The sequence below is a fragment of the Pseudomonas saxonica genome, assembly GCF_007858365.1.
GTDB lineage: Bacteria > Pseudomonadota > Gammaproteobacteria > Pseudomonadales > Pseudomonadaceae > Aquipseudomonas > Aquipseudomonas saxonica.
In genome coordinates, this window is sequence record NZ_VFIO01000002.1 from 288357 (window position 1) to 517756 (window position 229400).

Annotated in this window: 216 protein-coding genes, 2 tRNA genes, 1 other RNA gene and 2 pseudogenes (2 of these 221 cut by a window edge); 107 read left to right on the plus strand and 114 right to left on the minus strand. The window is 57.3% G+C overall.

Annotation, left to right across the window (positions count from 1 at the left end; translation table 11 throughout):
- The 4 genes from FJD38_RS08380 to FJD38_RS08395 all read left to right on the plus strand — a co-directional run.
- A protein-coding gene (locus FJD38_RS08380; protein WP_122785145.1) for a potassium/proton antiporter crosses the window boundary here: on the plus strand, window positions 1-132 show its 3' end. It extends 1611 nt beyond the left edge of the window; 132 of the gene's 1743 nt are visible here — the last part of the coding sequence; its start codon lies beyond the left edge, outside the window; it ends in the stop codon at window positions 130-132.
- A 35-nt stretch (window positions 133-167) separates the two neighbouring features.
- Complete coding sequence (gene mscK, locus FJD38_RS08385; RefSeq protein ID WP_146384829.1) at window positions 168-3500, plus strand: mechanosensitive channel MscK; 3333 nt, start codon at window positions 168-170, stop codon at window positions 3498-3500.
- 166 nt (window positions 3501-3666) lie between these two features.
- Entirely contained in the window at window positions 3667-5130 is a 1464-nt protein-coding gene (selO, locus tag FJD38_RS08390; protein WP_146384830.1) for a protein adenylyltransferase SelO, read from the plus strand.
- 238 nt (window positions 5131-5368) lie between these two features.
- On the plus strand, window positions 5369-6115 hold the full coding sequence (locus FJD38_RS08395) for a carbohydrate binding domain-containing protein (protein ID WP_146384831.1): 747 nt from the start codon (window positions 5369-5371) through the stop codon (window positions 6113-6115).
- A 222-nt stretch (window positions 6116-6337) separates the two neighbouring features.
- Here FJD38_RS08395 and FJD38_RS08400 read toward each other — a convergent pair whose 3' ends face one another.
- Window positions 6338-6775, minus strand: a complete 438-nt coding sequence (locus FJD38_RS08400) for a hypothetical protein (RefSeq protein WP_146384832.1) — start codon at window positions 6773-6775, stop codon at window positions 6338-6340.
- Between the two features lie 1000 nt (window positions 6776-7775).
- Here FJD38_RS08400 and FJD38_RS08405 point away from each other — a divergent pair.
- Entirely contained in the window at window positions 7776-8051 is a 276-nt protein-coding gene (locus tag FJD38_RS08405; RefSeq protein WP_146384833.1) for a DUF3077 domain-containing protein, read from the plus strand.
- On the opposite strand, the gene FJD38_RS08410 is transcribed toward FJD38_RS08405, so the two are convergent.
- On the minus strand, window positions 8044-8445 hold the full coding sequence (locus tag FJD38_RS08410) for a helix-turn-helix domain-containing protein (RefSeq protein ID WP_146384834.1): 402 nt from the start codon (window positions 8443-8445) through the stop codon (window positions 8044-8046). The genes FJD38_RS08405 and FJD38_RS08410 overlap by 8 nt on opposite strands.
- A 231-nt stretch (window positions 8446-8676) precedes the next feature.
- Between FJD38_RS08410 and trxC the strand changes: the two genes are divergently transcribed.
- Window positions 8677-9117: a thioredoxin TrxC gene (gene trxC, locus FJD38_RS08415; RefSeq protein WP_146384835.1), complete on the plus strand. Its 441-nt coding sequence runs from the start codon at window positions 8677-8679 to the stop codon at window positions 9115-9117.
- Here trxC and FJD38_RS08420 read toward each other — a convergent pair.
- Window positions 9114-9887 carry a ParA family protein gene (locus FJD38_RS08420; protein WP_122785153.1) on the minus strand — a complete coding sequence of 258 codons (774 nt, stop codon included), beginning with the start codon at window positions 9885-9887 and terminating at the stop codon, window positions 9114-9116. The genes trxC and FJD38_RS08420 overlap by 4 nt on opposite strands.
- Before the next feature lie 329 nt (window positions 9888-10216).
- On the opposite strand from FJD38_RS08420, the gene FJD38_RS08425 reads away from it, so the two are divergent.
- The 21 genes from FJD38_RS08425 to FJD38_RS08525 all read left to right on the plus strand — a co-directional run bounded on the left by FJD38_RS08425 (window position 10217) and on the right by FJD38_RS08525 (window position 29019).
- Complete coding sequence (locus FJD38_RS08425) at window positions 10217-10939, plus strand: beta-ketoacyl synthase chain length factor (protein ID WP_146384836.1); 723 nt, start codon at window positions 10217-10219, stop codon at window positions 10937-10939.
- Entirely contained in the window at window positions 10872-11738 is an 867-nt protein-coding gene (locus tag FJD38_RS08430) for a lysophospholipid acyltransferase family protein (RefSeq protein ID WP_208727506.1), read from the plus strand. The genes FJD38_RS08425 and FJD38_RS08430 overlap by 68 nt, the downstream gene beginning before the upstream one ends.
- The gene (locus FJD38_RS08435) at window positions 11698-11958 is read left to right on the plus strand and encodes a phosphopantetheine-binding protein (protein ID WP_122785155.1); all 261 of its coding nucleotides are present in this window, start codon (window positions 11698-11700) and stop codon (window positions 11956-11958) included. Before FJD38_RS08430 ends, FJD38_RS08435 begins: the two co-directional genes overlap by 41 nt.
- A gap of 9 nt (window positions 11959-11967) precedes the next feature.
- On the plus strand, window positions 11968-12222 hold the full coding sequence (locus FJD38_RS08440; protein ID WP_122785156.1) for an acyl carrier protein: 255 nt from the start codon (window positions 11968-11970) through the stop codon (window positions 12220-12222).
- Window positions 12219-12764: a COG4648 family protein gene (locus tag FJD38_RS08445; protein WP_122785157.1), complete on the plus strand. Its 546-nt coding sequence runs from the start codon at window positions 12219-12221 to the stop codon at window positions 12762-12764. The genes FJD38_RS08440 and FJD38_RS08445 overlap by 4 nt, the downstream gene beginning before the upstream one ends.
- Window positions 12761-14431, plus strand: a complete 1671-nt coding sequence (locus tag FJD38_RS08450) for an acyl-CoA synthetase family protein (protein WP_146384837.1) — start codon at window positions 12761-12763, stop codon at window positions 14429-14431. The genes FJD38_RS08445 and FJD38_RS08450 overlap by 4 nt, the downstream gene beginning before the upstream one ends.
- A 179-nt stretch (window positions 14432-14610) precedes the next feature.
- Window positions 14611-15345, plus strand: a complete 735-nt coding sequence (locus FJD38_RS08455; protein WP_122785159.1) for a glycosyltransferase family 2 protein — start codon at window positions 14611-14613, stop codon at window positions 15343-15345.
- Complete coding sequence (locus tag FJD38_RS08460; RefSeq protein WP_122785160.1) at window positions 15342-16280, plus strand: LpxL/LpxP family acyltransferase; 939 nt, start codon at window positions 15342-15344, stop codon at window positions 16278-16280. Before FJD38_RS08455 ends, FJD38_RS08460 begins: the two co-directional genes overlap by 4 nt.
- The gene (locus FJD38_RS08465) at window positions 16261-17805 is read left to right on the plus strand and encodes an HAL/PAL/TAL family ammonia-lyase (RefSeq protein WP_146384838.1); all 1545 of its coding nucleotides are present in this window, start codon (window positions 16261-16263) and stop codon (window positions 17803-17805) included. Before FJD38_RS08460 ends, FJD38_RS08465 begins: the two co-directional genes overlap by 20 nt.
- Window positions 17798-18223, plus strand: coding sequence for an acyl-CoA thioesterase (locus FJD38_RS08470; protein WP_122785162.1), 426 nt, complete (start codon window positions 17798-17800; stop codon window positions 18221-18223). Before FJD38_RS08465 ends, FJD38_RS08470 begins: the two co-directional genes overlap by 8 nt.
- Window positions 18220-18915 carry an outer membrane lipoprotein carrier protein LolA gene (locus FJD38_RS08475; protein WP_244302707.1) on the plus strand — a complete coding sequence of 232 codons (696 nt, stop codon included), beginning with the start codon at window positions 18220-18222 and terminating at the stop codon, window positions 18913-18915. Before FJD38_RS08470 ends, FJD38_RS08475 begins: the two co-directional genes overlap by 4 nt.
- A complete protein-coding gene (locus tag FJD38_RS08480) occupies window positions 18905-21220 on the plus strand; it encodes an MMPL family transporter (RefSeq protein ID WP_146384840.1) in 2316 nt (771 codons plus the stop codon). Before FJD38_RS08475 ends, FJD38_RS08480 begins: the two co-directional genes overlap by 11 nt.
- Window positions 21214-22377 (plus strand): cation:proton antiporter, encoded by a 1164-nt coding sequence (locus FJD38_RS08485; RefSeq protein WP_146384842.1) that lies wholly within the window; start codon window positions 21214-21216, stop codon window positions 22375-22377. The genes FJD38_RS08480 and FJD38_RS08485 overlap by 7 nt, the downstream gene beginning before the upstream one ends.
- Window positions 22365-23612, plus strand: a complete 1248-nt coding sequence (locus tag FJD38_RS08490; protein ID WP_146384844.1) for an NAD(P)/FAD-dependent oxidoreductase — start codon at window positions 22365-22367, stop codon at window positions 23610-23612. Before FJD38_RS08485 ends, FJD38_RS08490 begins: the two co-directional genes overlap by 13 nt.
- Window positions 23609-24337 (plus strand): class I SAM-dependent methyltransferase, encoded by a 729-nt coding sequence (locus FJD38_RS08495; RefSeq protein ID WP_122785166.1) that lies wholly within the window; start codon window positions 23609-23611, stop codon window positions 24335-24337. Before FJD38_RS08490 ends, FJD38_RS08495 begins: the two co-directional genes overlap by 4 nt.
- A 125-nt stretch (window positions 24338-24462) precedes the next feature.
- Entirely contained in the window at window positions 24463-24924 is a 462-nt protein-coding gene (locus tag FJD38_RS08500) for a DUF3261 domain-containing protein (protein WP_122785389.1), read from the plus strand.
- Window positions 24921-26108: a beta-ketoacyl-[acyl-carrier-protein] synthase family protein gene (locus FJD38_RS08505; protein WP_146384846.1), complete on the plus strand. Its 1188-nt coding sequence runs from the start codon at window positions 24921-24923 to the stop codon at window positions 26106-26108. Before FJD38_RS08500 ends, FJD38_RS08505 begins: the two co-directional genes overlap by 4 nt.
- Window positions 26105-26572, plus strand: a complete 468-nt coding sequence (locus FJD38_RS08510) for a hotdog family protein (protein WP_146384848.1) — start codon at window positions 26105-26107, stop codon at window positions 26570-26572. The genes FJD38_RS08505 and FJD38_RS08510 overlap by 4 nt, the downstream gene beginning before the upstream one ends.
- On the plus strand, window positions 26565-27293 hold the full coding sequence (fabG, locus tag FJD38_RS08515) for a 3-oxoacyl-ACP reductase FabG (RefSeq protein ID WP_122785169.1): 729 nt from the start codon (window positions 26565-26567) through the stop codon (window positions 27291-27293). Before FJD38_RS08510 ends, fabG begins: the two co-directional genes overlap by 8 nt.
- Window positions 27293-28519, plus strand: a complete 1227-nt coding sequence (locus tag FJD38_RS08520; RefSeq protein WP_146384850.1) for a beta-ketoacyl-ACP synthase — start codon at window positions 27293-27295, stop codon at window positions 28517-28519. The genes fabG and FJD38_RS08520 overlap by 1 nt, the downstream gene beginning before the upstream one ends.
- A gap of 53 nt (window positions 28520-28572) precedes the next feature.
- Entirely contained in the window at window positions 28573-29019 is a 447-nt protein-coding gene (locus FJD38_RS08525; protein WP_122785171.1) for an excinuclease, read from the plus strand.
- 218 nt (window positions 29020-29237) lie between these two features.
- Here the strand turns inward: FJD38_RS08525 and FJD38_RS08530 are convergent, their stop codons facing one another.
- The gene (locus FJD38_RS08530) at window positions 29238-29621 is read right to left on the minus strand and encodes a type II toxin-antitoxin system PemK/MazF family toxin (protein WP_146384852.1); all 384 of its coding nucleotides are present in this window, start codon (window positions 29619-29621) and stop codon (window positions 29238-29240) included.
- A 414-nt stretch (window positions 29622-30035) separates the two neighbouring features.
- On the opposite strand from FJD38_RS08530, the gene FJD38_RS08535 reads away from it, so the two are divergent.
- Window positions 30036-30218, plus strand: coding sequence for a DUF6124 family protein (locus FJD38_RS08535; RefSeq protein WP_122770841.1), 183 nt, complete (start codon window positions 30036-30038; stop codon window positions 30216-30218).
- A 371-nt stretch (window positions 30219-30589) separates the two neighbouring features.
- Here the strand turns inward: FJD38_RS08535 and FJD38_RS08540 are convergent, their stop codons facing one another.
- Window positions 30590-31492 (minus strand): LysR family transcriptional regulator, encoded by a 903-nt coding sequence (locus tag FJD38_RS08540; RefSeq protein ID WP_122785174.1) that lies wholly within the window; start codon window positions 31490-31492, stop codon window positions 30590-30592.
- A gap of 154 nt (window positions 31493-31646) precedes the next feature.
- Here FJD38_RS08540 and FJD38_RS08545 point away from each other — a divergent pair, with 154 nt between their 5' ends.
- Window positions 31647-32894, plus strand: a complete 1248-nt coding sequence (locus FJD38_RS08545) for an MFS transporter (RefSeq protein WP_411736501.1) — start codon at window positions 31647-31649, stop codon at window positions 32892-32894.
- Between the two features lie 9 nt (window positions 32895-32903).
- On the opposite strand, the gene gspM is transcribed toward FJD38_RS08545, so the two are convergent.
- The 24 genes and pseudogenes from gspM to pilM form a co-directional block, all read right to left on the minus strand.
- Window positions 32904-33353 (minus strand): type II secretion system protein GspM, encoded by a 450-nt coding sequence (gene gspM / locus FJD38_RS08550; RefSeq protein ID WP_122785176.1) that lies wholly within the window; start codon window positions 33351-33353, stop codon window positions 32904-32906.
- Window positions 33350-34441 (minus strand): type II secretion system protein GspL, encoded by a 1092-nt coding sequence (gene gspL / locus FJD38_RS08555; protein ID WP_146384856.1) that lies wholly within the window; start codon window positions 34439-34441, stop codon window positions 33350-33352. Before gspL ends, gspM begins: the two co-directional genes overlap by 4 nt.
- Window positions 34434-35294 (minus strand): type II secretion system minor pseudopilin, encoded by an 861-nt coding sequence (locus tag FJD38_RS08560; protein ID WP_146384858.1) that lies wholly within the window; start codon window positions 35292-35294, stop codon window positions 34434-34436. Before FJD38_RS08560 ends, gspL begins: the two co-directional genes overlap by 8 nt.
- Window positions 35294-35854, minus strand: coding sequence for a type II secretion system minor pseudopilin GspJ (gene gspJ / locus FJD38_RS08565; RefSeq protein WP_146384860.1), 561 nt, complete (start codon window positions 35852-35854; stop codon window positions 35294-35296). Before gspJ ends, FJD38_RS08560 begins: the two co-directional genes overlap by 1 nt.
- A complete protein-coding gene (gene gspI, locus FJD38_RS08570) occupies window positions 35847-36215 on the minus strand; it encodes a type II secretion system minor pseudopilin GspI (RefSeq protein WP_122785180.1) in 369 nt (122 codons plus the stop codon). The genes gspJ and gspI overlap by 8 nt, the downstream gene beginning before the upstream one ends.
- Window positions 36205-36693, minus strand: a complete 489-nt coding sequence (gene gspH, locus FJD38_RS08575; protein WP_146384862.1) for a type II secretion system minor pseudopilin GspH — start codon at window positions 36691-36693, stop codon at window positions 36205-36207. The genes gspI and gspH overlap by 11 nt, the downstream gene beginning before the upstream one ends.
- Window positions 36694-36699: 6 nt before the next feature.
- Entirely contained in the window at window positions 36700-37137 is a 438-nt protein-coding gene (gene gspG / locus FJD38_RS08580; RefSeq protein WP_122785182.1) for a type II secretion system major pseudopilin GspG, read from the minus strand.
- A gap of 3 nt (window positions 37138-37140) precedes the next feature.
- Complete coding sequence (gspF, locus tag FJD38_RS08585; protein ID WP_146384864.1) at window positions 37141-38352, minus strand: type II secretion system inner membrane protein GspF; 1212 nt, start codon at window positions 38350-38352, stop codon at window positions 37141-37143.
- A 2-nt stretch (window positions 38353-38354) separates the two neighbouring features.
- Window positions 38355-39827 carry a type II secretion system ATPase GspE gene (gene gspE / locus FJD38_RS08590; RefSeq protein WP_158637854.1) on the minus strand — a complete coding sequence of 491 codons (1473 nt, stop codon included), beginning with the start codon at window positions 39825-39827 and terminating at the stop codon, window positions 38355-38357.
- Window positions 39824-41749, minus strand: coding sequence for a type II secretion system secretin GspD (gene gspD / locus FJD38_RS08595; RefSeq protein ID WP_146384866.1), 1926 nt, complete (start codon window positions 41747-41749; stop codon window positions 39824-39826). The genes gspE and gspD overlap by 4 nt, the downstream gene beginning before the upstream one ends.
- Before the next feature lie 9 nt (window positions 41750-41758).
- Complete coding sequence (locus FJD38_RS08600) at window positions 41759-42292, minus strand: type II secretion system protein N (protein WP_244302708.1); 534 nt, start codon at window positions 42290-42292, stop codon at window positions 41759-41761.
- 51 nt (window positions 42293-42343) lie between these two features.
- Complete coding sequence (locus FJD38_RS08605; protein ID WP_158637855.1) at window positions 42344-42835, minus strand: cytochrome b; 492 nt, start codon at window positions 42833-42835, stop codon at window positions 42344-42346.
- An 84-nt stretch (window positions 42836-42919) separates the two neighbouring features.
- Entirely contained in the window at window positions 42920-44374 is a 1455-nt protein-coding gene (locus FJD38_RS08610) for a lytic polysaccharide monooxygenase (RefSeq protein WP_244302709.1), read from the minus strand.
- Window positions 44375-44825: 451 nt separating this feature from the next.
- Window positions 44826-45896: a uroporphyrinogen decarboxylase gene (hemE, locus tag FJD38_RS08615; protein ID WP_146384869.1), complete on the minus strand. Its 1071-nt coding sequence runs from the start codon at window positions 45894-45896 to the stop codon at window positions 44826-44828.
- Window positions 45897-46121: 225 nt separating this feature from the next.
- Window positions 46122-47540, minus strand: coding sequence for an FAD-dependent oxidoreductase (locus tag FJD38_RS08620; protein WP_146384871.1), 1419 nt, complete (start codon window positions 47538-47540; stop codon window positions 46122-46124).
- 122 nt (window positions 47541-47662) lie between these two features.
- Window positions 47663-52111 carry a glutamate synthase large subunit gene (gltB, locus tag FJD38_RS08625; protein ID WP_146384873.1) on the minus strand — a complete coding sequence of 1483 codons (4449 nt, stop codon included), beginning with the start codon at window positions 52109-52111 and terminating at the stop codon, window positions 47663-47665.
- Window positions 52112-52442: 331 nt separating this feature from the next.
- On the minus strand, window positions 52443-54008 hold the full coding sequence (locus FJD38_RS08635; protein ID WP_122785189.1) for an AAA family ATPase: 1566 nt from the start codon (window positions 54006-54008) through the stop codon (window positions 52443-52445).
- A gap of 10 nt (window positions 54009-54018) precedes the next feature.
- Window positions 54019-55119 (minus strand): 3-dehydroquinate synthase, encoded by a 1101-nt coding sequence (gene aroB / locus FJD38_RS08640; RefSeq protein ID WP_122785190.1) that lies wholly within the window; start codon window positions 55117-55119, stop codon window positions 54019-54021.
- A 142-nt stretch (window positions 55120-55261) separates the two neighbouring features.
- Window positions 55262-55780 carry a shikimate kinase AroK gene (gene aroK, locus FJD38_RS08645; RefSeq protein ID WP_122785191.1) on the minus strand — a complete coding sequence of 173 codons (519 nt, stop codon included), beginning with the start codon at window positions 55778-55780 and terminating at the stop codon, window positions 55262-55264.
- Window positions 55781-55784: 4 nt separating this feature from the next.
- Window positions 55785-57043 (minus strand): annotated as a pseudogene (locus tag FJD38_RS08650) (type IV pilus secretin PilQ); the annotation flags it as partial.
- A 135-nt stretch (window positions 57044-57178) separates the two neighbouring features.
- Window positions 57179-57706, minus strand: a complete 528-nt coding sequence (locus tag FJD38_RS08655; protein ID WP_146384875.1) for a pilus assembly protein PilP — start codon at window positions 57704-57706, stop codon at window positions 57179-57181.
- Window positions 57703-58323: a type IV pilus inner membrane component PilO gene (locus FJD38_RS08660; RefSeq protein ID WP_146384877.1), complete on the minus strand. Its 621-nt coding sequence runs from the start codon at window positions 58321-58323 to the stop codon at window positions 57703-57705. The genes FJD38_RS08655 and FJD38_RS08660 overlap by 4 nt, the downstream gene beginning before the upstream one ends.
- The gene (locus tag FJD38_RS08665; RefSeq protein ID WP_122785195.1) at window positions 58323-58892 is read right to left on the minus strand and encodes a PilN domain-containing protein; all 570 of its coding nucleotides are present in this window, start codon (window positions 58890-58892) and stop codon (window positions 58323-58325) included. Before FJD38_RS08665 ends, FJD38_RS08660 begins: the two co-directional genes overlap by 1 nt.
- Window positions 58892-59836, minus strand: coding sequence for a type IV pilus assembly protein PilM (pilM, locus tag FJD38_RS08670; protein WP_146384879.1), 945 nt, complete (start codon window positions 59834-59836; stop codon window positions 58892-58894). The genes FJD38_RS08665 and pilM overlap by 1 nt, the downstream gene beginning before the upstream one ends.
- Window positions 59837-60042: 206 nt before the next feature.
- Here pilM and FJD38_RS08675 point away from each other — a divergent pair, with 206 nt between their 5' ends.
- Entirely contained in the window at window positions 60043-62466 is a 2424-nt protein-coding gene (locus tag FJD38_RS08675) for a penicillin-binding protein 1A (RefSeq protein ID WP_411172346.1), read from the plus strand.
- Between the two features lie 48 nt (window positions 62467-62514).
- On the opposite strand, the gene FJD38_RS08680 is transcribed toward FJD38_RS08675, so the two are convergent.
- The 9 genes from FJD38_RS08680 to rpmE all read right to left on the minus strand — a co-directional run bounded on the left by FJD38_RS08680 (window position 62515) and on the right by rpmE (window position 72696).
- The gene (locus FJD38_RS08680) at window positions 62515-64695 is read right to left on the minus strand and encodes a lipase family protein (RefSeq protein ID WP_244302710.1); all 2181 of its coding nucleotides are present in this window, start codon (window positions 64693-64695) and stop codon (window positions 62515-62517) included.
- A 10-nt stretch (window positions 64696-64705) separates the two neighbouring features.
- Window positions 64706-65488 (minus strand): hypothetical protein, encoded by a 783-nt coding sequence (locus FJD38_RS08685; RefSeq protein ID WP_146384881.1) that lies wholly within the window; start codon window positions 65486-65488, stop codon window positions 64706-64708.
- Window positions 65489-65493: 5 nt separating this feature from the next.
- A complete protein-coding gene (locus FJD38_RS08690) occupies window positions 65494-66276 on the minus strand; it encodes a hypothetical protein (protein ID WP_146384883.1) in 783 nt (260 codons plus the stop codon).
- A gap of 5 nt (window positions 66277-66281) precedes the next feature.
- Window positions 66282-67055: a hypothetical protein gene (locus tag FJD38_RS08695; protein WP_146384885.1), complete on the minus strand. Its 774-nt coding sequence runs from the start codon at window positions 67053-67055 to the stop codon at window positions 66282-66284.
- Window positions 67052-67906, minus strand: a complete 855-nt coding sequence (locus tag FJD38_RS08700) for a DUF4123 domain-containing protein (RefSeq protein WP_146384887.1) — start codon at window positions 67904-67906, stop codon at window positions 67052-67054. The genes FJD38_RS08695 and FJD38_RS08700 overlap by 4 nt, the downstream gene beginning before the upstream one ends.
- A complete protein-coding gene (tssI, locus tag FJD38_RS08705; protein WP_146384889.1) occupies window positions 67903-69969 on the minus strand; it encodes a type VI secretion system tip protein TssI/VgrG in 2067 nt (688 codons plus the stop codon). Before tssI ends, FJD38_RS08700 begins: the two co-directional genes overlap by 4 nt.
- A gap of 193 nt (window positions 69970-70162) precedes the next feature.
- Complete coding sequence (locus FJD38_RS08710; protein ID WP_122785204.1) at window positions 70163-71431, minus strand: malic enzyme-like NAD(P)-binding protein; 1269 nt, start codon at window positions 71429-71431, stop codon at window positions 70163-70165.
- A gap of 180 nt (window positions 71432-71611) precedes the next feature.
- Window positions 71612-72439: a thermonuclease family protein gene (locus tag FJD38_RS08715; protein ID WP_122785205.1), complete on the minus strand. Its 828-nt coding sequence runs from the start codon at window positions 72437-72439 to the stop codon at window positions 71612-71614.
- A 5-nt stretch (window positions 72440-72444) separates the two neighbouring features.
- The gene (gene rpmE / locus FJD38_RS08720) at window positions 72445-72696 is read right to left on the minus strand and encodes a 50S ribosomal protein L31 (RefSeq protein WP_019825265.1); all 252 of its coding nucleotides are present in this window, start codon (window positions 72694-72696) and stop codon (window positions 72445-72447) included.
- Between the two features lie 219 nt (window positions 72697-72915).
- Between rpmE and FJD38_RS08725 the strand changes: the two genes are divergently transcribed.
- The 6 genes from FJD38_RS08725 (at window position 72916) to FJD38_RS08750 (ending at window position 80471) form a co-directional block, all read left to right on the plus strand.
- The gene (locus tag FJD38_RS08725) at window positions 72916-75135 is read left to right on the plus strand and encodes a primosomal protein N' (RefSeq protein ID WP_146384891.1); all 2220 of its coding nucleotides are present in this window, start codon (window positions 72916-72918) and stop codon (window positions 75133-75135) included.
- A 227-nt stretch (window positions 75136-75362) separates the two neighbouring features.
- The gene (gene argS / locus FJD38_RS08730) at window positions 75363-77099 is read left to right on the plus strand and encodes an arginine--tRNA ligase (protein ID WP_122785207.1); all 1737 of its coding nucleotides are present in this window, start codon (window positions 75363-75365) and stop codon (window positions 77097-77099) included.
- A 1-nt stretch (window position 77100) separates the two neighbouring features.
- Window positions 77101-77793 (plus strand): SPOR domain-containing protein, encoded by a 693-nt coding sequence (locus FJD38_RS08735; protein WP_122785208.1) that lies wholly within the window; start codon window positions 77101-77103, stop codon window positions 77791-77793.
- A gap of 186 nt (window positions 77794-77979) precedes the next feature.
- Window positions 77980-78510: an ATP-dependent protease subunit HslV gene (gene hslV / locus FJD38_RS08740; protein ID WP_122785209.1), complete on the plus strand. Its 531-nt coding sequence runs from the start codon at window positions 77980-77982 to the stop codon at window positions 78508-78510.
- 68 nt (window positions 78511-78578) lie between these two features.
- A complete protein-coding gene (hslU, locus tag FJD38_RS08745) occupies window positions 78579-79913 on the plus strand; it encodes an ATP-dependent protease ATPase subunit HslU (protein ID WP_122785210.1) in 1335 nt (444 codons plus the stop codon).
- A gap of 180 nt (window positions 79914-80093) precedes the next feature.
- Window positions 80094-80471, plus strand: a complete 378-nt coding sequence (locus FJD38_RS08750) for a gamma-butyrobetaine hydroxylase family protein (RefSeq protein ID WP_122785211.1) — start codon at window positions 80094-80096, stop codon at window positions 80469-80471.
- Between the two features lie 49 nt (window positions 80472-80520).
- Here the strand turns inward: FJD38_RS08750 and FJD38_RS08755 are convergent, their stop codons facing one another.
- The 4 genes from FJD38_RS08755 to FJD38_RS08770 all read right to left on the minus strand — a co-directional run bounded on the left by FJD38_RS08755 (window position 80521) and on the right by FJD38_RS08770 (window position 82822).
- A complete protein-coding gene (locus FJD38_RS08755; RefSeq protein WP_146384893.1) occupies window positions 80521-81237 on the minus strand; it encodes a phasin family protein in 717 nt (238 codons plus the stop codon).
- Between the two features lie 223 nt (window positions 81238-81460).
- Entirely contained in the window at window positions 81461-81787 is a 327-nt protein-coding gene (locus FJD38_RS08760; protein ID WP_122785213.1) for a hypothetical protein, read from the minus strand.
- A 157-nt stretch (window positions 81788-81944) separates the two neighbouring features.
- Entirely contained in the window at window positions 81945-82262 is a 318-nt protein-coding gene (locus FJD38_RS08765) for a hypothetical protein (RefSeq protein ID WP_122785214.1), read from the minus strand.
- Window positions 82263-82546: 284 nt separating this feature from the next.
- On the minus strand, window positions 82547-82822 hold the full coding sequence (locus tag FJD38_RS08770) for a polyhydroxyalkanoic acid system family protein (RefSeq protein ID WP_122785215.1): 276 nt from the start codon (window positions 82820-82822) through the stop codon (window positions 82547-82549).
- Between the two features lie 143 nt (window positions 82823-82965).
- Here FJD38_RS08770 and ubiE point away from each other — a divergent pair, with 143 nt between their 5' ends.
- From ubiE to FJD38_RS08820, 10 genes are all read left to right on the plus strand, one after another.
- Entirely contained in the window at window positions 82966-83736 is a 771-nt protein-coding gene (gene ubiE, locus FJD38_RS08775; RefSeq protein WP_122785216.1) for a bifunctional demethylmenaquinone methyltransferase/2-methoxy-6-polyprenyl-1,4-benzoquinol methylase UbiE, read from the plus strand.
- Complete coding sequence (locus FJD38_RS08780) at window positions 83736-84359, plus strand: ubiquinone biosynthesis accessory factor UbiJ (protein WP_146384895.1); 624 nt, start codon at window positions 83736-83738, stop codon at window positions 84357-84359. The genes ubiE and FJD38_RS08780 overlap by 1 nt, the downstream gene beginning before the upstream one ends.
- Window positions 84356-85960 carry a ubiquinone biosynthesis regulatory protein kinase UbiB gene (gene ubiB / locus FJD38_RS08785; protein WP_146384897.1) on the plus strand — a complete coding sequence of 535 codons (1605 nt, stop codon included), beginning with the start codon at window positions 84356-84358 and terminating at the stop codon, window positions 85958-85960. Before FJD38_RS08780 ends, ubiB begins: the two co-directional genes overlap by 4 nt.
- 79 nt (window positions 85961-86039) lie before the next feature.
- Window positions 86040-86441, plus strand: a complete 402-nt coding sequence (gene hisI, locus FJD38_RS08790) for a phosphoribosyl-AMP cyclohydrolase (RefSeq protein ID WP_122785219.1) — start codon at window positions 86040-86042, stop codon at window positions 86439-86441.
- Window positions 86434-86766: a phosphoribosyl-ATP diphosphatase gene (locus FJD38_RS08795; RefSeq protein ID WP_122785220.1), complete on the plus strand. Its 333-nt coding sequence runs from the start codon at window positions 86434-86436 to the stop codon at window positions 86764-86766. The genes hisI and FJD38_RS08795 overlap by 8 nt, the downstream gene beginning before the upstream one ends.
- 24 nt (window positions 86767-86790) lie before the next feature.
- A complete protein-coding gene (locus tag FJD38_RS08800; protein WP_019825245.1) occupies window positions 86791-87069 on the plus strand; it encodes a twin-arginine translocase TatA/TatE family subunit in 279 nt (92 codons plus the stop codon).
- 10 nt (window positions 87070-87079) lie between these two features.
- The gene (gene tatB / locus FJD38_RS08805; RefSeq protein WP_122785221.1) at window positions 87080-87487 is read left to right on the plus strand and encodes a Sec-independent protein translocase protein TatB; all 408 of its coding nucleotides are present in this window, start codon (window positions 87080-87082) and stop codon (window positions 87485-87487) included.
- Between the two features lie 4 nt (window positions 87488-87491).
- Window positions 87492-88292 (plus strand): twin-arginine translocase subunit TatC, encoded by an 801-nt coding sequence (gene tatC / locus FJD38_RS08810; protein ID WP_146384899.1) that lies wholly within the window; start codon window positions 87492-87494, stop codon window positions 88290-88292.
- A complete protein-coding gene (locus FJD38_RS08815) occupies window positions 88289-88999 on the plus strand; it encodes a 16S rRNA (uracil(1498)-N(3))-methyltransferase (RefSeq protein ID WP_146384901.1) in 711 nt (236 codons plus the stop codon). Before tatC ends, FJD38_RS08815 begins: the two co-directional genes overlap by 4 nt.
- Before the next feature lie 163 nt (window positions 89000-89162).
- Entirely contained in the window at window positions 89163-90722 is a 1560-nt protein-coding gene (locus tag FJD38_RS08820; RefSeq protein WP_146384902.1) for a methyl-accepting chemotaxis protein, read from the plus strand.
- Between the two features lie 156 nt (window positions 90723-90878).
- On the opposite strand, the gene FJD38_RS08825 is transcribed toward FJD38_RS08820, so the two are convergent.
- The 15 genes and pseudogenes from FJD38_RS08825 to FJD38_RS08895 form a co-directional block, all read right to left on the minus strand.
- Window positions 90879-91613, minus strand: coding sequence for an amino acid ABC transporter ATP-binding protein (locus tag FJD38_RS08825; RefSeq protein WP_146384904.1), 735 nt, complete (start codon window positions 91611-91613; stop codon window positions 90879-90881).
- Window positions 91606-92565, minus strand: coding sequence for an amino acid ABC transporter permease (locus FJD38_RS08830; RefSeq protein WP_405585342.1), 960 nt, complete (start codon window positions 92563-92565; stop codon window positions 91606-91608). Before FJD38_RS08830 ends, FJD38_RS08825 begins: the two co-directional genes overlap by 8 nt.
- Window positions 92566-92711: 146 nt before the next feature.
- Window positions 92712-93509, minus strand: a complete 798-nt coding sequence (locus FJD38_RS08835) for a transporter substrate-binding domain-containing protein (protein ID WP_122785227.1) — start codon at window positions 93507-93509, stop codon at window positions 92712-92714.
- Window positions 93510-93854: 345 nt separating this feature from the next.
- On the minus strand, window positions 93855-96407 hold the full coding sequence (gene mdoH / locus FJD38_RS08840) for a glucans biosynthesis glucosyltransferase MdoH (protein WP_146384906.1): 2553 nt from the start codon (window positions 96405-96407) through the stop codon (window positions 93855-93857).
- Entirely contained in the window at window positions 96400-98124 is a 1725-nt protein-coding gene (locus FJD38_RS08845) for a glucan biosynthesis protein G (RefSeq protein WP_122785229.1), read from the minus strand. The genes mdoH and FJD38_RS08845 overlap by 8 nt, the downstream gene beginning before the upstream one ends.
- Window positions 98125-98353: 229 nt before the next feature.
- Window positions 98354-98791 carry a D-aminoacyl-tRNA deacylase gene (gene dtd / locus FJD38_RS08850; RefSeq protein ID WP_146384908.1) on the minus strand — a complete coding sequence of 146 codons (438 nt, stop codon included), beginning with the start codon at window positions 98789-98791 and terminating at the stop codon, window positions 98354-98356.
- Window positions 98788-99759 (minus strand): prolyl aminopeptidase, encoded by a 972-nt coding sequence (pip, locus tag FJD38_RS08855; protein ID WP_146384910.1) that lies wholly within the window; start codon window positions 99757-99759, stop codon window positions 98788-98790. The genes dtd and pip overlap by 4 nt, the downstream gene beginning before the upstream one ends.
- Before the next feature lie 353 nt (window positions 99760-100112).
- Window positions 100113-100191 (minus strand): annotated as a pseudogene (locus FJD38_RS08860) (N-formylglutamate deformylase); the annotation flags it as partial.
- A gap of 9 nt (window positions 100192-100200) precedes the next feature.
- A complete protein-coding gene (gene hutI, locus FJD38_RS08865) occupies window positions 100201-101400 on the minus strand; it encodes an imidazolonepropionase (protein WP_146384912.1) in 1200 nt (399 codons plus the stop codon).
- Window positions 101401-101436: 36 nt separating this feature from the next.
- Entirely contained in the window at window positions 101437-102969 is a 1533-nt protein-coding gene (gene hutH, locus FJD38_RS08870; protein ID WP_167654256.1) for a histidine ammonia-lyase, read from the minus strand.
- A gap of 42 nt (window positions 102970-103011) precedes the next feature.
- Complete coding sequence (hutU, locus tag FJD38_RS08875) at window positions 103012-104709, minus strand: urocanate hydratase (protein WP_146384916.1); 1698 nt, start codon at window positions 104707-104709, stop codon at window positions 103012-103014.
- Between the two features lie 341 nt (window positions 104710-105050).
- Window positions 105051-105782, minus strand: coding sequence for a histidine utilization repressor (hutC, locus tag FJD38_RS08880; protein WP_122785393.1), 732 nt, complete (start codon window positions 105780-105782; stop codon window positions 105051-105053).
- 220 nt (window positions 105783-106002) lie between these two features.
- Window positions 106003-107937, minus strand: coding sequence for a RecQ family ATP-dependent DNA helicase (locus tag FJD38_RS08885; RefSeq protein WP_146384918.1), 1935 nt, complete (start codon window positions 107935-107937; stop codon window positions 106003-106005).
- Window positions 107938-108054: 117 nt separating this feature from the next.
- Window positions 108055-108393, minus strand: coding sequence for a type II toxin-antitoxin system RelE family toxin (locus FJD38_RS08890; protein WP_146384920.1), 339 nt, complete (start codon window positions 108391-108393; stop codon window positions 108055-108057).
- A complete protein-coding gene (locus FJD38_RS08895) occupies window positions 108362-108631 on the minus strand; it encodes a type II toxin-antitoxin system Phd/YefM family antitoxin (RefSeq protein WP_199751012.1) in 270 nt (89 codons plus the stop codon). Before FJD38_RS08895 ends, FJD38_RS08890 begins: the two co-directional genes overlap by 32 nt.
- Window positions 108632-108832: 201 nt before the next feature.
- Here FJD38_RS08895 and FJD38_RS08900 point away from each other — a divergent pair, with 201 nt between their 5' ends.
- On the plus strand, window positions 108833-109183 hold the full coding sequence (locus tag FJD38_RS08900) for a DUF1493 family protein (protein ID WP_146384921.1): 351 nt from the start codon (window positions 108833-108835) through the stop codon (window positions 109181-109183).
- A 66-nt stretch (window positions 109184-109249) separates the two neighbouring features.
- Here FJD38_RS08900 and FJD38_RS08905 read toward each other — a convergent pair whose 3' ends face one another.
- The 3 genes from FJD38_RS08905 to FJD38_RS08920 all read right to left on the minus strand — a co-directional run bounded on the left by FJD38_RS08905 (window position 109250) and on the right by FJD38_RS08920 (window position 112427).
- A complete protein-coding gene (locus tag FJD38_RS08905) occupies window positions 109250-110791 on the minus strand; it encodes a phosphoenolpyruvate carboxykinase (RefSeq protein WP_122785238.1) in 1542 nt (513 codons plus the stop codon).
- A 179-nt stretch (window positions 110792-110970) separates the two neighbouring features.
- Window positions 110971-111873, minus strand: a complete 903-nt coding sequence (gene hslO / locus FJD38_RS08915) for an Hsp33 family molecular chaperone HslO (RefSeq protein ID WP_146384923.1) — start codon at window positions 111871-111873, stop codon at window positions 110971-110973.
- Between the two features lie 146 nt (window positions 111874-112019).
- Window positions 112020-112427: an RNA-binding S4 domain-containing protein gene (locus tag FJD38_RS08920; protein WP_146384925.1), complete on the minus strand. Its 408-nt coding sequence runs from the start codon at window positions 112425-112427 to the stop codon at window positions 112020-112022.
- Between the two features lie 238 nt (window positions 112428-112665).
- Here FJD38_RS08920 and rimB point away from each other — a divergent pair, with 238 nt between their 5' ends.
- Together rimB and rimK are read left to right on the plus strand one after the other, a co-directional pair.
- Complete coding sequence (gene rimB / locus FJD38_RS08925; protein WP_122785242.1) at window positions 112666-113148, plus strand: retropepsin-like aspartic endopeptidase RimB; 483 nt, start codon at window positions 112666-112668, stop codon at window positions 113146-113148.
- A complete protein-coding gene (rimK, locus tag FJD38_RS08930; RefSeq protein ID WP_048364596.1) occupies window positions 113145-114050 on the plus strand; it encodes a 30S ribosomal protein S6--L-glutamate ligase in 906 nt (301 codons plus the stop codon). Before rimB ends, rimK begins: the two co-directional genes overlap by 4 nt.
- Window positions 114051-114210: 160 nt before the next feature.
- Here rimK and FJD38_RS08935 read toward each other — a convergent pair whose 3' ends face one another.
- Together FJD38_RS08935 and ompR are read right to left on the minus strand one after the other, a co-directional pair.
- A complete protein-coding gene (locus tag FJD38_RS08935; RefSeq protein WP_122785243.1) occupies window positions 114211-115524 on the minus strand; it encodes an ATP-binding protein in 1314 nt (437 codons plus the stop codon).
- Between the two features lie 106 nt (window positions 115525-115630).
- Window positions 115631-116371: an osmolarity response regulator transcription factor OmpR gene (ompR, locus tag FJD38_RS08940; RefSeq protein ID WP_122785244.1), complete on the minus strand. Its 741-nt coding sequence runs from the start codon at window positions 116369-116371 to the stop codon at window positions 115631-115633.
- A 360-nt stretch (window positions 116372-116731) separates the two neighbouring features.
- Between ompR and FJD38_RS08945 the strand changes: the two genes are divergently transcribed.
- The 3 genes from FJD38_RS08945 to gshA all read left to right on the plus strand — a co-directional run bounded on the left by FJD38_RS08945 (window position 116732) and on the right by gshA (window position 121214).
- Window positions 116732-119053, plus strand: coding sequence for a Tex family protein (locus FJD38_RS08945; RefSeq protein ID WP_146384927.1), 2322 nt, complete (start codon window positions 116732-116734; stop codon window positions 119051-119053).
- Window positions 119053-119436, plus strand: a complete 384-nt coding sequence (locus FJD38_RS08950) for a PaaI family thioesterase (RefSeq protein WP_146384929.1) — start codon at window positions 119053-119055, stop codon at window positions 119434-119436. Before FJD38_RS08945 ends, FJD38_RS08950 begins: the two co-directional genes overlap by 1 nt.
- Before the next feature lie 194 nt (window positions 119437-119630).
- On the plus strand, window positions 119631-121214 hold the full coding sequence (gene gshA, locus FJD38_RS08955; RefSeq protein WP_122785247.1) for a glutamate--cysteine ligase: 1584 nt from the start codon (window positions 119631-119633) through the stop codon (window positions 121212-121214).
- A 66-nt stretch (window positions 121215-121280) separates the two neighbouring features.
- Here gshA and FJD38_RS08960 read toward each other — a convergent pair whose 3' ends face one another.
- The 3 genes from FJD38_RS08960 to FJD38_RS08970 form a co-directional block, all read right to left on the minus strand.
- Window positions 121281-121505, minus strand: coding sequence for a DUF7683 domain-containing protein (locus FJD38_RS08960; RefSeq protein WP_122785395.1), 225 nt, complete (start codon window positions 121503-121505; stop codon window positions 121281-121283).
- A 133-nt stretch (window positions 121506-121638) separates the two neighbouring features.
- Entirely contained in the window at window positions 121639-121887 is a 249-nt protein-coding gene (locus FJD38_RS08965) for a colicin E3-like toxin immunity protein (RefSeq protein WP_122785248.1), read from the minus strand.
- 8 nt (window positions 121888-121895) lie between these two features.
- Window positions 121896-123179 carry a colicin E3/pyocin S6 family cytotoxin gene (locus FJD38_RS08970; RefSeq protein ID WP_146384931.1) on the minus strand — a complete coding sequence of 428 codons (1284 nt, stop codon included), beginning with the start codon at window positions 123177-123179 and terminating at the stop codon, window positions 121896-121898.
- 456 nt (window positions 123180-123635) lie between these two features.
- Between FJD38_RS08970 and FJD38_RS08975 the strand changes: the two genes are divergently transcribed.
- A complete protein-coding gene (locus FJD38_RS08975; protein ID WP_122785250.1) occupies window positions 123636-123899 on the plus strand; it encodes a DUF3077 domain-containing protein in 264 nt (87 codons plus the stop codon).
- Window positions 123900-124269: 370 nt separating this feature from the next.
- Here FJD38_RS08975 and argA read toward each other — a convergent pair whose 3' ends face one another.
- On the minus strand, window positions 124270-125568 hold the full coding sequence (argA, locus tag FJD38_RS08980; protein ID WP_122785251.1) for an amino-acid N-acetyltransferase: 1299 nt from the start codon (window positions 125566-125568) through the stop codon (window positions 124270-124272).
- Between the two features lie 136 nt (window positions 125569-125704).
- Entirely contained in the window at window positions 125705-126856 is a 1152-nt protein-coding gene (argE, locus tag FJD38_RS08985; RefSeq protein WP_122785252.1) for an acetylornithine deacetylase, read from the minus strand.
- 156 nt (window positions 126857-127012) lie between these two features.
- Between argE and FJD38_RS08990 the strand changes: the two genes are divergently transcribed.
- Entirely contained in the window at window positions 127013-128401 is a 1389-nt protein-coding gene (locus FJD38_RS08990; protein ID WP_146384933.1) for a CYTH domain-containing protein, read from the plus strand.
- 46 nt (window positions 128402-128447) lie between these two features.
- On the opposite strand, the gene FJD38_RS08995 is transcribed toward FJD38_RS08990, so the two are convergent.
- The 4 genes from FJD38_RS08995 to FJD38_RS09010 all read right to left on the minus strand — a co-directional run bounded on the left by FJD38_RS08995 (window position 128448) and on the right by FJD38_RS09010 (window position 133244).
- The gene (locus tag FJD38_RS08995) at window positions 128448-129017 is read right to left on the minus strand and encodes a lipocalin family protein (RefSeq protein ID WP_122785254.1); all 570 of its coding nucleotides are present in this window, start codon (window positions 129015-129017) and stop codon (window positions 128448-128450) included.
- A 20-nt stretch (window positions 129018-129037) separates the two neighbouring features.
- Window positions 129038-129292 carry an outer membrane protein assembly factor BamE domain-containing protein gene (bamE, locus tag FJD38_RS09000; protein ID WP_122785255.1) on the minus strand — a complete coding sequence of 85 codons (255 nt, stop codon included), beginning with the start codon at window positions 129290-129292 and terminating at the stop codon, window positions 129038-129040.
- A 216-nt stretch (window positions 129293-129508) separates the two neighbouring features.
- A complete protein-coding gene (locus FJD38_RS09005) occupies window positions 129509-130519 on the minus strand; it encodes a class 1 fructose-bisphosphatase (protein WP_122785256.1) in 1011 nt (336 codons plus the stop codon).
- Window positions 130520-130796: 277 nt separating this feature from the next.
- Window positions 130797-133244, minus strand: coding sequence for a glycogen/starch/alpha-glucan phosphorylase (locus FJD38_RS09010; protein WP_146384935.1), 2448 nt, complete (start codon window positions 133242-133244; stop codon window positions 130797-130799).
- A 271-nt stretch (window positions 133245-133515) separates the two neighbouring features.
- On the opposite strand from FJD38_RS09010, the gene FJD38_RS09015 reads away from it, so the two are divergent.
- Window positions 133516-133950 (plus strand): YkgJ family cysteine cluster protein, encoded by a 435-nt coding sequence (locus tag FJD38_RS09015; protein WP_122785258.1) that lies wholly within the window; start codon window positions 133516-133518, stop codon window positions 133948-133950.
- 529 nt (window positions 133951-134479) lie between these two features.
- Here the strand turns inward: FJD38_RS09015 and typA are convergent.
- Together typA and thiI are read right to left on the minus strand one after the other, a co-directional pair.
- The gene (typA, locus tag FJD38_RS09020) at window positions 134480-136300 is read right to left on the minus strand and encodes a translational GTPase TypA (protein WP_122785259.1); all 1821 of its coding nucleotides are present in this window, start codon (window positions 136298-136300) and stop codon (window positions 134480-134482) included.
- Between the two features lie 139 nt (window positions 136301-136439).
- Window positions 136440-137894 (minus strand): tRNA uracil 4-sulfurtransferase ThiI, encoded by a 1455-nt coding sequence (gene thiI, locus FJD38_RS09025; protein WP_122785260.1) that lies wholly within the window; start codon window positions 137892-137894, stop codon window positions 136440-136442.
- Between the two features lie 322 nt (window positions 137895-138216).
- On the opposite strand from thiI, the gene glnA reads away from it, so the two are divergent.
- From glnA to ntrC, 3 genes are all read left to right on the plus strand, one after another.
- Window positions 138217-139623: a glutamate--ammonia ligase gene (gene glnA / locus FJD38_RS09035; RefSeq protein WP_003438610.1), complete on the plus strand. Its 1407-nt coding sequence runs from the start codon at window positions 138217-138219 to the stop codon at window positions 139621-139623.
- A gap of 327 nt (window positions 139624-139950) precedes the next feature.
- Entirely contained in the window at window positions 139951-141036 is a 1086-nt protein-coding gene (gene glnL, locus FJD38_RS09040; RefSeq protein ID WP_122785261.1) for a nitrogen regulation protein NR(II), read from the plus strand.
- Entirely contained in the window at window positions 141033-142466 is a 1434-nt protein-coding gene (gene ntrC, locus FJD38_RS09045) for a nitrogen regulation protein NR(I) (RefSeq protein ID WP_146384937.1), read from the plus strand. The genes glnL and ntrC overlap by 4 nt, the downstream gene beginning before the upstream one ends.
- Before the next feature lie 505 nt (window positions 142467-142971).
- On the opposite strand, the gene FJD38_RS09050 is transcribed toward ntrC, so the two are convergent.
- Entirely contained in the window at window positions 142972-143412 is a 441-nt protein-coding gene (locus FJD38_RS09050; RefSeq protein ID WP_146384939.1) for a hypothetical protein, read from the minus strand.
- Here FJD38_RS09050 and trmL point away from each other — a divergent pair.
- Window positions 143411-143866 (plus strand): tRNA (uridine(34)/cytosine(34)/5-carboxymethylaminomethyluridine(34)-2'-O)-methyltransferase TrmL, encoded by a 456-nt coding sequence (gene trmL, locus FJD38_RS09055; RefSeq protein ID WP_122785264.1) that lies wholly within the window; start codon window positions 143411-143413, stop codon window positions 143864-143866. The genes FJD38_RS09050 and trmL overlap by 2 nt on opposite strands.
- A gap of 86 nt (window positions 143867-143952) precedes the next feature.
- Here the strand turns inward: trmL and secB are convergent, their stop codons facing one another.
- Genes secB through FJD38_RS09070 form a run of 3 tightly spaced genes read right to left on the minus strand, consistent with a single transcriptional unit; the run spans window position 143953 to window position 145149 of the window.
- Entirely contained in the window at window positions 143953-144438 is a 486-nt protein-coding gene (secB, locus tag FJD38_RS09060; protein WP_122785265.1) for a protein-export chaperone SecB, read from the minus strand.
- Between the two features lie 40 nt (window positions 144439-144478).
- Window positions 144479-144733 (minus strand): glutaredoxin 3, encoded by a 255-nt coding sequence (gene grxC, locus FJD38_RS09065; protein WP_122785266.1) that lies wholly within the window; start codon window positions 144731-144733, stop codon window positions 144479-144481.
- A 2-nt stretch (window positions 144734-144735) separates the two neighbouring features.
- Window positions 144736-145149 carry a rhodanese-like domain-containing protein gene (locus FJD38_RS09070; RefSeq protein WP_122785267.1) on the minus strand — a complete coding sequence of 138 codons (414 nt, stop codon included), beginning with the start codon at window positions 145147-145149 and terminating at the stop codon, window positions 144736-144738.
- 148 nt (window positions 145150-145297) lie between these two features.
- On the opposite strand from FJD38_RS09070, the gene gpmI reads away from it, so the two are divergent.
- The 4 genes from gpmI to FJD38_RS09090 all read left to right on the plus strand — a co-directional run bounded on the left by gpmI (window position 145298) and on the right by FJD38_RS09090 (window position 150496).
- Entirely contained in the window at window positions 145298-146833 is a 1536-nt protein-coding gene (gene gpmI / locus FJD38_RS09075; RefSeq protein WP_146384941.1) for a 2,3-bisphosphoglycerate-independent phosphoglycerate mutase, read from the plus strand.
- Window positions 146834-147076: 243 nt separating this feature from the next.
- Complete coding sequence (locus tag FJD38_RS09080) at window positions 147077-148363, plus strand: murein hydrolase activator EnvC family protein (RefSeq protein ID WP_122785269.1); 1287 nt, start codon at window positions 147077-147079, stop codon at window positions 148361-148363.
- 35 nt (window positions 148364-148398) lie between these two features.
- Window positions 148399-149712, plus strand: a complete 1314-nt coding sequence (locus FJD38_RS09085) for a S41 family peptidase (RefSeq protein WP_146384943.1) — start codon at window positions 148399-148401, stop codon at window positions 149710-149712.
- Between the two features lies 1 nt (window position 149713).
- Entirely contained in the window at window positions 149714-150496 is a 783-nt protein-coding gene (locus FJD38_RS09090) for a divergent polysaccharide deacetylase family protein (RefSeq protein ID WP_146384945.1), read from the plus strand.
- Window positions 150497-150536: 40 nt separating this feature from the next.
- Here FJD38_RS09090 and FJD38_RS09095 read toward each other — a convergent pair whose 3' ends face one another.
- From FJD38_RS09095 to FJD38_RS09120, 6 genes are all read right to left on the minus strand, one after another.
- Entirely contained in the window at window positions 150537-151286 is a 750-nt protein-coding gene (locus tag FJD38_RS09095; protein WP_122785272.1) for a substrate-binding periplasmic protein, read from the minus strand.
- Between the two features lie 63 nt (window positions 151287-151349).
- Complete coding sequence (hisF, locus tag FJD38_RS09100; protein ID WP_122785273.1) at window positions 151350-152120, minus strand: imidazole glycerol phosphate synthase subunit HisF; 771 nt, start codon at window positions 152118-152120, stop codon at window positions 151350-151352.
- Window positions 152121-152130: 10 nt separating this feature from the next.
- Window positions 152131-152868: a 1-(5-phosphoribosyl)-5-[(5-phosphoribosylamino)methylideneamino]imidazole-4-carboxamide isomerase gene (hisA, locus tag FJD38_RS09105; RefSeq protein ID WP_122785274.1), complete on the minus strand. Its 738-nt coding sequence runs from the start codon at window positions 152866-152868 to the stop codon at window positions 152131-152133.
- Between the two features lie 168 nt (window positions 152869-153036).
- Window positions 153037-153675 (minus strand): imidazole glycerol phosphate synthase subunit HisH, encoded by a 639-nt coding sequence (gene hisH / locus FJD38_RS09110; protein ID WP_122785275.1) that lies wholly within the window; start codon window positions 153673-153675, stop codon window positions 153037-153039.
- Window positions 153675-154268 (minus strand): imidazoleglycerol-phosphate dehydratase HisB, encoded by a 594-nt coding sequence (gene hisB, locus FJD38_RS09115; RefSeq protein WP_146384947.1) that lies wholly within the window; start codon window positions 154266-154268, stop codon window positions 153675-153677. Before hisB ends, hisH begins: the two co-directional genes overlap by 1 nt.
- A gap of 268 nt (window positions 154269-154536) precedes the next feature.
- The gene (locus FJD38_RS09120) at window positions 154537-156198 is read right to left on the minus strand and encodes an OFA family MFS transporter (RefSeq protein ID WP_122785276.1); all 1662 of its coding nucleotides are present in this window, start codon (window positions 156196-156198) and stop codon (window positions 154537-154539) included.
- A 293-nt stretch (window positions 156199-156491) separates the two neighbouring features.
- Between FJD38_RS09120 and FJD38_RS09125 the strand changes: the two genes are divergently transcribed.
- From FJD38_RS09125 to FJD38_RS09140, 4 genes are all read left to right on the plus strand, one after another.
- A complete protein-coding gene (locus FJD38_RS09125; protein ID WP_146384949.1) occupies window positions 156492-158708 on the plus strand; it encodes an AsmA family protein in 2217 nt (738 codons plus the stop codon).
- Window positions 158705-159772: an A/G-specific adenine glycosylase gene (gene mutY, locus FJD38_RS09130; RefSeq protein ID WP_146384951.1), complete on the plus strand. Its 1068-nt coding sequence runs from the start codon at window positions 158705-158707 to the stop codon at window positions 159770-159772. The genes FJD38_RS09125 and mutY overlap by 4 nt, the downstream gene beginning before the upstream one ends.
- Window positions 159769-160041 (plus strand): oxidative damage protection protein, encoded by a 273-nt coding sequence (locus FJD38_RS09135; RefSeq protein WP_122785279.1) that lies wholly within the window; start codon window positions 159769-159771, stop codon window positions 160039-160041. Before mutY ends, FJD38_RS09135 begins: the two co-directional genes overlap by 4 nt.
- Before the next feature lie 104 nt (window positions 160042-160145).
- Window positions 160146-160221: transfer RNA gene (locus tag FJD38_RS09140), tRNA-Phe, on the plus strand.
- A 95-nt stretch (window positions 160222-160316) separates the two neighbouring features.
- On the opposite strand, the gene FJD38_RS09145 is transcribed toward FJD38_RS09140, so the two are convergent.
- Entirely contained in the window at window positions 160317-160637 is a 321-nt protein-coding gene (locus FJD38_RS09145) for a hypothetical protein (protein WP_146384953.1), read from the minus strand.
- Window positions 160638-160735: 98 nt separating this feature from the next.
- Between FJD38_RS09145 and FJD38_RS09150 the strand changes: the two genes are divergently transcribed.
- On the plus strand, window positions 160736-161206 hold the full coding sequence (locus tag FJD38_RS09150) for a hypothetical protein (protein WP_146384954.1): 471 nt from the start codon (window positions 160736-160738) through the stop codon (window positions 161204-161206).
- A gap of 1044 nt (window positions 161207-162250) precedes the next feature.
- Window positions 162251-162505 carry a hypothetical protein gene (locus FJD38_RS09155; RefSeq protein ID WP_146384956.1) on the plus strand — a complete coding sequence of 85 codons (255 nt, stop codon included), beginning with the start codon at window positions 162251-162253 and terminating at the stop codon, window positions 162503-162505.
- On the opposite strand, the gene FJD38_RS09160 is transcribed toward FJD38_RS09155, so the two are convergent.
- Window positions 162495-162767 (minus strand): DUF1272 domain-containing protein, encoded by a 273-nt coding sequence (locus FJD38_RS09160; RefSeq protein ID WP_146384958.1) that lies wholly within the window; start codon window positions 162765-162767, stop codon window positions 162495-162497. The genes FJD38_RS09155 and FJD38_RS09160 overlap by 11 nt on opposite strands.
- A 162-nt stretch (window positions 162768-162929) precedes the next feature.
- On the opposite strand from FJD38_RS09160, the gene FJD38_RS09165 reads away from it, so the two are divergent.
- Both FJD38_RS09165 and FJD38_RS09170 read left to right on the plus strand, forming a co-directional pair.
- The gene (locus FJD38_RS09165; protein ID WP_146384960.1) at window positions 162930-163532 is read left to right on the plus strand and encodes a biliverdin-producing heme oxygenase; all 603 of its coding nucleotides are present in this window, start codon (window positions 162930-162932) and stop codon (window positions 163530-163532) included.
- The gene (locus FJD38_RS09170; RefSeq protein WP_146384962.1) at window positions 163529-165766 is read left to right on the plus strand and encodes an ATP-binding protein; all 2238 of its coding nucleotides are present in this window, start codon (window positions 163529-163531) and stop codon (window positions 165764-165766) included. Before FJD38_RS09165 ends, FJD38_RS09170 begins: the two co-directional genes overlap by 4 nt.
- Window positions 165767-165851: 85 nt before the next feature.
- On the opposite strand, the gene gabP is transcribed toward FJD38_RS09170, so the two are convergent.
- Window positions 165852-167243 carry a GABA permease gene (gene gabP, locus FJD38_RS09175; RefSeq protein WP_122785286.1) on the minus strand — a complete coding sequence of 464 codons (1392 nt, stop codon included), beginning with the start codon at window positions 167241-167243 and terminating at the stop codon, window positions 165852-165854.
- A gap of 557 nt (window positions 167244-167800) precedes the next feature.
- Here gabP and FJD38_RS09180 point away from each other — a divergent pair.
- From FJD38_RS09180 to FJD38_RS09200, 5 genes are read left to right on the plus strand one after another with little or no spacing between them, the layout of a single operon-like run.
- A complete protein-coding gene (locus FJD38_RS09180) occupies window positions 167801-168574 on the plus strand; it encodes an ABC transporter ATP-binding protein (protein WP_146384964.1) in 774 nt (257 codons plus the stop codon).
- Between the two features lie 13 nt (window positions 168575-168587).
- Entirely contained in the window at window positions 168588-169343 is a 756-nt protein-coding gene (locus FJD38_RS09185; protein WP_146384966.1) for an ABC transporter substrate-binding protein, read from the plus strand.
- 58 nt (window positions 169344-169401) lie between these two features.
- Window positions 169402-170094 carry an ABC transporter permease gene (locus FJD38_RS09190; RefSeq protein WP_122785289.1) on the plus strand — a complete coding sequence of 231 codons (693 nt, stop codon included), beginning with the start codon at window positions 169402-169404 and terminating at the stop codon, window positions 170092-170094.
- Window positions 170094-170783 (plus strand): ABC transporter permease, encoded by a 690-nt coding sequence (locus tag FJD38_RS09195; RefSeq protein ID WP_122785290.1) that lies wholly within the window; start codon window positions 170094-170096, stop codon window positions 170781-170783. The genes FJD38_RS09190 and FJD38_RS09195 overlap by 1 nt, the downstream gene beginning before the upstream one ends.
- Complete coding sequence (locus FJD38_RS09200; protein WP_146384968.1) at window positions 170764-171972, plus strand: methyltransferase; 1209 nt, start codon at window positions 170764-170766, stop codon at window positions 171970-171972. Before FJD38_RS09195 ends, FJD38_RS09200 begins: the two co-directional genes overlap by 20 nt.
- A gap of 111 nt (window positions 171973-172083) precedes the next feature.
- Here FJD38_RS09200 and uraH read toward each other — a convergent pair whose 3' ends face one another.
- Both uraH and FJD38_RS09210 read right to left on the minus strand, forming a co-directional pair.
- Window positions 172084-172494, minus strand: a complete 411-nt coding sequence (uraH, locus tag FJD38_RS09205) for a hydroxyisourate hydrolase (RefSeq protein ID WP_122785292.1) — start codon at window positions 172492-172494, stop codon at window positions 172084-172086.
- A gap of 36 nt (window positions 172495-172530) precedes the next feature.
- Entirely contained in the window at window positions 172531-173007 is a 477-nt protein-coding gene (locus tag FJD38_RS09210) for a GlcG/HbpS family heme-binding protein (protein ID WP_208727507.1), read from the minus strand.
- A gap of 138 nt (window positions 173008-173145) precedes the next feature.
- On the opposite strand from FJD38_RS09210, the gene FJD38_RS09215 reads away from it, so the two are divergent.
- Both FJD38_RS09215 and FJD38_RS09220 read left to right on the plus strand, forming a co-directional pair.
- Window positions 173146-173820 (plus strand): heavy metal response regulator transcription factor, encoded by a 675-nt coding sequence (locus tag FJD38_RS09215; RefSeq protein WP_122785293.1) that lies wholly within the window; start codon window positions 173146-173148, stop codon window positions 173818-173820.
- Window positions 173813-175192: a heavy metal sensor histidine kinase gene (locus FJD38_RS09220; RefSeq protein WP_146384970.1), complete on the plus strand. Its 1380-nt coding sequence runs from the start codon at window positions 173813-173815 to the stop codon at window positions 175190-175192. The genes FJD38_RS09215 and FJD38_RS09220 overlap by 8 nt, the downstream gene beginning before the upstream one ends.
- Here FJD38_RS09220 and FJD38_RS09225 read toward each other — a convergent pair.
- Both FJD38_RS09225 and FJD38_RS09230 read right to left on the minus strand, forming a co-directional pair.
- Window positions 175141-175887, minus strand: coding sequence for a DUF72 domain-containing protein (locus FJD38_RS09225; RefSeq protein WP_146384972.1), 747 nt, complete (start codon window positions 175885-175887; stop codon window positions 175141-175143). The genes FJD38_RS09220 and FJD38_RS09225 overlap by 52 nt on opposite strands.
- The gene (locus FJD38_RS09230; protein ID WP_146384974.1) at window positions 175884-176315 is read right to left on the minus strand and encodes an HhH-GDP family DNA glycosylase; all 432 of its coding nucleotides are present in this window, start codon (window positions 176313-176315) and stop codon (window positions 175884-175886) included. The genes FJD38_RS09225 and FJD38_RS09230 overlap by 4 nt, the downstream gene beginning before the upstream one ends.
- Window positions 176316-176462: 147 nt before the next feature.
- On the opposite strand from FJD38_RS09230, the gene FJD38_RS09235 reads away from it, so the two are divergent.
- Window positions 176463-176538: transfer RNA gene (locus FJD38_RS09235), tRNA-Thr, on the plus strand.
- 127 nt (window positions 176539-176665) lie between these two features.
- Window positions 176666-177178, plus strand: a complete 513-nt coding sequence (locus tag FJD38_RS09240) for a hypothetical protein (protein ID WP_122785297.1) — start codon at window positions 176666-176668, stop codon at window positions 177176-177178.
- Between the two features lie 98 nt (window positions 177179-177276).
- Here FJD38_RS09240 and FJD38_RS09245 read toward each other — a convergent pair whose 3' ends face one another.
- Both FJD38_RS09245 and aguA read right to left on the minus strand, forming a co-directional pair.
- Window positions 177277-178560: an OprD family porin gene (locus tag FJD38_RS09245; protein WP_146384977.1), complete on the minus strand. Its 1284-nt coding sequence runs from the start codon at window positions 178558-178560 to the stop codon at window positions 177277-177279.
- Window positions 178561-179434: 874 nt separating this feature from the next.
- A complete protein-coding gene (aguA, locus tag FJD38_RS09250) occupies window positions 179435-180541 on the minus strand; it encodes an agmatine deiminase (RefSeq protein WP_146384979.1) in 1107 nt (368 codons plus the stop codon).
- 314 nt (window positions 180542-180855) lie between these two features.
- On the opposite strand from aguA, the gene rfbB reads away from it, so the two are divergent.
- The 6 genes from rfbB to FJD38_RS09280 all read left to right on the plus strand — a co-directional run bounded on the left by rfbB (window position 180856) and on the right by FJD38_RS09280 (window position 187287).
- Window positions 180856-181938, plus strand: a complete 1083-nt coding sequence (gene rfbB / locus FJD38_RS09255) for a dTDP-glucose 4,6-dehydratase (RefSeq protein WP_146384981.1) — start codon at window positions 180856-180858, stop codon at window positions 181936-181938.
- Window positions 181935-182825 (plus strand): dTDP-4-dehydrorhamnose reductase, encoded by an 891-nt coding sequence (rfbD, locus tag FJD38_RS09260; RefSeq protein ID WP_146384983.1) that lies wholly within the window; start codon window positions 181935-181937, stop codon window positions 182823-182825. Before rfbB ends, rfbD begins: the two co-directional genes overlap by 4 nt.
- Before the next feature lie 158 nt (window positions 182826-182983).
- Window positions 182984-183544 (plus strand): DUF3916 domain-containing protein, encoded by a 561-nt coding sequence (locus tag FJD38_RS09265; RefSeq protein WP_146384985.1) that lies wholly within the window; start codon window positions 182984-182986, stop codon window positions 183542-183544.
- A 70-nt stretch (window positions 183545-183614) separates the two neighbouring features.
- Window positions 183615-185429, plus strand: coding sequence for a sensor histidine kinase (locus FJD38_RS09270; protein WP_146384987.1), 1815 nt, complete (start codon window positions 183615-183617; stop codon window positions 185427-185429).
- Window positions 185426-186820: a sigma-54-dependent transcriptional regulator gene (locus FJD38_RS09275; protein WP_146384989.1), complete on the plus strand. Its 1395-nt coding sequence runs from the start codon at window positions 185426-185428 to the stop codon at window positions 186818-186820. The genes FJD38_RS09270 and FJD38_RS09275 overlap by 4 nt, the downstream gene beginning before the upstream one ends.
- A gap of 11 nt (window positions 186821-186831) precedes the next feature.
- Window positions 186832-187287: a thioesterase domain-containing protein gene (locus FJD38_RS09280; protein WP_146384991.1), complete on the plus strand. Its 456-nt coding sequence runs from the start codon at window positions 186832-186834 to the stop codon at window positions 187285-187287.
- A 169-nt stretch (window positions 187288-187456) separates the two neighbouring features.
- Here FJD38_RS09280 and cysQ read toward each other — a convergent pair whose 3' ends face one another.
- Both cysQ and nudE read right to left on the minus strand, forming a co-directional pair.
- Complete coding sequence (cysQ, locus tag FJD38_RS09285) at window positions 187457-188299, minus strand: 3'(2'),5'-bisphosphate nucleotidase CysQ (RefSeq protein ID WP_146384993.1); 843 nt, start codon at window positions 188297-188299, stop codon at window positions 187457-187459.
- Window positions 188296-188862: an ADP compounds hydrolase NudE gene (gene nudE / locus FJD38_RS09290; protein ID WP_122785306.1), complete on the minus strand. Its 567-nt coding sequence runs from the start codon at window positions 188860-188862 to the stop codon at window positions 188296-188298. The genes cysQ and nudE overlap by 4 nt, the downstream gene beginning before the upstream one ends.
- Before the next feature lie 88 nt (window positions 188863-188950).
- Between nudE and yrfG the strand changes: the two genes are divergently transcribed.
- A complete protein-coding gene (gene yrfG, locus FJD38_RS09295) occupies window positions 188951-189613 on the plus strand; it encodes a GMP/IMP nucleotidase (protein WP_122785307.1) in 663 nt (220 codons plus the stop codon).
- 80 nt (window positions 189614-189693) lie between these two features.
- On the opposite strand, the gene lysM is transcribed toward yrfG, so the two are convergent.
- Entirely contained in the window at window positions 189694-190134 is a 441-nt protein-coding gene (gene lysM / locus FJD38_RS09300) for a peptidoglycan-binding protein LysM (RefSeq protein WP_122785308.1), read from the minus strand.
- Between the two features lie 115 nt (window positions 190135-190249).
- Between lysM and FJD38_RS09305 the strand changes: the two genes are divergently transcribed.
- The 5 genes from FJD38_RS09305 (at window position 190250) to FJD38_RS09325 (ending at window position 196264) form a co-directional block, all read left to right on the plus strand.
- On the plus strand, window positions 190250-191137 hold the full coding sequence (locus FJD38_RS09305) for a LysR family transcriptional regulator (RefSeq protein ID WP_146384994.1): 888 nt from the start codon (window positions 190250-190252) through the stop codon (window positions 191135-191137).
- 94 nt (window positions 191138-191231) lie between these two features.
- Window positions 191232-192071, plus strand: a complete 840-nt coding sequence (gene fdhD / locus FJD38_RS09310) for a formate dehydrogenase accessory sulfurtransferase FdhD (protein ID WP_122785310.1) — start codon at window positions 191232-191234, stop codon at window positions 192069-192071.
- Window positions 192068-194416: an FdhF/YdeP family oxidoreductase gene (locus FJD38_RS09315; protein ID WP_122785311.1), complete on the plus strand. Its 2349-nt coding sequence runs from the start codon at window positions 192068-192070 to the stop codon at window positions 194414-194416. The genes fdhD and FJD38_RS09315 overlap by 4 nt, the downstream gene beginning before the upstream one ends.
- 208 nt (window positions 194417-194624) lie before the next feature.
- A complete protein-coding gene (locus FJD38_RS09320) occupies window positions 194625-195101 on the plus strand; it encodes a glycine zipper domain-containing protein (protein WP_122785312.1) in 477 nt (158 codons plus the stop codon).
- A 230-nt stretch (window positions 195102-195331) separates the two neighbouring features.
- Window positions 195332-196264, plus strand: a complete 933-nt coding sequence (locus tag FJD38_RS09325; protein ID WP_122785313.1) for a hypothetical protein — start codon at window positions 195332-195334, stop codon at window positions 196262-196264.
- A gap of 83 nt (window positions 196265-196347) precedes the next feature.
- On the opposite strand, the gene FJD38_RS09330 is transcribed toward FJD38_RS09325, so the two are convergent.
- Window positions 196348-196584 (minus strand): hypothetical protein, encoded by a 237-nt coding sequence (locus FJD38_RS09330; protein WP_146384996.1) that lies wholly within the window; start codon window positions 196582-196584, stop codon window positions 196348-196350.
- Here FJD38_RS09330 and tfpB point away from each other — a divergent pair.
- The 3 genes from tfpB to FJD38_RS09345 all read left to right on the plus strand — a co-directional run bounded on the left by tfpB (window position 196579) and on the right by FJD38_RS09345 (window position 200081).
- Complete coding sequence (gene tfpB, locus FJD38_RS09335) at window positions 196579-198372, plus strand: type IV pilus assembly ATPase TfpB (RefSeq protein WP_146384998.1); 1794 nt, start codon at window positions 196579-196581, stop codon at window positions 198370-198372. The two genes, FJD38_RS09330 and tfpB, sit on opposite strands and share 6 nt — an antisense overlap.
- A 79-nt stretch (window positions 198373-198451) precedes the next feature.
- On the plus strand, window positions 198452-198766 hold the full coding sequence (locus FJD38_RS09340; protein WP_122785315.1) for a DUF2388 domain-containing protein: 315 nt from the start codon (window positions 198452-198454) through the stop codon (window positions 198764-198766).
- 172 nt (window positions 198767-198938) lie between these two features.
- Window positions 198939-200081 carry a DegT/DnrJ/EryC1/StrS family aminotransferase gene (locus FJD38_RS09345; protein ID WP_146385000.1) on the plus strand — a complete coding sequence of 381 codons (1143 nt, stop codon included), beginning with the start codon at window positions 198939-198941 and terminating at the stop codon, window positions 200079-200081.
- Window positions 200082-200233: 152 nt separating this feature from the next.
- Here FJD38_RS09345 and gcvH read toward each other — a convergent pair whose 3' ends face one another.
- The 8 genes from gcvH to FJD38_RS09385 form a co-directional block, all read right to left on the minus strand.
- A complete protein-coding gene (gene gcvH, locus FJD38_RS09350; protein ID WP_146385002.1) occupies window positions 200234-200617 on the minus strand; it encodes a glycine cleavage system protein GcvH in 384 nt (127 codons plus the stop codon).
- A gap of 62 nt (window positions 200618-200679) precedes the next feature.
- Window positions 200680-201762: a glycine cleavage system aminomethyltransferase GcvT gene (gene gcvT / locus FJD38_RS09355; protein ID WP_146385004.1), complete on the minus strand. Its 1083-nt coding sequence runs from the start codon at window positions 201760-201762 to the stop codon at window positions 200680-200682.
- A 156-nt stretch (window positions 201763-201918) separates the two neighbouring features.
- Window positions 201919-203535, minus strand: a complete 1617-nt coding sequence (locus FJD38_RS09360) for an ABC transporter permease (RefSeq protein WP_146385006.1) — start codon at window positions 203533-203535, stop codon at window positions 201919-201921.
- 167 nt (window positions 203536-203702) lie between these two features.
- Window positions 203703-204704, minus strand: coding sequence for an extracellular solute-binding protein (locus FJD38_RS09365; RefSeq protein ID WP_122785320.1), 1002 nt, complete (start codon window positions 204702-204704; stop codon window positions 203703-203705).
- 130 nt (window positions 204705-204834) lie between these two features.
- Window positions 204835-206052 (minus strand): 2-octaprenyl-3-methyl-6-methoxy-1,4-benzoquinol hydroxylase, encoded by a 1218-nt coding sequence (locus FJD38_RS09370; protein WP_167654259.1) that lies wholly within the window; start codon window positions 206050-206052, stop codon window positions 204835-204837.
- Between the two features lie 84 nt (window positions 206053-206136).
- A complete protein-coding gene (ubiH, locus tag FJD38_RS09375; protein WP_146385010.1) occupies window positions 206137-207324 on the minus strand; it encodes a 2-octaprenyl-6-methoxyphenyl hydroxylase in 1188 nt (395 codons plus the stop codon).
- Window positions 207321-208655 (minus strand): Xaa-Pro aminopeptidase, encoded by a 1335-nt coding sequence (pepP, locus tag FJD38_RS09380; protein WP_122785323.1) that lies wholly within the window; start codon window positions 208653-208655, stop codon window positions 207321-207323. The genes ubiH and pepP overlap by 4 nt, the downstream gene beginning before the upstream one ends.
- Window positions 208656-208684: 29 nt before the next feature.
- Complete coding sequence (locus FJD38_RS09385) at window positions 208685-209239, minus strand: YecA/YgfB family protein (RefSeq protein WP_146385012.1); 555 nt, start codon at window positions 209237-209239, stop codon at window positions 208685-208687.
- 133 nt (window positions 209240-209372) lie between these two features.
- On the opposite strand from FJD38_RS09385, the gene FJD38_RS09390 reads away from it, so the two are divergent.
- From FJD38_RS09390 to FJD38_RS09405, 4 genes are all read left to right on the plus strand, one after another.
- Window positions 209373-209582 (plus strand): TIGR02449 family protein, encoded by a 210-nt coding sequence (locus FJD38_RS09390; RefSeq protein WP_122785325.1) that lies wholly within the window; start codon window positions 209373-209375, stop codon window positions 209580-209582.
- On the plus strand, window positions 209579-209896 hold the full coding sequence (locus FJD38_RS09395; protein ID WP_122785326.1) for a cell division protein ZapA: 318 nt from the start codon (window positions 209579-209581) through the stop codon (window positions 209894-209896). The genes FJD38_RS09390 and FJD38_RS09395 overlap by 4 nt, the downstream gene beginning before the upstream one ends.
- A gap of 31 nt (window positions 209897-209927) precedes the next feature.
- Window positions 209928-210105: non-coding RNA, 6S RNA (gene ssrS / locus FJD38_RS09400), on the plus strand.
- 87 nt (window positions 210106-210192) lie between these two features.
- The gene (locus FJD38_RS09405; protein WP_146385014.1) at window positions 210193-210792 is read left to right on the plus strand and encodes a 5-formyltetrahydrofolate cyclo-ligase; all 600 of its coding nucleotides are present in this window, start codon (window positions 210193-210195) and stop codon (window positions 210790-210792) included.
- A 46-nt stretch (window positions 210793-210838) separates the two neighbouring features.
- On the opposite strand, the gene FJD38_RS24520 is transcribed toward FJD38_RS09405, so the two are convergent.
- A complete protein-coding gene (locus FJD38_RS24520) occupies window positions 210839-210988 on the minus strand; it encodes a hypothetical protein (protein ID WP_122785328.1) in 150 nt (49 codons plus the stop codon).
- Between the two features lie 195 nt (window positions 210989-211183).
- On the opposite strand from FJD38_RS24520, the gene FJD38_RS09410 reads away from it, so the two are divergent.
- The 4 genes from FJD38_RS09410 to FJD38_RS09425 all read left to right on the plus strand — a co-directional run bounded on the left by FJD38_RS09410 (window position 211184) and on the right by FJD38_RS09425 (window position 216565).
- Window positions 211184-211633 carry an EVE domain-containing protein gene (locus FJD38_RS09410; protein WP_122785329.1) on the plus strand — a complete coding sequence of 150 codons (450 nt, stop codon included), beginning with the start codon at window positions 211184-211186 and terminating at the stop codon, window positions 211631-211633.
- Window positions 211634-211761: 128 nt separating this feature from the next.
- Complete coding sequence (locus FJD38_RS09415; RefSeq protein ID WP_146385016.1) at window positions 211762-212727, plus strand: HlyD family secretion protein; 966 nt, start codon at window positions 211762-211764, stop codon at window positions 212725-212727.
- A complete protein-coding gene (gene rbbA / locus FJD38_RS09420; protein ID WP_122785331.1) occupies window positions 212724-215447 on the plus strand; it encodes a ribosome-associated ATPase/putative transporter RbbA in 2724 nt (907 codons plus the stop codon). Before FJD38_RS09415 ends, rbbA begins: the two co-directional genes overlap by 4 nt.
- Window positions 215447-216565 (plus strand): ABC transporter permease, encoded by a 1119-nt coding sequence (locus FJD38_RS09425; protein WP_146385018.1) that lies wholly within the window; start codon window positions 215447-215449, stop codon window positions 216563-216565. Before rbbA ends, FJD38_RS09425 begins: the two co-directional genes overlap by 1 nt.
- A gap of 100 nt (window positions 216566-216665) precedes the next feature.
- Here FJD38_RS09425 and FJD38_RS09430 read toward each other — a convergent pair whose 3' ends face one another.
- From FJD38_RS09430 to FJD38_RS09440, 3 genes are all read right to left on the minus strand, one after another.
- Complete coding sequence (locus FJD38_RS09430) at window positions 216666-217070, minus strand: flagellar basal body-associated protein FliL (protein WP_146385019.1); 405 nt, start codon at window positions 217068-217070, stop codon at window positions 216666-216668.
- A gap of 208 nt (window positions 217071-217278) precedes the next feature.
- On the minus strand, window positions 217279-217797 hold the full coding sequence (locus FJD38_RS09435) for a CbrC family protein (RefSeq protein ID WP_146385021.1): 519 nt from the start codon (window positions 217795-217797) through the stop codon (window positions 217279-217281).
- A 17-nt stretch (window positions 217798-217814) separates the two neighbouring features.
- Window positions 217815-218495 carry an energy transducer TonB gene (locus FJD38_RS09440; RefSeq protein ID WP_122785335.1) on the minus strand — a complete coding sequence of 227 codons (681 nt, stop codon included), beginning with the start codon at window positions 218493-218495 and terminating at the stop codon, window positions 217815-217817.
- Window positions 218496-218805: 310 nt separating this feature from the next.
- On the opposite strand from FJD38_RS09440, the gene FJD38_RS09445 reads away from it, so the two are divergent.
- Window positions 218806-220014: a Rossmann-fold NAD(P)-binding domain-containing protein gene (locus FJD38_RS09445; protein ID WP_146385023.1), complete on the plus strand. Its 1209-nt coding sequence runs from the start codon at window positions 218806-218808 to the stop codon at window positions 220012-220014.
- A 4-nt stretch (window positions 220015-220018) separates the two neighbouring features.
- Here FJD38_RS09445 and FJD38_RS09450 read toward each other — a convergent pair whose 3' ends face one another.
- The 6 genes from FJD38_RS09450 to trxA all read right to left on the minus strand — a co-directional run bounded on the left by FJD38_RS09450 (window position 220019) and on the right by trxA (window position 227272).
- Window positions 220019-220666: a gamma-glutamylcyclotransferase gene (locus FJD38_RS09450; protein WP_122785337.1), complete on the minus strand. Its 648-nt coding sequence runs from the start codon at window positions 220664-220666 to the stop codon at window positions 220019-220021.
- Window positions 220667-220822: 156 nt separating this feature from the next.
- Window positions 220823-221791, minus strand: coding sequence for a CDP-6-deoxy-delta-3,4-glucoseen reductase (locus tag FJD38_RS09455; RefSeq protein WP_122785338.1), 969 nt, complete (start codon window positions 221789-221791; stop codon window positions 220823-220825).
- Complete coding sequence (gene ubiD / locus FJD38_RS09460) at window positions 221791-223257, minus strand: 4-hydroxy-3-polyprenylbenzoate decarboxylase (RefSeq protein WP_122785339.1); 1467 nt, start codon at window positions 223255-223257, stop codon at window positions 221791-221793. Before ubiD ends, FJD38_RS09455 begins: the two co-directional genes overlap by 1 nt.
- Before the next feature lie 69 nt (window positions 223258-223326).
- Entirely contained in the window at window positions 223327-225330 is a 2004-nt protein-coding gene (locus FJD38_RS09465; RefSeq protein ID WP_146385025.1) for an acyltransferase family protein, read from the minus strand.
- A 118-nt stretch (window positions 225331-225448) separates the two neighbouring features.
- Window positions 225449-226708, minus strand: coding sequence for a transcription termination factor Rho (rho, locus tag FJD38_RS09470; RefSeq protein ID WP_003438291.1), 1260 nt, complete (start codon window positions 226706-226708; stop codon window positions 225449-225451).
- Window positions 226709-226942: 234 nt separating this feature from the next.
- A complete protein-coding gene (trxA, locus tag FJD38_RS09475) occupies window positions 226943-227272 on the minus strand; it encodes a thioredoxin TrxA (RefSeq protein ID WP_016783018.1) in 330 nt (109 codons plus the stop codon).
- 302 nt (window positions 227273-227574) lie between these two features.
- Between trxA and FJD38_RS09480 the strand changes: the two genes are divergently transcribed.
- The 3 genes in view from FJD38_RS09480 to FJD38_RS09490 are tightly spaced (at most 21 nt apart) and all read left to right on the plus strand, a layout consistent with a single transcriptional unit that may run on beyond the window.
- Window positions 227575-228360 (plus strand): transporter substrate-binding domain-containing protein, encoded by a 786-nt coding sequence (locus FJD38_RS09480; protein ID WP_146385027.1) that lies wholly within the window; start codon window positions 227575-227577, stop codon window positions 228358-228360.
- Window positions 228361-228381: 21 nt separating this feature from the next.
- Entirely contained in the window at window positions 228382-229047 is a 666-nt protein-coding gene (locus FJD38_RS09485) for an amino acid ABC transporter permease (protein WP_146385029.1), read from the plus strand.
- Window positions 229044-229400: the 5' portion of an amino acid ABC transporter permease gene (locus FJD38_RS09490; RefSeq protein WP_208727508.1), read on the plus strand. Its footprint extends 294 nt past the window's final position; the window shows 357 of its 651 coding nt (coding positions 1-357); its start codon is at window positions 229044-229046; its stop codon lies beyond the right edge, outside the window. The genes FJD38_RS09485 and FJD38_RS09490 overlap by 4 nt, the downstream gene beginning before the upstream one ends.

Sequence of the window (229400 nt, forward strand, 5' to 3'; positions counted from 1 at the left end):
CCGGTGGTCGGCGACCAGGTGGAATGGAACAACACCATCTGGACCGTCGCGGTCATGGACGGGAACAAGATAGGCAAAGTGGGCGTCAGATTCCCCGAAGGAAGTGCCCCGGGTCCCGGGTTGTTCCTCTAAACTCCAATTTTCCTACGCTTGTCTGACCGGTATCTATGTCACTACTGCGCACGTTATTCGTCACCGCACTGCTCGGCCTGAGTCTTTCTGTTGGCACACTCCAGGCCGCCGAGCCCCCGTCGCCCGAGTCGGTACAGCAAAGCCTCGACAAAATTGCCGATCGAAAACTGCCAGAAGCCGACCAGAAAGCCTTGCAAGGGGTGTTGCAACAGACACTCACCTTTCTGAGTGACAAAGCTGGCTACGAACAGCGCCTGACCGATATCAAGCAGCTACTGGCCACGGCACCTGACCAGACGGCAGAGAATCAGCGCGAACTGGCCCGCCTTAAAGCCAGCCCGGCCGTGCCAGTCGCCCAACGCTATAAAGACCTGTCCGTTGCGCAACTGGAGCAAATGCTCGCTGATCGCACGACGCAACAAGGTGAACTGCAAAAAGCCCTGGCCACGGCCAACAGCCAAAGCATTGCCGCCCAAACTCGCCCAGAGCGGGCGCAGGCTGAAATCAGCACCAGTCAGACACGCATTCAGCAGATCAACAACATCCTCAAAACTGGCCGCGACAATGGCAAGTTGATAAACGCCGATCAACGCAATCAGCTCAATGCCGAAATCGCCGCACTTAACGCCCTCATTGCCTTGCGCCGTCAGGAGCTGGCAGGCAACAGCCAACTGCAAGACTTGAGCGGCAGCCAACACGACCTGTTGCTGGAAAAAACCACCCGTCAGGACCAAGAAATTCAGGACCTGCAAACCCTGATCAACCAGAAGCGCCTGGCTCAATCGCAACAAACGGTGACCGAGCAATCCATCGAGGCACAAAAATCAGGCAGCAGCAGCCTGCTGGCCACTGAAAGCGCGATCAACCTAAAGCTTTCTGACTATTTGTTGCGCAGTACCGACCGCCTCAACGAAGTCACGCAGCAAAATCTCGAAACCAAGCAGCAACTGGATAACGTGACCCAGAGTGATCAGGCCCTGGATGAGCAAATCAGTGTGCTGAAGGGCAGTTTGCTGCTGTCCAAGATTCTCTATAAACAGAAGCAAGCCCTGCCGCGCTTGCAGAAAATGGACAAAAACCTGGCAGACGAGATTGCAGACATTCGCCTGTATCAGTTCGAAATCAACCAGCAGCGCGAGTTGATCAGCAACCCGACTACCTACGTCGACAACCTGCTCAAAACCCAACCCGCCGATCAGGTCACCCCGCAACTGCGTAAAACCCTGATCGATCTGGTCAATACCCGCAGCGACCTGCTAGACCGTCTGAACCGCGAGTTAAGCTCACTACTCAACGAATCGATCACCCTGCAGCTCAACCAGAAACAACTGCTCAGCACCGCGCAAAACCTGCGGGCCACCCTCGATGAACAAATGTTCTGGATCCCCAGCAATAAACCGCTGGACCTGGAGTGGCTGGAAGGGGCGCCTCGTCAGCTGGAGCTGCAAGTCATCACCCTGCCCTGGACCTCCAGCTTCAGTGAGCTGGCCGATGGTTTGCGCCAACGCCCGCTGTTGTTTTTACCGCTGGTGCTGCTGATTGTTGCCCTGCTGTGGAAGCGCAAATACCTGTACGGCAAATTGAACGAAATCCATCAGGACATTGGCCACTTCAAGCGTGACAGCCAATGGCATACACCGCTGGCGATTCTGATCAACATTCTGCTGGCCATGCCCGTGGCATTGGCGCTGGCGCTGTGCGGCTACGCCTTGCAAATTGACGCCCGCGGCATGAACGCCAACACCGGCGCGGCCTTGATTCAAATGGCTGAAGCCTGGCTGGTGTTCTATACGGTCTACCGAATTCTGGCGCCGGGTGGCGTGGCTGAACTGCATTTCCGCTGGGAAAAACCGCTGGTCGAGTTTCTACAAAACTGGATCCGCAAACTGGGCTTCGTCGTCCTCGCCCTGGTGGCCGTCGTTGCGTTTGCCGAACAACAGCCTGCGGCACTGGCCGATGACGTGCTGGGCATCCTCGTCGTCCTGAGCTGTTACGCAGCCATGAGCTGGCTGCTGTTTCGCCTGCTGATCAACGACCAGACCGACAAAAAAGCCTTTCGCGTGCGTAAAACGCTGGGCTTTTTGTTCGCCCTGCTACCGCTCGCCTTGTTTGTGGCCGTGTGTTTTGGCTATTACTACACCGCGCTCAAACTCAGCGACCGGTTGATCAACACCCTCTACCTCTTGATGTTCTGGCTGGTGGTCGAGGCTGCTTTCGTACGCGGCCTGGCGGTTGCAGCACGGCGTCTGGCCTATCAGCGTGCACTGGCCAAACGCCAGGCGGCCAAAGAAGCCGGTGAAGGCAACGACGTCGTCATTGAAGAACCGACGCTGGACATCGAACAGGTCAACCAGCAATCGCTGCGCCTGATTCGTCTGGCCTTGCTCGCAGGCTTTATCGGCGTGTTGTATTGGGTATGGTCTGACTTGATCTCGGTGTTCTCCTACCTGGATAACATCACCCTCTACGAATACACCAGCGGCACCGGCGCCAACATGAGTATGGTGCCCATCAGCATCGGCGACGTGATCGGTGCGCTGGTCATCATCGGTATCAGCATTGCGCTGGCGCGTAACCTGCCTGGCCTGCTGGAAGTGCTGGTGCTGTCACGGCTCGACCTGGGCCAGGGCAGTGCCTACGCCACCACGACCCTGCTGACCTACGTGATCATCGGCGTAGGCTTTGTGTCCACCCTCTCGACACTGGGCGTGAGCTGGGACAAGTTGCAATGGCTGGTGGCCGCGCTGTCGGTAGGGCTGGGCTTCGGCATGCAAGAGATCTTCGCCAACTTTATCTCCGGCATCATGATCCTGTTTGAGCGCCCGGTGCGCATTGGCGACACCATCACCATCGGCAACCTGTCGGGCACGGTGAGCAAGATCCGCATCCGCGCGACCACCATTACCGACTTCGACCGCAAAGACATTATTGTTCCGAATAAAACCTTCATTACCGGGCAACTGATCAACTGGTCGCTGACCGACACCATTACCCGCGTCACCCTGAAACTGGGGGTCGATTATGGTTCCGATCTGGACTTGGTCAAAGATCTGCTGCTCAAGGCCGCGCAAGAAAACCCCCGCGTCCTCAAAGACCCTGAGCCGCACGTGTACTTCCTCAGCTTCGGCCAAAGCACACTGGACCACGAACTGCGCATGCACGTACGTGATCTGGGCGACCGCAACCCGGTCATCGATGAGGTCAACCGCTTTATCAACCGCGAATTCAAAAACCACAACATCAACATCTCGTTCCAGCAGATGGAGGTGTACCTTAAAAACCTTCATGGCCAGGAATACAAACTGGTGCCAATAGACCCGCAAGCGCCGGCCCAAAAGCTGACGCTGGATAAGCCCAACCCAACGTAGCAGTTGCCGAAGGCGACGTCCGATTGCGCAGCGATCGTAAACCCGGAGTGTCAAATTCAACTGATTCACGGGGGTTTCTGAATTTACGACGGCTGCGCCGCCGGACGCAGCCTCGTACCTCGGCAGCTGCTACGGAACCTGTTGCCCCCAATGCTGGAGCCACACCTTGAAAACGCTGAACGAACTGACCTTCGATAATCGCTTCGCCCGCTTGGGCGACGCGTTCTCGACCCATGTGCTGCCCGAACCTATCGAAGCACCGCGCGTCGTTGTGGCCAGCACCGCCGCCATGGGCCTGATCGATCTCGACCCCGCCGTGGCTCAAGACCCCGTCTTCGCTCAGCTGTTTGGCGGCCATACCCTGTGGGCCGACGCAGAACCCCGCGCCATGGTCTATTCGGGCCATCAGTTCGGCTCTTACAACCCGCGCCTGGGTGATGGCCGAGGCTTGTTGCTGGGCGAGGTCTACAACAACGCCGGCGAGCATTGGGACTTGCACCTCAAGGGTGCCGGCATGACCCCTTACTCGCGCATGGGCGATGGCCGCGCGGTATTGCGCTCTTCTATTCGCGAATTCCTGGCGTCCGAAGCCTTGCACGCGCTGGGCATCCCCAGCAGCCGCGCCTTATGCGTGATCGGCTCAGACACCCCCGTGTGGCGTGAAAAACAAGAACGCGCCGCCATGGTGTTGCGTATGGCCCCGAGCCATATCCGCTTCGGGCATTTCGAATATTTCTACTACACCAAACAACCTGAACAGCAAAAGCAGTTGGGCGAACACGTATTGGCCCTGCACTTTCCCGAATGCCTGGAACAGCCGGAACCCTATCTGGCGATGTTTCGCGAAGTGGTCGAGCGCAACGCTGAACTGATCGCCAAATGGCAGGCCTATGGCTTTTGCCACGGCGTCATGAACACCGACAATATGTCGATTCTGGGCATCACCTTCGACTTCGGCCCGTTCGCCTTTCTGGATGATTTCGATGCCAACTTCGTCTGCAACCACTCCGATCACGAGGGTCGCTATTCATTCAGCAATCAAGTCCCGATTGGTCAATGGAACCTCAGCGCACTGGCCCAGGCACTCACTCCGTTCATCAGCGTAGAGGCCCTGCGAGAAACCCTTGGCCTGTTCCTGCCGCTGTATCAGGCTCATTACCTTGACCTGATGCGCCGCCGGCTGGGCTTGACCACCGCCGAAGACGGTGATCAACAGTTGATCGAAACCCTGTTGCAACGCATGCAAGGCAGCAGCATCGACTACACCTTGTTCTTCCGCCGTCTGGGTGATGAGCCCGCAGCCACCGCCGTGGCGCGATTACGTGACGAATTCGTCGACCTCAAGGGGTTTGATGAGTGGGCTGCGCAGTACCTTGCTCGCGTGGAGCGCGAAGGGGTCAGCGACCAAAACCTGCGACGTGAGCGCATGCACGCCGTCAACCCGCTGTACATCCTGCGCAACTATCTGGCGCAAAAAGCCATTGATGCCGCTGAGGCAGGGGACTACAGCGAAGTGCAACGCTTGCATGATGTGCTGAGCCGACCCTTTACCGAACAACCGGGAATGGAAAATTATGCCGAACGCCCGCCTGAATGGGGCAAACATCTGGAGATTAGTTGTTCTTCATAACCTCACTGCAGCTTATTACCTGTGAGCGCTGTGGATTACTCTACTGCGCTCGCTTAGATATTTTGAAGCCCACCCATTCCCATAGGCTATTAGTAACAACTAAGTTATCGCCATAAAACATACCACTGCGGTAGAACCCTGTTAGAAATGACAGTAGACGCACATTGCTGTAACGCTTACTTTCATTAGGAAGCATTTAGCAATATTTGCACCTCACTCTCATACAGGAAATAAAGCAATGGCAAACTTAGTACTCAATGGCGACTTCTCTTCCAACGGCGACCACTGGACTTATCAATCAACCACTTTTTACAACGGTACGGCAAACGTTACCAACATTGGCCACATCAAACAAACAATCACATTGGATGCCCCACTTAATAAAGGCGACACCGTTCAAATAAAATTCAAAGTTAGCGCCATGTACGGAAGTGCCGTAACGGTGTCTGTGAGTAACGGGTCATACCCAGCTATCACACAAGAAGGCGAGTATGACATTGCAATTACACTCACCAGCGACATGTCAACCAATGAACTGACATTAAAATTCCAGGCATCGAACGCGTTTACGTTAGACAACGTATGGCTAGAGCTTGAAAATAAAGCGTGCACACCAAAAGATGTTATTCAACACGGTGACTTCTCAAGCCCTGTCGAAGCAGGTAAATACTGGACGGGCAACAACACTTCATTTTCTAACGGCAAAGCTAATGTAGCCAACATTGGTCATGTCCAACAGAAAGTCACTTTGGATCGACCGCTGGTGAAGGGCGACATTGTTAAACTCATCTTCACCATCTCGGTCCTCTATGGCGCCGTGACGGTCAGTTTGCATGGCATATCGTACCCATCGTTCACAACGGCGGGCACAAAAGAAATTGCAATGGTTATCCCCACAGATCACACAACCAATGAGATCACCTTGAAGTTCCAAGCGTCTAACGCCTTCGGGCTTGATAACGTCGAAATGATTGTCTGCCTGTAAGCATTTAAATAACATTGATTGAGCCCCCTGTTCAGGCATCTCATCAATCGCCAACTCAATACCTGTATTGAGTTGGCCTTGCTGTTTTAAGGCCGAAACCCTGGAGGCTTATACGTACGCGCACGCACCCCAGAATAGAATGATGCTCGCCATTGGGCGTGAGTAGAAAAGGAGCGGCTCGCTTATACGGCCCCCTTTAGAGTCAGCGGCACAGGACAGAAACTACTGATTGGTGTTTATACGGATATCCCGCTCGACCTCAGTGACATGTTCAAGGCAAATAGCATCATGAATAACACGAGAAGAATTTTTAATTGCGAAGCCGATCATCACACCCACTGCCATCATTATAAAAGAAAACTGTGGCTCCAGGAAAATGGCTACCAGACCCGCCCCCGAGAACCACACAACACTAAAGGGGAGCATAAATTTGCCAACGCGAACTTGATCTTCATGCACCTCAGCCAGACTTGCTTGATCATCGGCCGATGCATTGAGTGTCACCTTGCAATGTTGACACCCAACGGATTTGCCCTCGGCCAATAAATTCACATCCATAAGGCTTATTTCCACCTCAGCTTCACACACGCTACATATAAAAGCTGCGTAGGTGCACTTCGACGCCAACAGCTCTTCGCTCTTTTCATTCACATCACTCATCGGTCACTCCTTGAGATATAACTAAACTGGGCTGTCTTACTCAACGGTTTTGTATGGGCTCGACCTGACACCATTCAATTCAATAATTTGCGCACCCTGATAAAATCTCGAACGTTTATTGCGCCATACGCCACTGACGCCTGTAACGCTTTTTAACTTCAGGCACAAACCGTTTAAGCACAATCTGCAAGGGCGGTCTTTCGGCCTCCATTCGCGTGACAAAGAACATGACCAGGCAAAAGGACAACCACATCCATTTTCCCGATGGATCACCCGTCAACATATAACCGGATGCAGTGGTTAGCCAAGGCCCGCCAACCCCCCATAAACACTGATCGCGCACAGTTAATCGACTGATCAAGGCAGACAACAGTTCACGGTCACTGTCATCAATGAAAAGAGGGCAACTGCAAAATATACATTTGAGCACTTCACGATTTTCTAAGCGCTCAAGGTGCTCATAATTAATGCTGAGTTCACGCCCACAGCAATCACACCTAAAGTACCCCTCCTTAAAAAGAGGCGAGACTTTGCGCCCCGCAGGAACTCTCAGATATTCGTACATACGCGAACACACCCGCAGGGCCAGTGACTACTTCGAAAATAAGTGGCGAAAAGAGTAGTGCCAATAAAGTCATGGCAATGTCAGACAAACAACAAGCAACGCGTAAGTTTTTTCGTTAAATAAAGAGGGTTTTTCAAAAAGCTACGACCCGCGCTCTTCCTGCCCGATTGACCCTCACGCAGTCAGCCCCTATCCTCGCCAGCGTCACGACACATTCGTGACCCGGTTTGACGGTCGGGCTCTTCATAGTGGAACGCATGGTCTAAAAATTCGTTCGTGCACGCTCGTGCCCGCATGAATGTTATGGCGGCTGTGTGTGGGGCATCTTCGGGTGCGCCGGGTTCCACTATGACCGGTCCGTCAACCTGCACACAGTTGCCACCTCATGTTTGACGGCGAGCGGTGGTGACTTCTACTTCATAGCGGAGTTTTCCAATGCCCGATCTAACCCTACAAAACCTCACCCCCTTCGGCCAAAGCTTTACGGGCGAACCCTTGTTCAGCGTTAACCCCGGTATCCCGATCAAGCTTGCGCTTGAGCTAAGCGCACAACTACTCGGCAGCGCAGCGGTATTGAGCGCAGAAAGCCAGCTCGCCTCCCCTCAAACCAGTCACAGCTTGACCTTCGCCAGCCTGCAGCTGGTTGAAATGAGTAAAGGGTTGATCGATGCCATGCTGGACAGCGTGGTGCAGGCTCAAAGCGTTAAATAAACATATCCACAGGTACGTTGAAGTAATCGGCCAGCCAGCGAATTTGCCGTACGTTGAGCTGGCGTTTTCCGCTGAGAATTTCGGACACTACAGACTGAGTGCCAACACCCGGCAGATCACTTTGGGTCAAGCCATGCTCTTGCATCACTGAACGCAGTACATCGACACCACTGGCCTTGGGCATCGGATGATGCGCCAGGTCATAGGCCTCAACCCAGTCGCCAATAATGTCCACCAGCCCCATTAATGGATGGATTTCGTCATCGCCTATCAGGTCGGTCAGTTCATCAAGGACGACGACCAGCGCGTCGTAATCCGCCTCGGTTTTGGGTTTGCGCAGCAGCGGCGCTACAAATGGCCAGTGCTGTATAGCCTGTTCAATCTGTAAATTCATGAGGTCATCCCTTCCATTTGCCCCTTGTAGATTAGACTCTAGGGTTAGATATCGCAATTCGCGATATTTACCTCTGACCTAAGTGTTTTAAATTCTGGCTTAACAGCCTAGCGACGGCGTTTGGCATAAGCGCCAGCCATGTATGAACAGATGCGTCACGCATCAGTGGCAGGTTGCGTAATGATCTGCTGAACTGCACGCCATATAGAAACCGCTTTGATGGAGTGCGCCATGACCGACCCGCTGCTGATCCCCTGCCCCCACTGCAACGGCCTGAACCGAATTCCTGCCGAGCGCGTGGGCGATCACCCCAAGTGCGGGCGCTGCAAAAACGAGGTGTTGCTGGCCAAGCCGTTTGATATGCGGCAAACCGACTACGCCAGTCAAATCAAGGGCGACCTGCCGTTGTTGCTGGACGTGTGGGCCGAGTGGTGCGGGCCGTGCAAGGCGTTTGCGCCGGTGTTTGAGCAAGCTGCCAGCCAGTTACTGGGCAAATGCCGGCTGGCCAAGCTGGACAGTGAAGCCAATCAGCAATTGGCAACCCAACTGGGGATTCGCTCAATCCCCAGTTTGATTCTGTTCAAAAACGGCAAGGAGATCGCTCGCCAAAGTGGCGCATTCCCGTTGCAGCAACTCAAGGCATGGCTGCAAAGCCACGGCGTGCAGGCTTAAGCGTTCTGATCCAGGTAGTCGTGTAACTCAACAAATTGTTGCGTCAGCTTGTGCCGCGGGTCGAAATACACCAGCGGCTGGCTGGCTTGGTGGGACTCGCGCATTTTCACCGAGCTGCTGAGGTACACAGGCAAGACCGGCAACCCTTCGTTGATCAGTTCGTCCAGCATTTGCTGCGGCAGGCTGGCCCGCGACTGGAACTGGTTAACCACTATGCCCTCAACCACCAGGTTTTCATTGTGGTCTTCTTTCAGCTCTTCGATTTCAGCCAGCAGGCCATACAGCGCTTGGCGCGAGAAACTGTCGCAATCAAAGGGAATCAATACACGATCGCAGGCAATCAACGCCGATACCGCATAAAAGTTCAGCGCGGGCGGTGTATCGACGTAAATCCGGTCGTAATCTTCAGCCAGTTCATCCAGTAACTTACGCAGCTTGTTGATCTTGTGCTTGGCCTCAAGTTTGGGCTGCAGGTCCGCCAACTCGGCGGTGGCCGTGATGATGTGTAAGTTCTCGTAGGGGGTTTCGTAAATATCGACTCGATTCTTCTTGGAACCCACACTCGCCGACAGGCTGTGTTTAAAGAAATCGGCAATCCCCATCGGGATCTCGTCGCCGGTCAGGCCGGTGAGGTATTGGGTGGAGTTGGCCTGGGCGTCCAGGTCTACCAAGAGGGTTCGATACCCCTCACTGGCGCTGACCGCAGCCAGATTGCAAGCGATGCTGGACTTGCCCACACCGCCTTTTTGATTGAACACCACGCGCCGCATTTCAAGACCTCCGTGTATCAATGAGTGCCCGAGTGTAGATGCCATTTGTGAAGCTTCGCTACCTTGCCCCGAAATGAACTACAGCTCTAGAGAACATATCGTCATTTTGGAAGTCATAAAGGCTACCCTGTAGCCCAATACTGGCAAAATGACAGCTATTGCGTTCAGTCTCGTTTAAAAATCAGTATTAAACGGTAACGAGATGTTTGCTACGAGCCAACCGCACCGGGATAATGCCGGCACTTTTCAGGGTGCCGCCCTGGGTCCAGTGCCTGGATCGCGGCCTACCGCCACATCAAGGAAGCCCGCAAGGGCGGGATAACACTCCAGTGATTACCTTTAATATTGCCGCATGGCGCGCCTGGGCTCCGGGCCTCGAAAGCGTGGCCGCTTGGCAGGCCTGGAGCCAGCAACCCCGCCTACTCCCCGCCAGTGACAACGCCCCGGACGTGTCGTTTTTACCGGCGATGCAGCGCCGCCGCCTCAGCCGGTTGGCGCGCATGGCGTTTAGCGTCGGCTGGCCGCTAGCAGAAGGCCATGAAGCGTTGCCGCTGGTGTTTATTTCCCGTCACGGCGAAACACCGCGCACGTTCGACATCCTCAGCGATCTGGCCGCCGATCAGCCTTTGTCACCCACCCAATTCAGCCTTTCGGTGCATAACGCGGTAATCGGCCTATGGTCGATCATGCGCGGCGAAACCAGCGAAATGACAGCCCTCGCTGCGGCGGGGGATGGCCTGGAACACGGTCTGATCGAAGCCTGCGCCCTGCTCAACGAGGGCGCGCCCGCTGTGCTGCTGGTGATCACCGAAGAACAGCCCCCTCACGCATATGCCCGCTGGGTCGATGATGTGCCCTTCCCTTACGCCGTGGGCCTGTTATTGACGCCCGGCACACAGTGGCAGCTGTCACTGAGTACAGGCTTGGGCGATGCGGCCAAAACCCCATGGCCTCACGCGTTGCAGTTGGTGCGTCATCTGCTCGATGAGCAAACGTGCTTTCAACACGCCTGGAAACACCGCGTCTGGAACTGGCAACGCAGTGGTGAGTAATCGCCGCGACGCTTACTACTGGCGCCTGATCGCCACCGGGCTGAGTTTTGTGCTGTTCGGCTTCGGTGGACTGTGCCTGCGGCTTATCGTTTTTCCGGTGCTGGGGTGCTTGCCGGGGGGCGCCGTTCGCCGGCGCGAGCGGGCCAGAGCCACGGTCAGTCGCTTGTTCTGGCTATTTATTCGCAGCATGGCGCGCATGGGCGTGCTCACCTATGAGGTACAAGGTGCTGAACGCCTGGGGCGCCCCGGTCAAATGATCATCGCCAACCACCCGTCACTGATCGATGTGGTGTTTTTGATTGGTCTGGTGCGCAACGCCAATTGCGTGGTCAAACAAAGCCTTTGGCAAAACCCGTTCACTCGCAGCCCCGTGCGTGCCACGCAATACATCAGCAATGACGGCAGCGTCGATATGCTCGACACCGCAGCTGGCGCCCTGCGCGAAGGCCAGACGCTGATCATTTTCCCTGAAGGCACCCGCACACAACCGGGGCTAGCGCCTGCCTTTCATCGCGGCGCGGCCTCCATTGCTCTGCGCGGTGCGAAGATTCTCACCCCGGTTGTGATCAAGGTCAGCCCTACCACGCTGACCAAAGCCGAACCCTGGTACCGCATTCCCGATCGTCGCGTGCACTTCAGTTTTCAGGTCGGCGCCGATATAGATCCAAACACCTTTACCGCGCTTGGCCCGCCGCCCAAAGCTTCGCGCCTGCTCAATGACTTCGTGCATGACTACTTTATTAAGGAACTCGCCACAGATGAGCGATCTGAACACGCAAATCAAACAACTGATCATTGACGCCCTGGGCCTTGAAGACATCAGCGTCAATGACATTGACGACCAGCAAACCCTGTTTGGTGAAGGCTTGGGGCTGGACTCGGTCGACGCGCTTGAGTTGGGCCTGGCCATCCAGAAAACCTACGGCATCAAAATAGACGCCGACGCTAAAGACACCCGCAATCACTTTTCCAACGTGGCCAGCCTTGCGGCTTTCGTCACGGCCAAACAGGCAGCCTGAGACCGAACCATGCAAACCCGTGACGACATTTTCAACACCCTGCGTACCGCACTGGTCGAGCTCTTCGAGCTGGAACCCGAGCGCGTCACCCTCGACGCCAACCTGTATCAAGATCTGGAAATCGACAGCATCGACGCTGTAGACCTGATCGACCATATCAAACGTAAAACCGGCAAGAAAATCGCCGCTGAAGAATTCAAATCGGTGCGTACCGTCAATGATGTGGTGGAGGCGGTCTACCGTCTGGTTCATCCCGTCGAATGAGCCGACTGATCAGCCTTGGCCTGTTATTGGCCGGCGTGCTGTACCCCTTTGCGGTGTATTTCGGCATGGCCCATTTTGCGCCGTGGCAATTCGCGCTGCTGCTCGGCGGCCTGTGGCTGGCCCGCGCCCTGACGGGCGAGCGACGTCCCGGTGGCCTGTGGATGGCGGTGGTCGCGCTGGTGTTTTGCGGGCTATTGGCAGTGTTCAACAGCCCCGCTTTGCTGCGTTGGTACCCGGTGCTGATCAGCGGCTTCATGCTGTGTCTGTTCGGCCTTAGCCTGCGTTTAGGCCCGCCGATCATTGAGCGCCTGGCACGCTTGCGCGAGCCGGTGCTGCCCGACATTGCGATTGTTTATACACGGCAGGTGACCAAAGTCTGGTGCCTGTTTTTCCTGCTCAACGGGCTGGTCGCGGCCAGCTTGACCCTATGGGCACCGCTGAGTTGGTGGACGCTGTACAACGGCCTGATCGCCTACGGGTTGATGGGGCTGCTGTTTGCCATTGAATGGCTGATACGGCAACAGGTAAGAGGCCGGGCATGAATTGGATAAAACTTGAGCACCTGGTGCTGAAAGGGCACGCAGACCGCCCAGTGACATTTGATCCGGTACTGGATCACCGTCAGCTGTGCGAACAGGCTCTGTGTCTGGCAGGCGGCCTGCATCGGCGCAAAATACAACAGGTGGCCATCCACCTGGATGACGCCGCTGAGCTGGCGATTGCCTTGCTGGGCGCCTGGCGAGCCGGTGTCAGCGTGCTATTGCCCGCCGACCTGCAAGCACAAACCCGCCAACGCTGGGACGCGCAGGTTGACCTGTGGATAACGTCAACGGTTGAACTGGAGGCGCTGTACGAAGCGCCACTGGGTGGCGCAGAGCTGGATCTGGACAGCTGCCACCTGAGCCTGTGTACGTCCGGTTCCAGCGGCGAGCCCAAGCGCATCGACAAAACCCTGCGCCAGATGGCCAATGAAGTTCAAGCATTGGAACAGCTGTGGGGGGCTGAACTGGGTTCTGCCTGCATCATCGCCAGCGTGGCGGCGCAGCACATATACGGGCTGTTGTTCCGCGTGTTGTGGCCGCTGTGTGCGGGCCGCAGTTTTGTGCGCAACCAATTGGCCTTCCCTGAAGACATGCAGCGTGTCAGCCGTGAACACCATTCATTTGCGTGGGTCGCAAGCCCTGCCATGCTCAAGCGAATGGCTGACAACCTCGACTGGTCAGCCTTGAGTGCCGTGCAACGTGTGTTTTCCTCCGGCGGCGCGTTACCTCCCGAGGCGGCACAGGCTTTACACACCCGTTTGGGGCAATGGCCGACTGAAATTTTCGGCAGCTCCGAAACCGGTGGCATTGCCTGGCGCCAGGGGCACAACCTGTGGCAGCCCTTTGCCGATGTGCAGCTGAGCCAAAGCGAAGACGGCGCCCTGCGTATCGCCTCTGCCTATTTGCCTGTCGGTCATGTTGAGCTCACAGCAGATGCTGCCCGTATTGAGGCTGACGGGCGCTTCGAGTTACTCGGGCGCCTTGACCGTATCGTCAAACTGGAAGAAAAACGCATCTCCCTGCCGATGCTGGAACTCGCGCTGGCCAACCACCCATGGGTGGCCGAAGCCCGATTGGGCGTTGTTCATGAAAACCGTGCCTCGCTGGGCGCGCTGCTCGTGCTCAGCGACAGCGGTCTGTTTGCCCTGCGCGAGCACGGTCGCCGGGCGCTGACTCAAGCCTTGCGCCAGCATTTGAGCGAACACTGCGAAGCCTTGGCCTTGCCACGTCGCTGGCGCTTGCTGCGCTGTTTGCCGCTTAACAGCCAGGGCAAGCTGCCTCAGGCGCAGGTCGATGCCTTACTGCTCGCACCACGGCCCAAACAGCCCGAAGTGATGAGCCAGCGTGAAGACCAGGGCCAATGGACGCTCAACCTGTCGATCCCGCCGGATCTGGCCTATTTCAGTGGCCACTTCCCCAAAACCCCGGTATTGCCGGGCGTGGTGCAAGTGGAATGGGCAATGGCTCTGGGCCAACAGTGGCTCGACCTGCCGCCGCGTTTTGCCGGGATGGAAGTGCTCAAGTTTCAGCAATTGGTACGTCCCGGCGACGCCATTGAACTGACCCTGCGCTTTGACCGCGAGCGCAGCAAGTTGCACTTCGCTTATCGCAACGCCACGGCGTCGTGCGCCAGCGGCCGTATCGTGCTGGAGGCTCGCTGTGGATAACATTCACCACCTACCCGTAGCAGCTGCCGAAGGCTGCGTTCGGTTGCGAAGCAATCGTGTACCGACTTGCACGACTTCCCTGATAAACCGAGGCGCCGGACTTTACGGCGGCTACGCCCCCGAACGCAGCCTTCGGCAGCTGCTACGCAACGTTCGTAACAGCCTGAAGGGCTCTGCCCATGCATAACCCTTGCGCTGTCATCCCGGTGTACAACCATGAAACCGCTGTGCCGGCCGTGGTCGATGCCCTGCTCGCCGCGGGCTTGCCTTGCGTGTTGGTGGACGACGCCAGCAGCCCCGCCTGCGCAGCGGTCCTCGAACAGTTGGCTCAGGGCGAAAACATCCACCTCATCCGTCTGGCCGTCAATCAGGGCAAGGGTGGCGCGGTCATGGCCGGGCTGCGCGAAGCCGCGCGCCTGGGCTTTACCCACGCACTGCAAGTGGACGCCGACGGTCAACACGACTTGCGCGACGTTGCCACCTTTATCCAGGTGTCGCAGCACCACCCCGAGGCGCTGGTGTGCGGCTATCCGCAGTACGACGCCAGCGTGCCAAAAGGTCGTTTATATGCCCGTTACCTGACCCACGTGTGGGTGTGGATCAACAGCCTGTCGTTGCAGATTCCCGACTCCATGTGCGGCTTTCGCGTGTACCCGCTGGCGCCGACGCTGGCGCTGATCAACTCGGTCACGCTGGGCAAACGCATGGATTTCGACCCCGAAATTCTGGTGCGACTGACCTGGCGCAACCAGCCCATGCGCTGGCTGCCAACCCGCGTTCATTACCCGCAGGACGGCCTCTCGCATTTTCGTCTATGGCATGACAACGCGCTGATCAGCAGCATGCACACCAAGCTGTTCTTCGGCATGTTGGTGCGTCTGCCCGCCATTCTCTGGAGGCGCTGGCAGGCATGAGCGAACCTCGACAACATTGGGCCAATCACAAGGAACGCGGCAGTTTGCGGCTGATGCAACTCACTGCATTCGGCGTCAAATTACTCGGACGGCGCCTGCTCAGCCCGGTGCTGTACGGCATCGTGCTGTACTTCTTTGTCTTCGGTGGCCGTGCCCGGCGCAGCATTGGGCAGTATCAGCAACGGTTGGCCGACTGGAGCGGGCAAAGCGCCCTGCGCCCGACCCGCCGCCGGGTATTCAGCCAGTTCATGGCCTTTGCCGACGCCTTGCTCGACAAGCTCGACGTGTGGAACGGCCGCCTCAAGATCGAAGACATCGACATCATCGACCCGGCCCTGCTGCGCAATCACTTACGCGCTGAGCGCGGGCAGATGCTGGTGGGTGCTCATCTGGGCAATCTTGAGGTGTGCCGCGCCCTCGCCGAGCTGGGCGAAAAAGTCACCATGAACGTGCTGGTTCACACCAAACACGCTGAACAATTCAATCGCCTGCTGGGCGAAGCCGGGGCCAGCCATTTACGCCTGATTCAAGTCAGCGAGCTCAACCCCGCCGTCATGCTGCAACTCAACCAGCGCCTGGAAAACGGCGAGTGGCTGGCGATTGCCGGTGACCGCGTGCCCCTGCAAGGTGGGCGTCAGGTGCGAGTCGATTTTCTCGGCCAGCCAGCCGCCTTTCCGCAAGGCCCGTGGCTGTTGGCCGGGCTACTCAAGTGCCCGGTCAATCTGTTGTTTTGTCTGAAACGCGAAGGTCGTTACCGAGTCATCCTCGAACCCTTCGCAGAGGCCGTCGTGTGGCGGCGCAGCGACCGCGAACAGGTCATTGCCCATTGGGCTGGCCGCTACGCCGAACGGCTCGGGCATTACTGCCTTGAAGCGCCGCAACAATGGTTTAACTTTTACCCTTTCTGGAAGACCGATGACGACGCATCCGCATGAGCCAGTAACCTTCGGCCAACTCCCGCTGCGCATTGAAGACGTGCTGGCGCTGGCCAATCGTCAAGCACCGACCCATCTGCAAGACGACGCCGAGTACCGCGAGCGCATTGCCAAGGGCGCGCGCTTCCTCGACTCGTTGCTGGACAAAGAAGGCGTGATCTACGGCGTGACTACGGGTTACGGCGACTCGTGCGTGGTGGCGGTGCCTTTGGAGCACGTCGAAGCCCTGCCGCGTCACCTGTATACGTTCCACGGTTGCGGGCTGGGCAAGTTGCTCGACGCGCAAGCCACCCGCGCCGTGCTTGCCGCGCGCTTGCAGTCGCTGTGCCACGGTGTGTCGGGGGTGCGTATCGAGTTGCTGGAGCGCCTGCACGCCTTCATCGCCCATGACGTGCTGCCGTTGATTCCCGAAGAGGGCTCGGTCGGCGCCAGCGGCGACCTGACACCGCTGTCGTACGTAGCCGCAACCTTGGCTGGCGAGCGTGAAGTGTTGTTTAACGGTGAGCGCCGCAGTTCGGCAGACGTACACCGCGAACTGGGCTGGACGCCGCTGGTACTCAGGCCCAAGGAAGCGCTGGCGCTGATGAACGGCACCGCTGTAATGACCGGCCTCGCCTGCCTGGCGTACGCCCGCGCCGACTACCTGCTCAAACTCGCCACCCGCATCACCGCGCTCAACGTCGTGGCGCTGCAAGGCAACCCCGAACATTTCGACGAGCGCCTGTTCGCGGCCAAGCCGCATCCGGGGCAAATGCAGGTGGCCGCCTGGCTGCGTCAAGATCTGGCCATCGACGCCCCGACGGCGCCGCTGCATCGGCTGCAAGACCGTTACTCGTTGCGCTGCGCCCCCCACGTACTGGGCGTGCTGGCTGACAGCTTGAATTGGCTGCGCGGGTTTATCGAGATCGAACTCAACAGCGCCAACGACAACCCGATCATCGACGCCGAAGAAGAGCGCGTGCTGCATGGCGGGCACTTCTACGGAGGCCATATCGCCTTTGCGATGGACAGCCTCAAGACCCTGGTGGCCAACGTCGCCGACCTGCTGGACCGCCAGCTCGCCCTGCTGGTGGACGTGCGTTACAACCACGGCCTGCCGAGTAACCTGTCGGGCGCCAGCGCCGAGCGTGCGATGCTCAACCACGGGTTTAAAGCCGTGCAGATTGGCACCAGCGCCTGGACCGCCGAGGCACTGAAAAACACCATGCCGGCCAGCGTGTTCTCGCGCTCTACCGAGTGCCACAACCAGGACAAAGTGAGCATGGGCACCATCGCCGCCCGTGATGCAATCCGCGTACTGGAGTTGACCGAACAAGTGGCCGCCGCGACCTTGCTGGCCGCCAACCAAGGCGTGTGGCTGCGCAGCCGCACCGAAGATGCCCGCCCGCTGCCGCCTGCACTGGCGCTGATGCACGCTGAACTGGCCAAAGACTTCCCGCCCGTGGTGGAAGACCGGGCGCTGGAAGCCGAACTGCGCCTGTGCTTGAGCCGCATCGCCCAACAACACTGGAGGCTGCATGCGTAGCAAAGGCGTAATGCACGTTGATACCGAGGTGTTGGTGCCGTTTTTCGACATCGACACCCTGCACGTGGTGTGGCACGGGCATTACGTCAAATACCTCGAAGTGGCGCGTTGCGCGCTGCTCGACCACATCGGCCACAACTACACCCACATGCTTGAAGCCGGTTATGCGTGGCCGGTGATCGACATGCAGTTGCGCTATGTACGTGGGGCCACCTTTGGCCAGCGCATCAACGTGCGTGCCAGTCTGGTGGAGTGGGAGAACCGCTTGAAGATTAATTACCTGATTACGGATGCGGTCACGGGTGAGCGTTTGACTCGGGCGGTAACGGTGCAGGTGGCGGTTGAAATTGAGAGCCGCGAGATGCAATTGGTCTCGCCTGCGTGTTTTGTTCAAGCTGTTGAACGGGTGCTGTCATGAGTGTCTTTTTTAGATCAAAAGCCCCTCACCCTAGCCCTCTCCCAGAGGGAGAGGGGACTGAGCGCGGCGCGCATCGGCCCCCTGAGGGTAAAGCCCGCACACGTCTCGCAGCCCTGTTCACCGCACTGCTGGCGTTCACCCCTCTGGCCCACGCCTTCGACCTGCAACAGCTCAGCGAACAACTGGCCAAACCCCAGGTCATCCACGGCGATTTCGTTCAGGAAAAACACCTGCGCGCCCTGCCTCTACCGCTCACCAGCACCGGCACCTTTGTCCTGGCCAAAGACCACGGCCTGCTCTGGCAACTGAAAACCCCGTTGCAACAGGATTACCGCATCACTGCCCAAGGCATTGCCCGACGCAACGGCACCCAGTGGCAAATGCTCCCCGGCAAAAGCGCCGGGGCCGAACAAAACCGTTTATTCCTCGCCGTGCTACAAGGCGACAGCAGCGGCCTGCAACGGGATTTCGACCTGAAACTGCAAGGTGAACCCACCCGTTGGACGCTCACCCTGACCCCACGGTCCTTGCTGCTCAAGCAAGTGTTCAACCAGATCAACATCGAAGGCGGTGAGCTGGTTCAACGCATTGAACTGCAAGAAACCCAAGGGGACAGCACGCTGCTCAAACTGCAAAACAGCGTCAGCAACACGCCTTTGAGCGACGCGGAGCAACACGATTTTGCGCAGTGAACGCTGGCTGCCACGGGCTTTTTTGATGCTGCTGCTGGCCGTGTTGGCGCTGGCCGGCTGGCAATGGCGTCACGGTGCGCCACTGTCCGCCAACTTGATGGAGCTGGTGCCCGGTGACTCGCCTGACGCGCTGGAGCTCAGCGCTGAAGAGCGCATGCAAGAACCCCTGAACCGCGAAATGCTGGTACTGGTGGGCAGCGCGGATCGTCAACAGGCCATCGCCACCGCTCAACAACTGGGCGAGCAGTGGCAAACCAGCGGCCTGTTTGAAAAGGTCCAATGGAACCTGCAAGCCGACTTGCCCGCCCTGCGCGAACAATTGCTGCGCGGGCGTTTGGCCATGCTCTCGGGCGCCGATCGCACACAGTTGATCGAACACCCCGAGGCCTTTATCCAGCAGCGGGTGCAAGCCCTGTTTGATCCCTTTACCGGGTTCAGTCTGGTGCCGAGTCAGGACGATTGGCTGGGCCTGACCGGGCGCATTCAAAACAGCCAGCCGCAACGCGGCGCTGTGCAACTGGACATTGGCAGCGGCGCCTTGATCGCTGAAGCGGATGGCAAAAACTGGGTGCTATTGCGCGCCCGCACTCAAGGCAATGCGTTCGATATGAAGCTGCCGCTGCGGGTCGCCGAGCTGCTTGAGCAAAGCCGCGAGCAGGTGGCTCAAAACGACGTGCAGTTACTTGCCGCCAGCGGCCTGCTGTACGCCGCCAGCGGGCAGCAACAAGCCACCCGCGAAATCACCTGGGTGGGCGGCGGCGCCACCGTGGGCATTCTGCTGCTGCTACTGCTGGCCTTTCGCCGCTGGCGCGTACTGCTGGCCTTTGTTCCGGTACTGGTGGGCATGCTGTTTGGCGCTGTCGCCTGTGTCGCGTTGTTTGGCCGCATGCACGTCATGACGCTGGTGCTGGGTTCCAGCCTGATTGGCGTCGCGGTGGATTACCCGCTGCACTACCTGTCCAAAAGCTGGAGCCTGAAACCTTGGCGCAGTTGGCCGGCATTGCGTCTGACCTTGCCGGGTTTGAGTCTGAGCCTGGCTACCAGCTGCATCGGTTATCTGGCGCTGGCCTTCACGCCGTTTCCGGCCCTGACCCAAATCGCCATTTTCTCCGCTGCCGGATTGATCGGTGCTTACTTAAGCGCCGTGTGCCTGTTGCCAGCGCTGCTCAAAAACGTCGAATTGCGCCCGGCGCAATGGCCACTTCGCTTTGCGCAACGCTTGCTTGATGTACGCGCAGCCCTGCTGGAAAAAATTCCGACACCGGTGTTGCTGCTAATGCTGCTGGCCTTCTGCGCAGCCGGCCTGTGGCAACTCACCAGCAAGAATGACATCCGCCAATGGGTCGGCGCGCCACCGCAGTTGATGAGCGAAGCGCAGGCCATTGCGCGCATCACCGGCTATCAACCCACCAGTCAGTTCTTTCTGGTGCGCGCCGACAATGAGCAACAGTTGCTGGAGCGCCAAAGCGCCCTGAGCCAGCGTCTTGAACCGTTAATCGGCACAGGCAAGTTGCAGGGCTTTTTGGCCCTGAACCAGTTAGTCAGCCAGCCCGGCGAGCAACAACAACTGCGCGCCGCACTCAACGCGCTGCCTCAACACTGGCAGCCGCTGTTAGCCGTGGGGGTGCCTGAAAGCGCTTTGCAAAACGAGCTGACGCAATTGCTAGCCTTGCCCGATCAATCAATCGACGACGCTTTGAAAGGCCCCTTGGCCGAACCCTGGCGAGCGCTTTGGCTGGGCAAAAACCCCGAAGGCGTGGCCGCAATGGTCAGCCTGCAAGGCTTGAATGACGCCAGCCTGTTACGCGCGCAGGCGCAGGACTTGCCTGGCGTTACGCTGGTGGATCGCCTGGGCGACTTGAACAAGGTCTTTGCGGCCACACAAATCAGCGCCGCTGAGTTGAAACTGTTGTCGTGCGCACTGATCGTTGTGCTGTTGATTGCCCCATTCGGCTTCGGCGGTGCGTTGCGTATCGTGGCACTACCGTTGCTGGCCGCCTTGTGCAGCCTTGCCAGCCTGGGTTGGCTGGGTCAGCCACTGACGTTGTTCAGCCTGTTCGGGTTGTTGCTGGTCACGGCAATCAGCGTCGATTACGCGATCTTGATGCGCGAGCAAATCGGCGGCGCAGCCGTCAGTTTACTGGGCACCTTGCTGGCCGCGTTGACCACATGGCTATCGTTTGGCTTGCTGGCGGTGTCGAGCACACCCGCCGTGAGCAACTTCGGGCTGTCAGTGAGCCTGGGCCTGGCGTTCAGTTTTATCCTCGCCCCATGGGCCGGTAAACAGGCGCACACCGCATGCTGACCGTCGTGTTCTGGCTGCTGATCATGGCCCTGTTTGCCGTTGCAACCCACGTGGGCCGGCGCTTTCGCATGATCCCGATTGTCAGCCAGTTGTTGTTGGCGTCTATCGGGCTGCCGTTGTTGATGCTGTTCTGGATCGAGCCGCACTGGCAACTCAACGGCGCCCAACTGGTGGCGCCGGTTTGGCTCAAAAGCCTGTACGGCCTGAGTTTCGCCCTGCTGTTGGGCACCATTTTAAGCGACGTGATCGATCTTCAACTGGACCGTCAAAGCCTGAAAATTGCCCTGCCCAGTTTTGCCGTGCCCTTCACCTGCGGGCTGGCCTGCGCGGTCTGGGTGCTGCCGGAGCAACCCTGGCTCAGCTCGCTGGCCGTCGGGCTGGTGTTTGCGATTACCGCCATCCCGGTGCTGTACCTGTACCTGCACCATATCGATTACCCGCCGGCTGCCACCCGGCGCCTGGTGCAAAGTGCGATTGTGATCGACCTGACCTGCTGGAGCCTGTTCGGCCTGGCCCAAGGCAGTCTGGACCTCAGCAGCGTGCTGCTGCCGCTGGCAGGGGCCATGCTGCCGCTGCTGATGCGCGCCCTGCGCATTCGCCACCCGCTGTGCTACAGCCTGAGTTTTTTCGCGTTGTTGGTGGCGGCCGAACACTACCGCCTCAATGCGCTGATTTTCGGTGTCGGCTATCTGGTCTGCATGGCATGGCTCAAGGTGCCGCTGGTGATGCCGTTAAAGGGTGTGTGGCTTGAACGTGTGCAAACCACACTGGCGATCCCGCTGATCCTGACCTTCGGCATTGTGCAAATCGATGTGCACAGCGCCCTGAACCAGATCAGCCCGCTGCAACTGGCGGCCCTGTTGCTGCTGCCAATGGCCAGCAAGGTGCTGGGCAACTGGGTGGGCTTGAACTGGGCTACACCCTCGTTTGTAGGCGCCAGCCAATGGCGTGAAAGCCTGTTACTGAACATTCGCGGGCTGAGTGAGATCGTCTTCCTCAACCTGCTGTTGCAACAACACCTGATCAGCCCTGCGCTGTACGTCGCGCTGATGCTGATGAGCCTGATAGCCACGCTGTTACCGGCGCTGGCAGGCATGAGTAAACCCCCTTTGAAGTCTGCCGTAGTACCCGGCAAGGAGCGCCTGTGTCAGGAATAGAAATGGAACGTCGTCAGGTGGTCGTGATTGGTGCAGGGCCCTCGGGCGCCATCGCTTCGGCCTTGCTTAAACGCAACGGCCACGATGTGCTGGTCATTGAGCGCCAGCACTTCCCGCGTTTTTCCATTGGCGAGAGCCTGTTGTCCCATTGCCTCGATTTCGTCGAAGAAGCCGGCATGCTGCCAGCCGTGCAAGCCGCCGGGTTCCAGCTGAAAAACGGCGCAGCCTTCGCGTGGGGCGAGCAGTACAGCGCCTTCGATTTTGGCGACACGTTCAGCAACGGCAAGCCCACTACCTTTCAAGTGCAACGCGCCACGTTCGATAAGTTGCTGGCGGATCAGGCAGCCCTGCAAGGGGTAGAAATCCGCTACGGCGAAAGCGTTATCAGCGCCTGCATTGATGGCGCCCGGCCCCTGCTGGAAATTGAACGCGAAGACGGCAGCCGCTATCGCATCGAAACGACCTTTATGCTCGACGCCAGCGGTTATGGGCGTGTGCTGCCGCGCCTGCTTGACCTCGAAGCACCCTCGAACTTCCCGCTACGCAAGGCGGTGTTCACCCACGTCGAAGACCGCATCGACTGCCCGAGCTTTGATCGCAACAAGATCCTCGTCACCACTCACCCGACCCAACGCGATATCTGGTTCTGGAGCATCCCGTTCAGCAACGGGCGCACCTCGGTGGGCGTGGTGGCCGCGGCAGAACACTTTGCCGGGCGCAGTGAGCACCTCGACGACTGCCTGCGCAGTTTTATCAACGAGACCCCCAGCTTGCAGCGGGTACTGGCCAATGCCGTATGGGACACACCTGCGCGCACGATGGGTGGCTACTCGGCCAACGTCAAAACCCTGCACGGCCCCGGTTTTGCCCTGTTGGGCAATGCCGCCGAGTTTCTCGACCCCGTGTTTTCCTCGGGTGTGACCATTGCCATGCGCTCGGCCAGCATGGCCGCTGGCGTGTTGCACCGCCAACTGCAAGGTGAGGCCGTGAACTGGCAAACCGAGTTCGCCGACCCGCTCAAGCGCGGGGTCGACACTTTCCGCTGTTACGTCGAAGGCTGGTACGCCGGCACTTTTCAGGACGTGATTTACCACCCCGGCAGCTCGCCGCAGATTCGCCGCATGATCAGTTCGATACTGGCAGGGTATGCCTGGGATCAAAACAATCCCTTTGTCAGTGAACCCAAGCGCCGTCTGCGCATGCTCTCGGACATCTGCGCCACGGAGACCGCATGAAACCTCTGAGCGACACCTACGTTGAAGAAACCCGTTTCGGCTTTTGGTTTTTACGTAGCCACACTTGGCAACACCACGTACTGCGAGTGGCCATCAACGATCTGCGCAGCCTGTTCAGTCAGCCGCTGCCGAACGCGCCGGTGATTCTCGATGCGGGTTGTGGTCAGGGAAAATCGTTCCAGTACCTGCAAAAAACCTTCGCCCCGCAGCGCTTGATCGGTCTTGATGCCGACCCGCTGAGCCTGCAAATGAGTCGTGAAGAGGCCGAGCGTCAGGGCATCGACATCGAGCTGATCGGCAGCGATTGCGCCGAGCTGGAGGTACCGGACGCCAGCGTTGACCTCCTGTTCTGCCACCAGACCTTCCACCATTTGGTGCAGCAGGACAGGGCGCTGGCCGAGTTCTATCGCGTGCTCAAGCCGGGCGGCTATTTGCTGTTTGCCGAATCCACCGAAGCCTATATCGACACCTGGGTGATTCGCTGGTTGTTCCGCCACCCCATGCACGTGCAAAAAAGCGCAGCGCAGTACCTTGAAATGATCCGTGATCAGGGCTTTGAATTTGAGGCGCAGAACGTCTCGTACCCGTACCTGTGGTGGAGTCGCTCCAAAGATTTCGGCCTGCTGGAACGCACAGGCCTGTTCAAGCCAAAACCGGTCGGCCAGCGCGAAGAAACGCTGGTCAACGTCGTGGCGCGCAAACCTTTAAATGGCCTACCGCAATGATGAATACGACTCCTGTAGCCGCTGGCGCAGGCTGCGCTGGCGTGCGCCGCAGGCCTGTTGTTCTGAAGGCCCTGCGGGCCTTATCGCAACCTGGCGGCAGCGGCTACAGATTTCGCGCTTTGTTAGTGTTCTTTGTAGTTGCCTTGTTCAGCGGCTGCACCAGCCTGCCCTTGCCCAAGCACACGCCCACACTGGCGTTACCGATGCAATTGCATATCCTGCGCGAGCAGGCTGAACAGCGCCAGGACTGGTTATTGGTGATTCAGCAACAAGACGCCGGACTGCGCTGGTCGTTGATGGACCCGCTGGGCATTCCGCTGGCGCGTCAGCTGCTGCAAGACGGTCGCTGGCACGCCGACGGCCTGTTGCCACCCAACCCCGAAGCCCGCGAGTTGTTTGCCGCGTTGTTGTTTGCACTGACGCCGCAGGAACAGCTGAAGGCGAATTATCCACAGGCCAACGCCGAAGCAGACCTGCGGTTTCTGGCGCAGCGCTGGCAGGTGCAGTACCAGCAGCCGTCGGTCTTTCGCATTGATATGAAAGGCGACCTGCACTACCGCGTCAGCCCCCTGGAGGTGACGCCATGACTGCTTATCTAAATGCCTTGGGAGTGATTTGCTCACTCGGGCGTGGCCCAGACGAAGTGGCGCGCACTCTATTTGCCGGCGACTGCTCGGGCATGCAGCGCGAAAGCGGCTGGGTGCCCGACCGCTCGCTCACGGTCGGCGCTGTTAAAGGCAATTTGGCGGCAATTCCAGCTGAACTCCAGCAACAAAAAAGCCGCAATAATCAGTTGCTGCTCGAAGCTGCCTTGCAGATACGCGACGACATCGACCACGCCATTGAGCGCTACGGCCGTGAACGTATCGCCGTTGTCCTGGGCACCAGCACCTCGGGCATTGATGAAGCCAGCCGCGGTATTGCCCATTACTTGCAGGCACAGCAGTTCCCGGCAGAATACGATTATCAACAACAAGAACTCAGCGCCCCAGCCACTTTTCTCGCGGACTGGCTGAACATTGGCGGCCCCGCCTATGTCATTTCCACCGCCTGCACCTCCAGCGCCCGCGCACTGATGAGCGCTCAACGCCTGCTTGACCTGAACCTGTGCGACGCAGTGCTGTGCGGCGGCGTCGACAGCTTGTGCGGGCTGACGCTCAACGGGTTTAGCGCACTGGACGCGGTGAGCGATGAACGCTGCAAGCCGTTTTCAGTTAACCGCCAGGGCATCAACATTGGCGAAGCGGCGGCGTTGTTCATCATGAGCAAACACCCTGCGGGCACTCAGACCATCGCCCTGCTCGGGGCAGGTGCCAGCAGCGATGCACACCACATTTCCGCCCCTGAACCCAGCGGACGCGGCGCGGCTCAAGCCATGCACAAAGCGTTGAAACGGGCCGGTTTACAGCCCGAAAACATCGGCTACCTGAACCTGCATGGCACCGCCACCCAGCACAACGATGCGATGGAAAGCCACGCGGTCGCGCAGGTCTTCCCTTTGGGCGTACCGTGCTCATCGACCAAGCCCATGACCGGCCACACCCTGGGTGCGGCCGGTGCTCTGGAAGCGGCGTTTTGCTGGCTGAGCCTGACCCATGACAATGCATTGGCACCGCACCTGTGGGATGGCCAGCCCGACCCGGCCTTGCCCGCGTTGCAGTGGGTAATACCCGGCCAAACCCTCGCCGCCTCGCCACAACGCTGCCTGATGAGCAACTCGTTTGCCTTCGGCGGCAATAACGTCAGCCTGATTATTGGAGACGCTCCATGACGGATTGGCCGCTCGCCGAACTGCTGCCCCACGCTGGCGACATGATCCTTATCGATCAGGTGCTGGCGTTTGATGAAGAACAAATTGAAACCCGTCTCACGGTGCAGGGCGGTGGTCTCTTCAACCGCGAAGACGGCAGCCTGCCCGCTTGGGTGGGCGTCGAACTGATGGCACAAAGTGTTGCCGCCTTTGCGGGTTGCCATGCCCGCGTGCAAGGCAATGAAGTGGTACTGGGGTTTTTGCTCGGTACCCGCAAATTTGAATGCAACGTCGAACACTTCCCGCTGGGTGCCGAGTTGCGTATCCATGCGCAGCGCTCGCTCGAAGACGACAACGGCATGGGCGTGTTCGAATGCCACCTCACCGGCCCCGGCATCCATGCCAGCGCCCGCCTGAACGTGTTTCGACCGCCTCAGCCTGAACAGTACCTGACTCAAACAACCGAGGAGACCCGCCATGACTGAGTCCATTTTGGTCACAGGCTCAAGCCGTGGCATTGGCCGCGCTATCGCTTTGCGCCTGGCACAGGCCGGTTTTGATCTGGTGCTGCATTGCCGCAGTGGCCGCCGCGAAGCCGACGCGGTCATGGCCGAGGTTCACGCCTTGGGCCGCAAGGCTCGTGTCTTGCAGTTCGATGTGTCGCAGCGCGACGAATGCAAAGCCATTCTTGAGGCCGACGTAGAACAGCACGGTGCTTATTACGGCGTGGTGCTCAATGCCGGACTGACCCGCGACGGCGCTTTCCCGGCGCTGAGCGAAGACGACTGGGACGTGGTGATGCGCACCAACCTCGACGGTTTTTACAACGTGCTGCACCCGGTGATGATGCCGATGATTCGGCGTCGCGCCGCCGGGCGCATCGTGTGCATAACCTCGGTCTCGGGCCTGATCGGTAATCGCGGCCAGGTGAACTACAGCGCTTCCAAAGCGGGCTTGATCGGCGCAGCCAAAGCCTTGGCCATCGAACTGGGCAAACGCAAAATCACCGTCAACTGCGTCGCCCCGGGGTTGATCGACACCGCGATGCTCGACGAAAACGTTCCCATAGACGACCTGATGAAAATGATCCCGGCTCAACGCATGGGCACCCCGGAAGAAGTCGCCGGGGCCGTTAACTTTTTAATGTCTGCCGAAGCTGGCTACATCACCCGTCAGGTACTGGCCGTAAACGGAGGGCTGTGTTGATGAAGCGCGTTGTCGTCACCGGCATGGCCGGCATTACCTCGCTGGGCAGTGACTGGGCCAGCATCGAAGCGCACTTTGTGGCCGGGCGCAGCGGCATCCGGCGCATGGACGAGTGGGATCGCTTCACCGAACTCAACACGCGACTGGCCGGCCCGATCGATGATTTCGTCGTGCCCAAACACTGGACCCGCAAGCAACTGCGCAGCATGGGCCGGGTGTCGAGGTTGGCCGTGGGCGCCGCGGAGCAAGCCTTGCAGGATGCCGGCTTGCTCGGCAACCCGATCATCCGCGATGGCCGCATGGGTGTGGCCTGCGGCTCATCCACGGGTAGCACCGACGAAATCAAAGCCTTTGGCAATATGCTGCTTAACTCGGTGGCCGATGGCCTTAACGCCAACAGTTACGTGCGCATGATGCCGCACACCACCGCCGCCAATATCAGCATCTTTTTTGGCCTGACCGGGCGTTTGATCCCTACATCCAGCGCATGCACCAGCGGCAGCCAGGGCATTGGTTACGCGTACGAAGCCATCAAATTCGGGCGTTTGCCCCTGATGCTTGCCGGTGGTGCAGAAGAACTGTGCCCCACCGAAGCGATGGTGTTTGACGCGCTCTACGCCACCAGCCTGAAAAACGACGCCCCGCACACCAGCCCACGCCCCTATGACCTGGGCCGTGACGGTCTGGTGATTGGTGAAGGCGGCGGCATGTTAGTGCTTGAAGAACTGGAACATGCACTGGACCGAGGAGCGCACATCCACGCTGAAATCGTCGGCTTTGGCAGCAACGCCGACGGCCAGCACACCACCCGCCCCGAGGTCAGCACCATGCGCCGGGCCATGGAGTTGGCGCTGGAAGACGCGGGTCTTGGCCCGCAGGCCATCGGCTATGTGAACGGCCACGGTACGGCGACCGAACAAGGCGACATTGCCGAGACACTGGCCACCAGCGAGTTGTTTGGCAAAGACATGCCCATCAGTTCGCAGAAAAGCTTTCTGGGCCACACGCTGGGGGCCTGTGGTGCGCTGGAGTCGTGGTTCAGCATCGAAATGATGAACCGTGACCGCTACGTGCCGACCCTCAACCTCGATGAGGTCGATCCCCGCTGCGGCGAACTGGACTACCTGCGTGGCGAGTTCCGGGTGATGCACAACGATTACGTGATGAACAACAACTTTGCCTTTGGCGGGGTCAACACGTCGTTGATCTTCCGTCGCTGGTCGTGATTGACCGTTTAACCCTAACAACGCTGTTCTTACCCAACGTCAAGGAGACAACAATGCAATTCAAGACACTGGCAACTGCCACCGCATTGCTACTGGGCACCCTGCCTGCCATTAGTCAGGCGCGCGACACGGCGCTATTTTTACCTTTTGATCAGGTTGTGACCGAAGCCATCAGCACCGGCAAGATCGATGGCAGCGTCAAATTTTACTTGGCGGGCAACACGCCAGCGGGCAAAGCCAGCGTCGTCACACCGGGGGTGGTGACCAACAAAAAAACCAATGCCTTTAACAAAACCGATTATCAAGCCTGCTCTTGGGCGTTGCAGTCAGCGTTGATCACACTGCATCAAGCGGCGAAAAACGTCGGCGCAAATGCAGTCACTGACATCGCCAGTTACTACAAAAAGAACGAACGCAAAGATCCGAAAACCTACGAATGTCATGCCGGCGCAGTCATTGCCGGGGTGGCACTGAAAGGTAACCTGGCGAAGGTGGATTGAGAAAAACCTGTTAGTGCAGAAACGACAAAGGCGCCTTTCGGCGCCTCATTCACAAACAGACTGGCTTGTCATCGCACTGTGTCTGTCCGGCTCTGCGATGGCTGGTTGCCCAGGATCCTCAGAGTCTCACAAGCCCCTTTCGGGAACGAGGCGAGTATCGCGCTGAGCCTAATTTTAGGCAACCGCCTATTTGCCCGCTCATCGTTTTTTCCGGTGCCTCACAACCCCAATGCGCACCGTACAGCGGCTTTGATGGCTATGAACTCATGTGTTTCAAGTTGTGAAACCATATAAATACGACGACCTTGCCTGTCACGCGTTTTTATCCGGTCCAGTCGAGACAAGCTAACGGTGGCCACCATGTCACATTTTGCCCAGCAGACAGGGCTCGCTCCCTGCAAATGACTTTGCAACTGAAGATGATGGTCCAACATGTATTGTGGCTCGGTGGTGCTTAAGGGAATGACCGTTACCAATTGACGATTGGTGCGGTGTTTACGCACGACCACAACGGGCCGAACCTTGATCATTTCCGGCACTTCGTAGCCCCTGAAATCACAAATAAGCACAGTGCCTTCTTTCGGCTGATAGAGGAGGGACATTGGCTGAACCCGAAAAAAGAAGCGATTTTGCGCAGCTTTACTTTCAACATTCCAAGCCCGTTGTATGACGGCAAATGTCCTGTTTTATCACTCGGTAACAATGCCTGCGGGCGCGGTCTCTTTCCTTTGAAGGACGATTCCTAGAGAATCCTTTGGCCTTGCGCCTGCCTCTTTCGATCACTAGCCTTCGATGCGTCATCCCTCATGGGTGACCGGACGTGCAAGTTCGAGTCGAGTCAGGAACATGGAAATCACCGCCAAATATCCAGCTTTATGGCGGCTGTACGTGGGAGGTCTTCGCGCCTGCCGGGATTGCGTTCCTTTCGACCGGTCTTGCACACCCGCGTACAGCTGCCACCCTCTTTGTGTGCAAGCAAATGGCGTCAGCTCTTAACTAACGAAAGGAACTGAACCATGACTCCCGCACCCGACTACGATCAAACCTTCGAACACACCCATGAACTGCTGCGGTGCGCCCTCGCGACCGCGTATGCATCGGCCGATAACCTGCAAGGGCTCAACCGCGACGTGGCGTTGGCTGTCGTGCATTTGATTGCTCAGGTGAAAGTGTCTGTGGATAAGTTGATGACCGGGTGATCCGCACGACCCTCACCCTAGCCCTCTCCCGAAGGGAGAGGGGACTTGATCGGAGGCGCTGCGGCAATGCCTGCGGGCGCGGTCCCTTTCCTTTGCAGGACGATTCCTAGAGAATCCTTTGGCCTTGCGCCTGCCTCTTTCGATCACTAGCCTTCGATGCGTCATCCCCCATGGGTGACCGGACGTGCAAGTTCGAAGGATATAGCGCAGTAACGTCAGTCCGCCTTATGGCGGCTGTGCGGGGGAGACTTTCGAGTCTGCCGAGTTCTATATCCTCGGTCTTGCACACCCGCGTACAGCTGCCACCCTCTTTGTGTGCAAGCAAATGTGCGCCACACCACGATCAAGTCCCCTCTCCCTCTGGGAGAGGGTTAGGGTGAGGGCTGCAACGTCTTGCGCCGCAACAACTGCGCAAACGCACTCGCCATCGGTGAGCTGGAGCCTCTGCGTTGCACTTGCCACACGGCCGTGTTCGCATCTGCATCCAGCAACGGCCGGTAAACCACCCCTTTGATGCGCATGTGCTGAAAAGACGCCGGCAACACCGACACGCCCAACCCCGCCGACACCAGACCAATAATGGTCATGGCCTCCCCCGCCTCCTGTGAAAAATGCGGACTGAACCCCGCTTGCCGCGCCAGGCTGAGTAATTGCGCGTACAAACCGCTGCCGTAGGTGCGCGGGAAGAATACAAAGGGTTCGTCCGCCAACGCCGCCAACTGCAACCCCGCCTCACTGCCCTCAGCCAACGGGTGATCCGCCCGAATCACCGCCACCAATGGCTCACGGAACAACTCCACGGCCACCAACGAGTCGGGCAAGGCCAACGGTCGCATGATGCCCACTTCGATGGACTCATCCACCAACCCTTCGGCCACGTCGCGGCTGCTCATTTCCTTGAGGTTCAGGTGCACCGCCGGGAAGGCCTGACGAAACGCAAAGATGGCCTGGGGAATGCTGGAGTTGAAGGGGGCCGACGAGGTGAAACCAATCTTCAGTTCACCCAATTCCCCCAACTGCGCCCGTCGCGCCACATCCGCGGCTTTGTCGACCTGAGCCAGCACCTGACGCGCCTCTTCCAGAAACAACCGCCCCGCTTCACTGAGCGCCACCCGTCGGTTGGTGCGGTCAAACAACCGCGCGCCCAACTCCTGCTCCAGGGCCTGTATTTGCTGGCTAAGCGGCGGTTGGGAAATGCCCAGCACCTGCGCAGCCCGGCCAAAGTGCAATTCTTCGGCCACCGCTATGAAGTAGCGTAAATGACGCAGTTCCATGCACACCTCATTAAGTCGTTAAACCTATCAAACAGGTCGAATAATATATTGGAAAGAATCGTTAGCCGCCTATATTCTTTTGTCATTGCCGTTCGGCTTTCCGCTTTTCCAGAGGTCCCCCGTGAAAACTGCTGTTGCTCCACTCGCCCACGAAATCCCGCCTGCGCCGCTGGATGATGTTGTCGCTCAATTAAATGATGTGTTTATCGAGAAAGGCACACCGATGTTTATGCGCACGGTGCTGGCGCTGTTCTCGGGCGGGTTTGCGACCTTTGCTTTGCTGTACTGCGTGCAACCGATGATGCCGATGCTGTCCCATGAGTACGGGATCAATGCGGCACAAAGCAGCCTGATCCTGTCGGTGGCCACCGCCATGCTGGCCATTGGTTTGTTGATCACAGGGCCTATTTCAGATGCTTTCGGGCGCAAGCCGGTGATGGTTTTTGCGCTGTTTTCAGCCGGTCTATTTACGGTATTGAGTGCGCTGATGCCGAGCTGGGAAGGCGTATTGATCACTCGCGCGCTGGTGGGCTTGTCGCTGAGCGGGCTGGCGGCAGTGGCCATGACCTATTTGAGCGAAGAAATTCACCCGCAACACATCGGGCTGGCGATGGGTCTGTATATCGGCGGCAACGCCATTGGCGGCATGAGCGGGCGCCTGATCACCGGCGTGTTGATCGACTTTGTCAGCTGGCACACGGCAATGCTGGTGATTGGCGGGCTGGCGCTGGCGGCCGCACTGGTGTTTGTGAAAATCCTGCCGGAATCGCGCAATTTTCGCCCACGGGCCATGAACCCGCGCAGCCTGCTTGATGGCTTCACCATGCACTTTCGCGACGCTGGCCTGCCGTGGTTGTTTCTTGAAGCGTTCTTGCTGATGGGCAGCTTTGTGACGATGTTCAACTACATCGGTTATCGCCTGCTGGCTGACCCATACAACATGAATCAAGCCTTGGTGGGGATGCTCTCGATTGTCTATCTGTCAGGCATTTACAGCTCGGCAAAAATCGGTGCCCTGGCGGACAAGCTGGGCCGTCGCCGGGTGCTGTGGGCGGTGATTGTGCTGATGCTGGCCGGGGTTGCCCTGACGATGCTGACGCCCATCCCATTTGTGATCATCGGCATGCTGCTGTTCACCTTCGGTTTCTTCGGCGCCCACTCGGTAGCCAGCAGCTGGATCGGGCGCCGAGCCACCAAGGCCAAAGGCCAGGCATCGTCGCTGTACCTGTTCAGCTATTACGCCGGTTCGAGCATTGCTGGCACGTTGGGCGGCGTGTTTTGGCACATCGGCGGCTGGAACGGCATCGGCCTGTTTATTGGCGCGTTGCTGGTGATTGCGCTGCTGGTGTCGCTGCATTTGGCCCGGCTGCCGGTACTGCCGGGCAATGCCAAAAAAGCGTGACCCCAAGCACTATTCCGGGTTGTTGATCAGCAGTTGAGCCTGCAAGCCTGAGTCTTGTTTTTCCAGACTCAGGTTTTCAAATTGAGCCCCTTCTTGTTCGATGCGATGCAACCAGCCCAGCACCGTGGTGGCATCGCCATTCAAGCCAATACGTATGCCTGCGGCATCGACGTCGAATTGCTGCACGTTCAACCCCGAACGGGCTGCACTTTCACTCAGGCGCGTGCTCAACGGTTGATCAAACACTTTGGCGGCCAGCGTCGGGCGGGCCTGCTGAACGTCAGCCGCTTGCGCAAGGTGTTTGAGGTAGAGCGCCTCAGCCGTTGCCAGTCGTTGCCGTGCCGGTAACCACAGCCCATAAACACTCACGACAATCAGCAAAAAAACAGCCAGGACTGCGCACAATTGACGGTCACGTCGTGGCAGTTGCAGCCAGCGTTCACGCAGGCGAGCCTTCATGATTCATCCCTCACGGTGACAATGGCCTGAACACGGCCGCCCTGCTGACTGGCGTTACCCACGGTGACCGGTATGCCACTTTGCACACCGCGTTCACGCAAGTGTTCGAGCTGGGCAAAGCTGCTGGCGGTGATGTTCAGTACCCAGCCGATATTCGCTCGCCACTCCATGCGTTGCACTTCGACAGAGCTGGCGCCCAGCACCTGTTCGGTCAATTGCAGCAGTCGGACCATGTGGCCGTTGCGAGCAGGAGCGCCCTGTTGTTGCAATGCCTTGAGTTGCGCAGATAAGTCGACGATGCGGGTTTGCTCCGGATACAGGGTTTTGAATCGCGCTTCACTCAGGGCATACACACGAGCGGCTTCGTCTTCAAGCACGCTGCTGCGCAGATGGGTAAACCCCAGTGCGAAGGCAAACGTAAGCAGTAACGCCGCACTGCATCGTCGCCACGGCCAACCTTGAGAACGACGTGCAAACTCGCCCTGCAGCAGGTTGATGGCCTCTTTGGGCGGTACGTTCCAGTCGATGGCACGCTCAGTCAGAGGTGTCTGCAAGCGAGCCGCCACGAGATCGAGTGCCGGCCCCGACAACGCCAGCCGGGCTTCCAGGGCCCCGCCGACAATCCAGCGCCCACCCCACTCGGCCTTGCACGCAGCCTCTGCGGGCAGCAGGTCAGCGTCCACTTGCACACTGACGATGTTGAAACCGCGCTGACGCAACAGCTCCAGCAATTCCTTGAAGCGCTGTTTGTGAGTAATCATCAAGGGATACCGACGCTGGGCATCCATTGGCCCTACGGCAATATGCAATTCATCAAGATCGTCAGCCAGTTGGTCTTCTACAGCGAAGGCCAGCGCTTGTGCGCCGGGCCGGCGCTTATTGGGCCAAGGCTCTGTGAGCAACCAGCTGCACCGTTCCATCGGCAGAATCAGGTTGACCTGACGGTCTTTCAATCGGGCCGCTGCTTCATTTAAAGAAGTACTTTCTATGGCTGCCGGGTCGTGCCAGACAGACACGCAAGCCGTATCGACGTCTGTTTCAGCCCCCTCGGCAACGCAGTGGGCGGTGAGATAAAGCCAGCTATTCATCAAGGGATTCGCTGTGTTTGGGCGCCAACAAGCGCCGCTGCAAGAGGTGCCACTTATCGGTTTTGAGGTCGCGGGCCACATCGCTTTCAAGACGTAAGCGGCTTTGGCCCAGGCGCGCATGAGTGGTGATGCGAAACCAGCGGCTGGTGGTGCCCAAGCCTGTGGCCTGAACGCCCAGTCCGATCAGCGCCGGGGTGAAGGTGAAGTCCTGAACGCTGGCATGGCCTTGCAAGGGGCGCTCAGCGAATAATTGATTAGCCACGTGCGGCGTGACCCCTTCCAGCGTGGCGAGCACGGTGGCAGACGCGGTGTTGATATTGAGGGCCGCCTCCTTGGGCAACAGCACAACCCACGGCTGCAAGGTCTTGAGCCACGGGCCGTCAATGCCGGGCACTTGGCGCAATTGGCTGATGTCGCTCAGGTTTAAGCCTTGCAATGCGCTGGCCTCAACCTCTGAGAGCTTGAGCAGTGCTTGCAGACGGTTCCAGCGTTGCGCCAGCACTTTGTCGGCCGGGCCTTTGGCGAGTAAGGCGGTGATGTTGAAACGGGCGGCCAGGTCTTCGATTTCAACCTCAATCCGGCCGTTGTCGATATTCAATTGAGGCTGAGCGTTGGCCCAGACTTGTCCTGCCGCGACGCTGGTCGCCGGGTCGCGCAGTTGGGTCTTGAGGTGCTCAAGCGCCCAGGTTTCCCCGGCAAACGCCAGCTTTCGAAGCTGTAACTGGTGAATCTGCTGGGCGCTGCTGTGCAGCGCCAGACGGTGGCTGCGCAACATACCCGCAGTGACCAGCAGGGCCAGGCTCATGACCAATAATACGGTTATCAGGGCAATGCCTTGCTGGTTGCGCCGCATTACTCGCCCTCCGGCAGTAACAGCACCCGGCGAATACCCTCGAAGCGTCCAACCGAGAGCTGCAATTCAAGCGCTTTGGGCCCGTCAACGGAGGCGTCTTTACGGGTCGGCCACTGCTGGCGCCAGCCGTTTTTACTGTCGTACAGCCGCCAGCGAACACTGCGTACATCGCTGAGCAGCTTTTGCTGTTGCAGCGCTCCCCCTTCCAGCCCACGGCTATGGCGCCACAGCACGCCATTTTCCAATTGATAGCTGACGTCCTGCAATTCACTGCGTGGCTGGCCCAACGGATTACGCCAGTTGGCCCGGCGCAGGGAGAGTTGATTGGCAGACAGGGTCAGACCCGTTTTTTTGGCCGAGGTTTGCACCTGCAGCACATCGCGCTCAATCAGCGCGACGGCACGTTGCACGCTGCGCAGGGCCTGCTGATGCTCAGTGCTGCTGCGCTCGGCGCGCACCACGCTGTCAAACAGGCGCCAACAGCCGATGCCCAGCAAAGCGAAGATGGCAATGGCGATCACCAGTTCAAGCAAGGTAAAACCGGCCTGAGATTTAGTCATGCTTGATGGCCAGCCAGTGGGTCACAGACTGCAAAGCCTCATCGCTGCCTGCCGGGCTGACGTCCAGCTCGACCCGCAGCAAACCGGTACCGGGCTCGGACACAATGCGCTGGTGCACGCGCCAGTCACGCTGCGCGTAGGTCACATTAAGGGTGCGTTGCCCTGTGACCAACGGCGCGCTCTGCAGCTCAAGTTCACCCAGATGATTGTCGGCCAGCCATGCGGCCAATAGCCGGGCCTCAACACGCGCACTTTGCCCCAGCACATACTGACTGGCCGACATGACAGCCGCAGCCAGCGTGGCAAAGATCGCCAGAGCAATCATGATTTCCAATAAGGTAAAGCCCTTTTCAGCCTTCATTGGCTGGCTCAGGTATTTCAATTTCAGGGTCACCGATGCCATCGCTGACAATGCTGCGCCAGCGCCGGGGCGGGCTGTCGAAGTGCAGACTGAAGGCGGTGCTTTCATCACTGCTCAACCACAACAATTGCGGCATGTCGGCCAAGGGCACGAGAGGCTGGGTCTGGCCGTCCAGGGTTAAGTTCAGCACCAGACCGAACGGCAGTGACACTCGCGTGTCGACCGCCTCCCAGCGATTGAGCTCAAAGCGCATCAATTGGTAAGCCCCCGGTTCTAGCCGCAGGCCATATTCCTGGCCATCAAGCACGGCCTTCTCGCGCAGCCCGTGCATCAAGCTCTGTAATACATCCGCTTCTTGACGGGCATTGCGGGCGTTGTTGTCGCCCAGGTTGATATGCACCATCGAGGCCAGTACGCCGATCAGCACAATGACCACCATCAGTTCGACCAAGGTAAAACCCGACGATGCCTGCCGCATGCCCTTTTACTCCCAGTTACCGATATCAGCGGCATGTGCTTCGCCACCGGGTACGCCATCGGAACCCAAGGAAAACAGGTCATAGCTCGCGGAGTGAGTGCCAGGGTTCAGGTATTGATAAGGCATGCCCCACGGGTCTTTCGGCATGCTTTTGAGATAGCCCTGGGGGTTCCAGTTTTTAGCCACCGGTGTGCCCGACGGTTGCTTTATCAGCGCTTCGAGGCCCTGCTGGGTCGAGGGGTAGCTGAAGGTGTCGAGGCGGTACATCTCAAGGGCGGTTGAGATGGCCTGAATATCAGTCTTCGCCGCCGTCACTTTGGCTTGGTCGGGGCGGCTCATGAACTGCGGAACAACAATGGCGCCGAGGACGCCAATAATCACCACGACCACCATGATTTCGATCAGCGTAAAACCGCGTTGGGCGTATTTTGCAGAGGTTTTCATCGGTCAATTCACCAGTTGATTGAGGCTAAGAATGGGCAGCAGGATGGCCATGACGATCAACAACACCACGCCTCCCATCAGCACCAACATGATGGGTTCAAACAAACTCACCACCAGTGCGATGCGCGCTGCGAGGGTTTTTTCCTGTTGTTCGGCCGCCCGCCCCAACATGCTGTCCAGCTCACCGGCGCGTTCGCCGCTGGCGATCAGGTGCAGCATCATGGGCGGGATATCACCGCTGCGTTCCAGCCCTCGGGCCAGGGTGCCGCCTTCGCGTACCGAACGGGCGACATCAAGCATGCGTTGGCGAATGGCCAGATTCGCGATCACCGTGGCCGAGATTTCCAGCGCGTCTACCAGCGGTACGGCGCTTTTGCCGAGGATCGACAGGGTGCTGGCAAACCGCGCGGCTTCCATCGCGCGTAGCACCCCGCCCACCAGTGGCAGGTTAAGCAGCAGTACGTGCCAGCGCAGCTTCAAACGAGGCTGGCGCAAGCCCCAGCGCACCGCCCACACGGCCGCGAACAACAGAACCAGCAGCCACCCGCCGTAACTGCGCAAGCCGCTGCTGACGGCGATCATGGCCTGGGTCAATGCAGGCAGCGGCTGGCCGCTGTTGATAAATATTTTGACCACGTCGGGCACTACGTACCCGAGCAAAAAACCGACAATCGAGAACGAAGCCACCAACAGAATCAGCGGATACACCAGGGCCAGTTGAATCTTTTGCCGCGACGCATGCCGGGCCTCGGTGTAGTCGGCCAGCTGCTCCAGCACATGGCCCAAATGGCCACTGCGCTCACCGGCTGCGACCGTGGCACGAAAGAGTTCGGGGAAGGCCTTGGGAAAGGCCGTCAGTGACGTTGCTAGTGCATGGCCTTCGATTACCCGGCTGCGCACGGCGGCTAATAATTGACTGACTCGGCGCTTTTCACTTTGTGCTGCGACGGCACCCAATGCTTCTTCCAAGGGTAACCCTGCATGAATCAAGGTCGACAGCTGGCGTGTCAGCAAGGCCAGATCGGTCACGCCCAGCCGCGTACCCGACTGGGCATGGCTGCCCTGAGCCCGGCCCTTTTTAGGCTCGCTCAGGTGGGTCAGGCGCAAACCCCGTTCTCGCAAAAGCTGACGGGCATGGCGGGCACTGTCGGCTTCTTGTGACCCGCGGCATTTGCGCCCATTGGCGTCCTGCGCCTGATACTCAAAGGCTGGCATGTTCAGTCCTCTTGGGTCACACGCAACAGTTCGTCAAGGCTGGTCAGCCCTTCGAGCACCAACCGCTGACCGTCCTGAAACAAACTGGGAGCGCCTTGCCGGGCTTCGAGGACCAGATCCGGTTCGCTGGCGCCCTGGTGAATCAGACCGGCCAAGGTCGGGGTGATGCCGATCAGTTCATAGATACCGGTGCGCCCCCGGTAGCCTTGCTGGCAGTGGCTGCAACCCCGGGCGCGGAAAAGGGTGGGGGCGGCCTGAGGCGCGAGGCCAAGCCGAACGCTGGTGGCCGGATCGGCGCTGTACGCCGTTTTGCAGTCAGCACACAGGGTGCGCAGCAGGCGCTGGGCCAAGACGCCCACCAACGAGGACGCCAGCAGATAAGCATCTACGCCCATGTCCACCAGCCGGGTGACAGCGCCAATGGCGCTGTTGGTGTGCAAGGTCGACAACACGAGGTGCCCGGTCAACGAGGCCTGCACGGCGATTTCGGCGGTTTCCTGGTCACGAATTTCACCGACCATGACCACGTCCGGGTCCTGACGCAAAATGGCTCGCAAACCACGGGCAAAGGTCATCTGGGCTTTGGTGTTGACCGGCGTTTGGCCGATGCCCGGCAAGTGATATTCCACCGGGTCTTCGACGGTCAGAATATTGCGGGTCTCGTGATTCAGGTGGCTGAGCGCGGCGTACAAACTGGTGGTTTTGCCTGAACCGGTGGGCCCCGTCACCAGAAAGATGCCGTGGGGGCGGGCCAACACGTGTTCAAATCGGCTCAGGGTGTCGGCCGGCATGCCGAGGCATTTGAGGTCCAGACGCCCGGCCTGTTTGTCGAGCAAGCGCATCACAACCCGTTCACCGTGGGCAGAAGGCAAAGTCGACACCCGCACATCGACTTCATGCCCGGCCAGCCGCAGGCTGATACGACCATCCTGTGGCACGCGTTTTTCAGCAATATCCAGCCGGGCCATGACTTTGATCCGCGACACCAGCAAGTTGGCCAGCTCACGCTTGGGCCTTAACACTTCGCGTAACTGGCCGTCGATGCGCATGCGTACCGACAGGTAATGCTCGAAGGTTTCCAGGTGCACGTCCGAGGCTTTCTCGCGCATGGCTTCGCGCAGCAGCGCATTGATCAGACGAATGATCGGGGCGTCACCTTCCTGCTCCAGCAAGTCCGCCGTTTGCGGCACTTGCTCGGCCAGGCTCATCAGGTCAAGTTCGTCGTCCAGCCCTTGCGCAACTTGTTCAGCTGCACTTTGGCCGGTGCTGTAGCTTCTGGCCAACACTTCGCCAAATTGCGTGTCGGTGATGACCTCAACGGCCACCTCGCCGCAGGCCAGCCGCCGTGCTTCGGCCAGTGCCGTCAACGGGGTGTCGGCGCGAATCAACAAGGCCGCGGGGGTTGTAGACGTGTCCAGCAACACGCCAAAACGCCGGGCAAAGCTGAAAGGTAAACGTGCGGCCGTCGGCATCATGGGCGATCTGCTTCAGGTTTGCGCAGGTCCACGGCTGGCGGGTCTTGCAGGTTGCCTTCGAAGAGTTGATGCGGGTCGACCGGCAACAACAGCGAATTGCTGTCTTGGGAAGCAGGCTTGCTGAGATTTCGCAAAGCGTTGTAGCGTTTTTCGCTGATCTCGCGCGAATCGTGACGGCTGCGCACAATGGTCGGGCGTAAAAAAACCATCAAGTTGGTTTTCGTATGAGTGTCTTTATTCCAGCGAAACAAGGCGCCCAGATAGGGAATGCTACGCAGCAAAGGCACACCGCTGACCTGAGTACGCACGCTGTCCTTGATCAATCCGCCGATGACGATAATTTCACCGTCTTCAGCCAGGATCGTACTTTTCAAGGCACGCTTGTTGGTAATCAAGTCCGTTGAATCGACACCTTGCAGTGACGGCGCAATTTCAGAGTTTTCCTGCGCGACTTCCAGACGCAGCGAACTGCCTTCATTGATATGCGGTTTGATCTTGAGGCTGATACCAATGTCCTGACGCGTGACGGTGGTGAAGGGGCCTTCTGAGCTATTACCCGTGCCACTGTAGGAGCCGGTTTTGAAAGGCACGTTCTGCCCCACCAGAATTTCAGCCTCTTGGTTGTCCAGGGTTAACAGGCTGGGGGTGGATAGCACGTTGTTGTTGGTGTCGCTGGCCAGCGCTGATATCAGGGCGTTAAAGCGATCGGTACCGACTTGCAGTACAGCCCCCTCAGGCATTTTTATATCGCTTGAAGGCATCGCGCCGATCTGGATGCCCGTCCCCGGGAAGGTTATCCCGCCTTGTGTGCCGCCTGTGTTGACGCCCCATTGCACGCCCAGTGTTTCAACGATGTCTCCGGAGATTTCAACGATTGCCGCATGAATCAACACTTGTGAACGTGGCTGGTCGAGCTGACGCACGATATTTTCCAGCGTACGAACCTGCGCCGGGTCGGCCATGATGACCAGAGCGTTCTGGCTCTCATCCGCCGCAACCATCACCTCGCGTGAGCTGGCTTTCTGCGTCGCACCCGCCAGCGCAGTCTCTTGTTTCATACCTTGACCGACTGCAGCCAGCACCTCGGCCAATTGCTTGGCATCGCTGTGGCGCAGGCGCAGCACCCGTGAGTTCTCTTGCTGAGCGCTGGCTGGTGTGTCAAGCGAGCGAGCCAGTGCGCTTAAACGCTTGCGCGCGCCATCGCTGCCCAGGATCACCAGACGATTACTCGCAAGATCAGCGATGACCTGACTGCTCGCCCCCGTGGTTTTTTTATCCAGCGACTTCTCGATAACCTTGGCAATGTCACTGGCCAGACCATGCTTGAGCTCGACCATAGAGTGGCCATAACGCGTACCGGCATCCAGTTGACGCACGATGTCAGCAATGCGCTGAGTATTGGCCGCCGTGTCGGTAATAATCAGCGCGTTGGCCGAGGCAGAGGGGCCAACGTAACCATTGCTGGACACCAAGGGGCGTAATAAACCCGCCAGATCGGCTGCCACACTGGCATTGAGTTCTATGACCTGAGTGACAAAGGCTTCGGCAGGGGCTGGCTCATCCAGCGAATGGGTTGGCCGCGCTTTGGCATCGGCGGCCGGGAGAATCAACAACCGATCCCCTTGATCGATGATCGTGAAGCCGTGGGCATCGAGTACCGAGTAGAACAGCCGACGTACGCCTTCGCGGTCCAGCGCCTGCTCGGAAATAACCGTCACGCGGCCTTGCACCCTGGGATCCAGCACCACGGTAGTGCCCAAAACAGATGACATTTCCTGCACCACATCACGTAGCTCGGCATCCTTCATCGCCAGCTGCCAGAACTGTTCTTCTGCTGATGCCCAAACGGGTGAGAGCAGCGCACAGCAGATGACACTACACGTCAAAAGATGACCGATGCTGAACGCATTGGGTTTGCTCATTGGGTTTCTCTAAGGTTGTTCGGCAACGGGCCGCAGATGAAGGGAGATCGCTGGCGAGGCTGCGCCGGGCGTGCCCGAAACGGGTAAAACGTGTTTACTGGCGGGCTTGAGGGTTAACCGTTCTTCGCGGCCATTGCGCCACAGCACGACATGGCTCGCCTCAACGCGGCGTAAAACACTGCCACTGGGTAACCGCTCACCCTCTGCGTAGAACCGTGTGCTTTGTGCACCCGCAAGCAATGCCTGGGAGACACCGCGACTGGAGACAAAGCTGGCCCGCAGTTGCAGCGGCTCAGCGCTCTGCACCCAAGGGCTCTGAGTCGCGAAGCCCAGCACTGTGGCAATGGCATCGGGCGTGTACTGCCGGGGGGCTGGCGGGGTCGGCGCACTGGGCGGAGCCGATACCGTCACGGCACTCAGGGACTGGCTATATACCCATTCTTGCCACGCCAAAAAGCCGCCATAGCCCAGAGGCAATGCCAGCACTATCCAACCCACTGTTGTCGCCCAATAGCGGTTGAGCGCTACTGTCGAAATATTCAAAACTGCTTCATCACTGAACCTGCAACGCCTCTGCCAAAAATAAAGAGCGCTTTAACAAAACATTCGTTTGATAACCGACTGTCCTGATAGCTGATGCTTGATAACTGCGGCCACATGCAGGGTTATCAGCGCTGCCAGCAACACGCAGGCAGGTGTATGAATGCGGCCAAATAGGCCAGTCACATCCATGCTGTTAAAGGGCTGGGAAAACGTAACAACGTTAAAAAAAATTATCGGCCTGTCCATCATTAAAACACCGGAAATGAGGACAACAACTACCGACATATACATCATTGTGTGAACAAAAAATGCCAGCCACGGCGTCAGACTCTTCTCACCCGCTAAAGCACCATATCCTCGTCCAAAAGAGACATATAGACGCAACAAAAACACAGGCGCCAGTAATAAGCTCACTGACACATTAAGTTCACCCACAAAGACTTTCAGGGCTAAATTTTCGCTTATTAATCCGACATAAAAACCCGAGATCAATAACCAGATAATTGTCAGTGCCGAGAATCCGTGCAGCACTTTTTGCAACATCGAATATTTCATGATGGTACGTACTCTCACCTGCTATTGAGCATCGGGCTGCTCATAACGAGCCGCCCGATGCTTTAACGTTGGTTACTTCTCGGTCCAGGCATCAGACCAATGCGAACCTGTACCAGGCGCATAGTAAGCAGGGGCCTGTGAGCACCAGCCGGCAATCTTGCACACATAAACCTTGTCGGTTTGTGGTTGCAGGACCGCGGTGCCTACCTTGTAGTTGGCAATATCATCCGGGTAGATGGCATCGAACTCATGACTGCTGCCTTCACCGGTCAGAGTGAGTGCTTTAAGGTCCTGGAAATTCTCACGACCGTCTTCACTGGTGGCAATCAACTTAAGGGAGTGAGCACCCGGCGCGCTTCGTACCGCCACGCTAACGGGAGCAGTGGTAGCGTCGATGGTTTGCTTTGTGACACCAACTTGTTTGTTATTTGCGTCGAAAACGGTGGCTTCAACGTCAATTTTTTTATTGGTCATCAGCGTAAAGCCAACATCGACCTGGCCTTTGTCCAGCACGTACTCGCCCGCCACATCATGCACATGCATATAGGCTTCCGGATCGGGAACCAGCGTGGTCTGCATTTGGTAGGTGGTGACACCGCTTTCTGCCTTGGCGAAGAAGCTATTGGTGCCTTTGATTGGCTCGATCACACCCTCTTCATTGCGAATACCGGCACGTACAGGCTTATTGGCTGCGTTTACAGCTTCAGCCAGCTTGAACGACCAATTCTCAGGTTGACCCTCTTCCACAGAATCGATATTCACGCTGAAGCTGTACTCAGCACTTTCAGCACTGCCTGTGAAAGCGCGAGCCTTGACCGAGTCGCCTGGCAGCAGGGACTGGTTGGCTGTCAGCGTACCGACGTTGGCATACCCGTCTGGATCTGGCGCAGCTGCAAGGATATTGACATCAACTACGTTGTAGAAAGCAGCGCCGGTGTTATCAATGGTCCAGGCACCCAAAATGATGTGATGGCCGGTGCGATCGGAAGGGATGACGCAATCATGCTTTTGAGCGCCTGGGCCTCCAGTGCCTTCAGCACCGTCAACCGGTACACCACCCGCGCCATCGACGGCGCAAAAGGGTGCCGTGTCAAAGCTTTCACGGCTCAGTGGCAGGTTAGGATTCCACCCCGCCTTGGTGATGAAGTATTCCCATTTGGTGGTTTTATGGGCAGCGGTGTACTGCCAAGCAAACTTGATATTGCGATCAGTCACGTCACTCTGGTGCCAACGAGTCGCCGACTGAGCATCAATGGTGCCGAACTGTGTCAAGCCACCACTGGCCAGTTGGCCATCGGGAGGGCCCAATACTGGAAAGCCCTTAGCGCCTTCACCGACGGATTGCGGCTCATCAGTTGCAGGGCCACAGCCAGTATTGAGATTGATCCGGCACGCATAGGACCGTGAAGGGGGTTCGCTCATGTAACCGTGCGCGGCTACCTGTTGGGACGCGAACATGGCAGCCATTAACGTCAATGAGGATGCACACCCCATCAAAGCCCGAGACTTTGAAAGTGCAATTGTCATAAATAAAACCCTTCAGTTCATTATTGAATCGACACTAGGTCGTTTTTTATAGAGCAACTAAGTTGGATCAGACTAAACATTTCGCGCATCTGCGCAGACATCTCTTACACATTCCAATGACAACAGACATTCACAACCTGAACTCAGGTCACATACATCAGCCACCTTCAGAAAACACTTACACCGTATTAACAAACTACGCACAAAATGGGTTCAATCGCCGTTGGATTTTACAGAGCTGAAATAATCTTTATGTAGGAAATGTCTTTAAGCGAAGTGGCTCTATTCCCAATAATAAAACTTATAAGTCTGAAAATATTTGTTACTATTTAATCACCCGAAGATTTTCTCCCTATAAATTAGGCATTTAAAGTTCTCGCCAACCCCTTACCAACTTTTATACAGGAATAAAAAAACCCGGCAGTGCCGGGTTTTTAAAAAAAGATAGTGCTTACTCTTGGTGATACTGCCCTGAGAACTCATGCACCGCGCTAATAAAGGCGCCTGCATGCTCGGGTTTCACTTCAGGGGTAATGCCATGACCCAGATTGAACACATGACCTGACCCCTTGCCGTAGCTGGCCAAAATGCGTTTGACCTCGGTGCGGATCGCCTCCGGGTTGGCATACAGAACGGTAGGGTCCATGTTGCCTTGCAGCGCAACTTTATTACCCACGCGACGACGGGCTTCACCCAAATCGCAGGTCCAATCCAGGCCCAAGGCGTCGGCACCTGCATCAGCAATGCTTTCAAGCCACAGACCGCCGTTTTTGGTGAAGAGAATCACCGGCACTTTACGCCCTTCGTGCTCACGGACCAGGCCGCTGACGATTTTGCGCATGTAGGCCAGGGAGAATTCCTGGTAAGCCGCAGAGGACAGATTGCCGCCCCAGGTATCGAATATTTGCACCGCTTGGGCACCGGCCAGAATCTGACCGTTCAGGTAAGAGGTGACCGACTGGGCAAGCTTGTCGAGCAGCAGGTGCATCGCCTGTGGCGTGTCGTAGAGCATAGCCTTGGTTTTACGGAAGTCTTTGGACGAGCCACCTTCAACCATGTAGGTGGCCAGCGTCCAAGGGCTGCCGGAGAAGCCAATCAATGGCACTCGGCCATTTAGCTCTTTGCGGATGGTGCTGACGGCGTTCATCACGTAGCCGAGGTCTTTTTGCGGATCAGGGATCGGCAGTGCTTCGATGTCAGCCAGGGTGCTGACCACTTTCTTGAAGCGCGGGCCTTCACCCGTTTCGAAGTACAGGCCTTGGCCCATAGCATCGGGAATAGTCAGGATGTCGGAGAACAAGATGGCCGCATCCAGCTGCGGGAAGCGATCCAGAGGCTGCATCGTGACTTCGCAGGCGAATTCCGCGTTCTTGCACAGGCTCATGAAGTCGCCGGCCTTGGCACGGCTGGCACGGTATTCCGGCAGGTAGCGACCGGCCTGACGCATCATCCAGACAGGCGTTACATCAACGGGTTGCTTGAGCAAAGCGCGAAGGAAACGATCATTCTTGAGATCAGTCATGTCAGCGTCCGGAAGAAAAGTGCGGGCATTTTCTCAGAGACGGACGCAAAAGGCACGGCAAGTGCCGTGCCTTTTATCTATCGGGGCGATTAGTCGCATCGGGGTGAGGCTTTTCCCTCACCCCAACCCTCTCCCAGAGGGAGAGGGAGCTGACCGCGCGCACGCTCAAGAACACCTTCAAACCAGTCACCTCTCCCTCTGGGAGAGGGTTAGGGTGAGGGGTTTTCAGACGCCCAGGTAATCCATGATCCCTTCTGCTGCCGTACGGCCTTCGAAGATCGCGGTCACCACCAGGTCAGAACCGCGCACCATGTCACCACCCGCAAAAATCTTCGGATGGCTGGTCTGGTGCTTGTACTTCGACTGCTCAGGCGCAATCACGCGGCCCTGGCTGTCAGTCTGGATCTCGAACTGCTCAAACCACGTGGCCGGGCTTGGGCGAAAACCGAAGGCAATAATCACGGCATCCGCCGCAATGATTTCTTCAGAACCCGGAATCGGCTCAGGACTGCGACGACCACGGGCATCCGGCTCGCCGAGACGCGTCTCGACCACCTTCACACCCTGCACCTTGCCTTCCCCAACAATGGCAATCGGCTGGCGGTTGTAGAGGAATTTCACGCCCTCTTCTTTCGCGTTCTTCACTTCTTTACGTGAGCCCGGCATGTTGGCTTCGTCACGACGATAGGCACAGGTCACCGATTTAGCGCCCTGACGAATCGACGTGCGGTTGCAGTCCATCGCCGTGTCGCCACCGCCCAGCACCACAATCTTTTTGCCTTTCATGTCGACGAAGTCTTCCGGCGACTTTTCAAAACCCAGGTTGCGGTTGACGTTGGCGATCAGAAAATCCAGCGCATCGTGCACACCGGGCAGGTCTTCACCGGCAAAACCGCCTTTCATGTAGGTGTAGGTGCCCATGCCCATAAAGACCGCGTCGTACTCGGCCAGCAGTTCTTCCATGCTGATGTCTTTGCCGATTTCGGTATTGAGACGGAACTCGATACCCATGCCCGTGAAGACTTCTCGACGGTGGCTCAGTACGGTTTTTTCCAGCTTGAACTCGGGAATGCCGAAGGTCAGCAAGCCGCCGATTTCCGGGTTCTTGTCGAACACCACCGGCGTCACACCGCCGCGCACCAGCACATCGGCACAGCCCAGACCCGCAGGCCCCGCACCGATGATGGCAACGCGCTTGCCGGTCGGCACCACCTTGGACATGTCCGGGCGCCAGCCCATGGCGAACGCGGTGTCGGTGATGTACTTCTCTACCGAACCGATAGTGACGGCCCCAAAGCCGTCGTTGAGGGTGCAGGCACCCTCGCACAGACGGTCTTGCGGGCACACCCGGCCACACACTTCAGGCAGGGTGTTGGTCTGGTGTGACAGCTCGGCGGCGGCGAGGATGTTGCCCTCGGCCACCAGCTTGAGCCAGTTGGGAATGAAGTTATGCACAGGGCATTTCCATTCACAGTACGGGTTACCGCAACCCAGGCAGCGATGAGCCTGCTCGGCCGATTGCTGGGGCTTGAAGGGTTCGTAGATTTCCACGAACTCTTTTTTGCGTTGCCGTAACAGTTTCTTCTTCGGATCTTTGCGCCCGACATCGATGAATTGGAAGTCGTTGCTGAGACGTTCGGCCATCTTCTAAACCTCTTTACAACAGCTGCAAGCTACAAGCTTCAAGCTGCAAAAAAATCGTATAAACCCGACACACCGCGCGCTGCTTTGAGCGGGTCGCTCAAAGCTTGCCGATTGCTGCAGCATCACTGCGGACTGCCCAAAGTACTGGCAAGCAGAGACTTCAACGTCGCCGCTTTAGGTTTAACCAGCCAGAAACGGCGCAGGTAATCATCGAGGTTTTCCGAGAGGTTGCGACCCCACTCGCTGTCAGTCTCTTGCACGTATTCGTCCAGCACGTGCTGCAGATGGTTGCGGTACGCCTCCATCGCTTCGCCGCTGATACGCTGGATTTCCACCAACTCGTGGTTAACCCGGTCAACGAAGGTGTTGTCCTGATCCAGCACGTAGGCGAAACCGCCAGTCATGCCCGAGCCGAAGTTATAACCCGTTTTGCCCAGTACACAGACGAAACCACCTGTCATGTATTCACAGCAGTGATCGCCCGTGCCTTCAACCACGGTGTGAGCACCGGAGTTACGCACCGCAAAGCGCTCGCCCGCCGTGCCCGCTGCAAACAACTTGCCGCCGGTGGCGCCGTACAGGCAGGTGTTGCCGATAATTGCGCTGTCTTGAGTCTTGTACACGCTGCCGGTAGGCGGAACGATCACCAGCTTGCCGCCGGTCATGCCCTTGCCGACGTAGTCGTTGGCATCGCCTTGCAGGTACATGTTCAAACCACCGGCGTTCCACACACCAAAGCTCTGACCGGCAGTGCCTTTGAAGCGGAAGGTGATGGGCGCTTTGGCCATGCCCTGATTGCCGTATGCGCGGGCGATCTCACCCGAGATTCGAGCACCAATGGAACGGTCACAGTTGCAGATGTCGAGTTCGAACTCTGCGCCGCTCATGTCATTGATGGCAGCCGTAGCCATGTCGACCATTTTCTCGGCCAGCAGGCCTTTGTCGAACGGCGGGTTGCGATCCACTTCGCAGAACTGCGGCTTGTCAGCCGGCACGTTGTCGCTGCCCAGCAGCGGCGTCAGGTCGAGGTGCTGCTGCTTGGCGGTTTCGCCGGGCAGAATGTCGAGCAAATCGGTGCGGCCAATCAGCTCTTCAAGGCTGCGAACGCCCAGCTTGGCCAGCCACTCACGGGTTTCTTCAGCCACGTAGGTGAAGAAGTTGACCACCATATCGACGGTGCCGATGTAGTGGTTTTTACGCAACGATTCGTTCTGCGTGGCCACGCCTGTGGCGCAGTTGTTGAGGTGGCAAATACGCAGGTATTTGCAGCCCAGAGCGATCATCGGTGCGGTGCCGAAGCCGAAGCTTTCAGCGCCCAAAATCGCCGCTTTGATCACGTCCAGGCCGGTTTTCAAACCGCCGTCTGTCTGCACACGCACTTTGCCACGCAGGTCGTTACCACGCAGTGTCTGGTGGGTTTCAGCCAGACCCAGTTCCCACGGTGCGCCCGCGTACTTGATGGAGGTCAGCGGCGATGCGCCAGTACCGCCGTCATAGCCGGAGATGGTAATCAGATCGGCATAGGCCTTGGCCACGCCCGCGGCGATAGTACCGACGCCGGCTTCAGCCACCAGCTTCACCGATACCAGGGCTTTGGGGTTGACTTGCTTCAAGTCAAAAATCAGCTGCGACAAGTCTTCGATGGAATAGATGTCGTGGTGTGGCGGTGGCGAAATCAGGGTCACGCCCGGAACGGCGTAGCGCAATTTAGCGATCAGGCCGTTGACCTTGCCGCCCGGCAGTTGCCCGCCCTCGCCCGGCTTGGCGCCTTGAGCGACCTTGATTTGCAGTACCTCAGCGTTGACCAGGTATTCCGGCGTTACACCGAAACGACCCGTGGCCACTTGCTTGATTTTCGAGCTTTTGATGGTGCCGTAACGCGCCGGGTCTTCGCCGCCTTCGCCGGAGTTTGAGCGTGCGCCCAAGCGGTTCATGGCTTCGGCCAGCGCTTCGTGGGCCTCGGGCGACAAGGCGCCCAATGAAATACCCGCGGAGTCGAAACGTTTGAGAATCAACTCCAGCGGTTCGATCTCTTCGATGGCCAGCGGCGTATCGAGGGTCTTGACCTGCAACAGGTCGCGGATCATCGACACCGGACGCTTGTCGACCAGTGCGGTGTATTCCTTGAACTTGCTGTAGTCGCCCTGCTGTACGGCGGCTTGCAGGGTGGCGACCACGTCCGGGTTGTAGGCGTGGTATTCGCCGCCGTGTACGTACTTGAGCAGACCGCCTTGCTGAATCGGCTTGCGCGCGCTCCAGGCTTCAGCGGCCAGCAGTTTTTGCTCGGCTTCAAGGTCGACGAAACGCGCGCCCTTCAAGCGGCTCGGTACGCCACGGAAGCTCAGGTCGCAAATTTCTTCGGACAGGCCAATGGCTTCGAACAGCTGCGCACCACGGTACGAAGCAATCGTCGAAATGCCCATCTTCGAAAGAATTTTCAGCAGGCCTTTGGTGATGCCTTTGCGGTAGTTCTTGAACACTTCATAAAGGTCGCCCAGCACTTCGCCGGTGCGGATCAAGTCGCCCAGCACTTCGTACGCCAGGAACGGATAGATCGCCGAAGCCCCGAAACCGATCAGCACAGCAAAGTGATGCGGGTCACGACAGGTAGCGGTTTCGACCAGAATGTTGCTGTCGCAGCGCAGGCCTTTTTCAGTCAAGCGGTGGTGAACTGCACCTACCGCCAGCGAGGCGTGTACCGGCAGCTTGCCAGGCGCGATATGACGATCGCTCAGGACAATTTGCGTACGCCCGGCGCGGGCCGCTTCTTCAGCCTGATCGGCGATGTTGCGCACAGCCGCTTCAAGGCCAAGGGTCTCGTCGTAGTTGAGGTCGATGATCTGACGCTCGAAACCCGGCAGATCGAGGTTCATCAACGAACGCCATTTGGCAGGCGAGATGACCGGCGAGCTGAGGATCACACGCGAGGCATGCTCGGGCAATTCCTGGAAAATATTGCGCTCGGCACCGAGGCAGATCTCCAACGACATGACGATGGCTTCACGCAGCGGGTCAATCGGCGGGTTGGTGACCTGCGCGAACTGCTGACGGAAGTAGTCATACGGCGTGCGCACACGCTGAGACAGCACCGCCATCGGGGTGTCATCGCCCATGGAGCCGACCGCTTCGTAGCCTTGCTCACCCAGCGGGCGCAGCACCTGGTCGCGTTCTTCAAACGTGACCTGATACATCTTCATGTATTGCTTGAGCTGGTCAACGTCATAAAACGCCGAACCGTGGTCGTGGTCGTCAAAGGTGGCCTGAATGCGCAGGGCATTCTTGCGCAGCCATTGCTTGTACGGGTGGCGCGACTTCAAGCGATTGTCGATGGCGTCGGTGTCCAGCACCTGGCCGGTTTCGGTATCGACCGAAAGAATCTGACCCGGGCCGACACGGCCTTTGGCAATCACCTGCTCCGGCTTGTAGTCCCATACGCCGATTTCCGAGGCGATGGTGATGTAGCCATTGGTGGTCGTGACCCAACGCGCCGGGCGCAGGCCATTACGGTCGAGCAGGCAGACGGCGTAGCGGCCGTCGGTCATGACCACGCCCGCAGGGCCGTCCCACGGCTCCATGTGCATCGAGTTGTACTCATAGAACGCCCGCAGGTCGGGGTCCATGGTCTCAACGTTCTGCCACGCCGGTGGAATCAGCATGCGTACGCCACGGAACAGGTCGATGCCGCCGGTGACCATCAACTCGAGCATGTTGTCCATGCTGGAGGAGTCAGAACCCACGCGGTTGACCAACGGCCCGAGTTCGTCGAGGTCGCCGATCAAATCATTGGCGAACTTGGTGCGACGGGCCTGCGCCCAGTTGCGGTTGCCGGTGATGGTATTGATTTCGCCGTTGTGGGCGAGAAAGCGGAACGGCTGAGCCAGCGGCCATTTCGGCAAAGTGTTAGTGGAGAAGCGCTGGTGGAACACGCAGATTGCGGTTTGCAGGCGCTCATCGCTCAGGTCTGGATAGAAGGCGGTAAGGTCCGCCGGCATCATCAGGCCTTTATAAATGATGGTCTTGTGGGAAAAGCTACAGATGTAGTGATCGCTGTCAGCCGCGTTGGACACCGAGGAGCGGCGACGGGCGCTGAACAGTTTGATGGCCATGTCCTGATCGCTCAGGCTGTCCCCACCAATGAACACTTGTTCGATTTGGGGCAGACGCTCCAGCGCCAGACGACCCAGCACGCTGGTATCAATCGGCACTTTGCGCCAGCCAACCAATTGCAGGCCGGCTGCGAGAATCTCGCGGTTCATGTTGGCGCGCGCCGCTTCGGCTTTGATTGGGTCCTGATTAAAGAACACCATGCCCACGGCATATTGCTTGGGCAAATCGATGCCGAAATGGTCTTGGGCGACTGCACGCAAGAACAAATCCGGCTTTTGAATCAGCAGACCACAACCGTCACCGGTCTTGCCGTCTGCGTTAATCCCACCGCGGTGGGTCATGCAGGTCAGGGCCTCAATGGCAGTTTGCAGAAGGGTATGACTGGGTTCGCCCTGCATGTGGGCAATCAGGCCGAAACCACAGTTATCCTTGAATTCATCGGGGTGGTACAGACCTGCTTTCATAGACACTTTCTCACCAGGCTGCCCCATAAAAGGGCAAATTTCTTTTAATTCAACCACTTGCTTCCCGCGCTGAACGTACGCCAGCTTGGCAGGGGCAAAAGGGTGGTCATTCTACACACCGTCATAAAGACCCACAAATTAAGCGGCGCTTTGCCATAAATTCGTGTCGCATTTATGAAAGGTTTAAAGCGATTGCTCGTGCTAGTCAAAACATTTTTGATGTTGACTGCTGCGCGGCACAGACACCAAGAGGCATGCGGCTTAAAAGCCGCATGCACAATCAGGAATTTTGATGGCGTAGAACGGCGACCTGGGTAAGGTCGCCGGATCATCAGCGAGCGGTTGCCAGCTCTTGTTGGACGCTGGCGACAGTGCGAGGCCAAGGTTTACCAGTCTGGATCTTCGCTGGCAAGTTCTTGATGGCCGCAGTTGCTGCGGCATGGCTCGGATAATTGCCGTAAGTCACAACGAACAGGGGTTTGCCGTTGAGGGATTTTTTGAAATAACGGGCTTCGCCGCCCAGCTCTTTCGCAACGCTTTGCGCAGAGGCTTCGGAGCTGGTGCCGACAATCTGCACCACGTAATTACCGGCAGGCTGGCTGCTGTACCAGCTACCACCAGGGGCGGCTTTGGCCAATGTCACCGGCTTGTCGGCTGGTTTGACCGCAGGCTTGGCAGCAGGCGCAGGCGCCGGCTTGGCCACTGGAGCAGGTGCTGGTTTAGCGGTAGCAACCGTGGGTGCTGGCGCAGGAGCTGGCGCAGCTGCCGGGCCTGCTGGCACACCCACAGGTGGCGCTGTGGTGGTCACGGTCGGTGGCTGAGCCACACCTCCGTCAACGGCAGGCACACCGCCGTCATCGCCTTCAGCGATGCCACCGGCTTCTTCAGCCAGAGGGCCGCGCACGACAGGTTGTGACTGCCCCACCAGCGGCAAGGGCATAGGCTGCGATTTGCCGGCAAAGTCGATGGACGGGTTAGCACCGTCAGCCGGAGCTGCCTGCCCCAATTGCGTCTGCTCGGTACCCGGCGCAGTCGGCGTTTTACTGCGGCCCGGTATCAGGAAGGCGGCGGCCACAGCCACTACGACTACGGCACCAATGGCCAATACGTGTTTCTTAGGCATGTTGAACCCCATACTTGGACGCTTGACCGCTGAGCGGCTCGCTATCATGGCTTCGATCATTGCATCGCGGGCGACCTGATTGATGATGCCAGGCCAACCCTCGGAGCTCTCGTGTATATCTGAGATCTGCTGGGCGCTAAAGAGTTCGATCCCGCGACCCGCCCCTTCAAGACGCTGGGCCAGATATTCGCGGGTTTCTTCCTCGGTGTAAGGCTGCAACTCGATCACGTGGAAGCGTTCTTCCTCCGCGCTCAGGTGCTCAAGCCCGTCAATCATCGACGGTTCGCCAAACAGGAACACATGCGGACGGCCTTCCGGCGCACCGGCAGCCAGCGCCAACAGGGCTTCCAGAGCGGATTCGTCAAGCTGCTCGGCATCATCGACCAGCAAGTAGACTTCCTGCCCGGTCAGCGCCAACTGCACCACTTGCGCCAGAATCGCCCCGACATCAGCGCTGGCGGCATTCAGGGTTTGCGCGACCTGACGCAAGATACCCGCTGCATCCATCCCGCCCCGCGCCGAGACGACGACACTTTGCACAGACTGTTTATTGGTGCTGGCGACCAGCGCCTGACGCAGCAAGGTCTTGCCGCTGCCCTCTGGGCCGGTCACCACCAACAGCAACTGGCTGTAGCGGGCCAGGTGATGCAGTTGCCCGAGCACGGGCTTGCGCTGGGCCGGGAAAAACTTGAAACCCGGCACCCGTGGCGCAAAGGGGTCGTGGTTGAGCTGGAAGTGACCGAGAAACGCCTCGTCGGCATGCAAACTTGTCATCGGGATTTTATTAACCTTTAAGCTGAGCCAGCGCACGGTAATCCGCACCCAGCGTGGCCTGTAGAACTTCTTGTGGATAATCGTCAGTCACAATGGCTTCGCCCATGTGCCGCAGCAGAACCAGTCGCATACGACCGTCGATCACTTTCTTATCTACTGCCATGTGTTGCATAAAGTCGGACACGCTCATTTCAGCAGGCGGCACGACCGGCAAACCGGCCCGCTGGAACAGCCGAATGCCTCGATCACGCTCTTGTGCGCTGATCCAGCCCAAACGGCAAGACATTTCAAGCGCCATCACCGTGCCCGCAGCGACGGCTTCGCCATGCAACCACACGCCGTAGCCCATGTGGGTTTCAATGGCATGACCAAAGGTGTGGCCCAAGTTAAGCGTAGCGCGCACGCCAGACTCACGTTCATCAGCGCCGACGACTTCGGCCTTGGCCGCGCAGGAACGATGAATGGCAGCCGTCAGTGCAACCTGATCAAGCCCACGCAGCGCGTCCATGTTGTCTTCAAGCCAGGTCAGGAACGGTGCGTCGCAGATCAGCCCATACTTGATGACTTCAGCCAGGCCTGCAGACAGTTCGCGAGGCGCTAGCGTGTTCAGTGTTTGGGTATCGATCAGCACCAACTGGGGCTGATAGAAAGCACCCACCATGTTTTTACCCAACGGGTGATTGATGCCGGTTTTGCCGCCCACTGACGAATCGACTTGCGAAAGCAAGGTGGTCGGCACCTGAATAAAGTTGACGCCACGCTGGTAGCAAGCGGCCGCAAACCCGGCCATGTCGCCCACCACACCGCCGCCCAGAGCGATCACCGTAGTGCGCCGGTCATGACGTGCCGTCAGCAGGCCATCGAAAATCAGTTGCAGGGTTTCCCAATTTTTGAAGGCTTCGCCGTCGGGCAAGATAATCGGCACCACAGAATACGACGCAAGGCTGCGGGTCAGACGCTCAAGGTAAAGAGGCGCGACCGTTTCATTGGTCACAATGGCCACTTGGCGACCGACAATGTGCGGGGCCAGCAACTGCGGCTGATCCAACAAACCTTCGCCAATATGAATCGGGTAGCTGCGCTCGCCTAGATCAACCGTCAGTGTCTGCATGAATCCCCGCGTTGAAACAGAGCCCGGCGCCCTGTTTCGCAATTATCAAATGATGGCACCCTGCGAACAGGCAGGGTCGGCGCCGAGAATAGCGCATTTCGTATCGCACTTTAATGGCTTGTAAAGCGAAGCCGCGACTGAGTTAACGCGGCGCCAGTTGCGCCAGACGTTCGAGAATATCCAGCACCACCATGCGCGGTGGCCGCTCGTCGGTTTCAACGATGATGTCGGCGATTTCCCGATAGAGCGGATCACGAATGGCCAGCAAGTCGCGCAGGATTTTCTCGGGGTTGGCGTTGCGCAATAACGGCCTGTTGCGGTCGCGCGCGGTTCGGGCCACCTGCTGCTCGATAGAAGCATGCAAATACACTACCCGTCCGCCTGCACGAAGCGCCTGCCGGTTTTCCGGGCGCATGACCGCGCCCCCACCGGTAGCAAGCACCACGCCATCCGCCTCGCACAACTCGGCAATCATTGCCGTTTCACGCTCACGAAACCCCGGCTCGCCTTCTTTATCAAAGATCCACGGGATGTTGGCACCGGTGCGCACTTCAATTTCCTTATCGGAATCTTTGAATGGCAAGTGCAACTCTTTAGCAAGTAAACGTCCGATGGTGCTTTTTCCAGCCCCCATTGGCCCAACAAGGATTAAATTTCGCACAGAATCAATGGCTCACAGCAATCGCCTGGTTGTTCATGATACGCGGAGTCAGGAACACCAGCAGTTCGGATTTTTTTTCGAGCACAGCATCTTTTCGGAAAAGCCGGCCAACATACGGCACATCGCCCAAAAATGGCACTTTATCTACCACTTTGCTTTGAGAATTTGAGAATTTGAGAAAACGCCCCCAATCACAATGGTTTCGCCATCTTTAACCAACACCTTGGCCTTGACCTCATTTTTTTTGATCGGCGGCACATCGTTGATCATGTTGAGGTAGTCGGGTTCGTCCTTGGTGACGATGACGTCCATGATGACGCTGTTGTCCGGAGTGATTTGCGGCGTGACCTGCAGCGACAGCGAGGCTTCCTTGAACGACACCGAGGTGGCGCCGCTGCCACTGGTCTCTTGGTACGGGATTTCAGTGCCTTTGAGGATTTTGGCGGTTTCCTTGTCTGAAGTGACGACTTTGGGTTGAGAGATGATTTCGCCATTGCCGGTTTTTTCCATGGCGCTCAGCTCAAGGTCCAACAACACATTGTTGGTGATAAAGGCGATCCCCACGCCCGCGGCCTGGCCCTTGACCCCCATATCGACAAACGGGGCGCTCACCTGGCCCGCCTCCCCCGTTGAAGAAGACGGTGCGCCCATGCCGCCAGCGCTCCATTTACCGCCTTTATTGACTGCGCCTCCCCAACGCACCCCGAGGTTGCGCTCAAAGTCCACGCCCGCCTCAACAATCCGGGCCTCAATCATCACCTGGCGCATCGGCACATCCAGTTGCGCCACGATGCGGCGTAACTCCTCCAGTTGCTCGGCCGACTGGAGCGCGATGATGTGATTGGTGCGTTCATCCACCGTGATCGAACCGCGCCCCTCGGCGCCTGCCGGGTGAGCGGTGACCGACTGGAATAATTTGGCGATGTCGCCCGCCTTGGCATGATTGACTTGCACCAGCTCTCTACGCAACGGAACCAGATCGGCCAGTTGATCGTACATCTCATGGCCCTGCCCCTCGCGGGCGGCAATTTCGTCAAAGGGTGCAACCAGCAATACATTGCCCTCCCTGCGCTTGCCCAGACCCTTGCTTTTGAGCACCACATCCAGGGCCTGATCCCATGGCACTTGCTGCAAATTAAGTGTCATGTTGCCTTGCACGGTGTCGCTGACAACCAGATTGAATTCGGTGAAGTCGGCCAGCAACTGAAGCACCGTGCGCACTTCAATGTCCTGGAAGTTAAGCGATATGGGCTCCCCGGTGTACAAGGGTTTCGCTGCTTCAATAGGTGGGGGCGCAACGGGACTGAATGGCGCAAACGCCAGTAACTGCTGTGAATTCAGCGCACTCCATAGCGCCAGTCCACAGACCGGGAAAATCCTTTTCATGGTGTATTTCCGTTAAGACTGCTGTTTTAGAGGGATCGTCAGGGACCTTTCCAGCCAACCGCCCTGACCATCCGAAATCACTTCAAACACTTCAACGTGTGCCTTGTCGATCCAGGCAATTTGACCGTTATTGCGCCCCAGGTAATCGCCCACCTTCAGGCGGTGTACAACCCCCTTGGCGCGCAGCAAGGCGTTGCTTTCCCGGTCGTTGGACAACGTGCCGACCAGCTCAAACTGTTCTAGGTCAAAGCCCTCCAGAAATGCCCTGGCACGACGGTCATCCACTCCATCCTCGACCAGGCTTGCTTGCCAGCTTCCGGCGGCACCCTCATGCAACACTTGAAACGGACTGCGCAGGTTCGCCGCGCCATAGACGAATACAGGCGGGCGCACGAGCGGTGGAACCGAAGCACTGGCAGGCTCTTCGTGCAGCTGGGTTACCTGTAAAAATGCCTGTAATTGCGCTGTGCTCTGTGGGTTGTCGCACCCGGCAAGCCCCACGCACAAGCCCATCGCACACAGCCGGGCGGCCCGGTTCATGGGGTCAGCCCCGAGGTGTGAGCATGGTAGGTTTTGGCAAGCAAGGTCATGCGCAACCGACCATCGCCCGAGGAATTGAGAGGCACCAACGCAAAATCATGTGAGGTGACAATGCGTGGCAGGCTCGAAAGGGTGCTCAGAAACAGGCCAACATCGTGATAACGCCCGACCAGAGACAGTTGCAACGGCTGCTCGATGTAAAGCTTATGCCGCACCGGCGGAGACCACTGAATCTGTTCGATCACCAGGCCGCTGGCCAGCCCCATGCGCGAAAGGTCATCCAGCAGCCCGGGCACTTCTGCTTGTCGGGGCAATAGGGTCATGAGCGCTTGATAGGCTTCTTCCAATGCCTGCACGTGCAACCGGTATGACCCGAGGGCCGGCAACCTCCTCGCCTTGGCCTCGAATTCTGTTTTCATGGCCACTTCAGCCTCGCGCTGCAGTTCAAGCCGGGCCATCGAGCCCGCCAGCAGCAGCCAATACCCAAGCCCCAGCAACACACTCACCCAGGCCATTGCCACCAGCACCTTATGCCTGGGTGACCAGACTCCCGCATTCCTCAACCCAAGGTCCTGTAACTCAACACTGCGCAGACGATCCAGCCAATGCGACGCCATCAGAGGTGCCCACCCACAGGAACAGGATGACGGGTCTGAGCGACGGTCATCTGAAACCAACGCTCCTGCCCGCCAGCCGGGGCAGCTTCTGCTTTCACATCAATCAGCACTGGAGCCTCTAGCCAATGGGAGGCATCCAGATTGCGCATCAGCTCGGCCACGAGACTGGGAGACTGGGCAGTGCCGGTTATCACGATGATGCTATCGCTCATTTTCACGTCGGTGAAATACACGCCTTGCGGCAAGCTGCGGGCCAACTGCTCCAGAATGATCCCGTTGTCAGAGCGACTGCCCTGCAGCGTCTCGATCGTTTGCATGCGTTCAAGCAATTGCTCACGGCGCACTTTTAACTGGTCAATTTGCTCGGCTCGCCCGTCCAGCTGCACGGTGGCACTTCTGATCAAGTCATTGCGCATCAATTGCCGCTCAACGGCACGGTCGATGAGCTGGTCAAGCGCAAGAAGCCCGGCTACCACGAGCACAGCCAGCGCCAGCAACACCATCAAAAAACGCCTGTAACGCTGTTCACGCATCATTGCCCGCCAGGGCAACAAGTTGATTCTCGCCATCAATCAAATCCCCTCAAGGCCAGGCCGCAGGCAGTCAACAACATTGGGGCATGACTGCACAAGGCTTGAGGGACAAGTGACGGATTAATGTCCATGTGCACAAACGGATTGGCCGGTTGAGTCGGCATACCCAGTTTCGCCTGGAGCCACTCACTCAACCCAGGCTGGCCCGCAGCCGCACCGGCCAAAATGACCAACTCGGCCCTCGGGCTGGCAGCTACCTGTTCAAGGCCGTGCCTGATGTGCTGCAGGGCGGTGGTTTTGAAAGTGTCCTGATCCTGTTGGCCATCGCCGAAGTGAAGTTCAAGCGACTCCATCACCCTACCTTGGTGCAGAATGCTTAACCGCGTGGCAGGCGTGGCGAAATCGACCACGGCCACGGCACCTGACGAAGGCATCATGGCGTCAATTCCTCGCACTTGAGCATGGGACTGCACCTCAATAACTTTGGCCTTGAGCCCCGCATGGCTCAACACTGCTTGATACCAGTCCAATGTTTCCATGCGGCACGCCACCACAAGTACGCTCATCAGCTGCGGGTTCAAGGGTGAAACGCCTTGAACCTCGAAATCCAGCGCGGCGCTCTCCAGCGCATAAGGCACGTGCTGTTCGGCCTCCAAGCGCACGCTAAGCTCGAGTTCATCACCAGCAAGGCCAGCATCCAGCTCCAGGTTTTTACAGATCAACTGGCCGTCGGCAACCGCCACCACCGCATCGCGAGCGAGCATTGCCTGCTCACCCAACACCCGAAGCAGCACCTGAGCGACACTTTTCGGATGAGCGCGGGTCTGATCCTCTGCCAACTGTCTGGGCAAGGGTTCAATGGCATAGCCATGAAGCGTGAATCTGGTGTTCAAACGGCTTAATTCGACAATATTGACAGCGTGGGCACTGATATCAATGCCGACACAACGGTGGCGGCGAGTGGTCAAAAATCCTGGCACTGTTATTTTCCCTAATGCATTCCGTGACTTACGGAGGGTAAAAATTGAGATCCGTTCAAAACCCGTTCTGACATGCGGTCCATGACGCCTATGAGCGAAAAATGCTTATAATGCCGGGCGTTTTTTTCCGCATTGTCGACCCGTCGCACCTGCGCACTGCCCTGACGTGCAAACCCATTTCTTAATCTGGAAATCCAAAAGCCTTGATTCGTCTGCTGAAGTTTTTCGGGTGGTCTTTCGTTGCTGTGTTCTGCGGGCTGTTGCTCGTATTGAGCGGCGCGTTTCTCTATCTTAGTCCTGGCTTGCCGTCCGTAGAGTCGTTGAGAAGCATCCAGTTGCAGATTCCTTTGCGGGTCTACACCAGCGACGGCAAATTAATCGCAGAGTTTGGCGAAATGCGCCGCTCTCCCATCAAGTTCGCCGACATTCCGCCCAATTTCATCAATGCCCTGCTCTCGGCAGAAGATGACAATTTCGCCAATCACTACGGGGTCGACCCGAGCAGCCTGATGCGTGCCGCTACCCAACTGGTAAAAAGCGGACACATTCAATCAGGGGGCAGCACCATCACGATGCAGGTGGCGAAGAACTACTTCCTGTCGAGTGAGCGCAGCTTTTCCCGCAAAACCAATGAAATTCTGTTGGCCTTGGAAATTGAACGCGAACTGACCAAGGACGAAATCCTTGAGCTGTACGTGAACAAAATTTACCTGGGCAACCGGGCTTACGGCATCGAAGCGGCCGCACAGGTTTACTACGGCAAGTCGATCCGCGACCTGAGCCTGGCGCAGATGGCCATGATTGCCGGCCTGCCCAAAGCACCGTCGCGCTTTAACCCACTGGCCAACCCGGTGCGCAGCAAAGAACGTCGCGACTGGATTCTGGGTCGCATGTACAAATTGGGCAAAATCGATCAGGCCAGCTATGAAGCAGCTATCGCCGAGCCGGTCGACGCCAGTTATCACGTGCCAACCCCGGAAGTCAGCGCGCCGTACATCGCAGAAATGGCCCGCGCCGAGATGGTTGGCCGCTATGGCAGCGAGGCTTACACCGAAGGCTACCGTGTGACCACCACCGTGCCGAGCAACCTGCAAGAGCTGGCCAACACCTCGGTTCACGAAGGGCTGATGACCTACGATCAGCGTCATGGCTACCGCGGCCCGGAATCCCGCTTCCCCGGTAAAACCCTGGCGGTGTGGACTCAAGAACTCGCCAAGCAGCGCCCCATCAGCGGTCTGGAACCGGCCATCGTCACCCAGGTCGATAAAGACGGCCTGCACGTGCTGACCCGTAACGGCGAAGGCCGTGTGTCATGGAACACCATGAAATGGGCACGCAAGTTCCTCAACACCAACAGCATGGGCCCGATGCCCAAGCAGCCTTCCGATGTGGCACAAGTGGGCGATCTGATCCGCGTGCAACCGCAAGCCGATGGCAGCTTGAAATTCAGCCAGGTACCGAACGTACAAGGCGCGTTGGTCTCGCTTGATCCGAACAACGGTGCCATTCGTGCGCTGGTCGGTGGTTTCGCGTTTGAGCAAAGCAACTACAACCGGGCGATGCAGGCCAAGCGCCAACCCGGCTCAAGCTTCAAACCGTTTATCTACAGCGCAGCGCTGGACAACGGCTACACCGCCGCCACGCTGGTCAACGACGCCCCCATCGTGTTTGTCGACGAATACCTCGACAAGGTCTGGCGCCCGAAGAACGACACCAACACCTTCCTGGGCCCTATCCGTGTGCGCGAGGCGTTGTACAAGTCGCGTAACCTGGTGTCGATCCGCTTGCTACAGAGCCTGGGCGTCGACCGCACCATCGACTACATCAGCAAGTTCGGTTTCAACAAACAGGACTTGCCGCGCAACCTGTCGCTGGCGCTGGGTACAGCTACCCTGACGCCGATGGAAATCGCCACCGGCTGGAGCACCTTCGCCAACGGCGGGTACAAAATCACACCGTACCTTGTGGACAAGATCGAAAGCCGCAACGGTGAGACGCTGTTTGTCGCCAACCCGCCCAGCGTGCCTAAACATGACAGCAAAGATGTGCCGCCAGAAGCCGCAGCGCTGACCATCGACACCATCAACGCTGCACCGGGCTTGCCGACCACCGAGACCCAGGCCGTTGCCGAACGCATCGTTGACGGGCGTACCACGTACATCCTGACCAGCATGCTGCAAGACGTCATCAAGCTGGGCACCGGTCGCCGCGCATTGGCCCTTGGCCGCACGGACCTGGCGGGTAAAACCGGTACCACCAACGAATCCAAGGACGCCTGGTTCTCCGGCTACAACGCCGACTACGTGACCACCGTATGGACCGGTTTCGACCAGCCTGAAAGCCTGGGCCGCCGCGAATATGGCGGTACGGTCGCCCTGCCGATCTGGATGACCTACATGGGGGGCGCCCTCAAAGACAAGCCGGCGCACACCCAAGCTGAGCCTGAAGGCATCCTCAGCCTGCGCATTGACCCAACCAGCGGCCGTATCGCCTCACCGGGTACACCGGGCGCCTACTTTGAGTTGTTCAAAAGCGAAGACACGCCGCCGACCAATAGCGAACTGGGCAATAACCCGGCACCGGGCAGCCCGCTGCCCGCTGATGACGGGGCACCTATCGACCTCTTTTGACCCTCAGAGCGGCAAGTTGCACGTTGAAGCGCGTGCGGCTTGCCCCGCTTAAAGATCGAGAATATCGCCGTAATACGGCCCGGTATTGCGGGCAAACCCCATCGACATATCAAACTCGGCCATCGACATGCCCAAGGGGGCCATGGCCAGTTGCACCGTGCGAGTGTTGTCGGCGTGACTCAGCCAACGCTTGAGTGCTTGCGCCAGACGCTCTGGGTGCGCCGCGTGGGTGCCGTATACGTCTTGAGCCGAGACCACGCTGTAGGTCAACGAAGACAGGCGCTTGGCGGTCATTTGTATTTTTGACAGCTCCCGAGTCATGGCTTGAACGGTGGCCCGGGTGATCCGCGGAAAGGGGTCATTGGCCTCTTTGAGATGGCCGACCCGCTGTTTAAGTTGCTCCTCGACGCGTGACAGCATCAACCTCACCCACTCCACCTCACGATTGGTCACCCGTGGCCGAGCGCCCTCTTGTGCTTCTTGCCAGCGGCGTAGCGTGGCCCAGCAATTAGGCACGTAGCTGCTCACCATCGAATGATCACCTGCATCCAGCAACTGGCGCCCCAAACCATCGCGAACAGGCAGCCCTTCATACTGATCAAGAGCCATTGAACAGGCGGCGTGCTCGGCCAATGTGTCGCAGCCAGGCACCCAGAGAATGTGGGAAACCTCATTTCCGCCAAAATTCACCCGCATGAAATGCTGCACCTGCCCGTGGTGGGCGTAGGGATCGGCGTCCATATTGATCATGCCGGCGACATACGCAATGAACTCCGCGGGCACATTCTTAAAGCGAATCGCAGCCCCGTAATCAAATTCTGAAGGCTTAAACTTCATCCACGGCGCGGGCACACTGGGCACCGGGTCGTTGTGATTGACCATACGGTGATGGACGAGAGGTTTGGCGGCTTCGACAAAGGTTGAATCCCCCGCGCGGGGGGCGCCGTAGGTGTAGAGGAGGATGTCGTAGCGTTCAGGCTTGCGACGCAGCATTTCAGAAAGAATCAGGGCAATAGCACCGCCGAGGCTATGGCCGCAGATCATCAGCTTTTGACCCTTATAGAATTTTTCGAGGTACTTGACTGCAAATTTCTTGGCAACTTGTGCTGCCTCGTAAAACCCGCGATGAACCGTACCTACTCCCTCCTCAAAGGGAACTTGAAACGCATCAAGATCTCGAAGCCCATCACGCCACATCTCACTGGTACCCCGTATCACGATCAAGATAATTTCATCGCTATGCGTCGCAAACGCTTGAGTATCGGTGTCGACGATATCGCCGCGATCATCGAGAAAATGGATTTTGATGGGACTATCCTGATCGGGCCCTAGTTGTGGGTTATTTTTGGGGTACAACGCAGGATCAAAAGGCACGACTTCAAAACGCCTGGAATAGGCCACGTCCTCAAACAACGGGTAATAGGCCTGAGTTTGGCCAGCATCGACTTTCCATATTTCCTTGAATTTGGCGAGCGAATCGGCAAACCAGTTGCCCGAACTCGGCTCTTCGGCAAAAGTGACAACCGGTGCCCGTATGGGATGTTTGTCAGGGGCCTGCCCAAACGGGCAATAACTCAGCGTCGACATCAACGCCAACTGGTACAGGTTTAGCGCACAGAACTGCGGCTCTGTCGAAAGCATCGGGCGCAACGCCCGCAGTGGCCGAACTTGTAGAACCGTGTGCCGATTACCCGCGATGCAAACGCCTCGCAGGCCGTGCTCCCCCATTAACCGACGGGCACCCGTACTGGGCGGGTAATGACGCTCAACCTCAGGGGGCAAATGTGACACATGCTCGACCAAGTCGCGGACTTCGACTTGGCAAAAGTCGGCGTCTGAAAACCGAGATGTGGGCAGTTCCCGGGGGCGACTGCCATCTTCATTGGCGTAACGGGTTTGTTCTGCTCTGACTTGAAGTGCTGTTATTTTTAACGGGTAATGGTCACGTTTTATCAACGTATCGTAAAAATCATCCACACCCTGATAGAGCGATCCCATCGTCAATGCAAGAGGCCCGGCAAAATGGTTGGTTACTGTGCCCGTTGCCGTGTCACTCAAAAATCCAGTGTATTTGAACCCTTCACAATCTGTAACTTCAAAAGACAACCCCGCATAGGAATCGCCTGCACCAAACTCATCCAACAACTGAAAGGTAGATTGCTCGTTTTGAACAGGGCATGAAAACATTCTATGTTTCAAATCAATGCCTACCGCATTAACGATACTCATAAAGATAGCCTCACTCAGTACATCCCGGATAGATAGTGCACTGTTTGCCGTCAGCCATTATGAAATGACTAAAATCCTGTGTGTTACCACGACAAAATGCGTATTGATCTTCAAACCCTTTTCCCATGCAACGCTTCCAACCATTAGGAAACTCAACCCATTTATCCCCCATATAGGGGCGCTCTTTTTTGGCCAGATCAAGTTTTAACCTCACCGTCTTTCCCGGTAATTGATCAGGTAAATACCCCGCCACCGGCCTACCACGCGTTGCAGGACGTCCGACATTGACATCCTTGCAGTCGAGCAATTTTCGGAGCACCCGTGTCTTTCCGGAGGTTCTAAAACTCCATGAACACTCACCAAAAAATACACTTTCTCCTGCCTTATCAAATTTCTCAATATCTACTTCGTCCAGGCCTTCCTTAATAACGACTTGTGCGGTGGTCGTACCAAAATCTCGCCATGTATTGCCGTATACCGCATAGATATCCAACCTGATGTTATATACCACTAGAGGGCAGCCTTTACGGGTTCGACGAATTTCTATAACCGCGTCTGGCTCATAATACTTCCACCACCGGTAGTTGAATGTGGGCGCTAAATTATCCTTCGTTGCCACCTCGCACGTCTCACCCGGCGCTGGTACGTAATACACCGCCGCCGAATATTTAAACCCCGGCGGCATATCGACCGTGAAGGTAAAGGTGTTGGGCTCCTTGAAATACCAATAGGCACTGAAAAGCCCAATCAAAACAACGAACACACTGAGTGCGATAATTTTATACTTGGCCACGGCACTCACTCCGTACATCCCGGATAAATAGTGCACTGTTTACCATCAGGCATTATGAAATGACTAAAATCTTCTTGATTGCCATTACAAAATGCGTATTGATCTTCAAATCCATTACCCATGCAGCGCTTCCAACCGTTAGGAAACTCAACCCATGTATCACCTATTGAGGGACGCTCTTTATTGGCCAAATCAAGTTTCAACCGCACCGTCTTTCCCGGTAATTGAGCTGGTAAATACCCAGCCACCGGCCTACCACGCGTTGCAGGACGTCCGACATTGACATCCTTGCAGTCGAGTAATTTTCGGAGCACGCGGGTTTTTCCGGAGGTTCTAAATCTCCAATCACACTCCCCAAAAAAAGTACTTTCTCCGGCATCACTGAAACTTTCTATATCAATTTTATCCAATCCTTCCTTGATAACGACCTGTGCAGTAGTCGAGCCGAAATCTGCCCATGTAGGCCCATAAACCGCATAAATCTCCAACTTGATGTTGTACACCACCAACGGGCAGCCTTTACGGGTTCGACGAATTTCTATAACCGCGTCTGGCTCATATGACTTCCACCACCTGTAGTTGAATGTCGGCGCTAAATTATCCTTCGTTGCCACCTCGCACGTCTCACCCGGCGCAGGCACGTAATACACCGCAGCTGAATATTTAAACCCCGGAGGCATATCAACCGTAAAGGTAAAGGTGTTGGGATCTTTGAAATACAAATAGGCGCCGTAAACGCCAATCAAAACAACGAAAATACTGAGTGCGATAAATTTATACTTGGCCACGGCACTCACTCCGTACAACCCGGATAGATAGTGCACTGTTTGCCGTCAGCCATTATGAAATGACTGAAATCCTGTGTGTTACCACGACAAAATGCGTATTGATCTTCAAACCCTTTTCCCATGCAACGCTTCCAACCATTAGGAAACTCAACCCATGTATCCCCCATAGAGGGACGCTCTTTATTGGACAATTTGAGTTTTAACCGCACCGTCTTTCCTGGTAATTGATCTGGTAAGTACCCAGCCACTGGCCCACCAAGCGTCGAAGAGCGTCCGACATTGACATCTTTACAGTCGAGCGATTTCCGTAGCACGCGGGTTTTTCCGGAGGTTCGAAATTTCCAATCACACTCCCCAAAAAAAGTACTTTCTCCGGCATCACTGAAACTTTCTATATCAATTTCATCCAATCCTTCCTTGATAACGACCTGTGCAGTAGTCGAGCCGAAATCTGCCCATGTAGGCCCATAAACCGCATAAATCTCCAACTTGATGTTGTACACCACCAACGGGCAGCCTTTACGGGTTCGACGAATCTCTATAACCGCGTCTGGCTCATAAGACTTCCACCACCTGTAGTTGAATGTGGGCGCTAAATTATCCTTCGTTGCCACCTCGCACGTCTCACCCGGCGCAGGCACGTAATACACCGCCGCCGAATATTTAAATCCCGGCGGCATATCGACGGTGAAGGTAAAGGTGTTGGGCTCTTTAAAGTACCCATAGGCTGCCGCCCCAATACCTGCTATCCCTGCACAAGCCACTAACCAGCGCTTCATGCTGCGCCTTTGCCTTGTAATAACTTCGCGTCCTGGTACACCCGTTCAAAGTGCTCACTGGGTTCTTCATAAGGACGCGGATGCCATTGCACGGGCATTTCGAATTCAGGGGTGCTCAAGCTGCTGGCCAATAACAATTCCAGTTGGCGGGGCGCATGCCATCCCCAGCCTTCGGCCTTTTCCCGCTGCTGGCGTAGCCAGGCGAAAGGGTCCCGATGCTCGGCCAATTGCAGGTAGGCAACCTGATGATGGGCCAGCAAAAAACGATGGGCGTTGGTTTCTCGTATGCGCGCCCGTTGCTCGGGCGGCAAAGGCACTTGTAACCATTGCGGTTGCTCAGGCAAAGGGTGCTGACCCGGGGTCGGGTTATCGGCGCTGAGCCAGTGTTCACCCTGCCAGTAACACAGGCTAATGGCTGGCCCCATATACGCCGGTAGCGCCTCTGGCGACAAAAACGGCAGTGCCCTGCCCAGTACCCGGTTGTCGTGAAAGCGATAGATGCCTTGATCAGGCCGCTGCCCCACCAGGATGCGCTCGCGCCAATGCTGTACCAGTGCGGCAAAATCCTGCGCGGCAATGCTCACCAGCCAGCCCCAGTGACGTTCAGGGCTGTTTAACAGTTCGGTGAGGGGTTGTGTGTCGCCACTGTCGAGCACAATCAGAAAAGGCCCGATGCTGGCCAGTTCAGCGATAGGCGTCTGGCTATAGAGGCTGCTGTACCGGTCATGGGCGCGGCCATTCAAGAGCGCCTTAAGCACCGGTTTCTGATCGAACGTGTCCAGCATCAAGCACAGTTCATGACCCCGCTTACGCTGTACTTCTATCCATTGAACGGGGGACGGCAATTTCATTGCGCAACTCCTTCAGGCACACACAGGCCGTTTCGACAGGCCTCGCATAACGGGCAAATATCGGCACCAAGGGCACGTGATGCCGTCATCAGGGACAGTTGCGAGGGGGCGATGTGCAGCGGCAGGGCCTGCGGGGGCAAGTCATGGGCGAATTGGCCGGGCAACAAGGGCATGGCAGGTACACCCCGCACTGGCTTGCCGCCTTCTTGGATGGGGCTGCTGCTAAAAATACCGCTGGGGCCGATGACGAGATGCTGACCGCCCGCCATCAAGGTGATGTTGGCCCCGGCGTCGAGCACAAACTGGGCGCCTGCCTGAAGATGCACGTGCTGCCCGGCTTCGACTGTCATTACGTTGCCTACTCGGGTATGGCTGCTGCCCGCGACCTGCAGGTGATCGCTGCCCTTGATGTACTCTCTGCGGTCGCATGTGATGGTGAGGTGATCCTCGGCCTGGAGCACGGTCACGCTGTCGCCGACCACCGTGACCTGTTGTTGACCCTCGATGTGTAACCGGCTGTCGTGCTTGATGTGCTGTTTCATATCGCGCTGGGCGTGCACATAGATCAGCTCTTGCCCTTGACGGTCATCGATGCGCAGTTCGTTGCGGCCCCGGCCGCCGGGGGTGCTGCGGCTGCGAAAGACGCTTTGGCTTTGTTCGGCGGGCAGATCAAGCGGGACCGGGTTGATGCTATTGGCCAGGCACGCCGAAATAACCGGAAAATCTGGATCACCTTCGATGTGATTCACCAGTACTTCCATGCCCACTCGAGGGGTCGTCACGACCCCGTAGTATTCCCCCGCCCAACTGGATGACACCCGCACCCAGCAACTGCTTTGCTCGTTTTCAATGCCGCTGCGATCCCAGTGAAATTTCACCCGAACCCTGCCGAACTCATCGCAGTGAATCTCTTCGCCCGCAGGCCCAGTCACGCGCGCCGTTTGGGTGCCTATGCGCGGCTTGGGGTAAATTTCCTGCGACCGGAAGGTGACGTCCGCGGGGATCACCTCAAAGGTATTGCGATAGCCCTGCGTCCATTCACCCGGCTCGCTGGGCGGGGAAACCCGGCTCTGCTCTTCCAGAACCTGCGGCTGCCTGCCCTCATGCTGAACCCGGGTCAGCAGCCAGCGGCAGTTCCAGTCCACGCGCGGGTATTCACTCATCTGCAAAAAGTGCCCACTGCTCAAGATCGGCTGATCGCTGCTGCCTCTGCCCCGGTAGTAACCGGTTTGGTGCTGCTCAAGGGCGATCTGGCATAGATGCTCGCCCCGGGCCTTGTCCTTAAAGCCACCGGGGTAGGTGTAGCTTTCAAAGGGGGGCCCATTGAGTGGGCCACTGCTGTCAGCCTCGAGTGTGCGACTGGCTGTCTGGAAGTCGTAATCACGCTGTACGGTGCGCTTGATGCACTTGCTCACGCCCGCTGCAAAGTGATTGATCGACGGCCCTGCCGCCACCATCCCGTTGTTTTGGATGAAAGGCGTGACCTCTTTTAACGGGGTAAACGCCTGCTGCTTATCGCCAAATACCAAGAGGTGGCCGTCAGGCGAATGCTTGAAGTAATAGTGAAAACCCTCTTCAAAACACAAACGCTGAAGAAAATACAAATCGGACTCGCCGTACTGCACGCAGTACTCGCGCGGGCGTGAAGGGGAGAAGGCAGCGAAGGTATAGGTATCGCTGAGAATGCCGTGCTCGCTTAACAACTGTTCGATGATTTGCTGAACAGTGAGGTTCTGGAAAATCCGGTGATTGGTGCGGTGTTCCAGGTAGGCCAGGCTGGGCACCAGGGTCAGGTCGTAGCGGGTCAGCCGGGCATCAGGGCTGTAGCGTTTAACGCTGTGGATCTGCCCGTGAATGCCGTTGAGACGCTCATCGAACGCCAGAAAGGCGGTGTGGTGCATCAAGATCTCGACGTCCAAAGTCGGGTGCTCGCTCACCAGTTCAAGCTCGAAGCAATAAGGCCTGCTGATGGCCTCATGACCTTTAAAGGCTAATACCCGAAGCTCATGCGGGGAGCCTGGGATTGTCAAACTGAAACGGTGCTGGCGGGCTAATGCTGACATCCTGAATTCCCCCTCGATAAAGGAGGAACATTAACGGACAGACCGGTAGTCACGTTGTAGGGGGATTCTGAAACTTTAAAAGAAGTTGCTAGCTCGGTTCTGCGATGTATTTAAGCAGCGGCTCACTGGGAGCAAAAACCAAAAAGCCCCGACACTTTTCAATGCCGGGGCTTTGGTTTGACGCTAGACGGGGTTAGCCGTTGAACACGTCATCCACGCTTTTGAGCGGGTAGTTTTTCGGGTACGGCAGGGTCGCAACGCCGGTTTCGATGGCCGCTTTGGCTACCGCATCCGAGATCAGGGTGATCAAGCGCACGTCCATCGGTTTCGGGATGATGTACTCACGACCGAATTCCAGTTTGATGCCGCCGTAGGCGTCACACACTTCTTGTGGTACCGGCAGTTTGGCCAGTTCACGCAGTGCGTTGGCCGCTGCAATTTTCATTTCTTCGTTGATGCGCTTGGCGCGAACGTCCAGTGCACCACGGAAGATGAACGGGAAGCCCAGTACGTTGTTGACCTGGTTCGGGTAGTCCGAACGGCCAGTGGCCATGATCACATCGCTACGGGTGGCGTGAGCCAGCTCTGGCGAGATTTCCGGATCAGGGTTCGAGCAGGCGAACACGATCGGGTTAGGCGCCATGCGCAGCAGGTCTTCAGCGCTCAGCAGGTTTGGACCCGACAGGCCAACAAACACGTCTGCGCCGTCCATGGCATCAGCCAGGGTACGTTTTTCAGTGGCGTGAGCAAAGACCGCCTTGTACTGGTTCAGGTCGTCACGGCCGGAATGGATCACGCCGGTACGGTCGATCATGTAGATGTTTTCGATCGTGGCGCCCATGCTCACCAGCAACTTCATGCAGGAGATGGCCGCAGCGCCAGCACCCAGGCAGACGATTTTGGCGTCGGACAGGGTTTTGCCAGCGATTTCCAGCGCGTTGATCATGCCGGCTGCCGTTACGATGGCGGTACCGTGCTGGTCATCGTGGAACACCGGGATGTCGCACTGTTCGATCAGCGCACGCTCGATCTCAAAGCACTCAGGTGCCTTGATGTCTTCGAGGTTAATGCCGCCGAAGGTGATGGAGATGCGTTTAACGGTGTCGATAAAGGCTTGCGGGCTTTCGGCGTCAACTTCAATGTCGAATACGTCGATACCGGCAAAGCGCTTGAACAGGACGCCCTTGCCTTCCATTACAGGCTTGGAAGCCAACGGGCCGAGGTTACCCAGACCCAGAATGGCGGTGCCATCAGAGATAACGGCGACCAGGTTGCCCTTGCCAGTGTATTTGTAGGCAAGTTCAGGGTCGCGGGCGATTTCACGCACTGGTTCGGCTACACCCGGGCTATAGGCCAACGCGAGATCGCGGGCAGTAGCGGTAGGCTTGGTGAGCTCGACACTCAGTTTCCCTGGGCGGGGCTGGGCATGGTATTCGAGAGCAGCGGTTTTCAAATCAGACATAAGGGCGTTCCGCTTTTTTGCTGTTGGACAGACGGATCGCCGAGCATACGCGTGTCGCAAAGTCCCGACAAGACTGACCGGTCAGCAGTGTCAAGCGCTTTGCCCTACTACTTTGGACCAAGACCCGCGCTGCGCAAGGCCTGTAGTGTCCACAATTACGCTTTAAAATTGTCTACAATTTTATTTGGAAATGATCTTGAGCATCCCCGGATGAGTCAATGGCAACATCCAGCGCGCTTGTCCGGTTTTCAATCCACCGCGGCGCGAACGATCCAGCACCCAGCCACGCACCTCGACCTGAGCGCCTTGTAGCTTAGCGAAGGTTTTCTGATCGAAATTGCCCAGGTCATTGGGTGCAATGTGCGCGACCAATCCGCCTTGCAGATCAATCCAAAGCCCGCCGCGATTGCGTTGCACCTTACTGACCTTACCCCCGACCACGGCAAAACCTGAGCGGTTAATGTTCTGGGCTGAGACAACCGGCGATTGCCGCCATAGCCCGACACCGTTCGTCCGGGCGCGGCGTTCGGCGGCTTGCTGACAATCCAGCAACTCGACATTGGGTGCTATTGCGACTTGATAGGCCAGGCCATCCGCCAACAACTGCGCCTCCAGATTACTGCCGTCGGCACCAAAGACATGGGCCAGTGTTCGCCCGTAACGGTCCTTGGCCTGCTTGCCGGGCAACAACCCTACGCGCCCGTCACTGAGCGCCACCAAGCTTTGCAGACGCTTGCGGGCGGCGTCGGCAAAAGGTTCGGCACTCTGGCCCTTTTTGCCGGTTTCGGGTGCATTGAGGCCGATCATGCGCACGCTGCGACCATCCTTGAGGCGCAGGGTGTCGCCATCGACCACGCGCTCTACCTGCGCGTACGACACCGGCTGAGGTGCGGGGCACAGCGCTTGCGCCTGCACCACCGAAAGCCAAATCGCGGGCACAAAAAAGGCGCCCGCAAGGGACGCCTTTTTCAATAACCCGGCCAGACTCGAAAGGCTGCCCAAGGTCATCAGCCTTACTCGGCTGCTTTTTCTGCTTCTGCTGCTGGAGCGGCTGCTTTAGCGCCGAAAGCACCAAAACGAGTCTTGAAGCGATCAACACGACCGCCAATGTCCAGAGTTTTTTGCTTACCGGTGTAGAACGGGTGGCACTCGTTGCATACGTCAGTGCCCAGTGGTTTGCACAGGTTCGAACGAGTTTCGAACTTGTTGCCGCAGCTGCAAGTTACCAGGATTGTTTCGTACGCTGGATGGATATCGGCTTTCATGGGGTATTCCTCAGGCTAGCGTGCCGCCACTCAACACCATTGTTGAATACCGCACGTAAATTTAGGGCGCCGATAATACCAGACCTTTGCATTGACGCAAGCGGCCAAGCATGCTCCACCTGATTTCTTTCGTATTTGCCTGACATGGGTTTTAGTCCCCGCCCCCGTTGTCTGCTAGGCTCCGGGCCATCTTTGCCGTTCATCACTTGAGAGCCCCGCGTGCCCGACGCCATATTGCGCCTTGCCCTGCCTTCCCCCCTGCGCCGCCTGTTCGATTACCGGGCGCCTGCGGGCGTTCGACGTGAGCAATTGCAGCCCGGGATGCGCTTGCGGGTGCCGTTCGGGCGGCGCGAAATGATCGGCATTTTAGTCGAAGTGGTTGATCACAGCGACGTGCCAGCCGACAAGCTCAAGCCCGCCATCGCCCTGCTTGACGCGACGCCACCGCTGCCAGCTTCTTTATTTAAGCTGTGCTTATGGACCTCGCAGTATTACCAGCACAGCCTGGGCGACACCCTGAGCTGGGCGCTGCCGGTTTTACTGCGCCAGGGCGAGCTGGCTGAGACCCGTCAGGAACGCTTTTGGCAAATAGCCCCCGGCGCCCAGCTTGACGACCCGCGCGTGGCCCGCGCGCCGCGTCAGCGAGAAGCTCTGGCCACGCTGGCGCAACACCCCCATGGGGTGGCGCATCAACTGCTGAGCAAATTGATGCTGAGCAAAGACAGCCTCGACCTGTTGCTGGCCAAGGGCCTGGTGACCGTCGAGGTACGCCGCCATGCGCCAAGTGAACGCCATGAGCACTGGCTGGCCCAGCCCGAGCTGCCGCTCAACCCCGAACAGCGGGCCGCCTACGAGGCTATACGTGCAGGTTTCGATCACTTCCATGCCTTTTTATTGGCGGGCGTCACGGGCAGCGGCAAAACCGAGGTGTATTTGCAGCTGATTCGCGAAACGCTGCAGGCTGGCAAACAAGCGCTGGTATTGATCCCGGAGATCAACCTCGGCCCGCAAACCCTCGCCCGCTTCGAGCAACGCTTTAATGCACGCATTGCGCTGGTGCATTCGGCGGTCAACGATCGTGAGCGGCTGGAAAGTTGGCTGGCCGCTCGTGATGGCGAGGCCGACATTATTATTGGCACACGTTCGGCGCTGTTCACACCGATGAAAAACCCGGGCCTGATCATCATCGACGAAGAGCACGACGGCTCGTATAAGCAGCAGGAAGGTTTGCGCTATCACGCTCGCGACCTGGCACTGGTGCGCGCCCGACAAGAAAACATACCAATTGTGCTCGGTTCCGCGACCCCTTCACTTGAAAGTTTGCATAACGCCTACACGGGCCGCTATGGCCTGCTGCGCTTGAATGAACGGGCGGGTGGTGCCAAGCAGCCACGCTTCCTTCGGCTGGATGTCAAAAGCCGCCCGCTGGACAGCGGTATTTCCGGCCCGATGCAACAAGCCATCGGCCAAACCCTGGCGGCGGGCCAGCAAGTTCTGGTGTTTCTCAACCGCCGCGGCTTTGCCCCGACCTTGTTGTGCCATGACTGCGGCTGGATGTCGGAGTGTCAACGCTGCGATGCACGCATGACGGTTCATCAGCGCTCGGGTGAGCTTCGCTGCCATCACTGCGGCTACGTCGAACGCGTGCCGCGCAACTGCCCGCAGTGCGGTAAAGTCGACTTGCGACCGGTAGGTGCCGGCACCGAGCGGGCGGAAGAACGGTTAGGAATTTTATTCCCTGACTACCCCGTGCTCCGGGTCGATCGCGACAGCACCTCGCGCAAAGACGCGATGAACCAGCTGTTTGCCACCATTCAAAAAGGCCAGCCGTGCATTTTGATCGGTACGCAAATGCTCGCCAAAGGTCATCACTTCCCCCGGGTAACGCTGGTGTCGATTCTGGACGCCGACGGCGGTTTGTTCTCGGGCGACTTTCGCGCCAGCGAGCGCATGGCCCAGCTTATCGTTCAGGTCGCGGGCCGTGCGGGGCGCGCCGAAGAGCCAGGCAAGGTGATCATCCAGACCCATCTGGCCGACCATCCGCTGCTGATTCAGCTGACGGAGCAAGGCTACTTCGCCTTTGCCGAACAAGCCTTGAGCGAGCGTCGTGCCGCAGGCTTGCCGCCCTTTGCTCATCTGGCACTGTTGCGCGCCGAGGCTCACAAGCCGGGGCAAGCTGAAGGTTTTCTGGACGAGGCGTGCAGCGAGGCCGAGCGTTTGCTGGGCGAGCTAAACTTGAGCGGTATCGAGCTGCTCGGCCCCGTACCAGCACCGATGGAGCGCCGCGCCGGACGCTACCGTGCCCAACTGTTGCTTCAGGCCAATGCCCGGGCACCGCTGCATCGACTGCTGAACCAGTGGCTGCTGGTGCTGGAGCAAATGCCCAGCGGTCGACAAGTACGCTGGTCGCTGGACGTGGACCCGGTCGATCTTTATTGACCCGCGTCCATGTAGCCGCTGCCGAAGGCTGCGATAAGGGCCGCTGGACCTTCGCTTTTATTCAAAAGCAGGTTTGATACGCGCCCCATCGCAGCCTGCGGCAGCGGCTACAGATTTAACAAAGCCCGGCTGCTAAGGTTGGCAAGGCCGACCCGGCAACGGATAATGCCCAGTTTTTCCACCTGCGCACTAAAGCGCTACCGCGCTTGCGGTTGAAAGAGAAGACCATGAAAGACACCATTCGCCAGCTTATTCAAAAAGCCCTGGATCAACTCGTCACAGAAGGTGTGTTGCCTGAAGGCCTGACGCCAGCGATTCAGGTGGAAAACGCCCGTGACAAAACCCACGGCGACTTCGCCAGCAACATTGCCATGATGCTGGCCAAGCCTGCCGGCATGAAGCCGCGCGACCTGGCTGAAAAAATCATCGCCGCCCTGCCGGCCGATGAGCAGATCAGCAAGACCGAGATCGCCGGTCCGGGCTTCCTGAACTTCTTCCAGAACACCCAAGCCCTGGCTTCGCGCCTCGATGCGGCACTGGCCGACGAGAAAATCGGCGTGCGCAAGTCGACACCCGCCATGCGCACCGTGGTCGACATGTCCGCGCCGAACCTGGCCAAAGAAATGCACGTGGGCCACTTGCGCTCGACCATCATTGGCGATGGCGTGGCACGGGTACTGGAATTTCTCGGTGACGATGTAATTCGCCAAAACCACGTTGGCGACTGGGGCACCCAGTTCGGCATGTTGATGGCCTATCTGGAAGAAAACCCGATCACCAGCGACGAGCTGTCTGACCTCGAAAACTTCTACCGCGCCGCTAAAAAACGCTTCGACGAGTCGCCCGAGTTTGCCGACCGTGCCCGCAGCCTGGTGGTCAAGCTGCAAGCCGGCGATCCGGAGTGCCTGGCGCTGTGGACCAAGTTCAAAGACATTTCGCTGTCGCACTGCCAGAAAATCTACGAGCAGTTGAACGTCAAATTGACCATGGCCGATGTGATGGGCGAAAGCGCCTACAACGACGACCTGATCAACGTTGTCAACGACCTCAAGGCCAAAGGCATGTTGGTCGAGAGCAATGGCGCCCAGTGCGTGTTCCTCGACGAATTCAAAAACGCTGAAGGCGAGCCCCTGCCGGTGATCATCGTCAAGGCGGACGGCGGCTATCTGTATGCCACCACCGACCTTGCGGCCATTCGCTACCGCAGCGGCGTACTGAAGGCCGATCGCGCCCTGTACTTTGTCGACCAGCGTCAGGCCCTGCACTTCCAGCAAGTGTTCGCCGTCGCCCGTAAAGCCGGTTTCATTACCCACCCGATGGAAATGGAACACATGGGCTTCGGCACCATGAACGGCGCGGATGGCCGCCCGTTCAAAACCCGCGACGGCGGCACGGTCAAACTGATTGACCTGCTCAACGAAGCCAAAGAACGTGCTTACGCGCTGGTAAAAGAGAAAAACCCGGAGCTGGCCGAAGAAGAACTGCGTGCCATCGCCAAAGTGGTGGGTATTGGCGCGGTGAAATACGCCGACTTGTCCAAGCACCGCACCAGCGATTACAGCTTCAACTTCGACCTGATGTTGAACTTTGAAGGCAATACCGCACCTTACTTGCTGTATGCCTACACCCGTGTTGCGGGCGTGTTCCGTAAGCTGGGCAAGAACTTCGATGAAGTTGAAGGCCACATCATTCTTCAAGCACCACAAGAACAAGAACTGGCGGCCAAATTGGCTCAGTTCAGCGAAGTACTGAATCACGTCGCCGAAAAAGGCACCCCGCACACGCTGTGCACGTACCTGTACGAAGTGGCCGGCCTGTTCTCCAGTTTCTACGAGAACTGCCCGATCCTGAGCGCAGAAGACGAAGCACAGAAGCAAAGCCGCCTGCGTTTGGCTGCCTTGTCGGGCCGCACCCTCAAGCAAGGCCTGGAATTGCTGGGTCTGGAAACTCTGGAGCGCATGTAAGTTGGCCGCTAAAAAGAAGCCTGCACCCAAGCGAGGCGCCAGTCGGTACCAGGCGCCCGCCAAACAACCCATTCCGGGTTGGCTGTGGATGGCTATTGGCCTCACGGTGGGCGCCTTTATTGTGTTCTTGATGAAACTCGAACCCGGCAAGGGCGACGACGTAAAACGGGTCAAGCAAGAGCAGCAAAAAGCCTCACAGGTCGAGCACGCCAATAAAACGGCACCTAGCCCGACCCAGCCGGCCAAGCCCAAGTACGACTTCTACACGTTGCTGCCCGAGTCAGAAGTGATCGTGCCACCTGATGCCGTGCCGGAAAAAACCCCGCCAACGCCACAAGCGGCGCCCGTGGTACCGGTCACGCCTGCAGAGGCCGCGAAAATCGACACGGCTCGCGCCCAGGCAGCGCTAAGTGGCGTCACGCCACCACCGGCGCCGCCTGTGATAAAAGCGGCACCCGTCACCAAGTTCTTCCTGCAAGCGGGCTCGTTCCGCAAACAGGCCGATGCTGAACGGGTACGTGCGCAAATCATCTTGCTGGGGCAAACCGCCACCGTTGAGGCCGGCACGGTCAAGGATGAAACCTGGTACCGCGTGCTGGTCGGGCCGTTCACCAACCGCGACCAACTGACCGTTGCTCAAAAGCAATTGGCCGGCAGCGGGTTCAATAATTTGCTGTTGCAACAGCGCCGCTAAAAACGCTCACAAGCTCGCCTCTACAGAGATACATGGACGCTGTAGAAGCGAGCTTGCTCGCGATGCTTATCCCCTCCCCGTCTTGCTCCACTCATCGACATTCCCTCCCCACGGTTGAAAAACCGACTACAACCCCCATATGTATTTCCATCAGGCATTTTCGCCCCGCTGCGTGGAGACTCTCCCTTGACCACCATCGTTTCAGTACGCCGTCACGGCAAAGTCGTCATGGCTGGCGACGGCCAGGTTTCCCTTGGCAATACCGTGATGAAAGGCAACGCGAAAAAAGTTCGTCGCCTCTATCACGGTCAGGTTATCGCCGGTTTTGCCGGTGCCACCGCCGATGCATTTACCTTGTTCGAACGCTTTGAAGGCCAGCTTGAGAAACATCAAGGCCATCTGGTTCGTGCTGCTGTCGAGTTAGCCAAAGAATGGCGTACCGACCGCTCGCTGAGCCGCCTGGAGGCCATGTTGGCGGTTGCCAACAAAGACGCTTCGTTGATCATCACCGGCAACGGTGACGTGGTTGAGCCTGAAGATGGCTTGATCGCAATGGGGTCTGGCGGTGCATTTGCCCAAGCGGCAGCCCGCGCCCTGCTGATGAAAACCGACCTTTCGGCCCGCGAAATCGCAGAAACCGCACTCGGTATCGCTGGCGACATCTGCGTATTCACTAACCACAACATCACTATCGAGGAGCAGGACCTCGCTAATTAAGACGCCTGCCGGGACAGCACGCCTGCCCGTTTGTGACCCTTACTTTAGCTAGAGGAACGCCAATTACCATGTCCATGACTCCCCGCGAAATTGTCCACGAACTCAATCGCCATATCATCGGCCAGGACGACGCCAAACGCGCCGTTGCCATCGCCCTGCGTAACCGCTGGCGCCGGATGCAACTGCCCGAAGAACTGCGCGTTGAAGTGACACCAAAAAACATTCTGATGATCGGCCCGACCGGTGTAGGTAAAACCGAGATCGCACGTCGTCTGGCCAAGCTGGCCAACGCACCGTTCATCAAAGTAGAAGCCACCAAGTTCACCGAAGTCGGTTATGTCGGCCGCGACGTTGAGTCGATCATTCGTGATCTGGCAGATGCCGCCATCAAACTGCTGCGTGAACAGGAAATCGTCAAGGTTCGCCACCGTGCTGAAGAAGCGGCCGAAGAGCGCATCCTCGATGCCCTCTTGCCACCGCCTCGCACCTTTGGCGAAGAAGCCGCAGTGCCGCAGGACTCCAACACGCGCCAACTGTTCCGCAAACGCCTGCGTGAAGGTCAACTGGACGACAAAGAAATCGAAATCGAAGTGGCTGACGTCGCCGGTGTCGATATTTCTGCGCCGCCTGGCATGGAAGAAATGACCAACCAGTTGCAGAACCTGTTTGCCAACATGGGCAAAGGCAAGCGCAAAAACCGCAAGCTGAAAGTCAAAGAAGCCCTGAAAATGGTGCGTGACGAAGAAGCCAGCCGCCTGGTTAACGATGAAGAACTCAAAGCCAAAGCTCTGGAAGCCGTAGAGCAACACGGCATTGTGTTTATCGATGAAATCGACAAAGTGGCCAAGCGTGGCAATGTCGGCGGTGCCGATGTATCTCGCGAAGGCGTGCAGCGCGACCTGCTGCCGCTGATCGAGGGCTGCACCGTCAACACCAAGCTGGGCATGGTCAAAACCGACCACATCCTGTTCATCGCATCGGGTGCCTTCCACCTGAGCAAACCAAGCGATCTGGTGCCCGAACTGCAAGGCCGCCTGCCAATCCGCGTTGAACTCAAGGCTTTGTCGCCTGAAGACTTCGAGCGCATTCTCAGCGAGCCGCATGCTTCTTTGACTGAGCAATACCGCGAGCTGCTGAAGACCGAAGGTTTGAACATCGAGTTCATGCCAGAAGGCATCAAGCGCTTGGCAGAAATTGCCTGGCAGGTTAACGAGAAAACCGAAAACATCGGTGCTCGCCGCCTGCACACGCTGCTTGAGCGCCTGCTTGAAGAGGTGTCTTTCAGTGCCGGTGATATCGCCAGCGCTCATCAAGAGGAACCGATTCGCATCGATGCCGAGTATGTGAACAGCCACTTGGGTGAATTGGCCGAGAACGAAGACCTCTCGCGCTACATCTTGTAAACCTCTACCCGCAAGGGTGTACACAGCACTTGTAGCCGCTGCGAGGGCTGCGATAAGGCTAAAAAGCCTTCAGTGATCCCTGGATCCTGCGCCGATACGATTGGCGATCGCGACCTGCGTCAGCGGCTACTGTGTTTGTGCCTGGGCTTAAGGCACATTAACTCTGACGGACCCAAGGCAATGACCAAGCTTCCTACAGCTATCAAACTGCATAAAGTCTCAAAAACCCTCTCGCTCACCTATGGGCCAGACGAGGTTTACACCTTGCCTGCCGAGTTTTTGCGTGTGCATTCGCCTTCTGCCGAAGTGCAGGGTCACGGCAAGCCGATCCTGCAATACGGCAAAATCGATGTCGGCTTGAGCAAGGTCGAACCTGCGGGCCAATACGCGCTAAAGCTCACCTTCGATGACGGCCACGACAGCGGCTTGTTTACCTGGGACTACCTTTACGAACTGGGTAAACGCCAGGATGCTTTGTGGGCGGACTACCTTGAAGAGCTGAAAAAAGCCGGTAAAACGCGAGACCCAGCTGTCTCCGTTGTGAAGTTGATGCTCTAAGCACCCGCTACCAAGGGCCGTCGGGCACAGCCAGGTCTGCCAGGGTTCGTCAGCTTGAGGTTTTTTCAAGTGGCGGCGTGGCCGCTGCCGGGGTGGCGTTGGGTTGGGTGGTTTTTTTGCGAGTAGCAGGCTTTTTCGTAGCCACTTTGGCAGCAGCGGGTTTGGCGGCAGGCTTGGCAGGGGCTGAAGGTGCCTTGGCAGCCGGTTTAACCGCAGGCTTGGCGGCAGGCTTGGCAGCAGCAGACTTCGCTGCAGCAGGTTTAGCCGGGGCGGTGGCACGGCTCGCCGGCTTGGCGACCGCAGGTTTGGCAGCCGCCTTGACAGGTACCGGCTTGCTTGCGGCAGGGGATTTGCTCGCCGCTACTTTTGCCGCGGCGGCAGTGAGTTTTTCAAGATGCTGGGTGAGCGTCTCAACCTTGGCGTGCAGCGCTTTCACTTCCTCGCTACTGGGTACACCCAAACGTGAAATGGCACTGTTCAGACGCTTGTCGAATGCCTCTTCCAACTCGCTCCACTTACCCAATGCCAACTCTTTAACGTCGTCCACTTTAGAGCGTGTTGATGACTTTGCCGTTTTAGGCTCGCCTGCCTTTGTCAGCTTCTCTGCTTTTTCACCCTCTTTGACCAGACTGTCGAACAGGCTGCTACCGTCTGTATCGATTTTCGAATAGACCCCCAAACCCGCCAGCCAGATTTTTCGGGAATACTTTTCAACTTTACCTACCCATGAAGGGCTTTGTTGCGCAGTCGGTTTTTTAGCAGTCATCGTGTTCCCCTTTATGCCCAGTGGTGACGTCGATCAGCCAATGCAGCAACTCACCAAGATGAACACGGTGTTCACCTCAATCATGCTTAGACGCAAAATGCCTGCGATTCAAGCTTGAAACTCTGTTTATCGGTGAAGAGCCAAAAAAACACCGCACACATCAGAAAAGATGACGCCACCAAACGCGCAAATGGCCAAACAGGGTCGCTGCGAAGTGCACAATTCAGGCAGAAGCACTCACCTTGCCATTTTCGAACTCACCGTCCATCAAGTCAGTGATCTCACTTTCAGAGCTCCAGGCTTCAGCTTCCGCCAATGGCCCGTAGGTCATAAATATAACGCTGTTCATATAGACCAGAACCTTGCCGAATTCGGCCCCCTCGGCGTCATGAATTAAATATTCCACGACCCCCTCTGCCTTTACTTCTTCTCGGTACATAAGTGCGGCATGCGCAGCGATAAATAATTGAAGAACACGCTCGGCTTTTTCCCGTGCAACGGCGTGACCAATGTCAGAAGTGCGTGCAACGGTAAATATATAATGAGACATTCTCCGCTCCCTAAAGAATAAACAGTCAAACACGCACAATAAAAAGTGGGCCTTATAAAAAGGCGCCACTTTAATTGACGTTTCAATAAGCCGTTAGCCGTTGATCATTTCGCTAACAGCCGCCACATCACGATTGGACATGACTCGCGTCGAGCACTCAGACTTCAACAGAGTTGGGGAATGCCCGCTCCATCAGTTCAATGGCATCGCCTTCTGCAGTCCAGGCGTCATCCTCTGCGGCTGCACCCGCCATCAGAAAGACGACGCGGAAGCCATTGATGCTGACAAAACCGGTCATGTCCCCAGCTTCAGTTTGAACCACGTAGCTAATACCTGACTTCAATTCAACAACAGGTGCCCATTTCAAATCTCGCGAAGACACGAACTCTTCAAGCACACCTTCAACTTTTGCAGCGATTTCTGTTGCGGACATGTTTTTTGGGTTATGAACAACAGCGTTTAAATACAGCGACATTTTTGAATTCCTAATTGGGTTATTGTGTTCCTTCGATACCCATACTAGTCACTCATTGAAAATTGCCAACTTCGCCAACACGCACTAAAAAAAACCAACAACTGCGCTAGATAAAGTCTCTTGGCTGTTTCACACCTGACGATTTAAATAAGTTTACTTCATCACCCGCTCTTTCCTACCGATCAAAACTCCCAAGCGACTCTCAAACTGCATTGAAGGCGATGCCATAACGTTGACATCGCCCTTCGACACGTCGCAGGTTGACCGCTGGGCAGGTGCCAGGCTCAAGCCAGCGCTTTGTCCAATGAACGTTCAATTTCTGACTGAATCATGCCGCTCATCGCGGACATCAGCATGCCCAGCTCTACATCGACCTTGACTGTTTTTTCGCCGATTTCCAGCGTGCCGTTAACGCCGGAGCGCTTAAGTTTTACAGTATCGCCCTGCCAGGTCGGGGTCAGACCGTATTGCCCGGCCAGCTTTTCAACCAACGGCTGGGCTTTTTCGCGGGCGGCTTCAAGGCCAAGGTTATGGGCACGTTCAACGTTGATGCGGGCCATTGCTCACTCCTGCTAGAAAAGCCTGCCACTATACGGACATTGCCCGCCCAGCGCGGCTCGCAATGACACGCCAGCGAGCCCGGCCAAGACAAAGCCGGCAAGCAGGATTAGAATGGCCAGCATTCTCTTTTGGTGACAGCGATATGACTGATCAGCGCAAAGGCAGCGATGCCGAACCCACCACACACTTCGGCTTCAAAAACGTTCCAGAAAGCCAGAAAGCGGAAAAAGTCGCCGAGGTTTTCCACTCCGTGGCCGGTAAATATGACCTGATGAACGACGTTCTGTCAGGTGGCATGCACCGCCTGTGGAAGCGTTTCACTATCGAGTTGTCTGGCGTTCGTCCGGGCAACAAGGTGCTGGACATCGCGGGCGGCACCGGCGATCTGGCGCGCAAGTTCTCGCACCTTGTTGGCCCGACCGGCCAAGTGGTGCTGGCCGACATTAACGCTTCCATGCTCAAGGTTGGCCGTGACCGCCTGCTGGACAAAGGCGTGGCGGGCAATATCGAGTTCGTTCAGGCTGACGCTGAAAAGCTGCCGTTTCCGGACAACTATTTCGATTGCGTGACCATCGCTTTCGGCCTGCGTAACGTGACCCACAAAGAAGACGCGTTGCGCTCCATGTTGCGCGTACTCAAGCCAGGCGGCCGTTTGTTGGTGCTCGAGTTCTCCAAGCCGACCAACCCGCTGATGTCCAAGGTCTATGACGCCTACTCATTCGCCTTCATGCCAATGGTCGGCAAGCTGATCCTCAATGACCCGGAAAGCTATCGCTATCTGGCCGAGTCGATCCGCATGCACCCGAATCAAGAGACACTCAAGTCGATGATGGTCGAAGCCGGTTTTGACCGTGTGACTTATCACAACATGACGTCCGGCATTGTTGCACTGCATCGCGGTATTAAACCCTGATGTTGCTCAGGGGCCTTCTCGCCAGCGTCGAAACCGGCATCAATCGTGTCTTGCGATTGGACAGTACCGCGCTGGCTCGCTTGCAGCCGTTGACCGGCAAGGTGATTGCAGTGGAGTGCGCAAGCCCCGCACTGCACCTGTTCATTCTGCCTAGCGATGAAGGCCTGCTGTTGGCTACCCACTGGGCAGCCGATGCAGATTGCACCTTGCGCGCCCCTGTATCCAGCTTGCTGCGTTTAGTCTTGAGCAAAGACAAAACCCGTATTTTGCACAGCCCCGAAGTCGAGCTTGAAGGCGACAGCCATGTGTTGATGGCACTGGCGGCGGTTCTGCAAGATCTTGAGCTGGACTGGGAATACGAACTCTCGCGCTGGATCGGCCCCGTTGCTACTGCCTTGGTCGGTGGCCATGTGCGCAGCCGCGCCCATTGGTATCAGCAAGGTTTTGCCAGCCTCAATCAGAATCTCGCTGAATACCTGAGTGAAGAAGCTCGCACTTTGGTCGGAGAACGTGAGGCGCAAGCGCGCTTTGATGAGCTCGACCAACTCAAACTCGACCTGGATCGTCTTGAGGCCCGCTTCGAGCGCCTCTGCCGGTCCCTCAATACCAGCGATAACGCATGAAGTTGCTTGCCATACGCCGTTTGTTTCGTATCCAGCGCGTTGTCATTCGCTACCGCCTGGATGACCTGCTGTTCGCCTTGCCCTTGCCGTGGTGGTTGCTGTCGCTGCGCTATGCGCTGCCGTGGCGCTGGCTCCCACGTAAAAAGCTTGAGCTGAGCCGCGGCGCTGCGTTGCGTCTGGCCTTACAGGATTTGGGCCCCATCTTTATCAAGTTCGGGCAAATTCTCTCCACTCGTCGCGATTTGCTCCCACAAGACATTGCCGATGAGTTGATGCTGTTGCAAGACCGCGTGCCACCGTTCGACCCGCAGGTCGCGGTCAAACTGATCGAAGAACAACTCGGCGCCAAAATCAGCGACGTGTTCAGCCGTTTCGACATTGAGCCGCTGGCATCCGCGTCTGTGGCACAAGTGCACGCGGCCAAGCTCAAGACTGGCGAAGAAGTCGTGGTCAAGGTCGTACGCCCTGGTCTTAAACCGATCATCGGTTCAGACCTGGCCTGGCTGTTTATTCTGGCCAAAATTGCCGAACGCTTGAGTGCAGACGCCCGCCTCCTGCACCCGGTCGACGTAGTCAGCGATTACGAGAAGACCATCTACGATGAACTTGACCTGTTGCGCGAAGCGGCCAACGCCAGCCAGCTCAAGCGTAATTTCGAAGGTTCGCCGCTGCTGTATGTGCCGCAGATTTACTGGGACTGGTGCCGCCCCAAAGTGCTGGTGATGGAGCGCATCTACGGGGTTCAGGTCACCGATCTGGCCACCCTTGCCGATCAGCGCACCGACATGAAGCTGCTGGCCGAGCGCGGGGTCGAGATTTTCTTTACCCAAGTGTTCCGCGACAGTTTCTTCCATGCCGACATGCACCCCGGCAACATCTTTGTCAGCACCGTCAGCCCATGGAGCCCGCAGTACATCGCCATCGACTGCGGCATCGTCGGCAGCCTTACGCCCGAAGACCAGGATTATCTGGCGCGCAATCTGTTTGCTTTCTTCAAACGCGATTACCGCCGAGTGGCGCAACTGCACATTGATTCGGGATGGGTGCCGGCACACACCAAGCTCAATGAGTTTGAAGCGGCGATCCGTACCGTATGCGAACCCATTTTCGAGAAACCGCTGAAAGAGATTTCCTTTGGGCAAGTGCTGATGCGCCTGTTCCAGACGGCGCGACGCTTCAATATGGAAGTCCAGCCGCAGTTGGTATTGCTGCAAAAAACCTTGCTGAACATCGAAGGGCTGGGCCGCCAGCTGTACCCGGATCTGGATCTGTGGAGCACCGCCCAACCGTTCCTCGAACGCTGGATGCGTGAACGCGTCAGCCCCAAAACCTTGTTGCGCAACCTGCACAGCCAGGTCGAGCAGATACCGCACTTGGCCGACATGACCCGTGATTTGCTGGAGCGTATGTCGCAGCCCCATGCCAAAAATCAGAAGCTGGTGATCAGCGAGCCGAGGGACAGCTGGTTCCTGCGCCTGCTCGGTGCCGGACACTTGGCCGCAGGTGCGTTACTGGCCAGTATTGGCCCGCTCCACACCTTGGGCTACTGGCCTGCGGGGATCATGCTGGCGGTCGGCTTGTATCTGATCGTGCGCCGATAGCCAGCTCCGGGCGAGGCTGGCAAACTGTGAAATCACCGAGCCTTGACCAGAGGGTCAAGGTCGGTTGTCGGAGTCGAACATGAAAGAGTGGCTGGACGAAATCAAATGGGACAGCGACGGCCTGGTGCCGGCGATTGCCCAGGATCACAAAACCGGGCGCGTCTTGATGATGGCCTGGATGAACCGCGAAGCGCTGAGCCTGACCGCTGCTGAAAACCGTGCCATTTACTGGTCACGTTCACGTGGCAAACTGTGGCGCAAGGGTGAAGAATCAGGTCACGTACAAAAGCTGCATGAAATGCGCCTGGACTGTGACGCTGATGTGATCATCCTGATGGTCGAGCAAATCGGCGACATCGCCTGCCATACCGGACGTCAGAGCTGCTTCTATCGGGTGTACGAAAACGCCGAATGGAAGACCGTCGACCCGGTGCTTAAAGACCCGCATGCCATTTATCACGCAGGACACTCCCATGAATGACACCCTGAGCCGCGTAGCCCAAGTGCTCGAAGCACGCAAAGGTGCCACGCCAGAAAGCTCGTATGTCGCCAGCCTGTACCACAAGGGCTTGAACAAGATTCTGGAAAAAGTCGGCGAAGAGTCGGTTGAAACCATCATCGCCGCCAAAGATGCTGCCATCAGCGGCGATTACAGCGACGTTATCTACGAAACTGCCGATCTATGGTTCCACAGCATGATCATGCTCGCCCAACTGGGCCTGCACCCTCAGGCTGTACTGGATGAACTTGAGCGTCGTATCGGCACTTCCGGCCACGTGGAAAAAGCCTCGCGGCCATCTGCCTAACCTTGTTTTGGAGAGGAAAAGATCATGGGTATTTTTGACTGGAAACACTGGATCGTCATTCTGGTAGTCGTGGTACTGGTCTTCGGCACCAAAAAACTGAAAAACCTCGGCACTGATGTGGGTGAGTCGATCAAGGGCTTTCGCAAAGCCATGAACGACGACGAAAAGCCTGCTGAGCCCGTGGTTCCGCCTGCACAGCCCACTGCCGCGCCACAACCCCACACCACTTCGACGCTGAACGAGCCGCACACCATTGACGTGCAGGCGCAAAAAGTCGAAGAGCCGACCCGCAAAGACGTGTGAGCAGACCCTAATGTTTGGTATCAGCTTCAGTGAACTGCTGCTCGTTGGCCTGGTAGCCTTGCTGGTACTTGGCCCCGAGCGCCTGCCAGGTGCCGCACGCACGGCGGGCCTGTGGATCGGTCGTTTGAAGCGCAGTTTCAATGCGATCAAACAAGAAGTGGAGCGTGAAATCGGCGCCGATGAGATTCGTCGCCAGCTGCACAACGAACACATTCTGTCGATGGAAGAGGAAGCCAAGAAGATATTGGCTCCGCTTCAGGACGCCGTTAAGCCGCTTACGCCCAGCCAGACACCCGAGTCGCCATCGCCTGTCGAAACGGCCAGCCATGCGCCGATCAGCCTGAACAAGGCGCCATCCGACACAGCGCCTCAACCGGCAGCGCCCCACGACCCAACCCTGCCACCGCGAGCCCCTTAAGCGCATGAGCGATAAGCCTGAACACGACCAGCCAATGCCGCTGGTCTCGCACCTGACTGAGCTGCGCACCCGTCTGTTGCGTTGCATTGCCGCGATTTTCATCATCTTCGTCGGCTTGTTCGCCTTCACTCAGCAGATCTACACGCTGGTTTCCACGCCACTGCGTGAATACCTGCCGGTGGGTGCCACAATGATCGCCACCGACGTGGCCTCGCCCTTCCTGACGCCCCTCAAGCTGACCATGATGGTGTCGCTGTTTATTGCGATCCCGGTGATCCTGCATCAGATCTGGGGCTTTATCGCGCCCGGCCTGTATAAGCATGAAAAGCGCATTGCCGTGCCGCTGCTGGTTTCCAGCATCTTTCTGTTCTACGCCGGCATGGCCTTCGCCTACTTTCTGGTGTTCCCGCTGGTGTTCAAGTTTTTCGCCGCCGCAACCCCCGAGGGCGTGGCCATGATGACCGACATCAGCAGCTACCTTGATTTCGTCATGACCCTGTTTTTTGCCTTTGGTGTGGCCTTTGAAATCCCCGTGGCAGTGGTGCTGCTGGTGTGGATCGGCATTGTCGACGTCAAATACCTGCGCAAAATCCGCCCGTACGTGATCATTGGCTGCTTTGTAGTCGGGATGATTCTGACTCCGCCGGATATTTTCTCGCAGACCCTGCTGGCGGTTCCGATGTGGATGCTCTTTGAGATCGGCATTCTGTTTGGCAGCCTGGTCAGCAAGAACACACGTGGCGACCACCCGGACGAACAGTCCGAGCGCGATAACAACGCCCAACCGCCAGCACCGCAAGCGTGAACCTGCTGCTCCTCGAAGAGGCTGATTTCATTGCAGACGACCGCGTCATCCTGCGCGACCGCCGTTTGACGCACATGCAGGACGTTCACCGCGCCGTGGTAGGCGACAGCCTGCGAGTCGGGCGTATTGGCGGTTTGATGGGCAATGCGCAGTTGCTGAGGCTGGAGGCCAAAGAGGCCGAGCTGAAAATCCTCAGCCTTGACCAGCCACCGCCCGAAAAGCTGCCGCTGACCTTGATACTGGCCTTGCCACGCCCGAAGATGCTGCGCCGGGTACTGCAAACCATTGCTTCAATGGGCGTCCATCACGTGGTGCTGGTCAACAGCTACCGGGTTGAAAAGAGCTTCTGGCAAACGCCGTTTCTGGAGCCCGAAGCCATTCGCGAACAATTGATTCTGGGCCTGGAACAGTCCCGGGACAGCGTACTGCCCGAGATCGTCATCGAAAAACGCTTCAAGCCCTTCGTCGAAGACCGTCTGCCCGCGCTGGTCGAGGGTACGCTGGGTCTGGTTGGCCATCCGGGTGATTACCCGGCGTGCCCACGGGGCCTGGAACAGCCCGTGACCTTGGCCATTGGTCCGGAAGGCGGCTGGATTCCTTACGAAATCGATTTGCTGGCCAAGGCCGGTCTGCAACCAGTGCAATTGGGCCCGCGCATTCTACGGGTCGAAACCGCCGTCACCGCCCTGCTCGCCCGGTTGTTCTGACCCCCCTCTCTCCCGTAATCGCAGCCTGCGGCAGCGGTTACGGGTGATGCTCGTCACACTTTAAATCTAACTGCCTACAGTTCTTCCATAACAAGCCGATGCCTTTTGTAGGCAATGGACGGCTTGTCGTCGTGTGCGTCGAGTCAATCAAAGGAGCGTCATCATGTACCGTCGGCTGGTTCAACTTCTTGGCAATATCAGCGTCAACCGCAAACTCAGTGTCAGCTTTGGCCTCGTGCTTGTTTTGACCTTGCTGATAGCTGCCACGGGCTGGAATGGACTGGTCTCAGTGATTGACCGGGGTGACAAGCTGGCCAACCTGTCAAAGATCATTGGCTTGACCAAAGATTTGCGCATTGCTCGCCTCGACTATGAGCTGCGCGCTACCGACCAGAACCTCAAGGCCGTCAATGAACAATTGAATGCACTGGACGCCGCGCTCGAGAAGTCGCGCATGCAACTTGTTGCCCCAGATGACATCGCGCTGGTGCAACAACAGTTGGCAGCCGTCACCGACTATCGACAGGCGTTGTCCAGACTTGCTCAAGATGGCGAACAGGCTATTGAGCGCATGCACCAGCAAGGCACCAAGCTGATCGAGTTGAGCGAAAAGCTCTCGACACTGCAAGCCGCCAAGCGCGACCAAGACAGTAACCAGGCCAAACGTCTGCTGACCATTTGCACAGTGCTGGCTTTGGTAGTGGGCATCTTGGCCGCATGGGCCATCACACGGCAGATCGTTATCCCGCTGCAACACACCCTCAAGATCGTCAAGCGCGTGGCGGCCGGTGATCTGACCCAGGCGCCCCCGACAGACCGGCTCGACGAACTGGGGCAGCTACAGCAAGCGGTCCAAGGCATGACCGAGGGGCTGCGAGCGTTGGTTGAAGGCATCAGCGATGGTGTGACTCAGATTGCCAGCGCGGCCGAAGAGCTTTCGGCCGTGACCGAGCAAACCAGTGCTGGGGTCAACAGTCAGAAAGTGGAAACCGATCAGGTCGCCACCGCTATGCATGAGATGACAGCGACGGTGCAAGAAGTGGCGCGCAATGCTGAAGAAGCCTCGGAAGCGGCTCTGGCGGCAGATCAACAGGCACGCGAAGGCGACAAGGTGGTGGGCGAAGCCATAGCTCAGATTGAAAAACTGGCCATAGAAGTGGGTCACTCGACAGAGGCCATGGGCCACCTCAAGCGCGAAAGTGACAAAATTGGCAGCGTGCTCGATGTGATCAAATCTGTGGCCCAGCAAACCAACCTGCTGGCGCTCAACGCAGCCATTGAAGCGGCGCGCGCGGGTGAGGCAGGTCGTGGTTTTGCAGTGGTCGCTGACGAAGTGCGCAGCCTTGCCCAGCGCACACAAAAATCCACGGAAGAAATCGAAGAGCTGATTGCCGGGTTGCAAAGCGGAACGTTGCAAGTATCCAGCAGCATGGATAACAGCCGCACACTAACGGACAGCAGCGTTGAATTGACTCGCCGTGCGGGTGAGTCGTTGGGCAATATCAACCGTACCGTGTCGGCCATTCAAGCGATGAACCAGCAGATTGCTGCCGCCGCCGAACAGCAAAGCGCCGTGGCTGAAGAGATCAACCGCAGTGTATTGAATGTGCGAGATGTGTCGGAGCAGACCGCCGCGGCGAGTGAAGAGACTGCCGCGTCAAGTGTTGAGCTGGCGCGGCTGGGCTCGCATCTGCAAACGTTGGTGGGGCGGTTTAAAGTTTAAAAAAGCTGACCCTCACCCCAGCCCTCTCCCGGAGGGAGAGGGAGCTAAAAGCAAAAGCAGATCAGACCCCCCTCTCCCGGAGGGAGAGGGGGCTAAAGGCAAAGACAGTTCAAGCAGTCCCCTCTCCCTTTGGGAGAGGGTTAGGGTGAGGGTTTTTTAAAGCACCTGCCGCAAAAAAGCCTGAGCACGCAGGTCTTTGGGCGAGTTGAAGAACGCTTCCGGCGATGAGTCTTCCAGCAATTTACCGTGGTCAAAGAACAACACGCGGTTCGCCACTTCTCGGGCAAAGCCCATTTCATGGGTCACGCAGACCATGGTCATGCCTTCGCGGGCCAAGGTTTTCATCACGTCCAGCACTTCACCGACCATTTCCGGGTCCAGCGCCGAGGTCGGCTCGTCGAACAACATCACTTTGGGGTCCATTGCCAACGCACGGGCAATGGCCACACGTTGCTGCTGCCCACCCGAAAGCCGTGACGGGAACTCATTGGCCTTTTGCCCGATACCCACCTTTTCCAGCAGCTCGCGGGCTTTGGCCTCACGCTCGGCCTTGCCGCGCTTGCGTACGACTTTTTGCGCCAGGCAGAGGTTTTCCAGCACGGTCATGTGCGGGAACAGGTTGAAATGCTGAAACACCATGCCGACTTCACGTCGATAGGCGTTGACGTCGGTTTTCGGGTTGGCCAGGTCCAGGCCGTCGATGCTGACCGAACCCGAGTCAAACTCCTCGAGCCCGTTCAGGCAACGCAGAAAGGTCGACTTACCGGAGCCGGACGGACCGATCACCACCAGCACTTCACCTTTGGCGACCGAGGTGCTGACGTTGTCCACCGCACGAACGATATGCCCGCGGGTATCGTAGATTTTTACCAGTTCGCGAACTTCAATCACTTTGCGCGAGCCTCCGCTCAAGCCGGCTGGCCAAATGCGACAGCGGCAGGTTAATCAACAGGTACAGGCCCGCCACGCAGAACAGAATTTCGAACGGCGAAAACGAAGTGGTGATGACTTCACGACCGCTTTTGAGCAGCTCGGTAATGGCAATCACTGACACCAGCGAGGTGTCTTTGACCAGGCTGATAAATTGCCCGGCCAGTGGCGGCAGCACGCGCTTGAATGCTTGCGGCAACACCACGTAACGCATCGACTGGCTGGCATTAAGCCCCAGCGAGCGCGCCGCTTCATTTTGCCCTCGGGCGATGGACTGCACGCCAGAACGCACAATCTCGGCCACGTAGGCCCCGGTAAACAGCGACAGGGCTGCAATCCCGGCAAATTCGCGGGACAGGTTGAGCACCGTGCCGATAAAGAAATAGAAGATAAAAATCTGTACCAGCAGCGGCGTGCCGCGTACCAGTTCGACATACAACGTCGACAAGTCACGCAGGGTCGGGTTGTTCGACAGCCGGCACAGCCCAGTGGCCAGCCCGATAATCAAACCCAATACACCTGAGACCAGCGACAACCAGACGGTCGTCCACAACCCCAACAATAACGGCCCGGCCGCCCAGTGCCGGGTCACGCCGACCACCTCACCTTCTTCTACGTCGTCGCCTTCGGCCAGTTGCAGGCTGTTGTCGGCAACGGTGAGCCGTTGTTCTTTTCCATCGTCGCCGCGCAGCACGACTTCGGCGGTATCGCCTTTGCGCACCAGCTCGATAACAGTGGAGGTTTCAGCAGCCCGTTGGGCTTCTTCTGCCTGATAGGCGAAGTATTGCGGAACACGGTTCCAGCGCCATTCATAGGACATCAGCGAGGTGGCGTAATACAGCGCACCGGCCAGGCCGATGAGCACCAGCACCGTCAATACGTGCCAAGGCCATTGGGCTTTTTTCTGTTTGATCACTTAACTATTTCCGTAGAGGGCAGCGCGGTCAGCTTTTTTTGTAGGCGCTGCCGAAGGCTGCGATGGCTGCAGAGCAGCCCTGAAATCTTGAAGCCCGTTCGGGCCTTATCGCAGCCTGCGGCGGCAGCTACAGGGAACCACGCTTATTCCATGTCTTTAAGCCAAGTGGTGTCTTTGAACCACTTGTCATGGATGCGATCGTAGGTGCCGTCTTCGTGAATCTGGTGCAGGAAGTTGTTGATGAAGTTGATGCTGTCGTAATCGCCTTTCTTCAGACCAAAGGCCAAAGGTTCGTAGGTGAAAGGCTTGTCGAGAAACACCAGCTTGTCATTACCGAACTTGTTCACGGCGACTACGTTGTAAGGCGCGTCGTAGACAAAGGCATCGGCCTTGCCATTAACCACGTCCAGCACACCTTCAGGTTCGTTGTCGTAGCCGTGGTACTGGGCTTTGGACATCAGCTTGCGGGCAACCATTTCGCCTGTGGTGCCGATTTTCGAGGTCAGGCGGTATTGCGGGTCGTTGAGGTCTTTGTAGGACTTGATCTTGTCAGCCAGTTCCTTGCGCACCAACAGGGTTTGACCCACAACGATGAAGGGTTCGCTGAAGTTCAGGCGCAAGTTACGCTCCTGCGTCAGGGTCATGCCGCTGCCGATCATGTCGAACTTGTTGGTCATCAACGCCGGGATGATGCCGTCATAGCCGGTGGACACCAGTTCCAGCTTGACGCCCATGGACTTGGCCATGGCTTTGAGAAGGTCGACTTCGAAACCAATGATCTGACCGCGTTTGTTGGTCATCTCGAACGGCATGTAAGTCGGGTCCATACCCACCTTGAGCGTGCCGCGTTTAACGGCGTCATCAATAGCGCCTGCATGGGCCGCACTGAACGCCAATACAGCCGTGACCCCGACCAACAGTTTCGATAGAAACGCCTTCATCCTCACTCCCCTCACACGACTCAATTAAAGGTGTTGGCCTGGGCAAAAAGCCACAAAACCGGGCACTCACCTATTCGGAGACGGATCCTACCCCACAGAAGGGTAACGAGACGAGTTTTGAGCGATAAAAGCGCGACAAGCGGGGGGATGTAGGGGGGGAGCACCGTAGCAGCTGCCGAAGGCTGCGTCCGATTGCGAAGCGATCGTAAAGACTCATCGCTCGATTTGACTGACACACCGCACTCTCTGATTTTGCGACGGCTCCGCCATCGGACGTCGCCTGCGGCCACTGCTACGAAAATGAGCGTGTTTCGCCCGCTCCGGTCAGAGCGGGCGAAATTTCACTCAAGCCGCGGGTTGCAACGGCAATAAAGGCGCGTGAGCGTCGGCAGTCACCGACTCACGCCAGGCACTGAGCCAGCCTTCATGCGCTTCGTTCCACACCAACGCGTGCAGACGCGCCAAGGCTACGGGGTCGCTGAGCAACGCCATGCGCTCGTTGTTGCTGAGCCCAGTCGGGCCGACCTTAAGCGCGTGGCGAACACGCTCGGTGCGCAGCCACTCAATCGGCTCGGCTTCACGGTGACGCGAGGTCGCCAAAGCGCAGGCCAATGCGTTCTGTTGCGGGTCAACCACGGCCCGAACAAAGCCGTCGAGCAACGCGTGGTAGCGGTTCTCGTGGGTGTATTCAGCAGTCGCCGACAGTTCACGCGGCGGAGCGTATTCCTCAGGAATCAGGAACAGTTTCTCGTCACGCGCCTTCAGGCCCAGCTTGACCCGGCTGGAGATCACAGACACCGGGATCGACAGCATCAACGAACCGACAATCGGCACCAACCACCACAGGAAGCTTGGGTTCAACCACAGTACCAAGGCAGCCCACGCGGCACCCAACAGGGTCTGCGGGCCATGCCGACGTACCGCTTCGCTCCACGGCGTGGAGTCGTCGTCACGTTGCGGTGAGTTCCAGGTCGCTGCCCAGCCGAGGAACGCGGCCAGTACAAAACGGGTGTGGAAGATCATGCGCACCGGTGCCAGCAGTACCGAGAAGAGCATCTCAAGCAGCATCGACAGCGTGACTTTGAACTTGCCACCAAACTCCTTGGCGCCCTTGGCCCAGATCAAAATGATGCTGAGCAGTTTGGGCAGGAACAACAGGACGATAGTGGTCGAAAACAGCGCAACTGCTTTTTCCGGGTGCCATTGTGGCCACAGCGGATACAGCTGACGCGGCTCCATAAAGTACTGCGGTTCCATCAGCGTGTTGACCGCCAACAAGGCCGTCGACAGCAACAGGAAGAAGAACCATAACGGGGCTGACAGGTACGACATCACGCCCGTCAGGAATACCGCACGGTGCACCGGGTGCATGCCTTTAACCAGGAACAGGCGGAAGTTCATCAAGTTACCGTGGCACCAACGGCGGTCACGCTTGAGTTCGTCCAGCAGGTTTGGCGGCAATTCTTCGTAGCTGCCCGGCAGGTCATAGGCAATCCATACACCCCAACCGGCACGGCGCATCAGCGCTGCTTCAACAAAGTCGTGGGACAGGATCGCGCCCGCAAAAGCCCCTTTACCTGGCAACGGCGCCAAGGCGCAGTGCTCGATAAACGGCTTCATTCGGATAATGGCGTTGTGGCCCCAATAGTGGGATTCACCCAGCTGCCAAAAGTGCAGACCGGCGGTAAAGAGCGGCCCGTATACCCGCGTTGCAAACTGCTGCATGCGTGCATACAAGGTGTCCATGCCCGACGCACGTGGCGCGGTCTGAATGATGCCGGCATCTGGCGTGGCTTCCATCAAGCGCACCAGGCTGGTCAAGCATTCACCGCTCATCACGCTGTCCGCGTCGAGCACCACCATGTACTTGTAGTCGCCGCCCCAGCGACGGCAGAAGTCGTCCAGGTTGCCACTTTTACGCTTCACACGACGGCGACGACGGCGATAGAAGATCCGGCCGAAGCCTTCCGTTTCGCGGCAAACATCCAGCCAGGCCTGTTGCTCGGCGACACAAATGTCCGGGTCGTTACTGTCACTGAGGACGAAGAAGTCGAAGCGATCCAGATCACCCGAGGCCGCGACCGATTCGTAGGTTGCCCGTAAACCGGCGAAAACCCGGGTCACGTCTTCATTACAGATCGGCATGACCAGCGCGGTACGTGCCTGCTCAGGAATCGGCTCATTGCCAGCGCTGGCGCCAGAAATGCGGTATTTGTCGTGCCCTGTCAGCAACTCAAGGAAGCCCATCAGGGCCGTCCAGAAACCCGCCGACACCCAGCAGAAGAGAATCCCGAAGAGGATCAAAATGCTGGTCTGCAAGGCATAAGGCAGCACTTGCACCGCAGTCTGCATCAACGGCTGGTGCAGCACTTCGTCCAGATCCACGAAAGCCCAGCCTTGATACGGCATGATGCCTTTCATGTACCAACCGGCCACGATGGTTTGACCCAGCATCAAGATCAGCAGGATATAACGGCGGATTGAACCCACCGTACGCCAGCGGGCCTTGGGCAGAACGCGCTCGTCAATGGCCGGCTTGGGCGGATTACTACGCCCGGTCAGCCGCCGCCAACCGCGTACCAAAATATTGGTACGCCACGGCTCAGGCACCACTTTGGTGCGTTTTATCGGAGGCGTAGCCTTGAGCATCACTCGGCCGCCGGCATCGAGTACAAGCATTTCTGCTTCTTCGAATTCAGCCGCCGAGGTCAGTTTAAGGCGCGAACCCACCGAGGCCTGTGCGGCCTCGGCAGTTTCCACGTCGGTATGCGCCGACAAACGCGCATGCAGCTCATCGAACGAGGTGCAGTCGGCCAGTTCGGCGCGCTGCTCCTCGCTCAGTGGCAAGTGTGCCAGGTACTCGGCAAGCGAGTCTGGCCGTGCTTGAACATTACTCATCGGCAGGCAACTGGTAGCTCCAGGTCTCGGTCAGGACTTTTTCAGTCTTCACCGGTTCCGGGGTGGCAGGGGCTGCGTCGGCCGCAGGGGTTTTGGCGTCCTTGGCATGCTTGTCATGGGCCTTGGCTGCGGCTTTCTCAGCCTTGGTGACAGGGGCTGCCGGCTTGGCCGCAGGAGCCTGCTCGACATCCTGAACCAACGCAGCACGCATTTCCGTGGCCTTGCTCGGGTCTTTGATTTTCAACCGCAGGGTCAAGCGCCAGCCCTTGGTTTCAGGGTTGTAACGCACGTTGTTTTCAACCAGTTCAGCGTTGTCACCCACACTGACTTGACTGCGTACCGCAGCGTCTTCAGGCAGTTTGCTCAGCGAAGGGCCTTCAAAGTCGATCAGGTAAGCCACGCTGCCATCCGGCTGGCGGATCAAGTTGGATTGCTTGACGTCACCGGTAGAGCGCAGGGTTTGTTTGACCCAAGAGCTGTCAGTCGGGTGCAGAGCGGCTTCGTCCAGCGTCCAGTGCAGGCGATAGGCGAAGTCGAAAGGCTTGAGCGGCTCAGGCAGGGTGTCCGGGCTCCAGAAGGCAACGATGTTGTCGTTGGTTTCGTCAGCGGTAGGAATTTCTACCAGATCAACAGAGCCTTTACCCCAATCACCTTGAGGCTCGATCCACGCGCTTGGGCGCTTGTCGTAGCGGTCATCAAGGTCTTCGTAATTGCTGAAGTCACGGTCACGTTGCAGCAAGCCGAAACCACGCGGGTTTTCGACGGCAAAGTTGCTGACCGACAAGTGTTTCGGGTTGTTCAGCGGGCGCCAGATCCACTCGCCGTTGCCGGCATGAATGGCCAGACCCGACGAATCGTGCAGTTCGCGACGGTAGTTGAGGACTTTGGACGGCTGGTTGGCGCCGAACAGGTACATGCTGGTCAACGGAGCGATGCCCAGGGTGCCCACTTTGTCACGCAGGAACATTTGCGCCTTCACGTCCACCACGGTGTCCACGCCAGGGCGCAGGGTAAAGCGGTAAGCGCCGGTCGCACGAGGCGAGTCCAGCAGAGCGAAAATCACCAGATGCTTGTCTTCCGGCTTTGGCTTCTCGATCCAGAACTCGGTGAAACGCGGAAACTCTTCACCCGACGGCAATGCGGTGTCGATTGCCATGCCACGGGCCGACAGGCCATAGGTTTGACCTTTGCCCACAACGCGGAAGTAACTCGCGCCGAGCATGGTCATGATTTCGTCCTGCTTATCCGCCTTGTTGATCGGATACAGCACGCGGAAACCCGCCCAGCCCAGGTTTTCAGTGGCTTTAGGGTCAAATTTGACGTCGCCGAAATCGAAACGACTGGCGTCGTACTTGATCTCTTCAACCTTGGTGGCGGTCACTTCATTGATTTTCACCGGCGTGTCGAAGTGCATGCCCTGGTGATAGAAGGACAGCTTGAACGGGGTTTTATCGCCCGCCCACTGGGCCTTTTCTCGGTTGAATTGAATTTTTTGGTAGTCCGCGAACTTCATGTCGCGGAATTCTTTGGGCAAATTGCTGCGCGGTGCTTGGTACTTCTGTTCAGCGAGGCTTTTCGCCTCAGCCGCCACGTCATCCAGACTGAAGGCCCACAGTTGACCCGCACCGAGCAAGCAGAAAAGCGCTGAGCCCGTCACCAGTGCGTTGCGTAACCGCTTGGCAGACATTTTTGGTGCATTTAATGGTCTAACAATCACGAGCAACCTCGCCGAAAACAGATGATGAAACCAACGGCCAGCGATCTACAGCCGGGTTGGCGAGCACTGTTCCGACTCCTCAGGGAATAAATAATTCCTTTAGGGCGTCGGATTAGTCTCTATGTAACGTGGGATTATCTAGCAGCCCGCGTGACAACGCATCTACTGTCAGCAAGTATTTCACGTGAAAAACGACTGTTTTCACGTTAAAACGGGGTTTTTTAACGTTTTAAGTTTGTAACAGAAATGTAACAGGCCCATCGTTGACCAAATGCACCTGCATATCGGCGCCAAATCGTCCTGATGCGACCGCTGGATGAAGCCGTTTGGCCTCACTGAGCAGATGATTGAATAACGTTTCGGCCAGTGCAGGTGGGGCTGCCGTTGAGAAGCTCGGCCGCAAGCCACTTTGGGTGTCGGCCGCCAACGTAAACTGCGATACCAGTAGCAGCCCTCCGGCAACATCACTTAAAGAAAGGTTCATCTTGCCGTCGGCATCACTGAACACCCGATAATTGAGCAGCTTGTGCAACAGCTTGTCGGCATTGGCTTGTGTGTCACCGGGTTCGACGGCAACCAGCACCAGCAAACCCTGATCAATAGCCCCGACAACCTCTCCTGCGACTTCTACCCGTGCACCCGAAACACGTTGCAATAACCCCTTCATGCTTCGTCCGGCTGCAAGTTGAGCAGGCTGCTGGCCATTTGCTCGGTGGCGCGCACCAACGCATCGGTAATGCCCGGCTCTGAAGCCACGTGCCCGGCCTCGCGAATCACTTGCAGTTCGCTGCCCGGCCACGCCTGATGCAGTGCCCAGGCGTTATCCAGCGGGCAGATCATGTCGTAACGGCCATGTACGATCACACCCGGAAGATGGGCAATCTTGTGCATGTCGCGCAACAGTTGATTGGGCTCCAGAAAGGCGTTGTTCACAAAGTAATGGCATTCGATGCGAGCGATGGATAGCGCCCGATGCGGATCACAGAAGCGTTCAACCACTTGCGGATTGGGGCGCAAGGTCGCGGCACGCCCTTCCCAGCTCGACCAAGCTTTAGCCGTGTGCATCTGGGCAATCTGGTCGTTGCCGGTGAGACGTTTGTGAAAGGCGGTCAGCAAATCATGGCGTTCGTCTTCGGGGATAGGCGCAATGTAATCTTGCCAATAATCCGGGAAAATCCGGCTGGCGCCCGCTTGATAAAACCATTCGATTTCTTGCGGCCGGGCCAGAAAAATCCCGCGCAGAATCAGGCCATGAACGCGTTCCGCATGGCTTTGTGCATAGGCCAGCGCCAAGGTGGAACCCCAAGACCCGCCAAACAACACCCACTTTTCGATGTTCAGGAACAGACGAATCCGCTCCATGTCGGCGACAAGGTCCCAGGTGGTGTTGCGATCGAGGCTGGCATGGGGTGTTGAGCGTCCGCACCCGCGCTGATCGAAGGTGATGATGCGATACACGCCCGGATCGAAATAACAGCGGCTATTGGCATCGCAGCCCGACCCCGGCCCGCCGTGGATAAACACAACCGGCAAGCCATCGGGGGTACCGCTTTCGTCAACGTACAGCACATGCGGCCCGTCAACAGCCAGTTCATGCCGGGCGTAAGGTTTGATCTGCGGGAACAAGGTCTGCATTACGCACTCCATGGGGAAGGCTGGAAAATGTTGCCGTCTGGCATCATAAACCCGATTGTCGGAATGAGCATTCGCTTAGTCGGGGGCATGGGCTTTGGATCGGGTTCACAGGCCGGCCCTCACCCCAACCCTCTCCCAGAGGGAGAGGGGGCTGATTTATGCAAGACTTGAGTCCACCACCGTTCAGTCCCCTCTCCTTCTTCAGGAAAGTGGAGCTGATAGGTACAAAACTAGCATCCACCACCGTTCAGTCCCCTCTCCCTCTGGGAGAGGGTTAGGGTGAGGGGCTTTTGACCTTGGCACCCCACTCAACCATCCGCGCCAGCAATTGCTTGAGCCTGGCTGTACGCCTCAGGCGTCAACTTCAAGCCCGCGTGGGGCATGCTGATCAGCAAGGGCACACGGCCTCGTAAACGTCAGAACCATGTCCACACGCTTCTCCTACTGCTCAATACCATTGCGCACAACGCGTTTGTCCACCTCACCGCCCAGCCAATAGGCCAGGTCGGCCGGGCGATCAATGTTCCAGGCGACGAAATCAGCCGCCTTGCCCGGTTCCAGCGAGCCGTGAGTCTCGCCCATGCCTAGCGCCGTGGCGGCATGTTGGGTGACGCCCGCCAAAGCTTCTTCTGGCGTCATGTGAAACAGGGTGCAGGCCATGTTCAGCATCAGGCGTAACGACAACGCAGGCGATGTACCCGGATTGAGGTCACTGGCGATGGCGATTTTCACCCCGTGCTTACGTAAGGCTTCGATCGGCGGCTGCCGGGTTTCACGTAGAAAGTAGAAAGCGCCCGGCAACAGCACCGCCACGGTGCCCGACCGGGCCATGGCGATGGCGTCTTCTTCGGTCATAAACTCCAAATGATCGGCCGACAATGCGCTATACCGCGCCGCCAAACTGGATCCGTGCAACGACGACAACTGCTCCGCATGCAGTTTGACCGGCAAGCCCAGTTGCCGGGCCGCTTTGAACACGCGTTCGACCTGCGCAGGGGAAAACGCCAGGTGCTCGCAGAACGCATCCACCGCGTCCACCAGCCCTTCAGCCGCCAGTGCAGGCAACATTTCAGTGCAGATGTGCTCGATGTAATCATCCGCGCGACCTCTGTACTCCGGGGGTAACGCATGGGCCGCCAGGCAGGTGCTGCGAACGGTGATCGGCAATTGCGCACCTAAACGACGAATTACGCGCAACATTTTGCGCTCACTCTCAAGGCACAAACCATAACCGGATTTGATTTCGACACAGGTCACGCCATCGCGCAGTAAACCGTTCAAGCGCTGACGGGCACTGTCAAATAACTCGTCTTCGCTGGCTGCACGGGTGGCCCGTACGGTGCTGGCAATACCACCACCGGCGGCGGCAATGTCGGCATAACTCTTCCCTTGCAGACGCTGCTCGAATTCGTCACTGCGGTTGCCGCCAAATACCGCGTGGGTGTGGCAGTCAATCAGCCCCGGCGTCACCCAGGCACCTTCCAGCCCGTGGGTCTGTGCGTATTCGGCCTCCGGCACGTGCACACGTGGGCCGATCCACTCAATAAACCCCTCGTACGTCACGATGGCCGCATCCTCGATAATCGAGTAAGTGCCATCAGCCATGGTTGCGACATTGCAGTGCTGCCAAAGGGTTTTCATTCAAGCCTTCCTTGTTTGGGACGCCAGCCTTTAACGCTACAGACTAGGCAAAATGCCAACCGGCAGTAGATCGTTCAGACAGCGCGTGGCCAGCAGTTGCAGAGCACGCTCGATATCCGGTGCGAAAAAACGGTCTTTGTCGTAGTGCGCGACTTTGCTGCGCAAGGTGGTGCGGGCAATTTCGAGCTTGGGTGAGGTTTTCAGGCCGACGCGCAGATCCAGTCCCTGACACGCTGCCAACCATTCAATAGCCAATACGCCGCGTACGTTTTCAGCCATTTCCCACAAGCGCTTGCCCGCAGACGGTGCCATAGAGACGTGGTCTTCCTGGTTGGCTGACGTCGGAATGCTGTCAACGCTGTGCGGATGCGCCAGCGCCTTGTTCTCGCTGGCCAGCGCGGCCGCGGTCACCTGAGCAATCATAAACCCGGAGTTAACGCCGCCATTGGCCACCAGAAACGGCGGCAATTGAGACATGTGTTTGTCCATCATCAACGAGATGCGGCGCTCGCTCAGCGCTCCGATCTCGGCAATCGCCAGCGCCATATTGTCAGCTGCCATGGCGACGGGTTCAGCGTGGAAGTTACCGCCGGAGATCACATCGTCCTGCTCGGCGAACACCAGCGGGTTATCTGACACGGCGTTGGCTTCAATACCCAGCACTTCGGCGCCATGGCGCAGCTGGGCCAGACACGCCCCCATCACTTGTGGCTGGCAGCGCAGGGAGTACGGGTCTTGCACCTTGTCGCAATTTTTGTGGGATAAGGACACCTCGCTGCTCTCGCCCAACAAATCCCGGTAAATAGCCGCCGCATCCATTTGCCCGCGTTGGCCACGTGCGGCGTGAATGCGCGAGTCAAACGGTGAGCGCGAACCCAGCACGGCTTCAACCGTCAGGCTGCCGCAGGTCATGGCGGCCGCAAACAGGTCTTCGCCTTCAAACAGGCCGCGCAAGGCATAAGCGGTGGACACCTGAGTGCCATTGAGCAAGGCCAATCCTTCTTTGGCGGCCAGCGTCAGCGGCTCAAGACCCGCTTGTTTCAGGGCGCTGACTGCGTCCAGCCACTGCCCCTTGTAGCGCGCTTTGCCCTCGCCCAGCAGCACCAGCGACATATGCGCCAACGGCGCCAGATCACCCGAGGCACCGACCGAACCTTTTAGCGGGATATGCGGGTAGACCTGGGCATTGATCAGGGCGATCAAGGCGTCGATCACCTGGCGACGAATCCCTGAAAAGCCTCGGCTGAGGCTGTTGACCTTGAGCACCATAATCAGGCGCACCAAATCGTCGCTGATGGGCTCGCCAACACCCGCCGCGTGGGAAAGCACCAGTGAGCGCTGAAGGTTTTCCAGGTCTTGGCTGGCGATTTTGGTTGACGCCAATAAACCAAAACCGGTGTTGATACCGTAAGTGGTGCGGTTCTCGGCAAGGATGTGCTCAACGCACGCCACACTGGCCTCAATCGGCGCACTGGCGCTGTCGTCAAGACGCAGGGTCACGGGCCGCTGATAAATATCACGCAGTTGGGCAAGGCTCAGTTGGCCGGGGATCAGGTTTAACTCAAACACGGTGAACTCCTTGGCGTGCATGGACGAAATTTCAACGCGTTATCAGCCGTTAATCATCGGCAGGTTCAAACCCTGTGCGTTAGCGCAGTCGATGGCCATCTCATAACCCGCATCGGCGTGGCGCATGACCCCCGTGGCCGGGTCGTTGTGCAGTACGCGGGCAATACGTTGTGCTGCCTCATCCGTGCCATCGCACACGATGACCATGCCGGAATGCTGCGAGAACCCCATGCCTACACCGCCGCCGTGGTGCAAGGACACCCAGGTTGCTCCGCTGGCGGTATTGAGCAAGGCGTTCAGCAACGGCCAGTCGGACACCGCATCGGAGCCGTCTTGCATCGATTCAGTCTCACGGTTGGGGCTGGCCACCGAACCGGAGTCCAGATGGTCGCGACCAATCACGATCGGCGCTTTCAACTCGCCGCTGCGCACCATTTCATTGAAGGCCAGCCCCAGCTTCGCCCGCTGACCCAACCCGACCCAGCAGATACGCGCCGGCAACCCCTGGAAGCTGATGCGCTCGCGGGCCATGTCCAGCCAATTGTGCAGATGCGCATCGTCAGGAATCAGTTCTTTAACCTTGGCGTCGGTGTTGTAGATGTCTTGAGCATCACCCGACAACGCCACCCAACGGAAAGGACCGACACCCCGGCAGAACAAGGGCCGGATATAGGCCGGCACAAACCCGGGGAAGTCGAAGGCATTTTCGACACCTACGTCTTTGGCCATCTGGCGAATATTGTTGCCGTAGTCGAAGGTCGCAATACCGGCCTTCTGAAAAGCCAGCATGGCTTGGACGTGTTCGCCCATCGACGCTTTGGCGGCTTTGACCACCCCAGCCGGATCGGTCACGGCACGGGCGCGGTACTGCTCCCACGTCCAGCCTTTGGGCAGGTAACCATTGAGCGGGTCGTGGGCGCTGGTCTGGTCTGTGACCATGTCCGGGCGCACGCCACGGCGAACCATTTCGGGTAACAACTCTGCGGCGTTACCGCACAGGGCAATAGAAATAGCTTTGCCGGCGCCGGTGTAGTGGGCGATACGGGCCAGAGCATCATCCAGATCGCTGGCTTGCTCATCGACATAACGCGTGGCCAGGCGAAAATCGATGCGACTCTGCTGGCACTCAATAGTCAGAGAGCAAGCCCCAGCCAAGGAGGCCGCCAATGGCTGAGCACCGCCCATGCCGCCTAGACCGGCGGTCAGCACCCACTTGCCTTTGAGGCTACCGTTGTAATGCTGGCGACCGGCCTCAACGAAGGTTTCGTACGTGCCCTGCACAATCCCCTGACTGCCGATGTAGATCCAGCTACCCGCCGTCATCTGGCCGTACATGGCCAGGCCTTTGGCGTCGAGTTCGTTGAAGTGCTCCCACGTAGCCCAATGCGGCACCAGATTGGAGTTGGCGATCAAGACCCGTGGCGCATTGCTATGGGTTTTGAATACGCCAACCGGCTTGCCCGACTGCACCAGCAACGTCTCGTCATCGTTGAGGTTAGTCAGGCTTTCGACGATTTTGTCGTAGCACTCCCAATTACGTGCGGCCCGGCCAATACCGCCATACACCACCAATTCTGCAGGGTTCTCTGCCACCTGAGGGTCGAGGTTGTTCATCAGCATGCGCAGCGGGGCTTCGGTCATCCAGCTTTTGGCCGTGAGCCGAGTGCCGCGGGCGGCGCGTATTTCACCTTCACGGCGACGAGTGAAATCGGCTGGCGCTTGTGGGGTCGTTGAAGTCACAGGTCACTCCTCAGCGGTAGGCAGAAGCGCTGAACGGGAAAGGTCTCAACGCGCCCTCATGAACTTGTACATACAAGCATATGCAAGTACATGACCAACGCCAGCGAACGCTCCAACAAATTATTCAGACCGGGCGTGAAGCCCCTGAATAAAGGCGGATCAGCGTCTTGAAATTGATCGGGTGCAAGCGAGAGGTATAGACAACGGGTGTTACTGGAGGGCGATTGGTAGTGTTCTGGGGCACTCGGTAACACGTTGGGGCGTGCAGGAGGGCGCTAATCCTTGGCAGCGACTGCCTATTTTGAAGGGCATCGCGCTGTAGCGGCTCGTGTGCCCTCCCCCTATTTGCTAAAGCGCCCTTCGAGACGATGACGAGAACCGGGGTGAATCAAGCGGGCGGCGGTGACCGGCTGACGACCTGACCAGGTACGACGACGAATCAGCAAGCAGGGCTCCCCCGGCTCGATGTGCAGCAATGCACATTCTTCAGGGTCAGCCAGAATGGCTTCGACCACATGCTCGCCTTCCGTCAGGGGGGCGACTTGAGACAAATAGGCATAGGGGGTTTGCACGGTGAAGTCTTGCTTGAGGTACTCCGGCGCGACTTGGGCGTTGACGAAACGGTCCTCGATTTGCACAGCAATACCGTTTTCGTAATGCACGATCAGCGAATGAAACACCTTCTGCCCTTCGCGCATGTCGAGCACAGCAGCACGCTGCGAGCCTGCAGTTTCTTCAGCCAGGCTGATGACCTTGCAGGTGTGCTGGTGCCCGCGTGCAGCAATTTCATCGGCGATGTTGTGCACTTCAAACAATGCGGACTGGGTTTTGGGCTCGGCCACAAAGGTGCCCACGCCCTGCATGCGCACCAGCAAACCGTCGGCGGTCATTTCGCGCAGCGCCCGGTTAATGGTCATGCGGCTGAAACCCAGCTGGCTGACCAGCTCGCTTTCGGAGGGCACACGGTAATGGGGTGGCCAATTTCCACTCTGGATCTGCTGAGTGATCATCTGCTTTACACGGGCGTAAAGGGGCGCAGGGCTATCGCCCATGTGGGCAGCCAGCAGTGGCATGTCGGGCGAGGTCGACACAGGCAATCCTTGTTGAGACATAAGGGACGCAGCTTGCCGGAGTTTAGCGGGCAGGCAAACGTGCGTATATGTATATACAAATTACAAGCAAGGAGCTGCCGATGGCCGTTTTCTTTGTGCGAATCGCAGTGAACACCGATGGCCGCCTGACGCACGTTGAGGCCAATGCCGATGAAAAAAGCGTGCGACGCGAGTTGTTGGATTAGCCCCTGGAGTGTTGTTCGACCCACCGCCGAACATCGGCATAGGGATAGTTTTCCAGTGAGGCGAAGCCCGCAATGGCACGCGCTTTCATTTTGGTGAACATCGGTACGCTGATCCCGCATAAAAACCGGGTCAAGCGTTCAGCCGGGGGATAACTTGCCGTGTATTCCTGATGCCTGTGGATAAAAGCGCCACACAGGGATTCGAAGTTTTTATCCACAAGCGGCGTTAACGGTGGCGGCTCAGGCAACTGCGCCACCTGCCCGGCGCACACCGAGCAATGACCACACTGTTGCGGTGCCTGCTCGTCGCCAAAGTACTGCGCCAGTCGATAACTGAGGCACGTTTCACTGGAAAACAACGCCAGCATGGCGTGAATTCGCACAATCTCGCCGCGCTCATGTGCGGTGAAATACTGATGAAGCTCCAGGCTCAGCGCCTCGGCATCAAACTGCGACACCAGCAGGCTATACACCTCGGTCATCTGCTTGCTTTCCAGCTCGATCCAGCCCTTCTCCTGGAAATAATCCAGCGCCTTGACCACTCGATTGCGGTCGGCCTGATGCTGGTTATACAGCGTGTCGAAATTCACCGTGGCCCAGGTACGGGCGCGTGTGGAGGTCTGGATGATGGCCGACACAAACTGCTGACGCTCACCCTCAAAACGAGCCAGCAACGCCTCGGGCTCAATCAAAAACTTGAAGCGGTATTCAGCGAAGTAGGCATAACGTGGGGCAATCAGCCCGCGCAGTTCCAGTTGTACCAACAAGGTTTTAAGCGGTAGCTGACGGATATTGCTCTTGTCCGAAAGCGGCAGCAGCATGAACTCCCACTGCCCTTCGGGGATTGCCGCACTCAACTCGTCAAGCACGTAGCGGATCCCTTGCAGCTCGGGCGTGTCGCCGTACACAAAGTTTTCCAGCACGTTAAGGCTGTCACGGTTGGCCAGCACCAGACAGTCCGAAGGTTGGCCATCGCGCCCGGCGCGGCCGATTTCCTGACTGTAGTTTTCAATCGACTTGGGCAAGTCGAAATGCACCACGTTGCGAATATCACTTTTATCGATGCCCATCCCGAACGCGATAGTGGCGACGATGCAGTTCAATCGCCCCTCCATAAACTGGCGTTGAATGTTTTCACGCTGATCGTGGGGCATGCCGGCATGGTAGGCGTTCGCGCTGATACCGTGTTGGCTGAGGTGTTCGGCGATCTGCTCGGCGGTTTTTTGCAGGGTCACGTACACGATACTCGGCTGACCGCGGCGTTCACCCATCCACTGCACCAGACGCGCGCGCTTGGCCGCGCCGGTAACCGGTTCGACCCACAGATTAAGGTTGGCGCGATAGAACCCGGTGGTAATGACATCGGCTTCGTCTATGGCGAACTTGGTCTGCATGTCTGCAATGACATTAGGGGTTGCGGTGGCGGTCAGCAGCAACGCTTGCGGAATATTGAACTGACGCTGGTAGTCGGGAAGCTTGAGGTAGTCCGGGCGAAAATTATGGCCCCACTCGGAAATACAGTGCGCTTCATCCACCACCAGCAATGAAATGGGCACTTGTTGTAAAAAATTACGGAAGCGTTCGTTCTTCAGCCGCTCGACCGAAATCATCAAGATCTTCAACTCGCCGGCTTTGGCCTTGGCCATGACCGCGCTGGCCTCTTCACGGCTTTGCGCCGAATCGATACTCGCCGCAGCAATGCCGTGGCGCTGCAAAAATGCCAGCTGATCCTGCATCAGCGCCAACAGGGGCGACACCACCAGCGTCAGGTGCGGCAACATCAGGGCGGATAACTGGTAGCACAACGATTTGCCCGAACCTGTCGGGAAAATAGCCGCCGCCGAACGCCCGGCCAGCACGGCACTGACAACGGCCTCTTGCCCGGCACGAAATTGGGTAAAGCCGAAAACCTGTTCCAGGGTGTTATACATCGCTGTCACTCCATTGATTGCTACAAAACGCCGGGTGCTAACACAGGGGTTTGCAACAGATCGAGAAAAGGTCGGGGCATAGTGAAGGGGGGATGATACAGGGCCAAGGGGGCAAGGTTATTGAAGGCGCTTGCTGGCTAACAGGTAGACGGCGCAATCTTCACGCCTGCCGACTCCCAACACCAGAACGACCAGGCGCTGATCAACGACTTCATACACCAGCCTCACCCCGCTGGCTCGCAGTTTGATCTTGTAACAGTCAGGCATGTTGCGAAGCTTGGCTGAGGGTACTCGCGGCGATGAAAGACGCGACTTGAGTTTTTTCAACAGCTGGACTTGGAGTGCCTTATCCAGCTTTGTCAGTTCCTTTTTTGCTTCAATGACAAACTCTAGGGAATAGGTGTTGATCCCCTCTGCATCCCCTTCAGTTTTTTTCGGCGGCGGCGATAAGCTCATCTATGTCGACCTTGACAGTAGGGTTGCCTCGCCTTTCATTGACTAGCCTTGCCAGTTCAACGTCATCAATTATTTCGAGCATCAATTCATAGCGCTCCGGAGAAAGGATATAAAAAGCGGGTTCGTTACGGTTGAGTATGACCATCGGATCGCCGCCGCTTTCGCGATAGGTTCCCATAGGGTCTTTCTTTAAATCTGTTACCGACGCTGCAACTTTAGCGAGCATGGCGAATGTCATGGTAGGGCCTCATGCCTTTATCTAAGGGGTGACCGATCTGTCAGGCGTGTAGGTTTTGGCGACAGACGCGAACCAGTACACGCTAAAGGGGTCAATAGACAGTTAAAATAGCACCCTTAAAGGCACCTTTAAAGGCGCTATTTGAAACGCCCACCATCTATAGCTCATTGACCATCCACACATGGACAGGAATACAACCTGATGAAACTCGCCGCCAACCTGCCTGACACCCTCACCTTGCGCGAACTCATGCAGGTGCTGCATGAGGAAATCGGTCTACCTGAGCACAAGACCGTCAGCCTGCAAACAGCCATCAACCTGGACCTGGGCTGCAACGGCAGCGATGCCCAGCACCTGATGGAAACGCTGGAACAGCACTTTGGCCTGGAGCTGGCGGATTACGATGCGTATCGCTATTTCCAGCCTGCGGGAAACGACCCGCACCTCAAGCGCAAAGCCAAAGGTCGTGAGGGTAAAGTGCCGCTCACTATTGGCATGTTGTATCAAGCCATCAACGCTGGGACTTGGGATACCCAGGCACTTGAAGAGTGAATCGCAGGCACAAAAAAGCCGCCTTTTCAGGCGGCTTCTTTATGGATCAACCCATTGACCTAAGGTTTATGCCTTAGGGCCAGCAGCCTTGATCGCGTCGCTGACGTCGAACTTCTTGAAGTTCTCGACAAACAGGCCAGCCAAGGCTTTGGCCGCTTCGTCGTAGGCCGCTTTGTCTTCCCACGTGTTGCGTGGGTTGAGCAATACGGTCTCAACACCCGGCACGGCCTTCGGCACGTCCAGGTTGATGATGTCCAGGTGCTCGGTTTCTGCGCCAATCAGCGCGCCGCTCTGGATCGCTGCAATCACCGCACGGGTGGTCGGGATGTTGAAACGCTTGCCCACACCGTAGCCACCGCCAGTCCAGCCGGTGTTAACCAGATAAACCTTGGAGCCGAAACCACGGATACGCTTGATCAGCAGCTCAGCGTATTCGCCCGCCGGACGCGGGAAGAATGGCGCGCCGAAGCAGGTAGAGAACGTCGACTTGATGCCGCTGCCCGAACCCATTTCAGTCGAACCCACCAACGCGGTGTAACCCGACAGGAAGTGGTAAGCGGCTTGTTCTTCGCTGAGGATCGACACAGGTGGCAGTACGCCCGTCAGGTCGCAGGTCAGGAAGATCACCGCGTTAGGCTCGCCGCCCAGGTTCTTCTCGGAACGCTTGGCAACGTGCTCCAGCGGGTACGCCGCACGGCTGTTCTGGGTCAGGCTGACATCGGCATAGTCAGGGTGTTTGGCGTCGTCGAGAACCACGTTTTCCAGCACGGCGCCGTGCTTGATGGCTTTCCAGATAACCGGCTCGTTCTTCTCGGAGAGGTCGATGCATTTGGCATAACAACCCCCTTCAATGTTGAACACCACACCTTCGCCCCAACCGTGTTCGTCATCACCAATCAGGTAACGGCTTTCATCAGCGGACAGGGTGGTTTTACCGGTGCCGGACAGACCGAAGAACAGGGTCACGTCGCCTTCTTCGCCGATGTTGGCAGCGCAGTGCATCGGCAGTACGTCAGCCGCAGGCAACAGGAAGTTCTGTACCGAGAACATGGCTTTTTTCATTTCACCGGCGTAACGCATGCCAGCGATCAACACTTTTTTCTGCGCGAAGTTGATGATCACGCAACCGTCAGAGTTCGTGCCATCACGCTCAGGCACGCACTCAAAGTTGGCCACATTGAGCACTTGCCACTCTTCGCGACCGGCCGGGTTGTACTGGGCCGGGTTGATGAACAAGCAACGACCGAACAGATTCTGCCAGGCAGTCTGAGTGGTCATTTTCACGGCCAGGTAGTGGTCTTCGGAAGCACCTACATGTACATGGGAAACGAAATGCTCTTGCGCGTTGTTGAACGCCTCGACGCGGTCCCACAGGGCATCAAACTTGTCGGCCGGGAACTTGCGGTTGATCGGGCCCCAGGCGATTGCGGCCTGAGTGGTCGGCTCTTCAACGATGAAGCGGTCAGCAGGTGAACGACCGGTACGGTGGCCCGTTTCAACAACCAGTGCGCCATTGTCGGCAAGCTCGCCTTCACCACGGTTCAGCGCTTCTTTGACCAGATCGTCGATGCTCAGATCGGTGTACACGGCTTTATTAGCTTGCGTCATGAGGTTCCCCGTCGGCCATTGGCCGATTGCGCCAAACGTTTTGTAGTAGAAAAGTTTGCACTACTACCGCGAAAAAAGTGGGGCGGATTATGCCAGAAAAGCCCAAAAATAGTAGGGCCCACCTGTCAGAACCGCGTGCGAACGGGGTTTGACAGGAGTTTTACCTTGGCTGAAACGTTTTAGTGATGAGTATCGGAGGGTGACTCAACACCGGCGCCAGCGAACAGTTGGTCAACGTCGGCGGCATCAAACAAATACCGCTCGTTGCAGAACTGGCAGTCGATTTCGATGTGACCATCGTGTTCGACAACCAGATTGAGCGCATCTTCACGGCCCAGACTTGTCAGCGCATTACCCGAGCGCTCGCGAGAGCAACTGCATTTGAACTCGATACGTTCGTCGGCGAATACGCGCAGTTCTTCTTCGTGGAACAGGCGAACCAAAATGCTTTCGTTGTCCAGGCCCAGCAGCTCCTCAACCTTGAGGGTATCGCCCAGTATGTTCAGGCGCTGCCAGCTTTCAGCGCGGTCGTCTTCGTCCTTGATCACTTCGGCAGGCAGTTGCTGCAACAACATGCCACGGGCGCGTTTGCCATTAGCGGCGAGCCAAAAACGGGTCGGCACCTGGTGAGACATCACGAAATAATTGGTGAAACAATCGGACAGGGTTTTACCGTCCAGATCGACAATACCCTGGTAGCGCTTGCCAACCGCCGGATCAATAGTGATGGCCAACACACCGTTAGGCATCAGGTCAGCCAGCGTGGCGTCAGGCGTAATCTGCTCAGCATTGAAACGGGCCAGCCCGCGAATTTCGCGATCGCTGGTACATTCAATCATCAACAAAGGCACCGGGCCCTCTGAACGGGCTTGCAGGCTCATCAGGCCATCAAACTTCAGGCTGCCCACCAGCAACGCAGCGGCAGCCATCAGCTCACCCAGCAGTTGCTGCACCGGCTCTGGGTAAGCGTGCTTGGCCAGCACTTCCGCATAACTGTGATCCAGCGAAGCCAGTTCACCGCGGGTATCGCTGTTGTCGAAGATGAAACGCTGGGTGAAATCGGTTTTCGGAGACATGGACATAGGAATAAGGTTCTAAAAAAGGTGACTAAACGGGTTCGAGTCTAATGGATTTATATGGCATCACACACAGGCAGTTACAAGGCATGACGCGCTGGCAATCGACATACGGTTCACACAAAAACGTTTGGTCTGCCTCCCAAACCGGTTTAATCATCACCACCAGACTCATGAAACTGATGCAACTGACGGCGCTGCTTTTTAGTCGGCTTGCCATCGCTGGTAATGCCCATCGCGCCTGATTTACGAAGGGCCGCCGCGTTTTCGCGCTTGGCAATACTGTGCTCGGTTTCGGCATACAGGGCTTGGGCTTCAGGGGCACCACGACGCACCACACTCAGAGCTTTAACCTCTACCGTGCGTTCTTCCAGACCGATCCGAATCTGCAATTCGTCGCCTAGGCGTGGCTCTTTGCTCGGTTTACAACGCTCACCGCGGCAGTGAACCTTGCCGCTTTCAATCGCGGATTTGGCCAGCGCGCGGGTCTTGAAGAAGCGGGCTGCCCATAGCCATTTGTCCAGACGAACCTTGTCGTCCTCTTCAGGTTTTTGCGCCATTTGAACCCCTCTTCATTTAAATAATCAGAACTGTACTACCGTTTTCGAAGAGTCCATAAACATGACTCTTCTATAGAATGCCTGCCTGCTCAAACTGACATATTCAGGCAGCACACTGCAGCGCGCAGATAACGTTCGCCATTTGCTCAATATTCTGCGTGAATACCGCCCTACGCTCTTTAAGCGTTGCCTCAGGGTTCTCCTGCGGCCTGTATACGTTAATCGCCGGTTACTACTATTGAAGACTTTTGATCATCTGACCGTTGTCGGTCTGCGCGAGTGGGTGGCGCTTCCCGATTTGGGAGTCGTTGGCCTGCGGGCGAAAATCGACACCGGTGCCAGTACCTCCAGCCTGCATGCCACCGAAATCGAGCCCTTTGTGCGCGACGGTGTCGAGTGGGTACGTTTCAATGCCCATTTGGGCACGCTGGTGCAACTGCGCCATCGCCGTTGCGAAGCCCCTTTGGTGGCGATTAAAACCATTAAAAGCTCCAACGGTCATACACAGGTTCGCTATGTGATCCGCACCGGCCTGGCGCTGGGCGATCGGGTGTGGCCCGTCGAGTTCACCCTCGCCTGCCGCAAGTCCATGCGTTACCGCCTGCTGCTAGGCTCCAAAGCACTGATTGATGGCACACTCGTCGTCAACCCGGCGCTTAAATATGTACAAGACAAGCCGGTATTCCCGGTCACTACTACCTCTGCCACAGGTGTTGCATGAAGATCGCTGTGCTGTCGCGTAACCCGCGTCTGTATTCCACTCGTCGTCTGGTTGAAGCCGGTACTGAACGAGGCCATGAAATGGTAGTGATCGATACCCTGCGGGCCTATATGAACATTGCCAGTCATAAGCCGCAGATCCATTACCGCGGCAAGCCGCTGGAAGGCTTCGACGCCGTTATCCCGCGTATTGGCGCATCCGTAACGTTCTATGGCTGCGCGGTACTGCGCCAGTTTGAAATGATGGGTGTTTTCCCGCTCAACGAGTCGGTGGCCATTGCCCGCTCGCGGGACAAACTGCGCTCGCTGCAACTGTTGTCGCGACGCGGGCTGGGTTTGCCGGTTACCGGCTTTGCTCACTCGCCAGACGATATTCCCGACCTGATCGAAATGGTCAACGGCGCACCGCTGGTGATCAAGGTACTGGAAGGCACACAAGGCATCGGCGTTGTGCTGTGCGAAACCGCGACAGCAGCCGAGTCGGTCATTGAAGCCTTCATGGGCCTCAAACAAAACATCATGGTGCAGGAATACATCAAGGAAGCCGGTGGCGCCGACATTCGCTGCTTCGTGGTGGGTGACAAGGTCATTGCAGCCATGAAGCGTCAGGCCAAACCGGGAGAGTTTCGTTCCAACCTGCACCGCGGGGGCAGCGCCAGCCTGATCAAGATCACCCCGGAAGAGCGTATGACGGCCATTCGTGCAGCCAAGGTCATGGGGTTGAGCGTGGCGGGTGTGGACATCTTGCGCTCCAACCACGGCCCCTTGGTGCTGGAGGTCAACTCATCGCCGGGGCTGGAAGGTATTGAAACCACCACGGGCAAGAATGTGGCCGGAATCATCATTGAGCATCTGGAAAAAAACAGCGGCCCGAATATGACCCGCACCAAAGGCAAAGGCTAATCGTCCCTGTAGCAGCTGCCGAAGGCAGCGTCCGGCGGCAAAGCCGTCGTAAAACCTGAAGGTACGGTCTTATAGATAAACTGTGCACTCTGGTTTTACGTCGACTTCGTCGACGAACGCAGCCTTGTTCCTACGGCAGCTGCTACGGGGCTTCCCAGCGTTAAACCGCCCCTCTTGGCAACATCAGCCCCAGCGGCAAGCGCACTCGGGCTTCAAGGCCACCACCGGCACGGTTGCGCAGTTCAACATTGCCACCGTGCATGGAGGCGATTCGCTTGACGATCGCCAGGCCCAAGCCCGTACCTTTGCCGCCCCGCGCACGATCACCGCGAATAAACGGGTTGAAGATATCTTCAAGCTCGGACGGGTCTATGCCCGGCCCACGGTCCATCACACTTAACACCACATACGGCGCGCTGTTGTCGCCCGAGACATAAGCTGCAACTTCTACGTCGCCGCCCGCATGGTGCAGCGCATTGCCGATCAAGTTGTTGAGCAAGCGCTTCATCGATACCCGGCGCAACGCAAACGGCTGGATGGGCTGCAAGCGCAGGCGCACTTGCTCTTCGTTTTGGTTATAGGGGGCCACCACTTCGCGGATCAATTCACCCAGGTCAACTTCTTCCACCGGCTCATCGCGCCCGTCTCGAATAAACGCCAGGAACTGATCAAGGATGGCGTCCATGTCCTCAATATCGCGCACCATATCGTCAGTCAGGTCACTGTGATTACCCATCAGCTCCAACGACAGGCGCAAGCGCGTAAGCGGTGTGCGCAAGTCATGAGACACGCCTGCCAGCATCAGCTCCCGCTCACGCCCTGCCTGTTCGACGTCTTCGGCCATCTGGTTGAACGCGCTGTACACCTCGGTCATTTCACTCGGCGTATCACTGATCGGTAATCGCACACTGCGTCCCTGCCCAAGTTGACGGGCGGCATATACCAGACGTTTGAGGGGCTGATTGAGTTGACTGACAAAAATCCAGGCTGAAGCGGTCGACAGCAAACCAATGGCCAGGAACCACCCCAACACACTCCATATTTTCTGACCGCGTAACGGGTGCGGGTACAACGGCACTTTCAACCAACCGTCGCCCAGACTTGGGGCGCGCACCCACAGCGCTGGCGGGGCATGCATGCGCAACCGAACTTCAGTATCGCCCCCCAGCTCTGCCTGCATCTGCCGCTCATAGATTTCACTGTAGGGCCAATGCTGCTCGCCTTCAGGCACACCGCCACCGACCACACGAATCAGCCCGGCAGCATCGGCAATTTTGCTGCGGTTTTCCTCATCGGCCGCCCAGTAGGCGCGCAGAGTCAAAGCCACCCCGTGGCTGTATTGACGATCCACCAGCATGTCTTCGTTCATCAACAGATAAACCAGTGTCAGCGCCTTGGAGAACAGGACGACGATCAGTACCAGCCAGAGGGTGCGGGAGAAAAAACTTTGGGGGAACCACAGCGGGGTTTTCATACGTCTTTACACTTTGCAGGAGTGAGTTCCAAGACTCGCACAGTTTGAAATCGCGAGCCTTGGCAGTACTCAGATTTCTGCCAGGCTCGCTCCTACAAATGATTGATTATTTGGTTGCGTTGCCATCCGGCACAAACACATAACCTACACCCCAGACCGTCTGGATATAGCGGGGTTTGGACGGGTCAGGTTCAATCATGCGGCGCAGGCGGGAGATTTGAACGTCGATTGAACGCTCCAGCGCATCCCACTCACGACCTCGGGCCAGGTTCATCAGCTTGTCGCGCGTCAACGGCTCGCGGGCATGCATGACCAATGCTTTAAGCACGGCAAACTCACCGGTTGTGAGCATATGCACTTCATCGCCACGCTTGAGTTCGCGGGTGGCCAAAGACAACTCGTAATCGCCGAAGGTTACGCTTTCATCTTCGCTGCCCGGCGCGCCAGGGACCGGCGCTGCCTGACGACGCAATACAGCCTTGACGCGCGCCATCAGTTCATCGGGGTTGAAAGGCTTGGCCAGATAGTCGTCCGCACCCAGCTCCAGACCTTTGATACGGCTCAGCTCATCGCCTTTGGCCGTCAGCATGATGATCGGGATCTGATTGTTTGCGGCACGCAAGCGGCGGCAGGCAGTGAGCCCGTCTTCACCGGGCAGCATCAGGTCCAGAACGATCAGGTTGAAGACCTCACGCGCCAGCAAACGGTCCATCTGCTCAGTATTTGGCACAGCGCGGGCGCGGTAGCCTTTGCTGGTGAAGAAACGCTCCAGCAGGCTGTTGAGCCCCGGATCGTCATCAACGATGAGAATTTTTTCGCCTTCAGCTGGCTGTGCAATGCTGCTCATTTAGTAGCTCCTGTGATCTCGGCGCGCATTATGGCTTAGCTGCTGCCGTACGCATGGTGTGCATTGTTAGCAGATTTTTCCTCTGCTAACAGTATGCCTCTCTGTATGACTACAGTGCGCAGTGCCCTGAATCCGGGAACGCTGGTTATAATGCGCCGCCTTTTGTCTCTGGCAACCCTGGATTCTCCAAAGATTGCGTCCGACATTATTTTTTCAAGTACGGGCGTAATGTGCTGATTTCGCGGGTCAACAGGCTGCCCTTTTGGCCCAGGTAGCGGCGCTCTTCAAGCCGTTCAACCAGCCTCGCAAGCCTTCAAGCCCGGGCCTGCGAGCCTGCTTCACAATTTGTCAGGTGGTTTTATGGACAGCATCAACAGCCGCATCGCCGAAGAACTTGGCGTGCGCCCGCAGCAGGTCGAAGCGGCCGTCGCTCTTCTGGATGAAGGCTCCACCGTACCCTTCATCTCCCGCTACCGTAAGGAAGTGACCGGCAGCCTGGATGACACCCAGTTACGTCATCTGGAAGAACGCCTGCGCTACCTGCGAGAACTCGATGAACGGCGCATCAGCATTCTTGCCAGCATCGAAGAACAAGGCAAGCTGACCCCCGAGCTTGCCCGCGACATCAAACTTGCCGAGACCAAAACACGCCTCGAAGACTTGTACTTGCCGTACAAGCAGAAGCGTCGCACCAAGGGCCAGATTGCCCTGGAAGCAGGCCTGGGCGAGTTGGCCGATGGCCTGTTCAACGATCCGACCCTGAACCCGGAAACCGAAGCGGCCCGTTTTGTCGATGCCGACAAAGGCGTGGCAGACGTCAAGGCTGCCCTCGATGGTGCCAAATACATCCTGATGGAGCGCTTCGCCGAGGACGCCAGCCTGCTGGACAAATTGCGCAGCTTCCTCAAGCAAGAAGCCGTGCTCAGTGCTCGCGTCATCGCCGGTAAAGAAGAAGAAGGCGCCAAGTTCCGCGACTACTTCGAACACGACGAGCCGCTCAAAAGCATGCCTTCGCACCGCGCGCTGGCTATTTTCCGCGGTCGCAATGAAGGCATTCTCAGCTCATCGCTCAAAGTCGGTGAAGAACTGCCCGGCACGATGCACCCAGGCGAAATGATGATTGCCCAACGCTTCGGCCTGGAAAATCAAAACCGGCCCGCAGACAAATGGCTGGGCGAAGTGGTGCGCTGGACCTGGAAGGTCAAGCTCTATACCCACCTCGAAACCGACCTGCTGGGTGAGCTGCGCGATGGTGCTGAAACCGAAGCCATCAACGTCTTCGCTCACAACCTGCACGACCTGCTGCTGGCCGCACCTGCTGGCCCGCGCGCCACCCTGGGCCTCGATCCGGGCCTGCGTACCGGCTGCAAGATCGCCGTGGTCGACGCCACCGGCAAGATGCTCGAACACGCCACCGTGTACCCGCACGTACCGCACAACAAATGGGACCAGACCATTTCGATCATGGCGGCCCTGTGCGCCAAGCACTCGGTTGACCTGATCGCCATCGGTAACGGCACCGCCAGTCGCGAAAGTGACAAGCTGGTGATCGACCTGATGAAGAAATACCCGGCCCTGAAAGTCACCAAAGTCATGGTGTCCGAAGCGGGCGCCTCGGTGTATTCGGCTTCGGAACTGGCGGCCAAGGAATTCCCGGATCTGGACGTATCGATTCGCGGCGCCGTATCGATTGCCCGTCGCCTGCAAGACCCGCTCGCAGAGCTGGTGAAAATCGACCCTAAATCCATCGGTGTCGGCCAATACCAACACGACGTGTCCCAACTCAAGCTGGCACGTGGTCTGGATGCGGTGGTCGAAGACTGCGTAAACGCCGTGGGCGTAGACGTGAACACTGCTTCGGTGGCCTTGCTGGCCCGTATTTCTGGCCTCAATGCCACGCTGGCGCAAAATATCGTTAGCCATCGCGATGAGAACGGTGCCTTCAAAACCCGTGCGGCGCTGAAAAAAGTCAGCCGTCTGGGCGAAAAGACCTTCGAACAGGCTGCCGGCTTCCTGCGCGTCATGAATGGCGACAACCCGTTGGACGCCTCGGCGGTTCACCCTGAAGCCTACCCGCTGGTTAAACGCATTGCCTCGGACACCGGTCGCGACATTCGCTCGCTGATTGGCGACGCGAGCTTCCTCAAGCGTCTTGACCCAAAAACCTTCACCGACGAAACCTTCGGCCTGCCGACCGTCACTGACATCCTCCAGGAGTTGGAAAAGCCAGGTCGCGACCCGCGTCCAGAGTTCAAGACTGCCGAGTTCCAGGAAGGCGTCGAAGACCTCAAAGACCTGCAACTGGGCATGATTCTGGAAGGTGTAGTGACCAACGTGACCAACTTCGGTGCCTTCGTCGATATTGGCGTGCATCAGGATGGTTTGGTGCATATCTCGGCCTTGTCCGAGAAATTCATCAAAGACCCGCGTGAAGCCGTGAAAGCCGGTGACGTGGTCAAGGTCAAGGTGATGGAAGTCGACATCCCGCGCAAACGCGTTGGCCTGTCGATGCGCATGAGCGACACGCCCGGCGAGAAAATCGACGGCGCGCGGGGTGCTCGCCCAGGTTCTGCACCGCGTCAGCAAAACAGCGCGCCGCGTAAAGAAACCGTGGCTGCAGCCCCGGCCAATAACGCGATGGCCTCGTTGTTTGCCAACGCCAAACAGCTGAAGAAACGCTAATGGTCCTCCCGGACGGTATGACCCAAAGCGCGTTCAGCGAATTGATCGGTTGCCGCGTGCAGTCTGTGCAAGACGGTGTCGCGCACGTGGCGCTGAGCCTTGAGCCACAGCTGCGCAACCGGGGTGGCAAACTGCATGGCGGTGCGTTGTTCAGTCTGGTCGATATCAGCATGGGGCTGGCTTGTTCCAGCGCCCATGGCTTTGACCAGCAGAGCGTGACCCTTGAGTGCAAGATCAACTACATCCGGGCGGTGTCTGAAGGCGAAGTCGTGTGCATCGCCACCGTCATACACCCCGGCCGGCGTACGCTGGTCGTCGAAGCCGATGTGCTGCAAGGCGACAAACTTGTCGCAAAAGCGCAAGGCACGTTCGCAGTGCTGTAGCGGCCACCTGCCATTTGAGTTAATTTCGGCACTTGTAGAGTGCCGAAATGCGCTTGGAGCGCCGCGAGCCGAAACAGGAACGGGACTGAGCGTTGCCGACATAAACCAGGCGACCACGCCAGTTTCAACTTCACCCTTGTAGACCGTCCTGACCACCCCCATATTGGGGCGACTGACGCGTGAAGGAATCCAACTTGAGCCAACTTCTCAACCGCCGCCTGGCTCTGCTCGGTGAGCGCGCCAACCTCTCTTTACTTGAGCAGTGCCTGCACGGAATCGAGCGCGAATGCCTGCGCGTAACGGGCGACGCCCGCTTGGCGCAAACGCCACACCCTGAAGCACTGGGCTCGGCCCTGACCAACGACCAAATCACCACCGACTATTCCGAGTCGCTGCTGGAGTTCATCACCCCGGCCCTGCCTGACCCGGCAGAGACGCTGGCCAGCCTCGACAAGATTCACCGTTTTGCCTACAGCAAGCTCGGCAACGAGTTCCTGTGGAGCCCTTCGATGCCGTGCCCATTGCCGGCCGAAGAAGATATTCCGATTGCCTACTACGGCACGTCCAATATCGGCCAGCTCAAGTACGTGTACCGCAAGGGCCTGGCCCTGCGTTACGGCAAAACCATGCAGTGCATTGCCGGCATTCACTACAACTTCAGCCTGCCTGAAGCGCTGTGGCCGGTGCTTAAAGAGGCCGAAGGATTTGTCGGCACCGACCGCGACTATCAGTCGGATGCCTACATCGCCTTGATTCGTAACTTCCGCCGTCACAGCTGGCTGTTGATGTACCTGTTTGGCGCCTCGCCTGCGCTGGACGCCGGCTTCTTGCGCGGCCGTGCGCACCAGCTGGAACAATTTGACGCCGACACGCTGTACCTGCCGTACGCCACCAGCCTGCGCATGAGCGACCTGGGTTACCAGAGCAATGCTCAGGCCGGGCTGACGCCGTGCTACAACAACCTCGACAGCTACACCGACAGCCTGCGCAAGGCGGTGGCCACGCCCTACCCGCCGTATGTCGAGATCGGCACCCACAAAGATGGCGAATGGGTGCAACTGAACACCAACATCCTGCAAATCGAAAACGAGTACTACTCCAACATCCGTCCCAAGCGCGTGACCTACACGGGTGAGCGGCCGGTTCAGGCGTTGGTGGCCCGTGGTGTGCAGTACGTAGAAGTGCGCCTGCTGGACATCAACCCGTTCCTGCCCGTAGGCATCGATCTGCACGAGTCGCGTTTTCTGGATGCGTTCCTGCTGTACTGCGCATTCAATGACAGCCCGCAGTTTGATAACGCTGAGTGCAGCAGTTGCACCTCCAACTTCGCGAGCGTGGTCAAAGAAGGTCGCCGTCCGGGCCTGCAACTGCAACGCGACGGCCAGGCGGTCGACATGAAGGAATGGGCAGCAGAACTGCTGGAGCAGATTGCGCCACTGGCGGCCTTGCTTGACCAGAGCCACGGCGGCGATGCCCATAGCAAAGCGTTGGACGAGCAATTGGCCAAGGTCAAGGATGTGTCCCTGACACCGTCCGCCAAGGTATTGGCGAGCATGACCGAGCATAAAGAAAGCTTCGCCCAGTTCTCGATGCGTCAAAGCCTGGCTCATGCCGAATACTTTCGCAGTGAGCCGTTGAGTGCAGAAGAGCAGGCGGCGTTCGAAGAAAAGGCGCGCACGTCATTGCAAGAACAAATCGAAACCGAGCAAATCGAACAGGGCGATTTCGATCAGTTTGTGGCCTCGTATCAGGCGAGTATTTTGGCAATCAGTAACTGAGGTGTGTGTCAGGCGCTGGTTTTTACCAGCGTCTGATACCCGCTTATTGCATGTAGCAACTGTTTTTCAACTATTACACGTCAGATAAAGATCAAGATCTTTCGGAAGTTCGAAAGAACAATATTTTTCAAGCGCTGAAATTTGTTGAGCTGTCAGTCGATAGTCATAAAGACAATCTTCATCTTCTTCCCAACCCATAACCAATGTGAGGTCCGACAGCGATAGTGCTAACTCTAGTTGGAAGGGCGCTACGTCTTCATTTTTAGTGACACCCATCAGTACATGCTTCATGGTGCAATAGTCCTTGTCGGGGTGACTGGCAAGTCTGCGTTTCAGCGACACACCGCGACACTTGAATGCAACCATGTATAGGAGCGAGCTTGAAATAAACAACATGCCGGTCTACCCGGAATTTTACCAAGCGTTAAGTTTTATAGTTAAATGAAATCTGATAATTAAACAAACCCAAATCTATGGAATGCACAAACAAGGGCTGCAAAATAGTTAGCCACTCATTCGCAACATCGAACTCTCCATTATTAATGTCAAGATCTGTTGAAAGCCCAAGTTCATCCATGACACTCACGTCGTCCCCGAAGTCTTGGGACAGCTCTACTCCCTCTCCCTGCCCTGTATTTCTGTCATACCAAGCCAGTCTTAATTTCAAGCCCATCGCACACCTCACAAATATTTTTTGATGTTTCTATCTTTCTTGGGAGGACTGTTTTGTGCTCCCGTAACAGGGTCATATGCTCCTAAATGACTTCCATCACTTGCCCGATAAACTTCAAGCTCTCCATGTTGTGAATCCCATTCATAGATACGTCGGCCTTTACTGTCTACCCATCGTCTACGAAAGCCTCCACCGCCTTGGCGCGGCGTTTTGCCCTGCACCCTTTTAAGCTCCGGAAAGGCAGTAATTTCTTCTGTTTCAGGTGGCGAATGATACAAGTGCCCTAACGCAGTAACGCCCTTACGCGGCACATTCAAAACAATATAAAGCGGCAACACCCCCGAGTCAGCCGGGAACACAAGAATGAAGTCCTTGTAATCCGGCGGGTAGATCGGGTTGACGATGAGGGTGTCGGCGTTTTTGGTCGGTGGGAAGATCCAGATATGCGGGGTGTGTGGCGCGCCTTTTAACGGTGGAATGCCGAGGGTGTCTGTTGGATCAATCGCCGGCGTCCAAATCAATTCGACGCCGTCTCCAAAGTCGGCGACCTGTTGCGCGCCGCGTTGGCTGAACTGGATGACGTCGATCATTTCCCATTCGGGTTTTGAGCCGGTGTAGAAGCCATACCCTTTGAGCGAACCATCTGCCTGCGGCTCAACGTACAAACGCATTCGGGTACGGGCTTGTTTGAGTGAGCGCAGTTGGTCTTCGGTGTACAACGCGCTGTCGCCCAGTGAAGACGGCCAGAACAATGCAATAAAGCCTAATAAACCGCTGGCAATCATTGTTCCGCCAGTGGTTGCAGCAGCTCCAGTGGCGGTCGTTCCCGTGGTTGCGGCGACTCCGCTGGCGGTGGCTCCAGTGGCCGCGCCGCCCAAAGCCAAACCGCCCACACCCGCGGGGACTGCGCCACTGATTAGTTCCAGTGGCACTAACCCGGAATTGTCTGACTGCCGGGCTCCCAAAATCGCGAAGGTGCCGTAATCACTCAGGCTGTCGACGGGCACAAAGCCCGCAGGATCGTTGTAGTTGATGACGGCGTCGGGCAGTTTGCAGGACTTGGCGAAGACACAACCCCGGCGCTCGACTTCAAGGCGTTCCTGCGCCGCGAAATCAGCTAGGCGGGGCTCCATGTAAGCTTCTTGTCGCGCCTGCATGGCCTCGTACTGGGTTATCAGGACTTCGCGTTCTTTGAGTTCAGCGGGGGTCATGTCGTCGTAGTACCAATAACCCTGCCCCGCGTCGCCCCCTGAATGCCGACGTGTTTGAGTGACTCTTTTCTGACTGGCCATGTGACGCTTTCCTGGGGGAGAGCGCCGCACGTTATCGGCATAAAAAACTTGCCGAAATCAGCTGAGTCCGGAGTCTTTGTAGGCCAGTGGATTTTTTGTTGAGTGATTTGTATTAGGCGCGAATGGGGATACGCGCACACAAAAGCGCAGCCTCCTACGCGAATAGCGGCAATGGACGACTTCTGAATTTAAGGGACGGGCGTACTGTGCACCGTCGCTGAAAAAAACAGTGGCCGGGCCTGGAAACCTGAAGAACAATTGAGCACCTTGGCGCCATCTATTACTCAGATAGTTGGCGTTTTATATGCATTAGCCTTCGCGTTATGACGGCTGTGCGCGGGAGATCTTCGGATCTGCCGGGTTTGCTCAATTGTCCCGGTTTCCAGCCTGCGTACAGCTGTCACCTTTGCCTAAACACAAATGTGGCAGCTCTTATTCCTTTTAGGAGCACGCTTGATGATGAAACCGCCCCCCATCACCACCCTCGGCGCCGTTACCTTTGGCCCTTGCGGCGAAGACAACATCGACCTTTTTCGTGTTAACCCCAATGTGCCTTTGCGTCAGGCGCTGGAGCAGGTGTCTGCGCTGTTGTATTGCGCCAAGAAGCTCGCTCTTGATGCAGCGCGCGGCAAAGACAGCGAGCGGCATGCGTGGGCTTCGCACTATTTGTGCGACATGGGCAAGGCCGTCATTGATGATGTGTGCTTGCGGGAGTTTTGATGGCTGGCGCTGAAGACCCTCACCCCAACCCTCTCCCAGAGGGAGAGGGAGCTGATCTGAGGTGTTGCGAACATCTGTTTTTGACTTGTGATGATGTGTGTTTGCTGGAATTTTGATAGCTCGCGCTGATGACCCTCACCCCAACCCTCTCCCAGAGGGAGAGGGGGCTGATCTGAGGTGTTGCGAACATCTGTTTTTGACTTGTGATGATGTGTGTTTGCTGGAATTTTGATAGCTCGCGCTGAAGACCCTCACCCCAACCCTCTCCCAGAGGGAGAGGGGGCTAAAGTCAAAAACAGATAGGCGCAACGCCACCGACCAGTCCCCTCTCCCTCCGGGAGAGGGCTAGGGTGAGGGTGCCGCAGGCGCTTTACAGCGCTTTTTCAAAGATCTTCGAATTACGCTGATAGTTGTACAGCGAAGCCCGCGCCGCAGGCAGGCGCTCTACGCTGCTCGGCTCAAAACCACGCTCGCGGAACCAGTGCGCCGTGCGCGTCGTCAGTACAAACAGCGTCTTCAACCCCTGCGCCCGCGCCCGGTTTTCAATGCGCTCCAGCAATTCATCACCCCGGCGACCATGACGGTATTCCGGGTTCACCGCCAGGCACGCCAACTCCCCCGCATCCGAATCGGCAATCTGATACAGCGCCGCACAGGCGATGATCATGCCTTCACGCTCAACCACGCTGAATTGCTCGATTTCGCGCTCCAGTACTTCGCGCGAGCGCCGCACCAGAATGCCCTGCTCTTCCAGCGGGCTGATGAGTTCAAGCAAACCACCCACGTCTTCAATCGCCGCTTCGCGCGTGACTTCAAACTGTTCTTGCGCCACCAGCGTACCGCCGCCGTTACGGGTGAACAGTTCGGTCAGTAGCGCGCCGTCTTCGGCATAGCTGACGATATGGCTGCGCGGCACGCCACCCCGGCACGCTTCAGCCGCCGCATCCAGCAGTTCTGCCTGATAGTCGCTGCCCAGACGCTTCATGTGCGCGGGCACTTGTTGCGGCCGCAGTTCACGCACCAACCGGCCGTCTTCGTCGAGCAAGCCCGGTTCGGCACCGAACAACAACAGTTTGTCTGCCCCCAAATCAATCGCTGCACGGGTGGCAACGTCTTCGCAGGCCAGATTGAAAATTTCACCTGTAGGCGAGTAACCCAACGGCGACAGCAAGACAATCGAGCGCTCATCCAGCAAGCGGTTGATACCCTTGCGGTCGACCCGGCGCACTTCGCCTGTGTGGTGGTAGTCCACGCCGTTGAGCACGCCAATCGGGCGCGCAGTCACCAGGTTGCCGCTGGCCACCCGCAAACGTGAACCCTGCATCGGCGAGGACGCCATGTCCATCGACAGGCGTGCTTCGATCGCAATGCGCAACTGGCCCACAGCGTCGATCACACATTCAAGGGTCGGCGCATCGGTGATTCGCAACCCATCGTGGTAATGCGGCATCAGGCCACGGGCTTGCAGCCGGCTTTCGATTTGCGGGCGCGAACCGTGCACCAGCACCAGACGCACCCCCAAGCTGTGCAGCAGCACCAAGTCGTGAACAATATTGCCAAAGTTGGGGTGCGCCACACCGTCGCCGGGAAGCATGACGACAAAGGTGCAATCGCGGTGGGCATTGATGTAAGGAGACGCGTGACGCAACCAATTAACGTAATCGTGCATAACCAGAGCCTGTAAAAAATAGAGTCGCCTAAAAAGGGCAAAAACAACACGCGCACAACGGGCTGATGGTTATCGTCGAAACAAAGTTGGCAACACGCGTGCTCTCCTTGTGTGTACGGGGCGGGGCTCGGGCAATTTACCGGGCCGGGGTCAGGCAATAATGTTCAATCAATTGGGTCAGTAGACGCACGGTCGGCTGCAAACGTGACATTTCCAGGTGTTCACCCGGTTGATGCGCGCAGGTGATGTCACCCGGGCCGAGCACGATGGTTTCGCAGCCAAGCTGCTGAAGATAAGGCGCTTCAGTGCCAAACGCTACTGCTTGCGCGACATGGCCGGTCAGGCGCTCGGCCACGCGTACCAGCTCAGCGTCGGCAGCCTGTTCAAAAGGCGCCACGCCAGCGGCAATGGGGGCGAAATCAATGTTCACCTGATGCCGTTCGGCCAAGGGCTCCAGCTTGCTGCGAATGATCGCACGCAGCGCGTTCGGGTCCATCCCCGGCAAAGGTCGCAGGTCGAATTCCAGCGAGCACTGGCCACAAATGCGGTTGGGGTTGTCGCCGCCGTGAATGCAGCCGAAGTTCAAGGTTGGCTGTGGCACGCTGAATTGCGGGTTACGGTACTCGCCCAGCCATTGCTGGCGCAGGGCTTTGAGTTCGCTCATCGCATCGTGCATGGCGTCCAGCGCGCTGTGGCCAAGGCTGGGGTCGGAGGAGTGACCGCTGCGCCCCAGTATGTCGATGCGCTCCATCATCACGCCTTTGTGCATGCGGATTGGCTTGAGCCCCGTGGGTTCGCCAATCACCGCCGCCCGACCCAGCGGCCGACCGGCGTCGGCCAACGCCCGCGCACCGGCCATCGAGGTTTCTTCATCACAGGTGGCCAGAATCAGTAGAGGCTGCTTGAACGGCTGATCAAGCAACGGGCGCACGGCCTCGATGATCAACGCGAAAAAGCCTTTCATGTCACAACTGCCCAGACCGACCCAGCGGTTATCGACTTCGGTCAGCTTGAGCGGATCGGTCTGCCACAGCGCTTCGTCATACGGCACGGTGTCGCTGTGCCCGGCCAGTACCAGCCCGCCGGGGCCGCTGCCAAAGCTTGCCAGCAGGTTGAATTTACCGGGGCTGACCTGCTGGATGTCGCAGCTGAAGCCCAAATCACCCAGCCAGGTGGCCAGTAAATCGATCACGGCACGGTTGGACTGATCCAGATGAGGCTGAGTGCAACTGACCGACGGCGTGCCGATCAAGGCAGCGAACTGCTCTTTGAGGGAAGGTAAAGGCATGCGCTGACTTCCTGTTAGCTGGGCGAGGCCCATCATAGAGCCATCTGCGCCGCAGAATAAACCCATGCGGGGCATAGCCCCGGCGAGTCCTGTACACTGCACGGCCTTAGCAGCCACTCTTTCCCCGGCTGCACACCGCTTCTGGATTTTCCGGCCATGCACAAAGAAACCGAAATCAAACTGCGCGTAAGCCGCGAAACCCTCGCCGCCTTGCGTGAGCACCCTCTGCTGAAAAAGCGCAACAAAAGTGGCTGGGAAAGCCGTGAGTTGCTCAATCAGTACTTCGACACGCCTGAGCGCGACCTGGCCAAGGCCAAGGTTGCCCTGCGTCTGCGCCGCGATGGCGACGAGGTGATTCAAACCCTCAAAACCCGCGGCCAAAGTGTTGCCGGTCTGTCGCAGCGTAACGAATACGACTGGAAACTGGCGAAAGCCAAGCTCGACACCAAGTTGCTCGACGGCGAATGCTGGCCTGAACAACTGGCCGAGCTGGACAAAAAAACGCTGAAACCGATCTTCACCACCGATTTTGTCCGCGAACGCGCGGAAATCTCGTGGGGCCGAGGCAAAGCCAAGGTTGTGATCGAGGCGGCGCTGGATCTGGGCCACGTGATTGCCGGTAAGCAGAAAGAAGAAATCTGCGAGCTGGAACTCGAACTGCGTGAAGGCGAGCCGGCTGCCCTGCTGGAACTCGCCGCTGAACTGGCCGAGAAGCTGGCCCTGATGCCGTGTGACATCAGCAAGGCCGAGCGTGGCTATCGCCTGTTCGACGCCAACAGCTATTCGGTCAACCTGCCCGCGCCCGAGCTGACCCCTGAAACACCCCTGGACGATGCGTTTGCCGCACTGGCCTGGCACTTGCTGGGCAACAGCCAGCGTCTGGCCGAGCAGTATCGCTTCAATGGCCACTGGCGCTTGCTGCAAGACTGGGTACAGCAACTGATCGACCTGCGCGCACTGGTCAGCAGCCTCGGTCAGGCCGCGCCACGTCAATCCACCAGCGCGCTGCGAGCTGCACTGGACGCGTTGCTGGAAGACTGGCGCCCGATGGTGCAGATAGGTCAGGACGACGAAGACGTGCGTAAAGCCGCGCCTGAGCAGTTTCTGGAAGAGCTGGAAGACCCTCGCTGGGGCCAATTCTCCCTGAACACGTCGCGCTGGTTGATGGAACGCAGCTGGACTGTTGATCGCGGCACCACTCGCGGCAATCGTCAGGGCGCCGCTCAACTGGCCAGCTGGCTGCCACGTTTGCTGTCGGACGAAGCCATCGCTTTGCGCTTGAATCGCTACCAGCAGCAACCCGAAGACCTGGCCGAGCAACTGCCGCGCATCGAGCGCATTCAGGCATGGTTGCGTCTGGCGCGTAACGTGCTGGAAATTCCGGAGCTGGACCGTTTGTACGGTGAGATGAACAAGTTGCAGGAGTTGGCCAATATGCCCATTTCTGAAGATGCAGAGCACAACGACGAATTGCTCAACGCTCGCAAGCAACAAGCCATCGCCGTGTACCAGAACCGCGCCTGGAAGACCCTGCTGCGCGGTTAAGGGTTAAGCCTGTGCCCCCCAGCGCTCGCTGAGGGGCACATCGGCCTTACTTCGTACCTTTTGGCATGTCCGCATCGGGCGTGCGCCAGATCAAGCGTGTGGTGTCATAGCCCTGCTGCTGAGCCTTGCTGAGCAGTTCATCGCGGGTTTGCTGGTCAATTTGCGGCTTGCGTGACAATAACCACAGGTATTTGCGGTCTGGGTTACCCACCAGCGCCGTGCTGTAGTTGTCGCCCAAATACAGCACCCAGTAATCGCCCTTGGTTACGCCGGGCAACAAGGTTGACACCCAGTTATCGAACTCGACCCACAACTTGTCGGTTTTACCCGGCACTTGCGGGGTAGCCGTGCCTTTGGCTTCCTGCCACTTACCCTCTGCGGTCAAGCAGCGGTTCAGCACCGCTACGTTGCCATCGGGTTTCAAGCTGTAATGAGCTTCAGACTGGACACAGTCACGCTGGAAGAACATCGGCAATCGGGCTTGCTCATACCACGTGCCCTGATAGCGTTTAAGGTCGACATTATCGACCGTTCTAGGCGCCATCGGGTCATTACTGGAAGTCGAACACCCTGCCAACACCAACGCAGCCCCAAGGCTGGCTAATAGACGTTTCATCGCAACGCTCCTGATCAGTCTTACTTCAAACCCTGGCCCGAGAAGATCAACACTTTATCGCCTGCGTATTGCACGCTGATAAAGGCTTTCTGGTCGCCCCATGTGCAGCTCGACATACCCAGCGCACCTGAACACTCAGTGGGCGAACCCAGCAGTTGCTCGACTTGTGCCTTGCTCATGCCTGCCGAGATTTTGGAGTAGTTCTCTTGATTGACCTTGCTGCAGGCCGCCAGCAACACGCAGAAGGACAACAATGCCAAAGAACGCAACTTCATGGAAAAACTCCTGAATAAGAAAGTCGGCATTGCTGCCTGCTGAAAGCTTAGAAGAGATAAACGCGGAGGGGTTCCCGCAGGGAGCAAGGATTTGTTTGGCGGGGGGATGCAGGACGTGTAGCCACTGCCGCAGGCTGCGCGAAGGGCCCTAGGCCCTTCAAAAACAGGGCTGCCGCGCAGCCCATCGCAGCCTGCGGCAGCGGCTACAGATAATACTTATGCCTTGTGATACGCGGTGATGCGTGCCACTTCTTCTTTCGAGCCCAGGTACACCGCTACACGCTGGTGCAGACCTTCTGGCTGGATGTCGAGAATACGCTGGTGGCCGTCTGTGGACGCGCCGCCTGCTTGCTCAACCAGGAAGGACATCGGGTTGGCTTCGTACATCAAGCGCAGTTTGCCTGGCTTGGAAGGCTCGCGGCTGTCACGCGGGTACATGAACAGGCCACCGCGGGTCAGAATACGGTGCACGTCGGCCACCATTGCCGCGACCCAGCGCATGTTGAAGTTCTTCTTCAGCGGGCCTTCTTCGCCTGCCAGCAACTCGTCAACATAGCGCTGTACCGGAGCTTCCCAGTGACGCTGGTTAGACATGTTGATGGCGAATTCCTGGGTGCTTTCAGGAATGGTGATGTCTTCGTGAGTCAGTACGAAGCTGCCCATTTCGCGGTCCAGGGTGAAGCCTTTCACGCCGTCGCCCAACGTCAGTACCAGCATGGTCTGAGGGCCGTAGATGGCATAACCGGCAGCAACCTGCTCAGTGCCTGGCTGCAAGAAGGCTTTTTCGTTCAGCGGTTCGTTCTGGCTCAGGTATTCATTCGGGCAACGCAGTACCGAGAAAATGGTGCCAACCGGTGCGTTGATGTCGATGTTGGACGAGCCGTCCAGTGGATCGAAAACCAGCAGGTAGGCGCCTTTCGGGTATTTGCCAGGGATCTGGTAGGCATTGTCCATTTCTTCGGACGCCATGCCGGCCAGGTGACCGCCCCATTCGTTGGCTTCGAGCAGGATTTCGTTGGAAATCACGTCGAGTTTCTTCTGCACTTCACCTTGCACGTTTTCAGTGCCCATGCTGCCCAGAACACCGCCCAGGGCGCCTTTGGACACAGCGTGGCTGATCTCTTTGCAAGCACGCGCCACCACTTCGATGAGGAAACGCAAATCAGCAGGGGTGTTGTTGCTGCGGGTCTGCTCGATCAGATAGCGACTCAGGGTAACGCGGGACATGTAAGGCTCCGAACTAGGGGGAGGGGGCGAAAACCCGCGCAGTTTAACGCGAGTTGCCAAGCAAATCTTCTAATCAGACTCAGAACTGACCGAACGGGTTCAGTTAAGGGGTGAAATACCCCACCTCATCGCATTCACGACCCGTAGCAGTTGCCGAAGGCGACGTTCGGCGGCGCAGCCGTCGTGAATCAGCCCTTGCGGTGTTTCAGTTAAGCCGCGTGCTCTGATTTTACGATTGCTTCGCCATCGAACGCCGCCTGCGGCAGCTGCTACGGAGTTACAGCGCTTTCCAGATTTCGGTGGCGTACTCACGAATGGTGCGGTCCGACGAAAACCAGCCCATGCGCGCGGTATTCAGTACCGCCGCCCGCCACCAGGCATCCTTGTCGTGCCACAAGTGCTCGACGCGCATCTGCGCAGACCAATACGAGTCGAAGTCAGCGCAGACCAAAAAACGGTCATAGTTGATCAGCGAGTCGATCATGGCGGTGTAACGCGCCGGATCGTCGTGGGAAAACACCCCGCTGCGAATCGCCTGCAAGACATCGTTGAGCCGGTGCGAAGCAGCCACCTCGGGGCCCGCATGAAATTCGCCACTGCGTTGGCGCGCCTCGACCTGCTGCGAGCTGAGGCCGAAAATAAACATGTTTTCAGCCCCTACCCGTTCGCACATCTCCACGTTGGCACCGTCCATCGTGCCAATGGTCAACGCGCCATTGAGCCCGAATTTCATGTTGCTGGTACCCGACGCTTCGAAGCCTGCGGTCGAAATCTGCTCCGATAAGTCAGCTGCCGGAATGATGTTCTCGGCCAGGCTGACGTTGTAGTTGGGGATGAACACGACTTTGAGCAAACCGCGCACGGTCGGGTCGTTATTGACGGTGCGGGCGATGTCGTTGGCCAATTTGATGATGAGCTTGGCCTGGTCGTAGCTGGCGGCGGCCTTGCCCGCGAAGATTTTCACCCGGGGCACCCAATGATTGCCCGGCTCGGCCCGGATCGCCTGATACAGCGCCACGGTGTGCAGCAAATTGAGTAGCTGGCGCTTGTACTCGTGGATGCGCTTGACCTGCACATCGAACATCGCCTCGGGATTGACCACCACCCCCAACCGCTCATAAATCAGTGCTGCCAAGGTGCATTTGTTTTGGAGGCGCTGTTGCGCAAACCTTTTACGGAAGTTGGCGTCCTCGGCGAAGGGTTCCAGTTTGATCAGTTTGTGCTCGGTCTCATCGAGTACATCGGCCCCCAGCGCATCGACCAGCATGGAGGTCAGCGGCGGATTGGCCTGGAACAGCCAGCGGCGGAAAGTCACCCCATTGGTCTTGTTGTTGATGCGGTCCGGGTAAAGTTTGTGCAGCTCGGAAAAGACCGTGCTGCGCATCAGTTGGGTGTGCAGCCCGGACACCCCGTTGACGCTGTGACAGCCCAAAAAGGCGAGATTACCCATGCGCACCCGGCGGCCGTGGTCTTCTTCGATCAGCGACACGGCCCGCAGCACGTCAAAGTCATGGACACCTTTTTCGCGCAACGAATCAATGTGATAGCCGTTGATCAGGTAAATGATCTGCATATGCCGTGGCAACAGGCGCTCCATCAACGCGACCGGCCAGGTTTCCAGCGCCTCCGGCAGCAAGGTGTGGTTGGTATAGGACAGGGTATCGACCGTGATTTGCCACGCCACAGCCCACGCCATGGCGTGCTCGTCCACCAGAATGCGCATCAGCTCTGCAACGGCGATTGAGGGGTGGGTATCGTTGAGCTGGATCGAAACGTGGTCGGCCAGGTTCATCAGGTTCTCGTGCGCGTGCAGGTGGCGGCGCAGCAAGTCCTGTAGCGAAGCCGATACAAAGAAGTACTCCTGACGCAGGCGCAGTTCTTGCCCCGCCTCGTTGCTGTCTGCCGGGTACAACACGCGGGAGATGCTCTCTGCGCGCACCACTTCGGCCACTGCACCTAAATGGTCGCCGGCATTGAACCGCCCCAGATTCAGATCGTGCAGCGCCCTCGCCCGCCACAGGCGCAAGGTGTTGACGCTAGCCCCGCGCCAGCCCACAACCGGAGTGTCGTAGGCGACAGCGCGCACGGTTTCGCCCGGCCACCATATTTGCCGCAATTGGCCTTGCTCATCTTCTTTGGACTCCACTGAGCCGCCAAAGCCGATGGAGTACAGCACTTCGGCGCGTTCGAATTCCCAAGGGTTGCCGAAGTCCAGCCAATTCTCGGTTTGTTCCTGTTGCCAGCCATCGACAATGCTTTGACGAAACAACCCGTGCTCATAGCGAATGCCATAACCGTGAGCCGCAACGCCCAGAGTCGACATGCTTTCCATAAAGCAGGCTGCCAGACGTCCGAGACCACCGTTACCCAGCGCCGCATCCGGCTCCAGCAGGCGAATGCGCTCCAGATCGACCCCCAGCTCGCTCATAGCCTCACGCGCCACCTCCAGCAGACCAAGGTTGCTCAGGCTGTCGTAGAGCAGGCGACCGATCAGGAATTCCAGCGACAGGTAATACACGCGCTTCTGGTCTTTTCGATAAATCTGCCGGGTGTTGTCCATCCAGTGCTCGACCATATGGTCGCGCGCCGCCAGTGCGACGGCTTCAAACCAGTCGTGGTCAAACGCGTGTTCTGGATCTTTACCCACCGCGTAGGTCAATTTGGCGAGAACAGCATCTCGAAATGCTGCTACTTGATCGTCACTAACAAGCGGTTCCTGGGGCATCGATACAACCTCAATCGAGATGGAGCGATTTGAAGAACGGGTAGGACTCAGCCTAGACGGTTCGACAAGAACCAAGGGCTTTGATTCGGGCTTTTTTGACGGGTTTCATAAAAATCAGCCGACGCGCGCGTTGATGCCCCAAAACCATGCACGCGCCCGGTGACATGCGTTAAAACATGGCTGTGTGCAAAAAACCGGCAAATGGTTGCTCACTCTTTCGCCAACCCCGGTATGATCGCGCGCCCTGATGCACGCTGGAATATTAAGTCCGATGAAGTCCAACCTGATCGCCGCCGCGGAAATCGACCGTCTCGATACCTGGGCCAAATACTCTGCGCCCATGTGCGGTTCCTGCATTTCCAGCTGCTGCACGCTGCCGGTCGAGGTCAAGATCAAAGACCTGATCCGCATTGGCCTGGTCGATGAGTTCGAGCTCGGCGACCCGCCGAAGAACATCGCCAAGCGCTTGCAGAAAGACGGCATCGTTGAGCGATTCAACCAGAAGTCGGGGATTTTCACCCTGCAGCGCATGAGCAATAACGATTGCCTGTATCTGGATCGCAAATCGCGCATGTGCACCATTTATGAAAAGCGCCCGGACACGTGCCGCAATCACCCGCGAATTGGGCCGCGCCCCGGGTATTGCGCGTATATCCCCAAAGCCGTTGAGCGCAAGAACAGCAGCGTCAAGCTGATGGATTTTTAAGCGCAAAAGCGCCCTCACCCTAGCCCTCTCCCGGAGGGAGAGGGGACTAAAAGCAAGAAACAGATCTGCGCTACACCACCTATCGGCTCCCTCTCCCAGAGGGAGAGGGGACTAAAAGCAAGAAACAGATCTGCGCTACACCACCTATCGGCTCCCTCTCCCGGAGGGAGGGGACTGAAAGCAAGAAACAGATCTGCGCTACACCACCTATCGGCTCCCTCTCCCAGAGGGAGAGGGGACTGAAAGCAAGAAACAGATCTGCGCTACACCACCTATCGGCTCCCTCTCCCAGAGGGAGAGGGGACTGAAAGCAAGAAACAGATCTGCGCTACACCACCTATCGGCTCCCTCTCCCGGAGGGAGAGGGGACTGAAAGCAAGAAACAGATTTGCGCTACACCACCTATCGGCTCCCTCTCCCTCGGGAGAGGGCTGGGGTGAGGGGCCGCCTTCAACACAAATTACGGCCACAAAAAAACGCCCCCGACCGCAAGGCCGGGGGCGTTTTTTATTGCCGCTAACTAATTAACTTAGTTTTTGGCTTTTTTAGCAGCGCGGGTACGCTCGCCTTCGTCCAGGATCTTCTTACGAAGACGGATGGACTTAGGAGTTACTTCGCACAGCTCGTCGTCCTGGATGAATTCCAGAGCCTGTTCCAGAGTGAAGCGAACAGGTGGAACCAGAGCGATGGTTTCGTCTTTACCCGAAGCACGCATGTTGTCGAGCTTCTTGCCCTTGGTAGGGTTAACGCCCATGTCGGTGTCACGGCTGTTCAGACCAACGATCTGACCGTTGTAGATCTCTTGACCGTGCTCAACGAACAGCTTGCCACGCGCCTGCAGAGTTTCCAGGGAGTAGGTCAGCGCCTTGCCTGTCTCAACCGATACCAGAACACCGTTCTGACGGCCGGACATGTGGCCCGACTTCATGGTGTCGTAGCGATCGAAGATCGAGGTCAGGATGCCAGCACCGTTGGTCAGGGTCAGGAACTGGTTACGGAAACCGATCAGACCACGAGCAGGGATGTTGTATTCCAGACGAACACGGCCTTTGCCATCCGGCACCATGTTGGTCAGGTCGCCTTTACGCAGGCCCATCTCTTCCATCACCTTGCCCTGAGTTTCTTCAGGGGTGTCGATGGTTACGTTTTCAAACGGTTCCTGCTTAACACCGTCTACAACGCGGATGATTACTTCTGGACGACCAACGCCCATTTCGAAGCCTTCGCGACGCATGGTTTCGATCAGTACGGACAAGTGCAGCTCGCCACGACCGGAAACCTTGAACTTGTCAGCGGTGTCGCCTTCTTCAACGCGCAGAGCAACGTTGTACAGCAGCTCTTTGTCCAGACGTTCCTTGATGTTACGGGACGTCACGAACTTGCCTTCTTTACCGCAGAAAGGCGAGTCGTTTACCTGGAAGGTCATGGAAACGGTTGGCTCGTCAACGGTCAACGGCTTCATCGCTTCAACGTTCATCGGATCACACAGGGTGTCGGAGATGAACAGCGAATCCATACCGCTGATGCAAACGATGTCGCCTGCCGAAGCTTCTTCAACGTCTACACGGTGCAGACCGTGGTGACCCATCAGCTTCAGGATACGACCGTTGCGGCGCTTGCCGTCAGCGTCGATGGCAACAACCGGGGTGTTCGGCTTGACGCGACCACGAGCGATACGGCCAACGCCGATAATGCCCAGGAAGCTGTTGTAGTCCAGTGCCGAGATTTGCATCTGGAACGGACCATCACGGTCAACTTTTGGTGCTGGTACGTTGTCGACGATCGACTGGTACAGCGGGGTCATGTCTTCAGCCATGTCGGTGTGGTCAAGACCAGCAATACCGTTCAGGGCAGAGGCGTAAACCACTTTGAAGTCCAGCTGTTCTTCGGTAGCACCCAGGTTGTCGAACAGGTCGAAGATTTGATCCAGAACCCAGTCCGGACGCGCGCCTGGACGGTCAACCTTGTTGATGACCACGATTGGACGCAGGCCGGCTTCGAAAGCCTTCTTGGTCACGAAACGGGTTTGCGGCATAGGGCCGTCTTGAGCGTCAACCAGCAGCAGAACGGAGTCAACCATCGACATTACACGTTCAACTTCACCGCCGAAGTCGGCGTGGCCCGGGGTGTCCACGATGTTGATGTGGTAGCCGTTCCAGTTGATAGCGGTGTTCTTGGCAAGAATGGTAATGCCGCGCTCTTTTTCCTGGTCGTTGGAGTCCATCACGCGCTCGTCGTTGAGCTCGTTGCGCTCCAGAGTGCCGGATTGACGCAAGAGTTTGTCTACCAGGGTGGTTTTACCGTGGTCAACGTGAGCAATGATGGCGATGTTACGTAGATTTTCGATCACTTGTGTATCTCGATCAGAGGATTCGGTGTGCTGACAGGTCGTGGCAGCGATTAACAGTAGAGTCCGGCAAAGCCGTTACAGCTTGACGGCGGCGTCGGGGGGCCGGTGACGCAGGCCACAGGCATACAGCCCCGGGCTCTTAGCTCGGTCGATAAACGCGCACATTGGCATGTCCCTCACTGAGCAAATGGTGAGCATGCAGGCGACTCATCACGCCTTTGTCGCAATACAACAGGTACTGACGGGTGTCATCCAGTTCCTTGAAGCGGCTGTTCAAAGCATAGAACGGCAACGCTTGTACTTCGATGCCAGCCAGTTCCAGCGGTCGATCTTCCTGATCATCCGGGTGACGGATGTCGATCACGATCTGGCCCGCCAGCACTTCGCTGACTTCTTCGACTTGCAAGTCCTGGCCCAATTCATCGATGACCCGATCAATTGGAACCAGTTTAGCCCGCTCGAGCGCACGCTCAAGCACGGCCATATCAAACTGTTGTTCTTCATACTCCACGCGGTTGCGCTTGGCGTGGGTCTTGGGGTTGACCGAAATCACCCCGCAATATTCAGGCATGTGCTTGGCAAAATCGGCCGTACCGATTGCCTCTGCCTGATCGATGATGTCTTGCTTGTGGCTGACGATCAGTGGGCGCAACACCAGCTTGTCAGTAGCCGAGTCAATCAGCGACAAGTTGGGCAGCGTCTGGCTCGATACCTGAGAAATCGCTTCACCGGTTACCAGCACTTCGATTTCCAGGCGTTCAGCGATACGGGTGGCAGCGCGCAACATCATACGCTTCAAAATGACGCCCATATGACTGTTATCGACTTTGCCGAGAATTTCGCCCAATACTTCTTCGAACGGAACGCTGACAAACAGCACGCGCTGGGAGCTGCCGTACTTCTTCCATATATAGTGCGCGACTTCCATCACGCCCAGCTCGTGGGCACGCCCGCCGAGGTTGAAGAAGCAGAAGTGGCTCATCAGGCCGCGGCGCATGACCTGATAGGCCGCCACGGTCGAATCGAAGCCACCAGACATCAAGACCAGCGTCTGGTCCAGCGAGCCCAGCGGGAAGCCGCCAATGCTGTCGTGCTGGCTGTGAATCACAAACAACCGTTGGTCGCGAATTTCGAAGCGGACTTCGATTTCCGGCTTTTTCAGGTCAATTCCGGCCGCACCACATTCACGTCGCAGCTTGCTGCCGACGTATTTTTCGATTTCCATCGAGGTGAACGGGTGCTTGCCGGCACGCTTGCAGCGCACTGAAAAGATCTTGCCCGCCAAGGCGTCGCCGAAATGCAGTTTGCACTTTTCAACGACGTCATCGAAGTCACCCAACGGGTACTCGTCAACTTGCAGGAAATGCGCGATGCCCGGCATGCAGCTCAGGCGCTCAGTCATCTCCTTCAAGGCTTTGGGGTCTGTTACGCGTGTTTGCAGCTCGATGTTGTCCCACACACCTGTCACCACCACAGCCGGGTCCAGATCGCGGAGCACAGCACGGATGTTTTTGGCCAATTGACGGACGAAACGCATCCGAACCGGACGGCTCTTGATAGTGATTTCGGGGAAGACTTTAACGATTAGTTTCATGAAAACAGCGCGCGAGCAGCCTACCAAAAAAGGGGGGCGCGGATTATAGCGGAAATTGCTCAAGGTTTAACCAGTTATCGTACAAACGGTTTTAGCCGCACCAAAACAGCGCATATGCAGCCTTAATCGCTTCATTTAAGTGCGATTAAGGGCGCTAATCGGTAGTCTACGTCCCTAGTTGCCTGAGATTGGGGCAAGTCGGGGCACTGGCATGCAATTTGCTCCCTTGTGAGGCAGGTTGCCTTGGCAGAGTATTCGCGCCGGCATCAACCACTTATTAAGGGCTAATCCACCACCAGCCCTAAGCCACCCGGAGGACACTATGTCGAAGTCGGTTCAACTCATCAAAGATCATGACGTCAAGTGGATTGATCTGCGCTTCACTGACACCAAAGGCACACAACACCACGTGACCATGCCGGCCCGTGATGCGCTGGATGAAAACTTCTTCACCGACGGCAAAATGTTCGACGGCTCCTCCATTGCTGGCTGGAAAGGCATCGAAGCGTCCGACATGATCCTGCTGCCAGACGACAGCACGGCTGTTCTGGACCCGTTCACCGAACAGCCTACGCTGATCCTGGTGTGCGACATCATCGAACCGTCGACCATGCAAGGCTATGACCGCGACCCACGCGCCATCGCTACCCGTGCCGAGGAATACCTGAAGTCCACCGGTATCGGTGACACTGTATTCGTCGGCCCGGAGCCTGAGTTCTTCATCTTCGACGAAGTGAAATTCAAGTCCGACATTTCCGGTTCCATGTTCAAGATCTATTCCGAACAAGGTTCGTGGATGTCCGATCAGGACGTGGAAGGCGGCAACCGTGGCCACCGTCCAGGTATCAAAGGTGGTTACTTCCCGGTTCCGCCATTCGACCATGACCACGAAATCCGTACCTCCATGTGCAACGCCATGGAAGAAATGGGTCTGGTTATCGAAGTTCACCACCACGAAGTGGCAACCGCTGGCCAGAACGAAATCGGCGTGCAGTTCAACACGCTGGTGAAAAAGGCTGACGAAGTTCAGACCCTGAAGTACTGCGTGCACAACGTGGCAGACGCCTACGGCCGTACCGCTACCTTCATGCCTAAGCCTCTGTACGGCGACAACGGCTCGGGTATGCACGTTCACATGTCCATCTCCAAAGATGGCAAGAACACCTTCGCTGGCGAAGGCTATGCTGGCCTGTCCGACACCGCTCTGTACTTCATCGGCGGCATCATCAAGCACGGCAAGGCACTGAACGGCTTCACCAACCCGGCTACCAACTCTTACAAGCGTCTGGTACCAGGTTTCGAAGCACCGGTAATGCTGGCCTACTCGGCTCGTAACCGCTCCGCGTCGATCCGTATTCCTTACGTGTCCAGCCCTAAAGCTCGCCGTATCGAAGCACGCTTCCCGGACCCGGCAGCCAACCCGTACCTGTGCTTCGCAGCATTGATGATGGCTGGTCTGGACGGTATCCAGAACAAGATCCACCCTGGCGACGCCGCTGACAAAAACTTGTACGACCTGCCGCCTGAAGAGGCCAAAGAGATCCCGCAAGTGTGTGGCAGCCTGAAAGAAGCGCTGGAAGAACTGGACAAGGGCCGTGCGTTCCTGACCAAAGGCGGCGTGTTCAGCGACGACTTCATCGACGCTTACATCGCGTTGAAAAGCGAAGAAGAAATCAAAGTACGCACCTTCGTACACCCACTGGAATACGAGCTGTACTACAGCTGCTAATCCAGACACTCCGGGTTCAACCGGCGTGAATTAAAAAAACCTCCTTCGGGAGGTTTTTTTATGTGCGGATTTCCACGCCCACATGAATATTCAAGACATCCAGAACCCATCTTTCAACTTGCACTATATTGGTGCATTAATAGTTGGAAAATTCGATTGGCAGCCCACTTTGGGTCGAAGAGGCGCGAGAAAGAAGTCATTACGCCACCTTTATGGGCTCCACGTCTCAATTTCAGGCGATTAGCGCTTCTTTTAAGAGCCTTGGTTTGGTTTTTGCATTTTCTTTGTCTCAGCGTGTAACCCGCGCAAGCAATCCGGGATTGGCCCATGACCATCAGTGATGCCCTGCACCGACTGTTACTCGACAATCTGACCACCGCCACGCTATTACTCAATGACGCTTTACGCCTTGAGTACATGAACCCTGCAGCCGAGATGCTGCTGGCCATCAGCGGGCAGCGCAGTCATGGACAATTCATCAGTGAATTGTTCACTGAGTCCACCGAAGCGCTGCATTCGCTGCGCCAAGCTGTCGAACAGGCTCATCCATTTACCAAGCGCGAAGCCATGCTGACCTCGCTCACCGGGCAGACGCTGACCGTGGATTACGCGGTCACCCCGATCCTGAGCAACAGCGGCACCATGCTGCTGCTTGAAGTTCACCCGCGAGACCGCCTGCTGCGCATCACCAAAGAAGAAGCGCAGCTGTCCAAGCAGGAAACCAGCAAGATGCTGGTACGCGGGTTGGCCCATGAAATCAAAAACCCATTGGGCGGCATTCGTGGCGCGGCGCAACTACTGGCCCGTCAGTTGCCCGACGAAAACCTGCGCGACTACACCAACGTGATCATTGAAGAAGCCGATCGCTTGCGCAATCTGGTTGATCGCATGCTTGGCTCGAACAAACTGCCCTCGCTGTCCTTGACCAATGTGCACGAAGTGCTGGAGCGGGTGTGCAACCTGGTTGAAGCGGAAACACAGGGCAGCATTACGCTGGTGCGCGACTACGACCCAAGCCTCCCTGACCTGCTCATCGACCGGGAGCAAATGATTCAAGCGGTACTCAATATTGTGCGCAATGCCATGCAGGCCATCGGCAGCCAGAACGAACTGCGACTGGGCCGTATCAGCTTGCGCACCCGCGCCATGCGTCAGTTCACCATTGGCCATATTCGCCACCGCCTGGTGACAAAAATCGAAATTATCGACAACGGGCCGGGCATTCCGGCCGAGTTGCAAGACACCCTGTTTTTCCCGATGGTCAGCGGCCGCCCGGACGGCACGGGGCTGGGCCTAGCCATCACCCAGAACATCATCAGTCAGCACCAGGGATTGATCGAGTGTGAGAGCCACCCCGGCCACACACTCTTCTCGATCTTTCTACCACTGGAACAAGGAGCCGCATCGACATGAGCCGAAGTGAAACCGTGTGGATCGTCGACGACGACCGTTCTATCCGCTGGGTACTGGAAAAAGCCTTGCAACAAGAAGGCATGACCACACAAAGCTTCGACAGCGCCGATGGCGTGATGAGTCGCCTCGCTCGCCAGCAGCCCGACGTGATCATTTCAGACATTCGCATGCCGGGTGCAAGCGGTCTGGATTTGCTGGCCAAAATACGCGAGCAGCACCCTCGCCTGCCGGTCATCATCATGACCGCCCATTCCGATCTGGACAGCGCGGTAGCGTCGTATCAGGGTGGCGCGTTTGAGTACCTGCCCAAGCCGTTTGACGTGGATGATGCGGTGTCACTGGTCAAGCGTGCCAACCAGCATGCTCAGGAGCAGCAAGGCCTGGCTGTGACGCCAGCGCTGGCCCGCACTCCGGAGATCATTGGCGAAGCGCCGGCAATGCAAGAAGTGTTTCGCGCCATTGGTCGTCTTAGTCACTCCAATATTACGGTGCTGATCAATGGCGAATCGGGCACGGGCAAAGAGTTGGTTGCTCACGCCTTGCATCGCCACAGTCCGCGCGCGGCTTCACCGTTTATAGCGTTGAACATGGCCGCCATCCCCAAAGACTTGATGGAATCAGAACTGTTCGGTCATGAAAAAGGGGCATTTACCGGCGCCGCCAACCTGCGTCGCGGTCGCTTTGAACAGGCTGACGGCGGCACCCTGTTTCTGGATGAAATTGGCGACATGCCGGCCGATACCCAGACCCGTCTGTTACGGGTGTTGGCGGACGGTGAGTTCTACCGTGTGGGCGGGCATACGCCGGTCAAAGTCGACGTGCGCATCATTGCTGCCACTCATCAAAATCTAGAAACACTGGTGCAGGCCGGCAAATTTCGCGAAGACTTGTTTCATCGTCTGAACGTGATTCGCATCCATATCCCGCGCCTGTCGGACCGTCGCGAAGACATCCCGACCTTGACCCGGCACTTCCTCAGCAGCGCTGCGCAAGAGTTGTCTGTGGAGCCCAAATTGCTCAAGGCCGAGACCGAGCAATACCTGAAGAACCTGCCGTGGCCTGGCAACGTGCGTCAGCTGGAGAATACCTGCCGCTGGATTACGGTCATGGCGTCGGGCCGTGAAGTGCATATCAGCGACCTGCCGCCTGAGTTGCTGAACCTGCAACAGGACAGCTCGCCGGTGACCAACTGGGAGCAAGCCCTGCGTCAATGGGCCGATCAAGCACTGGGCCGTGGTCAGTCAAATCTGCTGGACAGCGCTGTGCCGACGTTTGAGCGAATCATGATTGAAACCGCGCTCAAACACACCGCAGGCCGCCGCCGTGACGCTGCCGTGTTGCTGGGCTGGGGTCGCAACACCTTGACTCGCAAGATCAAGGAGTTGGGCATGAAGATTGATGGCGAGGAAGATGAGGGTGATGAGGCGTAAGGCAGATCAAAAGCGCCCTCACCCTAACCCTCTCCCGGAGGGAGAGGGAACTTGATCGGTGGCGCTACGCAAATCTGCTTTTGCTTTTAATCCCCTCTACCTCTGGGAGAGGGCTAGGGTGAGGGGCTTCTGCCTTAAGCCCCCTCTCCCTCTGGGAGAGGGCTGGGGTGAGGGGCTTTGGCTCTACCTGCACCACTCAAAAGCACAGCCGCACCATTATCGTGCACCGCTCTAGATCAAGGCTTTCAGCCAAATTCAACGCGTGCGAAAGGCACATCCTAAAAGCCCCGAATTCCGGGGCTTTTGCATTTTATTCACTCAATTACACAAAAAAACCAAAACTGGCACGCGCCCTGCAATACCTATAACAAGCCACACCGTTTTAGGGGACCTTGATACAGGCAGGTCAAGACTCCCCACTTTTACACCGCAGCCTTGATGACTATTGCATCAACGCGCACAACGCTTTCAGGGAACCGGTACAGGCAGGCCGTCATTCCCTCTTTTATTCCTCTCGCAGGTTTACCTGCAACCGCCAGCGCCCATCCTGCGGCGCACCGGCCCAGTCGCCCTGTAAGGCACGGGCCGCCACCAACGTCAGCAACAACCCACCATCAGTCACACGCACTCGCCAGTTCACCGTCTTGCCGTTGAGCATCAACTGGCCGTTCTGCACCCCGCCCTTGGCATCAAACAACACGCCCACGGTGCCATCAACCAGCTCACCATGCAGCTTGGGCTCAGCGCTGAACCACACCACCAGTGCGCCCGGCAGGGCCTCTATTTGCTGCAGTTCAATGGGTTCAGGCGTGGTCAAACGGCCAATCATCAGGCCGACCATAAAACCGACAATCGCCAAAGATCCTAAAACCCGCAACCAGAGTTTAGGTCGCGGGTCTTCTTCAGGCGTAGAATCGCGCCCATCCTCATATTCGGAGCCGTGCATGTTTCACGTCATCCTTTTCCAACCAGAAATTCCGCCGAATACCGGCAACATTATCAGGCTGTGCGCCAACAGTGGCTGCCACCTGCATTTGATCGAGCCTATCGGTTTTGAGCTGGACGACAAGCGCTTGCGCCGTGCCGGGCTCGACTACCACGAGTACGCGCCGCTCAAGCGCCATGCGGACCTGGCCAGCTGCCTTGAAAGTCTGGGCCACCCGCGCCTGTTCGCGTTCACCACCAAAGGCTCCAAGCCGTTCCACGACGTTCAGTTCGCCGAGGGCGATGCGTTTATCTTCGGCCCCGAAAGCCGTGGCTTGCCGCCCGAGGTACTCGACGCCCTCGACAGCGAACACCGCTTGCGCCTGCCCATGCGCGAAGGCTGCCGTAGCCTCAACCTGTCCAACACCGTGGCCGTGGCCGTTTACGAAGCGTGGCGGCAGTTGGGGTTCAAGTAGCGCACCGCACTTGTAGCAGCTGCTACGGATACTTCACGCGCCGCATAAAAAAAGCGCCGTTAGGCGCTTTTTTATTCATCGACCGGTTATTGAACCGTCGGCGAACCTTCTTCCTGCATACGCTGCATTTCTTGCGCGTACAAAGCATCGAAGTTCACCGGTGCCAGCATCAATGCCGGGAACGAGCCGCGAACCACCAGGCTGTCCAGGGTTTCGCGCGCATACGGGAACAGGATGTTCGGGCAGAAAGCACCCAGAGTGTGGCTCATCGAACCCGCATCAAGGTTTTTGATCAGGAAGATGCCCGCTTGCTGAACTTCAGCGATAAAGGCCACTTCGTCACCGTTTTTGACGGTAACCGACAACGTCAATACCACTTCGTGGAAGTCGTCTTCCAATGGCTTTTGACGGGTGTTCAGGTCCAGGGCAACGCTTGGCTCCCACGCCTGACGGAAGATTGCCGGGCTTTTCGGCGCTTCGAACGACAAGTCACGTACATAAATACGTTGCAGCGAGAATTGTGGAGCAGTGTCTTCATCGCTAACAGCAGCGGTGTTCTGTTGGTCAGTCATCACAGATCCTTGTTGATCTTGGGCTTAGAGAGAAAGAGCGTCAGACGCCGAGCATCGCATTCAATTTACCTGCGCGCTCCAGAGCAAACAGGTCATCGCAACCCCCCACGTGCAGGTCGCCAATCCAGATTTGAGGGACCGACGTGCGGCCTGCCTTCTGGGCCATTTCGGCGCGGATCTGAGGTTTGCCGTCGACTTTTATTTCTTCGAAGGCAACACCCTTTTGCTCAAGCAAATACTTGGCTCGCGAGCAATAAGGGCAATAGTCGCTGGAGTAAACGATAACCTTGGGCATGCTTACTTCACCACAGGCAGGTTATCGGCGCGCCAGCTGGAAATACCACCGGACAGCTTGGCGGCGTTGTAGCCGGCCTTGAGCAGTTCACGGGCGTGACCGCCAGAGTGCTGACCCGCAGCATCCACCAGAATGATGGTTTTGCCTTTGAATTTGTCCAACTCGGCCATGCGCGCAATCAGCTTGTCTTGCGGAATGTTCAGGGCACCTACAATGTGACCTGCGGCAAAGTCTTTGGCCGGACGAATATCAATCACCACGCCTTCGTCGCGATTGACCAGGCCGGTCAGTTCGCCGGTGCTGATGCTGCGCCCGCCACGGCTCATCTCGTGAGCAATCAACAGCGCCAACAGGATGACAAACGCGCCTACAAGCAGGTAGTGAGCAGTGGCAAATGTAATCAGGTGATCAACCATCAGAAGGTTCCAGGGTCGTAAAATGTGGGCCAGTATACACAGCCACCTTGGTCGGCCAAACCCCGCCCGGCGGTGACGTCACATGAACTTCGCTTTAAACTGCGCGTCCTCTTAGTACCTTCTATTCAACCAGCCACGAGTGGGATCTATGACTACCACGCCTAAACCTTTGGTCCTGATCATCCTGGATGGCTTCGGTCACAGTGAAAGCCACGACCATAACGCCGTGTATTCGGCCAAGAAACCGGTGCTCGATCGTCTCGTTGCAAGCATGCCAAACGGCCTGATTTCGGGTTCAGGCATGGATGTCGGTCTGCCGGACGGGCAAATGGGCAATTCCGAGGTTGGCCACATGAACCTCGGCGCCGGCCGCGTGGTGTATCAGGATTTCACCCGCGTCACCAAGTCCATTATTGATGGTGACTTCTTCGAGAACCCGACCCTGTGCGCAGCCGTCGATAAAGCCGTAGGTGCAGGCAAGGCCGTGCATATTCTGGGCCTGCTGTCGGACGGCGGTGTTCACAGCCACCAGGACCACTTGATCGCCATGGCGGAACTGGCGTTCAAGCGCGGTGCAGAAAAAATCTACCTGCATGCCTTCCTCGATGGCCGCGACACGCCTCCAAAAAGCGCATCGTCCTCCATTGAGCTGCTGGATGAAGCGTTCAAGGATTTAGGCAAAGGCCGCATCGCCAGTCTGATTGGCCGCTACTTTGCCATGGACCGCGATAATCGCTGGGACCGTGTCGCTCAAGCCTACAACCTGATTGTTGACGGTAACGGCCAGTTCAACGCAGCCACCGCCCAAGAAGGCCTGGACGCTGCTTACGCTCGCGGTGAAAGCGACGAATTCGTCAAACCCACCACCCTTGGCGAACCGGTCAAGGTTGAAGACGGCGACGCCGTGGTCTTCATGAACTTCCGCGCCGACCGCGCCCGCGAGCTGACCCGCGCATTCGTTGAAGATGACTTCAATGGCTTCGAACGTGCCCGCCAGCCAAAATTGGCCGAGTTCGTGATGCTGACTCAATATGCAGCCAGCATTCCTGCGCCGAGCGCTTTTGCGCCGGGCAGCCTGGAAAACGTACTGGGCGACTACCTGGCGAAAAACGGCAAAACCCAGCTGCGCATTGCCGAAACGGAAAAATACGCCCACGTCACCTTCTTCTTCTCTGGCGGCCGTGAAGAGCCGTTCCCGGGAGAAGAACGTATTCTGGTGCCATCGCCTAAAGTCGCCACTTACGACTTGCAGCCTGAAATGAGCGCGCCAGAAGTGACCGATAAAATCGTCGATGCGATTGAGCATCAGCGTTATGACGTGATTGTCGTCAACTACGCGAACGGCGACATGGTCGGCCACAGTGGCGTGTTCGACGCCGCGGTAAAAGCCGTTGAATGCCTGGATGCCTGCGTTGGCCGCATCGTCGAGGCGCTGGACAAAGTGGGCGGCGAGGCACTGATCACTGCCGACCACGGCAACGTTGAACAAATGTCCGACAACAGCACCGGTCAGGCCCATACCGCCCACACCTGTGAACCTGTGCCGTTTATTTATGTCGGAAAGCGTGCGTTCAAAGTTCGCGACGGTGGTGTTTTGGCTGACGTTGCACCGACTATGCTCAAGTTGCTGGGGCTGCCACAGCCTCAAGAGATGACCGGCAAGACCATATTGATCGACGCTTAATGCGTGTGTAACGCCCCTAGCAGCTGCCGAAGGCGGCGTCCGGCGACGAAGTCGTCGTAAATTCAGGTGCCGCGACCACTCAGGTGGACCGCGTGCAGAGCATTTACGATCGCTGCGCGACCGGACGTAGCCTTGGGCAACTGCTACGGGATTGATCTATTACTATTTAACTTTCATTCATTTCTTATAGGTGACGATGGCGGGCATACTAAGCCGTCCCGTACCTCAGGTGTCGCCCGCCCCATGCTCCGCGCCCTTATAGCCCTTACTCTGACATGCCTGCTCCAACCGGCCTTTGCCGACGAGCGCGCGCAAACCCAACAGCAGCTGGAGGCCACGCGCCAGGATATCGGCGAGCTGAAAAAACTCCTGGGCAAACTCCAGGAAGAAAAATCCGGCGTGCAGAAAGACCTGCGCGGTACCGAAACCGAAATCGGCAAACTGGAGAAGCAGGTTGATGCCCTGCAAAAAGAACTAAAAAAGAGTGAAGGCGAGCTGCTGCGCCTAGATAGCGAGAAAAAAAAACTCCACAGCGCAAAAATTGAACAGCAACGCCTGATCGCCATTCAAGCGCGCGCCGCCTATCAAGGCGGCCATCAGGAATACCTCAAGCTGCTGCTCAATCAGCAAAACCCTGAGAAGTTCGCTCGAACCCTCACCTACTACGACTACTTGAGCCAGGCACGGATGACTCAGCTCAAGGGTTTCAACGAAACATTGCGCCAATTGGCCAATGTCGAAGCCGACATCAATCAACAGCAGGCAGAGTTGCTGGCGCAAAAAAGCAGCCTCGACACCCAGCGCGCCGAGCTCGACAAAGTACGCGCCGAACGCCAGCAAGTACTGGCCAAGCTCAACACTGATGTCAAAAACCGCGATCAAAAGTTGCAAGCCCGCGAGCAGGATCAGGCAGATCTGGCTAAAGTCCTCAAGACCATTGAAGAAACCCTTGCCCGCCAGGCCCGAGAAGCCGAGCAAGCGCGACAAAAAGCGTTGATTGCGCAACAGGAAGCCGAGAAAAAACGCCAGCGCGAGGCTGAGTCGGTCGCCACCGACGCCCCGCGCAAGCCGATCAAATCAACGCCAGGTGCCTTGGTCTCCAGTGCCGGCGTCTCTTACGGCGGACCTTTTTCTCAAGCCCGGGGCAAACTTCCTTGGCCTGTTGATGGTCGACTACTGGCACGCTTCGGTGAAAGCCGTGGCGATGACGTGCGCACCAAGTGGGACGGCGTGATGATCAGCGCCGGGGCAGGCACTCAGGTGCACGCCGTGCATGGAGGTCGCGTGGTGTTTGCCGACTGGCTGCGCGGTGCGGGCCAACTGGTCATTCTGGATCACGGTAATGGTTATTTGAGTTTGTACGGCCACAACCAGACGCTGCTCAAGTCGGCCGGAGACATTGTTAAAGCCGGGGATGTCATTTCCACCGTAGGCAACAGCGGTGGTCAGGCAACACCCGCGTTGTATTTTGCTATTCGTCAGCAGGGTCGCCCCAGCGACCCCGCACAATGGTGCCGTACTCAAGGATGAGTCCATCACCTTTAATACGTAGGAGTTCGTTCAACATGCCGCATCTGACCCGCCTTAACTCGCTGGCCCTGACGATCGCTCTGGTGCTTGGCTCGCCTCTGGCATTCGCTGCCACGCCGCCCGCCGCACCGGCGGCCGCCACCAGCGCCAAGGCACCACTGCCGCTGGAAGAACTGCGCACATTCGCCGAAGTCATGGACCGGATCAAAGCGGCGTACGTGGAACCTGTTGACGACAAAACCCTGCTCGAAAATGCCATCAAAGGCATGCTCAGCAATCTTGATCCGCATTCGGCTTATCTGGGGCCAGAAGACTTCGCCGAGCTGCAGGAAAGCACCAGCGGCGAATTTGGCGGTCTGGGCATCGAGGTCGGCTCTGAAGACGGCAATATCAAAATCGTTTCGCCCATTGATGACACCCCCGCGAGCAAAGCCGGTATTCAGGCGGGCGACTTTATCGTCAAGATCAACGGCCAGCCTACACGCGGCCTGAGCATGACTGAAGCAGTCGACCTGATGCGCGGCAAGATCGGCCAGAAAATCACCCTGACCCTGGTTCGCAATGGCGGCACGCCGTTCGACGTCACCTTGACCCGCGCCAACATCCAGGTCAAAAGCGTGAAAAGCCAGCTGCTCGAAGACGGCTATGGCTATATCCGCATTACCCAGTTCCAGGTCAAAACCGGCGAAGAAGTGGCAGCCGCGCTGTCCAAGCTGCGCCGCGAAAACGGCAACAAGCGACTCAAAGGCATCATCCTCGACCTGCGTAACAACCCCGGCGGTGTACTGCAATCGGCCGTTGAAGTGGTGGATCACTTCATCACCAAAGGCCTGATCGTTTACACCAAAGGCCGCATCGCCAACTCCGAACTGCGCTTCTCGGCGACCGGTAAAGACTTGAGTGAGGGCGTACCGCTGGTCGTATTGATCAACGGTGGCAGCGCCTCGGCCTCGGAAATCGTCGCCGGTGCCTTGCAGGATCAAAAACGCGGCGTGGTCATGGGCACCACCAGCTTCGGCAAAGGCTCGGTGCAAACCGTGCTGCCGCTGAACAATGACCGTGCACTGAAAATCACCACTGCGCTGTACTTCACCCCTAACGGGCGTTCGATTCAGGCGCAGGGCATCGTGCCGGACATCGAAGTCAGCCGCGCCAAGATCACCCGCGAGCAAGACACTGAGTACTACAAAGAGGCCGACCTGCAAGGTCACCTCGGCAATGGTAACGGCGGTGCCGACCGCCCGACCGGTTCGAGCCCCAAAGCCAAACCGATGCCACAGGATGATGACTTCCAGCTGAGTCAGGCCCTGAGTCTGCTCAAAGGCTTGAGCATTACGCGCGGCAATTGAGGTGCGTTTTTCGACCGCCCTCGCCCTGCTCTGCTGCCTGACCGGTGCCGCCCATGCGGCGCCAGCCCATCATCCTGACGCACACCCCAAGGCTTACCTGAGCCTGATCATCGACGATCTGGGGCAGAACCTGCCCCGTGATCGCCGCGTACTGGCCTTTGCGGGCCCGGTGACGACCGCGGTGATGCCCGACACCCCGCACGCCGCTGAATTTGCCCGTGAAGCTCACAAGGCCGGCAAGATCGTTATCTTGCACATGCCCATGGACCCTGCCACCGGCCCATTCGCCTGGCACCCGGATTTGCCCGTTGCCGAACTGGCAAAGCGTCTCGACGCGGCGTTCAAGGCCGTGCCCTACACCAGTGGCATCAATAACCACGAAGGCAGCCTGATGACCGCTCAGCCTGAGGCAATGGCCTGGTTGATGAGCGAACTGCAGCAGCGGCACAAGTTCTTTGTCGACAGCCGCACCAGCGCGCGCACCGTCGCGGCGGCCCAGGCGCAGAAAATCGGTTTGGCCAGTGTTTCGCGCGATGTGTTCCTCGACAACGTGCGCACCGAGCAGGCCATTACCAGCCAGCTCGAAACCGCGATAAAACACGCCAAGAAATACGGTTCGGTGGTGATGATCGGCCATCCATATCCGCAAACCCTGGCGGTACTGGAGCGCGAATTGCCCACGCTCAAAGCGCAAGGCATTGACTGGATCGACATCAAACAGATGATCGGCGTGCGCAGCAATCAGGCGATGGCGGCACACGGGAAAGACGGGGTTTATCGGTAAGCGGAATCCGTAGCAGTTGCCGAAGGCTACGAATGTCCGATTACAGGTATTTAGCGCGAATCTTCTCGATCAACCCTTCAGCCCGCATTTCATCCATTGCGGCCTGTAATTTGTTCACGACTTCGTCCGGGATCTCTTTGTTCAGCGCCAGATACAGCTCAGCCTGATTGAAGCGCAGTACCGTCTTGAACCCTGATATACCTACCTGCCGCGCTAAAAATCGCCCCGCTGGATCGCCTGTGGCCCAGAGGTCGATCTGCCCGGCCAGCAGCTTGCGGGCGTTATCCTGATCGCGCAGCACGATCACCGGCTTAATCCCCTGCCTCTCCAGAGACATGGCGATCACATCGCCTTTGTAAGCGCCGATGCGGTAGTTCGCCGCCTGATCAAGGGTGGTCAGCGATATCGGGCTATCCGCTCTGGCCAACAATACCCAGTCATCTGGCCCAATGGGGCCGACCCACTTGAACAACGCTTCACGCTCAGGCACACGTGCCGTAACGAAGACGCCGTAGCCGGGGTTGGCGAGGGCAAGGTCATAGATACGCTGCCACGGAAAGCGCAGGGTCATGTTGTAGGGGATGCCAGCACGCTTGAAGGTTTCGCGCAGTACTTCGACGGCGATACCTTCAAGATTTTGATTTTGTGCGAAGTTTTTCCCGTTTTTCGCCATGTTGTACGGCGGGAAATTTTCGGTTAGCAACACCAGAGGGGTACGCGAAACCTCAGCTGCAGATGCGCCCAGCCACAATGTGCAACCGGCCACAACCACTAAAAAACGTTTAAACATGTCAGACAACCTAGATCCATGGCGTGCCCAAGAGTGAACCGGGCTCGCCACAGTGTCCAGTGTTTAGCGCACCACGATCCCGCGCTCAGCCATATAGGCCTTGGCTTGCGGCACGGTGTATTCACCAAAGTGGAAAATACTCGCCGCCAGTACGGCACTGGCGTGGCCCTCAAGAATGCCGTCGGCCAAATGTTGCAAGTTGCCGACGCCCCCCGAGGCGATGACAGGGATGCCCAGCGCATCACTGATCGCACGGGTCACACCCAGGTCAAAGCCGCTTTTCATGCCGTCCTGATCCATGCTGGTCAGCAAGATCTCACCGGCGCCCAAGCCTTCCATCTTCATCGCCCATTCGACAGCGTCGAGACCGGTGGGCTTGCGCCCGCCGTGGGTGAAGATTTCCCAGCGCGCAGGTTCGCCCGCCAGGGAGACTTTCTTGGCATCAATGGCGACCACGATGCACTGCGAACCAAAGTGCTGCGCCGCTTCGCCCACAAACTCAGGGTTGAACACCGCAGCCGTGTTGATCGAAACCTTGTCGGCACCGGCGTTCAGCAGGTTGCGAATGTCCTGAATGCAACGCACCCCGCCACCCACCGTCAGCGGAATAAACACCTGACTGGCCATGCGCTCGACGGTATGCAACGTCGTATCGCGGCCGTCGACGCTGGCGGTGATGTCGAGAAAGGTAATCTCGTCAGCCCCTTGCTCGTCATAGCGACGGGCAATTTCTACCGGATCACCCGCATCGCGGATGTTCTCAAACTTGACGCCCTTCACGACCCGGCCGTTATCTACGTCCAGGCAAGGGATGATGCGTTTGGCCAGCGCCATGCGGTTCTCCTCAGCCTTTATAGGTGTCGCAGAAGGCTTGCGCCTCAGCCACATCCAGCGTGCCTTCATAGATTGCACGGCCGGTGATGGCGCCGATGATGCCCGGCGCCTTGGCGTCCATCAGGGTTTTGATATCGCCCAGATTGTGGATGCCACCCGACGCAATCACGGGAATGCTTGTTGCCGCCGCCAGGGCTGCGGTGTAGCTGACGTTGCAGCCCTGCATCATGCCGTCTTTGGCGATATCGGTATAAACGATCGCGGACACGCCGTCTGACTCGAACTGTTTGGCCAGATCGATCACGTTCACGGTGCTGATTTCAGCCCAGCCGTCGGTGGCCACAAAACCGTCTTTAGCGTCCAGACCCACGATGATTTTGCCCGGGAATGCGCGACACGCTTCAGCCACGAACGCAGGGTCTTTCACCGCCTTGGTGCCCAAAATCACGTAGCTCACGCCCGCTTTGACGTAATGCTCGATGGTTTCCAGTGAGCGAATGCCGCCACCGATTTGAATAGGCAAATGCGGGTAACGCTTGGCGATGGCGGTCACCACCTCGCCGTTGACCGGCTGGCCTTCAAAGGCACCGTTCAGGTCAACCAGATGCAGACGGCGGCAACCGCCCTCAACCCATTTGGCGGCCATGCCCACCGGGTCATCGGAGAATACGGTGGAGTCTTCCATGCGGCCCTGGCGCAGACGTACACAGGCACCGTCTTTAAGATCGATAGCGGGAATAATTAGCATGCTTTTTCCTTCGTCAAAAGAGCGGCAAGTGGTGAGCTTCAAGCGGCAAGTTGGAAGCGCGACTGTGATCCGCTTTCTCTGGGCGCTTGAAGCTTAAAGCTTGCAGCTGACTCAATTCTTGCTCGGCGGTGAGCGCGAGAGTGGGCGGCTATTGCTTGCGCAAAGCCATTACCAGCGACCGTCCCAGGCCACGAAGTTTTCCAACAACTTCAAACCGTGGGTATGGCTCTTCTCGGGGTGGAACTGCACGGCAAAACGCGAGCCTTCGGCCAGCGCAGCAGCAAAGTCGACACCATAATGCCCGCCGCCCACGACTTGGCGAGGGTTGCCCGCCGCGATGTAGTAGCTGTGCACGAAATAAAAACGCGCCAGGTCAGGAATACCGTGCCACAGCGGGTGATCGACCTTCTGCTGCACTTCGTTCCAGCCCATGTGCGGCACTTTGAGGTGTTCGCCGTCTTCGTGCAGGTCTTTGCCGAAAAACTTTACTTGGCCGGGAAACAGACCGATGCAGTCAACGCCACCGTTCTCTTCGCTGCTGTCGAGCAAGGCTTGCATGCCGACGCAAATGCCGAGGAAAGGACGGTCCTGGCTGACTTCACGCACCAGCGAATCAAAACCCAGGCGACGAATTTCAGCCATGCAGTCGCGAATCGCGCCCACACCGGGGAACACCACGCGGTCGGCCTCGCGAATCACGTTGGCATCGCTGGTGATCAGCACCCGACCGGCGCCCACGTGTTCCAGCGCTTTGGCCACCGAGTGCAGGTTACCCATGCCGTAATCGATTACCGCCACGGTCTCCATCAAAGCACGCCCTTGGTAGACGGCATTTGCCCGGCCATGCGTTCATCCAGCGCAACAGCCATGCGCAACGCGCGGCCGAATGCCTTGAATACGGTTTCGATCTGGTGGTGAGTGTTGGTGCCACGCAGGTTGTCGATGTGCATGCTGACATTGGCGTGATTGACGAAGCCCTGGAAGAACTCCTGGAACAGATCAACATCGAAGCCGCCCACGGTGGCGCGGGTGTAAGGCACGTGCATTTGCAGGCCAGGGCGGCCTGAAAAGTCGATGACTACGCGCGACAGCGCTTCGTCCAGCGGGACATAAGCGTGACCGTAACGGGTCATGCCTTTTTTATCGCCGACCGCCTGACTGAAGGCTTTACCCAAGGTAATGCCCACGTCCTCAACGGTATGGTGATCGTCGATATGCAGGTCGCCTTTGCACTCGATGTCCAGGTCGATCAGCCCGTGTCGGGCGATCTGGTCGAGCATGTGCTCAAGAAAAGGTACACCGATATCGAATCGGGCCTTACCGGTACCATCCAAGTTGATCGAGGCTTTAATCTGGGTTTCCAGAGTATCGCGCTCGACTGACGCCTTACGTTCGGCCATCACCAGCTCCGCAAAATCATTGGGCGAAAAAAGGTGGTCATTATAGGCACGGGTCAGGCAAACAGAAACATTCGGGTGATAAGACTGACGTAATGCGCCCAAGGCGCACAACTGCGTAGCAGCTGACGAGCTCCGCGAGGCTGCGTCCGATTGCGAAGCGATCGTAAAACATGCGATCACGGTCAATGTGAAACACCGCATTCTCTGGTTTTACGACGGCTGCGCCGCCGGACGCGGCCTGCGGCCGCTGCTACGGGTCAGTTAAACATCAATTAAACAACACAGCCGTCTTCTGCACCGTGACCCACACACCCCACAACAGCGGGATGCCCACGGCCAACCACGCGGCAATCACGAGTGGGCGGCTGCCCGGCGCTGCTTTCCATTCCAGCGACGTTGTAGCGTCAGCGCCCTTGTCGTGACCCAGCGCCTGCTCGGCCGCCAGTTGGGCGTCGGTCATGAAGTACTTGTCGTTCACCGGTCGCACCAGCAAGTTGCACACGAAACCCAGCGCCAGCAAGCCCGCCAGAATGTACAACGTGATGTCATACGCGGCCGCACGCTCAACCCCGATGCTCAGCTGATATTCACGCAGGTAGTTGACCAATACCGGCCCCAGCACACCCGCCGCCGCCCATGCGGTAAGCAGTCGCCCGTGAATGGCACCGACCATCTGGGTGCCGAACAGGTCGGCCAGATACGCAGGCACGGTGGCGAAACCACCGCCGTACATCGACAAAATGATGCAGAACGCCGCCACGAACAGCGACACGTTGCCCAGATGCCCAAGGTTGGGAATCATCGCGTACAGCGCAAATCCCAAGGCGAAGAACACAAAATAGGTGTTTTTACGCCCCAGGTAGTCGGAAAACGACGCCCAGAAAAAGCGCCCGCCGATGTTAAACAGGCTCAGCAATCCGGTGAAGCCCGCTGCAATGGCCGCGATTTGCGCCAGTTGCACTGCATCCAGCTGACTGAAGGTCAGGTCATTGCCCAGCAGCTTGCCCGCAAACACTTCCTGCAACAGCGGCGAAGCCATGCCCAGAATCCCGATGCCGGCTGAGACGTTCAGGCACAGCACCAGCCACACCAAGGCAAATTGAGGCGTCTTCCAGGCCACGCTGACGTGCACATGGCGATGGGTGATCATTGCGTTAGACGCTTTTTTGGCCGGTGCAGTCCAGCCTTCAGGTTTCCAGCCGGTAGGCGGAACGCGGTATGACAGGGCGCCGCCGATCATGAACACGAAATAAATCGCAGCCATCACCACAAAACTCTGCCACACACCCACACTGTCAGGCGTCGCAAAATGGTTCATCAAGACAGCGGCCAAGGGTGCGCCAACCATGGCACCACCGCCGAACCCCATAATTGCCATGCCCGTGGCCATGCCGCGCTTGTCCGGGAACCACTTGATCAAAGTCGACACGGGGGAGATGTAGCCCAACCCCAGCCCGATACCGCCAATCACTCCCGAGCCCACCCACATCAGCCAGATTTGGTGGGTATAAATGCCCAGCGCTGAAATCAGCAACCCCCCACACCAGCACAAGGCCGACACCACACCGGCCTTGCGCGGGCCAGCATGCTCAAGCCACCCGCCCCACACGGCTGCCGAGCAACCCAGGAAGATGAAAAACAAGGTGTAGATCCAGCCAAGCATCGAAATCGGCCAGTCGCACTGCGACGAAAACACCTGTGCGATGAAGCTCATGTCTGGCGCACACGCTACCGGCGCGGTGACGCCGATGGCCTTGGACAGTGGCAACCAGAACACCGAAAAGCCGTAGGCCATGCCGATACACAAGTGAATGGCCAGTGCGGCAGGTGGTACCAGCCAACGGTTGAAACCGGGTTTGGCGATGATGCGCTCTTTGGACAGGAACGCCGGCTGTGAGGCAGGACTGCCCGCAGCAATGCTAGTGCTCATTATTATTTCCCCCATGGATGAAGTGTTTCCCGGACACGCTCAACCCTGACTTTGGTGCCCTGAAGCACACAGTCGTTTTATTGGATCAAGTCGGCGGCGCGACGATACGCCGCAGAGGTCGTGGAAAACAGGTGAAGACTACCATTTGAAAGCAGGAAGCCGTCCACTGCTGTGCGCTGTTTCATCTACAAAGAGGTAAGCCACTATCCGCGCCCAGTCGGTCATCGCGTGGCGCTATACTCTGCGGCTGATTTTTAAACTTCTCCCTCACATAGACTTACAAGGACTCGCCCATGAAAGCGTTCGGCAAAATCCTGGGTCTGGTGCTTCTCGGATTGTTGCTGATCATCGTGGCTTTGGGCTTTGCTCTGAGCCATCTGTTTGATCCCAACGACTACAAAGACGAGATCCGCCAGATAGCTCGCGACAAGGCCCACATCGAGTTGACGCTCAATGGCGACATAGGCTGGAGCCTGTTCCCGTGGCTTGGCCTGGAGCTGCACGACGCCAGCGTGGCAACACTCGCGCAACCCACCCAGCCGTTCGCCGACCTGCAAATGCTGGGGCTTTCGGTGCGCGTACTGCCGCTGCTGCGCAAAGAAGTGCAGATGAGCGATGTGCGGGTAGAAGGCTTGAACCTGCGCCTGAACCGCGACAAAGACGGTCATGGCAACTGGCAAGACATCGGCAAACCGGCACCGGTGGCCGCAACCACCCAAACCCCGGCCACCGCCGAGACGACACCTGCCAGCAAACCTGACAGCGTCAGCCAGCCACTCAAGCTCGACATTGACAGCCTGACCGTGAACAACGCGCGGGTCGAATACAACGACGAGCAAAACGGTAAGCAGTTCAGTGCAGAAAGTATCCAGCTGAGCACCGGCCCGATTCACGAAGCGACCAGCACCCCGGTTAAGTTGACTGCCTTTCTGGGCACCAATCAGCCCGTCATGCGGGTCAAGACAGAAGTCGACGGCAAATTGCGTTTTGATCGCGTGCTCAAGCGTTATCAGTTCGATGACATGAAAGTCGTGGGTGAAGCCTCGGGCGAGCCGCTGCAAGGCAAGACCATGACGTTTGCTGCTCAAGGGCAAATCCTCGTGGATCTGGCCGCCAACATCGCGGAATGGAGCGGCCTTAAGATTTCCGCCAATCAGATGCGGGCGTTGGGCGAACTCAAGGTCAATGAACTCGACAAAACGCCGCAAATCAGCGGCGGCCTGTCGATTGCCCAGCTTGATCTGGCCAAGTTCCTCGACAGCATCGGCCACCCTCTGCCCAACATGGCGCCGGGCAGCCTGAGTAAAGTTGAAGTGGTCACTCGCCTGTCGGGCACACCGAACAGCATGGCCTTTGACGAACTCAACCTTAAAGTGGACGACAGCACCTTCACCGGTCGTATTGCGGTAGAAGACTTCGCCAAGCAAGCCCTGCGCATCCAGCTCAAAGGCGACACGTTCAACGCCGATCGCTACATGCCCGCCAAGTCCGAGCAAGCCAGCGGCGCCACGGCTGCACGCAAGGCTGAAGTACAAAGCAGCGAAGCCGGCGCGCTGGCCGCCTCAGGCGACACACCGCTGCCTGACGCCCCCACCAAAAGTGGCTGGAGCACGGCAAAAATCATTCCTGTGACTCGCCTCAAGGCCCTTGATCTGCAGGCTGACATCAGCTTTGGTCAACTGACGCTGACCCAACTGCCCATTCAGAACGCAGTGCTCAAGGCGGTCAGCAAAGACGGCCTGCTGACGCTGCAGAACCTGAGCGGCAACCTGTACAAAGGTAACTTCGCGGCCAATGGCAGCCTCGATGTGCGCCCTATGCTGCCGATGGCCGCCCTGCAAACCCGCATCACCGACGTGCCTGTGGATAAAATCCTGCAGAGCCAGGGTCAAAAACCCCCGGTCACCGGCCTGCTGACCCTTAACAGCAACGTCACGGGCAGCGGCGATAGCCAGAGTGCATTGATTCAGAGCCTCAATGGCACCGCCAGCTTCGTCCTCAACGACGGCGTACTGCTTAATGCCAACATTGAGCAGCAACTGTGCAAAGGCATCTCGGTACTCAACCGTAAACCTTTGACCAGCGCACCGCAGGGCAAAGACCCGCCCTTCAAGGAACTCAAGGGCAGCCTGGTGTTTCGTAATGGTGTGGCCAGCAACCCCGACCTGATCGTGCGCATTCCGGGCATGAGCGTTAAAGGCGATGGCGACATCGACCTGCGCGTGCTGGGCATGGACTATCGCATCGGTATCGTCATCGAAGGTGACACCCGCGCCATGCCAGACCCGGCCTGCCAGGTCGGCAAGAACTTTGTCGGCATCGAGCTGCCATTGCGTTGCCGTGGCCCGCTGGAACTGGGTGCCAAAGCCTGCCGTCTGGACAAGGACGGGCTGGGTAAAGTGGCCGCGAAAATGGCGGGCAACAAAATCAGCGAGAAGCTTGAAGAGAAACTGGGCGACAAAGTCAGCCCCGAACTCAAAAACGCCCTCAAGGGGCTGTTTAACCGATGAAAGACGAGCAATTTTCTGTGGCGGTGCTGGACTGGTATGACCGCCACGGCCGTCACGACCTGCCCTGGCAACAGGGCATCACCCCGTACCGGGTGTGGGTCTCGGAAATCATGTTGCAGCAAACCCAAGTCAGCACCGTGCTCAACTACTTCGACCGGTTTATGGCTTCGCTGCCCACGGTCCAGGCCCTGGCCAGCGCTCCCGAAGACGAAGTGCTGCACCTGTGGACGGGCCTTGGCTACTACACCCGTGCGCGCAACTTGCAGAAAACCGCCAAGATTGTCGTCGATGAATATGGCGGCGAATTTCCGCGAGACGTTGAAAAACTCGTCGAACTGCCCGGCATCGGGTTATCCACAGCCGGTGCGATTGCCAGCCTGAGCATGGGTTTGCGGGCACCTATCCTGGACGGCAACGTCAAGCGCGTACTGGCTCGCTATACCGCGCAAGAGGGCTATCCGGGCGAACCCAAGGTCGCCAAACAGTTGTGGGCAACCGCCGAGCGCTTCACGCCCCATGATCGGGTCAACGCCTACACCCAGGCCATGATGGACATGGGCGCCACGCTCTGCACCCGCAGCAAGCCGAGCTGCCTGTTGTGCCCGCTCGAAAACGGCTGTGAAGCGCACCTGCTTGGTCTTGAGTCACGCTACCCGGTGCCCAAGCCACGCAAGACCGTCCCGCAAAAGCGTACGCTGATGCCCATGATGGCCAATGCCGAAGGTGCGATCCTGCTTTACCGTCGTCCCTCTACGGGCCTGTGGGGCGGTTTGTGGAGCTTGCCTGAGCTGGACGACCTGAACGACATCGAGCACTTGGCCTCGCAACACTCACTGGCGCTGGGCACGCAGCATCAACTGCCCGGCCTGATCCATACCTTTAGCCATTTCCAATTAGCCATCGAACCCTGGCTGATTCACGTCAAAGAGTCCGGCCATCACGTGGCCGAGGCTGATTGGCTCTGGTATAACCTCGCCACCCCGCCGCGCCTGGGCCTTGCTGCCCCGGTCAAGAAGCTGCTCAAACGTGCAGCCGAGCTATTGAACGCAGGAGAGTCGTCATGACCCGCACCGTTATGTGCCGCAAGTACAAAGAAGAACTGCCCGCCCTTGAGCGCGCTCCGTTTCCGGGCGCCAAAGGTCAGGACATTTTTGATCACGTTTCGGCAAAAGCTTGGGCTGATTGGCAAAAACACCAAACTTTGCTGATCAACGAGAAGCGTTTGAACATGATGAACGCTGAAGATCGAAAATATTTGCAGGGCGAAATGGATAAGTTCTTCAGCGGCGAAGAATACGCACAAGCTGAAGGCTACGTTCCGCCAAGCGAGTAAACCCCGGTTTTAAAGGGTTTGGCCCGTAAGCGACGGTATTATTTAAAGATTTTTTAAAAAAGTGTTTGACGGGTTAACGAAAAAAGCTTCTAATGCGCCCCGTTGCCCAGATAGCTCAGTCGGTAGAGCAGGGGATTGAAAATCCCCGTGTCGGCGGTTCGATTCCGTCTCTGGGCACCACATTCAGCATTGATGTGGTGTTCACACCACCTCAACGCAAACAAGAAACCCGCCTAGTGCGGGTTTTTTGTTGGGCGCGATTTAATCGCCCGCCGTTATGGCTTGCCTGAACGAATAGAGTCCCACTCTGCCACATGTGCCGTTTTAGCCTTTTTGTTAAAGAGGCAAAGCTCGGTGCCCTGCTTGCCCTTCATATGTTTCTGCGGATACTCACCTTGCAGCAGAATCGCGGTGTAACCCACACGATCATCAAATTGCGCTGGCGTACCAACGGGCCTGGCATTTTTCAACGTGCTGGCTTTGGTGCAGCTTGTGAGTACGGCCTTGTCATAGGCAGCCCATGCGTCGGGGCTGGAAGCGCTGGCGTGAGTGGCCACAGCCGTCAGGCAAAGGAAGGTCAACGAGGAGAGCTTCATGGTTCGGTGCATCCTTGGGTGTCCGTTCATTGTTGAGATTTGAGTATTGCGAACAGGACAGGTTCAATAACCCCTTAGCCCGTAAAGGACACACGTTCATGGCAACGCCAAAGAAGCAGCAGAAACACGCACAGCGGGCCAAATCCAAGGCCAAACAGAACCGCATGGGCAAGCCGGGTAAAAGCACGTCTGCAACCCTCATCGACCACCCGTTCGATGACGTGAAAATCGACCTCAGCACCTTTGATTTTCAAGACATCAAAGAAAATGGTTTTGAGCCGTCCGACTTTGAAGATTTGTTTGAAGCCATGAAAGCCGCCGAAGCCAAGGGGCTGCAAGCGATGTGCAGTGTTTTCCTGCAATACCCGGTGCTGGAACTGGTGATTGCCGAGGAAGAGGAAGACAATGCCACTGACTTCCTGATGGGCTTGTTGATCGCCTTCCGCATGACCGTTCACGGCGATGACGAAGACAGCGCGCTGGCGTGGGTTGAATCCCCGGAGTTTTCCAAAGCCTACGTTGAGGCGTCTCGCCTGCTGGCTGAGCGTGCCGAGCGCAGCGCACACTGACGGCAGGGAGGGGCCTTGGGGGCTTCAAAGAGTGTGAGCAGTCAGCTGCCCTCACCCCAACCCTCTCCCAGAGGGAGAGGGGGCTGATCGGATTGTTTTCGGATTCTGTGCAAGGCTTAAGCATTCCCCTATCAGTTCCCTCTCCCTCTGGGAGAGGGCTAGGGTGAGGGGCTTTTGAAGGCTTGCCATGAGGCTGGCCGAGCGCTAAATCCCGCGGCCGGGTGTAGGAACCTGTTCGAAAAGTTAGCGAGTAGAGCCCATGACTGTATTGAAGGCACTTTTTTGTGTCTGAAATAACGCTCTATGGCAGCTGTGTGCGGGCAGACTTCGGTCTGGCCGGGTGCCAACTTTCCCGGTATTCCTACCCCGCACATGGCTGCCACCCAATCCCGTAGGAAACTTCAGCGAGTGTGGGCGCCAGCTCCCCTCACCCCAACCCTCTCCCGGAGGGAGAGGGGGCTGATCGGGTTGTTTTCGGATTCTGTGCAAGGCCCAAACATCCCCCAATCAGTTCCCTCTCCCTCTGGGAGAGGGCTAGGGTGAGGGGCTTTTGAGGGTTGCCAAGAGGTTGGCCGAGCGCTTAATCCCGCGGCCGGGTGTAGGAACCTGCTTGATCAGCGAGTGTGGGCGTCAGCTCCCCTCACCCCAACCCTCTCCCGGAGGGAGAGGGGGCTGATCGGATTGTTTTCGAATTCTGTGCAAGGCTTAAGCATCCCCCTATCAGTTCCCTCTCCCTCTGGGAGAGGGCTAGGGTGAGGGGCTTTTGAAGGCTTGCCATGAGATTGGCCGAGCGCTAAAGTCCGCTGCGTCGCGGTCAATCCCGCGGCCGGGCTTGGAAACCCGAATCGTAAACGGTGCTACAGCGCCAACATGAGTATTTCAGGCGTTTTTTTATGCCTGAAATAAATCTCTATGGCAGCTGTGCGTGGGAGGCCTCGTGCCTGCCGGGTTCCGTTTACCCCGGTTTTCCAACCTGCGCACGGCTGCCACCCATTCGCTTGGAAACGAACGTGGCAGCTCTCATCTGTAAACGGAGCTTCTCGAATGACCCACCTTCTGACCACCCCCCTCGCCTTCCACCCAACCGGCCACGCTCAGCTAAATCAAATGCTGTTCAGCGTCACGCCCAATATTGCAGCCAGCGACGCCTTAAATAGCGCTTCGGAAATTCTGTCAGCCGCCGCCCACTCATTGGAGGCCGCTGCAACCGGCGCCAGCATCATCGATGCTCATCAGGCCTTTTTGCTGTGTCACGCCCTGCGCGCGGCAAAAGCGACCGTGGATGCGCTCACTCAGTAACACGATCCATGACCCGGCCCGCCGGATGGCAACCGTCGGGCTTATAGACCCGTGTGGTGGAAGCAGGATAGTTCGCCAGCTTTTCAACCGGCCTGCGTGGCCGCACCAGCAATTCGCCCCCGCAGTTAGGGCAAAGCCCACCCAGTGTCTGCTCCGAACAGGACGCACAAAACGTACACTCAAATGAGCAAATACGTGCCAGAGGTGAATCAGGCGGCAATTCGCAATTACAGCACTCGCAATTGGGGCGTAATTCGAGCATGGGCACCTTACCTTGAACGAATAGATTTCCAGCCTACATTTAAGACGGTTCCCACGATTTGCGATTCATCAATAGCAAATTAATCGCACTTTTTTCATGCGTTGGCTTCAAATAGTCCCAAGCGCCTATTCCATGCGCACCCAGAGAGCCCTATAACTAGGCATGCCCCATGACAGCCCTCCCCCACCCCCATCATCTGTGCTGAGCGCGCTGCGCGCCGGTACTCAAACCTTGCATGTAGCCCTCGAAAAACGCCTGCCGTTTTTCTCCGAGAGGCTTGATCTTGAGTGCTACAAACAGTTACTGGCGGCGTATTACGGTTTCTATCAGCCACTGGAGAGCAACCTGCGGGCTTGCACACTTCCTGATGGGTTCGAGCTGTCGACACGGCTCAAAACACCGGCGCTGCGGCAGGATTTGCGCGCCCTGAATGTGCACATCCCGTCATTACCCGTGTGCGACACCCTGCCGCCACTCGACCACCCTGCCAGTGTGCTCGGCGTGTTGTACGTGCTCGAAGGCGCCACACTGGGCGGCAATGTACTGCGCAAGCACCTGTTCGAGCAGCTAGGCCTGGATACGGACAACGGTTGCGCATTTCTCTATGTTTATGGGCAAGCCACGGGCATGCAATGGAAGGCGTTTCTCGATTTTCTAGGCAGCGTGCCACTCGATGCTCCATCGCGAGCTCTGGTCGTACACGCTGCCTGTTCTACGTTTAGTTGCTTCGAGCAGTGGCTCGAACGTCAGGAGGTTTTGTTATGACCCCACTCGACCCTCAGGCCTTTGAGGTGTTGCTGGCCAATTGTGCCGATGAGCCGATCCGCTATCCCGGCGCGATACAGCCGCACGGTCTGTTAGTGACGCTGACTGAACCCGACCTGCGAATTCAGCAAATCAGTACCAACGTGCACGCCCTGTTCGGATTAACTGCCGAATCGCTGCTGGGCCAGCCGCTGTGCGCCCTCACCGACGACGAGGCGGCACTCGCCGTACGAAAGGCCAGTGAGTATCCGTCGCTGAGCGAAGCACCGCCTCTGGCCTTGAGCCTGCAAGGCGGCGACTACGAAGGCCTGCTGCACCGCGAAGAAGGTCTATTGGTGCTGGAACTGGAGTTGAAACCCGACGCTTCAGCGCTTGAGAGCACCATGAGCAAGGTGCGCAACCTGAGCCGCATGCTGCAACGGCTACAAGCGGCAACGACGCTGCCAGCGCTCTATGAGATCTGCGTACGCGAAATACAGGCCCTCACGGGTTATGACCGCGTGCTGATTTACCGCTTCGAGGAAGAGGGTCATGGGCAGGTGATTGCCGAAGCGTCCTCCCCGTCCATGGAGTTGTTCAGCGGGATGTTTTTCCCGGCGTCCGATATTCCCGAGCAAGCCCGCGAGCTATACCGCACCCATTGGCTGCGCATCATCCCCAATGCCGACTACCAACCCGTGGCGTTGCTGCCGCTTCTGCGCCCGGACACCGGCGCCCCGCTGGACCTGAGTGGCGCGGCCCTGCGCAGTGTTTCTCCGATTCACTGTCAGTACATGAAGAACATGGGCGTGCTGTCGTCCATGAGCATCTCCTTGATGGACGGCGACCGGTTGTGGGGCCTGATCAGTTGCGGGCATCGCCAGCCACTGCATGTACCCCATGAACTGCGCATGGCCTGCCAGACCATTGGTCAGGTCTTGTCATTGCAAATCAGTGCTCTGCAGACCCTGGAGATCAGCCGTCAGCGCGACGCCAAGATGGACGCCCTGGTGATCTTGAACGATGCCATGGTGAACAGCCCCGAGGCCGTGTTCGATGGTTTGGTGCAAACGCCTGAGACGCTGATGCAACTGACGGGCGCCAGTGGTGTGGCGATTCTTGAAGACAAGGCACTGCATTGTTATGGCCTGTGCCCTTCGCCACAGGCTATCCGCTCATTGCATCAATGGTTCAGGGACAGCGGCAAGTCGGTGCTCTCCAGCCACAACCTCAGCGGGGTCTATGCCCCCGCACAAGCGTACAAGGACGTCGCCAGCGGCCTGCTGGCCATGAGCCTGCCCAAACCCGTCGATAACGCTGTGATGTGGTTTCGCAGCGAGGTCAAGGAGAGCATCCAGTGGAGCGGTGACCCCAACAAGCCGCTGAACCTGGAGCCCAGTGCCAACGGCCTGCGCTTAAGCCCGCGCACCTCGTTCGAAATCTGGAAGGTGGAGATGGATGGCATCTCCACCCCTTGGAGCCACGGGGATTTGTTCGCTGCCAATGACCTGCGCCGCTCGGCACTGGAAAATGACCTGTCGCGTCAGGTTGTGCGCGAGCAGGCCGCAGTTCGAGCGCGCGATGAACTGGTGGCGGTGGTGTCACATGACCTGCGTAACCCCATGACCATCATTTCGATGCTGTGCGGCATGATGCAAAAAGCCTTCAGCAACAACGGCCCGCACACCTCGCGGCGCATTACCTCAGCCATCGACACCATGCAGCAAGCCAGCAACCGCATGAGTGTGCTGCTGGATGATTTGCTCGACACGTCCAAAATCGAAGCCGGGCGCTACACCATCAGCCCGCAATCGCTGGATGTGAGTCAGATTTTTGAGGAGGCGTTTTCGTTGCTCACGCCGCTGGCGCTGGAGAAGGCTGTGGAGCTGACCTTTCACGCCGAGCCGGATCTGAAAATGCATGCCGACCCTGAGCGCCTGTTTCAAGTGCTGTCCAACTTGATCGGCAATGCGATCAAGTTCACCCCGGCACAAGGCAAAATCGGCGTGGTGGCGATGTCCAACGGCGATGACATTGTTTTCAGCGTGCGCGACTCTGGCAAAGGCATTGCGCCTGAGCAACTGCCTCACATCTTCGACCGTTACTGGACGGCCAAAGAAGGCAATGCACTGGGCACAGGGTTAGGCCTGTATATCTCCCAGGGCATTATCAAGGCCCACGGCGGCCAACTGCTGGCCGAAAGTACGCTGGGTGAAGGCAGCGAGTTCCGCTTCACGGTGCCCAAAACGGCCTGACACCCCACTTGCACCCACAAAAAAGCCGCCACCCCTAAGGGTGGCGGCTTTTTGCGTCACTCAACCGTAAACACCGTCCTGGTGCCTAGTTGAGTACCGTTGCCCCCAGTCTCTCAATGCGCCGACGACGTGCCACCAGCAGGCCCGCCGCCACCACCAGGATGCTCAGCAAACCCGTGGCCATGATTTCCACCCGATGGGCTTCCTGAAACAGCATGACGGTCAGAATTGCCACGATAAACACGATCACTGCCCACGTCAGACCCGGGAACAGCCACATCTTGAACGAGATGGTTTCACCCAGCGCCATCCGCTTTTGACGCATGCGCAGTTGCGACACGGCAATCACCAGGTACACCAACAGGGCGATAGCACCGGAGCTGGCCAGCAAGAATTCAAACACGGCAGCCGGGGCCACGTAGTTGGCGAACACCGCCAAAAATGCTGCGCCTGTGGACATCATCACCGCCCAGTATGGCGTGCCGCTGGCGTTGGTACGCTTGGCCGCAGCAGGGGCGTCACCGCGTTTGCTCAGCGAGAAGAGCATGCGTGACGAGGTGTACAGCGCCGAGTTCAGGCAGCTGGTGACCGCGATCAACACCACAATATCAACGATCAATTTGGCATTCGGAATGCCCATGCGATCGAGTACGGTCTGGTAGGAGCCAAATTGAGCAAGGCCCGCATCGTTCCACGGCACCAAGGCCACAACAATGAAGATCGACACCAGATAGAACAAGCCAATCCGCCAGATCACCGAGTTGGTGGCCTTGGTGATTTGTTTGCTCGGGTCTTTGGATTCTGCAGCGGCAATGGTGACGATTTCTGTGCCCATAAACGAGAACATGGTCGTCAACATGGCAGCGAGTACAGCACCCAGACCGTTAGGCATAAACCCGATGGTATCGACCAGATGCGACACACCGCTGACCTGGCTGTTCGGCAAGAAGCCGAAAATCGCCATTACGCCCAGGATGATGAAGCCGACAATGGCCAGCACTTTGACCAGCGCAAACCAGAATTCGAACTCGCCGTAGTTTTTGACGCTGAACAGGTTGGTCGCGGTCAGTAACAGGGTGATGACCAAGGTAAACACCCAGACTTCGGTGCCCGGAAACCACGCATGCAAGATGGTCGCGGCCGCGACGGCTTCCAGCGGAATCACCAATACCCAGAACCACCAGTACAACCAACCAATGGTGAAACCGGCCCAATGCCCAATGGCACGGTCCGCGTAGGTGGAGAACGAACCGGTGTCCGGCGAGGCAACGGCCATTTCGGCCAGCATGCGCATCACCAGTACCACCAATGTGCCCGCTGCGGCGTAGGCCAGCAGCACAGCAGGACCCGCTTGTGCAATCGCGTGTCCGGAGCCGACAAACAAGCCGGCACCAATGACCCCGGCAATTGACAGCATGGTCACATGCCGTGGCTTGAGCCCTTGCTCCAGGTCGTTAGAGGTTTGCATATTGCTCATGGGACTACCTTTGCAGTGAAAGCCATTCCGAGCGCCGCGTAGGGTTACCTTCTCGTAAAAAGTAACATACGGGGCGTTTAAAATTATTGACGCAATAAGTGCGCCAAAATGTGACAAGTGCACAGTTTTAGCGGCTTGCAACGACGAGATGGCACATTGCAACCCTTTGGCAGCCATAGATTTTCGCGAATCCGTTACCGTAACACTCAGTTACAGAGTGCCAGACGCACCAAAAATACCCAAAACTGCCCATATCGCCTAAAAGCGGTGCACAACTTGACCCTTTAGTAGGTTCGCGCTTCCAACACCGGGCCAAAGCTGGCAACATCGCGACCTTTTTTACGCGACACCTGTCTGGCCGAACGGCGCACAACAGGGTTGTGTTGTTGTCGACGCGACAGTCAGCTGTAGCGATGCGACACACGACAACCTTGAGGCTTTTATGTGCTGCGAGGACGGCTGGTTGCCTTGGCGGCCCTATGCTAGCTTGGCCTGCGCCATGCTCCACGCACGTCGCCTAACAGCAGGTTCGCACCCGAACACAATGAGGAACGCACATGGCTTTGGCCACGCCCGCGCTTGAAATCCGCAACTTGCACAAACGCTACGGCGAGCTTGAGGTCCTTAAAGGAATCTCGCTGACCGCACGCGACGGCGACGTGATCTCGATCCTGGGTTCTTCCGGTTCAGGCAAGTCCACCCTGTTGCGCTGCATCAACCTGCTGGAAAACCCGCACGAGGGCCAGATTCTGGTCGCCGGCGAAGAGCTCAAACTCAAAAAAGCCAAAAACGGCGAACTGGTCGCGGCCGATGGCAAGCAGATCAATCGCATGCGCAGTGAACTGGGTTTTGTGTTTCAAAACTTTAACCTGTGGCCGCACATGACCATCCTCGACAACATCATCGAGGCGCCACGGCGTGTGTTGGGCCAGAGCAAAGCCGAGGCCATCGAAGTGGCTGAAGCCTTGCTGGCCAAGGTTGGCATTGCTGACAAGCGCCACGCCTACCCGTCCGAGTTGTCCGGTGGCCAGCAACAACGTGCTGCCATTGCCCGCACGCTGGCCATGCAGCCCAAAGTCATTCTGTTCGATGAACCGACATCCGCGCTTGACCCGGAAATGGTCCAGGAAGTACTTAATGTGATCCGCGCGCTCGCCGAAGAAGGCCGCACTATGCTGTTGGTCACCCATGAGATGGGCTTTGCTCGTCAGGTGTCCACCGAAGTGGTGTTTTTGCACCAGGGCCTGATCGAAGAGCAAGGGTCGCCTGAACAGGTGTTCGACAACCCGGTTTCCGCGCGCTGCAAACAATTCATGTCCAGCAATCGCTAACGGAGCAACACGAATGCAGAACTATAAAAAGTTTCTTCTGGCCGCTGCCGCCACGCTGGTGTTCAGCGCCAATGCCTTGGCTGTGGATAAGTACAAAGTGGGTATTGAGGGCGCTTACCCTCCGTTCAACAACAAGAACGCCAGCGGTGAAGTGGTCGGTTTTGACGCGGATATTGCGAAGGCCCTGTGCGCCAAAATGAAAGCCGAGTGTGAAATCGTCACCTCGGACTGGGATGGCATCATCCCGGCGCTGAACGCCAAAAAGTTCGACTTCATCGTGTCTTCGCTGTCGATTACTGACGAGCGCAAGCAAGCGGTGGATTTCACCGACCCTTACTACTCCAACAAGCAACAGTTCATCGCGCCTAAAGATGTCGACTTCAAGACCGACATTGACTCGCTCAAAGGCAAAACCCTTGGCACTCAGCGCTCGACTCAAGCCGCCACCTGGCTGGAAGACAACCTGGGGTCAGACGCGACGGTCTCTTTGTATGACACTCAGGAAAACGCCTACCTGGACCTGACGTCTGGCCGTGTGGATGCCTTGTTGGCTGACAAATACGCCAACTACGACTGGCTCAAAAGTGAAGCCGGTCAGGCATATGAATTTAAAGGCGAGCCTGTCAACGAAGACGACAAGGTCGGTATCGCGTTGCGCAAAGGCGATAACGAACTGCGTACCAAACTGAACCTTGCGCTCAAAGAAATCAAAGAAGACGGCACCTACAAGAAGATCAATGATAGGTATTTCCCATTCAGCATTGAATGATCTGCCTGACCGGTGCTGCCTCGCGCAGCACCGGTCCCTAGCAAAGCCAACCTAACCTATGACTATCGATTTATACGGATTCGGCCCGGCGCTTGCCGCTGGCGCGCTGATGACCGTCAAACTGGCACTTTCTGCGCTGTGTCTGGGCCTGGTGCTCGGATTGCTCGGTGCCCTGGCCAAAACGTCCCCCTACAAGCCCCTTAAATGGCTGGGTGGCACCTATTCGACCCTGGTACGCGGCGTTCCCGAGCTGCTCTGGGTGCTGCTGATCTACTTTGGCAGCGTCAATGCCGTTCGCGCTATCGGTGAGTTCATCGGCATGCCAGACCTCACCCTGAGCGCTTTCGCCGCGGGCGTGATCGCGTTGGGCCTGTGCTTTGGTGCTTATGCCACCGAAGTATTTCGTGGCGCCATTCTGGCCATCCCCAAAGGCCACCGTGAAGCGGGCATGGCATTGGGCCTGTCCAAGCCGCGTATTTTCACCCGGCTGGTGTTGCCGCAAATGTGGCGCATCGCCCTGCCCGGCCTGGGCAATTTGTTCATGATTCTGATGAAAGACACCGCGCTGGTGTCGGTTATCGGGCTGGAAGAAATCATGCGTCAGGCGCAAAACGCCGTGACCTTCGCCAAACACCCGTTCACCTTCTACATGGTGGCTGCCGTGATGTACCTGGGCCTGACCGTACTGGCCATGGGCACCATGCACGTGCTTGAAAAACGCGCGGCGCGCGGCTTCGTGAGGAGAACGTAATGTTGTTGGAACTCTTCATCAAGTGGCTGCCCAAGCTGATTCAAGGCGCAACCTTGACGCTGGAACTGACGGCAATCTCGGTCATCGCCGGTTTGATCGTCGCCATTCCGCTGGGCATCGCCCGCTCATCCAAGCTGTGGTACGTGCGCTCGTTACCGTATGCGTACATCTTTTTCTTCCGCGGCACGCCGCTGCTGATTCAGTTGTTTCTGGTCTATTACGGCCTCGGGCAGTTTGAAGTGGTGCGTGACAGCGTGTTGTGGCCGTATCTGCGTAGCCCGTTCTGGTGCGCGGTCATTACCATGACCCTGCACACGGCGGCCTATATCGCCGAGATTCTGCGTGGGGCGATTCAGGCCATTCCGCCGGGTGAAATCGAGGCGGCACGTGCGTTGGGCATGTCGCGCTTCAAAACACTGGTGCATATCGTGATGCCCCGAGCTGCACGCATCGGCCTGCCGGCGTACAGCAACGAAGTGATCCTGATGCTCAAGGCCAGCTCGCTGGCCAGCACCGTGACCCTGCTGGAACTGACGGGCATGACCCGCACCATCATTGCCCGCACGTACCAGACGGTGGACATGTTCCTGATTGCCGGCCTGATTTATCTGGTGATGTCATTTGTACTGATTCAGGGCTTCAAGCTGCTGGAGCGCTGGTTGCGCGTCGATGCCTGCCAAGGGCGCTGATCTGCTCGCCCACTTCAAGGCACTGGACACGTACCTGCGTGATCACCAGTACCTGTGGCGCCCACGGCCATTCACCCAGTTGAATGTGCCGTGGGAAGCGCACCACCCCCACCTCTCTCAGTGGTTGCGCCAACGCTCACTGCAAGACGCCGAAGCCTGCCATAACGCCCCTCACGACTTGATCGCGCCTGCACCGTTCTCTGAGTGGGCGGCTACCTCGCTTGCCCTGAGCGCCATGCCTCGGCTGCCTGAACACCCACTTACGCCCGCCGCCGCGCGTTTGCAGGTGGACGTGCCGGGCCGCAAATGGCAGCAAATCGAAGCGTTCGCACAACGTCTGGGTTTCAAAGAAGCACCTGAGCACTGGCTCGACTGGTGCGCAGGTAAAGGCCATCTGGGCCGCCGCTTACTCGGCCCCGGCCAGCAACTGACGTGCCTGGAATACGACCCGGCGCTGATCGAATCCGGGCAGCACCTGAGCCAACGCCATCATTTCCCGGCCCGGCATGTACAACAGGATGTGTTGCTTGCCGATGCCGCGTTACAGCTCACTGCACAGATGACGCCCGTGGCGCTGCATGCCTGTGGCGATTTACATGTGCGACTGCTGCAACTGGCCAGCGCTGCGGGCTGTGCACAACTTGCCCTCTCGCCCTGCTGCTATAACCGCATTGAGGCGTCGCACTATCAGCCGTTGTCCACGGCGGCCAAAGCGTCAGCGTTGCAGTTGTCGCAAGAAGACTTGAGCTTGCCCATGAGTGAAACCGTAACGGCCGGTAGCCGTGTGCGGCGTCAGCGCGATGAGTCGATGGCGCGGCGCTTGGGGTTTGATCTGTGGCAGCGCCAGCGACGTGGCAGTGAAGACTACTTATCCACACCCTCACTGCCCAGCGCCTGGCTAAACAAGCCATTTGCGCAGTATTGCGAGGACTTGGCGGCGCTCAAGCAGTTATCCACAGCAGGCGACGAAGATTGGGTGGCATTGGAAGCTGCAGGCTGGGAGCGACTGGCACAGGTGCGTAATCTTGAGTTGGTGCGCGGGCTTTTCCGTCGGCCGCTGGAGGTATGGCTGGTGCTGGATCGAGCGTTGTACCTGCGTGAAAACGGCTACGACGTGCAGGTCGGCGAGTTTTGCGACAGCCAGCTGACGCCGCGCAATTTGATGGTGCTGGCCCAGCGCTGTGGATAACTTCAGGGCCTGCCCTCACCCGGAGGGAGAGGGTACTGACCGCATGCGCCTTCAATAACAACACCCATCAGCTCCCTCTCCCTTTGGGAGAGGGATGGGGTGAGGGTGCTACTACGACCCGCGATACGTCGAGAAACCATACGGGCTGAGCAACAACGGAATGTGGTAATGCTGGTCCACATTCTTCACTTCAAAAATCACCGGAATTTCCGGGAAGAAAGTGTCACGCCCAACCTTTTTGAAATACTCGCCCGTTTTGAACACCACACGATACTCGCCTGCCTCCAGCGCTTGCTTGGCCGGAAACAATTCGCCAATGCGCCCTTGTTCGTTGGTCACGCCCTGAGACAACGACTGCCAGTCCTTGCCTACGTGTTTTTCCAGCGTCACGCTCACGCCCGGTGAAGGCAAGCCGTTCTCCAGATTAAGCACGTGCACGCTCAACGGGTTGCCCGCCGCCAATACCAGGCTGGAGAAGGCGCTCAGGCCCAAAGCCGCTACTGTCATTCGCAAAGCATTCATGGTTCGTCCTCAAGTAATGGTTAAAAAACACTCAACTCAGCGTTGAGTTTTCAGGCCAATTTGTTCAGCCGCTTTGTTTGCGCACGCTTCGTCTTGCTCTGCGCCTCCCGCTCCCGCTATCCCAAGGGCGCCCACCAGTTCACTGTCGGCAAACAACGGCACACCGCCGCCCAACAACAGCAACTCGGCAATGGAGTTGAGGTTGGCCGCTTCAGGGTTGGTGCGGGCACGCTCGGCAAACAGCCGGGTCGGGGTTTTGGTCGACAGTGCGGTGTAGGCCTTGCGCTGGCTGGCCAGCAAGTTGTGCGGGCCAACACTTTCCGGGCGCATGGCTGCCAGCACATTGGCGCCGCGGTCCAGCACGGTCAGCGCACCGGTACACTGGGTGAGCGCGGCGTCTGCCAGTTGGCGGGCGGTGGCCAGATCCAGGTCGGCATGGCGCACCAGATTAGGCGCGGCAATCGCACTGCCCGTTACACCCAGGGCAGTCCATATCAATAGGGTTTTCAACATGATGGGCACACTCCTGTTCGAATGCGCCCACCTTAACCAGTGACCTCCGTCAGAACCCCGTCAGTTGCATTACAAGTTTGTAATAGGCAACCCGCGTGAACACGCCTAGCCTGTGCAGACGATTGATCGAGGTGTGCGATGCGTTTGTTAGTGGTTGAAGACGAAGCCAAAACAGCAGATTTCCTGGCCAAAGGCCTGAAGGAGTCAGGTTTTGCGGTGGATGTGGCGCTGAACGGGCTCGACGGCCGTTATTTTATTGAGCAGCAGGAATACGACCTGATCATCCTGGACGTCATGCTGCCGGGTCTTAATGGCTGGCAATTGCTGCAACTGATTCGCCAGCGCGGTGCTACGCCGGTACTGTTCCTGACCGCCAAAGACGCCATTGAAGACCGCGTTCGCGGCCTTGAACTGGGTGCCGATGATTATCTGCTCAAGCCTTTCGCCTTTGCCGAATTACTGGCGCGGGTGCGCACGCTGCTGCGACGCGGCCCACTGCGCGAAGCCGAGTCCTACAGCATTGCCGACCTTGAAATTGACGTGCTGCGACGTCGCGTCAGCCGGGGCGGACAACGTATCAGCCTGACCAACAAAGAGTTCGCGCTGTTGCAACTGCTGGCCAGCCGCCAGGGCGAAGTCTTATCGCGCACCTTGATTGCCTCTCAGGTCTGGAACCTCAACTTCGACAGCGACACCAACATGGTCGAAGTGGCTGTGCGCCGTCTGCGCTCCAAAGTCGACGACCCTTACATGCCCAAACTGATTCACACCGTGCGCGGCGTCGGCTATCAGTTGGAAGCCCCCGATGAGTAAATCCATCGCCTGGCGTCTGGCGCTGGCGATTGCATTGACCTGCGCCTTGGTTCTGAGTGCGATCGGAGTGTTTCTGTATCGCTCACTGGCGTCGGAGCTGGCCTTTAGGGACGATCAGGCGTTACTCGGCCGCCTTGAACAAGTACGGGCCCTGTTGCACGACAGCGACAGCCTGGAGGCCCTGCAAGAGCGCCCACGGCTGTACCAGAACATGCTGGGCAACGTGGACAGCGTGCTGCGGGTGGAACGTGAAGATGGCAGCCCATTGATTGCCATCAACCCGCATCAACAACCCTTGCCCAATGTGCCCGCCATTGCTCAGGTACAGGCGCCCCAACGCAGCGACATTCATACTGTAGAGGCAATGATCGTACTGGCCGGGTTCGCTCAGGGCCCCGCCGGCGAAACCCTTAATGTGCTGGTCGGTAAACGCCTTGATGAACGTGAGCACATGCTCGCCAGCTACCGTCTGCGCTTGTATGGCGCCGTGGGAGTGGGCGCCTTGCTGGCGTTCGGGCTTGGCTTGCTGCTCTTGCGCCGCGGCCTGTTGCCCCTGCGCGAGCTGGCGCAAAGCATGCGCGGCATCGACCCGCGCAGCCTTGATCAGCGCATGCCAACCGATGCGGTGCCGACTGAACTCAAAGAGCCGGTACAGGCGCTGAACGCCATGCTGGCGCGCCTTGAAGACAGCTTTGCGCGGCTATCGCAATTTTCGGCGGATCTGGCCCATGAAATCCGCACGCCCCTGCACAACCTGTTGGGCAGCAACAGCCTGGCCTTGAATCAACCCCGCAGCCCTGCCGACTATCAGGACGTGCTGGCCTCCAATATTGAGGAATACGAGCGTCTTAACCGGATGGCCGAAAACCTGATGTTTCTCGCCCGCGCTGAACACGGCCAGCGCCCTCTGAACCTGCAAACGCTGGATCTGCATGAGGTGGGTAACGAGCTCTGTGATTACTTCGAGGCGCTGGCCGAAGATCGCCAACTGAACATTGAAAATCAGCTCAATGGCTCACTGATGGCCGACCAGCAACTGCTGCAACGGGCCCTGGGCAACTTGCTGGCCAATGCCGTGCGCCATGCCCAAGCGGGTTCAACCCTGCACTTGCAACGCCGTGATGATGAGACGATGTGCTGGGTGGGCGTGCACAACCTCGGCCAACCGATTGCCACGCAGCATCTCGACAAACTGTTCGATCGCTTCTACCGGGTTGACCCGTCACGCGCCCAACCGGGCGACTCGGGCGGGTTGGGGCTGGCGATAGTGCAGTCCATCATGCACCTGCATGGCGGCCAGGTTCAGGTACGCAGCGATGCTCAAGGCACACTGTTTGAGCTGGGGTTCAGCAAGCTCGAGAATTCGGTTTGAAAGGTCAACGCATCACTGATGGCATGCCCGCTGGCAGTGTTGTCGAAAATAAACCAATACTCGCTGGCTGACTTCGCCCGTGCGTGACGCGCCAAGGCCTGAAGCCGCGCCTCGCCATACTCGCTGTGGTAGATGCGCGGCGAGCCATGCAAGCGCCAATATTGCAGCCCCGCCCAGCCCCCCGGCTCAAAGCCAGCGCTCAACACCGCTGGATCGGCAGCGACGCGAGCGATGTGCAGACCTTGCATGCACGCTTCGGCGGCCGCCCACGAATCATGCCTGGGCTCCAGCGCCAATGCCCCTGTGTAGCGAGCCCGCACTGCCTGCAAAAACACCTGTGCAACGTGCGCGTCATAGACTAATGACAGCGGCAACTGCACCAGAACACACCCCAGCCGATCGCCCAGATGGCTGCACTGCGAAAAAAAATCATCCAGCAGACCTTCACAGTCTTTCAGGCGTCGCTCATGGGTGATGCTGCGGGGCAGTTTGACCGAAAAGCGAAAATCCGGCCCTACGCTGTCTGCCCATCGTTTATACGTTTGCGGCCGATGAGGACGGTAAAACGAGCTGTTGATTTCCACTGCTGAAAATTGCCCCGCATAGCGCTGCAGATGAGTGCCCTGCCCCGCGAACCGAGGCCAATAGTCTCGCCCGATGCTCCAACCGGCACAGCCAATGAAGACGCCGCTCAAAACAGCACCGGTGCTGCGTCACGCATGAAAATTTCTACGGTCTTAGGCCCGACCCCGTCGAACTCAAGTAAACGGCGCTCGAAGGCCTGTCGATCATAATTGGCGCTATACAGCGAATTGAAACGCCCCCCGTACTCATTGACCAGTTTGAGGGCCAACGCTGACAGGCGGGTGGCCGTGGACTCGTCATAGCGCACGTAATGGGCCTTGCCGAGAATCGCCACCAGTTGGCGATGGGACAGTCGAGCCAGACGGTCTGGCGAGTCGCACCCATGCTCATTCACCAGCAGGTGGTAAGCCTTGGCGGCAATAGGCGCCTGAATCCGCTTGCCCATCAAAAAGCTGGCCACAAACCATTTGAACAAGGCGCACTCATCTTTGGCGTCCAGCGTGATGCCCAAATCATGGGCAGTGATCACTTCAGTCATGGCGCTTGCCCCCTCAAACCCTGTACAGGTATGAAAAAGACAGCCATCAGAAGTTCGATTTTTCGGGCCTGCTGACGAAAGAGTAAAAATAGTCTGTTATCAGGGGTTTACAAGCTCAAACATCCGGGTATACTCGTCGCCCATAACGCCGGTATAGCTCAGTTGGTAGAGCAACTGACTTGTAATCAGTAGGTCCCGAGTTCGACTCTTGGTGCCGGCACCATACAAAGCTTCACAGACAGTTTTCACAGTCTTTGAAGCTCCCGAAAAACCCGCCTTCTGGCGGGTTTTTTCGTTTTGGCCTTTCGAAAGTAGCGGATGGCAGACAATCCCCTCAAGGAGCGAAACAAGTGACACTCGAAGGAAAAGACGTTTGGTTGTCCGTCGCCAGAAAAACACTGAGCAGCTTGATAGGGGCCATCTGTGGCGCTGCATTGTCTTATCTGTTGCTGTGGATGAACAAAGATCTCCTAACGCTAGGCCTATTTGCTCTGGGCTGTTTAATATTTCTCCTGATCACCTTCTTGGTATACATACTCAAGGGCCCCAAAAAACGTGCCCTTAGCAGCCAGTTTTGCCCCTATCTCTTGAGAGATATTTTTAAGTCTCTTTTCAATACGCTTTTGTTTGCTACGGCGGTTTTCAAGGTGACTTTGTGCATTTATGCATCCAAAAGCACTGCAAGCACTCCTTTTTATGAAGCGTTGCCCAAAGCCATTCAAGACCAAATAAATTTTGATCAACCGAGTCACCAATTGCTTGGGACTCTTCTGATCACCTTCAGCCTCTACCTGTTGTTCAACCTCGTATTGAACTTCATTAATACAGACAGCGAAAAGAAAGCCAAAGAACTCAACGTATGAGCACTTGGGGCCAGACCTAAATCACAGCGCGAAAAAAAGCCCCGACACGTCGGGGCTTTTTTATTCAGATATCCAGCCTGTCTGTCAGGCCGGTAGCATCAGAAAATGCTGATCGGGTAATCAACATACACGCGCACTTCGTTGCCGCCGACGTTGTAGGCGCTGGCGTTGTTCGATACACGCAACCACGAACCACGCAGACGCACGCTCAGGTCTTTGACCGGGCCGCTTTGCACAACGTATTTCGCCTGGTTGAAAATTTCACGCTCGGTACCACGACCACGGCCAGTGCCGTCGTCGATGTTGGTGCCGCGTACGTAAGCAATGTTGTAAGTCAGACCCGGAATGCCTACGGAGCCGAAGTCGAAGCCGTAACCCAACTGCCACGAACGCTCGTCTTTGGCGTTGAAGTCAGACCAGTAGGAGTTGGCCAGCAGGATGGTATTGCCGCCATCGCCCACGCCTTCCGCATTGCGGTAGCCGCCGTACGGGTAGCCGATTTCGCCGGTGCTGCTCTGGAACGCCAATGTCACGGTATGCGCGTCAAAGGCGTAGGTGCTCGCCAGGCTCCAGATCTTGTTGTCCTGACCATCAAGCTTCAGCACATCACGGGCATAGTCTTCGTTGAGGTGCGTGCGGTAGCCGTTGAAGTCAAACGTCAGGGACTGTTTGTCTGGCAGCGCAAGTACGTAGGTCATGCCCAGGTATTGTTTACGCAGCTCTTCTTTCATTTCGGAGCCGTACAGCGACGCCGTGAAGTTGTCGGTGAACTTGTAGCTACCGCCGAAGACGTCGATGCGCTTCAGGTCACCACTGTCGCGGCCGTCGGCACTTTTACGCGACTCGGCGGTGAAACGACCGACATTCAACTCAAGGCCGTCGATCTCTTTGGAGGTCAACAGGGTGCCGGTGTAACTTTCAGGCATCAGACGCGAATTGTCGTACATCAATACCGGCAGGGCCGGCATTTGATCACCGTACTTGAGCACGGTGTTGGAAACGCGCACTTTGACCGCTGCGCCCGCTTTAGCAATATCACGCGCGGCTTTACCGCTGTCGCCTTGCTTAAAGAAGTCGATGCCGCCCGCGCCGCTGTTGCCGCGGCCGCCGTCCAGACGCAGTGCGTAGATACCAAAGGCATCTACACCCACGCCCACGGTGCCTTGAGTAAAGCCCGAGGAGAACGTACCCAGGAAGCCTTGGCCCCATTCGGCTTTATCTTGTTTGTGATGCTTGTAGTCACGGCTGATGTAGGCGTTACGCGCCAGTACATCGAGGTGGCTATCTTCAACAAAACCTTTTGAATCAGCTTGATCGTTAGCCATGACTTGGGTGGCACTAAGTACGCCCAAAGCGATAAGGCCTATTCGCTTTTTGTACATATTATTTTCCTTATTTCTGAATAGAGCGCGCTGTGGAATTCAAGCTGAAACATTGAGTGGTGGTTGCTTCACATAAACAAAAAAGACCTGCACGAAAACGGCGTGCCGGTCTTTCAGAAAGTTGGTGTATGGCTATGCGCCACAGGCGTTGGCGCGAATCCTATCCGGCGTGATGGCGAGGTGTCAATTTCGTGAAAAAATTGTTAATTGGCAGGAGATTGTTTCACTTTGCTGCAAATGACAGAAAGTGTGGTTGATGAATAGGCGTGGGCATTACCTGTAGTCGCAAAATGGCACACGTCGGCGTGTCAGGTTTTACGACGGCTTTGCCGCCGATCGCAGCCTTCGTTCCTCGGTAGCGGCTACAACGATCCTTAACCTGTAGCCGCTGCCGAAGGCTGCGATCGAGCGCGAAGCGGTCGCAAAATGGCACACGTCGGTGCGTCAGATTTTACGACGGCTTTGCCGCCGATCGCAGCCTTCGTTTCTCGTCAGCGGCTACAGCGATCCTTAACCTGTAGCCGCTGCCGAAGGCTGCGATCGAGCGCGAAGCGGTCGCAAAATGGCACACGTCGGTGCGTCAGGTTTTACGACGGCTTTGCCGCCGATCGCAGCCTTCGCTCCTCGTCAGCGGCTACAGCGATCCTTAACCTGTAGCCGCTGCCGAAGGCTGCGATCGAGCGCGAAGCGGTCGCAAAATGGCACACGTCGGCGTGTCATGTTTTACGACGGCTTTGCCGCCGATCGCAGCCTTCGTTCCTCGGCAGCGGCTACAGCGATCCTTAACCTGTAGCCGCTGCCGAAGGCTGCGATCGAGCGCGAAGCGGTCGCGGCCTTTGTTCCTCGTCAGCGGCTACTCATGTTGTGCCGCCAATTATGCTTTGTGCGGCGCGGGTTGCTGTTGAGTCAGACAATGGATGTTTCCGCCACCCAACAGCAACTCGCGACCCGGCACCATCACTACTTCGTGTTGCGGGAAGAGTTTTTGCAAAATGACTTTGGCTTGCGCGTCCATCGGGTCGTTAAAGCTGGGGGCGATAATGCCGCCGTTAACAATCAGGAAGTTCACGTAAGAACCGGCCAATCGCTCGGATGGATTGCGATCTTGACTGCCCACCACTTTATCAACGCCATCGCACTCTTCCTGAGTCGCATGAATCGGCCCCGGGATCGGCATTTTGTGCACCACAAACGGACGACCTTTGGCATCGGTGCTGGTCAGCAACACGTTCATCGCCGCGTGGCAGCGCACATAGTTAGGGTCGCGTTCGTCGTCCGTCCAGGCCAATAACACTTCACCCGGCGCTACGTAACAGCAGAAGTTATCCACATGCCCGTCGGTTTCGTCATTGAACAGACCGTCCGGCAACCAGATGATTTTATCCACAGCCAGATTGGAGCGCAGAACGTCCTCAATCTCCTGACGCGACAAGTGCGGGTTACGGTTACGGTTCATCAAGCACTCAGCGGTGGTGATCAGCGTCCCTTCGCCATCGACGTGAATGGAGCCGCCTTCCAGCACAAATCCCTCGGTGTAATAACGCGGGCAACGTTCAATTTCGAGCACCTTGCTGCCCACTTGCTGGTCGCAGTTCCACGGGAAGTACAAACCGCCCTCCAAGCCACCCCACGCATTGAAGTCCCAGTTCACACCACGCACTTCACCCTGGTCGTTGATGACAAAGGTTGGGCCGCTGTCACGTACCCACGCATCATCGCTGGACATCTCGACGACACGAATATTCGGCATATCCAGTTGCGCCCTGGCGTTTTCGTACTGGCCAGCCGACACGCCGACGGTCACCGGTTCGAAGCGTGCAATGGCCTTGGCAACAGCCACATGCGCGGCTTGGGCAGGCTTGCCGCCCAAACGCCAGTTGTCAGGCCGCTCTGGCCAGATCATCCAGGTTTGAGTCTGCGGCGCCCATTCTGCGGGCATGTAAAAACCGTCAGCGCGGGGTGAACTGTGCAAAGTAGTCATCGAAATCGGGGCTCCTGAAGGCTGCCAAAGGGAAAATTCACAGGCGACATTTCTGAAATATGGACGCGAGCCTGGCATGCATCAACTATAGGCGCCTTTATAGTCGATAAATATCTGCATTAGAACGATCCAGACACTTATAAAATAAAAATAACCAGAATATTGCCGATATAAATCTATTTTGTTGCGAGTCGGTCACGCGTGGGCAGTCAAAAATGTGGGTGTTCAGACGTCTTGTACTTGCGCCGCATCCGGCCTGCCCACAAGCTATGCGCCTCACGTTTGCAGTCCATCAAGGAATAAGGAATATCCACATGCGTATTTTAGTCACCGGCGGCGCCGGTTTTATTGGTTCGGCGCTGATCCGTCATCTGATCCAGAACACTGCGCACGAAGTGCTCAACCTCGATAAGTTGACTTACGCCGGTAACCTTGAATCGCTGCAAAGCATTGCCAAAGACACCCGCTACGAGTTCGTCCAGGCCGATATCGTCGATCAGAACGCCGTCAGCGCCGTGATCGAGCGCTTCCAGCCCGAAGCCATCATGCACTTGGCGGCCGAGTCGCACGTTGACCGCTCAATCGATGGCCCATCGGACTTTATCCAGACCAACATCGTGGGCACCTACAGCCTGCTGGAAGCCACTCGCGCCTATTGGCTGACACTCCCTGAGCCCGCCAAAAGCGCATTCCGTTTCCACCATATTTCAACTGACGAAGTGTATGGCGATCTTCACGGCGTCGACGATCTGTTCACCGAAACGACCCCATACGCACCTAGCTCACCGTATTCGGCGAGCAAAGCCGCCTCCGACCATCTGGTACGCGCCTGGAACCGCACGTACGGCTTGCCGGTTTTGCTGACCAATTGCTCGAACAACTACGGCCCTTTCCACTTCCCGGAAAAGCTTATCCCGTTGGTTATTCTTAACGCTCTGGCGGGCAAACCGCTGCCGGTGTACGGCAACGGTCTGCAAGTGCGTGACTGGCTGTTTGTTGAAGACCACGCCCGTGCGCTGTTGAAAGTTGTGACCGAAGGTGTAGTCGGCGAGACTTACAACATTGGCGGCCACAACGAACAAACCAACATTGACGTGGTACGTGGCATTTGCACGCTGCTTGAAGAGCTGGCGCCAGCACGCCCTGAAGGCGTCGCGCAGTTTTCTGACCTGATTACCTTCGTCAAAGACCGCCCGGGCCATGACCAGCGCTACGCCATCGACGCCAGCAAAATCGAACGCGAGCTGGGTTGGGTGCCCGAAGAGACATTTGAAACCGGCCTGCGCAAAACCGTGCAGTGGTACCTGGACAACCTTGAATGGTGCAAGCACGTTCAAGACGGCAGCTATCAAGGTCAGCGTCTGGGGTTCACCGAGCCCAAGGATCTGCTGGCATGAAGCACGGCCCCACGCCTCTGAAAATCCTTGTCAGCGGCAAAACCGGTCAAGTCGCCATCGAGCTGCAAAAGCAGCTTGCTGGGCTTGGCGAACTGATTGTATTGGGTCGCGATGAGCTTGATCTGAGTCAGCCCGAGCAAATCCGCCAGCAAGTTCAGGCCCACAAACCTGACTTGATCATCAACGCAGCGGCTCATACGGCAGTGGACAAGGCTGAAAGCGAACCTGACCTGGCCTTTGCAATCAACGCCATTGCGCCCGGCGTCTTCGCCCAAGAAGCGGCGGCACTGGGCATTCCGTTGATTCACTACTCCACGGACTATGTGTTCGATGGCACTAAAACTGCCCCTTACATCGAAGACGACGCACCTAACCCATTGGGCGTTTACGGCCAAAGCAAGCTCGAAGGTGAGCGCGCCATTGCTGCCGCAGGTGCCCAGCATCTGATCTTGCGCACCAGTTGGGTGTACTCCGCCCACGGCAAAAACTTCTTGCTGACCATGCAGCGTTTGCTGCAGGAACGGCCTGAGCTAGGCGTGGTGGCCGACCAGATCGGCGCACCGACGTGGGCGGGAACCATTGCCCGGAGCACGCGCATGCTGATTGAGCGCTGGCAAACAGGTCACGCCGGTGCATGGGGGGTTTACCACCTCACGGCACAAGGCGAAACCTCTTGGTTCGGCTTCACCCAAGCCATCGCCGAGCCGCTGATCGCAGCGGGTAAACCCTGTGCAGCGCTCAAACCGATACCGGCCAGCGATTATCCGACGCCGGCTGCCCGCCCTCAGAACTCGCGTCTGGATTGCAGCCGACTGGGTCGTGAATGGGGTGTCACTCAGCCCGATTGGCGCGCGGCCCTGGCCGAGTGTGTCGCCGAGCAACGCTAACCTGTGGTGGCTCCAGCAAAGAAACGGCTTGAGCCACTACATGCTTAAACTGGCGTAGGACACTTCTGATTTCTACTGGCGCGCCTTTTTCTACGCAAAAATTCGGATAGGGTCGGTGCTCTTCAGGGCATCGCACTCACCTAGACGGATTTCCCACCATGCGGCGAATAGCGTTCAGCAACAAAAAGGTTCGGGGCGTGACAAGGCGGCTCAAAGCGTTGTCACGCTGGGCCAACAGTTTCAAAGACTACTTCCCCGACGACCTCGCTCAATCTTGTCGCTACCGTAATTTCAAAATTCCCGTGCTGGCCACCCTGGTTGAAGGTAAACAAGCCACAGACGCTATTCGCAGCCAGTGTGCTCAACAGTTAATCAACGCCTGCCAACACTTGATAGACGCACGCCCCAGCGATGCACCCGATTGCCTGGTGGTTGCCTCGATCGCCCTGCCTGACATGTTCTCCAGCGAGGTCTGCATTTACACCGACCGGGATTATCACCGCGCGCATATGCAACCGTGGCACGATCAACATGGCCATAGCCAACCGATTACCGATCAAAACCTCGCCGAACAATGGGGCCTGAAGATCCCCGAAGGCATGCAATGCGTTGGGCTCTCACTTGAATTCAAAGCGCTTGACGGGTTGGAGGGGGAGTTTCGTGGGCAACGCTGGTATTTCGGTGAAATCACCCACTCAGTCCCAACCCAGCCTCGGTAGCCACCACAAAGAATTGGGTTCGCATTAAGGCTGGGTATACTGCGCCGTACTCTTGCGGCGCATGTATTTGATGATCACGACTCCCTCAGTTCCCCATAGACCCCGGTGGCGTAGCCTCGCCTTGCTGGTGCTGTGCCTGGCTCCTTTGCTGTGGCCCCTTAAGCACTTGGCCGAGCGCTATTACCGCAGTGAACTGACCGGGCAAAACCGGCAGACCCTCGACCTGTACGTCGCTAACCTGCTGGGTTCGCTGCATCGCTATGAGGTGCTGCCGCAGATTCTCGGTGAGTTGCCTGATCTGCGCGCAGTACTCGCCGACCCCGAAAACCCGCAGGTTCAGGCCAAGGCCAATGAGCTGCTAAAAGACATCAGCGCCCAGACCGGTGCCGTGGTCATGTACCTGATCGACGCTAATGGCGATACATTGGCCGCCTCCAACTGGGATAAAAGCGACAGCTTTATCGGCCGTAATTTCGCTTTTCGTCCCTATTTCAGCGAGGCGATGCAAGGCAAGCTGGGACGATTCTTCGGGCTGGGTACGACGTCGGGCAAGCGCGGCTACTATTTCGCCGCACCGATACTCGACGCCAACAAGAACATCGGGGTGCTGGTGGTCAAGGTCGATCTCGATCACACCGAACAATTGTGGGGCAACACCCCCGAGCAGTTGCTGACGACGGACAATAATGGCGTTGTCATCCTGACTTCACGCCCGGAGTGGCGTTTCAGGGCCACCCGTGAGCTCAGCCCTGAAGAGCGTCAGGATATTTTTGCCATCCTGCCCTACCCGACTCGCGACCCGCAGCCGCTCAACCTGAATTGGGATGCCTGGCTGGTGCAAACCCAGGAAATCGACGAGACCGGTTGGCGCGTCAATATCCTTGCCCCGCGCACACTGATCGACCGTCCGGTGCGGACCGTGGTGGCCATTGGCGCGGCCACGTTGTTGGTGATCGTGTTGCTCATCGGCTTGATGATGCAACGCCGACGACATTATCTGGACCGCATCGCTTTCGAAGGCAAGGCTCGTCGCGAACTGGAAATGCGTGTGGCCGAACGCACCAGCGACCTCGAAGGGCTTAACCAGCGGTTGCGTAAAGAGGTGCTGGAGCGCGAGCAGGCGCAACAGGAACTTGTGCGCGCCCAGGACGATCTGGTGCAATCAGGCAAGCTATCAGCTCTGGGCACCATGTCGGCCAGCATCAGCCACGAGCTCAATCAACCACTGGCTGCCATCCGCAGTTACGCTGAAAACGCCGAAGTATTACTCGATCACCAGCGCATCGACGACGCTCGCGGCAACCTCAAACTGATCAACGAATTGACCGGGCGCATGTCATCGATCATTGCCCATCTGCGCGCCTTCGCCCGGCGTGATCGGCATGCGCCCGAAAGTGTTGCCTTGCAACCGGCGCTGGACGATGCGCTGGCATTGCTGGCCAATCGACGACGCAGCATGGAAGTTGAGTTGATTCGCGACCTGCCCGCGGCCACCCTGTGGGTCGAGGCGGGTGAAACGCGTTTGCGCCAAGTCTTGGGCAATTTATTGGCCAATGCACTGGATGCCCTGACAGAAAAAGGCCCGCCGCGCCGTTTGTGGTTGAGTGCCCAAGCCACCGAACAGGGTGTCACCGTCTACATACGCGATAACGGCCCGGGGTTTTGCCTGGAAGCCTTGGGTCGCGCCGGTGAGCCGTTCTACACCACCAAAACCCGCACACAGGGTTTGGGGTTGGGGCTGGCTATCTGCGACACGCTGATCCGTGCATTTGGTGGTGAACTGCTGTTCGCCAACCACAGGGAAGGCGGCGCTTTAATTACCTTGCGACTGCGCGCTGGAGCGCCAGGCGTGAGTTTGCAAGCCAGTGAGGACTCCAGATCATGAGCCAACCCATTGATCCGCACGTACAGGTCATCCTGATCGATGATGACCCGCACCTGCGTCAGGCCCTGCATCAAACCCTGGACCTGGCCGGGCTTAAGGTCTTGCCCCTGGCGCAAGCCGCTGGCCTTGCCGACCGTGTTGGGCGTGACTGGCCGGGCGTAGTGGTCAGCGATATTCGTATGCCGGGTATGGACGGCCTTGAGTTGTTGGCCCAGCTCCACGCTCAAGACCCTGACCTGCCGGTGCTGTTGATCACTGGCCACGGCGATGTGCCGCTGGCGGTACAAGCCATGCGTTCGGGCGCTTACGACTTTCTCGAAAAGCCCTTTGCCAGTGACGCGTTGCTCGACAGCGTTCGCCGCGCGCTGGCCCTGCGTGCACTGGTGCTGGACAACCGCAGCCTGCGCCTGGCCTTAAGTGATCGCCAGTCACTGAGCACCCGGCTGGTGGGACTTTCACCCGCCATGCTGCGCCTGCGTGAGCAAATTGGCGCGCTGGCGGCGACCAAAGCCGACGTGCTGATATTGGGCGAAACCGGATCAGGCAAGGAAGTTGTCGCCAGGGCGTTGCACGACCTGTCGAGCAGACGCAATGGACCGTTTGTCGCGATCAACGCGGGGGCGCTGGCCGAGTCGGTGGTTGAAAGCGAACTGTTTGGCCATGAGCCGGGCGCCTTCACGGGCGCGCAAAAGCGTCGTATCGGCAAATTCGAGTTTGCCAATGGAGGCACCTTGTTCCTCGATGAAATTGAAAGCATGAGCCTGGATGTTCAGGTCAAGTTGCTGCGCATGCTGCAAGAGCGGGTGGTTGAGCGTGTGGGCGGCAATCAGCTGATTGCGTTGGATATCCGAGTTATTGCTGCCACCAAAGAAGACCTGCGCCTGGCGGCCGATCAGGGGCGGTTCCGTGCCGACTTGTATTACCGTCTCAATGTTGCACCGCTGCGCATTGCGCCCCTGCGTGAGCGGGGTGAAGACACGCTGATGCTGTTCCAGCATTTTGCCGACGAAGCCAGCGTCCGCCATGGCTTGACGCCCAATGTGCTACAACCGGCGCAACGCGCACTGTTGCTGCGCCACAACTGGCCGGGCAATGTGCGTGAACTTCAAAACGTCGCTGAGCGCTTTGCGCTAGGCCTGGAGTTGGCGCTGGATGATGGCGCGCACGATGGCAAACACATCGCTGACGATGAGGTCGGCGGCGGGCTGAGTGATCAGGTTGAGCACTTTGAAAAAAGTTTGATCGCTGCCGAGCTTGAGCGCTCCCACAGCTCCCTGCGAAGCCTGGCTGAAGCCTTGGGCGTGCCGCGCAAAACCTTGCACGACAAACTGCGCAAACATGGCCTGCACTTCGAAAGCGGCAGCCATTCCAACCCAGAAGAGTTCGATTGAGAGGCCCCGGTATGATTCGCGACAGTGGTTATCTGGAGTCTGTCCTCCACCACGACATTCCACTCACCCAAGACATGGGGCTCAAGGTGTTGAGCTGGCAAGGGCACCAGCTGCGCCTGCACTTGCCGCTACCGGCCAATATCAACCATAAAAGCACCATGTTTGGTGGCAGTTTGTATTGCGGTGCGGTGCTTGCGGGGTGGGGCTGGTTGCATCTGAGCCTGCTTGAGGCCGGGATTGAAGACGGGCACATCGTGATTCAGGAAGGTCATATCACTTACCCGCTGCCCGTGATTGAGGACGCCATTGTGCTGTGTGATGCGCCAGACTCTGGGGCGTGGAACAAGTTTTTGGCCATGTACAAGCGCCATGGGCGAGCGCGATTGACGCTGGAGACACGCGTCATTAATGCCGAGGGCGGGGACGATGCGGTGCGGTTTAGCGGGCAGTATGTATTGCATCGTTGAGACCACTGCCCTCACCCCAACCCTCTCCCGGAGGGAGAGGGAGCTGATGTGTGGTGAAGTGAAAATCTGATTTTGCTTTTAGTCTCCTCTCCCTCTGGGAGAGGGAGCTGATGTGTGGTGAAGTGGAAATCTGCTTTTGCTTTTAGTCCCCTCTCCCTCTGGGAGAGGGTTAGGGTGAGGGGCTCTCGACCTTGGCTAAATCCAGCAAGGCCTTGCGCCACGGCGCCTGAGCCGGCAACGCCAAAAAGCTCTCATTGAGCAACGATTCACGCGCCGGGTAACTGAACGGCTCACCATCGAGTTGCAGCACAACGCCGCCAGCACCTTCCAGTACCCCTTGCGCCGCCGCCGTGTCCCATTGCGAAGTCGGCGCCAGACGCGGATAGCAATCGGCCGCCCCTTCAGCCAACAAGCAAAACTTCAACGAACTGCCAACACTGACCAACTTCAACTCGCCCAACTGTTCAGTCAATCCCGCCAACAGGCGCTCTTGCGCAGGGCTGGAATGCCGACGGCTGGCGACCACCGTCAATGCCTCACCCGCAGGCGGCACGTGACGCACGCTAATAGGCGCAATTACATCGCCATCGGCACGCCAAGCCCCCAAACCAGCACCACCGTAGTAACAACGGCCGCTGGTCGGCATGGATACCACACCAAACACGACGCGCCCGCGCTCAATCAGCGCAACATTCACGGTGAACTCTTCACTACCGTTGATAAATTCCTTGGTGCCGTCCAACGGGTCAACCAACCACCAGCGCGTCCAGCCAGCACGAATGCCTTGCGCAATATTGGCGTCCTCCTCGGACAATACCGGGATGCTCGGGTCCAGGGCCGTCAAGCCGTCCAGCAGCACATGGTGTGCCGCTAGATCAGCCGCGGTAACCGGTGAGTCATCCGCTTTAGCGGTCACTGCAACATCCGCACGCCAGAACGGCAGAATGGCGTCCCCTGCGGCATGGGCCAGTTTGATAACGCCTTCCAGCAACGGGTGCGGCCACTCACTCACGGTTGAAACTCCCCGCGCTCGGTCAGCACATCTCGCGCCAAATACAACGCAGCCAATGCACGGCCTTCGCTGAATTGAGGGTTGAGCACCAAGCTCGACAGCTCACGCAGATTCACCCGATCAACGCGCATCGGTTCAGGCTCATCGCCTTCCAGATGTTCTTCATAGAGGTCTGTGGCCAATACCACCTGAATTTTTTGACTCATGTAACCGGGAGACAGTGACAGTTCGGTCAAATGCTCCAACTGACGTGCGCCGAAGCCCGCCTCTTCTTTCAACTCTCGTTCGGCAGCGGCCAGAACGTCTTCGCCCGGCTCAATCAGGCCTTTAGGCAAGGAAATTTCGTACTCGTCGGTGCCGCCGCAATACTCTTCAACCAGAATCGCGTGTTCGGCGTCGACCATCGCCACAATCATGACCGCGCCATAACCGTTACCGCGCCCCACTAACCGCTCATACGTGCGTTCAACGCCATTGGAAAAGCGCAGCTGCACTTCTTCGACTCGAAACAATCGGCTACTGGCAACAATTTCGCGGGCAAGTACGGTGGGTTTTTGGCGCATAGCGGCTCCTCAATATGAACGGGTTACTATACCCCGGCTTTTCCGATTGTCTGTGTCGGATGTTTTTCAATTGCGGGAGAAGTTTTACATGACAGCCTTACCTTGGGGCGACATTGATACTGTATTGCTCGATATGGATGGCACGCTGCTCGACCTGCATTACGACAATCATTTTTGGCTGGAACATTTGCCGCAGCGTTATGCCGACCTTCACGGCATTAGCCGGGCGATGGCCGATCTGGAACTGACACCGCTGTTTGAGCGCAATGCCGGCCTGCTGAAGTGGTACTGCCTGGACTTCTGGAGCGCCGAATTGAAACTACCGGTGCGCGAACTCAAGCTCGAAACAGCGCACTTGATTGCATTGCGCCCCGATGCAGACACCTTTCTGGCCGCGGTCAAGCAAGCCGGTAAACGGGTGATCATGATCACCAATGCTCACCGCGATTCACTTTCATTGAAATTGGAGCGCATTGAGCTGGCGCCCTACTTCGAACGCCTGATCAGTTCCCACGATTACGGCTTCCCCAAGGAAAGCCCGGCATTTTGGGATGCTTTGCAGGCCGATATTGGTTTTGATCCGGGCCGCAGCCTGTTTATCGACGACACCTTGCCGATCCTGCGAAGCGCCCGTGCGTATGGCGTGGCTCACTTGCTGGCGGTCAAACAGCCAGACAGCAACAAGGGCCCGAAAGACACCGAGGAATTTGCCGCATTGGAGGATTATCGAGCGTTGCTGAATGGCCTGTAACCATGCCCGTGTAGCCGTTGCCGAAGGCTGCGATGAGCGTCGACAGCTCATTCGCAGCCTGCGGCAGCGACTACAGAGGTTTATTCAGGAATACGCAGGGTCTGGCCCGGATAGATTTTGTTCGGGTCCTTGAGCAGCGGTTTATTGGCTTCGAAGATTTTGTTGTACAGGTTGGCATCACCGTACACGGTTTTGGAAATGGCACTTAGTGTGTCACCCGCTTTGACCACCACAAAACGCGAGGCCACAACCACTGGCCCGGTAACCGTGATCTTGTCTTCAACACTGCTCACGCCCTGAATGTTGCCCGCCGCCAGAATGATTTTTTCTTTCTCTTCTTGCGTGGCCACTTCACCGCTCACCGTCACTTTGTCGCCTTGAACGGTGGCCGTGATATTTGGATTGCCCAACCCAACTTGCTCGACGTGCTTTTTCAGTTCCTCGCCCGCGTGGGCATTGCCCGGTGTCAGTAAGTCGATCACTTTTTCGCCAGCTTCTTTGATAAAGTTAATAATACTCATGAATCACGCTCCTAGGGTTGAGTTATCCAGATACATAAGCGTAGACCAACATTGGCAGAGTACGTTTCATGGCCGGCACGTTAGAATCCGGCGGTGAGTCACGCGTGGAGCGACGATGGACATTAAACAGCTGAAATTCCTGATTGCCCTCGACGAAACTCGGCATTTCGGACAAGCCGCCGCGCGATGTCACATTACCCAACCCACACTGTCCATGCGCCTGCGCAGCCTGGAGCAAGAGCTCGACTTGCAACTGGTCAATCGCGGCCAGCGCTTTGAAAGCTTTACGGCGCCTGGCGAACGCGTCCTCGCCTGGGCCAGAACGGTGCTTGCTGCCTATGACGGGCTGCAGGCCGAAGCGGCCGCCTGTCGCGGTAACCTGATCGGCACGCTGCGCATGGGTGTGGTGCCTTTGTCGAGTTTCGACCCGTTACCTTTATTACATCGCTTGCACCAAGAACATCCTGAACTGCGCTTTGAGTTGTCGGCACTCAGCTCTGAACAAATACTTGAGCAACTCGCCAGTAACCGGCTGGACGTGGGCGTTTCTTACCTCGACCGCCTTGATCACGCACGTTTTGATTTTCAGGCCTTCGGCGAAACCCGCATGGGACTGCTTTACGACCAGCGGCATTTCAGCTTCGGCGAGCAGCCGTTGAGCTGGGAAGCGCTGATTGAATTGCCGCTGGGCCTGCTCAGCAGTGGCATGCACTTTCGTCAGTCCATTGATCATAACTTTCACAGTCGCGGCCTTACGCCCAAGCCGTTGATCGAAACCGATGCAGTTCATCAATTGCTTCAAGCCGTTCACGGCGGGCTCTGCTGTGCGGTGATGCCCTTGGATGGCGGCCTTGAAGCACTGACCGATGACTTGCGGTTGCACCCCATTGCAGAGGCTAAAACCCTGTCCCAACTGGGCCTGATCATGCGCCGGGAAGCACCGCGCTCCGCCCTTGCGGAAGCCTGCTTTGCGCTCTACCAAAAATCACTCAAGCCCGATTGATCGACGCCATCTATCGCTAGATCAATGCTAGCGATTAGACGCGACCTTGTGCCGCGCCTAGGCTTAGTACTGACCTCTACGTCGGTATTGCCTTATGAACGCCAAGCGCCCGGTGTGCCCGGCGCCCGCCTCAATGTCGGCCGCGCCCGCTGCCAGCCAGACCTATCAGTACACGGCAATGGACCACAGCAGCCGTGGCGAAACGGCTTTGGCCGAAGAAGTCGCGCTGGCGATTGCCTATAACGGCATCAGTCAGGCCGTGATGCTGGTCACCCCCACAGACCTTGAAGACTTTATTGTCGGCTTCAGCCTGGGCAGCGGCATCATTCATGACGCCAGCGAAATCTATGACCTCAAACTGACCGGCAACGGTTCGGCTCAGTATGCTCAGGTCGAAATCGCCAGCCGTGCCTTCTGGAATCTCAAACAGCAACGCCGCCAGCTGGCTGGCACCAGTGGTTGCGGCCTGTGTGGCGTTGAAGCGGTTGAACAAGCGCTGCCGGATCTCAAGGTGCTGGCGGGCGCAGCGTTGCCTCCCGTGCAGTGGCTAGACGGCTTACGCCAGCGTATCAGCGACTTTCAACCTTTGGGCCAGCATTGCGGGGCCGTACATGCCGCGGTGTTTATGGACGGTCAAGGCCAGTTGGTGATGGGTCGCGAAGACATTGGCCGGCATAACGCCCTCGATAAATTGATCGGCGCACTGGTTCGCAAGCAGATCGATCTGACCGGTGGTTCAGCCATTGTCACCAGCCGGTGCAGCCTTGAGCTGATCCAAAAAGTACTGCGCGCGGGCATTCAAACCCTCATCAGCCTGTCTTCGCCGACCGGGCTGGCGTTGCAATGGGCCCGCCGGCACAACCTCAACCTTATTCATCTGCCACAAAAAAGCGCGCCTCGGGTGTACAGCCCGGCGCAGGAGAATCAACCGTGAGCACGCATCATCAAGCCGATAAAACCCCAACTCCACGCTACAAGCCCTACAAAGGCCCGGCAGGCGGCTGGGGTGCGCTGATCAGTGTGGCGCAGGCATGGTTGACCAGTGATAACGCGCTGAAAAACCTGCGCATGATGCTCAAGACCAACCAGAACGGCGGTTTCGACTGCCCCGGCTGCGCATGGGGCGACTCGCCTGAAAGCGGCCTGGTGAAGTTCTGCGAAAATGGCGCCAAAGCGGTGAACTGGGAAGCGACCAAACGCCGGGTGGATGCCGCGTTCTTCGCCAAATACAGCGTCAGCGCGTTGTTGGAGCAAAGCGACTACTGGCTGGAATATCAAGGCCGCCTGACTGAACCCATGCGCTATGACGCCGACAGCGACCGCTATGTGCCTATTAGTTGGGAAGCCGCATTTGCGTTGATCGCCCGGCACTTGTTGAATCTCTCTAGCCCTGACGAAGCCGAGTTTTACACCTCGGGGCGAGCCAGTAACGAAGCCGCCTATCTGTACCAACTCTTTGTGCGGGCATTGGGCAGCAACAATTTCCCGGACTGCTCAAACATGTGTCACGAGGCCAGCGGCGTGGCCCTGGCCCAAAGTATTGGGGTGGGTAAAGGCACCGTGACCTTTGACGACTTTGAACACGCCGACGCGATTTTCGTGCTGGGGCAAAATCCCGGTACCAACCACCCACGGATGCTGGAGCCGCTGCGCGAAGCCGTACAGCGCGGCGCTCAGGTGGTGTGCGTAAACCCGCTCAAAGAGCGCGGTCTGGAGCGCTTCCAGCACCCGCAGCACCCTCTCGAAATGCTCACCAACGGCGACCGCCCGACCAACACCGCCTATCTGCGCCCGGCGCTGGGTGGCGACATGGCACTGCTGCGGGGCATGGCCAAGTTTCTGCTGCAGTGGGAGCGCGACGCTCAAGCCGCTGGCGAGCCAGCCGTGTTTGATCACGGGTTTTTGAATGAGCACACCGCCGGTGTTCTGGATTACACCGCCAGCCTTGATGACACACCGTGGGATCACATCGTCGAACAGTCAGGCCTGACACTGGTCGACATCGAGCGTGCCGCACGTATGTACCTCAAAGGTAAAAACGTGATCATGTGCTGGGCGATGGGTATCACCCAACACCGGCATTCGGTGCAAACCATTCAGGAAATTGCCAACCTGATGCTCCTGCGCGGCAATATCGGTCGCCCCGGTGCGGGTCTGTGCCCGGTACGTGGCCACAGTAACGTGCAGGGCGACCGCACAATGGGCATCAACGAACGCCCGCCCGCAGCGTTTCTTGATGCGCTGGAGCGTCGTTTCCAATTCAAGGTACCGCGTGAAAACGGCCACAATGTGGTTGAAGCCATCCACGCCATGCTTGAGGGGCGCGCCAAAGTATTTATTGCCCTGGGCGGCAACTTTGCCCAAGCCACGCCAGACAGCCCACGCACCGCCGAAGCGCTGCGCAATTGCGACCTGACCGTTCAGATCAGCACCAAACTCAACCGCAGCCATTTGATGCACGGCAAAGAAGCCTTGATTCTGCCGTGCCTGGGCCGCACCGATATCGACATCCAGGCCGAAGGTCCGCAAGCCGTAACGGTTGAAGACTCGTTCAGCATGGTGCATGCCTCAAACGGCCAATTGCAGCCCTTGTCGAATCAGATGCGTTCGGAGCCCGCCATTATTGCTGGCATTGCAGCCGCGACTCTGGGCACTTACCCCATTGACTGGAACTGGACGGTGGCTGACTACAGCCGCATTCGCGACCTGATTGCCGACACCATTCCCGGTTTCAAAGATTTCAACGAGCGGATTAAACACCCCGGCGGTTTCTACCTCGGCAACTCAGCAGGCGCCCGGCAGTGGAACACACCCAGCAAACGCGCCAACTTTCGGCCCAATCAATTGCCCCATGATCTGGTCGATGCCCGCGCCCGCGCCAATGGCCGCTTGCCTGATTTGATTCTGCAATCGATGCGCTCGCACGATCAGTACAACACCACCATTTATGGCCTTGATGACCGCTATCGTGGCGTTAAGGGGCAACGTGACGTGCTCTTCGTGAACGAAGCCGACATCATCCGCCTGGGCTTCAAGCCGGGACAAAAAGTCGACATCGTTTCGATCTGGAATGATGAACGTGAGCGTCGGGTGAAAAACTTCACGTTGCTGGCATTCGATATTCCGGCAGGTCAGGCGGCGGCTTACTATCCAGAGGTCAACCCGCTGGTGCCGCTTGAGAGCACGGGGGACGGTAGCCACACGCCAACGTCCAAGTTCGTGGCGATCTACCTGGAGCCCGCGACAGCGTCGAACATGATTGTGGCCAAGGCGGGTTAAACGGCGGGACCTCACCCACAAAAAAGGCCGTTTCCTCACGAAAACGGCCTCATCGAACTAATTAACAGACCGCCAAAAACCCGATAAGTTCCCTATCAAAAACAATAACTTAGAGAATTGTGTACAACTCGTGTTACTGGTCGGATTTCGATTGTAACCAACCCTTTTGAGGCTCAGGATCGCGCCGTCATCCATTTGAGACTCACCTATGAAGCTCACCTCTATTCTCTTGTTGTCCCTTGGCCTGGTCAGTGGCGTTGCCTCGGCCGGTGGCACCACCGAAGCCGGTGTAGGCGGCGCATTAGGCGGAGTTCTTGGCGCCGTAGTTGGACAACAGCTCGGCGGCTCGACCGGCTCTGCCATTGGCGCAGGCGTCGGCGGCGCAGCGGGCAGTGCCGTGGGTGCTGACAAACGCAGCCGTGGCGAAGCCGCTATTGGTGGCGCGCTCGGGGCCGCAGGCGGCAACGTTCTGGGCCGTAGCGTCGGTGGCAGCACGGGCGCACTGGTCGGTGCAGCAGCGGGCGGTGGTGCCGGCGGTGCGCTGGGCAACTACATGGGTAATAAAAGCGACGCCGATGATCGCCGTTACAACAACCGCGACAACCGCCGCTATTACCGCGACGACCACCGTGGCCGTGGCCATGCGTACGGTCATCGCAAAAAGAACAAACATCGTCATCATTGATACCCAACGACGGGAGCCCACAAGGCTCCCGTTTTTGTTGGCGCTTAAAATTGTTTCAATGCATTACGCCCGCCTGTTTATCCCCCGTCATGCAAGCTGCATGACACGGTAGAAGCTTTGATTTTTTAACCTACTGAAAAATAAAGAAAAACCTAAAAACACAGATTGGCACACCCCCTGCAATCTCCTGAGTGAACGTCACAACCAGCCACTTCAGGAGCACAACAATAATGATCGGGACAACAGAAAACTATCCCGCGGCCCTGCAAGACACCTCAGGACACTCCGGTGTTTCCTGGGCTGCCATCTTTGCCGGTGCCGCTGCCGCTGCCGCGCTTTCTTTGCTGCTTTTGATGCTTGGCGCAGGATTGGGCTTTTCCGCCGTATCGCCTTGGGCGAATGAAGGCGTAGGGGCCAAAGGGCTAGGCATTACTGCCATTATCTGGCTCGCTGTTACGCAAATTATCGCCTCGGGCATGGGCGGCTATCTGGCCGGCCGTCTGCGGGTGAAATGGGCCAGCCTGCATGGCGACGAGGTGTACTTTCGCGACACCGCGCACGGCTTTCTGTCGTGGGCAGTGGCTACGCTGGTCACAGCCACATTGGTCGCTGGCTCAGTGAGCAGCGTAATTGGTAGCGGTGTGCAAGCCGGTGCCAGTGTGGCCTCAGGTGCAGCCTCGGCCATGAGCAGTGCAGCCGGTAGCGCCGCAGGCAGCCAAGCGAATAAAGGGGCGGGCAATGGCACTGATTACTTCATCGACACGCTGTTTCGCGATGATCGCGGCACTGCAGTCAGTGAAGACGCTGCCCACGGCATCGTGACCCGCATCTTTGTGCGCAGCCTTGGCAACGATGGCCAACTGAGTAACGAAGACCGTACGTACTTGGCGCAGATCGTCGCCCAACGTACCAACCTGAGCCAGCCAGAAGCTGAGCAACGGGTGGATCAGGTCTACACCAAAGCTCATCAAGCCATCGAAGAAGCCAAAGTAAAAGCCAAGGAAGCCGCAGACACAGCAGCCAAGGTTGCCGCCTGGACCACCCTGTGGATGTTTATCACCCTGTTGATCGGCGCGTTCTTCGCCAGTCTGTGCGCCACCTTCGGCGGTCGTCGCCGCGATGCAGTGACGTACGTAGACCACACCACTACTACCCTTCGTTAATTCTGGAGAATAAAAATGCGCTCACTTCTGCTGTTTTTTCTCGGTATTCCAATCCCGATCATCATCCTGATTGCGCTGTTTGTTCATTGATAACAGTGCAATAAACCAAGAGCGGCCTTCACATTGAAGGCCGTTTTTTTGTGCTGACTAAACCGCCAGGCAAGGGCAATCTGGTCAAGCCAATGCATCGGCGGAACATATTTTGGGGTAATACCTGGCAACGAATCACCACGTGGGTGTAAACGCGGTGCATCTAGGCTTTGCAGTTCAGCCCGGACAAGGACCTGTCTGAGCACGTGCTTGCAGGAGCGTTTATGCATACCGCCCCACTCCATGATCAGTGGCTGGACCTCACCCACATTCTCCCTCTGCTACTCACTCAGGGCCGCGTTCATCCCGCGTGTGCCGAGCAAGCCATGATCCACAGCGGTGAAGCACCTCACGTGCGCACGCACCCGCTGGTATTTCTGGCCGGCCAGCAGCTCAGGGACCCCAGCCGGCCCGGCAAAACCCTCGATATTGAAACCCTCACCGCCTGGCTCGCCCATCAGTGCCACTTGCCTTATTTGCGCATCGATCCCCTCAAAATTGATGTGACAACGGTCACCGGGCTGATGCCGTTCGCGTTTGCTCAACGGCATCAAATCCTCGTCGTGGCGACAGATGAGCAGACCGTCAGCATTGCCTGCACACAGCCCTGGGTGCGCAGTTGGGAGGCAGACCTCAAGCAGGTGCTCAAACGGCCTATCAGGCGAGTCCTGGCCAACCCACAGGAGATTCAGCGGCTGACTGTGGAATTTTACACTTTGGCAAAATCGGTCACTGGCGCCGCGTTGAATGATCAAAACAACGGCAGCCAGACCGGCCGTGAACAGCTGCTCACCCTCGGCTCCCACGATCAAGACGCGGATGCCAATGATGCACACATCGTCAATATCGTGGATTGGCTTTTCCAGTACGCCTTTGAACAACGCGCCAGCGACATTCATATCGAGCCGCGTCGAGAGCAGGGTTGCATGCGCTTCCGGATCGACGGCGCGCTGCATGACGTTTATCCGTTCTCCCCACAGGTCACGATGGCGATAGTTAGCCGCCTCAAAACATTGGGCCGCATGAACGTTGCCGAAAAACGCAGACCGCAAGACGGGCGCCTGAAAACCCGAACCCCGGCCGGTACGGACATTGAATTGCGACTTTCCACGTTGCCCACCGCTTTTGGCGAAAAATTGGTCATGCGTATTTTCGATCCTGACGTGTTGCTCAAAACTTTCGACCAGCTGGGTTTTAGTGCGGATGACCTGCAGCGCTGGGAGCGCATGACCCGTCAAACCAGCGGTATTATTTTGATTACCGGCCCTACCGGCTCAGGCAAAACCAGCACCCTCTACGCGACCCTCAAGCAACTGGCCACGCCGCAGGTCAACCTGTGCACCCTGGAAGATCCAATCGAGATGATTGAACCGGCCTTTAATCAAATGCAGGTGCAACCCAATATCGACCTGACGTTCGCCAATGGTCTGCGCGCCCTGCTGCGTCAGGACCCGGACATCATCATGCTCGGCGAAATACGCGATCTGGAAACGGCTGAAATGGCGATCCAAGCCGCGCTGACCGGCCATTTGGTGCTATCCACCCTGCACACTAACGATGCGCCGAGCGCAATCAACCGCTTACAAGAACTCGGTATTGCGCCTTATCTAATAAAAGCGGCCCTGCTCGGTGTCATGGCCCAACGGCTGGTTAAAACCCTGTGCCCGGAGTGCAAGGTCGAACAGCCCTTGACGCAACATGACTGGCAGAGCTTCGCGGCCGACTGGCACACCTCGGTGCCCGCACAGACCTGTCGTGCAAAAGGCTGTCAGGAATGTCGGGGCAGCGGTTACAGCGGGCGAGCCGGGGTTTACGAGATTATGGTGATGAGTGACCGCCTGCGTGCCCTAATTGGCCCGCAAACCGATGTAAGTGCCCTTCGTCGCGAAGCCTGCGCTGAAGGCATGCAACCTTTAAGGCTGGCAGCAGCCAGTAAAGTGGTCGCAGGCCAGACTTCAATGGAAGAAGCATTACGTGTGACGCCCGAGATGGGCTCCCGACGACCCGTTAATATTTAGGGCGATGGCAGGCTTACAGCGGAACTAGACTGACATATGGAGTATCAAACACTCATATAATTTATTCGGAGTCACCGTTATGCGCCTCAAATATGCTGTCGCCGCTATCGCCCTGTTGTCCCTTCCTGTTGGTTCAGCAATGGCCGACACATTTTGGCGTAATGTGTTGTCTTCGGGTGCCACAACAGGGTCCACGTACCTGACCTTCAAAAAAGACCGTAAGGTCATTGCCGCCCAAGATGATGCGGGGAGCTTTGTAGCCAGCAATGGCTCGATTCGTGGCCCGTACCTGGAGTCCGCCATGCAACAAGTGCGCGCGGATAACCCGCAGTTGAATGTGAGCGACATGGAATTGGCCAACGCCATTCTGGCCAAAAACGCTACAGCGGAGTAATCCTCCCGGCTCCCGTAATTACCGGCTCCTGGCCTACGCCGCGGCTGTGTAATTACGGGATGCTGACCTGCCATTCAGCCCTCATACAGAAATTTCACCCGATATGAGTCACGCTCTGGGTATGATCGGAACCTGTGTTCCCATACCTATTCACATCGGACGTCTTGCCGCTATGAGCTCACTGCCTTTCCTGCCGTTTTCCAAACCCACTATTGATGAAGCCACCATTGCTGCCGTGGGCGACGTATTGCGCTCAGGCTGGATCACCAGCGGGCCAAAGGTTCAGGCGTTCGAAGCCCAGCTTTCGGAGTATTTTGGCGGTCGCCCGGTGCGTACCTTCAACTCCGGCACCTGCACGATGGAAATTGCTCTGCGCATCGCGGGCATCGGTGCTGGAGACGAAGTCATCACCACCTCTATTTCATGGGTCGCAACGGCCAATGTGATTCTCGAAGTCGGCGCCACCCCCGTATTTGCCGATATAGACCCGGTGACTCGCAATATTGATCTGGCAAAAGTCGAGGCGGCCATCACGCCACGTACCAAGGCAATCATCCCGGTCTATCTGTCGGGCTTGCCGGTGGACATGGAGGCCCTCTACGCACTGGCCAAAAAACACAACCTGCGGGTGGTCGAAGATGCCGCACAAGCCTTGGGCTCCAGCTGGAACGGCCAACGCATCGGCGCACGCGGTGACTTTGTATCCTTCAGTTTTCAGGCCAACAAGAACATCACGTCATCCGAAGGCGGCTGTTTGGTACTGAATAATGAAGAGGAGGCGCGTCTGGCCGAGAAGTACCGCCTGCAAGGCGTTACCCGCAGTGGCTTCGATGGCCTGGACGTGGATGTATTGGGCGGCAAATTCAATATGACGGACATTGCGGCCGCCATTGGTCTGGGCCAGTTTGCCCATATCGAAGCCATTACGGCGCATCGCCGCGAGTTGGCTAAACACTACTTCGACTGCTTCGGCCCTGAGTTTGAGGCGCAGTACGGTGCGCAACTGCCAGTGGCTGACTTCAATAGCACCAACTGGCATTTATTCCAGCTCGTGCTGCCTGAACGCAAAGACGGTGAACCTGCCCGCGCTACCTTTATGAAAGAGATGCAGGCGCTGGGTGTCGGCGTGGGTTATCACTACCCGCCGATTCACTTGTTGAGCTTGTATCGCGCGCGAGGGTTTAGCGAAGGCATGCTGCCAATTTCCGAACGGGTCGGGCGCTTGATCGTATCGCTGCCGATGTTTACGGCAATGACCAAAGCCGACGTCGAGCGCTCGGTGGCGGCGGTGAAAGCGGTATTGAAAGACGCGTAAACCCCATCCCCCGTAGCAGCTGCCGAAGGCTGCGTCCGGCGACACCGTCGTCGTAAAACCTGTGATCACGGTCTATCAATAAAATCGTGAGCACCGAATTTACGATTGCTGCGCAACCGAACGCCGCCTGCGGCAGCTGCTACAAGAGTGGTTTACTCGCCAATCGCGGCTTTGTAACCGGCAGCGTCCAGCAGTTTTTCCAGTTCAGCGGTATCGCTTGGCTTGAGTTTGAAAATCCAGGACTCGTACGGAGTATTGTTCAGGCTTTCCGGGCTGTCAGCCAGGTCTTCGTTGACCGCAACCACTTCGCCCGACACTGGCGCGTAGATGTCCGAAGCGGCCTTTACCGACTCCACGACACCTGCCGTCTCGCCTGCGGCAAATACTTTACCGATTTCGGCCAACTCAACAAACACCACATCCCCCAAGGCTTCCTGAGCGTGATCGCTAATGCCCACGGTCACCGTGCCGTCAGCTTCCAGGCGGGCCCATTCGTGACTTTCAGCAAAGCGCAGCTCGGCAGGGATATTGCTCATATTCAGTGTCCTCAAAAGGAATTGTCGGCGGCTTGCACAGGGTACAAGCCTGCCAGTAAAGGTTAGATCAAGGCTTTGCCCAGACGAACAAAAGTCGGTTTAACCACGCGAACCGGATACCACTTACCCCGAATTTCGACCTCGGCACGGTCTGCCGTAGCCGTCGGAACTCGCGCCAAAGCAATCGACTTGCTTAACGTAGGAGAGAAACTACCACTGGTGATCTCCCCTTCGCCAATACCCGCGATCCGAACTACCTGATGGGCACGCAATACGCCGCGCTCTTCAAGCACCAAACCCACCAGTTTGAGCGGTACGCCGCCGGCTTTTTCAGCTTCCAGCGCAGCGCGCCCAATAAACTGACGTGTGGCCGGTTCCCACGCAATGGTCCAGGCCATATTGGCTGAAAGTGGCGAGACAGACAGGTGAATATCCTGCCCATAGAGGTTCATGCCCGCCTCAAGACGCAGCGTATCGCGGGCACCCAGGCCAATAGGGGATATACCGGCGCCCACCAGATCGTTGAAGAACGCCGGGGCCTGGTCAGCCGGGAGCATAATTTCCAGGCCATCTTCGCCGGTATAGCCGGTACGGGCGATAAACCAGTCACCGCAGCTGTGCCCTTCGAAGGGCTTGAGTTGCTGGATAAGTTGGCCACGGGCCTGACTCACCAGTTCGGCGACTTTGTGTCGAGCGTGTGGGCCTTGTATGGCCAGCAGCGCCAGCTCGGGCCGCTCCAGCAGTTGTACGGCATAACCTTTAGCCTGAGCCGACATCCAGGCCAGATCCTGTTCACGAGTGGCGGCATTGACGACTAGCCGATAACCCGTGGGCATCAGGTAGACAATCATGTCGTCAACCACGCCGCCCTGCTCGTTGAGCATGGCGCTATAGAGTGCGCGGCCGGGCGTGTTCAAACGGTCGACATCGTTGGCCAACAAATGCTGGAGCCATTCCTTGGCCTGATCACCGATGACGTCAATCACGGTCATATGCGAAACATCAAAAACCCCACAGTCGCGGCGCACCTCGTGGTGTTCCTCAACTTGCGAGCCGTAATGCAGGGGCATATCCCAACCGCCAAAATCGACCATTTTCGCGCCTAGGGCGAGATGCAGGTCATACAGAGGCGTACGCTGTCCCATGGGTTTCTCCTTCCGGGCGTGGCGAAGGTGCGGACAGGCATGTTAAACATTTCAGATCTCAGGCAGAGACCTTGATCCGTTTAACAGAGAACCCGGCCTGACAGACAAACCGCACCGAATGCGGCGCATTGTAGCCGCATGGGCAAGCACTGGCACCTAACCGTTGCGATGGGCGGAACGGCGAATCAACCCGATGACCGGCAGTAGACCAACCAGCACCAGCGTCAGCGCTGGCAAAGAAGCCCGCGCCCATTCGCCTTCACTGGTCATCTCAAAAATACGCACCGCCAGCGTATCCCAGCCAAATGGACGCATCAGCAGGGTTGCGGGCATTTCTTTGAGCACATCGACAAATACCAACAATGCGGCGCTCAAGGTGCCGGGCAGTAATAACGGCAGATACACCTTGATAAAAAGTCGTGGGCCACTCACGCCTAAACTCCGGGCGGCCTCAGGCAATGAAGGACGAATGCGCGCCAGACTGCTTTCAAGCGGGCCATAAGCCACAGCGATAAAGCGCACCAGATACGCCAGCAGCAAGGCTGACAGGCTGCCGAGCAAGAGCGGCTTACCCGCCCCACCCAACCAGCCGGACAGTGGAATCACTAGTTCACGATCCAGGTAGCTGAAAGCCAGCATGATGGAGACCGCGAGCACGGAACCCGGCAAGGCATAGCCCAGATTGGCCAGGCTGACCCCGGCCCGAATCGCTGGTGTGGGTGCCTGACGTCGGGCAAACGCCAGCACTAATGCGACGCTGACCGTAATCAACGCGGCCATGGCACCTAAATACAAGGTGTGAAGAATCAGCCCGGTGTAGCGCTCATCCAGATCAAAGCGTCCGCGCTGCCAGAACCACACCACCAGTTGCAGCATGGGAATCACAAACGCACAGGCAAAGACCAACAAGCACCAACCGCTGGCCAACCATGCCTTGGGCCCACGCAAGTGATACAACGCCTTGACCCGTGGCCGCTCGTTACTGGCCCGGCTGGCACCGCGTGCCCGGCGTTCGCCGTACAGCACCACCATGACCACCAGCAACAACAAACTGGCCAATTGAGCAGCCGTTGAAAGGCTGAAGAACCCGTACCAGGTTTTGTAGATGGCGGTGGTAAAGGTGTCGAAATTAAACACCGACACCGCACCGAAATCAGCGAGGGTTTCCATCAATGCCAGTGCAACGCCCGCCCCAATCGCCGGTCGCGCCATCGGCAAGGCAACTCGCCAGAACGCCTGCCACGGGCTTTGGCCCAGCACGCGAGCGGCTTCCATCAAACCTTTGCCCTGGGCGAGAAATGCCGTACGCGCCAGCAGGTAAACGTAGGGATAAAACACCAGCATCAGCACGATGATCACACCGCCGGTGGATCGCACCCTCGGCAAGCGCAGGCCCATGCCAAACCATTCCCGCAGCAAGGTCTGCACGGGCCCGGCAAAATCCAGCAGGCCGACAAAAACAAATGCCAACACATAGGCCGGGATCGCGAAGGGCAGCATCAGCGCCCAGTCCAGCCAGCGTCTGCCGGGGAACTCACACAAGCTGGTCAACCACGCCAGGCTGACCCCCAGCAGCGTCACGCCAATACCAACCCCGACGATCAATGTCAGGGTGTTGCCCAGCAAGCGTGGCATCTGCGTGTCCCAGAGGTGGCTCCAGATCTGCGAGTCGATACTTTGCCAGGAGAGCAACAGTACGCTCAGCGGTAACAGCACTAGAGCAGCAATGGTAAAAACCAGCGGATACCAGCGACGTTGGGCAGGATGGGCCACAAAAAACTCTCGGAAGGTGGGTAATGCGAGGGAGTGTAGGGCTAATGCTGCCCTCACCCTAGCCCTCTCCCGGAGGGAGAGGGGACTAAATGCAAAAGCAGATTGGCGTGACGCCTGCCATCAGCACCCTCTCCCTCCGGGAGAGGGTTGGGGTGAGGGGCTTTTAATCAATTCCAGCCCGCACGGTCCATCATGCGGATGGCTTCGGCCTGCCGCTTGCCTGCCACTTCAACCGGCAGGGCGTCGGCCTTGAAACTGCCCCAACTAGCCACTTCAGCCGAAGGCGCAACTGCGGGGTTAGCCGGAAACTCCTGATTGGTACCGGCAAAAATCGCCTGCGCTTCTGGCGTAGTCATCCATTCCACCAGCGCCTTGGCAGCTTCAGGATGCGGTGCATATTTGGTCAAACCGATCCCCGACAAGTTGACGTGCACGCCACGATCCGCCTGATTTGGCCAGAACAGCTTCACACCCAGGTCCGGCTTTTGCTTGTGCAGGCGGCCGTAGTAGTAGGTGTTGACGATGCCGACGTCGCATTGCCCGGCGTTGATGGCCTCAAGCACCGCAATGTCATCGGAAAACACGTCAGTGGACAGGTTATTAACCCAGCCTTTGAGAATTTGTTCGGTTTTCTCCGGGCCATTCACTTCGATCATCGTGGCTGTGAGCGACTGGTTGTAGACCTTTTTAGCCGTGCGCAGACACAAGCGCCCTTCCCACTTCTTGTCGGCAAGCGCTTCGTAGGTCGACAACTCTTCTGGTTTCACCCGGTCGGTGGCGTAGGCGATGGTACGTGCACGCAGGCTAAGGCCTGTCCACTGGTGGGATGAGGAGCGGTACTGAGGAGGGATGTTTTGATCAATCACGTCCGACTTGAGCGGCTGCAGTATGCCCATTTGTTCGGCTTGCCACAGGTTACCGGCGTCTACGGTGAGCAACAGATCGGCGGTGGCGTTTTCGCCCTCGGCCTTGATGCGCTGCATGAGCGGCGCTTCTTTATCGGTGATGAACTTGACCTTGACCCCGGTCTTGGCGGTGTAGGCATCAAATACCGGTTTGATCAGCTCGTCGATACGCGAGGAATACACCACCACTTCATCGGCAGCAGACACACTGCTCGCAAAAACGGTAAGGGCCAGGGCAGTCAGTAGACGCTTGGGTGCCAGCATGGGAGGCGGTCTCTCGTGATGCGAATCGGGTGTAAATGGTAGTGAATCACATTTGCCATCTCAACCGAACTCGCCCTAGAGCCGTTACTAGATGTTACTAAAAAGGCAGGAGCGAATTAATCGTCCCCCATCACGCCTTGGCCAACGGCGGTAAATCTCCGCTCAAGCCCAGCGCCTGGCGCACGAAAAGGGCTTTTGCTTCAGGCATTTTATCGACCCACTTCAAACCGGTATTACGCACCAGCCGCGCAGTGAGCGAGTCGGACTGGAACAGTCGCTCAAAGCCTTCCATCGCGGCCATCAGCGCCAAATTGTGCGGCATGCGTCGACGTTCATAACGGCTCAGTACCCGTACATCTGCCAGGCGTTCGCCACGGTCCTGCGCATGCATCAGCACATCGGCCAGCACTGCGGCATCCAGAAAACCCAGATTGACTCCCTGCCCGGCCAGCGGGTGAATGGTGTGCGCCGCATCGCCGATCAGTGCGAGGCCTTCAGCCACGTAGCGTTTGGCATGACGTTGACGCAGGGGAACGCATACTCGTGGATCAGCGCTGAGCACGGCGCCCAGTCGGCCTTCAAAAGCGAATTCCAGCGCGCGGCAAAAAGCCTCGTCCTCGAGCGCCATCAACTGTTCGGCCTCTTCAGGCGTGGTCGACCAAACAATCGAACACCAGTCTTGTTCACCTTCGCGCTCCAAAGGCAGGAATGCCAATGGCCCGTTGTCAGTAAAACGCTGCCAGGCGGTTCGCTGGTGCGCCTGCGCGCAACGCACACTGGTCACGATGGCGTGATGCTGGTAATCCCACTCACGGGTCTCACAGCCGGTCAGACGGCGTACTGCGGAGTTGGCACCATCGGCAGCAATCACCAGCGGAGCTCGCAAGGTGCGGCCATCAGCCAGCGTGAGCAGCCAGTCATCACCCGAGCGGCGCATCTGCTCAAGGCGCGCATTGGCCAGCATTTCAATGTCAGCGCCCTGCACACACTCCAGCAACGCGTCCTGCACCACTCGGTTTTCGACAATATGCCCCAGCACCTCGGCATGCACACTGGCTGCCGAGAAGTGGATCTGCCCGGTGCCGCTGCCATCCCACACGTGCATGTGCGAGTACGGACTGACACGCCGCTGAGTAATGCCCTCCCACGCCCCCAGACGCTCAAGGATGCGTTGGCTGGCCGCCGACAATGCGCTCACGCGAGGCTCAAAAGGGGCTTGGGCCGTGAAGGGTTTAACGCTCAACGGGCTGCCATCCAGCAACAGGATGTTCAGTCCGCTATTTTTGAGCGCCAGCGCAAGGGCGCTTCCGACCATTCCGGCCCCAACAATCAGCAAATCTGCGCGCATTTCCATGCTTTAAGCCTGTCTCGTGAGCGGCAATGGCCGCATCTGAAAAAAGGGTTCGACCCGGCACTTGAGCGCCGGTCGTCATCAACTGTCTGCGCGGGTGCCCAGCCCCATGGCCTGACGGGCAAACCAGCGCTTGGCTGGCGGCATCAGGTCGAGGCCCAGCAAGCCGAGGTTGCGACCCAGGGATACCAGCGTTTGATCGCTGCCAAACAAACGCGTCACCTGGTCCGAGAAGCCAATGGTCAGTTGCTGATCAGGCATCTGGTGCTGTTGATAACTCAACAGCGTAGCCAAATCGCCGGGTGTTTTGTCACTCGCCAACAGCACATCCGCCAAAGCCTGAGCATCGCGCAACGAGAGGTTGAAGCCCTGCCCAGCGATCGGATGCAGGCTGTGAGCCGCATTCCCCAGTACCGCCAGGTGCGGCCGTACTTGTTCATCAGCTTCGACCAGTGTCAGCGGGTACAAATGCCGCGCGCCGACTTGCTTAAGCGTGCCCAGACGATAGCCGAACACGCTCTGCAATTCGCGCAAGAAGCTGCGCTCGTCCACATCGGCAAGGCGTTTGGCATCCATTCCCAGACGCGTCCACACCAATGCGCAGCGATTGTCGGGCAAGGGCAGCAAGGCCATCGGCCCTTCGTCGGTGAAGCGTTCAAACGCCATGCCGTCATGGGGCTGGCTGGGAGTGATGTTGGCAATCAACGCACTCTGGTCGTAAGGACGCTTGCGCACATTGATACCCAACTGTTCACGCAAGCCCGAACGCCCGCCATCAGCCAGTACTGCAAGGTCGCAGTCGAGCGAGGTTTCGTCGTTGAGGGTCAACCGGTAGCCCGTCTCCATCGGCTGCATGTGGGTAACTTCGGCCGGACACCGCCAGCTGATCACTTCAGGGTCCAGACCTTTCCACAAACATTGACCCAACCAGGCGTTTTCGACCACGTACCCCAAGGCCGGAACACCCTCTTCACGAGCGGACAAGCGGGCGGTGGAGAAGCGACCGCGATCAGAAACGTGAATATCCTTGATCGGCTCGGCACGTTCGGCAATCGCCGACCACACGCCCATGCGCTCATAGATAAGACGGGCACCATAACTAAGCGCCGAAGAGCGGGCGTCATAACTCGGCTGGTAAGTGTTGCCGGGCGCAAAGGGTTCGATCAGGACGATTTTCCACCCGCGCGCCTTTGCCCCGGACTGCAACGCCAAGGCCAGGCTGGCTCCGACCAGACCACCACCAATGATTGCCAGACTGACACGGCTCATGCTGCGTTCGTCCGCGCAGAGGCCATCAAGGCTTCGATTTCGGCGACGGTTTTGGGCACGTCGCCCGTCAGAATTTCACAGCCATTTTTAGTGACCACTACGTCATCCTCAATGCGTACACCGATGCCGCGCCATTTTTTTGCGACTTGCATGTTAGAGGGGCTGATGTAGATACCCGGCTCAACCGTCAAGGTCATGCCGGGTTCCAGCACGCGCCATTCACCGCCGACCTTGTATTCGCCAACGTCATGCACATCAAGCCCCAGCCAGTGCCCGGCACGGTGCATGTAAAAGGATTTATAGGCTTCGCTGGCGATCAACTCATCGACATCGCCCTGCAACAAACCAAGTTCAACCAGGCCCGCCGTGATGACCTGCACCGTGGCTTCGTGCGCCTGATTCCAGTGTTTGTTGGGAGCAATCTCGGCAAAAGCCGCTTCTTGCGAGGCCAGCACCAGTTCATAAATGGCTTTCTGTTCCACCGAGAACTGGCCGTTTACAGGGAACGTACGGCTAATATCGCTGGCATAGCAGTCAATCTCACAGCCCGCATCAATCAATACCAGATCGCCGTCCTTGAGCAGGGCGTCATTCTCTTGGTAATGAAGGATGCAGCTGTTATCGCCAGCAGCGACGATAGAGCCATAGGCGGGCATTTTTGCCCCGCTTTTGCGAAATTCGTAATCCAGTTCTGCTTCAAGGCTGTACTCATGCAAACCGGCCCGACTGGCCTGCATTGCACGGATGTGAGCTCGGGCCGAGATCTGCGCCGCATGGCGCATGACCTTGATTTCAGACGCGGATTTATACAGACGCATATCATGCAGCAGGTGATCCAGCGCAACGAATTCCTCCGGTGGCTGGGCCCCCAAATCGGCCTTGGAGCGGATGGTGTTGATCCAGTCCATCAGGTGACGGTCGAAGGGCGGGTTGTTACCCATCGCCGAATACACCCGGTCACGGCCTTCAATCAAGCCCGGCAGGATGTCGTCAATGTCAGTGATGGGGAACGCATCATCTGCGCCGAAGTCACGAATAGCACCTTCTTGCCCGGCGCGCAGGCCGTCCCACAGCTCTCGCTCGGGGTTGCGCTCGCGACAAAACAGCACGTATTGCCCATGGGCACGACCGGGGATCAAAACGATCACGGCCTCAGGCTCGGGAAAACCGCTCAGGTACTGGAAATTGCTGTCCTGACGGTAAAGGTATTCGACATCACGATTGCGAATAGCCACTGGCGCAGCAGGCAATATCGCGATGCTGTTAGGCCCCATCTGCTCCATCAGCGCCTTGCGGCGACGTGTGTATTCCGATTTCGGGATATGGATCATGGGCAGACGGGTTCCCTCTTGGCGATCAATCAGTGCAGTGAAGGCTTGGCAGCCGGCGCTTCGGACTTTGTGGTTTCGGTAAACAGCAACAGCGGAGCAACACGCAGGTACTCCATCACTTGCATGTAGTCGGTCTCGGCGTCTTCGGACTCTTCCAGGGCGTCTTGCACCTGAGAAATAGCCGCCAGATCGCGCAGCACTTCGTTGGCTTCATCGCTCATCGCATATTCGCGACGGGTCAGGCCGAAACCGCTGAGGAAACCACGGCACCACTCACCCAGCGCTGCGGCGCGCTCGGGCAGCGGAGCATCGTCGGTCGGCAACAGCAGTACGACGGTCATGTCGTCACTGGTCAGTTCACCTTTGACCATCTCTTGCAAACCGATGAGGGCATTGCGTACGTTGTCCTGCGGCTCACCAGAAAGAAGCTCGGTGGCCTCAGCCAACCAGGCCTTGTGCTCAAAACCTGCGCCAGCACAACTGCGGCCCAGTAAATGGCCGTGCAGTTCAGCAGGCGAGACGGAATGACCGCTGGCAGTGAGCAGGGTTACGAAAGCTTGATACGGGGAATTCTGAATAGGCATGGTCAGCTAGGCGCCAAGCGGCGCTATGTCTAGAATGGAGGCCTTGTATCGTAGCATCGGCAGACGAGCCAGACCATCAAGGCGTCAATACGGTTGGCTTTCACCCTCCATCAGAAAAACACAGTAGGACCTAATGGAAGACACTGACCTGCATGCACTGATGGCTAGACTTGAATTACTGATTGCCCGAGTCGAGCAACTTAACCGCCAAAACGGACTCTTAGTAGCTCAGGAAAAGACTTGGCGCGAGGAACGCGCGCACCTCATTGAAAAAAACGAAATCGCCCGACACAAGGTGGAATCGATGATTTCGCGCCTCAAAGCCCTGGAGCAAGACTCATGAGTTCAAGTAACAGCATCACCGTACAGATTCTCGATAAAGACTATTCGATCATGTGCCCCCAGGAAGAACGCAGCAATCTGGTGAGCGCCGCTCGATATCTGGACGGTAAAATGCGCGAAATTCGCAGCAGCGGCAAAGTGATTGGCGCCGATCGTATTGCCGTGATGGCCGCGCTGAACATCACTCACGATCTGTTGCACAAACAGGAAGTCGCTGAAGTTCAGACCAGCGGTTCCACCCGCGAACAGGTACGCGATCTGCTCGAACGCGTCGATGTGGTGCTCGCCGCTGATCCGAACGAACGTCAAAGCTGATTCAAAAGGTTTCTTTGGGGTATACTCGCGCCACTCCCTGGAGTATTCGCCAGTTAGCGATGTCCCTGAGCCGATTCGCACTACCCTGGAGCTTGCACGTTGGGCCGGTGTGCATGTCCGCTAGACGGAAAGCCTTAAGGTCTACTGCAACTTCCACCTTGAACTTTCGGGTTCAAGGGCCAAGCCGACAGCGGTACGTCGGGGAGCCTGATTTATTAGCGCAATGCCAGCTTCTTGCTGGCATTGGCTTTCACGGGTACACCGTCCGGTGACTCGACCTTGAACTGCACGCCACCATGACCGAACCGGTGACACGCCCACAACTTCGCCGACAATTGCGCAAAGCCCGCCGCGAACTATCGCCCTGCGAGCAACGTCAGGCCGCCCGTGGCCTGTATCGGCAATTGGCGCAACACCCGCTGTTTCGCCGCGCCAAACACATTGCCCTGTACTTGCCAACAGACGGTGAAATCGACCCGCGCCTGCTGCTCAAAGAAGCTCAACGACGGGGCAAGATCACCTACCTGCCGGTGCTCAGCGCGTGGCCTAAAACCAAGATGGTGTTTCAGCGTATCGCTCCCGGCGAAAAGCTTATTCCCAACCGTTTTCGCATTCTTGAGCCCCTTATCAATAGCGCACGTCAACGCAAGGTCTGGACACTCGACCTGGTGCTGTTGCCATTGGTTGGGTTTGATGCCACAGGGGGAAGACTGGGCATGGGCGGCGGCTTTTATGACCGCAGCCTGGCGTATCTGGCACGACGTCAATGCTGGCGCAAGCCAACGCTATTGGGGCTGGCCCACGAATGCCAAAAAGTACCGACTCTGGCCCAAGCCAGCTGGGATGTACCCTTGCAGGGCACCGTCTCGGACAGTCGTTGGTACGTCGCCCACTGACAACCAAGGCATCACTGAAATAAGCGATGCCCTAACCAGAAAGTGTTTAGCGTTTAAACGGTGGTATTTGCTGTTGCGCCAACTCAATCGGCGCGTCGGTCGAGTTCGACCAGAGGCTTTGCGCATAACCGGTTGTAACCACGCCCAAACCGAACAAAATAACCAACATCCACAGTAAATCCGGTTTGCGTTTCATTGATTGCCCCCCTTCAGGCACATCAATACGATGAAGCAACGGTTTTTGTTATAGGCCGTGCAGCAGCGTCAAGCTTAAAATCCCGGCATTCTGAGGCAACACGAACAGACACGCAAATACTGACGTCAACCGACTGTCGGTTTACAAACCGCTTGCCAGACAATATGACCACGCCGCATTTAAGGAGTAGGAAAAATGGCCTATTGGTTAATGAAATCCGAGCCTGACGAGTTCTCGATCAAAGATTTACAGAAGCTGGGCGAAGCTCGTTGGGACGGTGTTCGTAACTATCAGGCGCGCAACTTCATCCGCTCCATGGCCGTCGGGGACGAATTCTTTTTCTATCACTCCAGCTGTCCACAACCCGGGATTGCCGGTGTGGGGCGAATCGTTCAGGCGGCTTACCCGGACCCCACTGCGCTTGATCCGCAAAGCCACTACTTCGACCCTAAGGCAACCCCCGAGAAGAACCCGTGGAGCGCCCTGCAAGTGGCCCACGTACACACCTTTGCCAAGGTCATCACGCTCGACTACCTGAAACAACAAACTGCATTGGCCGAGATGCCGCTGGTTCAAAAAGGCAGCCGCCTTTCTGTGATGCCCGTGACACCGGAGCAATGGGCGGTGGTGATGGCTAACGCGTAACAGCTGCCGAAGGTCGGCAGGCAACATCCTGTTTTAGCGTCTAGGCTCTGGACTTCCTTTGATTGGAATCAAGGTCCATCGGACTTGAAATCGTCAAACTAGAGCGCTCTGTGACACAGGATGTCGGCATGTCCACAAATAACCGTATTTCGCATTACTTTGTTATTCCGTTGGCAATTTTGCTGATCGCAGCAGGCGGGTTCGGTTACTGGAAGTCCCAACATGATCGCCTCCCCGAAGGCATCGCCATGGGCAACGGCCGGCTCGAATCCACCGAAGTGCAAATCGCTGCAAAAATCCCGGGTCGTCTGGCCGAAGTACTGGTTGACGAAGGCGACCACGTCACCAAAGGCCAACTGCTGGCCCGCATGGACACACGCACGCTGGAAGCCTCCCGCGCGCAGGCCCAGGCCGAAGTACAAAGAGCCCGTGAAACGCTGGCGGCCAACGAAGCCAACGTCAAACTGCGCCAGAGCGAAAAACTGCTCGCCAGCCAGGAACTCAAGCGCATTAGCCAACTGGCCCAGCGCGGGTTTGCCAGCGGCCAACAGCTCGATCAACAACAGGCGAAATTCAGTACCAGCAACTCCGCCGTCACGGCTGCGCAAGCGCAGGTGGCCGCTGCCAGAGCCGCCATTGTTTCCAGCGAAGCGCAAGTGGCGCAACTGACCAGCGAAATAGAAGACAGCAGCCTGCGCGCGCCTATCAACGGGATCATTCAGTTGCGCCTGGCTGAACCGGGTGAAGTGCTCGGTTCGGGTGGACGGGTCTTTATGATGATTGACCCCAGCGATCAGTACATGAATCTCTACTTACCTGCCGCCGTGGTTGGCAAACTCACCGTCGGTGGCGAAGCCCGTATCGTCCTTGATGCGCTGCCCGATCAGCCGCTGCCGGCCAAAGTCTCATTTGTCGCCGACAAATCGCAGTTCACGCCGAAAGAGGTCGAAACACGCGATGAACGGCAAAAACTGGTGTTCCGCGTCAAACTGCGCCTGACCGATCCTGGCGCCGTACCGCAAGCCAAACCCGGCATGCCGGGGGCAGGCTATGTGCGAACTGCCGACGTAGACTGGCCGGCCAATCTGCAATGACCGCCCCGGCGATCAACGCCAGTGGCATCAGCCACCGGTATGGCAAGCAACAGGCGCTACTGGACGTCACCTTCAGCCTGCCAAAAGGCACGCGCTGCGGATTGATCGGCCCCGATGGCGCCGGTAAATCGAGTCTGCTCGGGCTGATTGCCGGGGTCAAAAAGCTGCAGCAAGGCACGCTGGAGGTGCTCGACGGCCCCATCGATGATCGTAGCCATCGCAACACGCTCTATCCGCTGATCGCCTTTATGCCCCAAGGACTGGGCGGCAACCTGTATCCGGAACTGTCGATCAGCGAAAATATCCGTTTTTTCGGTACGTTGTTCGGCCTGTCAAAAGACGAATGCGAACAGCGAATGGCGCAATTGCTCAAGGCCACCGACCTTGAACGCTTTGCCGAACGCCCGGCGGGCAAGTTATCCGGCGGGATGAAGCAAAAACTCGGCCTGTGTTGCGCCTTGATCCACGAACCCGATCTGCTGATCCTCGACGAACCCACCACAGGCGTAGATCCACTGTCACGCCGCCGTTTCTGGGAGTTGGTCAACGATGTACGCAGCCAGCGACCCCAGTTGACCCTGCTGGTGGCCACGGCCTACATGGAAGAGGCTGAGCAGTTTGAGCACTGCCTGATGCTTGATCGCGGCACCTTGATTGCCACCGGCTTGACCCAGGATTTGGCCGCCGTATCACCCACCGGCAAACTCGATGAAGCCTTCACCCATTTCCAGGGGGACAGCGGTCAAAACAATGAACCGCTGGTGATACCGCCACGCACCCACGACAACAGTGATATCGCGATTGAAGCTCACGACCTGACCCTTAAATTCGGCGATTTCACGGCCGTGAACAACGTCAGCTTTGCCATTGGTCGCGGCGAGATATTCGGTTTTCTCGGCTCAAACGGCTGTGGCAAAACCTCCACCATGAAAGTGCTCACCGGGCTGGTACCTGCCACCGAAGGCAGCGCCGAACTGCTGGGCAACCCGGTTAACGCCAGCGACTTGGCCACACGTAAACGTGTGGGCTTTATGTCGCAGAATTTTTCGCTATATGGCGAATTGAGCGTGCGCCAAAACCTGGTGTTGCACGCCCAACTGTTTGACATGGACAAAGACGACAGTCGAGCGCGCATCGAAGAGCTGATTGAACGCTTCGACCTCAGCGACGTGGCCGAACAGCAATCCGGCGAACTGCCTCTGGGGCTACGCCAACGTTTGTCACTGGCGGTGGCGGTGCTGCATCGTCCCGAAGTGCTGATCCTTGATGAACCGACTTCCGGTGTCGACCCGGCCGCGCGCGATGATTTCTGGCGCCTGCTCATCGAGTTGTCGCGTGATCAGGGGGTGACAATATTCTTGTCGACTCACTTTATGAACGAGGCCCAACGCTGTGACCGCATCTCGCTGATGCACGCGGGCAAGGTTTTGGCGTGTGATACGCCAGCCGCGCTACAGCAGCAGTTCAAGGGCGAAACCCTGGAAGCGGCTTTTGTCACCTGCCTTGAGCAAGCGCAAAACGAACAAACACCGACCCCTGCCGAAACCACCGCAAGCCCCGCGGTGAACACACCACCGCCACCGAGTAAAAGTGGTTTTAGCCTCACTCGTTTGTTTGCCGTGGCCAGTCGTGAAACCAAAGAGCTGTTACGCGACAAGGTGCGTATGGCGTTCGCCTTGTTAGGTGCCGTTTTCATGATGGTGATATTTGGCTACGGCATTTCGCTGGATGTGGAAGACCTCGCGTTTGCCGTTTACGACCAGGACCAAAGCCCGCAAAGCCGCGCCTACCTCGAAGCCTTTCGTGGCTCCCGCTATTTTGAAGAGCACGCGCCGATCCACAGCGCCGACGAATTGCACGAACGGCTGCAACGCTCGGAAATAAAAATCGCTTTGGAGATTCCTCCAGGCTTTGGCCGGGATCTCTATGCCGGTCGCCAGCCTACCGTTGCCGCATGGCTCGATGGCGGCATGCCATTTCGAGCGGAGACAAGTCGCAGTTACATTCAGGCCGTGCACCAGGCCAACCTTGAGAAATTGGCCGACTTGAGCAGTCTGGCGCAAAACAAACAGGCGGTGGCAAAGCTCGAAACCCGGTTTCGCTACAACCAGGATGTGATCAGCGTCAATGCCATAGGCCCCGGCGTGATGGCGCTGATTCTCGCCTTTATCCCGGCGATGCTCACGGCACTGGGCATCGTGCGTGAAAAAGAGCTGGGGTCGATCACCAACTTCTACGCCACCCCCCTTACGCGTCTTGAGTTCCTGTTGGGCAAACAAGCGCCCTATCTGGCAGTCAGCCTGGTCAATCTGGCATTGCTGGTGGCAATGAATCGATGGCTGTTTGGCGTTCCGTTCAAAGGCAGCGGCTTCACTCTGGCATTGGGCGGCCTGCTGTATGTGCTGTCGACCACTAGCATGGGGCTGTTGATTTCAGCGTTCACCCGCACTCAAATTGCGGCCATTCTGGGCACCATGATCATTACCAGCCTGCCCACCATTCAGTTTTCCGGATTGCTGGTGCCTCGCTCCTCGCTGGAGGGTGCATCGGCCATGATGGGCATGTTATTTCCGGCAGGGCACTTCCTCGATATCGCGGTGGGCACCTTCACCAAAGCGCTTGATTTACGCCAGCTATGGCCGCAATGCCTGGCGTTGTTCGGCTTTTTTGTCGCCTTTACCGGGCTGAGCCTGATCATGCTCAAGAAGCAGGAGGTTTGATGCACAAGCTCTCTCACATCCTGCGACTTGGCCTTAAAGAGTTCACCAGCCTGCGGCACGACAACGTCCTGCTGCTTTTTTTGCTCTATGCCTTTACCGTGGCGATCTATATGCCGGCATCTAGCTCCATCATCGGCGTGCACAACGCCAGTGTTGGCTTCATTGATGAAGACCACAGCACCCTGTCGCGCAAACTCAGCGAGTCGCTGCTACCTCCAGAATTCAAGACACCGCAAGCCTTGCCGTATGACCAGTTTGATCAGGCGATGGATAACGGCCAGTACACGTTTGTGATCAACGTGCCGGCTAACTTCCAGGCTGACTTGCTGGCCGGTCGCGAACCCAGTGTGCAAGTTAACGTTGATGCAACTGCCATGAGTCAGGCCTTCATGGGCGCAGGTTACATTGGGCAGATTTTCCAGAGAGCGTTGCTTGATTACGCAGGCCAAGGTAACGCTGCTGCGAACACCCCCGCGCGGATTTCAAGCCGTGCGCTGTTCAACTCCAATCTGGAAGGCGGATGGTTTTTGGCGGTGATCCAGATCGTCAACAACATCACCATTCTGGCAATCGTGTTAACCGGCACCGCGCTGTTGCGCGAGCGTGAACACGGCACCCTCGACCACTTGCTGGTGTTGCCGCTGACAGCACTGGAAATCATGCTGGCGAAAATATGGAGCAATATGCTCGTGGTGGTGGTGTGTACCTGGATATCGCTGGAAGTGATCGTGAAATGGGCGTTGGGCATACCGCTGGCAGGGTCGATGGCTCTGTTTTTGCTGGTCACGGCGCTTTACCTGTTCGCCAGCACGGCGCTGGGGATATTTCTCGCCACACTGGCCCGCTCTACGCCGCAGTTCGGCTTGCTGGCGATTCCGGTGGTCATCCCGATGCTTCTGTTGTCGGGTGGCAGCACCCCGCTGGACAGCATGCCTGAGTGGCTGCAATGGGTGATGCAATGCTCGCCGTCGACCCACTTCGTCAGTTTGAGCACCGCCATATTGTTCCGCGGTGCGGCGGTTGAGGTGGTGTGGCCGGACTTAGTGGCACTGCTCGCCATTGGCCTGGTGTTTTTCGCCATTGCGCTGGGACGGTTCCGCAAGAGCCTGGCGTCGTAGGCAAGAGGCAGCGGCCGTAAGCAGGGCTCGCAGCCTCGTGCCTGGGCAGCGACTACAGGAAAAACAGGGCGCATGAACCTTGATGCAAAGGTCTCGATTGTTACTGAACAATCAAGTTATTAAACAGCAAATCGTCCACCATCGGCTTGCCGGTCTCGTCGGTCATGACCTGTTGAATCTGCTTCAACGCCGCTTGGCGCAGGTTTTCCTTGGCCTCAACGCTGCTCAACGTTGTACTGGTCTGCTGGGCAAACAACCCCACCAACTGATTTCGGATCAGTGGGTCATTGGCCTTTACCGCTTTAGCCGCCTCATCACCTGTTACTCGCAAGGAAACATCGGCCTTGAACACCTTGAGTTTCGGGCTGCCGTCCAATCCGTAATTACCCACAAAGGGTGGGCTCAAGGTGATGTAGCTGACCTTGGCAGCGCCCTCTTCAGACTCTTCAGCGACTGCCGCCAGTGGCAAACACAGGGCCAGCATCAATACGATCCACGCTTTCACAATTCGCTCCTCTTAGGGTTGGGCAAGCGCTCGGGATACCCCATTCAAAAGCAGCACGGCGACCACCCTTTGAACGCTTCATCGGGTTATCGGCCGTTTTTTTCAGAACAATAGACGGGTCACCAGCGTTCTAGAATGAGGGCTGCTTCGACTCAATAAATGGGTTATCAATGCTAGTGCGCTCAATGGAAAGACAATAAGCCTGCGTTTACGACAAGTCATACACCAGCACTGTCTCCCCACAGTGACGACACTGATATTTGTCCACAACGAAATCTTCATTGGGTCGGCCTTCAATAAACTGCTCCCAATCATCGACACTGCGGCCAAAATCGTCCATCCATGATGCTTTGTTCGAATGGCTGGCATTCGCTAAATCCTGCGCATCGGCCTGACCCAGATAGATGCAGGCATCTTTGCAGTGCACTTCCCAGCTCTGTTGCTGCCAACTGCTAATCCCCGGTGTTTTGTGCTCAATAATGTCTCTGACTGCCGGACTGACATCCTCGTCAATTTCATTAAATACAAGGTCGAATTTTTTGGCAGCCGAACCATCAGCCACACAGGCAGGGCAAATATGGACTTCATCCCCATCGTCGAGATTGGACAATGCTACGTGGTGATACGAAGAAACCGCTGAGCAGCAATCGCACAGCATGTCTTCTTGAATGAAAGCATGATGACCATAAGGGTCAAAAAAATACTCAAAGGCAGGTAATTCTTTCATGTACTGATCCTCACTTTTTAAATAGGTGGGCTTTCTGTAGGGGCTTTTACGCTCACCGCGCGCGCCAATAGCGCCTGAACACTCTCTGGCAATTTCTCGACAAATCGGCGGCTGGTGGTTCGCTGACAGGTACGCACGATGCTTCCCGTTGCCTGAGAAAGATCAAACAGTGCGATCGCCAACTCCTCGCTGGAATAACGCTGCGCCACCAATCCGCTAATCAGTTGGTAACGCGTCTTGCTGAATAACCCCAACTGAGCCAAAGGAATATCTACCTTGCGTCGCATGTGGTTCTCAATGTCGGTGTTCAGCTGACGGCACGTTGACGCCTCAAGATCGATGGCGCTCAACGGTTTAATAGTATTGGAGCTGGAATCATCGCTAAACAGCACCGGAGCGATAACCTCGACCTGCTCCGGCCGACCTGCGCCTAATGCCCAAGGGCTAAAGCGCCACTCGCGCACAACCTTCAAGGTCGCGCCTGCAAACTCCGGATGAGAGCTATAGAGAATGACAGGGTCCGCGACGGTGCCATCGAGATTGACCAACATCTTTACCCGTACGTCACCTACGATGCCCAACCGTACCAACTCTTTCGGGTAGGCGGGTTCCAAGAGGTACACAACGGAAGGCGGAAAACTTTGCGCCCAGGTACTGAACGTCATCAACAAAACTGCCAATCCCATTAAATGCTTCATCACCGTTCTCCAGAACTTGCGGCAAGCCGCGTCGGCATCAGTGCCGTGGGGGCGAATGATATTAATGTGTAGCCAATTCTTTCAGTTCATGGGTTCCGATAGTTCTGTGGGACAACTCCGATTGATTAGCCCGCGTTTTTATTAGGCTACCAGGATTTAAGTACTCCCTGTCACACGAAACACTCTGTTCGCACACGCGATTAACTTATGTTCATCGCGACATTTAAAATACATAACAAGAAACAACATGATAAGAGAATCATGGGGAACATGACGTACCATCTCGAAAAAAATCATGGACGATTTCTAAATGAACAGTGCACACGCCATCAATAAAAAACACTATAAAAAAGCCCTGAATTTCTACACAGCACTGATTGAAAAGATAATGACACCGCACATTACTTCAAAAAAAATAGTGCTGGTCTGTCCACGCTATGGTTCAACCTTGGCCATGATAGAAGTCCTTTCCAGGTATTTTGATTTACGCGGAATAATACTTAAGAACTCGACGAAGAAAAACGATAACACTTTGCAGTTTTTGAGAAGTGCCAACTACCCGGTTCTGGATATATCAAAAACCGACATGGTTACGCTTTCGCCGTCCACGATCGAGATACTGGTACAGGCCATTGGACCAGGCTCAAGCTGCGTCGTACTTGACCATGGCGGTTATTTTTCCCTGAACAGTCAGGCGTTGAGCATTTTGAAACCGAATTTAATATCCGGAATCGCTGAGTACGCCATTAATGGGGAAAGCCGATACTTCAATGCCTCTATTGGCGACAGGCCCTTCATCTCGGTGGGTCGTTCAATGATTAAAAAGAACAGCGATTTAGCCTCCGCAAACAGCATTATGTTAATCGCCGAACTCTACCTGCAAAATCAAGGCATCATGTTATTCGGGAGTGATGTCAGGGTTGGCGTTATTGGTCACGGCACGTTGGGCGGGCGCATACGCAGTCTGCTGCAAGAGCGAGGCGTAAATGATTTCCTTATCCATGATATAGAGCCGAACCGGCTAGGTGACATTCCTTTAAAAAACATTGCACACAGTGCCGCTCATCTTTGCCAACAGTGCGATATATTATTTTGCGCAACGGGTAATCACGCGTTATCGCGCGATGATTTGAAGTTCATTAAAGATGGCACCATCGCTTTTACAGTGACCTCGCCGGATGACGAACTTGATCTGCACACACTTAAAAAAGAACGTGTCATTACCTTAAATAAAGACCGCAGCCACGCAGACACGGTTGTTTACACCATTGCAGAGACCGGGCATTCATGGGTGCTGCCCTTTGATGGTGAGGCACCCAATACACAAACCAATTTTGGGCTTGCCGATGCGTCCATCCATCAGCCTTGCGCAGCACACATCGTGGCCGCCGTACGCCTGGTGCAAGGACAACTCGAACATCGTCTTCAGCACTTGAGCCTGAAGGACGAACAATTGGTTAAACAGCTGTGGGACGAGTACTACCAACCTTCAAAAACCAGTGAACATGTCCTTACCTGATCATTCAAGACAGGGCCGCACCGCAGCGTTTGAGTCGTGCTTCCAGATTCCGATCGGGCATGGCATGAGTGCGCAGGGCTTTTACAGTCTGCTCAACATAATCGCGAGTGGTACCGAAGCGACCGCTGGCATTGGCTAGAACCTGGCGCAGCACGCTATCCGACAGATTGCCTGCATAGCTGGGTAAATGGCGCTCCAGCACAAACCCCAAGGCCTGTACCTCAGTGCCATTGTCCAACCGACAATTAAGCCAGCGAGGTCGATAGGAGGGAACCGGCATTTCCCGCAGCCACAGCGCATGCAACGCAGCTTCCAAGTTGTCTTCTGGCAGCCTGTAAGCAAAGCCACTGCACGAACCACCACGGTCCAGACCAAATACCAGACCCGGCCATTGCGGCGTACCACGATGTTCGTGAGACCACAGATACAGGCCACGGTGGTAGCCATGCACCCGCCCGCGCACGCGCTCGACCGCTGAACATTCGGGGCGCCAGATCAGTGAGCCGTAGGCAAACAACCACACTGGCCCGCCTTTGTGGCGCTCCATGGTGCTGTGCAGGGAATGGTGCAATTGCTCGGGGGTCAATGGTGCCCCGAGGTCGAGTCGCGGCGGATAGTGCGGGTTCAAGCAGGTAGTTTCTATAACAGTCATAACCAGTGATCGCGGCCTTACACGCTTAACATTAAGTAAACAAAATAACGTGTTGATTCTTATAGCACTGAAAAATCAGACGGTGTGGTTTGTCAGATGAACCGTGCAGGCAAGCCAGGCGTTATGCGCTGAACGTAAGGCTTGCCTGCACTGTTTTCAAGGGCGTGGACAGTAGGCGAACACATCGGCACGCATTTGATGCGGGTCCATACCAGCACTGACCAACGCGTCGAGGGTGCCGTAGATCATGGCCGGAGACCCACTTGCGTAAACATGCACAGCGCTTAAATCACTGATGTCTTCGCACACGGCCTCATGCAGCAAACCACATCGACCCTCCCAGCCACACAGGTCACTGACGACTTTGTGCAGGAACAAATTGGGGGTGTTCTGCCAGGCTTCCCACTCTTGCAGGCCATAAAAGTCCTCGGGACGACGCACGCCCCAGTACAAGTGCACCGGGTACTTGAAGCCTTTCTCTCGGCAGTGCTCGATCAGGCTGTGCATTTGCGCCATTCCGGTTCCGGCCGCGATCAAGACCAAAGGACCGTCTGGCAACTCGGCCAAATGGGTATCGCCATAGGGCAGCTCAAGTCGAACCATCTGGTTGCGCTGCAATTGCTCAATCAAGCTGATCGAGCTGGCCTCACGAGCCAGAACATGCAGCTCCAACTCACGGCCGGAGTGCGGTGCACTGGCCAGTGAGAAGGCCGATTTTTCACCATTTTCGCGCGTCAGCATCGCGTATTGACCAGCGTGATAACGCGGGAGTTTGCCGGCCGGGGCACGTAAACGCACACGCCAGACATCACCACCCACTTCGACACATTCGACCAATTGACACGCAAGTGTTCGCACCGGTATTTCTCCTAACGCAAGCACGCCATCCCACAGTACTACGCAGTCTTCAAGGGGTGCTGCCAGGCAGGTATACACCTCGCCGTGATCGCGCACTTCCCCCGCCTGCTCAACCTGACCTTCAACCAGCAAGGCTGCACAGACGTGGCAATTACCATTGCGGCAGCTCTGTGGGCATTCATAGCCCAAGCGCTGCGCCGCATCCAGAATTCGCTCGCCAGGCAGGGTTTCTAACACCGCACCTGAAGGCTGCAAGGTTACACGCATCAATCTATTCCTAATTGATTCCAGATGTCATCGACCCGGCGGGTAACAGCTTCGTCCTTGACGATAACTCGGCCCCATTCACGGGTGGTTTCACCCGGCCATTTATTAGTGGCGTCCAACCCCATTTTGGAACCCAGACCGGAAACCGGCGAGGCAAAATCGAGGTAGTCGATGGGCGTGTTTTCGATCATCACCGTGTCGCGCTTGGGATCCATGCGCGTGGTGATGGCCCAGATCACGTCATTCCAGTCGCGAGCATTGATGTCGTCGTCGGTCACGATCACGAATTTGGTGTACATGAACTGGCGCAAAAACGACCACACACCGAGCATTACCCGCTTGGCGTGCCCCGGATACTGCTTTTTCATGGTCACAATGGCCATGCGGTACGAGCAGCCTTCAGGCGGCAGATAGAAGTCGGTGATTTCCGGGAACTGCTTTTGCAGGATGGGTACAAATACTTCGTTTAATGCCACACCCAAAATCGCCGGTTCGTCAGGCGGACGGCCGGTGTAAGTGCTGTGATAGATCGGTTTGACCCGATGAGTGATGCGCTCAACGGTAAAGACCGGGAAGCTGTCGACCTCGTTGTAATAGCCGGTGTGGTCGCCGTACGGACCTTCAGGGGCCATCTCGCCCGGGTGGATCACGCCCTCAAGAATGATCTCGGCAGTGGCTGGCACTTGCAGGTCATTGCCTCGGCATTTCACCAGTTCGGTCCGATTGCCCCGCAACAAGCCGGCAAAGGCATATTCAGACAAACTATCCGGAACCGGCGTTACTGCGCCCAAAATCGTCGCCGGGTCTGCACCCAAAGCAACAGAAACAGGGAACGGCTGGCCGGGGTGTTTATCGCACCACTCACGGTAGTCCAGCGCGCCGCCGCGATGGCTCAACCAGCGCATGATGACCTTGTTACGGCCAATCACTTGCTGACGATAGATGCCGAGGTTCTGTCGGTCCTTGTTCGGACCTTTGGTCACAGTCAGGCCCCAGGTAATCAATGGCGCCACGTCACCGGGCCAGCAATGCTGAACCGGCAACATGGCGAGGTCGACATCGTCGCCCTCTATCACGACTTCCTGGCACACCGCGTCTTTAACGACTTTCGGGGCCATGGAAATGATCTTGCGGAAGATCGGCAGCTTGGACCACGCGTCTTTCAGACCTTTCGGCGGCTCAGGTTCTTTTAGAAACGCCAGTAACTTGCCGATTTCCCGCAGTTCGCTGACAGACTCCGCCCCCATACCCATCGCCACGCGCTCGGGTGTGCCAAAGAGGTTGCCGAGCACTGGAATGGTGTGGCCGGTCGGGTTCTCGAACAACAACGCCGGGCCTTTGGCGCGCAGCGTGCGGTCGCAGATTTCGGTCATCTCCAGCACTGGAGACACAGGAATCTGGATGCGTTTCAACTCTCCGCGCTGTTCCAGTTGCTGCACGAAGTCCCGAAGATCCTTGAATTTCATTGACGTTGGCACCCTCAAAATAGGCGTACATCCTACCTGCTATACCCGCCGCTGGCAGCTTATCGCTGCTTAACGGACGGTATTGGCATTGCCCAAGTCCGACGAGCCTTTTGCTGACAGCCCCTCGAACAGCGGCTGTAACACAGGAATCATCAATTGAGCCCCTGCTTCAGAGAGGTGATTGTCGTCGGTATATAAGGAGTTACCGCCCTTTTCAGCGCGGCAAAATCCGGCAGCGTCACACAACTGCGGTGTCGGATCCAGCACCTTGACGGCAGGATCTTCTGCCGCGATCTGATCAAACAAGGTGTTGATAAACGCTTTTTGTTTAAGGTGGTCTTGCACCGGCATTCCCACATCGTCGATCGGCTGGTGCAACATCGCCAAACGACTCAAACGGTAAGGCGGATTGAAGGGCTGCAAAGGCGCCTCTTTCATCAGCCACACGCGATAACCGGCCTTGCGTAACTGCCCCACTCTGGCACGCAAGCCTTGGGCGAAGCGCTGCTCGGCAGCGGCGCGGTCATAGCGGCCATTGCTATCGTGCAGGGCATGCTCATGATCACCTTTGGCATCGCCATAGAGGTAGAGGCTCCAGCGCGCCACCAGCATCACATCAGAAATGGTGTCGGTTTGCAGAGCGCGCTCGGCACGGAGGTTGTCATGGGCACAGCGGGCGCCGTACTCCAGCCCCTCAAGGGGCAAGCAACCCGCCGAGCTGGCCAATAGAACATTGACCCCATGCTGTTCAGCGCTGGCTTGCAGTGCCGGAATCAGCGCCGTGCCGTGGCTGTCGCCCCATACCAGCACCTGAGCGGGTGCATCGGCTGCCTTGCCGTAGCGACAAAACGGTGTATCGACCGGCTGCTTGCCATCGGTGATGCACGCCTTCAACTCCGGTCGCCATTCGCTGGCTTTGGCAAAGTGCAAGGCTTGCTCGGACAGGCGCGAGGGCAAACCATCAGTCCAGCGCAGGGCCTGCCCTGCCAAACCCAAGACCAAAATACCAAGACCGGCCGCAGTCAATATCTGGCGACGTTTCGCCAACAGGCGACGCTCCCGGAACGGCGTTTCGACCCAGCGCCATGAGGCATAACCGAGGATCAGTGTCAGTACGATCAACGCGCCCGTTAGCCAAGGGCTGAACTGACCCACACTGATATAACTGGCGAATACAAATACCGGCCAATGCCACAAGTACCAGGAATAGGAAATCAAACCCAGTCCCACCATGGCGGGCATACTCAACACGCGGCCCACCCACGTGGTGTGATGCTCATTGGCCCAAATCAGAGCAATAACTCCCAACACCGGTAGCAAGGCAGCTGCACCGGGGAAAGGCGTGTGTTTGTCGTAACCCAATACGGCGATCAGGATCAAACTGAGGCCCAGCAGACTGATGCACTGTGCCGCTGTGGAAGTGAGACGTTTCTTGTCCGCAGGAGCGACTGCCAGCAGGGCACCGGCCAGCAGCTCCCAGGCACGCATAGGCAATAGAAAGAATGCCTTTTCTGGATGATGCGCAACGGCCCACACACTGAGCCCGAACGACACCAACAAAAGGGTGAGTACTATCAAACGCCAGTGTTTGAAACGGCTGGAGAGTACAGTCAGGACCAGCGGAAAAATAATATAAAACTGTTCTTCAACGGCCAATGACCACGTATGAAGCAACGGTTTTAAATCACTGGCCGCATCAAAGTAGCCGTCCTGACGCATAAACAGGAGGTTGGAAACGAACATCACTTGATAACGGACTGAGCGCCCCAGTTCTTCATAGTCTTTGGGCGCCATCAGGAACCAGCCCACCGCCAGCACGGCAGCCAGCAACACAAACAAGGCGGGAAGAATGCGCCGTGCGCGTCGCGCCCAAAACTCGACAAAACTGAAACGTCCCGCTTCGCGCTGACGCCAGATGATCGAAGTAATCAGGTAGCCGGAGATAACGAAGAACACATCGACGCCTACAAAGCCGCCTGAGAATCCTGGTACACCAAAGTGAAACAACACAACGGCAATCACAGCCACTGCACGCAGACCATCAATGTCTCTGCGATAAACAAGAGAAGTCATAAAGCTTGTAGTCCGTTAGTACATTATTTTTATTGACCCGCGTTGGGCACAAACCTTCCTTTTTTTGATAAAAAAACGGCGCCCTTGTATGGGCGCCGTTTTTATTCGAGAAACCGTATTACTTGCGTTTCATCGACAGGAAAAACTCATCGTTGGTCTTGGTCTGTTTCAGCTTGTCGATCAAGAACTCGATAGCTGCGACTTCGTCCATCGGGTGCAACAGCTTGCGCAGAATCCACATGCGTTGCAGTTCATCATCAGCGGTCAACAACTCTTCGCGGCGTGTGCCGGAGCGGTTGATGTTGATTGCCGGGAAGACGCGTTTTTCAGCGATCTTGCGATCCAGAGGCAGTTCCATGTTGCCAGTGCCTTTGAACTCTTCGTAGATCACTTCATCCATTTTCGAGCCGGTTTCAACCAGCGCGGTAGCGATGATGGTCAGCGAGCCGCCTTCTTCGATGTTTCGCGCAGCACCGAAGAAACGCTTTGGCTTCTCAAGGGCGTGAGCATCGACACCACCTGTCAACACCTTGCCGGAGCTTGGGATGACGGTGTTGTAGGCACGGGCCAGACGGGTAATGGAGTCGAGCAGGATTACCACGTCTTTTTTGTGCTCGACCAGGCGCTTGGCCTTCTCGATCACCATTTCAGCAACCTGCACGTGGCGGGTTGGTGGCTCGTCGAAGGTGGAAGCAACCACTTCGCCGCGAACGGTGCGCTGCATTTCGGTTACTTCTTCAGGGCGCTCGTCGATCAACAACACGATCAAGTGCACTTCAGGGTTGTTACGCGAAATGTTCGACGCGATGTTCTGCAGCATGATGGTCTTGCCCGCTTTTGGCGGAGCAACGATCAGACCACGCTGACCTTTACCAATCGGAGCACAGAGATCGATCACGCGGCCGGTCAAATCTTCGGTGGAACCGTTACCGATTTCCATCTTCATGCGTACGGTCGGGAACAGCGGAGTCAAGTTCTCGAAGAGAATCTTGTTTTTCGCGTTCTCTGGACGATCGTAGTTGATCGTGTCGACTTTCAGCAGTGCGAAGTACCGCTCGCCTTCTTTTGGCGGACGGATTTTGCCGACGATAGTGTCGCCAGTGCGCAAGTTGAAGCGACGAATCTGGCTAGGCGAGACGTAAATATCGTCCGGGCCGGCCAGGTACGAAGCGTCAGCGGAACGGAGGAAGCCGAAGCCGTCCTGGAGAATCTCCAGCACGCCATCACCGGAGATTTCCTCGCCGCTTTTCGCGTGCTTTTTGAGCAGGGAGAAAATCACGTCCTGCTTGCGCGAACGGGCCATATTTTCTATGCCCATCTGTTCGGCCAATTCGAGCAGTTCGGTAATCGGCTTTTGCTTGAGTTCAGTCAGGTTCATATAGGAATGACGTAATCATTTATGGGGAGGGAAATTAAGCTTTTGGGCTTAATGAGGCCGCGCCGCAGAGAAGGCGACAGGATCGCGTACTAATTCGATAAGGAGTGCGTCGGCGACGGCTTGCAGGGGGCAGTGGAGAAACCAGTGCGGGGCCGAATGTACCACTTGAGTTTCATAGCGTCTAGTCCTTGAGCCATGAAAAAGCCCCGCATTTAGCGGGGCTTATATCGACGCTTAAATATTTGCGTCGAGGAATGCTGCCAACTGCGACTTCGACAAAGCACCTACTTTGGTGGCTTCAACGTTGCCGTTCTTGAACAACATCAGAGTAGGAATACCCCGTACGCCGTGCTTGGCCGGAGTTTCCTGGTTTTCATCGATGTTCAGTTTGGCAACAGTCAGCTTGCCTTTATAAGTCTCGGCGATCTCGTCCAGAACGGGCGCGATCATTTTGCAAGGGCCGCACCATTCAGCCCAGTAGTCGACCAATACAGCGCCTTCAGCCTTGAGAACATCGGCCTCAAAGCTAGCGTCGGTGACGTGTTTAATAAGATCGCTGCTCATGGAAGTCTCCGTGGTTGTAAGCAAAAACGTAGCACATCATAGCCGTCATCAACGCGTTCAGGAAGCTGAGTGGTGATTGACTCTTACTATAGTGGTGCGCAATCAAACGCATCGATCACGCTTTACAAGGATCATGGCGCGCACAATTAAGGTGCGACTTCACCTTTACCTACGCACCATTGCGGACCTTAACCGGCGCGGGAGCACCCTGAACAGGGGCAAACAATCACTGGAACGGCTCTTGGCATGGCCTGTGCTCTGCTCAATGCAGACCTTCCCCTGCCTGTTTTCGGAGACGTGCCATGACCCAGCGCTACAGCGCCCTGATTTGCACCTTGTTCGCCAGCCTGATGCTGAGTCAGGCCCCCGCCCACGCCAATGGCCTTGAAGACGTGATGGCACGGGGCACGCTTAAAGTCGCAGTGCCTCAAGACTTCCCACCGTTTGGCTCGGTTGGCCCTGACATGAAGCCTCGCGGGCTGGACATTGACACTGCCAAACTGTTGGCCGACCAGCTCAAGGTCAAACTGGAACTGACCCCCGTTAACAGCACTAACCGCGTGCCTTACCTGACAACCGGCAAAGTCGACGTAGTTATTTCTAGCCTGGGCAAAAACCCGGATCGCGAAAAGGTCATCGACTTTTCCCGTGCTTACGCCCCCTTTTACCTCGCCGTATTCGGCCCACCAGACGCTGACATAAAGACGCTGGACGATTTAAAAGGGAAGACGATCAGCGTGACGCGGGGTGCCATCGAAGACATCGAGTTAACTAACGTGGCCCCGGCAGGCGTCACCATCAAACGCTTTGAAGATAACAACTCAACCATTGCCGCTTATCTGGCCGGTCAAGTTGATCTGATTGCCAGCGGCAACGTGGTGATGGTGGCCATCAGCGAACGCAATCCCAAGCGCATTCCGGCCATGAAACTCAAGCTCAAGGATTCACCTGTCTATGTTGGCGTCAACAAAGACCAGCCAGAACTGCTGGGCAAGGTGAACCAGATTATCAGCGCTGCCAAAGCCGACGGCAGTCTCGAAAAGAACGCGATGCAGTGGCTTAAAGAGCCGCTTCCCGCTGACCTCTGATTGATTTCGACGAGTTTCATCATGGCTTATCATCTCGACTTCATGCCGGTCCTGCAAAACAGCGACCTGTTATTGCGCGGCGCCCTGTTCACGCTCGAGCTGACGGCCATAGGGACAGTGCTGGGCGTTGGTCTCGGCATCGTCGGTGCACTGGCACGGGCGTGGAACATCCGCCCTTTCTCTACGTTGTTCGGGATTTATGTCGAGTTGATCCGCAACACACCGTTTCTGGTGCAGTTGTTCTTTATCTTCTTCGGCCTGCCCGCGTTGGGCCTGCATATCAGTGAGTGGCAGGCCGCCGTGCTGGCGATGGTGATCAACCTCGGCGCTTATTCAACGGAAATTATACGCGCCGGCATTCAAGCCATCCCCAAAGGTCAGCTTGAGGCCGCCTCGGCCTTGGCCATGAGCCGTTTTGAAGCTTTTCGCCATGTCGTGCTGCAACCGGCGCTGGCCAAAGTCTGGCCGGCACTGAGCAGCCAGATCATCATCGTCATGCTGGGCTCGGCCGTGTGTTCGCAAATTTCGACTGAAGAGCTGAGCTTTTTTGCCAACTTCATTCAGTCGCGCAATTTTCGGGCCTTTGAAACCTATGCGCTGACCACGCTCGTGTATCTGTTTATGGCCTTGCTGATTCGCCAACTGCTCAACGCTTTTGGCCGCCGCTACCTGACCCGGAGTCGTTGATGGATTTCACGTTCTGGGACATCGTGCGCAACTTGCTGATCGGCCTGCAGTGGACCGTCGGGCTGTCGCTGGCCGCCTTTGTTGGCGGCGGTGTGATCGGCTTGCTGGTACTGCTGATGCGCATCTCCAAAAGCCGTTTCGCGGGTGCTCTAGCACGCGGCTATATCGAGCTTTTTCAAGGCACGCCGCTGTTAATGCAATTGTTTTTGATCTTCTTCGGCATCGCCTTGCTGGGTATCGATATTTCACCGTGGATGGCAGCTGCACTGGCCCTGACGCTTTTTACCAGCGCGTATCTGGCCGAAATCTGGCGCGGTTGTGTTGAATCGGTAGCCCAAGGGCAATGGGAAGCC

What these genes read in the sequence shown, in the direction of transcription:
- fdhD (WP_122785310.1), top strand. Translation starts at nt 191,232, where the DNA reads ATGAACGCCAAGCGCCCGGTGTGCCCGGCGCCCGCCTCAATGTCGGCC.
- FJD38_RS08440 (WP_122785156.1), top strand. Translation starts at nt 11,968, where the DNA reads ATGCAAACCCGTGACGACATTTTCAACACCCTGCGTACCGCACTGGTC.
- FJD38_RS08430 (WP_208727506.1), top strand. Translation starts at nt 10,872, where the DNA reads ATGAGCAAACGTGCTTTCAACACGCCTGGAAACACCGCGTCTGGAACT.
- FJD38_RS08755 (WP_146384893.1), bottom strand. Translation starts at nt 81,237, where the DNA reads ATGACTGCTAAAAAACCGACTGCGCAACAAAGCCCTTCATGGGTAGGT.
- FJD38_RS09395 (WP_122785326.1), top strand. Translation starts at nt 209,579, where the DNA reads ATGAGTTCAAGTAACAGCATCACCGTACAGATTCTCGATAAAGACTAT.
- gspM (WP_122785176.1), bottom strand. Translation starts at nt 33,353, where the DNA reads ATGAAGGCTCGCCTGCGTGAACGCTGGCTGCAACTGCCACGACGTGAC.
- gltB (WP_146384873.1), bottom strand. Translation starts at nt 52,111, where the DNA reads ATGAAAGCAGGTCTGTACCACCCCGATGAATTCAAGGATAACTGTGGT.
- FJD38_RS08395 (WP_146384831.1), top strand. Translation starts at nt 5,369, where the DNA reads ATGGCAAACTTAGTACTCAATGGCGACTTCTCTTCCAACGGCGACCAC.
- FJD38_RS09165 (WP_146384960.1), top strand. Translation starts at nt 162,930, where the DNA reads ATGCCCCATGACAGCCCTCCCCCACCCCCATCATCTGTGCTGAGCGCG.
- FJD38_RS08945 (WP_146384927.1), top strand. Translation starts at nt 116,732, where the DNA reads ATGGACAGCATCAACAGCCGCATCGCCGAAGAACTTGGCGTGCGCCCG.
- FJD38_RS08470 (WP_122785162.1), top strand. Translation starts at nt 17,798, where the DNA reads ATGCGTAGCAAAGGCGTAATGCACGTTGATACCGAGGTGTTGGTGCCG.
- FJD38_RS08780 (WP_146384895.1), top strand. Translation starts at nt 83,736, where the DNA reads ATGTTGCTCAGGGGCCTTCTCGCCAGCGTCGAAACCGGCATCAATCGT.
- gpmI (WP_146384941.1), top strand. Translation starts at nt 145,298, where the DNA reads ATGACTACCACGCCTAAACCTTTGGTCCTGATCATCCTGGATGGCTTC.
- rho (WP_003438291.1), bottom strand. Translation starts at nt 226,708, where the DNA reads ATGAACCTGACTGAACTCAAGCAAAAGCCGATTACCGAACTGCTCGAA.
- aroB (WP_122785190.1), bottom strand. Translation starts at nt 55,119, where the DNA reads ATGCAGACACTGACGGTTGATCTAGGCGAGCGCAGCTACCCGATTCAT.
- FJD38_RS08960 (WP_122785395.1), bottom strand. Translation starts at nt 121,505, where the DNA reads ATGAAGCATGTACTGATGGGTGTCACTAAAAATGAAGACGTAGCGCCC.
- gspG (WP_122785182.1), bottom strand. Translation starts at nt 37,137, where the DNA reads ATGAAAACCTCTGCAAAATACGCCCAACGCGGTTTTACGCTGATCGAA.
- FJD38_RS09450 (WP_122785337.1), bottom strand. Translation starts at nt 220,666, where the DNA reads ATGACTGTTATAGAAACTACCTGCTTGAACCCGCACTATCCGCCGCGA.
- FJD38_RS09415 (WP_146385016.1), top strand. Translation starts at nt 211,762, where the DNA reads ATGTCCACAAATAACCGTATTTCGCATTACTTTGTTATTCCGTTGGCA.
- hutI (WP_146384912.1), bottom strand. Translation starts at nt 101,400, where the DNA reads ATGAAAACCCTTTGGCAGCACTGCAATGTCGCAACCATGGCTGATGGC.
- FJD38_RS09170 (WP_146384962.1), top strand. Translation starts at nt 163,529, where the DNA reads ATGACCCCACTCGACCCTCAGGCCTTTGAGGTGTTGCTGGCCAATTGT.
- FJD38_RS09015 (WP_122785258.1), top strand. Translation starts at nt 133,516, where the DNA reads ATGAAGTCCAACCTGATCGCCGCCGCGGAAATCGACCGTCTCGATACC.
- FJD38_RS08990 (WP_146384933.1), top strand. Translation starts at nt 127,013, where the DNA reads ATGCACAAAGAAACCGAAATCAAACTGCGCGTAAGCCGCGAAACCCTC.
- FJD38_RS08460 (WP_122785160.1), top strand. Translation starts at nt 15,342, where the DNA reads ATGAGCGAACCTCGACAACATTGGGCCAATCACAAGGAACGCGGCAGT.
- FJD38_RS08540 (WP_122785174.1), bottom strand. Translation starts at nt 31,492, where the DNA reads ATGGAACTGCGTCATTTACGCTACTTCATAGCGGTGGCCGAAGAATTG.
- tssI (WP_146384889.1), bottom strand. Translation starts at nt 69,969, where the DNA reads ATGTCAGCATTAGCCCGCCAGCACCGTTTCAGTTTGACAATCCCAGGC.
- FJD38_RS08965 (WP_122785248.1), bottom strand. Translation starts at nt 121,887, where the DNA reads ATGGGCTTGAAATTAAGACTGGCTTGGTATGACAGAAATACAGGGCAG.
- FJD38_RS09385 (WP_146385012.1), bottom strand. Translation starts at nt 209,239, where the DNA reads ATGCCTATTCAGAATTCCCCGTATCAAGCTTTCGTAACCCTGCTCACT.
- FJD38_RS09245 (WP_146384977.1), bottom strand. Translation starts at nt 178,560, where the DNA reads ATGTACAAAAAGCGAATAGGCCTTATCGCTTTGGGCGTACTTAGTGCC.
- FJD38_RS09010 (WP_146384935.1), bottom strand. Translation starts at nt 133,244, where the DNA reads ATGCCCCAGGAACCGCTTGTTAGTGACGATCAAGTAGCAGCATTTCGA.
- fabG (WP_122785169.1), top strand. Translation starts at nt 26,565, where the DNA reads ATGACTGAGTCCATTTTGGTCACAGGCTCAAGCCGTGGCATTGGCCGC.
- FJD38_RS08660 (WP_146384877.1), bottom strand. Translation starts at nt 58,323, where the DNA reads ATGGCGTCGCATTGGCTGGATCGTCTGCGCAGTGTTGAGTTACAGGAC.
- FJD38_RS08895 (WP_199751012.1), bottom strand. Translation starts at nt 108,631, where the DNA reads ATGACATTCGCCATGCTCGCTAAAGTTGCAGCGTCGGTAACAGATTTA.
- FJD38_RS08520 (WP_146384850.1), top strand. Translation starts at nt 27,293, where the DNA reads ATGAAGCGCGTTGTCGTCACCGGCATGGCCGGCATTACCTCGCTGGGC.
- hisF (WP_122785273.1), bottom strand. Translation starts at nt 152,120, where the DNA reads ATGGCGCTGGCCAAACGCATCATCCCTTGCCTGGACGTAGATAACGGC.
- hisI (WP_122785219.1), top strand. Translation starts at nt 86,040, where the DNA reads ATGAAAGAGTGGCTGGACGAAATCAAATGGGACAGCGACGGCCTGGTG.
- ubiD (WP_122785339.1), bottom strand. Translation starts at nt 223,257, where the DNA reads ATGAAATTCAAGGATCTTCGGGACTTCGTGCAGCAACTGGAACAGCGC.
- FJD38_RS09325 (WP_122785313.1), top strand. Translation starts at nt 195,332, where the DNA reads ATGATCGGGACAACAGAAAACTATCCCGCGGCCCTGCAAGACACCTCA.
- argE (WP_122785252.1), bottom strand. Translation starts at nt 126,856, where the DNA reads ATGCCTTTACCTTCCCTCAAAGAGCAGTTCGCTGCCTTGATCGGCACG.
- FJD38_RS08800 (WP_019825245.1), top strand. Translation starts at nt 86,791, where the DNA reads ATGGGTATTTTTGACTGGAAACACTGGATCGTCATTCTGGTAGTCGTG.
- glnL (WP_122785261.1), top strand. Translation starts at nt 139,951, where the DNA reads ATGACCATCAGTGATGCCCTGCACCGACTGTTACTCGACAATCTGACC.
- FJD38_RS08475 (WP_244302707.1), top strand. Translation starts at nt 18,220, where the DNA reads ATGAGTGTCTTTTTTAGATCAAAAGCCCCTCACCCTAGCCCTCTCCCA.
- FJD38_RS09270 (WP_146384987.1), top strand. Translation starts at nt 183,615, where the DNA reads ATGATCACGACTCCCTCAGTTCCCCATAGACCCCGGTGGCGTAGCCTC.
- grxC (WP_122785266.1), bottom strand. Translation starts at nt 144,733, where the DNA reads ATGCCCAAGGTTATCGTTTACTCCAGCGACTATTGCCCTTATTGCTCG.
- argS (WP_122785207.1), top strand. Translation starts at nt 75,363, where the DNA reads ATGAAAGACACCATTCGCCAGCTTATTCAAAAAGCCCTGGATCAACTC.
- FJD38_RS08410 (WP_146384834.1), bottom strand. Translation starts at nt 8,445, where the DNA reads ATGAATTTACAGATTGAACAGGCTATACAGCACTGGCCATTTGTAGCG.
- FJD38_RS08715 (WP_122785205.1), bottom strand. Translation starts at nt 72,439, where the DNA reads ATGACCTTGGGCAGCCTTTCGAGTCTGGCCGGGTTATTGAAAAAGGCG.
- FJD38_RS08455 (WP_122785159.1), top strand. Translation starts at nt 14,611, where the DNA reads ATGCATAACCCTTGCGCTGTCATCCCGGTGTACAACCATGAAACCGCT.
- FJD38_RS08995 (WP_122785254.1), bottom strand. Translation starts at nt 129,017, where the DNA reads ATGAAACGTCTATTAGCCAGCCTTGGGGCTGCGTTGGTGTTGGCAGGG.
- FJD38_RS09440 (WP_122785335.1), bottom strand. Translation starts at nt 218,495, where the DNA reads ATGAAGCATTTAATGGGATTGGCAGTTTTGTTGATGACGTTCAGTACC.
- FJD38_RS08530 (WP_146384852.1), bottom strand. Translation starts at nt 29,621, where the DNA reads ATGTCCCTCCTCTATCAGCCGAAAGAAGGCACTGTGCTTATTTGTGAT.
- FJD38_RS09320 (WP_122785312.1), top strand. Translation starts at nt 194,625, where the DNA reads ATGAAGCTCACCTCTATTCTCTTGTTGTCCCTTGGCCTGGTCAGTGGC.
- FJD38_RS08655 (WP_146384875.1), bottom strand. Translation starts at nt 57,706, where the DNA reads ATGAACCGGGCCGCCCGGCTGTGTGCGATGGGCTTGTGCGTGGGGCTT.
- FJD38_RS09005 (WP_122785256.1), bottom strand. Translation starts at nt 130,519, where the DNA reads ATGTCCCGCGTTACCCTGAGTCGCTATCTGATCGAGCAGACCCGCAGC.
- ntrC (WP_146384937.1), top strand. Translation starts at nt 141,033, where the DNA reads ATGAGCCGAAGTGAAACCGTGTGGATCGTCGACGACGACCGTTCTATC.
- rpmE (WP_019825265.1), bottom strand. Translation starts at nt 72,696, where the DNA reads ATGAAAGCCGATATCCATCCAGCGTACGAAACAATCCTGGTAACTTGC.
- FJD38_RS08835 (WP_122785227.1), bottom strand. Translation starts at nt 93,509, where the DNA reads ATGAAGGCGTTTCTATCGAAACTGTTGGTCGGGGTCACGGCTGTATTG.
- FJD38_RS09305 (WP_146384994.1), top strand. Translation starts at nt 190,250, where the DNA reads ATGGACATTAAACAGCTGAAATTCCTGATTGCCCTCGACGAAACTCGG.
- FJD38_RS08525 (WP_122785171.1), top strand. Translation starts at nt 28,573, where the DNA reads ATGCAATTCAAGACACTGGCAACTGCCACCGCATTGCTACTGGGCACC.
- FJD38_RS08795 (WP_122785220.1), top strand. Translation starts at nt 86,434, where the DNA reads ATGAATGACACCCTGAGCCGCGTAGCCCAAGTGCTCGAAGCACGCAAA.
- FJD38_RS09345 (WP_146385000.1), top strand. Translation starts at nt 198,939, where the DNA reads ATGAGCTCACTGCCTTTCCTGCCGTTTTCCAAACCCACTATTGATGAA.
- FJD38_RS09155 (WP_146384956.1), top strand. Translation starts at nt 162,251, where the DNA reads ATGACCCACCTTCTGACCACCCCCCTCGCCTTCCACCCAACCGGCCAC.
- FJD38_RS09145 (WP_146384953.1), bottom strand. Translation starts at nt 160,637, where the DNA reads ATGAAGCTCTCCTCGTTGACCTTCCTTTGCCTGACGGCTGTGGCCACT.
- gspI (WP_122785180.1), bottom strand. Translation starts at nt 36,215, where the DNA reads ATGAAGGCTGAAAAGGGCTTTACCTTATTGGAAATCATGATTGCTCTG.
- FJD38_RS09220 (WP_146384970.1), top strand. Translation starts at nt 173,813, where the DNA reads ATGAGTAAATCCATCGCCTGGCGTCTGGCGCTGGCGATTGCATTGACC.
- mscK (WP_146384829.1), top strand. Translation starts at nt 168, where the DNA reads ATGTCACTACTGCGCACGTTATTCGTCACCGCACTGCTCGGCCTGAGT.
- gspL (WP_146384856.1), bottom strand. Translation starts at nt 34,441, where the DNA reads ATGAATAGCTGGCTTTATCTCACCGCCCACTGCGTTGCCGAGGGGGCT.
- secB (WP_122785265.1), bottom strand. Translation starts at nt 144,438, where the DNA reads ATGACTGACCAACAGAACACCGCTGCTGTTAGCGATGAAGACACTGCT.
- hslU (WP_122785210.1), top strand. Translation starts at nt 78,579, where the DNA reads ATGTCCATGACTCCCCGCGAAATTGTCCACGAACTCAATCGCCATATC.
- FJD38_RS09280 (WP_146384991.1), top strand. Translation starts at nt 186,832, where the DNA reads ATGATTCGCGACAGTGGTTATCTGGAGTCTGTCCTCCACCACGACATT.
- tfpB (WP_146384998.1), top strand. Translation starts at nt 196,579, where the DNA reads ATGCATACCGCCCCACTCCATGATCAGTGGCTGGACCTCACCCACATT.
- FJD38_RS09135 (WP_122785279.1), top strand. Translation starts at nt 159,769, where the DNA reads ATGACCCGCACCGTTATGTGCCGCAAGTACAAAGAAGAACTGCCCGCC.
- FJD38_RS09275 (WP_146384989.1), top strand. Translation starts at nt 185,426, where the DNA reads ATGAGCCAACCCATTGATCCGCACGTACAGGTCATCCTGATCGATGAT.
- FJD38_RS08635 (WP_122785189.1), bottom strand. Translation starts at nt 54,008, where the DNA reads ATGACAAGTTTGCATGCCGACGAGGCGTTTCTCGGTCACTTCCAGCTC.
- FJD38_RS09435 (WP_146385021.1), bottom strand. Translation starts at nt 217,797, where the DNA reads ATGAAAGAATTACCTGCCTTTGAGTATTTTTTTGACCCTTATGGTCAT.
- FJD38_RS09455 (WP_122785338.1), bottom strand. Translation starts at nt 221,791, where the DNA reads ATGCGTGTAACCTTGCAGCCTTCAGGTGCGGTGTTAGAAACCCTGCCT.
- FJD38_RS08445 (WP_122785157.1), top strand. Translation starts at nt 12,219, where the DNA reads ATGAGCCGACTGATCAGCCTTGGCCTGTTATTGGCCGGCGTGCTGTAC.
- FJD38_RS09160 (WP_146384958.1), bottom strand. Translation starts at nt 162,767, where the DNA reads ATGCTCGAATTACGCCCCAATTGCGAGTGCTGTAATTGCGAATTGCCG.
- FJD38_RS09465 (WP_146385025.1), bottom strand. Translation starts at nt 225,330, where the DNA reads ATGACTTCTCTTGTTTATCGCAGAGACATTGATGGTCTGCGTGCAGTG.
- FJD38_RS08485 (WP_146384842.1), top strand. Translation starts at nt 21,214, where the DNA reads ATGCTGACCGTCGTGTTCTGGCTGCTGATCATGGCCCTGTTTGCCGTT.
- FJD38_RS24520 (WP_122785328.1), bottom strand. Translation starts at nt 210,988, where the DNA reads ATGAAACGCAAACCGGATTTACTGTGGATGTTGGTTATTTTGTTCGGT.
- FJD38_RS08405 (WP_146384833.1), top strand. Translation starts at nt 7,776, where the DNA reads ATGCCCGATCTAACCCTACAAAACCTCACCCCCTTCGGCCAAAGCTTT.
- FJD38_RS09200 (WP_146384968.1), top strand. Translation starts at nt 170,764, where the DNA reads ATGCCTGCCAAGGGCGCTGATCTGCTCGCCCACTTCAAGGCACTGGAC.
- FJD38_RS09215 (WP_122785293.1), top strand. Translation starts at nt 173,146, where the DNA reads ATGCGTTTGTTAGTGGTTGAAGACGAAGCCAAAACAGCAGATTTCCTG.
- FJD38_RS08760 (WP_122785213.1), bottom strand. Translation starts at nt 81,787, where the DNA reads ATGTCTCATTATATATTTACCGTTGCACGCACTTCTGACATTGGTCAC.
- FJD38_RS08935 (WP_122785243.1), bottom strand. Translation starts at nt 115,524, where the DNA reads ATGAAAACCCCGCTGTGGTTCCCCCAAAGTTTTTTCTCCCGCACCCTC.
- FJD38_RS08400 (WP_146384832.1), bottom strand. Translation starts at nt 6,775, where the DNA reads ATGAGTGATGTGAATGAAAAGAGCGAAGAGCTGTTGGCGTCGAAGTGC.
- FJD38_RS09365 (WP_122785320.1), bottom strand. Translation starts at nt 204,704, where the DNA reads ATGCTGGCACCCAAGCGTCTACTGACTGCCCTGGCCCTTACCGTTTTT.
- tatC (WP_146384899.1), top strand. Translation starts at nt 87,492, where the DNA reads ATGAGCGATAAGCCTGAACACGACCAGCCAATGCCGCTGGTCTCGCAC.
- FJD38_RS09070 (WP_122785267.1), bottom strand. Translation starts at nt 145,149, where the DNA reads ATGGTTGATCACCTGATTACATTTGCCACTGCTCACTACCTGCTTGTA.
- FJD38_RS08665 (WP_122785195.1), bottom strand. Translation starts at nt 58,892, where the DNA reads ATGGCGAGAATCAACTTGTTGCCCTGGCGGGCAATGATGCGTGAACAG.
- gcvH (WP_146385002.1), bottom strand. Translation starts at nt 200,617, where the DNA reads ATGAGCAATATCCCTGCCGAGCTGCGCTTTGCTGAAAGTCACGAATGG.
- tatB (WP_122785221.1), top strand. Translation starts at nt 87,080, where the DNA reads ATGTTTGGTATCAGCTTCAGTGAACTGCTGCTCGTTGGCCTGGTAGCC.
- glnA (WP_003438610.1), top strand. Translation starts at nt 138,217, where the DNA reads ATGTCGAAGTCGGTTCAACTCATCAAAGATCATGACGTCAAGTGGATT.
- FJD38_RS08535 (WP_122770841.1), top strand. Translation starts at nt 30,036, where the DNA reads ATGACTCCCGCACCCGACTACGATCAAACCTTCGAACACACCCATGAA.
- FJD38_RS08950 (WP_146384929.1), top strand. Translation starts at nt 119,053, where the DNA reads ATGGTCCTCCCGGACGGTATGACCCAAAGCGCGTTCAGCGAATTGATC.
- trxC (WP_146384835.1), top strand. Translation starts at nt 8,677, where the DNA reads ATGACCGACCCGCTGCTGATCCCCTGCCCCCACTGCAACGGCCTGAAC.
- hisH (WP_122785275.1), bottom strand. Translation starts at nt 153,675, where the DNA reads ATGGAGACCGTGGCGGTAATCGATTACGGCATGGGTAACCTGCACTCG.
- FJD38_RS08620 (WP_146384871.1), bottom strand. Translation starts at nt 47,540, where the DNA reads ATGGCCGAACGTCTCAGCAACGACTTCCAATTCATCGATGTCGGGCGC.
- FJD38_RS09125 (WP_146384949.1), top strand. Translation starts at nt 156,492, where the DNA reads ATGAAAGCGTTCGGCAAAATCCTGGGTCTGGTGCTTCTCGGATTGTTG.
- FJD38_RS09370 (WP_167654259.1), bottom strand. Translation starts at nt 206,052, where the DNA reads ATGCGCGCAGATTTGCTGATTGTTGGGGCCGGAATGGTCGGAAGCGCC.
- FJD38_RS09265 (WP_146384985.1), top strand. Translation starts at nt 182,984, where the DNA reads ATGCGGCGAATAGCGTTCAGCAACAAAAAGGTTCGGGGCGTGACAAGG.
- FJD38_RS09190 (WP_122785289.1), top strand. Translation starts at nt 169,402, where the DNA reads ATGACTATCGATTTATACGGATTCGGCCCGGCGCTTGCCGCTGGCGCG.
- rfbD (WP_146384983.1), top strand. Translation starts at nt 181,935, where the DNA reads ATGAAGCACGGCCCCACGCCTCTGAAAATCCTTGTCAGCGGCAAAACC.
- bamE (WP_122785255.1), bottom strand. Translation starts at nt 129,292, where the DNA reads ATGAAGTTGCGTTCTTTGGCATTGTTGTCCTTCTGCGTGTTGCTGGCG.
- FJD38_RS08970 (WP_146384931.1), bottom strand. Translation starts at nt 123,179, where the DNA reads ATGGCCAGTCAGAAAAGAGTCACTCAAACACGTCGGCATTCAGGGGGC.
- hemE (WP_146384869.1), bottom strand. Translation starts at nt 45,896, where the DNA reads ATGACTGATCTCAAGAATGATCGTTTCCTTCGCGCTTTGCTCAAGCAA.
- FJD38_RS09120 (WP_122785276.1), bottom strand. Translation starts at nt 156,198, where the DNA reads ATGAGCACTAGCATTGCTGCGGGCAGTCCTGCCTCACAGCCGGCGTTC.
- FJD38_RS09150 (WP_146384954.1), top strand. Translation starts at nt 160,736, where the DNA reads ATGGCAACGCCAAAGAAGCAGCAGAAACACGCACAGCGGGCCAAATCC.
- hisB (WP_146384947.1), bottom strand. Translation starts at nt 154,268, where the DNA reads ATGGCCGAACGTAAGGCGTCAGTCGAGCGCGATACTCTGGAAACCCAG.
- gcvT (WP_146385004.1), bottom strand. Translation starts at nt 201,762, where the DNA reads ATGGGACAGCGTACGCCTCTGTATGACCTGCATCTCGCCCTAGGCGCG.
- gabP (WP_122785286.1), bottom strand. Translation starts at nt 167,243, where the DNA reads ATGAGCAATATGCAAACCTCTAACGACCTGGAGCAAGGGCTCAAGCCA.
- FJD38_RS08905 (WP_122785238.1), bottom strand. Translation starts at nt 110,791, where the DNA reads ATGACGCAAGCTAATAAAGCCGTGTACACCGATCTGAGCATCGACGAT.
- FJD38_RS08495 (WP_122785166.1), top strand. Translation starts at nt 23,609, where the DNA reads ATGAAACCTCTGAGCGACACCTACGTTGAAGAAACCCGTTTCGGCTTT.
- thiI (WP_122785260.1), bottom strand. Translation starts at nt 137,894, where the DNA reads ATGAAACTAATCGTTAAAGTCTTCCCCGAAATCACTATCAAGAGCCGT.
- trmL (WP_122785264.1), top strand. Translation starts at nt 143,411, where the DNA reads ATGTTTCACGTCATCCTTTTCCAACCAGAAATTCCGCCGAATACCGGC.
- FJD38_RS09330 (WP_146384996.1), bottom strand. Translation starts at nt 196,584, where the DNA reads ATGCATAAACGCTCCTGCAAGCACGTGCTCAGACAGGTCCTTGTCCGG.
- FJD38_RS08700 (WP_146384887.1), bottom strand. Translation starts at nt 67,906, where the DNA reads ATGAAATTGCCGTCCCCCGTTCAATGGATAGAAGTACAGCGTAAGCGG.
- uraH (WP_122785292.1), bottom strand. Translation starts at nt 172,494, where the DNA reads ATGAATGCTTTGCGAATGACAGTAGCGGCTTTGGGCCTGAGCGCCTTC.
- FJD38_RS09405 (WP_146385014.1), top strand. Translation starts at nt 210,193, where the DNA reads ATGACCGAACCGGTGACACGCCCACAACTTCGCCGACAATTGCGCAAA.
- mutY (WP_146384951.1), top strand. Translation starts at nt 158,705, where the DNA reads ATGAAAGACGAGCAATTTTCTGTGGCGGTGCTGGACTGGTATGACCGC.
- FJD38_RS08820 (WP_146384902.1), top strand. Translation starts at nt 89,163, where the DNA reads ATGTACCGTCGGCTGGTTCAACTTCTTGGCAATATCAGCGTCAACCGC.
- FJD38_RS09185 (WP_146384966.1), top strand. Translation starts at nt 168,588, where the DNA reads ATGCAGAACTATAAAAAGTTTCTTCTGGCCGCTGCCGCCACGCTGGTG.
- FJD38_RS08465 (WP_146384838.1), top strand. Translation starts at nt 16,261, where the DNA reads ATGACGACGCATCCGCATGAGCCAGTAACCTTCGGCCAACTCCCGCTG.
- ubiE (WP_122785216.1), top strand. Translation starts at nt 82,966, where the DNA reads ATGACTGATCAGCGCAAAGGCAGCGATGCCGAACCCACCACACACTTC.
- yrfG (WP_122785307.1), top strand. Translation starts at nt 188,951, where the DNA reads ATGACAGCCTTACCTTGGGGCGACATTGATACTGTATTGCTCGATATG.
- FJD38_RS09425 (WP_146385018.1), top strand. Translation starts at nt 215,447, where the DNA reads ATGCACAAGCTCTCTCACATCCTGCGACTTGGCCTTAAAGAGTTCACC.
- FJD38_RS09410 (WP_122785329.1), top strand. Translation starts at nt 211,184, where the DNA reads ATGGCCTATTGGTTAATGAAATCCGAGCCTGACGAGTTCTCGATCAAA.
- hisA (WP_122785274.1), bottom strand. Translation starts at nt 152,868, where the DNA reads ATGCTAATTATTCCCGCTATCGATCTTAAAGACGGTGCCTGTGTACGT.
- aguA (WP_146384979.1), bottom strand. Translation starts at nt 180,541, where the DNA reads ATGACTACTTTGCACAGTTCACCCCGCGCTGACGGTTTTTACATGCCC.
- FJD38_RS09390 (WP_122785325.1), top strand. Translation starts at nt 209,373, where the DNA reads ATGGAAGACACTGACCTGCATGCACTGATGGCTAGACTTGAATTACTG.
- gspF (WP_146384864.1), bottom strand. Translation starts at nt 38,352, where the DNA reads ATGCCAGCCTTTGAGTATCAGGCGCAGGACGCCAATGGGCGCAAATGC.
- rimK (WP_048364596.1), top strand. Translation starts at nt 113,145, where the DNA reads ATGAAGATCGCTGTGCTGTCGCGTAACCCGCGTCTGTATTCCACTCGT.
- FJD38_RS09230 (WP_146384974.1), bottom strand. Translation starts at nt 176,315, where the DNA reads ATGACTGAAGTGATCACTGCCCATGATTTGGGCATCACGCTGGACGCC.
- lysM (WP_122785308.1), bottom strand. Translation starts at nt 190,134, where the DNA reads ATGAGTATTATTAACTTTATCAAAGAAGCTGGCGAAAAAGTGATCGAC.
- ubiH (WP_146385010.1), bottom strand. Translation starts at nt 207,324, where the DNA reads ATGAGCCGTGTCAGTCTGGCAATCATTGGTGGTGGTCTGGTCGGAGCC.
- gspH (WP_146384862.1), bottom strand. Translation starts at nt 36,693, where the DNA reads ATGCGGCAGGCATCGTCGGGTTTTACCTTGGTCGAACTGATGGTGGTC.
- FJD38_RS09050 (WP_146384939.1), bottom strand. Translation starts at nt 143,412, where the DNA reads ATGCACGGCTCCGAATATGAGGATGGGCGCGATTCTACGCCTGAAGAA.
- FJD38_RS08505 (WP_146384846.1), top strand. Translation starts at nt 24,921, where the DNA reads ATGACTGCTTATCTAAATGCCTTGGGAGTGATTTGCTCACTCGGGCGT.
- rfbB (WP_146384981.1), top strand. Translation starts at nt 180,856, where the DNA reads ATGCGTATTTTAGTCACCGGCGGCGCCGGTTTTATTGGTTCGGCGCTG.
- FJD38_RS08680 (WP_244302710.1), bottom strand. Translation starts at nt 64,695, where the DNA reads ATGAGTATCGTTAATGCGGTAGGCATTGATTTGAAACATAGAATGTTT.
- rbbA (WP_122785331.1), top strand. Translation starts at nt 212,724, where the DNA reads ATGACCGCCCCGGCGATCAACGCCAGTGGCATCAGCCACCGGTATGGC.
- ompR (WP_122785244.1), bottom strand. Translation starts at nt 116,371, where the DNA reads ATGAGCAGCATTGCACAGCCAGCTGAAGGCGAAAAAATTCTCATCGTT.
- FJD38_RS09210 (WP_208727507.1), bottom strand. Translation starts at nt 173,007, where the DNA reads ATGTTGAAAACCCTATTGATATGGACTGCCCTGGGTGTAACGGGCAGT.
- FJD38_RS08560 (WP_146384858.1), bottom strand. Translation starts at nt 35,294, where the DNA reads ATGCGGCGCAACCAGCAAGGCATTGCCCTGATAACCGTATTATTGGTC.
- ubiB (WP_146384897.1), top strand. Translation starts at nt 84,356, where the DNA reads ATGAAGTTGCTTGCCATACGCCGTTTGTTTCGTATCCAGCGCGTTGTC.
- FJD38_RS09485 (WP_146385029.1), top strand. Translation starts at nt 228,382, where the DNA reads ATGGCTTATCATCTCGACTTCATGCCGGTCCTGCAAAACAGCGACCTG.
- trxA (WP_016783018.1), bottom strand. Translation starts at nt 227,272, where the DNA reads ATGAGCAGCGATCTTATTAAACACGTCACCGACGCTAGCTTTGAGGCC.
- FJD38_RS08420 (WP_122785153.1), bottom strand. Translation starts at nt 9,887, where the DNA reads ATGCGGCGCGTGGTGTTCAATCAAAAAGGCGGTGTGGGCAAGTCCAGC.
- gspE (WP_158637854.1), bottom strand. Translation starts at nt 39,827, where the DNA reads ATGATGCCGACGGCCGCACGTTTACCTTTCAGCTTTGCCCGGCGTTTT.
- FJD38_RS08610 (WP_244302709.1), bottom strand. Translation starts at nt 44,374, where the DNA reads ATGACAATTGCACTTTCAAAGTCTCGGGCTTTGATGGGGTGTGCATCC.
- FJD38_RS08975 (WP_122785250.1), top strand. Translation starts at nt 123,636, where the DNA reads ATGATGAAACCGCCCCCCATCACCACCCTCGGCGCCGTTACCTTTGGC.
- mdoH (WP_146384906.1), bottom strand. Translation starts at nt 96,407, where the DNA reads ATGAGTAATGTTCAAGCACGGCCAGACTCGCTTGCCGAGTACCTGGCA.
- FJD38_RS08450 (WP_146384837.1), top strand. Translation starts at nt 12,761, where the DNA reads ATGAATTGGATAAAACTTGAGCACCTGGTGCTGAAAGGGCACGCAGAC.
- FJD38_RS08885 (WP_146384918.1), bottom strand. Translation starts at nt 107,937, where the DNA reads ATGTATAACACCCTGGAACAGGTTTTCGGCTTTACCCAATTTCGTGCC.
- pip (WP_146384910.1), bottom strand. Translation starts at nt 99,759, where the DNA reads ATGCAGACCTTGTTCCCGCAGATCAAACCTTACGCCCGGCATGAACTG.
- hutC (WP_122785393.1), bottom strand. Translation starts at nt 105,782, where the DNA reads ATGCCACTGCTGGCTGCCCACATGGGCGATAGCCCTGCGCCCCTTTAC.
- FJD38_RS09195 (WP_122785290.1), top strand. Translation starts at nt 170,094, where the DNA reads ATGTTGTTGGAACTCTTCATCAAGTGGCTGCCCAAGCTGATTCAAGGC.
- pepP (WP_122785323.1), bottom strand. Translation starts at nt 208,655, where the DNA reads ATGATCCATATCCCGAAATCGGAATACACACGTCGCCGCAAGGCGCTG.
- gspJ (WP_146384860.1), bottom strand. Translation starts at nt 35,854, where the DNA reads ATGACTAAATCTCAGGCCGGTTTTACCTTGCTTGAACTGGTGATCGCC.
- FJD38_RS08435 (WP_122785155.1), top strand. Translation starts at nt 11,698, where the DNA reads ATGAGCGATCTGAACACGCAAATCAAACAACTGATCATTGACGCCCTG.
- FJD38_RS08710 (WP_122785204.1), bottom strand. Translation starts at nt 71,431, where the DNA reads ATGTCTGATTTGAAAACCGCTGCTCTCGAATACCATGCCCAGCCCCGC.
- FJD38_RS08890 (WP_146384920.1), bottom strand. Translation starts at nt 108,393, where the DNA reads ATGAGCTTATCGCCGCCGCCGAAAAAAACTGAAGGGGATGCAGAGGGG.
- FJD38_RS08695 (WP_146384885.1), bottom strand. Translation starts at nt 67,055, where the DNA reads ATGAAGCGCTGGTTAGTGGCTTGTGCAGGGATAGCAGGTATTGGGGCG.
- hslO (WP_146384923.1), bottom strand. Translation starts at nt 111,873, where the DNA reads ATGTCCATGTCTCCGAAAACCGATTTCACCCAGCGTTTCATCTTCGAC.
- FJD38_RS09180 (WP_146384964.1), top strand. Translation starts at nt 167,801, where the DNA reads ATGGCTTTGGCCACGCCCGCGCTTGAAATCCGCAACTTGCACAAACGC.
- FJD38_RS08770 (WP_122785215.1), bottom strand. Translation starts at nt 82,822, where the DNA reads ATGGCCCGCATCAACGTTGAACGTGCCCATAACCTTGGCCTTGAAGCC.
- FJD38_RS08605 (WP_158637855.1), bottom strand. Translation starts at nt 42,835, where the DNA reads ATGTTGCAAAAAGTGCTGCACGGATTCTCGGCACTGACAATTATCTGG.
- FJD38_RS08765 (WP_122785214.1), bottom strand. Translation starts at nt 82,262, where the DNA reads ATGTCGCTGTATTTAAACGCTGTTGTTCATAACCCAAAAAACATGTCC.
- argA (WP_122785251.1), bottom strand. Translation starts at nt 125,568, where the DNA reads ATGCACGATTACGTTAATTGGTTGCGTCACGCGTCTCCTTACATCAAT.
- nudE (WP_122785306.1), bottom strand. Translation starts at nt 188,862, where the DNA reads ATGCGCCAAAAACCCACCGTACTTGCCCGCGAAATTGTTGCCAGTAGC.
- FJD38_RS09480 (WP_146385027.1), top strand. Translation starts at nt 227,575, where the DNA reads ATGACCCAGCGCTACAGCGCCCTGATTTGCACCTTGTTCGCCAGCCTG.
- FJD38_RS08510 (WP_146384848.1), top strand. Translation starts at nt 26,105, where the DNA reads ATGACGGATTGGCCGCTCGCCGAACTGCTGCCCCACGCTGGCGACATG.
- FJD38_RS08900 (WP_146384921.1), top strand. Translation starts at nt 108,833, where the DNA reads ATGAAACTCGCCGCCAACCTGCCTGACACCCTCACCTTGCGCGAACTC.
- FJD38_RS08920 (WP_146384925.1), bottom strand. Translation starts at nt 112,427, where the DNA reads ATGGCGCAAAAACCTGAAGAGGACGACAAGGTTCGTCTGGACAAATGG.
- gspD (WP_146384866.1), bottom strand. Translation starts at nt 41,749, where the DNA reads ATGAGCAAACCCAATGCGTTCAGCATCGGTCATCTTTTGACGTGTAGT.
- FJD38_RS09095 (WP_122785272.1), bottom strand. Translation starts at nt 151,286, where the DNA reads ATGTTTAAACGTTTTTTAGTGGTTGTGGCCGGTTGCACATTGTGGCTG.
- FJD38_RS09445 (WP_146385023.1), top strand. Translation starts at nt 218,806, where the DNA reads ATGAACAGTGCACACGCCATCAATAAAAAACACTATAAAAAAGCCCTG.
- FJD38_RS09340 (WP_122785315.1), top strand. Translation starts at nt 198,452, where the DNA reads ATGCGCCTCAAATATGCTGTCGCCGCTATCGCCCTGTTGTCCCTTCCT.
- FJD38_RS09085 (WP_146384943.1), top strand. Translation starts at nt 148,399, where the DNA reads ATGCCGCATCTGACCCGCCTTAACTCGCTGGCCCTGACGATCGCTCTG.
- FJD38_RS09080 (WP_122785269.1), top strand. Translation starts at nt 147,077, where the DNA reads ATGCTCCGCGCCCTTATAGCCCTTACTCTGACATGCCTGCTCCAACCG.
- dtd (WP_146384908.1), bottom strand. Translation starts at nt 98,791, where the DNA reads ATGAAGGGGTTATTGCAACGTGTTTCGGGTGCACGGGTAGAAGTCGCA.
- FJD38_RS08750 (WP_122785211.1), top strand. Translation starts at nt 80,094, where the DNA reads ATGACCAAGCTTCCTACAGCTATCAAACTGCATAAAGTCTCAAAAACC.